The following is a 230,686-nucleotide window of genomic DNA, read 5'->3' as shown; positions in this document are numbered from 1 at the left end:
CTCTTCAGGGTTTGTGACGACCATCCCGCACTGGCATCCAAAGCCATAAGCCTCTCTGCCTTTAGGGTCTCCTTAGAAAGTTCTTTTTTTCCATCTCCATCAAAAATTGCAAAATTCCCTTCTTTTCTTATCCACTTTTGAAAAGCTTTTTCTTTAAAAGGTAAACCTAAAGAAGTATTGATAAGAATCTTACCATTCCCTATTTTTTCGAACTCCTTTTTCCCGACCGGTTTTGCATTCTTAGGAAGGTGGTATGAGAGTACTTCACAATGCTCAAGTAAATCTTCTAATGGCAAATAATCGACTCCTTTTTTCTCCCAGTCTAGTTTTCTGGTTCTGGAATAATAGAAAAGATCAACCCCGAACGGAATCAAGCATTCAGCTAATAATTTCCCGGTTACTCCAAGACCAATGATCCCGAATTTCAAGTCGGTTAATTCACGTGGCATATCTTTCCACTGCCTGCCTTTATAACCGTTCAGTAACTGAATTAATTCTGAGATAATGAATTCTGCCACTCCGGGATCACCATAATCCCGAATACCCTTCACGGTAATTCCTTTTTCTCTGGCAAATTTCACCGCCACGTTGGCCGATTCATCATCATAAAGGCTGCATGCCATCCCGATATATTTCAAATTTGGACAGGCCTCAATAATTTCTTCATCCAACTCGGTATGCCAGGAAACGAATACGGCTTCAGCATTTCCAATTCTTTCAATTACCTCATTTTTAGAATCGGGGTAATCCGAAAAGACCTCAACCTTACTCTCGCTGAGATTTTGTAATTCTGAAATTGCTTCATCATTCAGTTTTGTATGATCTACGCAAACTATTTTGTTGAATTTCATAGGCATTAAAAAATAAGGCCGAAATTTCTTTCGGCCTTTTAAATTAAAGTGGAATATTTCCGTGTTTTCTATCAGGCCTTAGAACATGCTTATTTTCCAAAGCACTAAAAGCTTTGATCAGTTTTCTACGTGTATCTTTGGGCATGATCACCTCATCAATAAATCCTCGTTGAGCAGCTTCAAAAGGAGTAGCAAATTTCTCTGCATATTCAGCTTCCTTTTCCGCTAATTTCTTTTCAGGATCGTCTGATTGAGCGATCTCTTTTCTGAAAATGATCTCAGACGCTCCTTTGGCTCCCATCACCGCAATCTCTGCAGTTGGCCATGCATAATTAAGATCGGCTCCTATATGCTTGGAGTTCATCACGTCGTATGCTCCTCCATATGCCTTTCTTGTAATAACGGTAACTTTTGGCACCGTTGCTTCACTTAATGCGTAAAGCAATTTAGCCCCGTGTAAAATGATCCCATTCCACTCCTGATCGGTTCCTGGTAAGAATCCAGGTACATCAACCAGCACTAGAAGAGGAATATTGAAACAATCACAGAACCTGGTAAATCTTGCGGCTTTTTTAGACGAATCTACATCCAGAACTCCGGCAAGGCTCATCGGCTGATTGGCGATCACACCAACACTGCGTCCTCCAATTCGGGAAAAACCAACGATAATATTATCTGCATAATCTTTATGGATCTCGAAAAAAGAATCCTCATCAATAATTCCCTTGATCACCTCATGCATGTCATAAGGTTTATTAGAACTGTCCGGAACAATACTTTCAAGTACTTCACGGTGCTCGTCTCCCAGTTCAAATTCCAATTTTTCCGGAGCCGACTTATTGTTCTGAGGCATATAGCTTATAAGTTGCTTGATGTTCTCCAGACAGATTATATCGTTTGCAGCAGTAATATGTGTAACTCCAGACTTAGTAGAATGCGTACTCGCTCCTCCAAGCTCTTCGGAAGTCACCTCTTCATTAGTCACCGTTTTCACAACGTTAGGTCCGGTTACGAACATATATGAAGTATCCTCAACCATCAGTGTAAAATCGGTCATCGCTGGCGAATAAACTGCTCCACCTGCACAAGGTCCCATAATTGCTGAAATTTGAGGTACCACTCCGGATGCTTTTACATTTCGGTGAAATATATCTGCATATCCTCCAAGAGATTTCACTCCTTCCTGGATTCTTGCTCCACCTGAATCGTTAAGGCCTATTAATGGCGCTCCAACCTTAACAGCCATGTCCATGATCTTACAGATCTTTTCTGCATGTGTTTCAGATAAAGAACCACCAAACACGGTAAAATCCTGAGCGAAAACATATACCAATCTTCCGTTCACCGTTCCATAACCAGTGATCACACCATCACCATAGAATTTCTGTTTTTCCATCCCGAAATCGGTAGTACGGTGCGTAACTAAAATCCCAATTTCTTCAAATGAATTTTCATCCAGCAAATATTCTACCCGCTCACGTGCAGTTAATTTCTTCTTTTCATGCTGTTTGGCAATTCTCTTCTCGCCTCCGCCCTTATGAGCTTCAGCAATCTTTTCTTTTAATTTATCGAGGTTCTGACTCATCTCTGAATTCTGAATTTTAGTTGTGTGGTAATCTTAATTGCTCTTTGTCCTTCATATATTGTTTCAAAGCCATCAGGGCTGCAAGCTTCGCTTCTTCCTGAGTTTCTTCTTTAAGTGCTTCCGGTGAATAATATTTCTTTACGAAGTGAGTATCAAAATTCCCGCTTCTGAAAGCTTCATGTTTAAAGACAAATTTTCCGAAAGGTAAAGTAGTACTAACACCTTCCACGATATAATGATCTATAGCCTTGATCATCATCTGGATAGATTCTTCCCTGGTTTTTCCGTAAGTGATCAGCTTCGCAAGCATGGGATCGTAATAAATTGGAACTTCCATTCCTTCTTCAAAACCATTATCCAGTCTTATGCCTTCTCCTACCGGAATTGCATATTTCTCGAGTGTTCCTGTACTTGGCATAAAATCTTCCAGCGGATCTTCAGCATAAACACGTAGTTCCATCGCATGACCTTTAATTGTAAGATCATCCTGGGAAAACTGAAGTTCTTTTCCTCTGGCTACTAATATTTGTTGTTCTACAAGGTCTACACCGGTTATATATTCGGTTACCGGGTGTTCTACCTGAAGTCTTGTATTCATTTCCAGGAAATAGAAATTCCTGTTTTCATCAAAAAGGAATTCTACGGTACCGGCTCCAACATAATCACAGGCTTTAGCAACTTTAATCGCCGCCTCACCCATTTCATGTCTCAATTTATCATCCAGAACTACAGACGGTGCTTCTTCCACCACTTTCTGGTGTCTACGCTGAATACTGCATTCCCTTTCAAATAAATGAACACAGTTTCCATGAGTATCGGCCAGCACCTGAATTTCGATATGTCTCGGTGAAGAAACATACTTTTCAATAAAAACAGATCCGTCTCCAAAAGCAGATTCAGCCTCTGAAATGGCACGTTTCATCTGGTCTTCAAGGTCTTTTTCCTTTTCAACTACACGCATTCCTTTTCCACCACCACCGGCAGATGCTTTTATCAAAATAGGAAATCCGATCTCATTCGCAATTTTCTTAGCTTCTTCAGTATCTGTGATCGCTTCGTCTATTCCAGGAACCATCGGAATTTCGTAAGCCTTTACCGCATCTTTCGCTGCAAGTTTACTTCCCATGATCTTAATAGCCTTGGAACCTGGACCTATCCAGGTAATTCCATTCTTTTCTACAGACTCTGCAAATCCTGCATTTTCACTTAGGAAACCATATCCCGGATGAATTCCGTCTACATTTAATTTTTTAGCTACTTCTATGATCTTATCGCCTTTAAGGTAAGATTCGCTGGACGGTGCTTCTCCAATGCAAACCGCTTCATCAGCAAACTTCACATGTGGCGCATTCCTGTCGGCAGTTGAATAAACCGCTACGGTATCAATTCCCATTCTCTTGATGGTTTTCATTACCCTTAGCGCGATCTCTCCCCTGTTGGCTACTAATATTTTTTTCATTACTTGATTCTCTTTTAAAATTCAGAAAAGCTGATTATTCCATTTCTATCAATAACTGGTTCTTTTCTACTGTTTCGCTTTTAGTAACAGTAACCGACTTTACCACTCCGTCTCGAGGAGCCGTTAAAGTATTCTCCATTTTCATCGCTTCCAGAACCAGCAAATAATCGCCTTCTTTCACCTCATCACCTTCTTTTACATTTACCTCAAGGATAAGCCCGGGCATTGGTGCTTTGATATCATTGATCTGCTGAGAACTTCCTAATGAAAGTCCCATCTCATCTATCAATTGATCCAGATCGTTATTGATCTTTACTGAATAGATATTTGAGTTAATTTTGATTTCATAATTCCTGTTCAGAAAATCCGGCTTGAAGATCTCTGCCGTAAAAGAGCGGTTATCCTTTAAAAGATGATAATTCTTATCTGAAGTTTTCTGGGTGTCCAGCGCTTTGATCTCTTCTTCTGAAAATTCAAATTCCAGCGAGTCGTTCACTTTAACCTTGTAAATTTTATCCATAAATAGCTTTATGTATTGTTATTTTTTCACCGTGGAGCGTAAATATAGAAAAAATCGAATGCTTGAAGTGTTGAAGAAATCTCAAAATATTGCGAAATATCCTGAAATAACATCTTTTGAAAAGCGGCAAGCGATAGATAAATTGAAAATTTGACATTTTCAGGTACAAAAAAACCCGGAAATTAATTCCCGGGTTCATCATCATTCATCAAATGTCTAACCAACTATTTAAAATCTTTGATATTATCACTCAGGTCATAGACCTTGGTATTTTCAAACTTATTGTCAAGAATACTGCTTCCTGCTGCAGAACGATAACCTCCTGCACAATGTACCACTACCGGTTTATGTGAAGGTATTTCGGTAGATCGCTCTCTAAGTTCATTCAATGGTACTGCGATGGCATCCTCAAATATCTTCCCTTCTGCCACCTCACTCTTATTACGAATATCCACAATAGTATAATTGTTCATATACTTTTTGAAATCTTCAACATCAATCTCTTCCATAGAATTAGAGACATCGCTGCCTAGAGTAACCACTGCCTTTAACTGCTTTTCATAACCTATTTTGGCAGTTCTTTCCAGTAGCTCCTCAATATCATCAATGCTATTTAAAACAAGGTAGAACTCCTCTTCAGGTTTAACGATCGCACCTAGCCAGGTTTCATATTTATCACTTTCAGATCGAGCCATAATATTGATACTGTTTGGCAGGTTTCCTTTTTTAAAGGCATCACCATCACGTGTATCTACAACGGTCACTCCTTCTTTTACCTCGTTTACATTCAGTCTAAGCTTATTGGCCCATTTTGTTCGCTGAACATTCTCAGGCCCGGTTTTATTGATATCAACATTAAACCCAAAATAAGAAGGAATAAATGGTTGATCTTTCAGGATCTCCTCTACAAATTCTTCTTCTGTCTGCTCTTTGAAAGCCCAGTTACCCTGGCGTTCATTTCCAAGTGTGCTGGAAGAAGCGTCACTCATATTCTTTCCGCATAAAGAACCGGCACCGTGTGCTGGATAAACCAAAGCATCATCAGGTAGATCGGTGAACTTATTTTTAATGGTATCATACATCTGCTTGGCAAGATCTATTCTTTTTGCCTTCATATTCCCAGCCTTTTCGCGAAGATCTGGTCTTCCCACATTTCCGATGAAAAGAGTGTCTCCCGTGAATAAAGCAGTTTTATCTCCTTCTGTAGCAACTACGGTGATACTATCTGGTGAATGTCCTGGAGTATTGATGGCTTTAAATTCTACATCTCCCATTTTAAGTGAATCACCATCATCAAATGATTTATGAGGATAATCTGCACCTACCAGTTTACTGGCATAAATAGTGGCACCTGTCTCTTCGTGTATCTGTAAATGACTGCTCACAAAATCTGCATGTGGATGGGTTTCAAATACCGCAACGATCTTCGCATTCTGTTCTTCAGCATATCGGTAATAATCCATCGGGTTTCTTGAAGGATCTACCAAAGCCATTTCTCCGTTGCTTACAATCGCATACGAATAATGTGCTAGCGGACTATCTTTAAATTGTTTTATGGTCATTATAATCGATTTTAAACTTTATTAGATTTTATTTCTTCTTTTCTTCGGAAAGGAAACAAGGTTTGATTTCCGAAATCTTCAGGGAAATTTTCATCTCCGCTGAAGCCTAATTCTATTTTTTTGCCACTTTTTGGAATAAAGGCCGTTCCAAAAATATAATCCCAGATGCTCAGGCTAAGCCCGAAATTCATTCCGTAAGGCCTGTCTTCTGGCAATTCCTTTGAATGATGCCAGATGTGCATTTTCGGGTTATTTAAAACATAACCTAAAGGCCCATAGCTCCAGCCAATATTTGCATGATTCAAGTGGCCTATGAATACCGCGAACATATGCACGATAAAAAATTCCTGTATTCCAAAACCTATCATCGCCAGCGGAATATATTGCACCGTTTTATAAATAATGGTTTCCATAAAATGAAACCTGAACTGTGCTGCAAACCCCATTTCCTTTACGCTATGGTGGATCTTATGAAACTCCCAAAGCCATGGTCGCCTGTGTAATTGTCTATGAACATTCCACTGCACAAAATCTGCAATTACGAACATGATCAATAATTGTGTCCAGCCGGGTAAATTTCCCAATTCTATGGCTACGATATTCTCGATCCCAAACAGGCCTAGGAAATCATTAAAAAGCTCCACTCCTACATTGCTTATCGCATTGTAACCTATGAGCGAGAACAGGAAAAAATTGAATAAGATATAGAAACTGTCCAGCCAGAAGCCTTTCCGAAATATCTCCTGATCTTTTCTCCATGGAATTACGATTTCCAGCACCCAGACCAAAAGTGACAATCCTATTAGCCAGTAGAAATAACTCGTCCACGTTGGGTGCATTATTTCATTCACGAGATAATTAAAATATCCTGTAAATGATTCGCGGATGATATCTATGTATTTCTCCAAGCTTTTCAAATTCTTACACAAAAATATAAATATAGGGAAGTTGAGGCAGTAACTTTTGTTACAGTTGTCAAGGAAAACTTAATATTCGAAAACCTTTTCTGTTAGAATCAGTTAAAGTGACCATAATTGCAAACACTTCTTTTTAAATTTAGAATTAAAAAAATTATGGGAAGAGAAGTGATAAAAGAAAAATTAGGCCTTGGCGGTGTTGCCATTGGTAACGGATTCAAGGTAATGAGCGATAAAGAATCTGAACAAACACTGGAAGCAGCCTGGGATGCAGGAGTGAGATATTATGATACCTCACCATGGTACGGACTTGGCTTAAGCGAAAGGCGTTTTGGTCATTTTCTACATAACAAAAATCGTGATGAATATATACTTACTACCAAAGTTGGCCGGGTATTAAGTGCCACTGATAACATTCCTGAAACTATCTGGAATGAGCCATCTCCATTCGATTATAAATATGATTATTCAGCTGAAGCTGTTAGAAGATCGATTGAAGACAGTTTACAGCGTATGGGCGTAAATAGAATAGATTATGTTTTTATACATGATCTTTCACCAGATCATAATGATGAATATAAAAATGGAACTACCTGGCTTGACCATTTTGAAGTTGCAAGAAAAGGTGCAATGCCAGAACTTACAAAAATGAGAGAAGAAGGATTGATCAAAGGTTGGGGATTAGGCGTTAATACTATTGAACCGATAATTAAAACTTTGGAACATACAGATGCCGATCCAGATATCTTCCTCTCAGCAATTCAATACTCTCTGGTAGATCATAAAAAATCACTGGATGAACTTTTTCCTGCCATTGAAAAACATGATGTAGGACTAATTACTGCAGCACCATTCAATGCCGGGTTGCTTTCAGGAAAAGACAGATACAATTATTCCGGAGATATGCCGAAAGATAAAGTAGACAGATTGAATGGCATAAAGGAAATAGCCAGGAAACACAAGGTAGATCTTAGTACTGCTTCACTTCAATTCTCTTATGCTCCGAAAATCGTGAATACCGTCCTTGCTGGTGCGAGTAAACCGGAACAGGTTAGGGAAAACGCTAAAGCTTTTGATGTAAAAATACCTGTAGAATTCTGGCAGGATCTTAAAAAGGAAAAACTAATAGATGAAAGAGCGGAAGTTCCTGCTTGATCAGACTTCCCGAAGCCTTAAGTATTGATTACGGCCAAAACTCAGAAAGTAAAATAGGTAGCCCAGAAAAAGCATTAATATTGTACCAAGGATAAGATTGTTTGAATTGTATTTAAAATAGATCACGAAGTATAATAATGCACAGATGATCGCTACGGGTAGAAAGTATTTGGAAAGAATAAATCCGCTTACTTCTACCCTTTTTATTTCCCCTTCCGAAATTTTAATATTTAGTGGCTGACTCCCGCACCAATCGATCCTGGCTTTTAACTGGTAATTTCCTTCAGGGATTTCGAAAGCCAGAACTTCTTTGTCTTTTATATCAGTCAGTTTTATGCCATTGATATAGATTTCAAAAGGCCTCATTTTATTGGCCCATTCAGAGTTTCTTTTAATGATAAGTTTTGGCATTTTTTATTTTCTAACTACCTGTGTAACAAATGTTACCAAAAATTAAATCTCTCCACTTTATATTGCGCGGGTTAACAGGTTAGGTGGTTTTTTGCCCCAAAGCAAAAATTTTTTCATAATTACCAAAGCGCCGGTCTCACCCTACAGAGGTCGGCGTTTTACTTATAAAACTCACTTATCTCAACCAGTTCTTTTCTATCAATATCTGGCACCAATGCTTTATCTGAAGCGTAACCAACCGGCAATAAAAGAAATGCTCTTTCATTTACCGGCCTTTTCAATAGTTTAGCGAGGAAATTCATCGGGCTTGGAGTATGAGTTAAGGTTACCAGCCCGGCATTATGAATTGCTGAGATCAGCATTCCGCAGGCAATACCTACAGATTCATTTACATAATAATTGTTGTGCTTATCTCCAGACTCATCAAATTCGTATACTTCCTTAAAGACAATGATAAGCCAGGGAGCAATTTCCAGAAATTCTTTATTGGTATCTGTTCCCAGAGGAGCGAGATCTTTTAACCAGCGTTCGCTCATACGATTATTATAATTTTCCTGTTCTTCTTTCTCGGCTGCTCTTCTAATTTCAGATTTAAGTTCCTGATTGGAAACAGCACAAAACTTCCATGGTTGCTTATGTGCTCCAGATGGAGCAGTACCAGCAGTTCTAATGATATTCATTATGACTTCTTCAGGAATATTCTTATTTGAAAAATGCCTTACCGATCTCCTTGAATTTAATGCTTCATAAAATTGCGCAGAACGTTGTAACATTTCTTCCAGGCTGATATTCTCACTTGAATAAGGAATGTGTTTAAAGCCGTTGATCAGTTTTCCGGTATCAGCCATGCGAAACATTTTTGGTTGAATTCAAATTTAAAAAAAGTGGTTGAAACATCAGGCTTTGGTAATGCTACCCATAAATTTGATCAGTCTCTTTTTCAATTCGGTGAAAGGCGGATGTAAAAAATCTGATGCCGCGATTCTTTTTTGATGCATTACAGCTCGTTTTTTTGAGAAAGTCTTGAAACCATCAAAGCCATGATAATGACCCATTCCACTAGCTCCCACTCCACCAAAAGGAAGGTTATGCTGGGCGAGGTGATATACAGTATCATTAATTAAAACTCCGCCAGACATAGTATATTTTAAAAGTTTATTGATCCTTTTCTTATTATCATCAAAATAATACAGCGCTAATGGTTTAGGGCTGTTATTCACATATTCAATAGACGTATCCAGGTTCTCCAAATTCACAATTGGCAGGATGGGACCAAAGATTTCCTCTTGCATTAAATCCATTTCATCTGAAACATTGAAAACCAGTTTGGGCGTCATCAACCCCGCTACCTGCTTTTCGGAATTGATCAGTTCAATTATTTTTGCTCCTTTCCCTTTCGCATCTTCAAGTAAAGCTTCCAAACGCTTATAGTGATCCTGATTAATGATGCGGCTGTATTGCTCACTATTGAATATGTCTGGATAGAACTTTTTCACTATTTCTTTTACCTCCTTTTCAAATTCAGTATTTAATGAAGTGGGCAAGATCACATAATCTGTTGCCACACAGGTTTGCCCGCAATTAAATAGTTTGCCAGCCATTATCCTTTTCGCCGCCAATTTTGATGAATAAGATTCATGAATAATTGCCGGAGATTTTCCTCCCAACTCTAGAGTAACCGGGGTTAAATTTGGCGCAGCTGCAGCCATGATAAGTTTTCCTATACGTGTTGAGCCCGTAAAGAATAAATGATCAAATGGCATCGCTGAAAACTCTTTTGCAACCTCAGCATCACCGGTTACGCAGTGGATATATTCTTCAGGAAAGTTTGAATTGATAATTTCCTTTATCACCTCAGCCGATTCAGGAGCAATTTCTGAAGGCTTGATAATGGCATGGTTTCCGGCAGCGATGGCATCGACTAACGGACTTAAACTTAATAAGACCTGATAATTCCATGCTCCCATAATTCCTACCGAACCTAAAGGCTGAAACTGGTAATAAGCAGAACTTGGTAATAAAAACCAGGCTCCCTGAACATATCTTCGCTTTGCCCAGCTTCTAATGTTTTTCATCGCATGGCTAATTTCATCCTGCAATGGGAAAATTTCCAGGAACAAGGTTTCTTCCCTGGACCTTAATCCAAAATCTTTATAAACCGCGTCAATCAATCTTTCTTTATTTTCCTCAACAACATCTGAAAGCTTTTTCAGGTTTTTCAGCCTGGTCTTGACATCTGGTGGTGATTTTTTAAAAGCAGATTTTTGCTTATCAAGCAAGTTCCTTAATTCAGTCTTATTCATTGTTTCTACCTTTAAATTTATCCATGGAGCTATAAATCCCAAAAAATCTTCCTATCACAATATCCAGTAATCTTTTGGGCAAAATACCTTTAACTAACGGAAGCGTATATATAATTTTGGGAGTTCTAAGAATGATGCTGTCATTTTCTATCGCCTTTATAATTTTTGAAACTACCTTTTCAGGTTTCAAAAGTGGAATTACAGGCGATTCAACTCCGCGAAACATTCCGGTATCTATATAATATGGGGTTACGGTTAATACTTTCACTCCGGTATTGCCTCGTTCCATTTCCAGTCTTAAAGAATCAGACCAGCCGGTCATCGCCCATTTACTGGCACAGTAAACCGACATTCCCGGATTTGAAAGCATACTGGCTGCAGAAGAAATGTTTATGATATGCCCCTGTTTCTTATCAAGCATAGCTGGCAGTAACAGGCTCGTGAGTTTCATGGGAGCTATAGAGTTGACTTGCATATTGCGATCTATATCAGTTAAAGAATGCTCTCTAAAACTCTTGCCGGTAACAATACCTGCGTTATTAATTAAAATATCAAACTGAAGTCCTTTAAGTTCAATTTTTTCAACTGCAGATTTCAGTTCGTCTTCCTTAGAAATATCTGTGGTAATACAGGTGATATTACAATCTGAGCCAAAAAATTCAGCTTCTATTTTTTTAAGCGCAGCAGAATTGAGGTCCAGAATTATAAGATTTGAAGCCGATCTTTTAATAGCGGCTTTAAGCATAAGTAAACCTATACCTGAAGCACCTCCTGTAATAAGTACGGTTTTATTCGTGAATTTCGTCAAGGGCTCAAAAAATGTATGAGCTTAAAAATAGCGCTTTTAAATAGAAATCACGGAATTATTAATAATTGAATTATTTCCTTCGGAAAAGTCCGAAAGTGAAATTCTGCACCGCATCCCAGGGAGTCTTGTGATCCAGGTTCTCCAAACGAACGATCTCAAAATCCTTTTCAAACAACTTCTCCATTTGTTCTGAAGAGTATTTCTTGATCTCTATTCCGCTACATTTATCGGGTCCATTTTCAGAAAAGGTTCCCAGAATAAGATATCCACCAGATCTAAGTGATGTTTTTAAGTTTGATATATAATCTTTTACTTTATCCTCATCGGTGAGAAAATGAAAAGCTGCTCGATCATGCCATACTTCATATTCAGAAGAAAATTGATTGGCAGTCACATCATTAACTATCCATTCCACATCTTCAGCTTTTTCACCTAATCTTGACTTCGCTTTCTTTATGGCAGTTTCCGAAATATCCAATACACTAAGCTTACTATAACCTAAATCCAATAGGTTATCTACCAGGTAACTATTACCTCCACCTATGTCAATAATTGGAGCCTCTTTTGAAAGGCCTAATGACTGGATGATATTTATTGAAGTTTCGGGCTTCTCCTGGAACCAGCTGGTCTCCTCGAAATTCTTTTTAGAATAGATATTTTCCCAGTGTGATTTAAGATCGGTCATTTATTTTGTGTTTTAATATCTAATTAAATTCTGAACAATCTTCAGAAGGAATGTTCACGCCTGCTGCCTGCTGATAAACCAATTCAGCACCAAGATGCCCAACATAAGTTAATGTTCCTGAACCGGCAAGTATTAAAATTACAAGTAAAACTGAAGTGATCCTATTTTTTAAAAGATCTACATACTTCATTAAGAATTCCAGAATCAATGTAGCGGTAAAGATCCAGGCAGTAGTGTAAGCAAAATTTTCATGCTCTTTTAATACGGTTGGATCACAGAGTTGTCTTGATACAATCCCATCGGCCAGATCACCGGTGTAAATCGCAATCCATACTCCAATCACTCCAAGTAACAAAAGGAAACGACCACCGTGGTCCCATGTGATTTTAGAAGACCATAAACCAATCAGTTTAAAAAGTGTTGCCATTAGCAGTAAAACGATCGGAAAATGAACGGACAGAGGATGAAACACCTCTGTCCGAAAGAATTCTGGTAATTCGTTCATTGTTATTCCAGGATTTTAACTGAAATAGGATCCAGTCTTTTTCCATTCTTTTCAACTTCTACTTCTACTTTCTGACCTTCTTTAAGCTCTGAAAATTCTACTTCACTTCCGTTTTTCATTAAACTGGTAGTTTCAGTAAAATACAATTCAAGAGTTTTGTCATCATCAGTAGAAACATAAATCTCAGTTTTATCTGCTTCCACCTCCTTAATCGTTCCCTGGTAAGTTCCTGACTCTACAACATCTGTACTTTCACCACAGGCAATAAATAACATAATTGCACTTAGAAACAATCCTTTTGTAATCAACGTTCTCATTTTCTTCTGTTTTTAATTAGATATCAAAAATTAAAGTACCTAAAAAACCTGCTATCACCAAGATCGCAAAGGCTTTTAAACATTTTTTAGCAATTCAGAGTTTAATCTTTATCCGATTTTGGACTCGGAATTCTAATCATATTAAAAGATTTCATCAGGTGAAATAAGCCAGGTAAAATAACGCCTCCACCAATAAGCAAAGAGATCGCCAGAACTTTTATCACTGATTCCGGAGCTGTTCCTTCCAGCATATTCACTTCAACAGACTTGGTAATGATCAAATTAGGGAAATGCGTATTCACGGCTGCGAAAATCACCAGCATGATCTGCATACCTGCATAGATCCTGGTAAGAATACTATGCCTTCTTTTTATGGCTCTCCAAAGCGGAATAAGCAATAACGCTGAAAGACCAATACTGGCAAGAGAAATCTTATTCAAAAGAAAATCTTTTACGAATACCATATCGGTTATATAGCCATACGCCAATACTGCTCCGCCGATAATCACAAGTACCACAGTGAAAATTCCGGATTTGCGGCTATACATTTTTCTAATATCTCCGGAGGTTTCCCCGATCAATAATGTTGAGGCAAGAAAAGCACATAAGGCCGCATAGAACAGCCCGGTTAAAAATGTGAAGATATTCAACCAGGGATCCATAAATATCTCAGCAAAAGTAGTGTTTGAATAATCCTGAGTTACTACGATCTTTCCACTTACCAATGCACCGAAAGACATTCCCAGGAAAATAGGAGTAATAAGACTTGAAATTCTGAACATCCGGTTATACCAATCCTGAGAGCGATCTACCACAGCATCATAATGCCTGAATATAAAAGCAACACCACGCATAGTAATGCCTAGTAATACCAGGGTTAATGGAATATGCAGGTAAATAATAATAATATTGAAATATTCAGGAAAGGCGATCCATAAGATGACGATAAGAATGATGAGCCAGATATGGTTGGCTTCCCATATAGGTCCCATTATTTTATAGATTGTATCCCTGTTCAGTTTTTTATTTTCTCGCGACGAAAACAACTCCACGATACCTGCACCAAAATCTGCACCGCCCAGAAGAACATATAGGAAAAGAGAAAAGAAGGTAAAGAATAATACAACGTATAACATAGCTAGACATTTGAGTTATTAAGTACCTTGATCTGCCTGTGCATTAACCAGGTCACCGTGATGGCGAGAATTGTGTAAACTGCGACGTAAATATAAAAACTATATTCCAGGCCTGGCATAGGCGTTACTGCTTCTGATGTACGCATGATATTGTAAACTATCCATGGTTGCCTACCAACTTCGGTCACCACCCAGCCGGCTTCCACAGCTATAAAGCCTAACGGACTCAACAGTGCAAAAAGCCACCAGTATTTTCTGTTTTCCATCCAGCTTTTTTTCTTAAGGCTTATAAAGTAGATAAGCGCGGCAAGCATGAGTAAAGATCCAATTCCCACCATCGTCTGGAAGGCATAATGCACAATAGGAACAGGCGGCAGATCTTCTTCAGGAAAATCATTTAATCCCTGCACTTCTGCATCAAAATCACCAAATGCCAGAAATGATAATGCGTTAGGAATTTCAATCTTATGTGTAACTTCTTTGTTTTCTTCGTCAACCAGTCCGCCAATGAATAATGGAGCTCCTTTCTCGGTTTCGTAATGCGCTTCCATGGCGGCCAGTTTTACCGGCTGTCTTTCAGCTACATCTTTAGCTGAAATATCACCGCTTATAGGTTGCAACAAGGCGGCAATTCCACCAAAGAAAATAGCAATTTTAAATGCCTCAATATGAAGTGCTGTTCTTTTCTTTCTGAGTATCTGAAAAGCATGAATTCCGGCAACCGCAAAACCAGTTGCTGCAAAAGCGGCTAAGGTCATGTGAAGCGCCTGAGTAAACCAGGCATCATTTAGAAATGCCTTTACGGGATCTATATTTACAAATTCACCATTCACCACATCAAATCCAGTTGGCGAATTCATCCAGGCGTTTGCTGAAACAACCAGTATCCCAGACACAACCCCGGAAATCCCGATAATGATCCCGGTAATCCAGTGAAAAGTTTCAGGTAACTTTTTCCAGCCGTAAAGGTAAAATCCAAGCGCTATCGCTTCTACAAAGAATGCAGCGCCTTCCAGGGAAAATGGCATCCCAATTACCGGCCCAGCATGTTTCATAAATTCCGGCCATAGCATCCCAAGTTCAAAAGAGAGGGCGGTTCCAGAAACTGCGCCAGTAACAAAGAATATGGCCACGCCACGTTGCCAGGCTTTGGTGAGATCTAAATAAACCGGATTTCGTGTATTTAACCACTTACGGTGAGATACCACCATAAAAAAAGGCATCACCATGCCAATACACGCAAAAATTATATGAAATCCGAGGGTAAATGCCATTTGAAGTCTGGCGAAATCGAGGTTTTCCATCAATGGAATTTTTTCGTTAGCAATCCCTCATTTAAAATGAAGAATCACACTATTCTTTCGGCCAATAAATTTACGGAAAAATAGAGGTTTGGCCTTATCACTTTCCGCCTAATTTCGGACAATTTCGAAATAAATTCCTTGAGAAGAAATTGAATACTAGATGCTAAAAATATCCGGATAACTGAGCGAAATAACCATTCTAAACGGAGCCTTAACCTAAACTATTCTAGCTCCCGTTGAGGAGAAGGTTTTATCTGGTTGCAACGCGGAGTTGTGCGTGCATTTGTTTCCCCCCAAACCTAACTCCTGAAAAACATGCTCAGAAATCCGGATAAATAACATTTGAATCTTCTATTTTTTACTTCATGCAAACAATATCCTGAATCATCTCAGGAAACTTAAACATGTAGTCTTTAAGGGGGGGAGTAAGGGAGTAATCTATATTTCGGCAAGTATAAAAATACACTAATTACCTGATATACAATATTCATCAAGCTTTAAAAGCCATTTTTTAACACAGAATTAAAATAATTCATTCCACATGATATAGATCCCCATTAATAATACGAACCAACCGAATCCTTTTTTCAGCTTTTTACCATCGATAAAATTATTTAAATAAACACCCAGCCAGATCCCGGCGATAGAAAGTCCTGTGAAAATCATCAAAAACATCCAGTCTATCTCCATGTTTTGAACATCTCCAATAAAGCCTATCAGCGATTTAACGGCAATGATCAAAAGCGACGTGGCCACCGCCTTTTTCATAGGAAGTTTTGCCAGAATTACCAAAGCAGGGATTATTAAAAATCCGCCTCCTGCTCCAACTATACCTGTTAACAACCCAACCACTAATCCTTCTATTATAATTAGGGGATAGTTATAATTTACTTTTTCCTCTTCCAGGTTTCTGCCATTGCTTTTTTCCTTGATCATGGAAATTGAAGCGATCACCATTATAATGGCGAAAAAGAGCATGATCCCAATATTCTTTGTTATTGTAAATCCTGAAACAGTAAAGATCTCTTCAGGAATCGCAGGAACCAGATATTTACGGGTAAGATATACCGATATAAAGGCAGGAATAGCAAATACGATCGCCGTTCTAAAATCGATAAGTTTCTTTGGAATATTTCTAATTGCTCCAACCAACGAAGAAGTTCCCACAACAAATAGAGAATATGCTGTAGCGGTCACAGGATTAATTGCCATTAGATATACCAGCACCGGAACTGTAAGTATTGATCCGCCACCGCCAATCAATCCTAATACAACCCCAATTAATAATGCTCCAAAGTAACCTAGAATTTCAAGTATATCCATCTCGTGATTTATTTAGGGCAAATGTATCCTGTATCCCAGGCGCCCACAGTAACAAGTGTTACAAAGGTTTTTTAAAGGTCCAGAACCGTAATATGATTTCTTTGCAGGGAGATCTTTCCATCCTTCTCAAGCTTTTTCAACAACCTGGAAACCACAACCCTTGAGGTATGTAGATCATAAGCTATTTCCTGGTGAGTCACCTGCAAATTTTCATTCCGGTTAATCTTTACTTTATCGCGTAGATATCTCATCAAGCGCTCATCCATATTCAAAAATGCGATGGTATCGATAGTATCAAGCATTTCTGAAAGTCGGGTATGGTAAGATTCAAAAACAAAATTTCTCCATGACTTATACTTTGCGGTCCACTCTTCCATTTTAGAAATTGGGATCATGACCAGAGTAGTATCATTTTCAGCAACCGCACGAATTTCACTTTTGGTTTGCCCTAAACAGCAATTAAGTGTCATCGCACAAGTATCTCCCCTTTCCAGGAAATAAAGCAACAGCTCGTCACCATCACTGTCTTCTCTTAGAATTTTAATAGCTCCTTTTAAAAGCAAAGGCATACCGGTAACATATTCGCCAATCTCAATGATCTTCTCCCCGGCAGCAACCTTTTTAAGGGTTCCGTTCTCAACAATATCATCTATCAATTCTTTTTCAAAGAGGAATCCATAAGCCTCTTCCAATTCAGTACGCATGGGAAAAATTGTTTGTTACGTAAAATTAGGAAGAATATTCAAGAATAAAACCTAGCGGTGAGGTAGACTAATAGTTTATAGATATTGAAATTATTCTTATGCCGCTACTCATTCAGAATTCAGCAAAAATGAAATTCAACCTCGAAATTTTATCAAAACTTTAAACTGAAAGGGCTCAAACCTTCCATTGTTTAACAGCCCGTTATCATACTGCTGCAGACATTCTAATTATCTTTATTCAAAAGAAAATTGCTATAAAAAAGAAGAATTATGTCTGAAGAAAAAATGCTAAAAACAACGAATCCGGCAACCGGAAAGGCACTGAAAGAATACAAAATGATGACAGATGCTGAAATGAAGTCTGCCATTGAATCCTGCCACGAAGCTTTTTTAAAGTGGAAAGCAAAACCAGCACAAGAACGTGCGAAGGTTATTAGTAAGATCGGGGAAAAGATCGCCGAGCATAAAGATGAGCTCGTGAAGCTGATGACCAATGAAATGGGAAAACTCTTAAAACAGGGTGAACAGGAAGTAGACCTTTGTTCCGGAATTTGTGAATACACCGCCAAGAATGGTCCTGACAGTCTTAAAGATGAAGAACGTGAATTACCTGAAGGTGGAAAGGGATTTATCACCCATTCTCCACTTGGAGTTATTTACGGAATCCAACCATGGAATTTTCCGAGTTACCAGGTAGTAAGATATTCTATCGCTAACCTGATGGCAGGAAACGGAGTTTTGCTTAAGCATGCTGAAAATGTTACCGGTAGTGCATTATTGTTAGAGAAAATTTATTTGGAAGCAGGACTGCCAGAAAATCTTTTTAAAGTTTTGTTGATCTCTCACGATCAAAGTGATGCGGTAATTGAAAATAAACTGGTACGCGGAGTAACCCTTACCGGAAGCCCGGATGCTGGAAAGATTATTGGAAAGAAAGCAGGAGAAAACTTAAAGAAAACTGTACTTGAACTGGGAAGTAACGATGCTTATATTGTGCTGGAAGATGCCGATATCGAGCTAGCCGTTGAAACCTGCGTGCAGGGTAGAGTTTATAATAACGGAGAAACCTGTGTCGCTGCAAAACGCTTTATCGTGGTAGACAAAGTTTATGACCAATTCAAAGAAGCATTTGTGAAGCAAATGTCTAACATCAAGGCCGGAGATCCTACCAAGGAAGATTCTGACATAGGACCTATGGCGAGAAAAGATCTACGTGACGAATTACATGAACAGGTAGAGGAAAGTGTGAAACAGGGAGCCAAAATTCTCTGTGGAGGAAAAATGCCAGATGGTGATGGGTACTTCTACCCTGCCACTGTGCTTGATGAATTAAAACCTGGAATGCCGGCATATGATGATGAGCTTTTTGGGCCGGTTGCTTCCCTGATCAAAGCAAAAGATGCTGAAGACGCCATGGATATTGCAAATTCAAGTAGATTTGGACTTGGTGGAGGAATATTTTCTAAAGATGAAGAAAAAGCAAAAGACCTGGCTAAATATCATTTTGACACAGGAATGGTTTTTATAAACTCCTTCGGGCTTGCTAAACCAAATATGCCATTTGGAGGAGTGAAAGATTCTGGTTACGGAAGAGAACATGGAACATTTGGACTGCATGAATTTGTTAATATCAAGGCAGTGATGATGGCCTAGAAAAAAATCAAAGAATTTTATAACTGAAAACCGGAGCATTAGTTCCGGTTTTTTTTATGCCTAAAGGCGACTTAATTATTTAAATAAAGATTATTTATGTGACTGATTTTCAGTATATTTAAAACTTTCTCCCCCCGATTGTCTCCTATCGAAAATTTTGTTCAACTTTAAAATCGAGCTTTCATGGAATTCAATCTTGCTGAAAAATTAGCCATTGTAAAAGACATAGACCGGGTGATCCTGGCAGATAACAAGGTAGAGAACGGTGAAATGGAATACCTCGGGCAATTAATGAAATTACTGGAATTCGATTCTGAATTTGTAGAGGAAGCTAGAAAATTCAATATTCAACAGGCTAATGGGATCCTGGAAAATATGAGCGAAGCAAAAAAACATTCGCTTGCCATCATGCTGCATGAAATGGCGTATGCTGATGGTGACATGGGCAGAGAAGAATTAAAACTGCTTTTTAATGTTTTTGAAGATGTTGGCATCAAGATCGAAAAACCCGGAAACACACTTTCAGTATTTGATATTTCAGACATCTATTTCAGGTCTTCGAGACAAGTGGTTTATTATAAAAACGATGGAATTTCAGAATCCAATTCCGGAGTAAAACGCGCCATTAAGATAGAACCTCATATTGATGGAAAAAAAGGATTTTCGGTAACTACATTTAATGTGGATGGCTTAAACTTTCTCTGGGGAAAAAAAGTAGAAATGGCCGCTAAACAAATGGAGGTGATAGAATTGGGTGCAAATTTAACCATTCTTAGGGGTTATGACGATCTTCATAATTCAACTGAAAATCATTCAAATTATAGATTAAGCATTTTTCATTCTTCAGAAGAGATAGAAAAGATCATTTTACACCAAATGCGTGAGCAAATTGAAATTGAATACCTGAAGTAAAAACCATTTACTGACGACACGTTAATTTTTACAGAATTTGGAATTAAGTGACTGTTTTTCAGTTATTTTTATTCGATTTTAGAGCATATGAAAAATATCAGACTGTATGAGTTTCGGCATCATGATACTAAGCAAATTGGAATTGATTTCAGTTTTGATCGTGAGGCTATTGAACACTTAAAAACATTGCCGGGCATTCGCTGGAGCAATACATTTGGGTGTTTTTATTATGGTGCTAACAGGGAAAACCTGGACAGGCTCTTGAAACATTTGAACAAACTCAGCTTTTATGTGAACTATTCTGCTCTGGATCTTTTACAGCTGCCTTCCCATATGGAACCTGATAATGAAATTAAAAATACTCCTGAAGAAATACAGATTAAGGATTTTCAGAATTATCTTGACGGACGGCGATATAGTGAAAGTACTATTCGCACGTATTGCCATTACACTTCTAAATTCCTGAATTATCATAGTGGTAGATCCTATTTTAACCTGCAAGACGTAGACCGATTTATAGAGGCTGAAATTGCAGGCAAGAAGTATTCAATAAGTTCCCACCGCCAGTGTATAAGTGCATTGAAGCATTATTTTGAGTTTACGGAACAGGAAGAAATTGATACTTCAAAATTAAAGCGTCCCGATAAAAGCAAATATTTACCAGGAGTACTAAGTAAGGAAGAAGTGATCGAGTTGTTGAGAGCTACCCGCAATTTAAAGCACCGTTGTATTTTGGCTCTTATGTATTCTTCCGGACTTAGAATTGGTGAATTATTGAGTTTGAAGCTACAGGAAATTGATATAGACAGGCAACAAATTCTAGTAAGGCAGTCAAAAGGTAGAAAAGACCGTTATGTTATGCTCGCGGAAAGTTTTCTTCCATTGTTTTATAATTACCTGCAGACGTACCAGCCTAAAATATACTTTGTTGAAGGCATAAATGGCGGGCAATATACCGCTTCTGGAATACGAAATTTTCTAAAGGAATCTGTACACAGGGCGCGAATTAGAAAAAGGGTAAGTCCACATACGCTAAGACATTCTTATGCGACCCATATGCTAGAAAACGGGATAGATCTGCGTTATATACAGGAACTACTGGGACATTCCAGGCCAGAAACTACCATGATCTATACACATGTAACGAAGAAGGATCTAATGAAGATTAGGAGTCCGTTGGATGAGAGTATTAAGGAGTTATTGGAGAAGGCTAAAGACAACCCAAACCTATCGTTATCCCGGAACCTTCTCGATTAAACGTGTATATTTGGGTGGATATAACATGTTGTGTGCAATTTTCACAAAAACCTAACTAAATGATAAAGAGACTTTTAATTATTTTTCCAATATTTATTTTTAGTTTCGGATGCCAAAACAAGGATAAAAATGAACAGGGAAAAAATGAAAAAGTTGATAAATCAAACTTTTATTTAAAAGACAATATTGAAATCAAATTTAATAATGATACAATACCAAAAAATGGTTTTCTAAAAGCTATTTTAATCCTAAAAAAGTCAAAATTTCAACAAAAAAATTCCAAAATTATAGTCGCTATAGAAGATAGTTTGGATATTTTAAAACAGAATTTATCAAATGAAAGAAAGACTTTCCTCACAATTTTTCAAAATCTAGAATATGATTCAATAAATAGAAAATTTTTTAAACAATATGATCCAAAAAAAACTGTAGCTTTTGGTAAACAAATGAAGAATATTGGATCTCATAAATTACGAGGATATGTAATGGAATATTACGACATTCAAGTAGGTCCACAATATGATATTACTTCAGATAGTTTATCGAAACAGAGAAATAAAATTTATTTCGAAAAAACTATTACTGTTGTTCCAAACTAGAAAACAGCACACAACAGCGGTTCATCCCAAATTCCGGGTTTTACAAAAAAGAACTAAATTAGTTTCCTAACAAACTAATGCGTTAGCCGACAAGTCCGCATCCCTACTCCCGCAACTTGCGATAACCGCAAACCGTTATGCAGCATTAAATTATGAGACAACTAATTACAATACTGACTTTATCACTTCTAATAATGAGTTGTGAAAATAAGAAAAAATCAAGTTCAAGTAATGAAACTGATTTAATGGAAAAATCGTTTTCTGATTATAAAGAGTTGTCGGTTTTTAAAGAATATGATAAAATTACAGATACTTCGTATGCTAAAGATGGTTCTGATTCAACCCATAGAATTACCCATATAAAAAGAAACGAAGAGAATATTGTCTTATTCAACAGAATAGCTTTAGATGAAAATTACCAGGAACATTATTCAATTATTGATACACTAAAAATTAATAACCTAAACAGTAATACATATATTTCAATTGGATATTGTGAAATGGAAAATTCACTTCCAGAAGAAATAATTGCAATTTTGAGGAGAACAGATAAAGATTCAATTCAAGAAATTCTAAAGGCCTGGAAAGCAAACTCAGAATCTAAAAAGATTGAAGAAATTAAAGATATAACCAAACTCACATGTCTAAATGAGTATTATTCTGGTGCTTAACGCTGCATAACAACGGTTCATCGCCAATAAGCGGCACCGTTAGTAAGAAAATAATTAACTTGACCAACAAACCAATATTAAGCCGACAAATCCGTGTCCCTTAATCCGCCAACTGGCGATAACCGAGACCGTTGGAAATAATTATGATATGAAAAAATTCCTAATTTTAATACTAATATTAAAAGTTTCAATTTTCTATTCTCAAAATAACCTAAAAGGAAAATATTGCAATTCATTTAATGGAGGGTTTAGTTCAATATGTATTGAGTTTAGAGAAAATTCAAAGTTTGAATATTCTACTCACGGTTGTTTAGGAGTTGAAAGTATAGGAACCGGAAATTTTAGTTTAACGTCTAAAAAACTGACTCTAAATTTTGATAAAGTAGAGACTAAACAAAAAAGTAAAATAAATACTGAAAATATTCTCAATCAAAATAACAAAGACTCAATAAAACTACATTTTAAAATTTTAGATGGATACAACGATCGAATGCCAATGCCAGCTACCATCTTATTAGGATCAAATTCTTTTGAATATGATAAAGGATATCAAGTAAACAAATCTGGAGAAGTAACTATTTCAAAAAAGCGCAACTCGGAAAAAGAAAATTATCGAATATTATTTATAGGATACGAATCATTTGAATTCGATTTATCTAATTCTTCATCAAAAAAAATAGAAATAATACTAGAGCCAGCAGGTCCAAAAATTATTTCAGATAAAACGTTTAAATACGAAATAAATAAAATAAAAGATGATTCAATAATTCTAAAAGACGGTAATAAATTCAAAAAATTCGAATCATAACTATTGCCAACATCGGTTCACCGCAAATAACGGGTTTAATCGAAAAAGTGTAATTTTAGAAACCAGGAAAGAAAATAGTTAAGCTGACAAATCCGCATCCTTAATCCCGCAACTTGCGGTAACCGTAACCGTTAGCCACAATTATGAGAAAAATTTTACTTCTAATATTAGTTATTACAAATTTAGGCTGTAATGATTCAAAAAATGAATTTCAATCGGAATTCCCTAATTACAAATTGCAATCCATTAATTTCTTAGAAAAGCGATTTTATCTTCCTGCAAATTATCAAAATGCGTCTTTAGATTCGATTTTCCAAAGCAAATTCAAACTGACTAATTCATTAGATAGTCTTCCATTAAATAATAAAAAGTTTTTGAGATTGCATAACTCCGGAGGTGAATTTGAGTATTTTATTGATTCTAAAAATCCAGAAAATACTATCACATTTATTTTAGGAGAATATACTAGCCTCAGTGAAAAGACAATGAACATATTCGTAGATATGCTTCAAATGAATTTTTCCCTCGACGCCAAGGAGCAAAATCAAGAATTTAAACTAAAACAGAAAAAATTTTATAATTTGAGTTATGCCGACGTAATAAAAGTGAAATTTCTAAGATTAAAGAACCAAGATCAACTTTATGTAACTCAATACTTAATTACAAAAGGATTAAAAACTATGACAATGATAGTTACTAATTCGGAAAATGAAGATTATGATGAATTAATCAAAAACTTTAAAATATAATAACTGTGGCTAACAACGGTTAATCGCCAATAAGCGGCACCGTTAGAAAGAAAATAATTAACTTGATCAACGAACCAATACTAAGCCGACAAATCCGCGTCCCCTACTCCGCCAACTGGCGATAACCGAGACCGTTGTGTGCAATAACCTATAAAAGATGGAACAATTAATTGAAATTTTAATCCTATCTATTCTTCCAACAATATTTGCGTCCTTAATCACACTATATATTACAGAAAGAGTAAAAGGAAGTATAAGAAATAAATTTGATAAAAAGATTGAATCAGTCAGGAATGGTTACAACACAGAATTGGCCAGATTAAACGCGGAATTAGATTTAATAAACAATCAGAATAATTTTAAATTCTCGAAGCTTCACGAAAAAAGATTTGAAATATTAGAATTGGTTTATAAAGCTTTAAATAGAAAATTAAAAAATCTACAAAAATATATTTCGCCCGTAAAATATAAACCAGAACATCAAACATTTGAAGAATACGAAGATGAACTTTATAAAAATTATTATGATAAACATAATGAATTTGTGACGCTCTTCACCGACTATAAAATCTTTTTAAATGAAAAGATAATTGAATTGATTGACTCTTATTTAAAAGAAGAGTTAGAAATTTTCCATTCATATTACGAAAATCAATTTCTGACTAGAGCTGGTGATCGTCCAAATGCAGAAACAAGAATGAAAGCTTTTACAGCTTATAAAAAAGTACCGGAAATAATATCCCCTATTCTTAAAGAAATAGAAAACGAATTCAAAGAAATATTGGAACGATAGGTTACAGCACACAACAGCGGTTCATCTCAAATTACGGGTATTCTAGAAAAAGTGTAATTTTAGAAATCAAGAACGAAAATGGTTATGCCGACAAGTCCGCGTGCCTACTCCCGCAACTTGCGATAACCGCAAACCGTTGTAGCAAATTTTATCACTGAATGATTCGTAAACTTATACTTCTGATTTTAATAATCTCAATAAATAGTTGTTCTAAAGAAAAGACTGACTTTGCGATTAAAGAAACATCAGAAAAAATTTCTGAATATTTAAAGAACAACGAAAAAGATAAATTCTTAGCATTGATAGAAAATAGAAGTACAGAGATGCCAAAGGATAATAATTTCGATATTCTAGAAAGATTATTTCAAGATTCCGAGTTTAAAAATGCTGATCCAAAACTAGAATTAATTGATAAAAAGAATAATATGGGACAAGAAGTTTACCGAATTCCATATTATTTAAATACAGACTCCCTTACTGGAATTAATAAAATTAATCTGCTCCTATATTTTGGACCTAGTGATTTATTTCCAAAAGATAAATTATCTGGTTTTAGAACAGAATTTGAATACAATAAAGAGTTAAGAAAGGAAATATTAGAAGAACGTTTTCAAGTAGATTTTAACTAGATAAAACTTGCAACAACAACGGTTCATCGCCAATAAGCGGCAGCCTTAGAAAGAAAATAATTAACTTGGCCAACAAACCAATACTAAGCCGACAAATCCGCGTCCCCTACTCCGCCAACTGGCGATAACCGAGACCGTTGTAGCGCATTTTTATAACTAACTTACAGTAATATCAATTATGAGTTATAAAATTTTTGATCCAGAAGTAATTGAACCTCTTCACCAATTATCTCGTACAGAAGCGGAAAAACATTTTAAATTACACTTACATAGCCTTGATCAAAGAATCCAAGAGCTTGAAAAGCTTACAATTTTAGAAAATATAAAATTAGATTATACATTGGAAAGTGTTGAAAAGCTAGATTCTTGGTTCCCCAGTGTGATTAGGGAAAATCACAATTTACCAAATGAGCCAGATGGTAGATCTTTCTCTATTTGTAATGATTTAGCTATATATTTTGGTGAAATCTTGATTAAAAAAAACAAGAATATAAGTTGGCAGCTAAACACTTTACGTAAAAATGATATATCCTATCAAAGACCAATTATAACCAATTTTAAAAATGTTAAGAATAAGAATTATTATATAGATTTTGATCTAATATTATGTCAATACGCACATAGAATAATTCAAAATAAAATCGAAATAGGTCGACTTAAAAGAACTTTAGAGGCTGCAATTAAAAAATTATAAGACTTATTAAAATAATTTAAATTCAAAGCGAAGATGATAAGTGTAGAAATAAAAAACTTAAGAATTCTTCATTTGATCTTCTTGTCAATAATTAGCATCCCTATTATAGTAATATCGATGATTGATATATTTCATCTATATTCAACAGAACCTGATTTCAATGTAAGTAATCCTGATCAACGTGGCTTAGAAGCTGGAGTAAAATATATTTTCTTTCTTACGGTATTTACCGTGGGTTCTATAAGTGCGATAATCTCTTTTGTGGATCTACTTGTTGAGAAAAATAAAATTAGTCTGATAAATATAAGTTTAGCCGTTATTATTATATTAATTTCATTCTATTACAAATAAAAACGCGCAACAACAACGGTTCATCGCCAATAAGCGGCACCGTTAGTAAGAAAAAAATTAACTTGATCAACAAACCATTACTAAGCCGACAAATCCGTGTCCACTATTCCGCCAACTGGCGATAACCGAGACCGTTGTGCATAATTTTTTTTGAATGAAAATCCTATTAAAGCTTTTAATTCTACTATCAATTATTTCCTGTTCTAAAAACGAAAACACATTAAAACAGTTTTCGAATTATGAAATAGAATTTCAAAAACAAAAAATCCAATATCCGAATAATGAATTTTCTTTATTTATACCTTCAGGTTGGGAATGGAAAATTGAAGAATATGACAACATTAAATTAGCTATTGATGCTGTTTCTCAACCTGACGAAAATGGTTTGGTAGATATTATTTCAATTCAAAAAATTAAAAGTTTCGGAGATAAAAAGGATCTAGAATCTGAATTTAAATATTGTTTAGAATTAATAGAAAATAGCCATTATGATAGATCAATTGTTGAATCTGGGTTAACCAACATTTTAAATCAAAAATCATATTTCATTCATACTAAACCTAACACTGAAAATAAAGGAGAAAGCGAAGCAATTAGTTTTATTTTAGAAACCGATAAAGAGGGAATTTTTTATAATCTAACGGCTTCTGCATCTCAAACTAAAAATATAAAGAAGAAAATGGCAATTATGATTCAAAGCTTGGAAACGTTTAAAATGAAACCTGATTAAAAAAACAATGCACAACAACGGCTCATCGCAAATAACGGGTTTAGTCGAAAAAGTGTAATTTTAGAAACCAGGAAAGAAAACCAATAAACCGACAACTCCGCGTCCTAACTCCCGCAACTTGCGATAGCCGAGACCGTTGTAGCGCATTCACTAAGTTCCAACTAAAAAGAAAATTTAAAAGTAAATCCTAAACAATTAAGAAGAACTAAAATTGAAAAATCTATTAGATTTTATAACACTTAATGAGGAAATTATTTTTCCAGATTCTAAAGAAAATCTGATTAAAAAGATTCAGAAGAATGAGAAAAAGTTTCTAATTAAATGGTCAACCTTATCATCATTCAAATTTTATTCGAGATTTTCAATTGGAACTCTATATATGCAGGGCTTTCCAAAAATAATGGAGGGAATAAGAGGATTTGGAAAAATTGAAGAAATTGATAATAAATCAACAAGATTAATATTAAGTACTAAAATCAGATTTGAATTATACTTCGTACTTATTTTATTTACAATTGTGATTTTTGCCCAAATAATGAATGACACTAAAATTCCTTTATGGAGCATATTAATTTTTCCACTAATATTATTATGGTTTTGGCTCGTTCAGCGAATTCAAGAAAAACTCCTATTTAAAAAACTAAAGAAGAATATTAATTGCTAAACGCGCAACAACAAAGAACTAAGGTAAAATCCTAGTCCTTTTAAGTTAATTTCGACATATAATTTTCCTGGTAAAAAGTTCCTGATTTAGCGATGGCAAAAGCCTGTTTCAGGAGCTTGTTACAAACAGCGATCAATGCCAGTTTCTTACTCTTCCCTTTCGCTACAATACGCTCATAGATCTCTCTGCAAGCCTTATTTGTTTTGCAGGCAGTGAAGCTGCACATGAATAGTAAATTCCGAAGTTTTCGATTGCCTACTTTGCTTATCCGGCTTCGGCCTCTTACACTGGTTCCAGACTGCCTGATCGTTGGAGTAAGTCCGGTAAAACAACATAGCTGCCTGGCACTCTCAAAATTGGTGAATCCGTCTGTAAGCACAATTAGAAGCATGGCCGTTTTCTTTCCCATTCCCGGAATGCTGGTCAACTGCTCCAGTTGCTTTTCCTGGGTTTCTCTGACTAAGCATTCCAGCTTTGCTTCGATCTGCGCTAATTCCTTCTCTAATTGCTTTAACGATCGATTCAGAGATCGAGTGACTGTCTTCGAAGGTGTACCGAGGGCTTTTTCTCCATGGACCTTATTCTTCAAGGCAGTACGTTGTTTCAGGTAAAGATCCTGAAGACTCAGCAACTGCAAGCATTCTGCCTGTACAGCATTCCTGGCGCTATACAATGGAACATTCGTAGCCTGTGCATATTCACAGATCGCTTTGGCATCGCTCTTATCGGTCTTGATCTTGGAGAGCTTCATCTGAATAAAACGCTTGACAGAAAGTGGATTTACAACCGATACCGTGATACCTTTCTCATATAAAAACTGAGCTAATCGGTAATGATAATAACCAGTGGCTTCCATTACTACCAGGCTATCTTTCCCAATAGCTTTAAGGAAGCTCTTAAAGCCTTTTACATCATTAGAAAACTGATCATGCTTTCCATCCTGATTAACTACATCAAAAAATGATTTGCTGATGTCTACTCCGTAAAAATGTTTAATTTTATTCATGACTTTAAATTTGGAAAGAACAGCTACTTTGGTTTCATCGACTTTAAAACGAGATCCAGGTCTCACAGAACTAAACGAAATTGAAGTAGAAAAGAGAGGGGATTATCATTGTTGACGGAATCTTGAGTTCCCACGGTTCATTTAATCTTATTCCTCTCTTTGGTTCTTTCTGATTAACTATCAAAATTTAGAGAAATTAAACTTAAGACGGTTCATCGCCAATAAGCGGCACCGTTAGAAAGAAAATAATTAACTTGACAAACAAACCAATACTAAGCCGACAAATCCGCGTCCCTTACTCCGCCAACTGGCGATAACCGAGACCGTTCTACGCAATATTTTATTAAATTTCAGTTACTTACGAAAATATTCAAAGATAAAAAGAACACTTTTATCTAAATTTTTACCTTTTACCGTTATAATTTAATTTTTAGTGATAATTTACATAATCACTAATCTTCAAATCATGATTTCAGCATCCAAAAGAATATTAATAATTATTATTACTCTTGTAATTATTTTTTCCTGTACAACTGATAGTCAACCAGATGAACAAGAAAATCCTGTTCAAGAAGACATTATATTTATTCCTGATGAAAATTTTAGGAACACATTACTAAATGAAAATTGTGTAGATAACAATGGAGATTCTATTCCTGAAAAAAGTGTCGATTCTAATAATGATGGTAAAATTCAAAGAAGTGAAGCTGAAGCAGTAATAAACCTAATATTGGAGTTTGATTATGGTTCACCCGTAAAATTTGTTGATCTGAAAGGAATAGAACATTTTATTAATATTAAAAAGCTAGAATTGACTAGTTCAGTTGGATATTTATACGAAGAAAATATAGATTCTGAACTTATTAGTTATGATCTAACAAATTTGAAAAAACTAGAGTATCTACAGATTAATCATTTATCCACAGATTTTTTTGAGAATCTTGATCTCTCAGGTTTAAATAAATTAGTAGAATTAAATTTATCCAATAACAGACCTGGAGGAACAAGTTTTGTTGACGATGAATATAATCCAATTTACTTCTTGAATGTGAATTTAGAAGGTTGCGATATTCTTAAAAAATTCAGCTTAGTAAATAGTTTTTTAAAAATTAATTTTTGTCAAACTCCATCCTTAGAAGAACTTAATATGGAGTATTTAGAAGGCGGTGAACCTGACATTATCGATCTTCATTGCCTAAAAAATTTAAAATGGCTTAATATATCGGAAAACTTCTTTGATGAACTAATTTTAAAAAACTCATCAGTACTCGAAACTTTTATCGCCAATGATGTAGGTTCAATAGGCATATATCCATATTTATATAATATCTGTATTGATGATATTCCAGAAGAATATGAACAAATTGCGGTTTTTATTGGTGATGAGACGACAATAACTACGGTTTGTTCATTTGAATAAATAAGTTTAATTTATTCAAAATACAGCTGCCAACAACGGTTAATCGCCAATAAGCGGCACCGTTAGTAAGAAAATAATTAACTTGGCCAATAAACCAATACCAAGCCGACAAAACCGCGTCCCTTACTCCGCCAACTGGCGATAACCGAGACCGTTGCCAATAATTTTAAATTTAGTTTTGTACTTTTAAAAAAAGTATATTCCAGGTATGAGTACAAATTTAAGCGTTGATATTCAAAAAGATATCGCAAACATTTCTCAAATATCTTCAATTCCTCCAATGCTCAACGTAATTTGTCAAAGTACGGGTATGAGGTTTGCTGCAATAGCTAGGGTTACCGATAAAAAATGGGTGACGTGCATATCACAGGATCAAATTAACTTTGGTTTGAAACCAGGAGATGAATTAGAACTGGAAACAACCCTTTGCAATGAAATAAGACAACATTCGAATCCTGTTATTATTGACAATGTGCCAGAGAGTTCAAAATATTGTAACCACCATACACCCGCTAAATATGGTTTTAAAAGTTATATCTCATTTCCCATTCATCGTAAAGACGGCAGTTTTTTTGGCACCTTATGCGCAATTGATCCTGAACCTGCTAAACTTGAAAATGAACAAACCAAAAATCTATTTCAACTCTATGCTGAATTAATATCTTTTCATTTAGACTCTATTGAGGAATTAAATCACACGAAAGATCTACTCAAGGATGAAAAAAAGAATGCAAACCTTCGAGAAACCTTTATGGCTGTTCTCGGGCATGATTTGCGTAATCCTTTAATGAGTACCAGGCTCTGTGCAGATATTTTATTACAAAAAGATATTAATGAAGATGCAAAGAAATACGTAAGTTCAATTAAGTCAAGTTCCTTTAGGATGCAGGAATTAATTGATAACCTTTTAGATTTTACGAAAAGTGAATTGGGACAGGGTATATCATTAGACCTTGAAAAAAGTAATGATAAATTAGAAAACGCATTAAAACAGGTTATTCAAGAAATTGAAACTACAGACTCAACTCATGAAATCATTTCAGATATCAGTTTTGATAAGCATGTAAGTTGTGATACTAACAGAGTTAGCCAATTATTATCAAACCTACTCAGTAATGCTGTAAAACATGGTTTTTCCTCTGCTCCTATCTACATAAATGCCAATAACTCAGAAGATCAGTTTGTTCTGGAAGTTATCAATTCTTCGGACCCTATTCCCGAACACACCATCAAAGATATTTTTAAACCATTTACCACAACCAAATCAGAAACTAAAAAAGATGGATTAGGATTAGGGCTATATATAGCTTCTGAAATTGCTAAAGCACATAATGGCAAATTAGAGGTAACATCTGTGAAAGATAAAACTAACTTCAAATTTAGCATGCCGTTATAAAACTATTGGCAACAACGGTTAATCGCCAATAAGCGGCACCGTTAGTAAGAAAATAATTAACTTGGCCAATAAACCAATACTAAGCCGACAAATCCGCGTCCCTTACTCCCGCAACTTGCGATAACCGCAAACCGTTCTATGCAATTATAAAAATGGAGATTTGAAAAAATTATTTTTTATCCTAATCCTACTATTAAACGTAGCCCTGGTAGTAGCACAAAGGTCTAATTCAGAGATAGTTTTAATAAAAAACATAAAACTTATTGATGGAACTGGAGGACCAATTCAAAATAACACGACTGTTTTAATTGAAGATGGAATATTTAAGAAGGTTTTTAATTCCTCGGATTTCAAAATATCTAAAGGTGTAAGGATTATAGACGGTAAAGGAAAAACTATGATTCCTGGTTTAGTTGGTGTTCATAATCATCTTCATATTCCCGGTAATCCTTTTCTGGGGGAAATTGCAACTAAATTATATTTAGCCTCTGGTGTTACAACTATTCAAACCTGCGGAGCAGCTTCACCTAACAAGGAAATAGAAATTGCAAGAAAGATAGAAACAGGCGAAATTTTAGGACCTGAAATTATTCCTAGTGGACCTTATATTACTGGTAAAGGCGGAAATCCGAACATGATAATTCCTCGAAATGAAGATCAATTAAGAGATACCATCAAATTCTGGACAGATAAAGGCGCCAAGTGGTTTAAGGTATATAGAAATATAGAACCTGAATTCCTTAAAATAGTAATCGACGAAGCTCACAAAAATAAATTAAAGGTTACGGGGCATCTTTGTTCCATTACATTTAAAGAAGCTTCAGAAATGGGTATAGATGCTATTGAACATGGGTTAAATAGTGTTTCAGACTTTAGAGGCGAAAAAGAAGTTGGTAAATGTTCTGGCTCGAGAGAATATATAGATGAATTAGATCTAGATTCGGAAGAAGTTGAAGACCTACTCGATAATTTAGTAGAAAATGAAACTGTTCTTACTTCAACTTTGAGCATTTATGAAGCAAGTGTTTCTTCCAGAAGTATCATCGATGAGCGTAGTTCAGAAATAATGTCAGAGTCATTTCGTAATAACTTCAAAAATATAAGCAATAGTTCAAATAAAGAGGTTAGCAAAACCAGAGAAAAACGTTTAAAGCGAATAATGGAATTTGAGTATAAATTCTATAAAAAGGGAGGAATACTATCAGCAGGTGTTGATGCAGGCCGGCATGTTTTACCAGGATTCGGGGACCAAAGAAATTTCATACTATTAATAGAAGCTGGTTTTACAACGCAGGAAGTAATAAACATAATGACTAAAAATGGAGCTATAAAATTAGGAAGGACAGATATTGGAACAATAGAAACTGGGAAAAGAGCCGATTTTATAATCTTAGATGGAGATCTGGAGTTTGACGAAAAAGCTATTGAAAAAATCTACAAAATTTATAAAAATGGTTTTTGCTACGATCCAGATTCATTACTTAAAGGTCTAAAAGGAAAATACGGAAATTTATAACTGCATAGAACAACGGTTCATCGCCAATAGCCGACAGCCTTAGCAAGACAACGATTACCAACAAACCAATACTAAGCCCAAAAGTCCAAATCATCACTTTTTCTATCTTTTGCAATAAGACCCCTTAGTTATATTTTGCAACAAATTCTAATTCTAATCGTCGTTATATAAACCCTTGTAAACTCAGGAAACCCCTTACTATATGAAGAAAATCATCCTCGTTTTAAGCTTAGCAATAATTACATCCATTCTATCTTATCACATTACCTGGTTTAAATTCCTTCTAATCATTATAGCAATGTTAAGCTTACTTTTTTTAATAATTGTAGGTCTAATTGCTATTTTTAAGAGGTTCAATAATCGTCTTTATAAAATTCCGATTTTAATTATTCTAACCTGTCTCATCGGAGTTTTTTCATCATTATTTCAACCATATGAAAACGCATTAATGGAAACTGATAATGTGAGCAGAAACCTTGAATACGCCTACAATACAGACCAGAATGATAGAAAGGAAATTAAATCGTTTATAGATTATTTCAGCAAACTAGAGGAAAGAGATAGCATTCGATTAAGGCAAATTAAAAATTACTACCATCAGGGTAAGATCTCCAATCCGAAAGATAAGTTTCACGCTGCATTCATATTCCATCACAGCGATAATAGTAAAGATTATAAAATTGCTTCAGAATTGGCTGAAGAGGCTGCAAATAGCGATAAACTAAAAAATGAATATACCGTTCAATGGTTAAAAAAAGCTTCATACGATCGATATATGGTATCTATTGGAAAGCCTGAAAAATATGGCACACAGAATAATTTCAGCATAGATTTCAACTAACACTATATCTTGGTTATATATTAGTTTACTTAGATATATAGTTTTTAATTAGCGTTTAAGTTTGAGTATTTTTTGAGAATCCCAATTCAATTTTCAGATTTTCAAGCATATTATTCAAATCAAATACTTTCAAAAAAATGCAACTGAAAAAAATAATTTTCCTGATAATCGGATTTGTCTTATTTCATGGTTGTGCTGAAGAAAAGAAAGATAAGTCAATTTCGGCAGCCTATAAGGAACAGATTAAAAATGAATTGGACAGCATCTATAAAGCAGATCAGAAATACAGAGCAATGTTGCAGGATACTTCAGACAGGTACGGCTGGGACTCACCACAGATGAAAAACTTATGGGAAAACCAGAAAAAATTGGATTCGGTAAATCTGATAAAGGTTTTGCAGATCATCAATAATATAAATACATATCCTGGCGATTCTATTGTGGGTTATCCAACGCGTAAGGCTGCCTTTTTCGTTTTACAACATTCCCCAGATAGCATTCAGGATCAATATTTACCCATGATTATTAAAGCTGGAAAAACTGGTCAACTTGATGAAAATCTAGCCGCTATGTACCATGATCGTTATTTGTTACATAGAGATCTCCCTCAGATCTATGGAAGTCAGTATCTCATAATAACGATCAAAGATTCTGTAACCGGCAAAGAAAAAAAGGTCCATGAATTATATCCTATCAAAGACACTGCGAAAGTGGATTCCCTACGAAGATCTGCCGGAATGATCCCGCTGGACGAGTATAAACGGCTTAGCAAAATTAAAGATTAAAATTAGTAGTCATTACTTCCAAAATTTCATACTCCTTTTTATACTATATAATCTTTATATTTAAGCTTTAACCAGGTTTATCAGAATTAATTTGGTTCCACTCAATTTTTCCCTGGTGGTATTTTTTCAATTAATTATTCCTTTCATGAAATATTTCAGACTTGTAATCTTCTGCCTGATTTTTATCAATTGTAATTCTCAGGATTCAAATCAATTGATCATTCAACAGGATCTGATTTCTGACCTATCAAAATATCCAATATATCCCCAGCTAACAGAAGAAGTAAATGGTAAGGTGGAATGGACAAGTGAATTTGCATATCTGGATGATATTGAGATCTACACGATTACCTATATGAGCGATGGTTTAAAAGTGAAGGGACTTTTGGTAAAGCCAAAAAAAGAAGGGAATTATCCTTCAATAATATATAATCGCGGTGGAAACAGGGATTTTGGAGCGCTGGTCATAGCTCATGGCGCCATTACCTTTGGAAAGATCGCAAAGGAAGGATATGTTGTCATCGCCAGTCAATATCGAGGAAATGCTGGTGGTGAAGGAATGGAAGAATTTGGAGGAAAAGAAGTTAACGATATTAGTATTCTTACCGAAGTATTGAAAGAAGTGGAATCTGCAGATACAGAAAATATCGGGATGTATGGCTGGAGTCGTGGTGGTATGATGACGTATATCGCATTAACCAAAATGAAAAATATAAAGGCCGCCGTGGTTGGAGGTGCCGTTTCTGATATTTCAACTACAATTGAAGACCGCCCGGAAATGGAAACTAATGTTATTGCCGAATTGATCCCTGAATATGAAAAGAACAAAGAAATTGAATTGGAGAAAAGATCAGCGATCAACTGGGCTGATAAATTTCCGAAAGACACTCCAATTCTAATGTTGCATGGCACATCAGACTGGAGGGTAAAACCCGAGCAAAGTTTAAAAATGGCGCTGGAATTTGAGAAATATCGAGTTCCGTACAGACTTATAATGTTTGAAGGTGGTGACCATGGAATTTCAGAACATAAGGACGAAGTCAATTCACAGGTGATAAGCTGGTTTGACCGGTATCTGAAAAATGGAGAAAAAATACCTGATATGGAATATCACGGGCGATAAAAACTCCACTACGCTGTCTTTTAAAAAATTTAAAGCATCAGAATAGTTAAAAACATACTACTCTTTCAAAGAAAGATCTTTAGCCTGTCCCTTATTTTCTCTATAGTTGTAGGGATAGTAACCGTTGGGTATGATAAGATCGGATTATACTATCTACTGGTAAGTCCGCTAATTCACTTTTTCATTTATGATGTGCGGGACAATCACGAATATTATTATTACTTCAATTTGGGCCTTAGCAAATCAAAATTGTGGATTTCTACCATGATTACTGGTTTATTTATCTTTTTAATTTTCCTCTTATTATGAATCATCTGCAAGCAGACAGTATTAGAAAATCATATGGGGACAAGTTAATCCTTAGTGATATTTTTCTGTCCTGCAATCAGGGCGAAACAGTAGGTTTGATTGGGAGAAACGGATCAGGAAAATCTACGTTGTTAAAGATTATCTTCGGAATAGAGAATGCTGAAAATAAATATGTGAAGGTGAATAAAAAGATGATCAGGAATCTTGGAGACTCCAGGAACCTGATAAATTACCTTCCGCAAAATAATTTTTTGCCTACGGAATTAAAAGTTCTAACGATCATAAAGCTTTTTCTTCAAAGTCAACGCAGAGAATTCTTGCTGAATAACGAACATGTAAAACCATTATTAGATAGGAAATTTCAAAACCTATCGGGAGGTGAGAAAAGGATTCTTGAGATATTGCTTTTAATTTACTCTGAAGCTAAATTTATTCTTCTCGATGAACCATTTGAAGGCGTTAGTCCGTTGGTTAGAGATTATATTCTGAAAATTGTGAATGAAGAAAAATCAAACAAGGGGTTTATAATCACTGATCATGATTATGAAAATGTGCTAAAGATCTCAGATAAGATTTTATTTCTTAGTAATGGTAATTTGAAGGAAATTAGAAATGAAAAAGACCTTCAGGAATATGGATATCTTACCAGCTCCACCTATACCAATTAAACCTGGAAATGGAACCAGCAACGAACCTGAAGAAATACTTTCAGGCTAAAAAGATAGCACTGGAGCAATTTAATATTTATTGTTTTTCTACCCATAGTCCTGGTCTTTCCTTTAATTCCAAATCCTATTACATTTCCAACGCCATCCAGGAAAAATTCTCATCAAAAAGGCAGGTCCTGGAATAAAAAATCTATATCTCCATATTCTTATAGGAACTCTCATCCCCTTTATTCCAGTAAATTTTAGTAAATTTCTATAACAAGCTGCAGATAGCAGTAATTCCTTACAACCAAATCCTACCGAATGACCTTTCAAACTTTGAATAATCGAATGATTAAATCTTTAATACCATTTAATCTATGAAACGTCTCTTCGCATTTTTTGCATTTTTATTGATATCGCTTCCTGGTTTTTCTCAGCAGAGAGACAGTATCCAGGAACCTTTGATCCCGGCAGATAAAATTGAACTACTTAAGAATATCAATATAACCTTCGGGATGCGTATGGAATACCAGGCTTATACCTTTAGAGGAGGCGACAATTACTATAATGGGCTGCAATTCTCCAACGGATTTACGGCTTTGGGAATTTCCGGGAAACTTCATGAAAGATTGAGCTTTCAATTCCGGAATCGATTCAATAAGAACAGTGACGTGCAAACACTAGATCGACTTGGTGGTAATATTGAGTTGGCTTATATAGACGTAAAATTGAGTCCGAAATTTAATTTGTTATTAGGCCGAATGACCGCGTTCTATGGTGGTTACGAATATGAGTTCAGTGCTCTGGATGTTCTTGAATACAATGATATTTATGGAAATGCACTTGCCTTTGTTACCGGTGCGGGTATTACATACCAGGCCACTGAAGATCATAAATTTGGTTTCCAGGTTTTAAATTCACGTACCACACACTACGATGATCTTTATGGCGATATTGAAGCAGATAATATAGAAGAACCGGATTGGCCAGTCGCTTTTGTTGGTAACTGGCGTGGAAGCTTCTTTGATGGTAAGCTTCAGACCATTTATAGTTTAAGCCATTCTTATGAAGTGAAAAGCAGGGGAACTACATTTATTACGCTTGGTCATAAATACGAAAATGAGAACCTGAGCATCATGTACGATTTTCATTATAGCTATGAAGAAGTGGATACCAAAGGAATTATTACTGGTGTAATTAGTAACGAACAGGTATCTGAAGATGTTTCATATATGGAGAATTGGATGCGTGCTGAATATCAATTCAGCCCAAAATTTAGAGGTCTTCTAACCTTAATGACTAGCACTGCTTATGATAATGTAAAAAGCAGTAATGATCATATCAGGACCAGTTACGGTGCCATTCCAACCATCTACTACAGTCCCTTTAAAAAACTGGATCTAAGATTTTACCTGGCTTATATTGGCAGATATTATGATTATTCAAGTTTTGCTGAAGAAACTTATGGCGTTCGCAGTTATAACAAAAATGAGGTTCGTATCGGTTTTATCGCACCATTGTTATTATTGTGATTTAAGTTATTTTTAAAACATAATCTAGCTTCACCTTAGATCAACAATCTGAATTACAATCGTTTAAAATTTATTTTCATTTTGATGTTTTAATATTTAGGGGTAATTTTCTTGCCAGTTAATCATCTTGAAATTCATCAAATTATCGTGAAAAAGTTAGTTTATAATTCCAAATGGATGTTTTTCGGAATCTTATGTATAAGCATTGGTCTATACCCAATCATTTATTTTGTCGCAGATCGTAATTTCGGTTTGCTAGCTTCAAAAACCGATGCATTACTCAGTGACCAGATATGGAATTATGCCTTCTACGGTCATATTGTTCCTGGCGGTCTTGCCTTGCTTATCGGCTGGACGCAATTTAGTTCCAGGATCAGGAAAAAGAGGATCAAAATCCATCGAAATATAGGAAGGATCTATTTATTTTCTGTCATTATCAGCGGTATCTGCGGATTTTATATCGCGCAATTTGCTACTGGCGGAATATCAAATATCATTGGATTCAGCCTGAGTGCGTTGATCTGGCTGGGCACAACCATTGGTGCATATATTGCGATTACTAAAGGGAACATAAAATTACATCAGAACCTGATGATTTTTAGCTACGCTATTTGTTTTTCGGCGGTCACGCTCCGTATCTGGTTACCTATTCTTATTTCGGCCACAGGTGATTTCATTATAGCATACAGGATCGTTGGTTGGTTAAGTTGGGTTCCAAACCTCGTAGTTGCCTATTTTATAATTACCAAAAGAGAGAAAAGAATGGTAAATTTAAGTCGACAAACCTGATCTTTTCAGGAAATAAATTGATCTGTAAAGTTTAGCCTTATGCTTGAAAAAAGTATCAACAGGAATCTTCTAATTTTTGGTTTACCTTTTACCATTTTCATCGCAATGATATTCCTGGCTGGATCTGAATATTTTCAGAACAACCCTGATCTTATTTCTATAGGCATTACCGCAGATATTTTGCTAACAACACCCCTCCTCTATTCAATACTGATTAGAAAAACCCAAATTCCGAAGACAACGATCGTTCCCATGATCTTTATCGGACTTGTTTTAGGTTATTTCATTCTGCCTTCAGAAAATCAATATTATTTAAACCTATTTAAATCCTGGGCCTTACCGGTAATAGAATTAGGTGTGATCGGTTATATTATTTATAAAGTTCGTTCGGCAATCAATAAGTTTCAGGAAACGAAAACTGAACATCCAGATTTCTTTTTGGCTCTAAAAAATACCTGCGTTGAACTTTTTCCAAAAAGACTGGTAATGCCAATGGCGATGGAAATTGGTGTTTTTTATTATGGCTTCCTGAATTGGAAAACCAGGAAATTAAAAATGAATGAGTTTACTTATCACAAGCAAAGCGGAACTATGGCTTTACTTGTAACGTTGATTTTCCTGGTGATCGTTGAAACGGTTGTTCTTCATTTACTTCTGAATATGTGGAGCAGCCTGGCTGCCTGGATACTGAGCATTCTAAGTCTATATACTGCAATTCAGATTTTCGGCTTTTTAAGATCTATGCCAAAGAGACCAATTCAGTTGACCAATTCCGCCTTGTTTCTGAATTATGGCATTATGGCTGAAACTACAATTCAATTAAAGGATATCGCTGAAATTGAGCTAAGCTCTAAAGACCTTGAGAAAGAAGATAATACGGTTAAGCTTTCTATTCTGGGAGATCTTGAAAGTCATAATATGATTATTCATTTAAAAAATGATGAGGAAATTATTGGTCTTTATGGCACAAGAAAAACCTATAGAAATATCGCTCTTTATGTTGATGACAGTTCAAGACTAAAGCAAATGATCATGGACAGAGTTAATTTTTAAAAATTAAGTTCCAATTAAATTCAGCGTATGAAGAATCACCGTATTTTCAAAATGCCATTTGCCAGTGTATATCCTCATTACATCACAAAAGCTGAGAAAAAGGGTCGTACCAAAGGGGAAGTAGATCTGATTATTCGCTGGTTAACCGGTTATGATCAGGATGCACTGGAAAATCAGATAAAACAAAAAAACGATTTTGAAAATTTCTTTGCCCAGGCGCCACAGATCAATCCAAATGTCGATAAAATTAAAGGGCTTATTTGCGGCTATCGTGTAGAGGAAATTGAGGACGAATTAATGCAGAAGATCAGGTATATGGATAAACTTATAGATGAGCTTGCCAGAGGCAAATCCATGGAAAAAATTCTTCGGAAATAATAAATACAAAAACTCAATAATTAAATTCTTAAATCCTGTTTTCCAGAAACTTAGTCCTCATCATACATTTGCCATGAGTCCTCAGCTTCTTTGTTAACCTGATCCAGCACAACATTTATTACTCGAGACCGTTAATTGAGTGCATCCGATAATGCATTACTAACCAAAAAATAACTCCATCTTGAGTAATCCAATCTCTAAAAAGATCCTCCAGGTTCTAAAATACCTGGCCATTTATTATTTATCCATTAAAATGATCGCTTTTGCCATTCCAAAATTGCTCCACATGCAATTCCGGATCTTACATCATGAAGCCTTCATGCCACTGGCCGAAATTTCCAAATATCAGCATATGTGGTCCTTCTTTGGTAGATCTTATAATTATAATCTCTTTATAGGATTAATGGAAATCCTCATCGGTATTCTAGTCGTTTTCAAAAGAACGAGGCTCATCGCTTTATTGATCTCACTGGGAGTTTGTATAAATATTCTAATCCTGAATATTGAATTTGATATAGATTTTGCTATTCAGCACATTAGCCTCGATCTGGGCTTAAGTCTTTTATTATTGCTGGAGTATCGAAAAGACCTTTATCAGTTCTTTATTAGGCTTGGTGGTAAATTGAATTCCGCTAGCAGCCCTAAAGGAAGCAAATTTTCAAAAATTTTACCCTTTATCTATATCCTGGTTTTTCCGATTGTATATTTTTTATACGCCCAAAATTTGAAAAACGACGTGAATGATGAAGTTGTTGGTAGCTACAGGATTTATAACTTGAAGATCGAAAATGAGAAAAAGCTTCTGGATAAAGGAAAATTAGGTTCTGTACCCATGATTTTCTTTGAATATAATGGACAATCTGTATTATCTGTAAATGACAGTTTATACAAGGGAAGTTACTTTGTTAGAAATGATAGCCTACGAATGTTCTTCAAAACGGAAGGCAATACGAAAAATAATCTATTCAAAGGCAAAATCATTAGTTCTGAGCATATTCAGGGGAAATTAAATGACAGCCTCACCGTTGAAATGAAGATTCAACGTTTATCTGAAGAAAAAGACTATTTAAACGGACTTTATTAATCTGAAAATTTGAAAATAGAAACCATTGATTAAACGGTTTCAATTATAAAACAGTTATGATTGAAGTATGATCAGGCCAGTTTGATAAAAGTTCCTATTTGCGCGGAAAGTGAGATCTTCTATTACCTTAGATTATTTTAACTAACTTTAGATAGGCGCATCCAAATATTTGAATGTGAACTAACTACTATCTAAATTATATTCTATGGCTGTTGAAAGAGGTCCGAAAAGCCTGCACGAACATAACAAGTCTTTATTATATTCTAATCGACCAAAGTTCAAGGAAGACATACGCGATAATATTTATGTCGATAAACCCAGGAATGATGGCTTAGGCTTAATGGAGATCAGTGAGGAGGATCTCGAATTACTCTTGACCGCCATAAGGCACAAAGCCAGGACAGAGCTTAACCGACAGTTTAAAATGATGCTGGCATCTATCGGTATTACCATTATAATCCTTATTTATCTTAAAGAATATTTAGATTATACATTGTAGATGCAAATTGGAACTTAAAATCAAGTTGTTGAAATTCAGACAATATTCAGATATTAGCAACCTAAAGCCCTATACAACCTCTACATTTGTTATGAATAAATTATTAAAGATTTCTCTTAAGTATTTTTGTGTAGTCACCATTATTTACGGCCTATTACTAAGTTTTCTAGATCTTGTTACCGTAAGAGAATTTAGCTTTTATGACATTATTGAAGGCTGCGCAATTTTCGGATTTGCGATGACCATAGTTCTGGTTTCCTATCTCAGGTATGAAGTAAAAAGAATTGCCAGAGAATACGGAATTGTAGAGGCAGATCTTGATGTAAAGCATACTAGAAAATTTCAATCCAATCTAGATCTTGAAAAGATTTTTGAGCAAATTGAGATGAGAGATTATTACCGGGAAGTTAAATTGGATCAGGTTTCAAATTTAATACAGATCAAGACAGGTTATGTTGGAAAATCCTGGGGCGATATCATTACTATTGAAAGGTTGGAAAAAGATCAATATAAGATAAGCAGTCAACCTAAATTTCCGCTGACTATAATTGATTTCGGGCAGAATTTGGAGAATATCCTGAAACTGAAACACCGCATTAATGTCTTCGAAAAAAATCTAAGCATTTAAAAATTTAATGTGAGCATTATTTATAATTCAGTTCTTAAAATACTAAAGTGAATAAATGATAGGTTTATTAACTGAATTATTAATTTCCTGGATCCTTTTATATTTTTTTGAGAAAAGGAGCATTCTTGCTCTTGGCTTTTTACCCTTATCTAAAAGAGTTAAACAATTTTTCCTTGGTTTTCTGATTACCGGAATTATATGCCTGGTAGTTCAATTACTTGAAGCATCTCTAAGAAACACCTCTTGGATCTATAATGATGATTTCAAATTACTGCAGTTATGGAGTTATTTTTTCTGGGACCTGAAATCGGTGATATTTGAAGAGCTCATATTTAGAGGTGCACTGTTATTCATCCTTCTACAACGCATCAAAACAGGTACCGCCTTAATCATATCTGCATCGGCTTTCGGGATTTATCACTGGTTTTCCATGGGAATATTCGGAAATTTAATACCAATGCTTGTAATTTTCCTGGGAACAGGAATGATGGGATACGCCTGGGCCTTAGCTTTTAAGAAAACCCGATCTATAGCATTACCAATCGGTTTACACTTGGGATGGAACTTTACTCTAAATACCATTTTTTCAAATGGTCCTTTAGGCGAGGGATTATTTCTCCTTAAAAATGAAGGGATCATCTCTAATTGGTTCTCACTTGTTGGCTTACTTATTGTCCCAATTTTAGTCTTAGCGATAGTGATTTTCTTTATTGAAGATGAAGCCGACCTAGCTTTCCATTGATTTCGCCTGAAATTATTTAAATTGCCACGTACCAAAATATTCAACATGAATTTCAGATCAATATCAATTATATCTTTTTTAGTATTAAGCGTATTAATTGGTTGTAAAGAAACCGAAAAGGAAAAACAGATTCAGGAAGGTGAAGGTTATGTTGAAGTGAACGGAGGAAAGGTTTGGTATAGAATTAATGGTAAAGGGGCTAATACGCCCGTACTATTATTACACGGTGGTCCTGGCTCCTCAAGTTTCGGTTTTGAACCATATAAGAAAATCAGTGAAGATCGTCCGGTTATCTTTTATGACCAGTTAGGCAGCGGAAGGTCTGATAGGATCACTGATACCACCTTGATGACCGTAGAGCGATATATTGATGAAGTAGAACAGGTTAGAAAAGAACTTGACGTTGATAAAGTCTATTTACACGGACAATCCTGGGGAACCGCTTTAGGCCTGGAGTATTATCTAAAATATCCCGAACATGTTGAAGGTATCATTTTTAGCAGTCCGTATTTCAGTACCAAAAGATGGATCAGGGATGCCAATGAACTGGTAACAACTCTTCCTGATTCCATTCAAAAGATCATTAGAACGAACGAAGAAAATAAAACTTTCAGTAATCCTGAATACCAGGATGCGGTCACTCTATTTTACAGTAAATTCCTTAGAAGAAAAGATCGCTCTCAGGCTCAGAAAGATACTGCCAGTAAATACTTCGGCACAAATGTCTATGAATATATGTGGGGGCCAAGTGAATTCACCGCCACGGGAACGCTTCTAAACTATGACAGAATTGATAAGCTTTCTGAGGTAAAAGTTCCGGTTTTATTTATTACTGGAGAATTTGATGAAGCAATACCATCTACAGTAAAGGAATATCAACAAATGGTTCCAGGTGCTGAATTCGTAGAAATCAGCAATTCTGGTCACGCGACTTTAAACGATAATCCTGAAGAAGCGCTTTCAGCAATAAAGAGATTCCTGGATAAGACTGACGAAACTTTAGATTAATTAATCTAAAGCTGGTAGTTCCAGTTCATCAAAAACTGAAGGTTTTTTCATCATTGCTTCGATCTCTTCAGACTTTCTTGGTGCTTCCGCTGAAAGGTTTACCGGACCGTTTTCAGTGATCAGGATATCATCTTCGATTCTTACGGCAATTCCCCACCATTTTTCGTCGCAATCACTTCCTTCCGGAATATAGATTCCAGGCTCTACAGTGATCACCATATTTGGCTGAAAACTTCCTCTTGAATTTAAATCATGAACGTCAAGACCAATATGATGTGAAGTTCCGTGTGGGAAATACATATGTTTTGCTTCTGGCGATGCAATAATTCCAAGATCTGCAAGTCCCTGGTTGATGATTTCTAAACCGGCTTTATGCGTGTCTGACGAATTATTTCCAACTACTGCAGCTGCAATTCCAGCTTCCTGAGCTTCATAAACCAGGTCATAAATTGCTTTTTGTTCGGTATTAAATTTTCCATTTGCAGGAATTGTTCGGGTAACATCGGCAGTATAACCGTGATATTCTGCGCCAAGATCCATTAACACCAGGTCCTGCTCCAGTTTAGTCTTATTGTTTTCAATATAATGCAGCACACAACCATTATTACCGGCACCAACGATAGAAGGATATCCCTCATATTCACTGCCATATTTTTTGTAAACATATTCGTGTAATCCCTGAACTTCAGTTTCAGACATTCCAGGGTGCATAGCTTTCATTACTTCAACCTGACCCATTGCTGAAATACGAACCGCTTTTTTAAGCAATTTCATTTCTTCAGGAGTTTTGATCTGTCTCAATTCTCCCATGAAGGTTCTAAGGCTTTCAGTATCTATACTAACTTCAGATTCCGGGCTTACATCCTGTTTAACCTCAACACCCAGTGGTCCAGTGCTCTTACTATTGATCGTTTTTACATTCACCTGATTTTTGAAGGTCTCAATGAGACTTGCCAGATCTGCGGGATCTCTTGAATCTCTATAATCATTACTGAAAGGTTTATGTAAAACGCTTTCAAATTGAGAGAAATCGATGTCATTATTTAAAAATTCCTTTCCATTAAAGACCGTACTAAAACCAAGATCTTCCTTTGCTCCTTCTACACCGAGTCTATATCCCGTCCACATTTCGGCACGTGGATTTTTTTCCTGAACATAAAGCATTTCATCATAATTTCCATTTTCACCTTGCTGCTCTTCTGAAAATATTACCAGCACCGCATGAGGTTCTTTATAACCTGTCAGGTAATAAAAATCGGGATCCTGATGATATACAAAATCTACATCGTTTGCCCGATTTCTCACCGGATTAGCAAAAAATACAGCTACAGAATTTGCCGGCATTTTAGCACGTAAAGCTTCTCTTCTGCTCTTGTGAAATTCTGAGGAAAGATAATCTTCAGGAGTTCCATTCTGTGCAAAGACAGAGATGCTTAAAAATATAAAGCTGATGATAAATAGATTTTTCATGACGATAGATTTAGATTGCAAAATAATCAATTCTAGGTTCAAAAACGAGCACTATTAGTTCCGAAATCAGCAAATACATTCAGAAAATAAAAAAGGTGGCTCATGAGCCACCTTTTAATTTAATTATAAAACCGATTATTTCAGATCGAATCTATCAAGATTCATCACTTTATCCCAAGCTTTTACAAAGTCTTTTACAAATTTTGCTTCCGCATCATCTGTTCCATAAACTTCGGTGATCGCTCTCAATTCAGAATTTGATCCAAAAATAAGATCGGCTCTGGTTCCTGTCCATTTTACATCTCCGGTTGTACGATCACTTCCATTAAATTCAGTTTCAGAATCTGAAGTTTTCTTCCAGGTTAGACGCATATCAAGAATATTCTTGAAGAAATCGTTGGTCAATTGACCAGGTCTATCTGTAAAAACACCCTTTTTAGAACCATCATAATTTGTTCCCATGGCTCTAAGACCACCAACAAGAACGGTCATCTCTGGCGCAGTAAGAGTTAGTAATTGTGCTCTATCTACCAGAAGTTCTTCCGCCGAAGCTGAAATATCATCCCTGTTTCTGAAATAATTTCTGAAACCATCTGCATTTGGTTCTAAAGGCTCAAAAGCTTCTACATCAGTTTGTTCCTGAGTAGCATCTCCTCTACCCGGAGTAAATGGAACTGTAATATCATGACCTGCTTCTTTCGCTGCTTTTTCAACTCCAACACATCCTGCCAGAACAATAAGATCTGCAATAGAAACTCTTTTATCACCAGATTGTGAATCATTAAATTCTTCCTGAATTCCTTCAAGCGTCTGGATTACTTTTCCCAATTGTTTAGGATTATTGACTTCCCAGCCGTTTTGAGGTGCCAAGCGTATTCTACCTCCATTTGCACCTCCACGTTTATCTGAACCTCTATAAGTAGAAGCAGATCCCCATGCTGTGGATACAAGCTCTGAAACGGATAAACCAGAATCTGAGATTTTAGATTTTAGTGCTGAAATATCTTCCTGGTTTACTAATTCATGATCAACTTTCGGAATTCTATCCTGCCATAAAAGCTCTTCTTCTGGCACTTCAGGACCGAGGTAACGCTCTATTGGTCCCATATCACGGTGCGTCAGTTTAAACCATGCTCTTGAGTAAGCATCAGCAAACTCATCAGGATTTTCATGAAAGTGTCTCGCTATTTTTTCATATTCAGGATCAAATTTTAGAGAAAGGTCTGTAGTTAACATGAATGGAGCATGTTTTTTATCAGGATCATGGGCATCTGGAACAGTTCCTGCTCCTTCATTGTTTTTTGGTTGCCATTGGTAAGCACCTCCCGGGCCTTTGATACATTCCCAGTCGTATTTGAATAAATTCTCCAGGTATTTATTACTCCATTTAGTTGGTGTATCGGTCCATGCACCTTCAATACCACTAGTAATGGTATCTGCTCCTTTTCCGCTTCCAAAACTATTTTTCCAGCCCATTCCCAATTCTTCAATTCCAGCAGCTGCCGGTTCAGCATCTACATATTTTTCAGCATCTGCAGCTCCATGTGTCTTACCAAAAGTATGACCTCCTGCAATTAGAGCGACAGTTTCATAATCGTTCATGGCCATTCTTCCGAAAGTTTCGCGAATATATGAAGCCGATTCCACCGGATCTGGATTTCCATTATGTCCTTCAGGATTTACATAGATCAATCCCATATGTGCTGCACCTAGCGGATTTTCAAGTGTTCCACTCTCATATCGTTTATCATTATCAAGCCATTCACTTTCTGCTCCCCAGTATACATCAGTTTCAGGTTCCCAAACATCCTTTCTACCACCAGCGAATCCAAACATTTTTAATCCCATAGATTCATGTGCACAGTTTCCTGCAAGCACTAAAAGATCGGCCCAGGATAATTTTTTACCGTACTTCTTTTTAATAGGCCATAATAGTAATCTCGCTTTATCCAGATTCGCATTATCTGGCCAGCTATTTAATGGTGCGAAACGCTGTTGCCCAGAACCTGCACCTCCTCTACCATCTCCAATACGATAAGTACCTGCACTGTGCCAGGCCATACGGATAAAGAATGGACCATAGTGACCATAATCTGCTGGCCACCATTCCTGAGAATCGGTCATTAAATCGTATAGATCTTGTTTTACAGCTTTCAGATCCAGACTTTTGAATTCTTTTTCGTAATCGAAATCTTCATCCATAGGATCGGTCAAACTTGAATTTTGACGCAAAATATTTAGGTTGAGCTGGTTTGGCCACCAGTCGCGGTTTGAAGTTCCTTTACCAGCAGTGTAATTTAGAGCACCACCCATAAATGGGCATTTGCTTGATTCATTTACTTCCCATACTTTGTGATTATCCTTACTTCCAGAATGTTTATTTTCCATGGTTTTAGTTGATTTTATTCAATTAAAAATTCGGTTAGACTTCTAATTTACGAATTTCATTTCTATAATTTTTATCTATATATTTTATGTAATTATAGTTTTTGCACATAATTCATTTGATAATTATCAACCATTAATTGGAAGAACTTATGCCTAGATTAAATTCCTTCAGAATATTTCAGAATATAACTATCTTCACCGCCCGATAAATCACTGCTCTAAAGACTCAAATCTTGAAATTAAAACTGCTATGCATTTTATGCATTTTCTTTACTATCCAGATAAAAGCACAGGAAAATAAATACGATGGAAAATTTTACAGATTAGGCCTAAATTATGGTTTCGCAAGTGTAGACAACCCAATCTTTTTCGATTATGATTACTTCTATCAGGTTCAGCTAAGAAAATTCCAGATTTTTTATAAAATTAAATCTACTCGTTTTATTGATTACGAATTTATCTTTCAACCGGAGGTCAATACGGTGAAGCATCGCCTAACGAGTGACAGGTTTATATACGGCCCTTCGCATCCACTCTGGGAAAGAAGAGATGAAATGAAGACACTTAAGACCTTTAATGAATACGTAATGAATTTTGGTTTGATATTTAGAAAACATATTCAGCCAGATATGAGCGTATACTTTATTGCCAGCCTTGGGCCAGGTTATGTTGAAAAAGATACTGAACGAATGACCAAAGGTATTGGCTTCTCAGATAACCTTGGATTTGGAATCAGTAAAGATTTTAAGCACTTCTATTTTGATACCAGAATTGGCTATCGCCACGTTTCTAATGCAAACCTAAACGATATAAACCACGGTTATGATGCGATGGTGATTGAAATCGGTATCGGTATGCTTCTGAATTAGCACTAATTACAATAGTTCAAATAATATTTAGTGAAGCTCTATAATATTAATTATCAATATGTTAACTTTATGAAGCATGTTGAGAATTGCCCTACTCAAAATTTATTTCAGGAACCAGGCAAAAAATTAAGATATGAGCAATCAAGAAAACTTTTCCCACTCGGCAGTGATCTTTCCCGTGAGTAATTTAGAGCAATCTATAGACTTTTATACCAATAAACTTGGCTTCGAAAAAACCTTTGAGTGGGGCGAACCAATGTATTATGCGGTAGTAAAAAGAGGTGGTGTTGGAATACATCTCACCAAAAGATCTGATGGCGGCAGACCTTCAAAATATCATCGTGCACTCTATGTTTTTGTAAATGATATTGATAAATTGAACAAGGTTTGTAAGGAAAATTCTGTGCATATAGTAAACGATCTTGAAAGCAGGGATTATAAGATGAGGGATTTTGATATTGAAGATCCAGATGGCTTTATTATTACCTTCGGAAAGCAGGACTAAATTAGTTGGTATACTTTTTCATTTCATTAGTGATATAGAGTAATGCCTTTTCCCAGGCTTCGATCAATTTTGGGCTACATTCATCTCCTAACTGTTCCTGTATGGTCTCCATCATCGAGCTTAGAACAACTGGATAATGATCTTTAGTAACTCCGTATCGCGCATGGCTTTTGCCGAGAAATGCCAATCCGGTTTCTAGATGCTCAGGCCGGCTAAGGGAATAAACAATTCCGCCGAGCATATGAGTGAGCAATCTTCCCTGGTCCTGCATATTCTTTTTAAATAGTGCCCTTACTCCAGGCGCTTTTTCAAATACCCTTGTGTAAAATTTTTCTGCGAATTCATCTTTATTCGTAAATAGGTATTCCAGAGATCTCTGAAGTTCCAGTTGCATATCGGTTTCCTGAAAACCTTTCAATTCATATAGTTTGCTGTTGTGTTCGTGACCGGCAAACTGCGTTGTAAATTCACGGCCGATCTCAAAGGTTCCTTCAGGCAAACTCTTGAATATTGCTTCCGAAATTAAAATGCGTCCATCAACCTCCTTATTGTATGCCTGTATTCTACTTGCAGTATTTATAGGATCTCCCACTACCGCTAATTGTTTATGCTTGGGATGTCCAAGGTGGCCAATAAATGCCTTCCCGAAGTTAATACCAATCCCAGTTTTTATACGCAGATCAAAATCTACAAGCTCCATATGGTTTAGGTGCTCAATAGCGTAATACATCCCTAAAGCTGCGCGAGCTGCATCCCGACAATTCTTCTCCCGGGTTCCTCCTGAAATGCCAAATAAACCCACAATTTCATCACCTATGTATTGATAAATAACGCCATTGTTGAATAAAATGGGATCACCAATAATGGTATAGAATCGATTTAAAACATGGGCGATATCAAAAGTATTGTTCTCAATAGCCATCTTGGTAAAATTTCTGATATCACAGAAAAGTATGGCAATTGCTCTTTCTTCGGCTTCTCCTTCAGGAATGGTTTCCAGTTGCAATTTATTTATTTCAGAACTTGTCCAGACCAGCCTTTGAATATCCACATCTCCTTTAACGTAACATTGACAAGCCAGGCGAATGGATGGATCCCATCTTCGGAATTCTGCCATTTGTTGCTCTTTCAAGGTTCTTGGAGATAAGTTCGAATGCCCTTCCAGAATCCTGATCCTGCAGGTAGAACATCTGCCATTGCCACCGCATTCATGAAGATGCGGAATTTGATTTGCTATAGAACAATCAAGGATAGTTGAATCTGCATCATCGTAGACAATTTTCTGACTTATACCTGTATAAGTAATGATAGGATTTTTAACCTCAGGCATTGATTCTTATTTAGTATAGGAAATTTACGAAATAATCATAACTTACTAACTTTCAGATGCTTAATAATTAAATCTATTACTTATTTTTAATAAATGAATCAGGAAAAGAACTATTTTAGTTCTTCTTTAATTTTCAGGAGAATGCAAAAAATTTTATTCCTTAAATGCCTTATAATTTTAGTTTCAGGCACGTGTATAGCTCAGCATTGCGAAGTGGCTAAAACCTTAGCTGGTCATTCTGAATTTGTTCTTGGAATCGATGAGTCTCCAGATGGTAATTATTTAATTTCCGGTAGTGAAGATGATAGTTTTATAATCTGGGATAAAGACGATAACATGATCTTTCAGAAAAAAGCTCATAAGCGAAGTGTAAATGATGTGAAATTTTCTCCTGATAGTCAGCAATTCTTAACCGCAGGTAGTGACCAGACATTTAGCATCTGGAATACAGATGGTTCAAAGGTTAAAGATGTAAAAGCGGATGATATTTATGTTAAAACCATCACCTATTCTCATGATGGAAAATATATTTTAAGTGGTGGTGGCGACAATACTGCAAGACTATGGTCAAAAGAAGGTGAGTTAATTAGAGAATTCACTGGACATGAATGCACCATTTACCAGGCTTCATTCTCACCAGATGATAAACTTATCGTTCTTGGTAGCTGTGATGGTAGTTTCTCTTTATGGAAAACCAGCGGAGAAAGAATTTTTAAGAAAGAACACCATGAAAGCGGGGTAAGTTCTGCAAGTTTTTCACCTGACGGAAAATATATACTTACAGCAAGCTTCGATAAAACTGCCGCATTATGGGATCTGGATGGAAGCTTAATAACTGAATATAATGGGCACAGCGGTGAGATCAATCAGGCAGAGTTTTCTAAGGATGGCGATTATATATTGACAGCTTGCGAAGACGCTATAGCACGATTATGGAAGTTAGACGGAACACTACTTAAATCTTTTGGTGATGCGGATAACGTAGATTACCTGGCTGGCACTTTTTCAAACGACGGGAAATATATAATTACCTCCTCTAGATATAATAACATCATTTACTGGAAGTTGGATTCTGAATTAAAATAACGATCGTGACATTTACACCTTTTCCTGAAATCGTCACTCCCCGGCTTGTTCTTCGAGAGCCAAGAATGGAAGACTGGACGGTTATTTCATATTTGCGCTCAGACAAGGAGGTGAATAGATTTGTTAATCGTTCTTGCGCAGGAACACGGGAAAAAGCAATAGAATTCATTCAAAAATGTCTGGATGATATTAATCGGGACAAATTGATCAACTGGTTTATTTGTTTAAAAGAAGATCGCAGAATGATTGGTACCATCTGTTTGTGGAATATATCGAAGGATAGAAAAACAGCAGAAATCGGTTATGATCTGCATACAACATTTCATGGATTTGGATTGATGAATGAAGCGATGAAGGCTGTTTTGAAATATGGTTTTGATGAAATGAACTTACAATTGATAGAAGCTTTTACACATGAGCTAAATACCAGGTCCCTGAATTTACTAAATAGAAATAATTTTAAATGGAATAAAGATCGCGTGGATACCGAAAATGATGATAATGTCATCTATGAATTAAAAACTTCAGATTTTATCAGGTAATTTTAATTTTACAGCAAACTTTCTATTTACTTTCTACTGAATGAACGATAATATTACCATAAGAACTGCGAAACCTTCTGAATTTAAAAATATTGGAAAATTAATGGTTAAGGTTTATTCCAATCTTGCAGGCTTCCCATCTGAATCTGAACAACCCGAATACTATAAGCTCCTATTGAATATTGGAGATCTCACAAAACTTGAACGTACAGAATTGTTAGTCGCTATTTCAGAAAAAAATGAAGTAATGGGTGCTGTGGTATATTTCAGTGATATGGGTGTCTATGGTTCTGGCGGATCGGCAACTCAGGAAAAGAATTCCTCAGGTTTTAGATTGCTCGCTGTAGATCCAAAATTTAGAAGTAAGGGAGTGGGGAGAAAATTAAGCCTGGCTTGTATAGAAAAGGCTAAAAAGGATGGAAATAGCCAGTTGATTATTCATTCAACTGAATTCATGAAGATCGCCTGGAGAATGTATGAAAATATAGGTTTCCAAAGAGCTGAAGATCTAGATTTCATGCAGGAAAAACTTCCTGTTTACGGTTTCAGTTATAGATTTTAAACTGAAATTTTAAGATTAAAACCTACGTATTTTTTCTCTAAATTCCTTAACTTTAGCATAACAAAAAAAAAGGCTATCCGCCTGATTTCAGAGCCTTTACAGTTCTTCGAACTGGATTTTCGCGATTGATCTTCATTCAATCTACCCTAGTTTTTTTTCGAAACTTTCAAAGAATATATCATGAAAACCAAAATCTCTAACGACTATGGATGGGAGTCTCCAGACATCATGCATAAATATTCCAGTGTCTGGAATTCAAAACTCAATTTTATTTATAAGGAAGTTGACTTTCTTACAGATTTATTGAATCAGAATGTATACCCAATCGTGGAGTCACATCTTACCAAACAGGCAGAAAAATTTATTCAAGACCTTAATAAACTTAAAAATGAAATGTCTGATTTATTGAAATCTATTCGGGATCATAAGAACAGGGTGAAAATTTTATTTTCTGAAGGACAGCTTGGCGAGCAGAAATGGGCTTATAAGCATGAGCATAGAAAGCTTATGATCAAGATGCATGAATTTGACAGCAAATATCAGAATCTTAAAAAGTCTATTTTTAAAACTGTAAAAGAGGCTTTAAGACATCAAAAACAGAAATTACTATCGGTCGCAAGATCAGATGAATAATTAGATTTAAATATAAAAGCCCGGCAAACCGGGCTTTTATATTGTTACTTACGCACCATTTTGGTGAGAGTCGCCATATACGACCATTTCATATCCCGGGTTTCGAGACCGTCATCCATTTTCTTTTCCATTGCCGGAGTAATTCCTGCATCAAAATTCATGGAGTCTAAATACTGCTCCCAATTGTCATACATATTTACAGTAAGATGGGAGGCATAAACATCAGATCCCTGTGGAAGGAGGACTTTTAGAAGCTCCCAGCTACCCTTGGCATCACCATCTACCATTTTTTGATGTAGTGGCTTAAAAGTATCTCCTTCAGCAGTCTCATAAGCCGAATAGTTACCGTCATTCGCTTTCATGAGGTCCATTGTAGCGACCATTCCCGGCTTCATTTCATAATCCCCATTAGTTCTATCCATAACCATCAAGAAAAGCCTCACGGCAAGATCTCTTGATCCTCCGGCAAGGTTTACTCTATTCTGGAGTTCCTCATCGCTAAGGTCTGGATAAGCCATTCTTGCACTTTCCATAATTCCGGCGCCTGCATTCATCATTTTCATAGGGTCATCAAAAACGGTAACAGTGAGATATTGATATCCCTGGTCTTCTCCACCCGGAAGCAATTGCCAGAGATCCCAACCAACGATATCGCCACTGGCGACTCTCTGCTCGTGAATCTTCTCCCAGAAATCTTCCGTTTCAACATAAAATTGTTCCTGGTCATTATCAACTTTCATAAATTCAAAAGTCAGGTAGGTCTGTTCCTGGGCAAAACTAAAACTGCAGAATAGCAGTATCAACATTATACTTAATACACGTCTCATAATATTTTGGTTTTTGTTTGATACAATTCTTATAAAGATACCAAAATATACTCAAATATTTGATTATCAGATATTTAAAGGTGTTCTACATAAAAATTTTTGTATTTCAGCTATAGTTGCGGCATTCACTACCTAATAGTTATAAATTTTAGCTAAATGTCTTAACTTTAGTATTATGCATCCCGATGTAATAAAATCTTCCGGAAATAAAGCAAAGTTTTCTATTGCAAAACTGAGGAGCTCACTTTTAAAAAGCGGAGCTAATCAGAAAATGGTTTCCTCAATCATTGATGAGATTAGAGATGAACTTTATCAGGGAATAAGTACCCGGGAAATTTATAACAGAGCATTTGCTTTACTAAAGAACTACAAGGGAGCTTACGCTTCGAGGTATAAATTAAAGAAAGCACTCTATGAACTAGGCCCAACCGGATTCATCTTTGAAAAGTACATCTCCAAATTGCTAAATGATCTGGGATTTCAAACAGAACTGAATCAAATTATGCAAGGTGTTTGTGTTCATCACGAAGTTGATATTATCGCCAACAAAGAAAAATTGCGACATCTTATTGAATGTAAATTTCATAGTGAAGAAGGTCGAAATTGTGATGTAAAAATCCCATTATATATTAATTCCAGGTTTCAGGATATATATGCTTTTGAGAAGAATAGTATTCAAGGCGAAGGCTGGGTGGTAACAAATACGAAGTTTTCAAAAGATGCGATTACCTATGGCAAATGCTCCGGACTTAAGCTTCTAAGCTGGGATTATCCAGAACAAAATTGTCTAAAAGTATTGATAGATAAAGTTTGTGCTTACCCTGTTACCACCTCTACTTTGCTTTCAGACAACGAAAAACTATTTCTTCTGGAAAGGCAGATCATTCTTGGAAAGGAATTATTGGAGAACCCCTTTTATCTGGATCACCGGGGAATTGCTGAACATAGAAAGGAGCGGATTCTGGCTGAGTTTAAAATTCTTTGCGAACTAAACTATCAATCATGAATGACAAGGTAAGATTAAAATTCTTGGGTGCAGCTGGAACTGTTACAGGTTCTAAGATCTACCTGGAATTCCAAAATTTCAAGATTCTGATCGATTGTGGAATGTTTCAGGGTTTAAAAGAGCTAAGAATACTCAACCGGGAAGAACTACCAATAAATGTCTCTGAACTTAATTATGTGCTTCTAACACATGGACATCTAGATCATACTGGATATTTGCCAAAATTGATTCAGCAGGGATTTACAGGGAAAATTTTAGGAACATCCCCTACTCTGGCGATTACAGAAATCATTTTGAGAGATACAGCAAAAATTCAGGAAGAAGAAGCTAAAAATGCGAATGAAGAAAGTTATACCAAACATCACCCCGCAGTTCCAAATTATACGCTGGAAGATGTAGAGAAAACACTATTGCTTTTTGAACATATTAAAACCGATGAATGGATTAACCTATTTGAACAAATTAAATGCAGGTTTATTAAAGCGGGGCATATACTTGGAGCCTCTTCGATTGAATTGAATATTTGTGATAGTATTTTTGTGTTTTCCGGAGATCTTGGAAGAACTGAAGATCTTCTTTTGGAACCACCAGAAGTTCCCAGATGGGCCGATCATTTATTTATAGAAAGTACCTATGGAAATAAATTACATCCCGAAGAAAACGTTGAAAAAATTCTCTCTGATCTTATTAAACGATGCATTCAGGATCATGGAATATTACTTATAGCTTCCTTCGCAGTTGAACGATTACAATTATTGATCTATTTGCTTTTTAAAATATTCAGAAAAAATGCAGCACCACAAACTCCGGTTTTCATAGATAGCCCTATGGGCGTTGATGCCACACATTTATTCTCGAAATTTCAGGATTATCATAAACTCCCGGCAAATGAATTCGAAATGATAAGAAATCAGTTTGAACTGGTGTCATCTTTCAGAAGAACCTGGGAGATCATTGATATGAACTTCCCAAGAATTGTGATAGCTGGAAGCGGTATGCTAACTGGTGGACGAATTCTAGCTTATTTAAAGCAGTTTATAGATGATCCAAGCACTATTTTGCTGTTAACCGGATATCAGGCTGAAGGAACTCGTGGGCGGCAGATCCTGGACGGGGTTCATGAAATTAAGATCTACGGAAAATATTTTCCTGTAAAAGCAAGTATTGAGAAATTAGAAAGCCTGTCTGCACATGCCGATCAATCTGAACTTGTAGAATGGTGCAGCAAGATTAAAAATGTACCAGAAAACGTATTTCTAGTTCATGGTGAAAAACAGGTGACTGATGCATTTAGAGTAAAATTGGAAACTGTTTTTAACTGGAACATATATCAACCACATCTTGATGAGGAAATAGAAATTGAAGTTTAATATTCATATCTTTAGAAAACACTCATTTTCAAAATAATGATTCTATGAAAGTTCTTTTATCAATTAGCTTGCTTTTAATCAGTTGTACCGGATTTGCACAATCAAAGATCCTTCCCTCAGAAATTCAAATTAAAACGGCTCTTCTGGCCGCTCCTGAAGATCAAAGATCTGCTGCAATGGTTTACGGATACGATGAAAGTGGAAAATTGATTGTTCTACAAGAAGGTTCCAATAATTTGATCTGCCTGGCCGATGATCCTGAATTTGAAGGAATAAAAGTAGTATGCTATGCAAAAAAGTTAGAACCGTTCATGGCTCGTGGTAGAGAGCTTACAGCAGAAGGGAAATCTGAAATAGAAAAGAGAAAAACACGTAAGGAGGAAGTAGAATCTGGTAAATTAAAAATGCCAGATACGCCAAGTACGATGTATGTTTTTTCCGGTTCCTCTGAAGATTACAATGAAACTACCGGTGAGCTGAAAAATGGAAAATACAGATATGTTGTTTATATACCATATGCTACTGCCGAGTCAACTGGATTACCACTAAAACCCGATAATCCCGGTATGCCATGGCTTATGGATCCTGGGACACATAGAGCTCATATCATGATTAGTCCAACAAGCAATTAGATAAATTCCTTTTTCCTTAAAGTTTAATGTAAATAAGATATAGAAAACAAAAGCACTGAAAAATTCAGTGCTTTTTATTGGTCGAGATGACAGGATTTGAACCTGCGACCCCACGCCCCCCAGGCGTATACGCTACCAGACTGCGCCACATCTCGATTATGAATGCAAATTAAATCTCTTTCAATTGAATTTCAAAAGGAAAATTATAAATACTGATTTGGCTAGATTTTCTTTAGTTAATGGAGGTAGAATTGTCTTTTAAAAATTGCTTTACCTCAGTCAAATAAATTTCCGGAGTATCCAACCAGCCGTAATGACCACAATTTTCCATAATAACGAGTTCAGAATTAGGAATTGTTCGCTTTGCGAATTGAGCTATATCAATTGGAACTGGATCCCGATCGCCATGCATAATTAAAACCGGTTTTTTAAAATTCTTCATTTGAGATACAAGATCAAAATTATTTGCTCTCATATTTCTCCAAACATCTCCATTGATTTCTCGGTTTACTTGTAAAAGCCTGTTAGTGATCGCATCTTCATGTTCTTTGCCAACTAAATATGCCTTTGCTAAAAATTCAGCTCTTTTCCTAAGCAGCCTTGTATTTCCCGGAGAAGATTGTGACATGATGGAATAATGTGCTAGGCTATCATTTTCCTCTTCAGTTAATCTTTTTCCCAGGTCAAAGCGAGAAACATTTCTAAGACTCATTCCACCACTATGCGATTGGATCATGGCCTTCACGCGTTCTGGATGCTCTACTGCGTAAGCATAGGCCAGCATTCCACCGAAAGAATGTCCTAAGACGATCCATTGATCATAGTCAAGTTCCTTTCTTAACAGCTCAATATCCTCGACCATTAAATCGATCGTCGTAGCCGAAGCCTTCAATCCCTTTACTTCAGACATACCTGTTCCCCTCTGATCATAAATGATCGTAGTATTTTCCTCAGAAAGCATTTTTGCAAGCGGAGCAAACCCATTAGAATTCATACCTGGTCCACCATTGATAATCAAAAGAGGGTACCCTTTTCCAAATTTCTGATAGGCGATTTTTCCGCTATCGGTGTTTATTACAGTTTTTTGCTGCGAAAAGATAAGAACAGGAAAAAACAGGAACAATGACAGGATATATCTTTTAAACATCGAATTAAGATTTAAGATATAGCAAGATAAGAAATAGAATCAGGCCTTTGATTCCTTAGATTTAGAAACTTTAAAACCTTTACGTGTCATATTACCCCATCCTGAAGTAATATCGAAGAGTTTTTTATAATAGCCTTTTATCTGACCAAATAAAAGTATCGGGTGATAATAAAAAGGCTCAAGATATGCTGCTAGTAAAAGTTCAACTATCTGTTTTGGTTTGGTATAATGATCAAAACTTTTCACATACATAAAAATCGCAATAGTAGAAAACACGCAACCTAATAGGTACGCAGCAAAGAATAATAGGATAGCAAATGGCCAGTTGATCCAGCCGAAAATACCAAATGCGATGATACATATCACGCCAAGGAATTCAACTATGGGTGCTCCAAATTCGAAAAGCAGCCAGTAGGGATAATACAAGAGTCCCATCTGGCGATATTTTCTATTGAAAAGCAGATCTCTGTGCAGGCTTATCGTTTCCCATAATCCTCTCGCCCAGCGATCCCTTTGCATGATAAGGATCTTATGATCTGAGGGTCCTTCTGTCCAGCATAAAGTTTCAGGAAGGTAAACTACCTTATAAGGAATATTCTGTTCTTCCATGTGCTTTCTCAACCTAATACAAAGCTCGAGGTCCTCTCCCACTGTCTTGGGATTAAATCCACCAACTTCGATCACTCGTTTTCGCGGATACATTCCAAATGCTCCTGAAATAAGCATTAATCCATTGATTTCACTCCAGGCCATTCTACCCAAAAGAAATGCCCGGATATATTCTACCACCTGGGTCATCGGGATTAGTCTTGATGGTAATTTAAGTTCCGTTAGGATCCCGTTCTTAATAACAGAGTCATTCGCAATTCCAATTCCTCCGCCGCATCCTATGATCTCTTTGTCGTCTTCCTCAAGGTATGGTCTAACCATTTTAAGGATCGCATCCTGTTCAATGATACAATCTACATCTGTAAAGATCACTAATTCGGTCGTGGCAAAGTTAACCCCGGCATTAATGGCATCGGCCTTACCACCATTGTTCTTATCAATAACCGTTAAATGCGTGTATTTTTTCTTTTTACTTCTGTAAATATGTTTTACTGAAGCTGTTGGAATTGGCTGTGTAATAAATGTGGCATCCTGCTGTTCAAGATCAAATTCTTCAATAAGTAACTGTAGTGATTCATCTTTACTTCCATCGTTCACTAATATTAACTCATAGTATGGATACTGAATGGAAAGCAGTGACTTGACATTTTCTACAATGGTAAGTCCTTCATTATAAGCAGGAGCGATAATGGTTACCGAAGGAATATCTGTAGCACTTACAATATCTTCGGCACGAAGGAAAATAGAGCGTTGTTTGGTTCTTTTAATAGATCTTCTGGCGAGTAGAATTCCGCTTAGATAGAGAGTTAAAAGACTGGCGCCATATCCAATGAATAAGAAGACACTTATCCAATAAATATAATAGCTACCAAAAAAACCTTCGGCACTATCCCACATTCAAGACCGATTTTGGATATTGCTGGTAATAGAATTCCTGAACCTTTTCCTTGTGACCGTTGTTCCATAGAATTTCAGCTACACTGAGCTTAAGATCCTCGTTCTTGCCATATAATTGTTTCATATAGAAATCCAGATCGATATCTGAATTTTCAAAAATATAATTCAATAACTGTCCCTGCTGAGTAGCGTTTGGAATGTCATCATAAAGTTCCTTGATGTATGCCATGGTTGCTGATGGAACCGCAAAAGTCTGTATACAGTAGATGGCAGTTTCACGTACCTCATAGTCTTCATGATTCAGATTATCAATGATATATCCAATTTCACCATGAAGCAGGTATTTTCTGATGATACGCATGATCAGTTTTTTACCGAATAACTTTTCTGTTTTATAAGCTCTATGCAACCATTTCAACTCAGGTTTAGGGTAAAGATCGTATAGTTTCTCAACGATCTTTATTTGTTGCCACAGAGTCATATTCCGCTTAAGATAAGGAAGAAATCTTAAACTCTCCCATCCAAGAAATACAACCAGGGCTATCTGGGCCTCACGTCTAACGTAAATATTCTTATCATTTCGGTATTTAAAGATCTCATCGAAATACTGTGACTGGTTCATTTCATAGATCTCCCTGATACCACGTGCTTTTCTATACCAACTCCAGCTCGAGATCTTTTTAATGGATACCCCGTAAGGCGGAATTTGGGTATATAATTGCTGAAGTTTATAAAAATGACTTCCCAAGATAGTACGCTGAGTGCGTATCATTAACCTTATAAGAAACTGAATGTTGTTCTTATTTTCAGGCTTGATCCCAACATTTTTAAGGGTAGTATTAATCTCTCTTAAGGTAATGGGGTTTGCAGGGTCGTTATAAAGATAACGACTCACAACATCTGCAAAAGTAAGTTCGATCTTATTCAGTCTAGCAGTCCTGTTGCTTCGGTAAACAAGACTTACGGCGATAGATATCCAATATATCACCAGGACAGAAAAAACGATCGCTATGAATAAAAGTATTGATGCTTCATTCATTAGTAGGCTTGTATTATGGCTTCAATTTCGTCCAGATCAATCGGTACAGCATAAAATCCTGTAACTCCCCGCAATGCGAATATTTCCTGTTTTATCTTATCCTGTCCCATATTGGTCACAACAAGTAAATTCTTATGCGGGATCACCTCCTGTACCTGTGCTACAAACTGCAAAGGGGCAATTCCTTCAAATAATATGTCTGTAATAATGAAATCGAAATTGGTTTGCTGGTCTTCAATGCTGAGAGAATCAAGGGACCTAATCGCCTTACATTCATACTCGTTCAAACTTACCAGTCTCTCCAGAATTTTAAGAATAACGATATCCTCTTGAATTACCAGGACCTTCCTCATTCGAATTCATTTGCGTTGAAATATACTAAATACATCTGAAAATCAACCATTTTAAACCTTTTACCGACCTTATAAGCCAATTTCTCACTTTTCGAGTAAGAAAAAACTTTCGATTCCTGACAATTAAAGCCTTATGAATACTATCTGGTCAGTAAAAACTTACGCAAGAATAATATATTTGGTTTTAATTATTTAGATTTTTTTTTCCAATATTTTCCAAGATAAAAATTATCTCTAATTTATACTCAATTAGCTTAAAGCTATTATATTGCGACCACTTTAGAACATGAATTAAAGAAGCCTTAAACCAAATATTAACCTACGATTTTTATTGCTTCAAAATTTACAGGGTGTTCTGAATGTTATAAGCCCTATATATGAAATCGAAAATCACATTCCCCCTACTTGTCTTTTTTTTCGCCTTATTCTCTCTTAATTCACTGCACGCTCAGGAAGAAGAATTTACTACAGATGAACTCTTTATAAAAGCCAGAGCTGCTGCGTTTGATGAAGATGATTATCCTAAGGCAATTAAACTTACCAAGCAGGCTCTGGATAAAAGTCCTTCTTACGCCGATGTAAGGATTTTTCTGGGTCGCCTATATACCTGGACCGATAAAGTAGACAGCGCAAGGGTTGAATTTGAAAGAGTCCTGGAAGAAAATCCCGGTTATGAAGATGGCGTTTTAGCATATACAAATCTTGAATACTGGAATGATAATTCTGAAAAAGCCCTGGAGATCGTAAATACAGGAATAGAAAAAAATCCTCGTTCAGAGGATCTGTTGCTTTTAAAAGCCAGAATACAAAAAGATCTTGAGCAATATGCTGAAGCTTCCAATACGCTTAACCAATTGCTAAAAATCAATCCGAAATTAACCGAAGCCAGGTCTTTAGGAGAATCTATAAGAAATGTATCATCAAGAAATCAGATTGGTGTCGATTATGAATTTGTGCATTTTGAGAATAGGTTTGATGAACCATGGCATCTTGCAACGGTAGATTATTCCAGAAGTACCAAAATAGGATCTATCATTGGTAGATTAAATTATGCCAATCGTTTTGCATCTAACGGAACACAGTTTGTTATTGATGCTTACCCTAGTATTTCTGATACCTTTTATGCGTACGTAAGTGGAGGAATTGCCAGTAGTGGTAGTATTTTCCCAGATTACCGGGTTGGTGCTTCGCTTTATGCAAATTTGCCTGCAGCTTTTGAAGCAGACGCAGGCTTTAGAATGTTGAGTTTTGATGAAGAAACCTGGATTTATACAGCTTCCATCGGAAAATACATCAGCAATTTCTGGCTAAATGCTAGAACCTATATAACACCAGCCGACAAAAATGTTTCTCAATCTTACGCGCTAACTGTACGCTACTATATCGCAGGAGCAGATGATTTCCTGAGTTTTGGAGTTGGAACGGGAATTTCTCCTGATGATAATACCAATAACATCTTGTACCAGGATCCTTATAAATTAAAATCCAGCGATATTTCTGTAGGTTATAGATTTTCGGTAAAAAGCACCAATGTATTTTTTATCAATGCTGAATTGGAAGACCAGGAATATGCTCCTGAAACCAGAGGAAATCAATTTTCTGTTCAAATAGGATATTTCAAAAAGTTCTAAGATGAGAAAAAGGTTCTTTTCCGGGATTCTGCTTCTAATTATTGCGATCCCACTTATCATGTGGATCTTATGGCTATTCAAGCCTAATACAAAACTGGTGATCGCCATTGTAGACAAGACCGTTTTGACAACCAAAGGTCAGGAACACATTTCCCTGAACTGGGTTCTTAATAATGAAAAATATACCAAGACCTCTTCCAAGCCCTATAAGGTTGATAATGATTATTTCGGGTTCTTTCCTGAAGAGAATGAAAAGTTCAAGCTAAAAGGCCTGGAGCGATTCTCTTACCCAAAACTTAGTCAGTTGAGCAACGATGCAGACCTGGCATATTTCACCGATACATACGGGATTTTTAATAATGAGTGGTTTCATCGGGGCGATGAAATGGAGCGTTCAGGGATTTTGTATGGTGGATTAAGTGATAAAGATATTCAGTTGCTTAAATTAATGAAGGAGAAAAATAAACTTATCATTACTGAATTCAACACCATCGGTTCCCCTACTGCTTACCAGAACAGGATCAAATTTGAAGAGATGTTCCAGCTTAAATGGACAGGTTGGACGGCGAGATATTTCGATAATCTTAACCTCAGAGAGAACAAAGAAATCCCTAAATGGCTGGTGAGAAATTATAAAAAAACACATCGTGGTCAATGGCCATTTAAAAGTTCGGGAATTGCATTTGTAAATAACCAGGATGAAGTTGTGATCCTGGAAAAAGGCACACATCTAAATGTCGCCATGCCGCACATTATAACTGAAAAGGTTTTCCAGGAAGAATATTCGCTGCCAGATAGTATTAAGTATCCTTTCTGGTTCGACATCATAGTGCCTAATAAGAAATTCAATACTGCCATTTCCAGCTTTAATATAGATGCAAACAAAAAAGGATTAAAAGAATTAGAGGAAAATGGAATTCCGCTAAACTTTCCTGCAGTTACCAGCCATACAGGACAGGATTATACTTTTTATTATTTCTCTGGTGATTTCGCAGACAATCCGGTTTCGATGCAAAGCTCCTATTTTGAAGGTATCGAATATTTCAAAGGTTTCTTTTATGACGAAAGAAATATCATGGAGCGAGGCAGCTTTTTCTGGAAATTTTACAAGCCACTACTTACTAAGATCCTCGACGATTATACTGAAGAAAAGCTGGATTAATTAAGGGTATACTTTCTTATGATCGAATCTGGGAGAATTTTTTTGCCATTAACGATCTCTGAGTTTTTCATTCTAAACTGGTTAAAGGCATTTTTTAGTTCCTCCACTTTATCAGGATCATTCACTCTTTCTTCATTGAAATCCCTGGTAAGTTTATAGAGATCATCTCCATTCAAATGATAATCACCCAACACGAAATCTATAAGATCGGTTTTGGTTTGCATTAAAGGTATGTGGTGTATATTCTGAAAACTTCGGGTAGTATCCAGGCCACGTCCAACAAAACTGTTGATCTCCGGAGCTTTCACATCGTAATTGTTAGATAGAAAGGAGATCAAACTTGGAGCGATATCAAAATGGGAAGAGATAGACTCTATTTCTGCTGGTCTCTTTAGCATAGGCGAATAGATCATCAAAGGCACGTGATACCTGTCAATCTTTGATGCCATCGGTATTTCAGGAATTCGGTGGTCTCCTGTGATCAGGAAAATCGTGTTCTCAAAATCATCTTTTTGCTTGTAGGATTCTATAAAGTTCTTGATCGCGTCATCTGTAAACAAAATACTGGTGTATTGTTTTGTATAATTCCGGTAATCCTCTTTTTTCTTTTCACTAAAACCGAATTGTGTCATTCTATCCTCAAACTTCTGAGTGTACTTCTCGGTTTCATCAATTAAGAAAGGGCTATGTGTGCTAACCGTAAGTAATACATCCAGTCGCGGCTGCTCTTGTTTTAAATTTGAATTCAGGTAATATCTGAATAATTCCTTGTCTCCATAACCCCAGGTAAATCCTGTGGCAGAAGCCGGGATCTTTTTATATCCTGAAGGAAAGTCATTTTCATCATTAACACGGTCTATCCTATTCTTTCGAAGATAGCTCGCCATTTTATCAAATTCAGAATTACCCCCGTAATAGAATGAGGTCTGATAACCGTTTTTCTTTAAAAGATTTAATAGAGAGATTTGATCTGGCATGTTTGATTCCATCTCCATATAACCATTTTCCGAAAATGGTAAGGAACCAAGCAGAGAAGGTAACACTGCAAAGGTACGTCCGCCATTACTCAAGAAATTTGGCCAGTATAAACTTTTAGTAGAAAGCGAATCAAGATACGGAGTAAAATTCCCAAGGTAAGCACCTTTATTCGTAAAAGCCCTTCCCAAACCTTCCACCAGAATGATCACCACGTTGGGTTTTTTTTCACCTGTTTCAAAGAAAGGAGATAATACATCTGTTTTCAACTCTTTGTGCAGGAATGGATATTCCGGGTCATTCAAATATTCTATTGGTGCTGCATCTGCAAATTGCGTCTGGAAATCCCCAAGATAACTTTCAGCATAAATATCGGTTTCATAAAGTTCCGGATTCATATAGGTATAAGCTTCGGAATAGAAATGCTGAGATTTGTTCTTGATTAGACCATTTTCAAAATCTGAGCTTAATGTCTTAGCTGTAAGCCTGTTCGAAAGTCCGGAGATTAAAAACCCAAGAGAAAATAAGATCAAACAGACTGAAACCATTCTTCCCAATTCTACACGTTTTGAAAGAATCACGAGTGAAAATATCAATGCTGAAATCACCAGTACGAAAGTCAGAATAGGTGTAATACTCAAGCTCCCCGAAGCACCTACGGTTTGCATGATCTCATCTATGGAGTATCCAAAAAGATCACTTCCCAGCATCAACAGGGTTGTATTATAATAGAAGATAAGTACTAGTTGACCCAGAAAAAAAAGCGTACTGAAAATGATAAATATCGATTTTACCAGTTTTGGGATCAAAAAGTAGAAAACAAGGAAAATAATGTAAACTGGGAAAAGCCAGGTAAAGAAGAACTTCAGATCTTCGAAACAACTCCACATGAACAGTTCGGCAAAACTGTTTTCTACACTGTGATTCATCATTCCCAGCATAACTTCTATGCCGCTTAAAAGAAATAAGAATACGAGAAAAATTATGGCTAGACCTACAAATTGTTTCGCCGAATTTCTCAGGCTGAAAGAAAATCCAGGCTTTAGAGTCTTGGTTTTAGATGTCATGATTTTCAGATATGAGGCTTATCTACTTTCATTTTAGATTGAAGGTCTACAAAAGAAGGAAAATTTTTTGATTAATTGAAAAACAGCAAATTATATCGTTTCGATTTTCAATGAATTTTTCAGAAATAAAAAAGCCGGAAAAAATCCGGCTTCTACTAATTCTCATCTTCAAAAATTTCTTCGATCTTCAGATTGAACAATTTAGAAAATCTAAATGCTAATGGTAAACTGGGATCGAACTTTCCTTTTTCAATGGCATTTATCGTTTGCCTGGAAACACCTGTTTCATCTGCTAGCTGTGCCTGAGTCATATCATTTTCAGCGCGCAATACTTTGAGTCTGTTTTTCATTTATACCGTGCGTTTCCAATTAATATTGAGACCATATAGCTCACACCAATTAAGATAATGAGATAAGATATTTCGGCATCCTGAGAAATAACATTGGTAGTGTCCAGCATAGAGTAACTTATTCCTCCCACTAAAGCAGTTCCTAAGGCTATACCCATTGCATCCATCATGATCTTTCTTTGTAATTCGTCCTGGGACATTAAAAATTTAATGTTCGCTCGTATCATACCTATTCCTAATAAGGTGGTTATTATGATTGCGATAATAGAAAATGTTGGATCATTATCCCATAAATAGATCGCCCCGAATGTAGCTAAAGCAACTCCAAGAGTCCATGCCACTGTCCAGATCGCTAAATTCCTGGTACTGTATTTTCGTACCTCTGCCGTGCTTGTTTTTGAATTCATAAGTAAAGTCATTTTGATTTATTGTAAAGTTTATTTGACAAATATATACAATAAATTCAATATGTAAAGTTTTATTTACAAAAAGTAACTAAAACATGATATTATTTTTGAATTGCTTAATTAATAAAGGGTTTGGGAGTAAATTTTAATTGAGAGCATCTAGAAAAAAATTTACGAATTAACATAAGTTTCTGATTTCCTTCACATCTGGCTTATAATTACCGCCGTAAGTATCAGCATATAAACCAATTAAATATGATTATGAAAAATTCTAATTTTAAAATTGCTCAATTCGGCTTGGCAATTATGTTTGCTTTGTTTATCACGTCCTGTTCAGACGATGATGATTTTATGGAAGGTATGGACGATGACATGCCGCCAATGGCAACATGTTCAGACGGGATGATGAATGGCGATGAGACTGGAGTAGATTGTGGTGGTTCTTGTGCACCTTGTGAAGTGGAAGCTGGAAGAAGAGCAGAACTTTATGTAACTAACAATGAAAATGGAAATATTTCTCTTTACAGCGTAACGGGAGATTCACTGGTAACTTTTACAACTTCAGCAACTGCTGCTGAAGGTATTTATTATGACGCTGCAAATGATGTTGTAGTTCAGGCTTCAAGATCTGATATGCGTCTGGATGCTTACTCAGACATCAGTACTCTTATGGAAGATACCGATGTAACTGCAGCATACAGTAGTTCTGCAGATCTTGAGAGTCCGCGTGAGCTAGCCGTAAATGGGTCTACTTATGTTGTTTCTGATAATGGATCAAATAAATTCTATGAATATACTTCAGATGGTAACGGTTTTACCTTGATGAATACGGTAGAAGTTCCTTTTCCGGTATGGGGAATTACCTTTAAAGGCGAAGATCTTTATGCAGTGGTAGATTCAAGTAGTGATCTTGCTGTATTTTATGATTTTGAAGCAAATGTGATGGACGGAATGATGAATCCATCTAAAAGAGTAACTATTGAAGGTATCGTTAGAACTCACGGATTGACTTATGATGGAACTGACGATGTGATGATCATGACCGATATTGGAGATGCTGAAAATACAACTGATGATGGAGCATTCCATGTGATCGATGATTTTTCTACAAAATTTGACGCGCTTTCAGACGGAGATGTACTAACCGTAGATATGCAGACTAGAATTGCCGGAGCTTCGACCATGCTTGGTAACCCAATTGATGTTGCTTATGATTCTGAAGAAGATGCAATCTATATTTCTGAAATCGGAAATGGAAAAGTATTAGGATTTACCGGTTTTGGTGATGGTGGAGATATCGCTCCTACATATTCTCAGGACCTTACTTCTGCTTCTTCTATCTATTTCTCAAGTGACGAAACAGATGGGAATACTGGAATGGCGTCTAGTAATATGATGACAGAACTTTATGTGACTAATAACTCGAATGGAAACATCAGCGTTTACGATGCTTCAGGTGCTCTGATAAAATCTGTTATGACAGATGCAACCGCCGCTGAAGGAATTTATTATTCTGCTACGAATGATGCGGTTATTCAGGCTTCAAGATCTGGAATGATGCTGGAATATTATTCAGGATTTTCAGGAGCTATGGACGGTGGAACTGTAACTGCAGATTTTACCAGTGATGCTGAGCTTATGAGTCCGAGAGAGATCGCGGTTTATGGAGATATGGTAGTAGTTTCAGATAACGATATGCATATGTTCTATGTGTATTCTTATGATGGTTCTTCATTCACCCTTGAAAATACATTAGATCCAGGATTTAATGTTTGGGGAATTACTTTTAAAGGGGATGATCTTATTGCTGTAGTAGATAACTCTAGTGATATCGCGGTTTTCAATGATTTCTTTGATAACAATATGGACGGAATGATCACTGCAGATAAGAGAATTACTATTGGAGGTATTGTAAGAACTCACGGTATCGATTATAGTGAAGCTGATGATGTACTTGTACTTACCGATATTGGTGATGCTGCAAACGCAAATACCGATGGAGGCTTCCAGGTGATCCAGGATTTCAGTACTAAATTAGCAGCAGTTTCTGATGGTGGAATGATCGCTCAGAGCGAACAGACCAGAGTTTCAGGACTTACTACTCTGTTAGGAAACCCAATTGATATTGCCTATGACCATAAAACCAAAACGGTATTTATTGCTGAAGTTGGTAATGGCAAAGTACTTGCCTTTGGGGATGCGTTGAACATAACCGGAAATGTGATGCCAGATCTTGAAAATGATCTTACGGCAGCATCTTCGCTTTATCTTTATAATAACTAAACCATTCTAATACCTAACCTAAAAAGCCCTGAGGATCACCTCAGGGCTTTTTTTATTTTTAAACTTTAAGACAAAATATTACGGTAAATGTAACTTTTTTAGGATTTTAAGTCTATTATATTAGATAACAATTTAATCTATTAAACAAAATATAATTCTTATGAGAAAAATGTTTATGCTGTTTTTCATGTTTGGCGGAATATTATCCGGACTTGCACAGGAAAAAGGACAGCAAATGGAACAATCTGGATTTAATGTTCCGGTAGAATATTACAAATTAGACAACGGTCTTAAAGTGATCCTTTCTCAGGACAAATCCTCTCCGACGGTTATAGTTGCTACCTACTATAATATTGGTTTTAGAATTGAACCCCGTGATAGAACAGGATTCGCTCACTTGTTTGAACATATGATGTTTCAGGGATCACAAAATCTCGGAAAGATGGAATTTATCAAACTTGTTCAGGAAAACGGAGGGGTTTTAAATGGATCTACACGTTTCGATTTCACCAATTATTTTGAAATCGTTCCTGCCAATAAATTAGAAACTATGTTATGGGCAGAGGCAGATCGTATGAAAGGCCTTGACATTACTCAGGAAAATCTTACCAATCAGCAAGGGGTGGTTAAAAATGAGGTGAAAGTTAATGTGTTAAACCAGCCATATGGTGGTTTTCCATGGTTAGACATGCCTCAATATGCAAATACCAACTGGTATAACGCTCATAACTTTTATGGTGATCTAAACGATCTTGATGCCGCAAATCTAGAAGACGTAGAAAAATTCTTTGACACCTACTACGCGCCAAACAATGCGGCTTTATCTATTGTAGGTGATTTTGAAATGGATCAGGTAAAGGAATGGATCGAAGAATACTTTGGTGGTATCGCCAGTGCTGAAATTCCTCCATTACCAGATATTTCTGAACCTAAGCAAACCAAAGAGAAGGATTTTGTGAAAAATGACTCTCTTGCTAATAAGCCTGCTATTGCTATCGCCTACAATATGCCGGAACGTAATTCTACTGAATATTATGCCATGGGATTACTGGACCAGATATTAATTCAGGGAGATAATGCTCTTTTACAGAAAAAACTTGTAGATGAATTAGGTTATACATCAAATGTTGGTGGAGGCATCAATTACCTTGGAAACATGTTCAATTACAACGGGCCAATGCATATGATGTTTAATTTTACTTATGACAATGAAACTTCTAAAGAAAAAGTTGTTGCAGCAGTAGATGAAGTTATAGCTAAGCTTGACGAAGGCATTACCCAGGAAATGCTGGATAACGCCCTGGTAAAAATGCGCTCTCAATTATACGACAACCTCGGAAGTTCATTTGGCCTTGGTCGTGCAGATCTATTAGCAAGTTTTGCTTTATTCGATGACAATCCATCCAGAATTAATGATCTGGAATCAGAATTTAAAAAGATAACGCCAGAGGTTATGAACAAAACAGTTGAGGATTACTTACGTAAAACGAATAGAACGATCTTAACTGTAAATCCTTTATTAGCCAACAACGAAAATAAGAATCAATGAGAACCATATTTTACATATTTGTACTAGCGCTTTTAGTCGCATTACCGGCTAACGCACAAAAGCAAACCCCGCCAGAAGGAGGAGAACCAAAAGGTTTCACCCTTCCTGAAAAAGAGGTTATTACTTATGACAACGGACTGGAATTGGTATTGGTTCCCTATGGTAGTATTCCGAAGGCAACCATCAACATAACCGTGAAAACCGGAAATATCCATGAAAAAGAAAACCAGGTATGGGTTTCAGATCTGCTGGCAGACTTAATGGAAGAAGGTTCAACTGCAGATTATTCTGAAAAGGATAAACTGGCAGGCATGGGTGGAAACCTGAATATAGGTGTAGGAACCCATACTTCAACTTTAAGTACCAATGTACTTGCTGAGTTTGCTCCGGAAGCACTTAAAGTTTTAAGTGATGTACTGGTTAATCCTGAATTACCGGAAGGTGAATTGGAGAGACTTAAAAATAACATGAAACGTAATATTACTGTTTCGCTTTCAAGACCGGGCACTCAAGCAAGAAAAGACTTCTTTGCCGAGCTATATCCAGATCATCCATATGGCAGACTATATCCAACCGTGGAAATGGTAGATTCTTATACAGTTTCTGATGTAAAATCATTCTACGATGAGAATTTTGGAGCTGAAAGAACTACAGTTTATGTAGTTGGTCAATTTGATGCTGAAAAGATCAAGGAAGTAGTTAAGCAGCAGCTTGGATCATGGAGAAAAGGTTCCGCAGCTAACTATCCTGTCGCCGAAACAAGTTCCAAAGGTTCTGTAAAAATAATTGATCGCCCCGGAGCACCGCAATCAACCATCTATTATGGTTTGCCTGTGGCTGCACCAGATAGCGACGATTATATCGCACTTGATGTAACAAATTCTTTACTGGGAGGGTCTTTTGGATCCAGAATAACCAGTAATATTCGCGAAGATAAAGGTTACACCTACTCCCCTAGCAGCTCTTTATATTCTAATTATAAAACCGGAATCTGGTATGAAAGTGCAGATGTAACTACTGAATTTACGGGTGCTTCTTTAGATGAGATCAAAAAAGAGATCGTTCGTTTACAGAATGAGGCTCCAGGAAAAGAAGAGTTAAAAGGAATTCAGAATTACGAATCCGGGATCTATGTACTTCAAAACTCAACACCTGGCGGAATCATTAGTCAGCTAAATTTTCTTGATGTTCACGATCTACCGGAATCATTCCTTGTAGACAAAGTGAAAAATATCAACGCTGTAACTCCTGAGCAGGTTCAGGAAATGATGAAAAAATATATTCAGCCAGAGAATATGACCCTGATCGTTGTTGGAGATAAAGAAAAGATCAATGATCAAATTCAGGAAACAATGGATCTACCTGAAAAAACTAAGGATTAAGACACATCCATTTAATGTATAAGCCTTGAGAAATTCTCAGGGCTTTTTTATTTTTCTAATTTAACATAAGGAATTTGTGAGAATTAACATTGCAGAATACTTTTGCCCCCCGAATGAAAAACGCATTTGAGAAATATTTTCTTTCGTTAGTATTTATCCTGATAAGTGGGTTTGCTCTTATTCATGCAAATTCCTTCTTTGATGGGAACTACGATTTTTGTGATGTACAGGAAATGCACATTACAAATTCTTCAAATTTAGATTTTCAAGTTCACTCCTCTTCTTCGCCTGACTCAGGTTTCGAAAAAGCCTTTATTGAGCTTACCGAAACTGAAGAGCTGGAATCCTTTTCTAAAGAAGCAAGGAAAAACCTTCAATTAAGTAATGGCAGTTTCCTAGCTGTTTTCTACTATGTTTTTGCCTGGGAAGTAGATCTTGATGAAGATCTGGCAACTTACGCAACGGCAGATCCTTTTCGAACTAACCTGTGCAAAAGGTATATTCAGTTCGAAGTATTCCGAATTTAGAATTAAAATATAAACATGCAGCTATGCATGTAATAGAACTGTTTTCGATTATCTATTGAAAACATTTAGGCTTGCCGTATACTCATTTTGGCAGCCATCAAATTTTCCATTTTCAATAATAAAATTCATTTAATTATGAAGAAGATTCCAATTTTCATTGGTCTAATTGCCGTGTTTTTAAATGTCGGCTGTAATTCTCACAAAGAAGAAAAACATGAGGAAAGAACTTACCAGGTAACAAATCCTGTTTATAAAGACACCTCGATCACCAAGGAATACCTCGCCCAAATCCATTCGGTACGCCATATCGAGCTAAGAGCCATGGAAAAAGGTTACCTGAAAGACATTTCTGTGGATGAAGGTGATTTTGTAAAAAAAGGACAGATGATGTTCCAGATCATGCCCAATATCTACCAGGCTGAACTTCAAAAGTCGAAAGCCGAAGCTGAAGCCGCTTCCATAGAATATGAAAACACAAAACTTCTGGCAGATAGTGATGTGGTTTCTCCAAATGAACTTGCCCTGGCCAAAGCCAATTATGATAAGGCAAAAGCAGAAGTAAATTTAGCCCAGACACATTTAGGTTTTACCGGAATCCGCGCTCCTTTTGATGGGATTATGGATCATTTACATGTACGTGAAGGCAGTATGCTGGAAGAAGGTGAACTGCTTACTACATTATCTGATAACAGTAAAATGTGGGTGTATTTCAATGTTCAGGAAGCTGAATATCTGGATTACATAATGGGTACAGACAGGGATAAGCAAAAAGAAGTAGAACTTTTACTTGCGAATAATAAGAAATTTAATCAGCCTGGAGTCGTTGAAACCATTGAAGGTGAATTTGATAATGAGACCGGAAATATCGCCTTTAGAGCAACCTTTCCTAATCCCGATGGAATTCTACGTCACGGGGAAACCGGGAATATCCTGATGAAGATTCCTCTGGAACATGCCTTGCTAATTCCGCAAAAAGCGACTTTCGAGATCCTAGACAAAAAATATGTATTTGTGATCGATAAAAATAGTGTCGTAAGACAGAAGGAGATCAAAGTTGGTTCAGAAATACAGCATCTTTTTGTAGTTGAAAAAGGCCTCAACCCGAAGGATAAAATTTTACTGGAAGGAATTCGTCTGGTGAAAGATGGAGAAAAGATTGATATCGATGTGATCGAGCCTGAAACGGTTCTGGCCAACCTGGCAATCTACGCCGAGTAAAACCCTAAATCTTTAGAAAATGTTTAAAAAGTTTATAAAAAGACCGGTACTCGCTATCGTCATCTCGGTGATGATCGTATTTATAGGCACGCTGGCTATCAAGCAACTGCCTATATCGCAGTTTCCACAGATTGCCCCAACCACCGTAAATATCTTTATCGCCTATCCCGGTTCCAGTGCAGATGTATTGGTAAAGTCTACCTTGATCCCACTGGAAACTGCTATTAACGGAGTGCAGGATATGCGTTATATCGCTTCTGATGCCACCAGTGCAGGTGAAGGAACGCTTAGAGTAATATTTGAACCTGGGGTAGATCCCAATGATGCCGTCGTCCGGGTAAAGACCCGGGTAGATCAGGTTATGCCTTTGCTACCAGAATTGGTTCAGCGTGAAGGTGTGATCATCACTCCGGTTCAGCCCAGCATGTTGATGTATGTGAACCTGTATAGCAAGAATAAGGATACAGATGAAAAGTTCCTTTATAATTATGCCTACACCCGGATAGTTCCTGAAATTCAGAGGATCAACGGTATCGCCAACGCACAGATCCTGGGAAGTAGAAAATATGCCATGCGTGTCTGGCTGAAACCGGATAGAATGAGAGCTTATAATATTTCTGCGGAAGAGATCCTGGAAGCTATGGAAGATCAGAGTATTCTTGCGCGTCCCGGAAGAATTGGTAGAAGTTCCGGGAAAAAATCTCAGGCACTGGAATATGTACTTACTTATCGCGATAGATTTAGCGAACCCGAAGAATATGAAGATATTATCATTGAATCCAATAAAGAAGGGCAAACGGTTAGCCTGGGCGATGTCGCTGAAGTAGAATTGGGAAGCGAATTTTTTGATATTTATTCCAATCTTGATGGAAAGCCTTCTGCTTCTATTGTTTTAAAACAAACCTTCGGAAGCAATGGTAGTGATGTGATCAAGGATGTTAAGGAAAAACTGAAAGAATTAAAACAGGACCTTCCTCCGGGAGTGGATTACGAAATAAGTTATGACGTTTCTAATTTCCTGGATGCTTCCATTGAGCAGGTTTTACACACACTTAGGGATGCCTTTATTCTGGTTGCAATCGTGGTATTCCTGTTCTTGGGAGACTGGAGGTCAACCCTGATACCAATAATAGCAGTTCCCGTATCCCTTATCGGAGCTTTTTTCGTGATGCAACTGTTCGGACTTTCAATAAATCTTATCACGCTGTTCGCACTGGTTTTAGCAATTGGAATTGTGGTGGATGATGCGATTGTAGTTGTAGAAGCCGTTCATTTGAAAATGGAGGAAAAGAACCTGACTCCATATAAAGCTGCCACCGAAGCTCTTGGTGAAATTGGAGGAGCAATACTTGCTATCACCATGGTCATGGTATCGGTATTTATCCCAATATCATTTATGTCTGGACCGGTAGGCGTATTCTATAGACAATTTTCGATCACCATGGCCGGATCTATCGTAATTTCTGCGGTAGTTGCTTTAACACTTACGCCGGTTTTATGCGCTATGTTGCTTAAAAACAACCATGGAAAGCCACGGAAAAAATCTCCGGTAAATAGATTTATAGACTGGTTTAATCGAAAATTCGAAAGACTTACCGGACGTTATATTGGTTTTCTTAACTATATCGTTAATCGGCGACTCCTGACCTTTGGATTGTTAGTGGCATTCTGTGCCGGGATATTTGTGACCAACAAAGTTTTGCCTTCTGGATTTATTCCTAATGAAGATCAGGGAATGATCTATGCTATTATTCAAACTCCTCCTGGAGCGACTTTGGAGCGTACCAATGAAGTTGCCCAGAAATTGATGAAAATTAGCGAGGAAATTGAAGGAGTCGAATCTGTTTCTTCCCTTGCTGGATACGAGATCATGACCGAAGGTCGTGGATCAAATGCCGGTACCTGCCTCATTAATCTAAAACCCTGGAGAGATCGTCATCATTCGGTCCATGAAATTATGGAAGAACTAGAAGAAGAGTCTAAAGATCTCGGAGCCGTTATCGAATTTTTTGAACCGCCGGCAGTTCCCGGTTTTGGTTCATCTGGTGGATTCTCTCTAAGATTATTAGATAAAACGAATTCTACCGATTATCAGGAATTTGAAAAGATCAATAATGATTTTCTGGATGCCCTGGGAGAACGTGAAGAACTAAGTGGTTTATTCACTTTTTTCGCGGCAAATTATCCGCAATATGAATTGCAGATCAACAATAAGGCAGCGATGCAAAAAGGAGTTTCTATAGGAAAAGCCATGGAAAACCTAAATATTCTTATTGGTAGTACATACGAGCAGGGATTCATTAAATATGGTAGATTTTTCAAAGTGTATACTCAGGCAGCTCCCGAATACAGGGCGATGCCTTCAGATCTTGAAAAATTGTATGTGAAAAATGAGGAAGGTGAAATGGTTCCTTATTCCGCATTCATGAAACTGGAAAAAAAGCTGGGACCTAATGAGATAACCAGGTATAATCTATATAATTCTGCCGCCATACGAGGTTTACCGGCAAAAGGTTACACTAGTGCCGATGCCATCCAAGCCATAAGAGAAGTTGCGAAAGAAAAGCTTCCTCGCGGCTACGATATTGCCTGGGAAGGTCTTTCATACGATGAGGCAAATCGAGGCAATGACGCATTATATATTTTCATAATAGTGCTCATTTTTGTCTATTTCGTTCTGGCCGCTCAATATGAAAGTTTCCTTTTACCATTGGCAGTTTTACTTTCACTGCCTATAGGGATATTCGGTTCTTTTTTATTGCTGAAACTGATGGGGCTTTCCAATGACGTTTACGCTCAGATCGGGATGATCATGCTTATAGGCCTCCTAGGTAAAAACGCAGTGTTGATCGTAGAGTTTGCCGTTTTAAAACGCCGCGAAGGCGCTACTGTTCTGGAAGCTGCCATTGAAGGTGCTAGAATGCGTTTCCGTCCTATCCTGATGACTTCATTCGCATTTATCGCAGGTCTTATTCCTCTAGTGATCGCTACAGGTGCCGGCGCAATTGGTAACCGAACCATCGGTGGTTCAGCGATGGGTGGAATGCTATTAGGAACACTTTTCGGGGTACTCATAATTCCTGGTCTTTATTACATCTTCGGAAAAATGGCTGACGGTAAAAGCCTTATCAAGGATGAATTTGATGAGCCAATTTCAGAAGAATTCTTTAGAAATAATGAAGGTGAAGGTAGTATTCGAACTCGTTTGAAAAAGATGAACAAACAATTGAAAAAACTAATGAAAAGAAAAGACGATGAACAAGAATAAGCTTTTCAATATTAGAAAAATTAGAATTTCCCTGGTATTGGTCGTAGGTACATTATTCATTTTAGGATGCGTACCCACCAGGGATATTCGGGAAGAGAATAATTCTCTGCCTGAAAGTTATGACAATGCCCAAGTCGAAGATTCCTCAAATACTGCGAATATCAACTGGAAAGAATTCTTTTCAGATCCGCAACTGGTTGCCCTTATCGATACTGCGCTGGTAAATAACCAGGAACTAAACATTATGTTGCAGCAGGTTTCCATTGCGAAAAATGAAATTCGAGCAAGAAAAGGAGAATACCTGCCTTCAGTGAATATTCAGGCAGCTGCCGAAACTGAAAAAGTAGGTAGATACACGAGCCAGGGAGCTAATGACGCGAATACCGACATTAGACCAGACCAGGAATTTCCAGAGCCCTTACCAAATTATACTGTAGGAGCCTTTGCTTCCTGGGAACTGGATGTCTGGAAAAAACTTCGAAATTCAAAAAAAGCTGCTATGATGGAATATCTATCTACAGTTGAAGGGAAGAATTTCATGATCACAAATCTCATTTCTGAGATCGCAGACTCCTATTATGAGCTTCAGGCATTGGATAATGAATTAATGATCATTGAGCAGAATCTGGAACTTCAAACAAATGCTTTAAAAACAATTCGTATTCAGAAACAGGCGGCAAGAGCAACTGAACTTGGTGTGAAAAGATTTGAAGCCGAAGTTTTGAAGAATCGCAGTGAGAAATATTCCGTAGCCCAGGAGATCGTGGAGACAGAGAACAGGATCAATTTCCTTATTGGGAGAGTACCTCAGCATGTTGAAAGAGATTCTGAAACTTTCATTGAAAAAGAAATGGATACGATCTATTCAGGAATTCCATCTCAGCTGCTGCAAAACCGACCTGATATTAGAAGGGCAGAATTTGAATTAGCTGCTGCAAAACTAGACACCAAGGTTGCTAGAGCTAATTTTTATCCATCTTTTGCTATAAAGGCCGGAGTTGGATTGGAAGCATTTAGTACAAAATTTCTAACCTCGACTCCCGAGTCTTTATTGTACTCGCTGGCGGGTGACATGTTTGCTCCCTTGATCAATCGAAATGCCATAAAAGCGGAATATAGTACAGCTAACGACAGGCAACTTCAGGCTGTTTTCGATTATGAAAAAACCATTTTAAATGCTTATATCGAAGTAAAAAATGGGGTCTCAAAAATTGAAAATCTGAGAAAGAGTTATGAATTGAAGGAGAATCAGGTTGAGGCACTAACTCAGTCTATAGAACTTACCAATAAGCTTTTCAGATCTGCCAGGGCAGATTATCTAGAAGTTTTACTTACGCAAAGAGAATCTTTAGAAGCAAAGATGGAATTGGTGGAAACCAAGAAGGATCAACTCCTCGCTAGAGTGGCCATGTATCGTAATCTAGGCGGTGGATGGCAATAGTTGAATTTTAATTAGCTGATTAAAAAAGGCCATTCTAAATGAATGGCCTTTTATTTATATAATAAAACATACAAATTGAATCAAAATGAATCAAGAGAATTCATATTCCTTTGAACATTAAACGTTTATTAGTTTAAACTAATGCTGTATATAAACTGTTAGTGAAAAATATATTACAATAAAAAAAGCCTGTTGAAATTCAACAGGCTTTTTTGGTCGGGGTGGCAGGATTCGAACCTGCGACCTCCTGCTCCCAAAGCAGGCGCGATGACCGGGCTACGCTACACCCCGAGATGGCTTTTCAACCATAATTGGGCGGCAAATATAAGAATATTTAATCTCTCACAATGAAAACTTTTAATTTTTTATATCTTAGTTTACTTAATGCCTTTTTAGGCTAATAAATTGCAATGCTATGAAAAGAATTTTACTGGGTATAGGAGTCGCTTTTAGCCTCTATGCCTGCGGTGAATCTGATAAAACAACAGATACTGCTGAAGTTGATCAAACAAATCAGGAAAACACCGAAGAACCTACTGAAACACAAACTGAAGTTCCAGATCCTATTGACGCCGAGAGTTCAGATAAATACTCCTACGAAATGGTGGTCGAGGGCTTGAAAATCCCTTGGGGATTCACTTTCCTTCCAGATAACAGCATGCTTATCACTGAAAAGAATGGAGATATCATTCATTTCAAAAACGGTACAAAAACTCAGGTTAAAGGCGGCCCGGAAGTCTATGACCGTGGACAGGGAGGTTTGCTTGATGTGGTTTTACATCCAGATTATAATAATAACGGATGGATCTATTTCTCCTATGCTTCCAAAGAAGGCGAAGGTGATGGCGGAAATACAGCTATTATGAGAGCCAAACTAAATGGTGATCAATTAACGAGTAAGGAAGTTCTTTATAAAGCCAGTCCGAATACTACAAAGGGTCAGCATTTTGGATCAAGGATCGCTTTCGATAAGGAAGGCTATTTATACTTCAGTGCTGGTGAGCGTGGCGAACGTGATGTGAATCCGCAGGATATCACACGTGATAATGGAAAAGTTTACAGGCTGAATGATGATGGAACTGTACCCTCAGACAATCCGTTTATAGGTGAAGAAAATGCGGTGGAGGCTATCTACTCTTATGGTCACCGTAATCCACAGGGGATGATACTAAATCCAGAAACAGGAGAGATCTGGGTTCATGAACACGGACCTAAAGGTGGAGATGAAATTAATGTGGTTAAGAAAGGGGCGAATTTCGGCTGGCCAGTTGTGACCTACGGAGAAAACTATAGCGGTACACCAATTACCGATGAAAGATCAAGACCAAATATGGCAGATCCTATTTTCTATTGGCTACCATCTATCGCGCCTAGTGGATTTGCTTATGTCACTTCAGATAAGTTTCCGGAATTAAAAGGCAATTTATTAGTGGGATCATTGAAATTCCAGTACCTGGAACTTTTAAATCTTGATGGTAAAAAGATCACAAAAAGAACTAAATTGCTTGAAGACTCGGGAAGAATGAGAGATGTGAGGCAGGGACCTGATGGAAATATCTATGTAGCCATAGAAGGAAAAGGAATTGCAAAATTAACCAACAACCAATAATTATTATGAAAAAACTGCTATTTGTATTTGGATTGGCAGCAGCTATGGTAGCCTGTAAATCAGACAAAAAAGAAAATGATGCTGAAAACGAGGAGGATTCTTATGTGATCCCTTCTTCTGAAAAATCAAGTTCACAAACTCCTTTAAAAGCCAGTATCGAAAGAGGAAAAGAGGTTTATTCAGATCTTTGTGTGACATGTCACCTGCCAACTGGTAAAGGTATTGCAGGAACTTATCCTCCACTCGATGGCTCAAACTGGTTAACTGAAAAACGTGAGGAGAGTATACGCGGAGTGAAATATGGAATGCAGGGACCAATCGAAGTGAATGGTGAGAAATATGATAATATCATGACACCTATGGGATTAAGCGACAAGGAAGTTGCTGATGCTATGAATTATGTGATGAATTCCTGGAGTAACAATATCAAGGATATGGTTACCGAAGAAGAAGTTTCCGCTGTGCAAAAGAAAGAAGAATAAAAAAATCATTCTTATAATAGAAGTCGGATTGTATTAACAGTCCGGCTTTTTTATTTTGATATAATTCCAATTTTCGTCAAATGGGTATAGATTCCTCCAAAAATTTTTAAAAACTAATATTACCTTTGCGCAAATTTCAACTCTATGCTTATAATTGGTATTGCCGGAGGTACGGGAAGCGGAAAAACAACGGTAGTAAATCAGATCATTGAAGAACTAAAGAACGAAGAAGTAGATGTGATTTCTCAGGATTCTTATTACCAGGATACTTCTCACCTGTCTTTTGAAGAACGAAAAAAGATAAATTTTGACCATCCTAAATCTATCGATTTTGACCTTTTAGGCGAGCATTTAAAAGAATTGAAATCTGGAAAATCAATTCAGCAACCGGTATATTCTTTTAAAGAACATAACAGAACTGGTGAAACTATCGAGATCCATCCTAGAAAAGTAGTGATCGTTGAAGGGATTCTTATTCTTACGCATCCTGAAATTCGTGAGTTATTCGATATCAAGATCTACGTGCATGCAGATAGTGATGAGAGATTGATACGTAGATTAAAACGTGATATTGCTGAAAGAGGCCGTGATCTTGAAGAAGTGCTATGGCGTTACCAGACTACTTTAAAACCAATGCATCAGCAATTCATTGAGCCTACCAAAGAATTTGCAGACATAATTATTCCTACCAATCGCTACAATACCGTTGCTGTTGATATCGTTCAGACTATAATCAAAGATCGCTTAACCTAATTTTGTATCTTTAAAGCGTATGAAATTTAAAGACCTGCGAAAAAAGCCCTGGTTCAGGTTTATCAGTAACAAATATGTACTGATAAGTCTTGTATTTGCTGGGTGGATGTTCTTTCTGGACACAAACTCATGGTTTATTCATCATGAGCTGGACCAGGAAATAAACGAATTGCAGGACAACAAAAATTATTATCAAAAGGAAATTGCGAAAGATAAGGCAGTCATTGAGAATCTTCAGGATTCGGTAGAGCTTGAAAAGTTCGCCCGACAGAAATATTATATGAAAAGGCCTGATGAGGATATTTACATTATCGAGTACGATACCGTAAACTAGACTTCGCAAAACTTCCCAATCAAAACCAACTAATAATGAAACAATTGTTATTTCAGGACTTTGAAGAAGTTTCTGCAAAACAATGGAAACAAAAGATCCAGGCCGATCTTAAAGGTGCCGATTATAACGAGAAGCTCATCACCAAAACGCTTCACGGCATCCATATAAAACCTTTCTATTCTTCTGAAGATGTTGAAGAAACTTTAAAAGTTTCAAATCCCGCGAATTGGAATATCTGTGAAAAAATCTATGTAGTTTCTGCGGAAAATGCCAATAAAAAAGCGCTGGAAAAACTTCAGAAAGGAACAGAATCTATTTGGTTTATTTTACCTAATAATGAAATCGATTGCGTAAAGCTATTGAAGGATCTTCCGGAAGGACTTACTGTCTATTTACATCTTGAATTTCTGGATACGGAATATGTTCAGAAACTGGATAATCTCATCGCTGAAAAAAATCTAAAAGTATTTCTACAAACCGATATTAATGGAAAACTGGCCAGAACAGGAAATTGGTTCGATAATCTTACGGCTGATCATGAAAACCTGGATTCAATTATTCTGAATTCACACAATTTTGAATCGGTAGTAAGTATTAATCTTGGTCTTTATCAGAACGCCGGAGCTAATATTCCACAGCAACTCGCCTACTCTATCGGCCAGGCTACAGAATATCTGAATCATTTTTCTGAATTGGATCTTTCTGAAGAACAAAAGCAAAATTTCACTTTTCAGTTCAATGTTTCAGTAGGTTCAGATTATTTCTTTGAGATCTCTAAGATTCGAGCCTTGCGCTGGTTATTTGCAACTGTGGCTGAAGAATTTGGTTTTAACACCACCTGCCATGTGATCGCCCAACCTACCAGACGCACAAAGACTTTATATGATTTTAATGTGAATCTGTTGCGAACCACCACCGAAAGCATGAGTGCGATCCTGGGCGGAGCCGATGCCATCTGCAATATGCCTTATGATGCAATTTATCACAAGGACAATGAATTTGGAGACCGTATAGCCCGCAATCAGCTTTTGATCATGAGGAACGAAAGTTATATGGATAAAGTCGGGAATGTGGCTGAGGGCACTTATTATGTTGAAACCATTACGAAGCAGCTCGCTGAAAAAGCTCTGGATATTTTCAAGGATATCGAAAAAGGCGGCGGTTTGCTGAAAGAACTGAAAGCCGGCGTTATTCAGAAAAAAATAAAGGATAGCGCAAAAGAGGAACAGGAAAAATTCAACAATGGTGACCTGGTGCTTATTGGAACTAACAAGTTCGAGAATCCGCAGGACAGGATGAAAGACGATATCGAACTGTATCCATTCCTAAAAAAGAATCCTAGAAAAACTTTAATTGAACCTATACTGGAAAGAAGGCTGAGTGAAGAACGCGAGGAAAAGAGATTAGAAGAAGAAAAACAAAGTCAGCCAATCCAATAAAATCAAGATTTATGCAACGCAAAGATCTTCAAAATTTAAACCTTGCCGATAAAGAGTTTTCTCAGATAAAACCAGATTCGGAAAAGGGAACCTTTACAACACCTGAAGAAATAGAGATTAAAACCTCTTATTCAAAAAAAGATATTTCAGAAGCCGAACATTTAAATTTTGCTGCAGGAATTCCGCCATATTTACGTGGGCCTTATAGCACCATGTATGTTAGCCGACCATGGACAATCCGCCAGTATGCAGGATTTTCAACAGCTGAAGAGAGCAATGCTTTTTACCGAAGAAATCTTGCTGCAGGCCAGAAAGGACTTTCGGTAGCTTTTGACCTGCCAACGCATCGTGGTTATGATTCAGATCATGACCGTGTAGTTGGAGATGTTGGAAAGGCCGGAGTTGCCATAGACTCGGTTGAGGATATGAAAATATTGTTCGACCAGATTCCGCTGGATAAAATGTCAGTTTCAATGACTATGAATGGTGCGGTTTTACCAATTATGGCATTCTACATTGTAGCTGCTGAAGAACAGGGAGTAAAACCTGAATTGTTATCAGGAACCATTCAGAATGATATTCTTAAGGAATTTATGGTAAGAAATACTTACATCTATCCTCCCACTCCTTCAATGAAGATCATTTCAGACATATTTGAGTATACGTCCCAAAATATGCCGAAATTCAACAGTATTAGTATTTCCGGGTATCACATGCAGGAAGCGGGCGCGACCTGTGATATTGAGCTGGCCTATACCCTTGCTGATGGACTCGAATATATCAGAAAAGGACTGGACGCGGGGATGGATATTGACAGTTTCGCTCCGAGGTTATCTTTTTTCTGGGCGATTGGAATGAACCACTTTATGGAGATCGCCAAGATGCGTGCAGGAAGAATGCTCTGGGCTAAACTGGTTAAACAGTTTAATCCAAAGAATCCAAAATCACTTTCCCTAAGAACGCATTCTCAAACCAGCGGTTGGAGTTTAACCGAACAGGATCCGTTCAACAACGTCGCAAGAACCTGTATCGAAGCTGCCGCAGCAGCTTTTGGCGGAACTCAGAGTTTACACACCAACGCGCTGGATGAAGCCATTGCATTACCTACAGACTTTTCAGCAAGGATAGCCAGGAACACACAATTATACCTTCAACAGGAAACCAATATTACCAAAACTGTAGACCCATGGGCCGGTAGTTTCTATGTAGAAAAGCTAACGGAAGAGATCGCAGAAAAAGCCTGGAAACTGATCGAAGAAGTTGAAGAATTAGGTGGAATGACCAAAGCTATTGAAGCGGGAATTCCGAAAATGAGAATCGAAGAAGCAGCGGCGAAAAAACAGGCGCGAATTGATAGCGAAACCGATGTTATCGTTGGGGTAAACAAATATCGACTTGAAAAAGAGGATGAACTGGTCACTCTGGAAGTTGATAACCAAACGGTAAGAAAACAACAGGTTGCCAGACTTGAAAAGATAAGAGCTGAACGAAACGAAGAAAAAGTTCAGCAGACTCTGGAAAATCTTCGAAAAGCTGCTAAAGAAGAAAATGGCAATTTACTTGCTCTTGCTGTAGAAGCCGCCAGAGAAAGAGCAAGTCTCGGCGAAATAAGTGATGCGCTGGAAGATGTTTATGGAAGATATAAGGCCAAAATTCAATCATTCAGCGGGGTATATTCAAAAGAAATGAAAGATAATAGTTCATTTAATAAGGCCAGAGAGCTGGCAGATAAGTTTGCCGAAATGGAAGGGCGACGCCCAAGGATCATGGTGGCAAAAATGGGTCAGGATGGTCATGACCGTGGAGCAAAAGTGGTTGCTACGGGATACGCCGATCTTGGATTTGACGTGGATATTGGCCCGTTATTTCAGACTCCGGCAGAGGCGGCACAACAGGCGGCAGAAAATGATGTACACATCCTGGGAGTTTCATCGCTTGCAGCAGGACATAAAACTCTTGTTCCGCAGGTGATCGAAGAACTAAGAAAATTAGGAAGAGAAGATATCATGGTAATTGTTGGCGGGGTGATCCCGTCGCAGGATTATCAATTCCTTTTTGACGCGGGAGCCGTTGCGGTGTTTGGTCCTGGAACCAAGATAAGTGATGCGGCAACGCAGCTTCTGGAAATATTAATTGACGAATAAAGACTTAAAACCAACCAACATATGGACTTAAAGAAAAAAATGCTTCGGGACGATGCGCTTGAAGGAAAGAATATTATCGTTACCGGTGGAGGTAGCGGACTTGGAAAATCAATGACCAAGTATTTCCTGGAATTGGGAGCAAAAGTGGCGATCACTTCTAGAAATCTTGAGAAACTTGAAAATACTGCAAAAGAACTGGAAAACGAAACCGGTGGAACTTGTTTCGCAGTTCAGTGTGATGTTCGTCATTACGACCAGGTAGAAGCGATGCGTGATGCTGTGGTCGCTGAATTTGGATCGGTGGACATTCTATTAAATAACGCAGCCGGAAACTTTATCTCACCTACAGAAAGATTAAGTGCCAATGCCTTTGATACCATTATTGACATTGTGCTTAAAGGAAGCAAGAATTGTACGCTTGCTATGGGTAAACACTGGATTGACAAAAAAGAAGAAAACAAAACAATTCTGAATATTGTGACCACTTATGCATGGACGGGTTCAGCATATGTAGTTCCAAGTGCTACGGCAAAAGCAGGTGTTTTAGCCATGACCAGATCATTGGCTGTGGAATGGGCTAAATACGGAATAAGATCGAACGCGATCGCTCCAGGACCTTTCCCAACCAAAGGTGCATGGGATAGATTATTACCAGGTGACCTGAAAGAGAAATTCGACCTTGCTAAGAAAGTTCCTTTGAAGCGAGTTGGAGATCATCAGGAACTGGCAAACTTAGCTGCTTACCTTGTTTCAGACTTTTCAGCCTATGTAAATGGTGAGGTTATAACGATCGATGGTGGAGAATGGTTAAAAGGCGCAGGGCAATTCAATTTACTCGAAGCTGTACCTGAAGAAATGTGGGATATGCTGGAGCAAATGATCAAATCTCAGAAGGGTAAATAATCCCTCTAAAATTTTCAGTTTTCAACAAAAAACTGGAGCAAAATATCAAAAAGCGGATAACATCCTGAATTTACTGGGATTTTATTCGGTTTTTTCTTTAGAAGCTGTTAACAATTTCATTTTCTAAACCTATAATAAATTGTATTTTTACTTTTCAAAAATCATACACATTTAATGGGTAAAATCATTGCTATTGCCAACCAAAAGGGAGGCGTGGGAAAAACCACAACATCTGTGAACCTTGCGGCATCACTTGGGGTTCTGGAAAAAAAGATATTATTGATTGACGCCGATCCTCAGGCTAACGCAACTTCTGGTCTGGGAATAGATGTTGAGGAAGTTGAAAATGGTACGTATCAGCTACTGGAACATTCCATAAAAGCTGATCAGGCTATTCAAAAAACCAGTTCTCCTAACCTGGACATCATTCCTGCTCATATAGACCTTGTTGCTATTGAAATCGAGCTTGTAGATCAGGAGCAAAGAGAATCTATGCTTAAAAAAGCGATTGAGCCTCTGCGTGACATGTATGATTTTATTTTGATAGACTGTGCTCCTTCCCTGGGTCTTTTAACCCTGAACGCTCTTACAGCTTCAGATTCTGTGATTATTCCTATTCAATGCGAATATTTTGCCCTGGAAGGACTTGGCAAGCTATTAAACACAATTAAAAGCGTACAGAAAATTCATAATAACAAGCTGGATATCGAAGGCCTTTTACTTACCATGTATGATTCAAGGTTAAGACTTTCAAATCAGGTTGTTGAAGAAGTAAAGAAACATTTTGATGAAATGGTTTTTGAAACAATCATTCAGCGAAATGTGCGTTTAAGTGAAGCACCAAGTTATGGAGAAAGCATTATAAACTATGATGCTTCAAGCAAAGGAGCCAGCAATTATTTGAGCCTGGCACATGAAATTATAAAGAAAAACTAGTACGAATGGCTAAGGCTACGAAGAAACAAGCATTGGGAAGAGGACTTTCAGCCCTACTGAAAGATCCTGATAATGATATAAAATCTGCTGAAGATAAAAATGCCGACAAGCTTGTTGGTCATATTGTAGAACTGGAGATGTCTTCTATTGAAGTCAATCCTTTTCAGCCAAGAACAAGTTTCAATGAAGATTCTTTAAAGGAACTTGCTACTTCCATTCGGGAACTTGGCGTTATTCAGCCTATTACGGTTAGAAAGCTTGATTTTGATAAATACCAGTTAGTCTCTGGAGAACGAAGATTCAGAGCTTCTAAAATTGTTGGCCTTGAAACTATTCCAGCTTATATAAGAATTGCGAACGATCAGGAGTCCCTTGAAATGGCTCTTGTAGAGAATATCCAGAGGCAGGATCTTGATCCTATTGAAATCGCTTTATCTTACCAGCGTTTGATCGATGAGATTCAATTAACCCAGGAACAATTAAGTGATCGTATTGGTAAGAACAGGTCTACTATCGCAAATTACCTGAGACTTTTAAAATTAGACCCGATCATCCAAACTGGGATGAGAGATGGTTTTTTAAGTATGGGTCATGGTAGAGCTCTTATCAATATTGATGATACTCAAAAACAACTTGATATCTATGAAAAGATCCTTCAGAAATCACTTTCTGTAAGGGATACTGAACAGTTGGTGAGAGAATTAAACAGCGTAGGGAAAAGCGAAACTTCAGCCAAAAAAGTTTCAGTTCCAAAAACTTATAAAAAAGGCATTAAGGAATTTACCGAATACCTGGGAACCAAAGTAGATGTTAAGGTTACTAAAAAAGGTAGCGGAAAACTAACCATACCATTTTCTTCCGAAGAAGATTTCGAAAGGATCAAAAAATTAATTCGGGGTGAAGAATAGATTCAACTTTTTCTTATTCTTTTTTGTTTTTACAGTTTCCGTAGTCTCTGCGCAACAGGATTCTCTTGCTGTGGAGTCTGAAAAGGAATCCAAGAAGGAATTAAAAGAAAAAGATTATGAGCCTTATGATGCACTGGCTCCTTCTAAAGCGGCATTTTATTCGGCCGTGCTTCCTGGTTTGGGTCAGGCTTACAATGGTAGTTACTGGAAGATTCCCATAGTGTACGGAGCCCTGGGAACTGGGGTCTATTTCTACCTGGATAATGATAAACAATACGATAGATATCGCGACGCCTATAAAAATCGACTTGCCGGAAGACCTGATGAATTCACAGTTAATGGTGTACGAAGGATCAGCACTGATGGGTTGATTAGAGCACAGGAGATCTATCAGAAAAACAAGGAAATTTCTATTCTGGTAACTGTGGGCATCTATATTCTAAATATTGTGGATGCAAATGTTCAGGCTCATCTTAGGCAATTCAACGTAGATGAAGATCTTTCGGTTAAACCGAACCTTGATTTTGATGCACTTTCAGGAAAAACCAACTACGGACTCACATTAAATTATAATTTCTAATATGAATATAGCACTATTGGGTTACGGTAAAATGGGAAAAACCATTGAAGAAATTGCTGAAAACCGCGGCCATAAAATAGTTTTGAAAGTTTCAGACGATATCGAGAATCATGATCTTAAAGAACTTGATATCGATGTTGCTATAGATTTCAGTATCCCTAAAGCAGCTTTTAAAAATATTACTACCTGTTTTAAAAATAATATTCCAGTGGTTAGCGGAACTACCGGTTGGCTGGAAGATTATGAAAAAGCCAGAGGCATTTGTGAGAAAGAAAATTCAGCCTTTATCTACGCTTCTAATTTCAGTTTAGGAGTAAACGTATTTTTCGAGCTGAATAAGAAACTGGCCGGAATGATGCAGGGACTTGATGATTATTCAGTAAATATAGAAGAGATTCACCATCTTCAAAAGTTAGACGCTCCAAGCGGAACTGCTATAACCCTTGCGCAACAGATTATTGAAGAAAACTCAAAACTAAAGGGCTGGCAACTTGAAGATGCTGATGATGACGAAATCCCTATCAATGCAAAAAGAGAGGAAAATGTTCCGGGTACACATACCGTAACCTATGACTCAGAGGTAGATAAGATCGAAATTATTCATACTGCGAAATCCAGACAGGGCTTTGCACTTGGCGCAGTGGTTGCTGCTGAATATCTACAGGGCAAAACTGGTATTTTTACCATGAAAGATGTCCTATCTGACCTATTTCAAAATTAATTTGTAACAATTCAAGGTGATTTCTGCCTTATACTGTAAAGATTACATCATATGACTTTTACTGAATGGTTTATTTTTTTCCTGCTAATCCAGGTGGTTCATTTTCTGGGAACCTGGAAATTATATCAAAGAGCAGGCAGAAAAGCCTGGGAAGCTGCAATACCGGTATATAATGCCGTAGTTTTAATGAAGATCATTAATCGGCCATGGTGGTGGGTGATATTAATGTTTATTCCTATCGTAAATCTTATCATTATTCCGGTGATATGGGTAGAAACCATTAGAAGTTTTGGTAGAAACTCTACTGCGGAAACCTTTGCTGTAATTTTAAGCCTTGGTCTTTATATTTATTATGTGAATTACGCTACAGATAACGCCTATATCGTAGATCGTGATCTTAAACCAAGAACTGAAGCCGGTGAATGGATAAGTTCTGTACTTTTTGCCGTGATTGCTGCGACCATAGTTCACACTTACTTTATGCAGCCATTCACCATTCCTACCTCTTCCCTGGAAAAAACATTATTAGTTGGTGATTTCCTATTCGTTAGTAAATTTCATTACGGAGCCAGAGCACCGCAAACGGCAGTAGCTTTTCCAATGGTTCACGACACCATTCCTATCCTGGGAGTTAAGTCTTATTTAAATAAACCTCAAATACCATATTTCAGATTTCCCGGATTTGAAGAAATAGAAAGAAATGATATTGTGGTCTTTAACTGGCCGGTAGATACTGTACGGAAATTCTTTGATCGCTCAGGAGAGCATTTTCAGAAACCAGTAGATAAAAAGTCGAATTATGTAAAGAGAGCTGTTGGAATTCCTGGTGATTCTCTTTCAGTAATTGATGGGTATGTTCATATTAATGGTGAACAGCTACAGCTTCCTGATAGAGCCAAGCCGCAATTTTCTTATATCGCACAAACGAAAGGGCAGCCTTTCAATCCTAGAAACCTGTATAAACTTTATGATATCACTGACGGTTTCTATTACCCTACAAAAAATACGTTCGTTGTTCAGTCTTTATCTGAAGAGAGTTTGGAGAGATTTAGAAATCATCCAAATGTAGTTTCTATTGAAAGAATTGTTGATTCAGCTGGAACAAAAAAGAATGGAATTTTCCCAAATGATGGAAAACGCAGTTGGAACAATGATAATATGGGACCTATCTACATACCGAAAAAAGGAGTTACCGTAGATATAAACCCGGAATCTATGGGATTCTATAAAGAGATCATTGAAACTTATGAAGGTTCTGAATTCGGGCTAAATAATACACTAAAGATCAGCGGTACTCAGGTGTTGCTTAACGGTCAACCAATAGATAGCTATACTTTTAAACAGGATTATTACTGGATGATGGGAGATAATCGTAACAACTCTGAAGATAGTAGAGTTTGGGGTTATGTTCCTGCGAACCACGTGGTAGGAAAACCTGTCTTCATTTGGTTGAGTTGGGATGCCAATGCCAGCGGATTCGATAAAATTAGATGGGATCGTGTATTCACCACGGTTAAAGGAGATGGAGAACCAACTTCTTTCTTACCGTATTTCCTGATCATCCTGGTTATCTTTTTCGGATGGAGATTCTTCAAGAAAGGTAGAGAAGCATAGTAATTATGAAACCGGTTTTATTACATCCCTCCTATTTTGGCCCTATTAGTCAATGGGTAGCCTATGTGAATGCTAAAAAGGTTTTATTCGAGAATGAAGATAATTATCAAAAGCAGACTTATAGAAACAGGATGTATATCTATGATGCTAATGGCAGGTTAACACTGAACATACCTATTAAACATAGAGCTGCTTTAGGGATTAGTAACAAAGGGCATCAGAAATATAAGGATATTCAGATCGAGAATGAGTTTGAATGGCAGAAACAGCACTGGAGAGCTTTTAAAGCATCATACCAGACATCTCCCTTCTTTGAATTCTATGAGGATGAATTATTTCCAATTTATCATAAAGAACACAAATTTCTTCTGGATCTAAATTATGAATGTATGGAATTCGTCGCTGATTGTCTACAACTTGATTTCGGTTACGAAAAGACAGATGAATTCATTTTAAAACCTGAGTCCAACATCAATTACAGGAGTCTTGTAAACGCAAAGACAAATATTGGCTTTTCTCCTGAACCTTATACCCAGGTATTCGACTCTAAAGCCGGATTTCTTCCTAACCTTTGTATTCTTGACCTAATCTTTAACGAGGGGAATGCTGCTTTAAGTTACCTGGAGAATCAGGAATTAAAGCTTGATCTTGGTTAAGACAGGATAATGATCTGAGTAATCGATCTCAAACTTTCTGAATTCATTGACCTCCATCATATCTTCCACTAAAAAGAAATCAATTCGCAATGGAAAATAATTAAGTTTAAAACTTTTTCCGAAACCAGACCCAGATTCCAGGAATGCATCTTTAAATCTACCGTCCTGCTTCACAAGGTTATAGATATATGAGAAGCTGGTATTATTAAAATCTCCAGCAACAATTGTTTTATATGGAGAGGCTGTAAGTTCTTTATCCAGCATTTCGGCCTGCTCTTGTTGCAGTGAAAAACCATACCCGATTCTTCCTAGTAATTTTTTCGAGTCTTCCTTTTGAAGATCGTCTATTCCCGGCTTTATATTCAATGATTGAAAATGCACATTGAAAATTCTAACCGTATCTTTTTTATCGATAACGAGATCGGTGTAGATAGCATTATTATTTCCCTGGTGAGGAAAATCCAGCGAACCCTGATTAATTATAGGATATTTAGAAAAAATGGCTGATCCAAATTCAGCGTTTTTCCCTTTCAGCTTCACATATTCGTAAGGGTAAATTTTGGCCAGTTCAGCCGCACCAATATAATGCTCCTGAACACATAAAATATCCGGACTTTGTTCTTTTATAAAACCGGTGATCTTTTGGGGAATATCCTTTCTGGGAGACCATTCATAAGCATTGAACATTCTCACGTTATAGCTCATTAATGAAAAATCTGAATTTGACCCTTCATCGGTTTCAGATCCGGAAAATTTCACAAAGCTGGTTACGTAATTATAACCCAGAATAAGAATGATAAGCGAAAGTAACATCTGCCTTTTCATTCTTAACAACCAGTAGATAAGAAAAACCGTGTTCAGAATAATAAGAACAGGCACTCCAAGACTTAAAACTGAAAGTAAAGGAAATGTTTTCGGTGGTATAAGTGGAAGAAGATAAGAAAAAAGAAGGGCAGTGGCTGCAAGGGAATTCAGGATAAAAATGAATTTATCAAAGAGATTCAACTTTTTCATTTAATCTTCTTTACCGGCTTGAAATAAAAAATCCTTTTCGTCTTTACTCAAGCTTTCATAACCACTTTTACTAATCTTATCAAGAATAGCATCAACCCTTTTCTGTTTATCGTTCTTATCGAATTTGCTCTTCGATTTTGGTTGACCACTTTTACTCGCAGCGGTTCTTTCGGTACGATATACCGTCTTCATTCTGGCCTTTTTTTCACGAGGTTTAAATAACGAAGCAATAGAATCCATGATATTCTCAAACCATTTTCCAATGTCATTTCCTTTCTGAAGCTGATTCGTGTATAAGTATCCTAAAGCAGCTCCACCAAGATGTGCAAGGTGTCCTCCTGCATTTCCCATGGGAATCTGAATTACATCTAAAACCACCAAGAACGCAGCGATCCACCAGAATTTCACGCTTCCAATCAGCATCAATCTCACCCTCATATTTGGAACATGAGAAGCGATACCAATCAAAACGGCCATCACTCCGGCTGAAGCTCCCATCAAATATGATTTACCAGTTCCCTGAAACGCCGGAAACAGATTATAGCTTAGCATATATACCAGAGCTCCTATAATTACTCCTAAAAAGTAATAATTAAGCAATCTTTTAGGTGAAAAGTAATTCAGAAAATAGATGCCGGAAAAATACAGGATCAGCATATTTGATAGAATATGCCAGATTCCGCTATGAAGAAATGAATAAGTGATAATAGACCATGGCTTCATTAAGAATTCCATTGGCTCCTTTGGAAATACGAACCATTGTACCAGGAAGTCTGATTGAAACTGAAATAAGAAAGCGATCGTCTTGAAAAGAAAGAACAAAATAAAGACCAGCACATTAATAGCAATGAGCTTTTCAGTGACCGTAGCGGTCTGGATCTTGTACTTTATTCTATCTGATGACATCATTAATACCAGCGATTATTATTGAACTGATTCTTTTTCCAGTAATACATCATTATAAAGCCAAATAACGCACCTCCAATGTGGGCGAAATGGGCTATAGAACCACCAAATAAAGAATACCCGGTAAATCCTGAGAACAAATCTAAGGCAATTAATCCGGGAATAAAATACTTGGCTTTAATGGGCACAGGCACAAAAAGCAGGAACAATTCCACGTTCGGGAACATCATTCCGAATGCAACCAGGATTCCGTAGATCGCTCCGGAAGCTCCCACTGCAGGCGAAGAAAATGCTTCAAGCATAGATCGCAGAGTTCCCTCTTCAATCCCTTCAGGAATTCTAAACCTGTTTGTAGCATAGGCCTCCTGAACAAAATTCATGATCTCTGGCGGCGTCCAGCCAAGTTCCAGTAGTCCGTTAAAACCTTTTTGATAAGCATAGAAATTCACAAGGGTATGCAACATTGCGGCACCAATTCCTGCTGAAAAGTAGAAGAACAAAAATCGTTTCTGACCAAGCATTTGCTCAATAGGACTCCCAAAAGCCCATAAAGCATACATATTGAAAAGTATATGCATAAACCCACCATGCATGAACATGTGAGTTAAAATTTGCCAGAACTGGAAGTTCGGGTTTTTTATAAACCATAATGCAAAATATTCGTAAGCTACATCACCAAGAAGCTGGCTTCCAATAAAGAATATCACATTAATAATCAGGAGAACCTTAACGGTTTCTGTCATTCTTCCCATTAGGCAAATTTTTTATCCAGTTCGTCTACAGTTAAGGTAGTGAACACGGTTTTATTAGATGGACTAAGTGCCGGTTCTTTGCAGGCAAATAATCTATTTACGATATGTTGTTGTTCCGTTGAATTTAGGATGGTTCCAGATCTAACGGCCATGGAATTTGCCAGCGATTTTGCCAGAAGATCGGTTTGAGAAAAACCATTATCAGGCACATCTTTTTCAAAATCGGCAATTAATTGTTCCAGTAAAATCTCCACCTCACTTTCTGAAATAAGGGTCGGAATTCCACTAATTTCAACTTCGTCTTTATTAATAGCGGAAAATATAAATCCGGTTTGTTCTAAAGAATCTTTGATCTCTTTCAGCATTTCCACTTCATGCGCATTAAATTGAAGTCTTAAAGGAAATAACAACTGCTGACTAACTGCAGATGAGACCGTTATATTCTTCAGTAATTCCTCGTAAAGTACTCTCGTATGCGCACGATGTTGATCTATAACCAGAATTCCGCTTTTTAGCGTTGAAACTATATACTTCTTCTGGACCTGAAAAGTAGATTTTTCTGTCTGTTCTTCCTTAGCACCGAACAGGTTACCTGTCACCTCTTCACTCTCAAATTCAATCTGGCGAATGTCGGTTTCAACTTCAGTTTCAGACTGCATTCCAGAATATAAGCTCTCCCACTGTGCAGATTTATCCTTTTTAAAATTGGTGCCTCCAGAAAAATTGGTTCGAGGATTTCCTTCGTTCTGAAAAGGATTAAAATTTCGATCAACTTCTACCTGAGGCACGTCTGCTTCTTTATTCTTATAATCGTAAGGAGTATCAAGTTCAGAATCCCTTTCAAAATCAAGCATAGGAGCAACATTGAATTGTCCAAGACTATGTTTGATAGAACTTTTCAAAATGGCATATAGCGCATGCTCATCATCGAATTTTATCTCTGTTTTAGTAGGGTGAATATTGATATCGATAGATTTAGGATCTACCTGTAAATATAAAAAGTAACTTGGATACGATTTCTCCTTTAAAAGTCCTTCGTATGCAGCTGAAACGGCATGATTTAAATACGGACTTTTTATAAACCTGTCATTTACAAAAAAGAACTGTTCTCCCCTGCTCTTTTTGGCGAATTCCGGTTTTCCCACGAAGCCCGAGATCTTTACGATTTCAGTATCTTCTTCAACTGGCACCAGTTTTTCATTGGTTTTACCGCCGAGAATATTGGTGATCCTTTGCCTGAAATTGGTTGTTGGTAATTGAAATAACTCATTGCCATTATGAGTCAGCGAAAAACTGATATCTGGATGTGCAAAAGCAACTCTTTGAAATTCATCAATGATATGCCTTAATTCAACATTATCAGATTTCAAAAAATTTCTACGGGCAGGAATATTATAGAAAAGATTCTTAACGCAGATATTTGTTCCTTTAGGAGTTACACAGGCATCCTGAGATACCACCTGGCTACCTTCAACCTTTAAACAAGTTCCAACCTCATCCTTATCAGTTCTGGTTCTCAACTCCACATGAGCAATTGCCGCGATAGAAGCCAGAGCCTCTCCACGAAAACCTTTTGTCTTTAAAGAAAATAGATCATCTGCCAGTTTTATCTTGGAAGTAGCATGTCTTTCAAAGCTCATCCTGGCATCGGTAAGACTCATCCCAATTCCATCATCAACAATCTGCACAAGTGTTTTACCTGCATCCTTAATTACAACCTGAATTCTGGTTGCTTGAGCGTCTATGGAATTTTCGAGAAGTTCTTTTATTACTGAAGCCGGACGTTGCACCACTTCACCCGCAGCGATCTGGTTTGCAACATGATCGGGCAACAGTTGAATTATGTCACTCATTTAACGGGGATTCGAGAAAATGGATAAATCAAAATCTAATATCCACAGGCATATGAAAATTAAAACCACAATAATATAGATCACACGGCGATTGATGCTTCTATTCCCTCTGGTTCTGCTGGACTCTCGTGCCTCAGCCCAATGGGAACCGAAATCTATTGCATTAGTGGCTTCTCTATATTTATTGAATTTGGAATCAAAATCATAGATGTTACCGGTATCTTTACCCTTATAATATCTTGGGGTATAGTTATACCTGGTGTTCTTTCTGATTTTGCCTAGATTGATTTTCAAAACTGTAGAATGTTTACTGATCCAAATTTACTCAAAATGCTTCAAAAATCCGAAGTCTTAGAGTATTAATAAAGAAAGCAATAACAATGCCGTTTTAAAAACCTATTCAGAGAAATTAACCCTTATAGAATTTAGCATCTTTTCTCAATTGCGCCATCTTAATAGCTGCAATCGCTGCTTCTGTTCCTTTATTACCATGCTTCCCACCACTACGAGCGCGGGATTGTTCAATATTATTATCGGTTAGAACGCAGAAGATTACCGGGATGTCCGTTTGTACATTCAGGTCTTTAATTCCTTGGGTTACCCCTTCACAAACAAAATCGAAATGCTTGGTTTCTCCCTGGATCACATTACCTACAGCAACTATTGCATCCAGCATTTCAAAGCTTTCCTGCATCTTTTTGCAACCATAAATAAGCTCAAAACTTCCAGGAACATTCCACCTTACGATATTTTCCTTCTGAACTCCGTTTTCTATCCAGGCATCAAATGCTCCCTGAAATAGTCCTTCTGTGATCTCATCATTCCACTCAGAAACAACGATCCCAAACCGAAAGTCTTTCGCGTTTGGGATCGTATTCTTATCGTATTGTGAAAGGTTTTTACCTTCTGTAGCCATATATTAGTTTTTCATTGCGCGAGCCTGACCAAGGTAGATTGGCACCTTTTCAGCCTCTGGAGCATCAGCATACTCATCTTCGATTTGAAGAAGGTATCCTTCTGCAGCATCTGCATCACCAACCTTAATGGCCGTGATCGCAGCTTTTAATAAAAATCTAGGTGCAGTGAAAGAATTTGCTCTCATTTCAGCAGCTTTCTCATAGTAACCCAAAGCTTCTTCAGGCTGATCTAACTGCATAAAAGCATCTCCAATCCCACCAGTTGCCAAAGCAGAAAAGATCTCATCATCACTGTTAAATCCTTCTAGCTGCTCAATAGCTTCCTGATACTTACCAGTTCTAAGGTAAGCAAAACCAGCGTTGTAATGTGCAAGGTTTGCAGCATCGGTCCCGCCGTAGTTTTCAATTATATCTAAAAATCCATATTTACCTTCACCTCCATTAAGAGCAAGATTGTAAAGAGAATCACTTTGTGCTCCATTCGCTCTTAAAGCAGAAGCCATGTAGTTCTCAGCCTGAGCCATTTCATTCGCAGCTTCATTCTGGTTTGGCTCATGAATAAATCTATTGTATCCTAAATATCCTAAAACAGCAACAATAGCGACACCAACAATAATATAGATGTATTTCTGATTATCGGCGACCCAGGTTTCGGTCTTACTTGCTCCCTCGTCTAAAGTGTTAAAAACTTCTGCAGTTGTAGATTCCTGTTCTGCTACGTGTTCTCTCTCCTCCTTGTTGGAAGGCTTGTGTCCTCTTTTCTTATATGTTGCCATAAAAAATTTTTAATGCGTGGCAAAAATATAATTTTTTGTGAAAATTAAAAGAGAAAATATTTGTATTTTTTGAATAATTTGGAGTCCTTTTGCGGCTCTGTTCCGCTTCAATCAATTATTGAATTTTCAGCTGAAACACAGCGATTTATGCATTTAAAAAATCTTAGCCTCCTTAATTATAAGAATCTTAAGACGGCTGAATTTGATTTCGATGAAAAGATCAACTGCCTGGTTGGGAATAACGGGGTGGGAAAAACTAACGTTTTGGACAGTATTTACCATCTTTCTTTCGGTAAAAGCTATTTCAATCCGGTTACTTCTCAAAACATCAACCACGATTCAGATTTTTTTGTAATTGAAGGTGAATTTGAGAAAAATGATAAGTCTGAAAAAATCCTGGCGAGCGCAAAGAAAGGTCAGAAGAAACTAATTAAAAGGAATAACAAGGCTTACGACAAGCTGAGTGATCACATAGGTTTTATCCCGACTGTCATTATTTCTCCTGCAGATAGAGACCTTATTATTGAAGGTTCAGAAACCAGGAGGAAATTCATGGATGGTGTAATCTCTCAAAGCGACCAGGTCTATCTGAATAAGCTACTTCAATACACCAAACTGGTATCACAAAGAAATTCACTTTTAAAATATTTCGCTGCAAATAACACCTTTGAGCGTGATACCCTGGAAGTTTATAATCTTCAGCTAAGCAGTTTAGGGCAGGAACTTTTTGAAAAGCGAAAGGAATTTCTCCAGGAGTTTATTCCTATTTTCAATAAGCGCTATGCTGATATAACTAATAATAAGGAGAATGTAGATATTAATTACAAGAGTCAGCTTTTTGACAATTCTTTAGCCAATTTACTGGAAGAGAATCTGCAGAAAGACATGGCCTTGCAATATACTTCTGTAGGGACGCATAAAGATGATCTTAGTTTTGAGATCGCTGGACACCCTATAAAGAAGTTTGGTTCTCAGGGACAGCAAAAATCATTTTTGATAGCTTTAAAACTCGCTCAATTCGATTTTATCAAACAAATTAGTAAAGTGAACCCAATACTTTTGCTAGATGATATTTTTGATAAGCTGGATGAAAATCGCGTGGCTCATATTGTTGCCTTAGTTGCCACTAATGAGTTAGGTCAGATCTTTTTAAGCGATACGCATGCAGACAGGACCGAGAAAGTAGTTAAAAGCAGCAACCAATCTTATAAAATTTTCAAGCTTTGAAAAGACTGATCTTATTATTTTCAATTTTCATAATTATATCCTGTTCTAACAAAGATCCGCAGGAACAAATCAAGAACCTCAACGGCTACTGGCAGATCGAAAAAGTGCAGATAAAGAATGATTCTGTAGTGGAATATGGCCTTAGTCAGTTAATAGACTATATCGAGATAAAAGACTCTACCGGAATCAGGAAAAAATTGAAACCAAAAATAGATGGTGATTTTATAGAAGTTTCCAATGATTCAGAAAATATTACCGCGATAGTTGAAGATGGGAAACTAATGCTTTATTATTCTACTCCTTTTGATGAATGGAAGGAAGAAGTCCTGGAAGCCACCGAGGAGAAATTAGTGATTTTAAACAGGGACGACAAAAAATACTACTACCAGAGATATGAACCTTTACTAAGCCAAGATGAAGAAGAGACGCAAGAATGAAGAAATGAAGTTGGGTGACCTGCTGAAAAGTTTTGTAGACGAGAATAAACTGGATAAAAAAGGTCTCAATGAAGTAAAAGTGAGAGACGTCTGGAAAAGCCAAATGGGCCCGGCGATTGATAAATACACCACTGGACTCAAACTTAAGAATGAAACGCTTTTCGTTCAATTAAGTTCATCGGTTTTAAGAGAAGAATTGAGTTATGGTAAGGAAAAGATCATTAGAAACCTCAATGAGGAAATGGGCCAGGAGATCATTTCCAAACTAGTATTGAGATAGTTTTTCCAACTAAAGCAGAAAATAATGAATCATACTTTAAAACTGTTCCTCGTATATTTCATCGCTTTCTTTACACTTTTTGCGGGGAGTCAGTATATTCTTGATTTACTTTTTCCTGAAGTAGACCATCTTTATAAACTGATAATTTCCGGTGTATTCACTATTATTCTCTGCCCAAGACTTCACAAAGTAGAAACCGAAGATGGAACAAGATTACAGTTAAAATGGCTGTTTCGAAAAGAACCTTTAATAAAATAAGCATATAAAAAAACCGGACTAAAGAAGTCCGGTTTTTCTATTTATTGAAATTGTTCTCTTAGAACATCTCTCTTCCTGCGAAATGGAAAGCACCTTCAATTTGTGCATTCTCATCGCTATCACTTCCGTGAACAGCATTTTCTCCAATGCTAGTCGCGTATTTTTTTCTGATTGTTCCTTCTGCAGCTTCTTCCGGGTTTGTAGCTCCGATAAGAGTTCTGAAATCTTCTACAGCGTTATCTTTTTCTAGAATAGCCGCAACGATAGGACCACGTGTCATGAATTCAACTAATTCTCCGAAAAATGGACGCTCTTTATGAACTGCATAAAAAGTCTCAGCATCTCTCTGAGTCATTTGTGTAAGCTTCATTGCTACGATTCTAAATCCTGAAGCTGTGATCTGATCTAGTATTCCACCAATATGCCCGTTCTCTACTGCATCTGGCTTAATCATGGTGAATGTTCTATTATCTGCCATTGTATGGTTTTTAAATTTGGTGCAAAAATAATTAATTCCTTTCCATATACAAGCCCTTTAAGCTTTTATGTTGAACTACTGGAATTCAAGCAGATAATCCTGAAGCAATTTATTTCGCTCTCCTCGCATTTCCATGAGCACGGTGTTCTTCTTAAAATCGAATTTCAACAAACCGAAACTCTTTACATTCACAACCTCTCCTATCCGATGCCTATTAGGCTCACCGCTGAATTCCTCGTAGACATGAGTGAGTCCGCTGGAAGTAAAATCTATTAATTTATAATTCAATCCTTCCACCTCAGCTGCTGAAAATTCTGAAATATGGCGATCTCCACTTAAGAGCATCACATTTTTAGCTTCGGAAGAAACTATCAAATCTTTCAATTTATCTACTTCTGAAGGAAAATTTCCCCAGGTCTCGAAACCGTGTTCCGCAGAAAGTATCTGAATACTAGACATGATCACATTAAAATCAGCATCACTATTCTTCAATTCTAAACCTAACCAATCCCATTGTTTTTCTCCTAATATTGTTCCATTTGATGGTTCATATCTTTTATTTGGATCGTCACTCTTTATAAGTTCATCTCTGAAATATCTTGTATCTAAAAGGAATACTTTAATGCTTCCTTCCGGAGTTTCAAAGATTTCTGAACTATAGACTCCTTCCCTATTCCTTCTCTCACTATTTTCAGGAACATTCATGAAGTCAAGAAACAATTGCTGACTTTTTTCTTTAAAATCCCATTCCTTTCCTCCGTCATTCAAACCGTAATCATGATCATCCCAGGTTCCGAGAACTTCAGTCTTATTTAATAACTTTTGATACTCTTCATTTTTTAGTTGAAGCTCGTATGCAGCTTGCATTTCTTCAGCATCATCAGTATCAGAATAAATATTATCACCGCCCCAGAGAAATATATCTGGATTATTCAGTAATATAGGTTTCCACAAAGGTTGTGGTTCATCTTCACGATTACAACTTCCAAAAGCGATGGTAAAATCATCATTGTCAATAGATTTAAAGGAAGTTGAACTTCCACAGGAAATGATTAGAAAAAATACCGGAAGTAGCTTGAATAAATTTTTCATGAGTTGGTTTTTGCATTACAAATTTAAAGCTTCCTGTATTTCTTAAGTATTATTAAATTGTATATTTAGCCCTGAATATGATAGATACAAGAATACTGGAAATTACGGCTGAACTTGCCAAAGCCGAAAACATCGTAATAGTACCACATAAAGGACCAGATGGTGATGCCATGGGTTCTACTCTGGGGCTTTTACATTTTCTAAAAGATAAGGGTCATAATGCAACGGTAATCGCTCCTAATGATTATCCACATTTTTTAAAATGGCTCCCGGGCAGCGATAACGTGGTGATCTACGAATCTCAAAAAGAGAAGGCAGATGAATTGATCTCTGAAGCTCAGATAGTTTTCACCCTTGATTTCAATCATCTTTCCAGATGTGGCGGAATGCAGGATTCATTAATGGCTTCGAAGGCGGTTTTCGTAATGATAGACCATCACCAGGAACCATCAGATTATGCTGATTATACCTACAGCGATTCCACGATGAGTTCTACCTGTGAGATGGTTTATAAATTTATTGAAAAACTTAGAGCAAGTAAAAAGATAACTCCAGAGATCGCTACCTGTCTATATACAGGAATCATGACAGATACCGGATCTTTCAGGTTTGCTTCAACTTCCAGCGACACGCATAAAACCATCGCAGATCTTATTGAAAAAGGTGCTAATAATGCCCAGATTCATAATAATATCTATGATACTAATTCTGAAACCAAATTGCAGTTGTTAGGAACTGCTTTGAAGAATTTAAAGGTCAATAAAGAGTTGAGAACGGCATATATAAGTTTATCTCAGGAAGAACTTGATAAGCACAATTTCAAAAAAGGAGACACTGAAGGTTTTGTAAATTACGGTCTTTCCCTTGACGGAATTATTTTTGCAGTGATTTTTATAGAGAAAGAAAACGAAGATCTTATCAAGATTTCATTCAGATCTAAAGGTGATTTTGATGTGAATAAATTTGCCAGAGCACACTTTGAAGGTGGCGGACATATTAATGCTGCAGGTGGAAGAAGTAATATTTCACTGAATGATACGATTGTAAGGTTCAATAAGATCCTGCCTGAATATTCTGAACAATTGAAAAAATGAGAATTCTAAGCATATTATTCCTGGTTCTATTAGCAGTTAGCTGTAAATCGCCAGAAGCGAGACGTCCTGTTTCACAGAACAGTGGTTCTTACGTAGATGAATCTGTTGAAAGAAATAAGGAAATGATCGCTCAGGAAGAAGATTACATCAAACAGGTAATGGGCGAAAACATAGATACAGAATATCTATCTTCTGCAGACGGATTCTGGTATTATTACAATGATAAATCTACCGATTCATTAAATATTGAAACTCCTGAATTTGGCGACGTTGTTGTATTTGATTATTCTATTTCTAGCATTAAAGGAGAATCGATTTATGCAGAAGGTGAAAAACCAACTCGTGAATATGCGATAGATCAGGAAAAACTTTTCACCGGATTAAGACAGGGGCTTAAATTGATGAAAAAAGGAGAAACTGTTACATTCCTTTTCCCTTCTCACAAAGCCTTCGGATATTACGGCGATAAGCAAAAAATTGGAAGTAATGTTCCAATTATGGCAAAGGTGACTTTGCATGATATCAAAGAAGAACCAACGAAAGAAACCAACAACTAAGAACAGCATTCATAGATTGTTTGTGAACACAAATATTCCGTTGAAATGCTTCTGAACAAAAACAAAATCAACAATTACAGATGAAAACAAAAAGTCTATTTTTATTATTAACAGTAGCGATTAGCCTATTCTCTTGCAATGAGGAATATCCTGAACTTGAGGATGGAATGTATGCCGAATTCAATACATCCATGGGGCCGGTAGTAGCTGAACTTTATTTTGAAGAAACTCCAATGACCGTTGCCAGCTTTGTATCTCTAGCAGAGGGAAAAAGCAAAATGGCTGACAGTACTTATAAGGACAAAAAATATTATGACGGATTGATCTTTCACCGAGTGATCGATGGGTTCGTGATTCAGGGTGGAGACCCTACCGGAACTGGAAGCGGTGGCCCAGGATACAAATACCCAGATGAATTTGTTGATTCATTAAGTCACGATACAAAAGGAATTCTTTCCATGGCGAATGCCGGCCCTGGAACTAATGGAAGCCAGTTCTTTATTACTTTGGGACCTGTAGCTCAACTTGATGGAAGACATACAGTTTTCGGAAAAGTGGTAAAAGGTCAGGACGTGGTAGATTCTATCGGGAAGGTTGAAACAGGACCACGTGATCGTCCGGTTAAGGATATTACGATGAATGAAGTGAACATCATCCGTAAAGGAAGCGCTGCCAAGAATTTTGATGCTCCTAAAGTTTTTGAAACACGCCTTTCTGAAATAGATGCTGAAAAGGAAGCTGAAGCAAAAGCAATGCAGGAGACAAAAGATAAACTGGTTCAGGAATTTGAAGGCCTTGAAGCTAAAGCTGATTCTTTAGAAAGCGGATTGAAGATCTACTTCGAGAATAAAGGTGACGGTGAAAAACCTAATAATGGTCAGAAAGTACTTGTAGACTATGAAGGTTATTTCGTAGACGGAACTATTTTCGATACAAGTAAAGAAGATCTTGCTAAAGAAATGAATATTTTCAGCGAACAGAGAGCTCAGAGTATCGGTTATGGTCCTATGACAACTATGTATGGCCCAGATGCACCAATGATCCCTGGATTTAAAGAAGCTATGCAACAAATGAAAATTGGAGATGAAGCTGTTGTTTTTATCCCAAGTCATTTAGGATATGGAGAAAGAGGATATGGAAGAGCGATTCCTCCAAATACAGACCTTGTATTCAGAATAAAGTTGGTTGAAATGGCTAACGCAGCTGAATAATCAATCAGTCAATCATAAAAAATCCCTTAACTCGCGTTAAGGGATTTTTTTATTTTACAGTATTCTGATCTTAATTCTCCGGAATATTCTTTAAAACTTCAAGTAAGAATTTCCAGTATTTCTGGGCAGATTTGACGCTTGCTCTTTCGTCTGGAGAATGTGCTCCACGAATGGTTGGACCAAAAGAGATCATATCCATATTTGGGTAATGACTTCCTATAATCCCACATTCCAAACCGGCATGACAGGCTGCGATATCTGCTTTTTCACCATTCATTTTCTGGTAAATCTCATCCAGGGTTTTCAGGATTGCTGAATCACTGTTTGGTGCCCAACCAGGATATTCACCTGAAAGTTTAACATCAAAACCTGCAAGCTCAAAAACAGAGGTTAATGAATTTGCCAGATCATCTTTGGTAGATTCCACCGAACTTCTGGTTAAACATTTAATATGAACTTCACCATCTTTCAAAGTTACATTAGCAACATTATTAGAAGCTTCTACCAATCCTTCAATTTCCGGACTCATTCTATAAACTCCGTTGTGTGCTCCTGCAAGTGCAAGTAATACTTCACGTTGAGATTTAAAATCCATAAGGCTTCCTTCAGCAGGAATCTTTTGAAGTTCTATAGAAAGGTTCTTTTCAAGAGAAGCGTACTCAGATTTGATCTCGCTTGCTCTTAAGTCAAATTCCTTTTTGAAACTTTCCTCTTCAGTATCTGGAATGGCGATAATTGCTTCACTTTCACGTGGAATCGCATTTCTTAGTCCACCTCCATCGATCTCGGAAACTCTCATTTTAAGTTCTTCCGAAGTATTCACTAAAAGACGGTTCATGATCTTGTTAGCATTCCCAAGTCCTTTGATGATATCCATCCCGGAATGCCCACCACTCAAACCTTTTACTTTCACAGAATAACTTCTGTAAGTTTCAGGCATTTTCTCTTCATCATATTTTTTAGTCGCGGTAATATCTACACCTCCGGCACAACCAATCCCGATTTCATCATCTTCTTCGGTATCAAGATTCAAAAGAATATCTCCTTCCAGAAGATCCGGACTTAGACCTTTAGCACCGGTCATTCCTGTTTCTTCATCAATAGTAAATAATGCTTCGATTGCAGGATGCTCTATAGAATCACTTTCTAGGATCGCCATCATTGTGGCAACTCCAAGTCCGTTATCGGCACCAAGGGTAGTTCCCTTAGCACGAACCCAGTCACCGTCAACATACATATCTATCCCCTGGGTATCAAAATCAAAATCGGTATCATTATTCTTCTGGTGCACCATATCAAGATGAGCCTGAAGAACGATCTTTTTCCTGCTTTCCATTCCTTTAGTTGCAGGTTTATAGATCACTACATTACCAACGCTGTCAACTTCGGTTCTAAGGGTTAAATTATTTCCGAAATCCTTAATGAATTCAATTACTCGCTCTTCTTTTTTTGAAGGCCTTGGAACGGCATTCAAATCGGCGAATTTATCCCATAAAACTTTGGGTTCCAGCTCTCTTATTTCTTCATTCATTGATCTAATTTTTGGTATCTTCACAAAGGTATTCGATTTTGTCGAACTCTAAAATTTGAGGCCTGCCGAATATTTGTATTTTTAAGCCGTGAAGAGAAAATCTGTCCTGTTACTCGCGATCCTGCTGCCAATACAAATTATAGGTATTAACATCCTTTCCGGGCATTCAGAATTTGTAGAAGAATATTATTCCAACGGACTTTATCCTGTTATTTCCAGGATCATGAGATACAGCCTGGGATTTGTCCCATTTTCGCTCGGAGATTTCCTGTATGCTTTATTCGTCGTATCCTTGATCATCTGGCTGGCCAGAAGAGTTTCTCAGAAATTCAGAAATCCCAAAATCTGGATACCAGATGCTATTGCAACATTATCCATCATTTATTTCTGTTTTCATCTTTTTTGGGGATTCAATTATTATAGACTTCCACTTCATGAAACATTGGAGATCGAAAATGAATATACTACGGAAAAACTTATCAAATTAACCGAAAAGCTTATTGAAAGATCCAACCAGATTCATTTGGAGCTAGCTGAAAACGATTCTGCCAGAATAGAATATGAATACTCAAAAAATGAATTATTTGAGATCACTTTAGATGGATATGAAAATATTGAAAAAGACTTTCCGGAATTAGCTTACAATGGCCGCGCCCTTAAACGATCACTATATAGTTTACCTTTAACTTATATGGGATTTAATGGTTATCTGAATCCTCTAACAAACGAAGCGCAGGTAAATACCATCATTGTCCCATATAAAATCCCAACGACGGCGAGCCATGAGGTTGGACATCAGCTAGGATTCGCGAAAGAGAATGAAGCAAATTTTATTGCCTGCCTGGTAACTATGAACCATCCGAATAAAAAGTTCAAATATTCGGGTTATACTTTTGCCCTTAGTTATTGCCTTAGCGAACTTTACAAACGAGATCAGGCGAAAACAGAAGAGCTAATTGAAACGATCAACGAAGGAATTCTCGAAAATTACCGTGAAGTTGATGAATTCTGGAGGCAACATACCAACCCTTTTGAGCCTATTTTCAAGGCAACATACAATCGATATCTTATTGTAAATAATCAATCAGACGGGATGAAAAGCTACAGCTATGTGGTGGCATTGCTCGTTAATTATTTCGATGATACTCGAAACGCCCTATAATTCCTCTGAATTTATTCATTTTTTAGTACTTTAAGGCTCTTAAAATTTTGAGCAATCTTATTTACTTAAAAATCACCAACTTTTTATGAAATTAAAACTACTGATTTTGGGAGTTTTCCTTGGCGTCTTTTCGATGCAGTCACAGGAATACTTCCCGAAGAATGATGGTGTTAAAACCCGAAACACCAATTACACTGTTTTTAAAAACGCAAAGATCCATGTAGATCCGCAAACGACGATCGAAAATGGAATGTTCGCAATTAAAGAAGGTAAGATCACCTCTGTTGGAAAATCCATTAATGTTCCAAAAAACAGCATCGTGGTGGATCTTAAAGGAAAAGAAGTTTATCCTTCATTTATTGATCTATACAGCGAATTTGGAATTTCAAAGCCAAAAAGAGCTGAAGACGGAAATGGTCCTCAATATGACGCTTCCCGTGAAGGTTATTACTGGAATGACCATATAAGACCTGAAACCAATGCTGTCTCTCAATTCAGTTTTGATTCTAAAGAAGCAGAGAAATATCACAAAGCAGGATTTGGAGTGGTGAACACTCATGTTCCTGATGGTATTATTAGAGGAACTGGGATGCTTGTTGCGCTTACCCCAGGAGTAAGCGAAGGTGACCGTATTCTTAACGACAGGTCTTCTCAATATTTATCATTTGATAAAAGTGCTCTTTCAAGACAGTCCTACCCTACTTCAATTATGGGAACCATGGCCCTGATCCGTCAGACGTATCTGGATGCCGACTGGTATGCCAAAGGAAATGCAGATAATAAAGATCTTGCCCTGGAAGCTTTGAATGCTAATAAAGGATTAGTGCAGATCTTTTCCACTGATAATCTATTGAACGAACTAAGAGCTGATAAGGTAGGTGATGAATTCGGAATTCAATATGTGATCGTTGGAAGCGGAAAAGAATATCAGCGATTAGACAAGATCAAAGAATCTAATGCAACTTATATTGTTCCTATGAGCTTTCCTGAAGCTTATGATGTAGAAGATCCGTATTTGACCAGTTACTTAAGTCTTTCAGAAATGAAAGAATGGAACCAGGCACCGGCGAACCTAAAGATGCTTTCAGAGAAAAATGTACCGTTTACCATTACCACTCATTCTATAGACGCTGAAAAGGATTTCAGAAACAACCTTTTGAAAGCTATAGAATATGGTCTTAGTAAAGAAGCTGCACTGGCTTCTTTAACCACCGTTCCCGCACAAACTATCGGGCAAAGCAATAAACTTGGGGTAATTAAGCAAGGAGCCTGGGCAAATTTCCTGATCACTTCCGGAGATTTCTTTGAAAAAGAAACCACTCTATTTGAAAACTGGATCCAGGGAGAAAAGAATGTTCTGGAAAGTATGGATATTACTAATATTACTGGAAAATACGATCTTAAGCTGGATGGTAAGACCTATGAATTAGACATCACCGGTGAAGCTGCCAAGCCAAAAGTTGATGTGAAAATGGGTGAAACCAAAATAGGTTCAAAGTTGAGTTTTGACAATAACTGGATGAGCCTTTTATTATCATCACCAGATACTACGAAAACTGAATTTATTAGACTGGTTGCGAACGTACCAGCTCCGAGTAAAACAATTTCCGGAAAGGCTATTTTACCAAATGGAAATGAGACTACGTTCCAGGCCACCAGGCAAGATAGTTCAGAAAAAGATAAAAAAGACGATAAAGAGAAGGATGAGAAAATTCCGGAAGTTATGCCTGTAACTTATCCTAATATCGCTTACGGATTCAAACAACAGCCAAAACAGGAAAATGTGCTTTTCAAAAACGCGACTGTTTGGACCAGTGAAGATGAAGGTGTTCTTGAAAATACCGATGTTCTTGTAAAGAACGGCGAGATCGTAAGGATTGGACAAGGCCTTAGGGCTGGCGGCGCAAAAGTGATAGATGCTACCGGAAAACATTTAACTGCCGGAATCATAGATGAACATTCACACCTTGCAGCCTCAGATATCAACGAGGCTGGTCATAATTCTTCTGCTGAAGTTATTATGGAAGATGTGATAGATCCAACCGATATTGGAATTTACAGAGATCTTGCAGGCGGTGTGACTACTATTCAATTACTACATGGTTCAGCGAACCCGATTGGTGGACGTTCAGCTATCCTGAAATTAAAATGGGGGAAATCTGCAGAAGATCTGATTTTTGAGCAGGCACCTCCATTTATCAAATTCGCCCTTGGTGAAAATGTAAAACAATCTAACTGGAGCGGAAATAGATTCCCGCAAACCAGAATGGGGGTTGAACAGGTTTTCATCGATTATTTCAGTCAGGCTAGAGCCTACGAAGCCGAAAAGAAAATTGGCGGTGAGAATTTCAGAAAGGATATTGAGATGGAAACGCTTGTAGAGATTCTGAATGGGGAAAGATTTGTGACTTCCCACTCCTACATCCAGAGCGAAATAAATATGTTGATGAAAGTTGCAGAACAATTCGATTTCAACATTAATACGTTCACTCACATTCTTGAAGGATATAAAGTGGCAGACAAAATGAAAGAACATGGTGTTGGCGCCTCTACTTTTTCAGACTGGTGGGCTTATAAATATGAGGTTAACGATGCAATCCCTTACAATGCTTCTATCTTAAATAAGGTTGGAGTAACAGTAGCGATCAATAGTGATGATGGTGAAATGAGCCGAAGACTGAATCAGGAAGCGGCAAAAAGTGTAAAGTACGGTGGAATGAGCGAAGAGGACGCCTGGAAAATGGTGACCATCAATCCGGCTAAACTTTTACATGTAGATGATCTTGTGGGAAGTATAAAAACTGGAAAACAAGCAGATCTTGTTCTTTGGAACGAACATCCTCTTTCAATCTACGCGAAGCCTGAAAAAACAATGATCGAAGGTGTTGTTTATTTTGATCTGGAACGTGATGAACAAATGCGAAAAGATATCAAGAAAGAACGAAACGAGCTTATTGGGCAGATGCTAAAAGCCAAGAACAGCGGAGTGAAAACTCAGCCTGTGACGAAAAAGGAAAAGCAACGTGTTCACTGTGATCTTCTAGAAGAGGTAAAATAAAATCAGAGAAAAATGAAAAGATTCAATATATATATTTTAATAGCGCTGCTGGTAATTTCCGGAAATAGTTTCGCCCAGCAAACACCTGCAAGCGAGCAATCGGAAGCTGTTACCATCGTTGGTGCTACAGCGCATCTTGGAAATGGTGAGGTAATAGAGAACAGCCTTATCATTTTTGAAGATGGAATGATCACTGAAGTGATCGCTGCAGACCTGACTAAAAGACAATATCCAGGAAAAATTATTAATGCCGAAGGTAAACATGTTTATCCAGGAATTATCGCTCCCAATTCAACGCTAGGACTAGTGGAGATCGCAGCGGTAAAAGCTACAGAAGATGAAGATGAAATGGGTGAGATGCTTCCTAATGTAAGAAGTTTAATCGCCTATAATGCCGAAAGTAAGATCGTGGAGTCCATGAGACCAAACGGTGTGCTGCTAGGGCAGATCGTTCCAAGAGGCGGACTTATCTCAGGAACATCTTCTGTTGTACAATTTGATGCCTGGAACTGGGAAGATGCCGTAGTAAAAGAAAATGACGGACTTCATATTAACTGGCCGGATGCTTTTAGAAGAGGTCGCTGGTGGAGAGGTGAAGATCCGGGCTTAAAGGCTAATAAAGAATATCAGGAAGAGATAACGAAACTTTCAGGTTTCTTCTCTTCTTCAAAAGCTTATTTAGCTGGTAGCAGAGATTACAAAAATCTGCCTTATATGGCCATGGATTCAGTTTTTAATGCTGATAAAAAGGTTTTCATTCATGTAAATGGTGAAAAAGAGATTCTTGATGTCATCGAATTCAAGAAGAAGCAGGGTCTTAAAAGTGTTGTGATCGTTGGTGGTTACGATGCTTTGGGAGTAGCCGATCAGCTTAAAGCTAATGATATCCCTGTTTTGGTAAACAGGCCGCACAGCACGCCAAATAAGGATTACGAAGATTATGACTTTCCATATAAATTAGCAGGATTACTCCAGGACGAAGGAGTTATGGTAGCTTTGGAAAGCAGTGGACAAATGGAAAGAATGAATACTAGAAATTTGCCATTTTACGCAGGAACCGTGGCTGCCTTTGGAATGGATAAAGAAGATGCATTAAAATTGATCACTTCCAATACGGCGAAGATACTTGGAATTGATGATAAATACGGTAGTCTTGAAAAGGGTAAATCTGCTACCTTATTCATTTCTGAAGGCGATGCATTAGATATGAGAACCAATATTCTTTCTCATGCCTTTATAGACGGTAGAGAAGTGAGTCTTGAGTCTCACCAAACTGAATTATGGAAGAGATATTCCAAGAAATATAAAGATCAGGAGAGTAAATAAACTTCGCTCCTTTATTAAAGCCTCTGATGTTTCAGGGGCTTTTTTTATGCCTAATATCTACGTACTTTTACGGCTATGTTTAAACAGATCTCCAGCCCACAGAACAAGGAAATTAAATGGCTGCTTCAGCTTCAGGACAAGTCGCGCAATCGCCGAAAAGAGAATGCCTTTGTAGTTGAAGGTAAAAGAGAAGTGAATCTTGCCATAAAAGGTGGCTACCAACCGCTTGACCTGTATTTTGTTCCAGAGTTGATCGAATTTCAGGAAGTAGTTGAAATGGCCAAAGCTAAGACAGATTCTCCTGCTGAAATCACAGAGATAAGTAAAGAAGTATATGATAAGATCGCTTATCGTGGAAGCACTGAAGGATTACTGGCAGTTTTTAGATCACTGGAGCATCAATTAAATGATCTTGAATTCAAAACTGCATCCCCGCTCATTCTTGTTGCCGAGGCTCCTGAAAAACCTGGAAACATCGGCGCAATCTTAAGAACGGCAGATGCTGCAGCTGTAGATGCAGTGATCATTGCCAATCCAAAAACAGATCTTTACAATCCCAATATCATAAGAAGTAGTGTTGGTTGCATTTTCACCAACCAGATCGCCACCGGTTCAACTGAAGATATTATAGCTTTTCTGATAGAGAAAAACATCAATATTTATGCTGCAGCGCTACAGGCTTCGATACCATATCATACCATAGATTATAAAGTCGGTTCAGCGATCGTAATGGGGACAGAAGCTACCGGACTAAGTGATGAATGGCTGGAGAATTCAACACAAAATATCATTATTCCAATGCACGGTGAAATAGATTCCATGAACGTATCTGTGGCCGCCGGCATTCTTATATTTGAAGCCAAAAGACAAAGATCTATTCAACCTGAATAAACCCAAAGAATTTGACACCAGAAACCCTATTTTATATCATTATTGCCATCATTCTTATCGATTTTGTGATCGATAAAATCCTGGATACTCTGAATGCCAAACATTTTGATGATCCCATTCCGAATGAATTAGAGGACGTTTATGATAATGATGAATACGAAAAATCACAGCGTTACAAAAAAGAAAGATTTCGTTTCGGAATGATTTCCTCGACATTTTCGGTATTGCTCACACTTGGCTTTATAATCTTTGACGGCTTTGCTTTTGTTGATAATATCGCCAGGAATTTTAGTGATAATTCAACTGTTGTCGCTCTGATATTTTTCGGAATTATCATGCTGGGAAGCGACATTTTAATGACACCATTTTCATGGTATAGCACGTTTGTAATTGAAGAAAAGTATGGTTTCAATAAAACCACTAAAAAGACATTTATCCTGGATAAACTGAAAGGTTTGTTGATGGGTGCTATTATTGGAGGGGGTATCCTGGCACTAATTGTCTGGTTCTATCAATTCGCCGGAGATGATTTCTGGTGGTATGCATGGATACTTGTAGCAGTATTTTCAGTGTTTATGAATATGTTCTACGCTAAACTGATAGTCCCGTTGTTCAATAAACAAACACCGTTGAATGATGGTTCATTAAGAACCAAGATCGAACAATACGCCAGGAGCGTTGGCTTCAAACTTGATAACATTTTCGTGATAGATGGTTCTAAAAGAAGCACCAAAGCGAATGCTTATTTCTCTGGATTCGGCAGCGAAAAGAGGATCACGCTTTACGACACTCTGATCAATGATCTTGAAGAAGAGGAAATCGTTGCAGTACTGGCGCACGAGGTTGGGCACTATAAAAAAAATCACATTATCGTTAATCTGGTGGTTTCACTTGTTACCACAGGATTCACACTATGGCTTTTATCACTATTTGTCGGTAATCCGGTGCTTTCTGAAACTCTAGGAGTTTCAGAGCCAAGTTTTCATATTGGCCTTGTGGCTTTCGGGATTCTATACAGTCCTATCTCTGAAATTACCGGACTCATAATGAATTATATTTCCAGGAAATTTGAATACCAGGCAGATAATTTCGCCAAATCTACTTACGATGGTAGTTTCCTGATATCCAGTCTGAAAAAATTATCCAAGAATACATTAAGCAATTTAACCCCGCATAAAGCCTATATTTTTGTACATTACTCTCATCCCAGTCTCTTACAGCGCTATCGTAATTTGAAGGCAGGTATTTAGTTGTTTCCTTTTAATCTTAATTGTATTTTTAACCTATGACAGAGGCGGCTATAGAAAAAGAAAATAAGCAAATTGCTAGGCAGTATAAAGAGCTGTTGCGCATAAGTTATCAAACGCTTACCGAGGATGATAAAAAACTGATCCGGAAAGCATTTGATACGGCTGTAGATGCACATAAAGATCAGCGTAGAAAATCTGGCGAAGCTTATATTTTCCATCCCATTGCGGTTGCGAAGATCGTAGCTTCAGAGATTGGGCTTGATGCAACATCTATCGCAGCTGCCCTACTCCACGATGTAGTTGAAGACACCCAATATACTTTAGAGGATCTGAAAGAAATGTTTGGCGAGACCGTCGCTAAGATTGTAGATGGTCTTACTAAAATTTCGAGTTTAAAAAAGGATAAGGATGTTTCTCTTCAGGCAGAGAATTTCAGAAAAATGTTACTTACCCTAAATGATGATGTAAGGGTAATAATTATCAAGATTGCAGACAGGTTGCACAATATGCAAACCATGGATGCTATGCGGCCAGATAAGCAGGTGAAGATCGCTTCAGAAACATTATACATTTATGCCCCGCTTGCACATAGAATTGGACTTTATAATATTAAAACTGAATTAGAAGACCTTGGTTTAAAATATACCGAGCCTGAGGTTTATAATGATATTCTTACCAAGATAAAGGAGAGTAAGGAAGAACAGGATCTATACATCAAGGAATTCAGCAAGATCATTCAGGATTCTTTGGATCAGGAGAAACTGGATTATGAGATAAAAGGAAGACCAAAATCCATTTATTCCATCAATAAAAAAATCAAGGCTCAGAATATCAGTTTTGATGAGATCTATGACAAGTTCGCCATTAGAATAATCTATGACAGTGAGCCTTCCCAGGAAAAATTCCTTGCCTGGAAAATTTATTCTATCGTTACAGATCACTTCAGACCAAATCCTACGAGGTTAAGAGACTGGATCTCTTCTCCAAAATCTACAGGATATGAAGCATTACATATTACGGTAATGGGACCAAAAGGTAGATGGGTGGAAGTTCAGATAAGGAGTGAGCGTATGAATGAGATCGCCGAAAAAGGTTATGCAGCTCATTATAAATACAAGCAGGGTGATGATAATAAAGAGGAAAGAGGATTTGAAGAATGGGTTACCAGGCTACAGGAAGCGCTGGAAAGTCCAGATGTAAATGCAGTAGATTTCGTTGAGCAGTTCAAATTGAATCTATATTCAAAAGAGATTTTCGTTTTTACTCCTCAAGGAGACTTAAAATCTTTACCCAAAGGTTCTACTCCGCTTGATTTTGCCTTCAGTATTCATACTGAAATTGGTTTACATACCAGAGGTTCAAGGGTAAACAATAAACTTGTTCCTTTAAGCCATGAACTAAAAAGTGGCGATCAGGTTGAGATCATAACTTCGGAAAATGCCAAACCGAATATTAACTGGCTGGATTATGCAAATACTGCCAGGGCCAGAGCTAAGATCAAATCGTCACTTAAAGATGAAAAGAAAGAGATCGCAGAGGAAGGAAAAGCTATACTTGCCCGAAAATTAAAGGCTCAAAAGATTCAGTTCAACGAGAAGTCTATTAATGAGCTGGTGGTATTCTTTAATCTTAAAACCAGTCTTGATTTATTCTACAGAGTTGGAATTGGGAAGATAGACAACCAAATGTTGAAAGATTTTGCTTCTTCCAGAAGTAATTCTCTAGTAAGCTATTTCAAAAGCAAAATTAAAAAACCGCAAGTAGCTACAGATCTCAACAAAGATGAGATCACGGCTAAATACGATCAGCTGGTATTTGGGAAAGAAGAGGAAAAGCTGGAATATAAATTATCTAATTGTTGTAACCCTATTCCGGGAGATAATGTATTCGGCTTCATTTCTGTTAATGACGGAATTAAAGTTCACAAAAAAGATTGCCCAAACGCCTTGCAGCTTCAGAGTAATTATGCATACAGGATCATCCAGGCTAAATGGATAGACAGTTCTCAGCAGGACTTTAAGGCGGTTATAAAACTACAGGGAATTGATAATCTTGGATTGGTAAGCGAGATCACAAAAGAGATCTCCAGCAACCTTCATGTAAATATGAAAAACCTCAATTTTGATAGTTCTGACGGGGTTTTTAGCGGAAGGATCACACTGGTTGTAAAGAATAATAATATCCTGAATACCATCATTCAAAGGCTGAAAAAAATTAACGGGATAGACAAGGTTAGCCGTGAATAAACTTTTACCTTTGCAGAGCAAATTATGAGCAAAAAAGTCGTAAATAAGAACGATCAGGCGGTCGTTAAAAACGTTTTCACCAAGTATCTTGAAGAGAAAGGTCACCGTAAAACACCGGAACGTTTCGCTATACTTCAGGAAATTTATAACTCAGATGATCACTTTGATATAGAATCACTTTATATCAAAATGAAAAACAAAAAATACCGGGTTAGCCGCGCCACTTTATACAATACTATTGAGTTATTGCTGGAATGCGGATTGGTAAGAAAACACCAGTTTGGGCAAAACCAGGCTCAATACGAAAAATCATATTTTGATCGGCAACACGATCATATCATACTTACAGATACCGGGGAAGTAATAGAATTTTGTGATCCAAGAATTCAGAGTATCAAGCAAACCATTGAAGAGGTTTTTGATATCGAGATCAACAAACATTCATTATATTTCTACGGAAACAAAAAATCAACCAATTAAGTTTTATAATTCATGGCAGTAGATTTACTACTAGGTCTCCAATGGGGTGATGAAGGGAAAGGAAAAATAGTTGACGTTCTAACCTCTAAATACGACATTATTGCCCGTTTTCAGGGTGGTCCGAATGCAGGTCACACTTTGGAATTCGACGGTCAAAAGCACGTGCTTCACACCATACCCTCAGGAATTTTTCATGACGATAGTGTGAACCTTGTAGGTAACGGAGTTGTTATAGACCCGGTGATCTTTAAAAGAGAACTGGATAATCTTGCAAAGCATAACGTAGATTATAAATCCAAATTGGTGATCTCAAGAAAGGCTCACCTTATTCTTCCTACTCATCGTTTACTTGATGCTGCTTCTGAAGCTTCAAAAGGAAAAGCGAAAATCGGATCCACGCTTAAAGGAATTGGTCCTACTTATATGGACAAAACGGGTAGAAATGGATTACGTGTTGGAGATCTGGAATTAGAAGATTGGAAAGCCAGGTATCGCGCTCTTGCAGATAAGCATGAGAAAATGATCGCTTTCTATGATGTAGACGTTCAATACGATCTAAAAGAATTAGAAAAAGAATTCTGCACGGCTGTAGAAAGCCTGAAGGAATTAACTTTTATTGATAGTGAAGAATATCTTCACCAGGCAATGAAATCTGGAAAAAGTATTTTAGCTGAAGGTGCCCAGGGATCTTTACTTGATATCGATTTCGGGACATATCCATTTGTAACATCATCTAACACAACTGCTGCCGGCGCTTGTACTGGATTAGGTGTTGCACCAAGAGAAATTGGAGAAGCTTTCGGAATTTTTAAAGCATATACGACCAGGGTTGGTAGCGGCCCCTTCCCTACTGAACTTTTTGATGAAGTTGGTGAAAGAATGGGACGTGTTGGTAATGAATTCGGAGCGACAACAGGAAGAAAAAGAAGATGTGGCTGGCTTGATCTTGTAGCTTTGAAGTATGCAGTGCAGGTAAACGGAATAACGCAGCTTATCATGATGAAAGGTGATGTGCTTAGTGGATTTGACACTTTAAAAGTATGTACCGCATATAAATACAAAGGAGAAGAGATCACTCATCTACCGTATAATATTGAGCCGGAGAATGTAGAACCAATCTATACTGAAGTTAAAGGATGGAAAGAAGATCTTACTAAAATGACAGATGCTTCTGCTCTTCCGAAGGAATTCAATGATTATGTTGATTTTCTTGAAAAGGAGCTTGAAACTCCAATTACAGTAGTTTCGGTAGGACCAGACAGAAAACAAACCATCAACAGATAATTTATTTCATTTTAAAGCATTAAAAAAGGCTGCCAGTTGGCAGCCTTTTTCTTTCAGGATAATTTTCCTTTTTACTCATCAGAAACGATAAACAGACCAGCAATAGCTTGTGCTGTTTCTCCAGTAATAGGCTCATCAAAAGCCTGAGTTACTGCAGCTGTAAGATCTCCAACGATTTCATCAGCATATGTTAAATCAGTTACTAAGTTAACTCCACCTTGGGTTACATTTTCTTCACCGTCATAAACAGCTTGAGTAGCTTCTGGCATTCCATCACCTCTCATGCTTCCGGTAATCCATCCTTTAAGACCACGAATTCTTCTGATCTCAGAAGCGTGACGTGCCTCAACAGAGTGAATTTGAAGTGCAGGCTCTAAATATGGTGTTCCCATCAAATTAGGTGCCTGACCTTTATAAGCTCTAACACCAGTATCTTCAAAAGCCTGAGCTAGTGCAAGTAATTGCGCGTAGGCTGTCTCTTGCCCGATTCCACCTTCGTTGAATGGATCAAATGCTCCACCTGCAGTAAAATCGAAAGTTGGTTTAGCTGGTGCATCATCTCCTAAAGCTTCCATTAAGAATGCAACGTGTGCATCCTCATGCTTAGAGATTTGCATATATACTTTTTCTGCACGAGAATCAGGAGCTAACACTCCAGATTCAAGAGCCTTCATGTAAAATTCAGCTTCTAAATATTCCAAAACAAGAGCAAGTCCTAGTGGTCCTTCATGATCGAAGAACATAGTACTGGCGCTTGCAGAATTAGTTGCAAGTCCAAACGGTACTGCAGCTGCAGCCGCCTTTTTTCCAAAAGATCCTAATGTATTAAACATCTCTCTCCTGGAAGAGGATTTAGTTGTTAGTTTTTCAGATGAAAAATCATCTAATAATTTTATAATACTCATAATAATGTCTTTTTTAGGTTATTAGATTAGGATCCCGTCATTGGTTCAGGAAGGTTATCAGCAGTAAATTCAGTTGTAATGAATCCTCCTGCAGCTGCTAATACATCTGCTGGATCTGTTGCTGGATCTAAACCATTCTCATCAATAATATCATCTCCTGCAAAATCTGTAGAATCTGGATTAATTAATGATCTAATTGCAGAAGCATGTCTTGCTTCAACAGAAACAATCTTTCCTGCAAGAGTAAGATAAGTTGCATCAGCAATTCTATCTCCGGCACCATTATACGCGCCTACTCCTGTATCTTCTAATAACATCGCTGTTTCAAGAACAGATGTTCTATCATCAAAATCGATTGAAGAAACATCAAATTCTAGATCTGGTAGTGTATTCTCTTCTCCGGCAGCAGCAGTAATCGCAGCCTTAAAGAAGTCTCTATGAATAACTTCATGATTGTAAAGGTCATCAAATAATGCCTGCTCTTCAGCTGGTGCACCACTGTAATATGCTCCGGCACGAACCTGAGTATAGAATGCTGCTTCCAATTGCTCTAATGCAAATGCATAGTTTAGGATACCTACATCTCCACTTCCTAGATCAAAAACTGCATCTACAGGTGGATCTACTGGATCAACAGGATCTGGACCTCCTACTTCTCCACCAGGGTTAAACAAATCATCATCGCTACATCCATATAATAAAAAGCTGGATCCTGCTATTCCAAGTCCACCTAATTTAATGAACTTCCTTCGCGAATTCTTTTTCGAATCTTGGGAAGATGCGTTCACCACATCAACCTTGACTAAGGGTTTTTTCATAATTAAAATTTTAGTTTCTACGGAAACTTACGAAGGGAAACAGCTTTTGGTTTTGTTACAAGAGTTAAGTTTATCTTAAAACGAAAGTATTTTAGAAAGCTTTAGGATTTGAAGACCATTTTTGGGCTTTATTTAAGTTAATTTTTTAATGCTTAAAATTTTTCCAACGTTTAAATCTAAAAAAATCGTTCCGTCGATTTTAATTACTTTTGAAAAAAATTCAGATTGAAAAAACAGTTTTCACCTTTAGTTTTAATCATACTGCTGATTTCGGTCTATGCCCATGCACAGAAAAATCAGGAAATAAATTACGATTCAGATCGTACTTTAAAGAATGAACAGCGATATCCCGGAGCATTGATTTTAAGCAAAGTAGACAATCAGGTTTACTTTGATCATGATGGGATCGAGGTCTGGTGTGATAATGCCGTATTTTATAAGGAAGCAAATTTCTTTAAAGCATATGGCAATATACGTATGCAACAAGGTGATAGCGTAAGCATGACCAGTAATTATGCTGAATATAATGGTGATACTGAATTTGCTTTCGCCAGTGGCAAGGTGAAAATGAAGAGACCGCAAACTACTCTGGAAACCGACAGTTTATTTTTTGATCGTGTAAAGCAACAGGCATATTATCGTAGTGGAGGAAAAGTTACTGATACTGCCAGCGTTCTAACCAGTACGATTGGTAGATATTTCATGGAAGAAGACAAATACAGCTTTGTAAATGAAGTAGTGGTTACAAATCCTGAATATAAGATCAATTCAGATCAGCTAGATTTTTATTCGGAAAGTGGACACGCTTATCTATATGGACCTTCTACTATTGAAAGTGAAACCAGTACCGTGTATTGCGAAAGAGGATTTTATGATACACGTGGAGATACTGGATATTTTGTAAAGAATTCTCAGATCAATTATGACAACAGGATATTAAAAGGAGACAGCCTTTATTTTAACAGACAAAATAGCTTTGCTTCAGCTACCAATAATATAAGGGTTATAGACACCATAAATCATAGTCGTGTAACCGGGCATTACGCCGAAGTATATCGAGATAAGGATTCAGTATTCATTACTAAAAGAGCTCTGGCAGCCAGCCTGCAGGAGAAAGACACTCTCTTTGTACATAGTGATACGATTATGATTACAGGAAAACCGGAAAAGAGAGTAATCAGAGGTTTTTATGATGTTCGAATTTTTAAAGAAGATCAAACTGGTGAAAACCCGATGAGCGGTAGAAGTGATTCTATTTATTCAGATCAGCAATCTGGGCTTACCAAGCTTATTAATTTAAGTGCGAGAGGAAACGGGAAACCTGTATTATGGTCGGCAGATAACCAAATGACTGGTGATAGCATACATTTAATGAGTAATCCCGAAACTGAACAACTCGATTCCCTATTGGTCTTTGATAATGCATTTCTTATTCAAAAAGATAGCATTGAAGGCTACAATCAGTTAAAAGGTAAAATTCTGACTGGTTATTTTCAGGAAAACGAATTGCAAAAGGTGGTAATAGATAAGAATACAGAGACGCTGAATTACCTGCGGAATGAAGAAAACCAGTTAATAGGTATTAATAAAACGCTGGCTAGTTATGTAGAAATTTTCTTCGAAGACCAGCAGATCAAAGATGTCTATTATTATAATCAGGTAGATGGAGATACGAGTCCTGAAGAGGAATTCCCTCCCAATGCCAGGAAACTGGATGGTTTTAACTGGCGTGGAGAAGAAAGGATACTTTCCAAAGAAGGATTATTTGAAGGGCAGCCGGAACCAAAACTTACCAAGATCAAAGGAATACCCTTGCCTGATGAACCGGAAGAATTCTTTGATGAAAGAGAGGAAGATGATCTTTTGCTAGATAGAAATTCAAGACTAAGACCGGAAGTGTTGAAAAACAGGAAAGAAGATTCATTAAAATATAAGACTGAAAAAATTATTGATTCTATTAAACCTGATACTCCCATTAAAGTAGATTCATTGAAAACTGCAACCGATAAAAAGGAGAATTGAAATTGAAGGAAGATTTTTTAAAATATCAGGCGCAGACCACTCCTCACCCACTCGCTCTGGAAGTTTCACATGCGAAAGGATCTTACATTATCACAACAGATGGTAAAGAGCACCTCGATTTTGTTGCAGGAGTTTCAGCATGTAGTTTAGGGCATTCTCATCCTAAAGTTGTTTCAGCAATTAAACAACAGGCAGACAAATACCTTCATGTGATGGTATATGGTGAATATGCACAGCAACCAGCTGTGGAATTATCTAGTTTACTGGCAAGGCATTTACCGGAACCTTTGAATAAAACCTACCTGGTAAATTCCGGAACCGAAGCTATTGAGGGTGCAATGAAGCTGGCGCGAAGAGCTACGGGAAGAACCGAGATCATTGCAGCCAAGAAAGCATATCATGGAAATACCATGGGTTCTTTAAGCTTAATGGATCTTGAAGAACGGGTAAAACCTTTCAGACCTTTATTAGGGGATATTTCATTTATTGAATTCAATGACGAAGCTGATTTGGAAAAAATCACTAAAAAAACCGCTGGTGTTGTACTCGAAACGATCCAGGGTGGCGCTGGGTTTATAATGCCTGCAAACGATTATTTGAGAAAGGTTAAAGATAAATGTGAAGAAGTTGGAGCTTTACTTATCCTGGATGAAATTCAACCAGGATTTGGGAGGACCGGAAAATTATTCGGCTTTGAAAATTTTGGTGTTGTACCTGACATTGTAGCACTGGGAAAAGGTATGGGTGGCGGACTGCCAATCGGAGCCTTTTCATCTTCAGAAGAACTGATGGATCTTTTGAGTGATAATCCTAAACTTGGTCACATCACGACTTTCGGTGGTAATCCGTTGATAGCTGCAGCAGCACTTGCAACTTTAAAGGAGATAACCGAGACAGATCTAATTCAGCAAACTCTGGAAAAGGAAGAATTATTCAGAAAACACTTACAGCATCCTTTAATTAAAGAAATAAGGGGAAAAGGATTAATGCTCGCTATCATATTTGATTCTGCCGAAATTGCCGATGAATTAATCTTCAAAGCTAAGGAAAGACAGCTTATTCTATTCTGGCTGCTTTTCGAAAAACGCGCGGCACGACTCACTCCGCCGCTCACCATATCCCATGAAGAAATATTGAAAGGATGTGGCATTATTGTTGACATACTCAATGAAATAAAGAGTTGAGGTATTCGGGTGTTAATTAATTTGTTAACAACAATGTAAGGTTTTCCCAAAATCGCCTTTAATCATTTATAACTTTAGTACAGTAGAAATCCCTTAATCAGTCTCTTATGCAGCTTAGCCATAACGAAGAAGATAATTTCTCACTTGCCCGCTTCGAATCCATGCTTAAAACGAACGATGTTTTATTCTTCGATTCTAACGAGTTTGAAAACATTATCCATCACTACCTTGAGAATGGAAAGATCTCGCTTGCCAAAAAGGCAGTAAAAATGGGTCTTGCTCAGCATCCTACTTCAGTGAATTTAAGACTGTTCAAGGTAGAGATCCTTGTTTTTGAAGATAAGCTGGATCTGGCAGACGGGATTTTAAATGAACTCAAAGAACTGGAATCTTCTAATGAGGAGATCTATATTCAAAAAGCGCAGATCTATTCGAAAAGAGATATGCACGCTGAGGCTATAAAAATGCTTCAGGCGGCACTTGAGATTACTTTAGAAGACGCTGAAATATTTTCACTTATCGGGATGGAATATCTATTCCTGGAAGATTTTGAAAATGCCAAATACAGCTTCATGAAATGTCTGGAAGCAGATGAAGAGGATTATTCAGCACTATATAACATAATGTACTGTTTCGATTTTCTAGATCAGAAAACCGAGGCTATTGAATATTTAAATCTTTATCTGAACAAGCACCCTTACTGTGAAGTTGCCTGGCACCAGGTAGGGAAACAGTATTTTGATCTTAAGGAATACAACAAAGCACTGGCAGCATTCGATTTTGCTATCATTAGTGATGACAGGTTTGTTGGTGCCTACCTTGAAAAAGGGAAAGTTCTTGAGAAACTAAAACGTTACAACGAAGCTGTTGAAAATTATAATATAACACTGGAACTTGAAGATCCAACTTCTTTCGCTTACCTGAGAATTGGAAAGTGTTTTGAAAAGCTTGGATGTGAAGATCTAGCGCTTAAAAATTACAAGCAAACAGTTCATGAAGATCCGCTTCTTGATAAAGGCTGGATCGCGATCACCGATTTCTATATCAAGAAACTGAACTTTCAGAAAGCATTATACTATATCAATAAGGCGATCAATATTGATGAAGAGAACGTTCTTTACTGGAAGCGCTATGCGAAAATCAATAGTAGGTTGAATTTTTACGAAGAAGCTGAACAAGGCTACAAAAAAAGTCTCGAGCTTGGGAATTACGAATTGGAAACCTGGGTGAGACGTTGCGATATCCTTATTGGTCTTGGTGAATATGAAACTGCCATCACCAGTATGTTGCAGGCTCTGGAATTCTATCCGGGTTCAGCCGAAATAGAGTATAGACTGTCAGGATTATTTTTCAGTACAAATAAAGGCGAAAAAGGTTATTTTCACCTGAACAATGCTTTGAAGATAGATTCTGAATATTATATAATCATCGAAGAACTTTTCCCTAATATATTCGAGCGTAAAAGCGTTAGACAAATTATAAATTCCTTCGTAAAGCTCTCTTAGTAATTTTGCTACCTTTGGGCGAATTCATAAAAAAAGAAGATGCAGCGAAGTTTTTTGGATTACCTTAAGGTGACTCTAAAAGGAATGGCCATGGGGGCCGCAGATGTAGTACCGGGAGTCTCCGGTGGAACAATCGCATTTATTTCAGGAATTTACGAAGAGCTTATTTCTACTATAAGCGGAATTAAACCTTCCCTTCTAACAACCTGGAAGGAAGATGGATTCTCTGCTATGTGGAAAGAGATGAACGGAAACTTTATTCTCGCCCTTTTCTGCGGAATTTTAATAAGCATCTTTAGTCTGATGCGAGTTGCAAATTATCTGCTGGATACACACCCGGTTTTAATCTGGTCTTTTTTCTTTGGTTTAGTGCTTGCTAGTATCTGGTTCGTGGCTAAGCAAATTCCACGTTGGAATTATAAAATTATAATAGCCCTTATACTTGGAGCTGCGGTGGCATATTATATCGTAAGTCTTCCTCCCTTAGCAGCGAACTCAAGCTCATTATTCCTTTTTTTCGCAGGAGCCATCGCTGTTTGTGCGATGATCCTTCCTGGAATATCTGGTGCATTTATTCTTGTACTTCTGGGAGCATATAAATCTATTACAGAAGCAGCTCATGATTTTGATATTAAGACCATTGCAATCGTTGGTGTTGGAGCCGTATTTGGATTACTTACCTTTTCAAGAATTCTGAAATGGCTTTTTGTTCATTACAGTAATATCACCTTAGCCGTTCTTACCGGTTTTATCGCAGGCTCTTTAAATAAGATCTGGCCCTGGAAGGAAACTCTGGAAACAGCAATCTATGGTGATAAGGAAGTTGTGTTGAAAGAAGCTTCGGTGATGCCGCAGAATTTCAATGGCGACCCGCAAACCATGTGGGCCATACTCCTAATGATCGCCGGGTTCTTATTCATTATAGGTTTGGAACTTGTCGCCAATAGAAAAACTGATCCTGCCGATGCAGCAAACTAGAACCTTTACCGATAAGATCCTTTTGGTTCTAAAGGGTCTTGCCATGGGCGCCGCGAATAAAGTTCCCGGAGTCTCTGGAGGTGTGGTTGCTTTCGTTGCCGGGTTCTATGAAGAATTTATTTATTCTCTTCAAAAGGTTAATTTAAAGGCTTTTAAATTGCTTATTTCAGGTAGATTTAAAAGTCTCTATCAATATATCAACGGAAAATTCATTTTCCTGTTAATCCTTGGAATGCTCATTAGTTACTTCAGCGTTTCTAAGGCTCTTGACTACCTCATCGTTCATTACGAATTACATGTATGGTCCTGTTTCTTCGGGATGATCATTGGATCTATTTACTACATCAGCAAAGATTTTGACGAATGGGACAGAAATTCTGTGCTATTCGCGATTTTTGGGGTTATTGCCGGTATCGCCATTAGTTTTCTAGAGCCAGCGCGTGAAAATGACAATCTTTGGTTCGTTTTTGTATGTGGAATGATCAGCGTTTCCGGAATGACCTTACCCGGACTTTCAGGAAGCTTTATACTCATATTGCTCGGAAATTATGTTTTACTTCTTGTAGACTCTGTAAATGCGCTTTATGATACTATGGCAGATATCATCATGTGGGATTTCAGTTTCACGGGAGATCTTGAACGTATTCGAATGTTGCAGGTTTTAATAGTTTTTGCAACCGGCTCCCTTGCCGGATTGGTATCACTTAGTCATCTTCTTGGTTATGTCCTGAAGAAACGTAAAAAAGAAACCTTTGCGGTTATTATAGGGTTTATTACCGGTTCTTTAGGTGTAGTTTGGCCATGGAAGGAAAAGATCTATAAAATGAATGATGAGGGTGAGACTTTAATAGATCGTGAAGGTCATAAGATCATTGATAATTACGACCGGTTCTTGCCATCCTTCGAAACTGCAGAAACATGGCTCGCCATTTTCTTCATTATCGTTGGGATTTTCATCGTGTTAGGCCTGGCCTGGTATGAAAATAGAAAATCTGAAATATGAGAAAATTTGGTCTTATAGGTAGAAATATCGATTACTCTTTTTCCAGAAAACATTTTTCTGATAAATTCAATGAGGAAAATATAGATGCTGAATACCTTAATTTTGATATTCAGTCTATAGATGAATTTCCGAAAGTGATCAAAAATAATATCATTTCAGGATTGAATGTTACCATTCCTTACAAGGAAGAAATAATGCAATACCTGGATCATCTGGATGCTCATGCTCAAAGTATCAAAGCTGTAAATACCATCAAATTTGAAAAAGATGGAAGTATTTGTGGTTACAATACAGATTATTGGGGTTTCCTGGAATCTATCAAACCACATTTGGAAAACCATCATCAAAAAGCCTTAATTCTTGGTACCGGTGGAGCTTCAAAAGCTATTGCTTATGCGCTTGAATTATTAGAAATAGATTACAGATTTGTTTCAAGAAAACCAGCGAAAGATGAACTATCCTATTCAGAATTAGATGAGAATATTCTGAAAAAATATACGCTTATCATTAATTGTACTCCGTTAGGCACATCTCCCAATATAGAGAAATGTCCAGATATTCCATTTGATCATATCTCTGATAAACATCTAGTCTACGACCTGATCTATAATCCGGCAGAGACAAAATTGATGAAACTTGCTTCAGAAAAAGGGGCTAAAACCATCAACGGACTTGAAATGTTGAAACTTCAGGCAGAGAAGGCCTGGAGCATCTGGAATTCATAAATCAGGCTCATATTAACCTGTTTTCACTCTCATAAATAAAACCATTCCCTTGTTCAATTTTAGGGGAGTTGTTATCTTTCAGAATAATTAGAGTATGAGGAACCTTAACATTGAAAGATATGTCACAGCAAGAAAATGAAAACAAGAAGAAAAACCTTTCCCCCGAAGATCTAGAGAATAATAAGAAATCTGATGAAAAAACTTCTGCGGAAAACAATGAGGAATTGACGAACGAGCCTGTGGATCAAGTAAAAAAAGAAGAATCAAAACAAGCAACTCCCGAAAAAACAGCAGAAGAATCTACAGATCACGAAGATGCAATGCTTCACGAATCTGCTACGGGAAAAGCAACTTCAGATAAAATTTCCAGAGAAAAGAAAAATCCAGATGAAGATCCATATACACATATGGAAGAGACCGAAGATGTAGAGAACCCTTTCTTTAAAGAACCAGAATTCACTGGTGATAAACAGGAAAAGAAGAAAAAGAAAAAAGAAAAACTATCAGATTCAACAGATAATGAAGATGCGATGGTTTCTGAATCGGAATCTAAAGCGAAAGCTGCTGAAGATAACGATGACGATGATGATATGGATAGTGATCTTGGAGATGCTGTAGTTGGTGAAAATAAAAAGTCATCTGGAAATCATGAAGAAGATATGGATGACGCGGTTGCTGAAGACAGTGAAGATGAAAGCGCCAACGAACGTCACGACATAGAAAAGAAAGATTATCATTCTATGAGTAAGGAAGCTCTGGCCGATGAGTTGGAGCGACTTCTTAAAAATGAGAAGATCCAGGCGATCAAAGAACATGTCGCGGAAATTCGAGCTGAATTCAACGCGAAGTTCGATGAGGAGATGGAAGAAAAGAAAGAGGATTTCTTGGCCGAGGGCGGAAATATCATCGACTTCCACTACTCTACTCCTTTAAAAAAGAGATTCAATTCACTTTATTTCGATTATAAGGAACAACGAAATAATTATTATAAACGACTAAAAAAGGATCTTAACGAAAATCTTCATAAGCGACTTGAATTGATCGAAGAACTTAAAGGGCTTCTGGATGTTGAGGAAAATATCAATACCACATACAATCACTTTAAGGAAATTCAGGATAAATGGCGCACTGCCGGTCCTATACCTCGTGATCGCTATAACAACGTTTGGAATACCTATCACCATCATGTAGAAAACTTCTATGACTTTTTACACCTCAACAGGGAGTTTAGAGACATGGATTTTAAACATAACCTTGAACAGAAATTAAAGGTGATAGACCGTGCCGAAGAGCTTCTTCAGGAGAAAGACGTAAACAGAGCTTTTAGGGAACTTCAGATGCTTCACAAGATGTGGAAGGAAGAACTTGGTCCTGTAGCCAAAGAATACCGTGAAGATATCTGGGAAAGATTCAGTACCGCCACTAAAAGTATTCATGATAAAAGACAGGAATATTTCAGTAATTTAGATGAAGAATATGAAAAGAACTGGGAGCGAAAACAGGAGATCATTGCTAAGATCAAGGAAATAGCAGACCAGGATTTTGACAGCCACAATAAATGGCAGCAGAAGATCAAGGAGATCGAAGCTCTTAGAGAAGAATTTTTCAATGCTGGAAAAGTACCGAGAAATAAAAATCAGGAGACATGGACGGATTTCAAGGAAAATGTGCGTCGTTTCAACAGAAAGAAAAATGCTTTTTATAAGAACCTGAAGAAACAGCAATACGATAATCTTGAAAAGAAAAAAGAGCTTATCCAGATCGCTGAAGACAATAAGGATAGTGATGACTTTAAGACCGTCACACCTCTAATGAAAAAGATCCAGTCTGACTGGAAAAAGGTTGGTCATGTTCCCAGGAAAGATAGTGACAAGGTTTGGAAACAATTTAAAAAGGCCTGTAACCATTATTTTGATCGTCTACACGCACAGAGAAACGAGGACAATAAGGAAGAAGTCGAGGCTTTTGAAAAGAAAAAAGAGATCCTTGATAAATTCAAGGCGATAGAACTTTCCGGAACCAAAAAAGAAGATCTAGCAACTATAAAGGCGCAGATCAATGCCTGGAAGGAAATTGGAAAAGTACCTTACAATAAACGGTTTATAGAAGGTAAATTCAATAAAGCTCTGGATCAATTATTCAAGAAAATGGATATTGATAATACCAAAGCTGAAATGATGAAGTATGAGAATAAGGTTCAGGCGCTTGATAATGCAGATGACGATAAAAGAATTAGAAATGAACATTATTTCTTAACGAAAAAGATCCAGGAAACGAAGGCTGAAATCAGGCAGCTGGAAAATAATCTGCAATTCTTTTCAAATGTTGATGATGACAATCCTCTGGTAAAAGAAGTTCATAAGAATATCGCAAATCACAAAGCCGATCTTGAAGTCTGGAAAGAGAAACTGGAAAAGATCAAATCGCTATACTAAATAAAATTTATGCCTTGCAGTTTATGCAATAGCACCACCCGGAATTTTCAATTTGTAAAAGACCGGAGTTATGTGCAATGCACAGGTTGTAAGGCAATTTTTTTATCTTCCGAATACCATTTATCCCCCAAGGCAGAAAAACAGCGCTATAGTCTGCACAATAATGATGTGGAAGACATTGGCTATATCCAATTCGTACAACCGGTTATAGACCGGATCAAATTAGATTTTGATACAGAATCTTTAGGACTTGATTTTGGATGTGGAACAGGACCTGTGATCGCTTCCCAGCTTAAACTCTCAGGCTACAATCTAAAATTATACGATCCATATTTCGAACCCGATAAAGAAGTCTTTAAAGGCAAATTCGATTTTATTGTATGTTGTGAAGTTATGGAGCATTTTCAGGATCCTTTGAAAGAATTCAGATTACTGCGTTCTATCTTGCAAACTGAAGGGAAATTATATTGTAAAACCGAAGTCTGGGATGATGCCATAGATTTTCAGAACTGGCATTACAAAAATGATCTAACCCACGTGATATTTTATAATAAGGAAACCTTAAACTGGCTAAAGCAAAATTTTGAATTTTCGAAACTGGAAATTGAAAAAGATTATATGGTTTTCACCGCCTGATCACTGTTTCTTAGCCTCATTCCAGAAAACATCCATCTCAGCTAAGGTCATATCTTTTAAAGCCTTATTGTTTTCATTTGCTTTCGTCTCTAGATATTGAAATCTTTTTATAAACTTCTTATTAGTACGTTCCAGGGCGTTTTCCGGGTTTATGTCTAAAAACCTGGCATAATTGATCATAGAAAACAAAACATCGCCAAATTCAGCTTCTATTTCATCTTTATTATCAGCATCTATCTCATGCTGTAATTCGTCAAGCTCCTCTTTCAACTTTTCAAATACCTGTTGTGGTTCTTCCCAGTCGAATCCGACTCCAGCCACCTTATCCTGAATTCGATTTGCTTTTACAACTGCTGGCAAAGATCTTGGAACTCCTTCCAGAACGCTCTTCTTACCTTCTTTAAGTTTTAGGTTTTCCCAATTCCTTTTCACATCTTCTTCATTCTCCACTTTTACATCTCCATAGATATGAGGATGACGATCAATTAATTTATCACAGATGGAGTTGGCAACGTCGGCAATATCAAAATCATTGGTTTCACTACCTATCTTGGAGTAAAAAACAAGATGCAGTAAAACATCACCAAGTTCTTTTTTAATCTCTTCCATATCCTTATCCAGAATCGCATCTCCGAGCTCGTAAGTTTCTTCAATGGTAAGATGTCTCAAAGATTCCATAGTTTGTTTACGATCCCAGGGACACTGCTCTCTTAGTTCGTCCATAATGGTTAGCAACCTATCAAATGCTTTTAATTGATCTTCACGAGTATTCATACAGAAAATTGATTTTGGTAAAAATAGGATTTCGAGGATGGAAATCTGAATTTATTCCACAAAAAAAGCCTCTCTAAAAAGAGAGGCTCTTACAAGGGTGGAAGACCGGTTTCGAACCGGCGACCTCCGGAACCACAATCCGGCGCTCTAACCAGCTGAGCTACAACCACCATTTGATTAGCGGATGCAAATGTAAGTTATTTCAACTATTTCGCAAAGAAAAAATTTCAATTAAATGAGGTCAAATATTGAATCTACTGCCACATTTCGTTCTACATTAAATCCTTCGGCATGATCTGTATTAATAAGTCTTCCCATATCCTGAGCACGGTAAGTGATGCTATCCAGAAAGTTACTGCTGGAAATTGGAGTTTGAGGCTCTTTGCTATTCTCGTCAAAAAACTGGGAACGGTATGCCAGAACCGATTCTAATTTTTTATCTAAATAACCTGAAATATCAACTACAAAATCTGGCTGAAGGTTTTTCCATTGTATATAATGAAAAACATGTTTAGGTCTCCAGGCAGCTTGTTTGTTTCCATCCATGATTGTTTCAATCTTCCTCAATCCGCTAAGAAAACAGGCATCGCTAACAAGTTTTGCTCCTTTGCCATGGTCTATATGACGATCGTCAACTGCATTACATAGAACGATCTCAGGCTGATATTTTCTAATGATCTTGATGATCTCGAGCTTGTGGGCTGTGTTATTTTCGAAAAAAGCATCACTGAACTCAAGATTATGACGCATTTTGACTCCGAGTATTTCCGCAGCATCTTTTGCTTCTTTATCCCTTATTTCAGCCGTCCCTCTTGTTCCCAGTTCTCCTCTGGTAAGATCAAGGATCCCTACTTTTTTACCGCGATCTACTTCTTTCGCAATTGTTCCTGAGCAGCTTAGTTCCACATCGTCGGGATGCGCTCCCACTGCCAGTATATCTAATTTCATAATTGTTTATTCTGAATATTACTTTACTGATTTTATTGCCTGTGTAAGATCTTCTATCAGGTCTTCGGCTTCTTCTATACCTACTGAAAATCTTAACAAGTTGTTCTTGATTCCCTGCTTTAATCTTCCCTCTTCACTTAACAGTCCGTGAGAAGTCTTTGAGGGTAATAGAATAGTACTTTCCACTCCGGCAAGACTCATGGAAGGTTTTATCAATTTCAAGGCTTTCATGAATTTTGAAGCATCGAACGTTTCGTTCAGCTCAAATGATAACATTCCACCAAAACCTTTCATCTGTGATTTTGCAAGGTCATGATCTGGATGATCCTTTAATCCCGGATAGTAAACATTAGAAACATCCTTATGATCGTTCAGAAATTCAGCGAGCTTTTGAGCGTTCTCATTTTGCGCTTTAACCCTGATACCCATTGTTTTAATACTACGCTCCAGTAACCAGACGGTATAATCACTCAAGCTACCTCCAAAATTCTTAGCCATCTGGAAGATCCTGTCAATATTCTCTTCAGAAGAAATAACCGTTCCGGCAAGGATATCACTGTGACCACCCATATATTTTGTTGCGGAATGTATTACCACATCAATTCCAAAATCGATCGGATTCTGATTAACCGGCGAAGCAAAGGTATTATCTATCATACTTACCAGATCATGTATTTTAGCAAGTTCTGCAACAGTTTTCATATCTGTGATACGAAGTAAAGGATTGGAAGGCGTCTCTATATAGATCACTTTCGTATTTTCCTTTATTTCAGCTTTAAGTGAATCGGCTTTAGCATCTTTAGCAAAGCTATACTCAATCCCGAACTTGTCAAATTCCTCAGTCGCAAGGTTACTTGTTCCGCCGTAAAGCGAATCCTGAAAAACCACATGGTCACCGGCCTTTAAAAAAGCCATTAACGAGGTACTTACTGCAGCCATGCCACTACCAAAGATCAGCGACGCTTCTCCATGTTCCAGAGCTGCCATTTTTTTTGCCAGAGCGACCTGGTTCGGAGTATTAAAATATCTTGGGTATCTCTTGGTTTCAACATCTTCAAAAGCGTAAGAAGTAGACATATACAAGGGAGAAACCGCTCCTTTAAATTCATTGTCTTCCAATTCTCCCACGTGAGTGCATATTGTGTTGATCCCTTTAGAATTATTCATACAGTATTTTTAATAAAATTTGAGCTCTAATGTACTAAGATTTCTTATAAATAGAATTATCTACCACTTTTGGAAAGCCGGCATTGAGACAGACGTTAATTAAAGTTAAACCTTACCTTAATTTCTGGCCAGGCCTATCATTTTTGGGTAACTTTCAATAAATATAAAAATTGAACCATGAAGAATGTAAATGCATACGCAGCGAAATCTAATGATGCCGACCTGGAACCTTTAGATATCGAAAGAAGAGAGATCTTAGATGATGACGTGAAAATAGAGATAGATTACTGTGGTGTTTGTCACAGTGATATTCATCAGGTTAGAAATGATTGGGGAAACAGTAAGTATCCAGTAGTCCCAGGTCATGAGATCATTGGTCGGGTAATAGAAGTTGGAAAGAATGTAAAAAACTATAAAGAAGGTGATCTTGTTGGTGTTGGTTGCATGGTAGACTCCTGCCAGAAATGCCAGTCCTGTAAAGACGATCTTGAGCAATATTGCGAAAACGGGATGACGGCCACTTATAATGGGAAAGATAAACATCTTGGCGGTCATACTTTTGGAGGTTATTCTGAAATGATCGTAGTCAAAGAAAAATTTGTACTGAAAGTTCCTGAAAACCTGGATACCAAAGCTGTTGCTCCATTACTTTGTGCCGGGATCACCACCTGGTCTCCACTAAGACAATGGAATGTAAAAAAAGGTGATAAAGTTGGAGTTGTTGGTCTTGGTGGACTTGGACACATGGGTGTGAAATTTGCCAGCGCTCTAGGTGCGCATACGGTTATGATCACCACTTCCCCAAGTAAAGCTGAAGACGCAAAGAGACTTGGAGCTGATGAAGTTCTTATCTCTAAAGATGAAGATGCCATGAAGAAGCATCAGGGAACTTTTGATTTTATCCTGAATACCGTTCCGGTAGGACATGATACAAATCCATACATTGGCCTGTTGAAGCGTGATGCTACGATGACTCTTGTTGGAGCCATTGATAATGTAGATCTACACGGAGGAGGCCTTATTATGGGCAGAAAAAGACTTGCCGGATCATTGATTGGCGGAATTAAAGAAACTCAGGAGATGCTGGATTTCTGCGGAGAACATAATATTGTTTCAGATATAGAAATGATCGATATCCAGAACATTAACGAAGCTTACGACAGGGTTGTAAAATCTGATGTGAAGTATAGATTTGTAATAGATATGAAATCAATTAAGAACTAAGAATGAGTATACTTTCTTCACTTTTAGGAAATGCCGGAGCTATTAAAAACGAGGAGCTTCAGGAGAAATACGGTAAATTATTAATCCCATCGGAAAGTATCGAAGCTGGTTTTAAGATCATAAGAGATACCTTCATTTTCACGAATAAACGACTCATTCTGGTAGATGTTCAGGGGCTTACAGGCAATAAAGTGGAATACTTTTCAGTACTCTATAAAAGTATAACCAGGTTTAGCGTAGAAACTGCCGGCAGTTTTGATCTGGATGCAGAGTTAAAGATATGGATCTCTGGAGAGCAGAATCTGTCTATTTCTAAAAAATTCAATAAGAAAGTAGACATTTATGAAGTTCAGAAACTGCTTGCCCAATTTACTATGTAAGCGAAAATATTAATATTATGAAAGCCACTTATTTAAATTAGATAAGTGGCTTTTCTTTTAAAGAAATACTAAGAACCAATATTTTCTAAACTGAGTTCATATCTTTGCTTTTTAGCATTTGTTCAACGATCAATCCAAAAAATATATGAGTTTACTTCTAACCAATATCAAGGAATTATTACAGGTTAGGGAGAATAATATCCTAAAAGTTTCTGGCAGCGAAATGAAAAAGCTTCCAACCATCAAAAATGCCTGGATGTATATCGAAAATGATAAAATTACTGATTATGGTTCTATGGATAAACTTCCGGAAATTAAGGCTGATGAAACTATAGATGCTTCCGGAAAGATCATAATGCCTGCCTGGTGTGATTCACATACTCACATTGTTTACGCTGGAAATCGTGAACAGGAATTTGCTGACAGGATCAATGGATTGAGTTATGAGGAGATTGCCAACAGAGGTGGTGGAATTCTGAATAGCGCAAAAACCCTCCAGGAAACTCCGGAAGATGAAGTGTACGAGCAATCTGCAAAAAGGCTGGAAGAAGTGATGAGACTTGGAACTGGAGCCGTAGAGATCAAATCTGGCTATGGTCTTACAGAGGAAGCTGAACTTAAAATGCTTCGCGTGATCAATAAGCTAAAAGAGAACTACGATATTTCAATAAAATCGACATTCCTTGGAGCTCATGCAATTCCGAAGGATTATAAGAACGATCCTGATGCTTATATGGAATTAGTCATCAATGAGATCCTTCCTAAAGTTGCAGAACAAAACCTGGCAGAATATGTAGATATCTTTTGTGAACAGGGATATTTTACGGTTGAAGACACGAATAAGTTACTCAATGCGGCTAAAAAATATGGTTTGAAACCAAAGATCCATGTGAATCAATTCAATGCCATAGGTGGCGTGAAGGCAGGCGTAGATCATAATGCTTTAAGCGTAGACCATTTAGAAGTAATGACAGATGAAGATATTGAGGCATTAATAGGTTCAGAAACCATGCCTGTTGCTCTTCCCTCCTGCTCATTATTTTTGAGTATTCCTTATACGCCAGCTAGAAAGATACTGGATGCAGAACTTCCATTAGCATTGGCTACAGATTTTAACCCAGGAAGCACCCCAAGCGGAAATATGAACCTTGTTGTATCCCTTGCCTGCATCAAAATGAAAATGACTCCGGAAGAAGCAATTAACGCAGCTACAATTAACGGAGCTTATGCCATGGAATTAAGTGATTCTCATGGTAGCATTACTAAAGGAAAAAAAGCTAATTTTATAGTAACCAAAGAAATACCTTCCTATACTTTTCTGCCTTATGCCTTCGGAACTAATTCGATCGATTCGGTATATATAAACGGTAAACTAGTGTAATATGAAAGGCTTAAAGATCTATCATCCTTCAGATATTAAAAGATTTATCTCCAAAAGAAAAGGTGAAACCAAATTTGGAGAGCAAATTCAATTTGTTCGTGATATTGATAAGCTGGACGAGTTGTCTTCAAAATATGTCTTGCTAGGCGTAAAAGAAGATATTGGAGTTAGGGCCAATCACGGTAAACCTGGAACTTCACAAGCCTGGGAAGCTGCCTTAAGATCACTGGTTAATATCCAGGTGAACAGATTTAATGATCCTGAAAATGTTGTTTTATTAGGTGAATTAGATTGTGAGGAATTAATGGAAAAAGCCTCCTATCTTGATGAATCTGATCCTAATTATTTTCCCAAACTTGGTGACCTGGTAAAACAGGTAGATCAATTACTTTCAGATGTTATTGAAAAGATCATTTCAAAAGGGAAAATTCCGGTAGTGATAGGCGGCGGACACAACAATGCCTACGGAAATATTAAAGGAGCAGCGAAAGCTTTAAAGAATCCGATCAATGTGGTGAATATAGATGCGCATACAGATCTAAGACAACTTGAACATCGTCACAGCGGGAATGGTTTCAGCTATGCTATCGAAGGTCAGTATTTGAGAAAATACACGGTTTTTGGTTTGCATAAGAATTATACTCCCAAGTATATTTTCAAGGAAATGGATACTTCAGAAAATATGGAATATTACCTGGCTGAAGATCTAATGAAATTCCCTGATGAGATCCTAAGAAGGTTTCAGCAATGCCTTGAAATGACCGATCATATAAAGTTCGGACTGGAACTTGATTGTGATGCGATCGCTAATTTCCCTAGCAGTGCCAAATCACCTGCAGGTTTTTCTGTAAATAACATCCGTAATTTTATTCAGAGCGCTTCAAAAAGTGGAAACTGTTGTTATTTCCATATCTGTGAAGCAGCACCGGAAAAAGAAAATGCAGATCAGGTAGGCAAGGCTCTTTCTTATTTTATTAGTGATTTTATTTCAGACTAGCTTCTGAAGATAGTTTCTGGTAAACACCATTGGTCCAGCCAAAACCATCCTGCGTTGGATATTCTCCTCCACCACTCTCTTTGCTAAGGTCTTCCACATTGTATTTTTCCAGCATTTTAAATGTGCGATCATAAACATCCTTATTTAACTTCAGCCATCTTGAAGTGATCGTAGCAGAAAGTTCATTCTGACCATAATTCTGAAGTCCCTTTACAGATAACCACTGCAAAGGAGCCCAGCCATTAGGCGCATCCCACTGTTCACCGGTATGATATGGCGTGGAAACTAATCCGCCGGGTTTTAAAAATGTTTGTTCGATAGTTTCGGCAATTTTTTCAGATTGATCTTGTGTCGCAACTTTGAAGAAAAGCGGATAAACACCAGCCAGAGACAGCTGTTCGGTTGTTTGTTCTTTCTTAAAATCATAATCCATAAAAAAGCCGTTTTCCTGATTCCAGTGGTATTTTAAAAGTGCCTTTTTTCGACTCTCTGCTTTTTGACTAAAGCTTTCCGCTTTTTCATTATCACCTGAAATTCTAGCTGCTTCAGAAATAGTCATTTCCAGATTATACATTAATGAATTAAGATCAATTGGAACTATATCAGTTGTATAGATCGTAGACAGATCAAATTTCCCATTGGCATCTTTACTTAACCAGCGACTGGAAAAATCCCAGCCAGATTCAGCTCCTGCCCGCAGGTTACGGTAAACCTGTTCTTTGGTTAGTTCTGGATTTTGCGCAACCGCTTCTGATGCAGTTTTCACATCTTCACGATAACTTTCAGGCCGTGGCGTATTATTATCATCCCAGTAACGATTCAGAATCTCTCCATCAGGCATTTTCACTACGCGCTTGCTTGCAGTTATATCAACCAGGCTCAAACTACCATTCATCCAGAAATTATATTCCCTTTCCAGTTCAGGCAGGTAATTAGCCAGAACTTTTTCTCCTTTAGATTCGGCTAGCACTTTTACCATCATCGCAAAAAATGGAGGTTGAGACCTGCCCAGATAATACGTCCTGTTCCCGTTTGGTATAAAGCCATATTCATTGATAAGAAATGCAAAATTGTCAACCATATTCTCAATGGTCTCTATTTCGCTATCTTCCTGTAGTCCAAGCATAGTGAAATAACTATCCCAATAATAGATCTCTCTGAATCTTCCACCAGGAACTATATAGGGCTCAGGTAATGGAATTAATGTTCCTGATCTTTCTTCATCAGCAGGTCTTTTTAAAACATCCCATAATTTACCGATATGAGTTCTTATGGACGATGAATCAATTTCAAATTCAAAATCATTACCCGGTAAATCAAAATGTTGATCAACGAAATCAGTAATCCCATTTTTAGTGGTATCATCCAGCATATTATAACGCTGTCTTATCAGGCTCACATTATATTGGGGTTTTACATCAACGAAGGTTTTACTGTCTGGAAATATCTCCATGGTTTGTACATCGTAAAAAAGATCTCCATAAAGTTCAGCAGGTGGGAGGATTTCTATCTCGTTTTCAATTTTCTCCAGCTCCTGTTCTGGATCGGGACCGATCTTACAGGAAACTAATAAGGCTATTACAAGTAGATATTTAATTGAAAATAAGAATGATTTTTTCATACCGAGGGTTTTATGCTTTATAAATATAAGTGAATTTAAAGTTCCTATTATCTAAAGTCATTTTTCAAACTATTTAATAATTTTGAATCATAAATAGATGAGTATGCAAATAGTATCGTGGAAACCTGAGTATTCAGAAGAATTCAGGAAAATGAATATTTACTGGTTAGAAGAATTTTTCTGGGTAGAACCACATGATGAGGATGTATTAGGGGACCCCAATAAATATATTATAGATCCCGGTGGAACGATCTTTTTTGCATTAGAAGAAAATAACGTTATCGGCTGCGTTGCATTAATGAAAATTAAAGAGGATATTTTTGAGCTAACAAAAATGGCGGTAAAACCGGAATATCGTGGGAAGAAGATCGGTCACCAGCTAATGCAGCATTCTATTGAATTTGCAACGGATCAAAACTGGGACTCTCTTATTATCTATAGCAATCGTAAATTAGAAAATGCCATCCATTTATACCGCAAATATGGATTTAAAGAAATTCCTATCGCAAAAGACAACCCCTACAGCCGTGGCGATATTAAAATGCAACTAAAGCTTTCTTAATTCTTTACTAATTGGGAAGCCTCTCCATGTTGTCTTTTTTACATTTAGATAAAATTTTCACTATGAGAAAAATAGCTACCCTAATTGCAATTAGTATCCTACTAATTGGATGTAAGAATGACAAGAAATCTGATGAGAATGAGGCTAAAACCGAAATAGCTGAAAACAGGACTTCTTCTAATGAAATGGAATCTGATTCCAGCGAAATTGAGATCACTCCTATCTCTCACGCAACCGCAGTATTTAAATGGGGAGGAAAAGTATTTTATACCGATCCAGTTGGCGGTGCAGCCGCATTTGAAGGAAAAGCAAAACCAGACTTTATTCTGATCACTGATATTCACGGAGATCATATGAATGCTGAAACCCTAAATGCTTTGGAATTGGAAGATACCAAGATCATCGTGCCGGAAGCAGTACAGAAAAAGCTACCGGAAGAACTTCAATCTAATTTAATGGTCATGAATAATGGTGAAACCCAGGAAATTATGGGATTCACGGTTAAGGCTATACCTATGTACAACCTTCCGCAGACCAAGGATGCTATGCATGTAAAAGGTCGTGGGAACGGTTATGTCCTGGAAATGAATAATGAAAGACTTTATATCTCAGGAGATACAGAAGATATTCCTGAAATGAGGGATTTGAAAAATATAGATGTAGCTCTTGTTTCTATGAATCTTCCTTACACCATGCCAGTAGATCAGGCGGCAGATGGCGTTCTAGCCTTTAAACCTAAAAAGGTAATTCCTTATCACTATCGTGGAAAAGATGGATTTTCTGACGTGAATAAATTTAAAGAACTGGTTAATAAAGGTGATGAGAATATTCAGGTTGAATTGATGGAATGGTATCCTGAGAAGGATAAATAATCTAACAATAAGAAGCCGTCTTTCTTTACATTTTGCATACGAAGATTGCAAAATTTTTATGTTGGCTAATTCAAATTTAACAGCATGTCAACGCAAATGCTTTTAAGAGAAAGACGGCTTTTCATATTTTCAAAAAACCTTACTTAAATATAGATACTAAATAAGGATTTAACAAAATTAATTAATCATAATTCATTGATTATCACATATATTTAACGTTATTCTAATAATGAATATATATTAATCAATTTTCATTTTTCTACACATTCAACTTCCGATTCTGCTTTTCCTTATCGCTATTCTCAAACGTGGCTACAAACTGCAGATTTCACCGAACAGCTTTGTACAACTTTGGTCTCATCAAACTGCATGTGATTTACTTTGTAATTGAAAAAATGATCTACATTTTCAACACTGGTCTCATTTGAAAGTGCTGCTACCTTCAATTCTATTATCGGAGCTAAACTCGCCTTTGCGGCAATCGCACAAAAAATAATCGCAATTAGAATAAAATAGATCCTTTACATAATCTTTATTTGGTTGTTCTATTTAAAAGACGATTATAAAATTTAATCGTTACACTAAACTTTTTAATTTAACATTTTGAAAATCAGATTACTATCATATTCTAACGGGTAGTAATTAATTTAATTGCATAAAAAAAGCCCGACATTTCTGCCGGGCTTTTTTCTATAATTAAAAGTACTATGAAAGCACTTCCTGTACTTTATCTGCAGCTTCCTGAAACTGTACAGCACTGTACACTTTAAGTCCACTATTATCAATTAGTTCTTTTGCTATATCTGCATTAGTTCCCTGTAAACGTACAATGATTGGCACATTCATAGCATCTCCCATATTTTTAGAAGCGTCTACAATTCCTTGCGCCACACGGTCACATCTTACAATACCTCCAAAGATATTTACCAGAATAGCTTCAACTTTATCATCTTTAAGGATCAATCTGAAAGCTTCCTCTACTCTCTTTGCATCAGCGGTTCCTCCAACATCAAGGAAGTTTGCAGGTTCTCCACCAGCTTGCTTAATAAGGTCCATGGTTGCCATTGCAAGTCCGGCACCATTTACCATACATCCAACATTTCCATCAAGATCTACATAGTTAAGACCCACTTCTCTGGCTTCAACTTCTGTTGGATTCTCTTCACGAACATCACGCATTTCAGCATAATCTTTATGACGGAAAAGTGCATTATCATCTAGAGTTACCTTTGCATCAACTGCCATGATTAGATCATCACTGGTTTTTAATACCGGATTGATCTCGAAAAGTGAAGAATCAGACTTTTCAAAAGCTTCGTAAAGAGACATTACGAATTTCGTCATCTCTTTAAAACCTTTACCGCTAAGTCCAAGGTTAAAAGCAATACGACGTGCCTGGAAACCAAGCAATCCTGTAGCAGGATCTATTTCTTCAGTGAATATAAGGTCTGGAGTTTCTTCAGCAACAGTTTCGATATCCATACCACCTTCGGTAGAATACATGATCATGTTACGACCAGTAGCACGGTTAAGCAACACAGACATGTAGTACTCTTCCGGCTCATTATCTCCTGGATAATAAACATCTTCAGCTACAAGAACCTGGTGTACTTTCTTACCTTCTGCAGATGTTTGAGGAGTTACAAGATTCATCCCAATGATCTCTCCTGCAATTTCTTCAACCTCTTTCAGGTTTTTAGCAAGTTTTACACCGCCACCTTTTCCACGACCACCAGCATGCACCTGTGCTTTGATCACGTGCCAACCGGTTCCGGTCTTTTCAGTTAGTTCTTTTGCAGCATCAACTGCTTCTTTGGCATTTCTTGCCACGGTCCCACGTTGAATGCGAACTCCGAAGCTGTTTAAAATCTCTTTTCCTTGATATTCGTGTATATTCATAATCAGCTATTTCTTCTGTATTAATTATGGAAGGCAAAAGTAACAAATACATACTATTGTACCAATCTTTTTTGAGCTTCTTAACGCTTGATGAATCGTGGAAATCCAATATTCTTCAAGGCTTTGCGAAATACGCTCTTAGCACGAAAAGGTTATCGTAGAAAAATCTTATATTTCTGGCAATAAAAAGCATTCTCCAGTAAATTAGTCATTTAATAGTTGCTTATGAAAAAGGCTTTACTGGCATTAGCCATTGGTGGGTTTGGAATTGGAATGACGGAATTTGTGATCATGGGAATATTGCCAGAAGTTGCAGAAGCTCTATATATTACCATTCCACAAGCCGGACATTTTATATCGGCCTACGCTCTGGGAGTTGTAGTGGGTGCACCGCTACTTACTATCTTCGGAAACAAACTGCCCCCGCACAAGGTATTATTGGGATTAATGGTTTGGTTCACCGTATTCAACACACTGTCAGCCTTCTCCAGTTCTTATACTTTATTATTAATCTCGAGATTTCTTTCCGGGCTTCCTCACGGTGCATTCTTCGGAATTGGTGCCGTTGTTGCCGGCAAACTCGCAAAACCCGGTAAAGATGCTCAGGCAATTGCTACCATGTTTACAGGACTTACCGTAGCGAACGTTATTGGAGTTCCGCTTGGAACCTATCTTGGTCAGAATTTTGAATGGGGCGTGGCCTTTCTTGCAGTTGGTGTGGTAGGTGTTTTGGCTGTTTTAAGTGTAAAGTTCTGGATGCCTGAATTGCCAAATAATGAATCTAACGGATTGAAAAAAGATCTAAAGGTTTTGAAAAAGCCAGAACTATGGATGGTCATCCTTCTCACAACAATTGGAACCGGAGGTTTCTTTGCCTGGTATAGTTATATCGCCCCTTTAATCACCGATGTTGCTGAACACAATGAAGATATTGTGAGTTATGCTATGATCCTTGCGGGATTAGGTATGGTTGCCGGAAATTTTTTAGGAGCCAAACTTGCTGAAATGTTCAGCCCAATTAACGCAGTTATAATCGCTTTAATACTAATGGTGATCGCCCTGCTATCAAATACTTTTCTTGCATACAACCAGATAGGTGTATTGATAATGACATTTATAATTCCGGTGATCGCATTCTGTATCGCCACACCTATTCAAATGGCAGTGATCAATTCAGCTAAAGGATCTGAAATGTTAGGATCTTCATTGAACCAGAGTGCCTTTAATATGGGAAATGCCAGCGGTGCATATCTTGCAGGCCTACCAATCGCCTATGGCTACGGAATCGTATCTGCACAATATGTTGGAGCTGCCATGGCAGGAATTGGAATTTTCATAGGTCTTGGAGTAATCATGATTAGGAGACAACAGAAAGCTCAGCTGGAACTAAGCAGTTCATAATTTAGAAAGTTTCATAAATAACAAATTGTATAAATCGGTTATATTTGATACAAGCCTTATTCTCTACTGAATAAGTAATATATTTTTGCTGAAAATATTTAAGACGAAATGACCCAGAAAGATCTCCTTTCAATCACTAAAGAATTTGGTAGTCCGGTATATGTTTATGATGCCGAAAAGATCATATCACAATATAAGAGGTTAACCGATGCTTTTAAGGTTAATGAACTTAGAATTCATTATGCTGTCAAGGCGCTTTCAAATATCTCCATTCTAAAATTACTGAATTCGCTTGGCTGCGGGTTAGATACTGTTTCTATTCAGGAAGTAAGACTGGGATTAAAAGCTGGTGTAGATCCTTCTAAAATCATTTATACCCCTAACGGTGTTTCTCTTGAAGAGATCGAGGAAGTTGTAAAACTAGGAGCGCAGATAAATATTGATAATCTTTCAATTCTGGAGCAATTTGGAAGCAGGCATCCGGAAATCCCTGTTTGCATCAGGATCAATCCTCATGTGATGGCTGGTGGAAATTCTAAGATTTCTGTGGGTCATATCGATTCAAAATTCGGGATTAGTATTCATCAAATGCCTCACTTAATGAGGATCGTTGAGAATACGGGAATGCATATCAACGGTATACATATGCATACCGGAAGTGATATTCTTGATATCGGTGTTTTCCTGCATGCTTCGGAGATCTTATTTGAAGCTGCGAGAAACTTTAAGGAATTAGAATTTATCGATTTTGGAAGCGGATTTAAAGTTCCCTATCGTGAAGGTGATATTGAAACAGATATTGAAGAACTTGGAACACAATTAACCCAGAAATTTGAAAAGTTCTGCAAGGAATACGGGCGTGAACTAGCTCTTGCTTTTGAACCAGGAAAATACCTGGTAAGCGAAGCAGGTAAGTTCCTCGCCAAGGTGAATGTGATTAAGCAAACAACCTCAACCGTATTTGCCGGAATAGACACAGGTTTTAATCATTTAATAAGACCGATGTTCTACGGTTCTCATCATGAGATAACAAACATTTCAAATCCAGAGGCAAAAAATCGATTTTATAGCGTTGTAGGTTACATCTGCGAAACTGATACTTTCGGAAACAATCGCAGAATTTCCGAAATAAGAGAAGGTGATATCCTGAGTTTTAGCAATGCCGGTGCATACTGCTTCTCAATGGCCAGTAATTTTAATTCGAGATATCGCCCCGCTGAAATCTTATGGTATGATGGGAAAGCTCATCTTATTCGTGAAAGAGAAACCTTCGAAGATCTTACCAGGCATCAAATCGAAATGAATTTTGATACTTCACCAAAAGAACTTGTTGAAAAAGAATAGAAAAAGCAGCCAAATGGCTGCTTTTTTTTATCCCTCAATCAGTTCATTTTTTTTTATACTTAGAAATCTAGCAATCAGAGGTTTGATATTATTCTCTAGAAAAAGTCACTTTAATTTTAGCTCTAAGAGTGAATTTTTCTTTTTTTTGTTAAAATATTTAACAATTTAAACCATCAATCAAAAATGAAATTTTTCAAATTCCTACTGATCCTTAGCTGTACATTTTATTTCACCAGTTGCGCTTCAAGTTACCAGCATATCAATCCGGAAGACCTCACTTATAATTCACAAAAGATAGAAAAGGAAGGTGTTTCACTTGAATATAAATATGATCTGCTTCCTAAGAAATACGCTAAAAAAGAGCGAAAATCTGATATTCGCCTTGTAGCTTTCGGAATTCAGAACAATACCGATCGCCAGCTTATACTAGGAAGAGATTTTAAATTAGCCTTTGAAAATGGCGGGAATGCCCTCGTACTATCACGAGAAAAAACTTTTCAGGAATTAAAACAACAGGGAGCATGGCACTTGCTTTACTTATTACTAACGCCGGTAAACGTTCAAACTTATAGCGATGACGGCAGGTTTACTTCCACCACTAATTATCCAATTGGCCTGATTTTAGGACCAGGTATTGCAGGTTATAATATGCTAAGAGCAGGTTCTGCCAACAAACGCTTTAAAAAAGATCTTGAAACTTATGATCTGACTGACAAAACCATTAATCCAGGTGAAGAAAAATTTGGATTGGTTGGAATCAGGGCCGATGGCTATGACTCTTTAAAGATCAACTATATCGGAAATACCGATACCCTAGAAGAGAATGAAGATACAGATGTGAAATAAATCTTTATTTCTAAATTTTACATGAGCCCTTCAATATAAAATTGAAGGGCTTTTTTTAATATAATACTAACCAAAATCCATTTTCAATTAGGTATTTTAATTGAAAAGTTTCAGATGGAATATAAGCTAGATAAAGAGCGATCTCTAAAGGAAAATATTAATGAGATCTTCAATGAAGAGATTTCGGGTTGCATTAGTGCGCTCAAAGAACTTGATATTCATCTGGCAGTTCATGATATTAGAAAACGCCTGAAAAAGCTGCGGGCTATGGCCAGGCTTTTTAGAGATGAAATGGGTGAGGAAGAATATAAATCTCTCAATATAAAATTCAGGGATCTTGGACGCGAGATATCTGATATAAGAGATTTTACTGCATATCTGGAAACACTGGAAAGGCTTAAACTTCGATATGGCAAATATCTTTATAAAAGTTTTTTTAATTCTGTAGAAAAGAAGCTTCTTGACGAGCGAAAAAATATGACCGAAGAATTGATCAGGCAGGATTTCTTTTCAGGTCATCTGATGTCAGAATTTGAAAATATTTCTAATGATATTAAGCAATGGCCCGTTAGATCAAATAATATAGATATCATTTTGCCCAGCATAGAGAGGGTCTACCAGAGAGGCAATGATGCTATGAAAGTATCTTTTGAAAATCCAACTACAGAGAATTTTCATGAATGGCGCAAAAGGGTAAAATACCTCTGGTATCAACTATTATTATTGCAGGACACCTGGCCCCAGTTCTTCGAAACTCTGGAAGCAGAAGTGCATTTGCTGGCCGATTTTCTTGGAGATGACCACGATCTAATGCTTTTTATGAACAAAGTACTATCTGAAGATTTTCATTTAAAAGATGAAGAACAAAAGGAGATGTTCGAGGCTTTGATTGCAGAATTTAGTGATCAATTGAGGAAGGATGCAGAGATCAAGGGAAAATTGATCTATGCGGAATCCCCGGAAGATTTCAGGAATAGGATTGGGAAGTACACCCAGGTAAACTGGAATTGATTTTATAACTTATAACCTTAAAAAATTACAATAATGAGCAAGCTGATCTATATTTTCGTCCTTATTTTTCATACTTCCATTTTTGCCCAGATCGATACCCAAAATTCTGAGATCATAGATCTAACTCATTCCTTTTCTAATGAAACTCTCTATTGGGTCACTGCCAAGGAATTTAATTTAGAGGAAGTTGCAAAAGGTAGAACTGAAAAAGGCTACTATTATTCAGCGAACAATTTTGAAACTGCCGAACATGGCGGCACTCATATTGATGCACCAATCCATTTTGCTGAAAATAAACAAAGTGTCGACGAAATTCCGTTAAAAAAATTAATCGGTAACGGTATCAAAATTGACGTTTCTGAGCAAGTAAAATCTAATCCAGATTATCAGGTGAGCGTTAAAGATATTACCGATTGGGAAAAAATTCATAGCGAGATCCAACCTCAGAGTATCATACTATTTCAAACAGGATTTGGTGAATTTTATCCCGATGCAGAAAAATACCTGGGTACTGCCAATCGAGGTGAGGAAGCATTAAAAGAATTACATTTCCCAGGACTTTCAGAAGAAGCAGCGCTCTGGCTTATCGAAAATAGAAATATCAAGGCAGTAGGTTTAGATACTGCCAGTATAGACCACGGGCAATCTACAGATTTTGAAACACATGTAGCTTTAATGACTCGCAATATTCCTGCTTTTGAGAATGTTGCCAATCTAAGAATGTTACCTGACAAAGATTTTCAGATCATTGCTTTGCCAATCAAAATAAAAGGTGGTAGTGGCGGACCGTTGAGAATAATCGCGATCAAATAATTTTTTTTGGACCAGCACAAGAACCCATTATACTTCATAGCAATCCTTCCAAATCCTGAGATCACTTCAGAGATCAGAGAATTTAAAGAAATGATTCGCGACAGGTTTGATGTAAAACATGCCTTAAAACTTCCGGCGCATATTACTTTACAAATTCCTTTTAGAGTTCCTGAGGAAAGAGAAACTGAACTAATTGAAATACTTGAAATCTTTGCTAAGAATCTGAATGCTTTTAAGGTGGAAATTGATGGCTTTGGTCGGTTTTCCAAAAAAGTGATCTTCGCTAACATTTCAGATCACAAGGAATTTATTAGGATACATGCTGAACTTCAAGAAGTAGTTAACTCCTTTATAGAATTGAAAAATCATGAAAAATCTTCCAAAATTCATCCACATCTTACGATCGCCGTACGAGATTTAAAACGAACAACTTTCCCGGCTGTCTGGGCCAATTTTGAAAATCGGGAGTATTCTAATTCATTCGATGCTAAATTTATGGTTTTACTAAAACATAATGGTAAAACATGGGATGTCATCAAGGAATTTGAGTTTTCGAAAATATAAAAGATCATTCCTCTTTTATCCCAAGTTTTTCGATGATCTTCCCAACACTTAATCCCTGAACCAGGATCGAGAATACAACGATGATATAGGTTACCGTAAGAAACAATTCCCGGTGCATTTCAGAGGTAAGACTTAAAGCCAGGGCAATCGAGATTCCACCACGCAATCCGCCCCAGGTCATGATCAGGTTTGTATTACGTACAAAATTGAGTTTCCGTTGAAAAAATTGAATTGGCGCAAGAAGCGAAGCATACCTGCAAATCAAAACGACCGGAATTGCCAGTAGTCCTGCCAGTACATAATTTCCTTCAAATGTGAGTATCAACATTTCCATACCTATCAGAACAAAAAGGATAGTATTTAGAAGAATATCGATCAATTCCCAAAATTTGTCTACATAGGTTTCTGTGATCTCAGACATCGTACTAGATCTAACCGTATCATTCCCTACGATCAATCCGGCAGTTACCATCGCCAGTGGAGCTGAAAAATGATAGTGGTGAGCCACCGCCGTTCCACCCATAACCGCTGCCAGGGTGATTATTACTTCAATATCATAGTCATCTATAGACTTCATTAGTTTATAGGTTATAAACCCTAAAACTCCACCAATTGCGATCCCTCCTATCACTTCCATTCCAAAAAGTTCGGCGATCTGGGCAATTTCAATTTCTCCACCACCAGAAGAAGCAATTTTGAAAATGGTAAGAAATACCACTACTCCTACTCCGTCATTAAAAAGCGATTCGCCAACGATCTTTGCCTCCAGCCTTTTGGGAGCTCCAGCCTTTTTCAGAATTCCCAGAACCGCGATGGGATCTGTTGGAGAAATAAGTGCTCCAAATAACAAGCAATAGATATAATCTACATTCATAGATATCGCCTGAAGTATAAAATACATGGCTGTTCCCACTAGAAAAGTGGAAACTAATACACCAATGGTTGAAAATACCAATACCGGCCATCGCTGAACTCTTAATTGTTCAAAATTAGTATGGAGTGCACCTGCAAATAATAAGAAACTCAACATAACGTCCAGCAATACTGTTTGAAAATCTATACTAGTAATTATTTCCTTTTCAGCATTCAGAAGGGTATCGTCAAAAGCACTTAAACCAAGAACGATCAAACTGAAAACAATGGTGATCAGCATTAATCCGATACTATTAGGAAGCTTTAGAAACTTGACATTTATAAATCCGAAAACTGAAGCCAGACACACTAGAATTGTGGTAATTAAAAAATACTCCATTTAATTGATTGGTTGGTGGTTATTAAAAATTAGTAAAGGATCTGGGCAATTGCCTAAGAAACCTTTGTAGAAGGTAAGATATAGAAATAAATGCTCACAAAATGAGCGAAAGTACCCAGAAGAACAAAAATGTGAAAAATAGCGTGGTTAAATGGAATCCTGTTCTGCATAAAAAGTATTGCTCCAATGGTATAGAATATTCCTCCAGTAAACAACCACCAGATACCTTCAGTAGAAAGGTTTTCAATTAATGGATTTATAGCGAAAATGATAAGCCAGCCCATCGCCACATACATGATCGTTGAGAGTAATTGATACCTACCGGCGTAGAATAATTTCAGGATCACTCCGATTAACGCCATTCCCCATACAACCCATAGAATGGTCCATCCAGTCATACCATCCAGCGTCACCAAAGCAAAAGGTGTATAAGTACCAGCAATAAGAATATAAATAGCTGCGTGATCCAAAATGTTCAACCTGATCCTGAGACGGTGATTTTTGGCACTATGGTAAAAAGTGGAAGCGGCATAAACCAAAACCATACTTGCCCCGAAAATGATAAAACTTACAAGATGTTTTGCATCCCCTAATTTATTCGCTTTCAAGATCAATAATACAAGCGCTACAATGCTGAGAACAAAACCTACACCGTGTGATATGATGTTGAGTCTTTCCTCTTCGGGGGAGTAATATTTTGGCTTTTTGATTCGGCCCATTTTCAATTGGATAGCTTTCTTTAAGTTAATCGAAAAATAGGCAAAATGCAATTATTTACAGACTGATAAAGATTGAAAATCTATTCAGGAATTTTTATTAAGGTTTCTACACCCTGGCCATTCTCTTTGTTTCTGATCTCGAAAAAGTAATTATCCTTATAAAGATTGTGTAGCCTGTCGTTTATATTCTTGAGTCCAACACCCTTTTTCATAAGATCGGCATGACTTTCAGACACTTCTGCTCCATCATTTTCAACCTTGATGACTAACATTTTATCTTCTTGATACACCGAAACATCAATTTTTAAATCTGTATGATCATAAGAATATCCATGTTTTATTGAATTCTCAATAACGGGTTGCAGAAGCATCGCCGGAACTTTTTTCAGCATTAGCGATTCGTCGATATTCTTATTGATCGTTAAATGATCTGAAAACCGGACATTCACAATATTCAGATAATATTCTAAAATCCTTAATTCTTCATCCAGGGTTATACGGTTACGGTCACTATTATAAAGGATCTCCCGAAGAAAGTCACTAAGATCTGCTATCGTGTCTTTGGCCTTGCTAGTATCCATATCGGTTAAAACTGCAATTGAATTCAGTGTGTTAAAAAGAAAATGCGGTTGCAACTGAGAAGAAAGCATCTTCATTCTTGTGTTCACCAGTTGAGACTCCAGTTTAGAATGCCTTTTTTCAGCCTCCTTGACCTGTCTTAAATAATAATAAGTGTAGATGATAAAGATCATCGCAAAGTAAATAAGAAAATTCAGGTCTATCACGTAAATGAACGCATTGATACTTTTTCTTAAATTAAAATCGGCAATATCGATTCTTCCGGCAACGATGGAATAAAAATCAAAAATGAAACGAATTATCAAGCCGATAAGAATGGAGAAAATGGTATGTATGGAAATGATCTTGACCCATGGATAATTCTTGTTCAGAAATCTTTTTGTGCTAATGGCTATAAGGGTCATATAACTAACCACGATTATATAATCGAATAGGAGATTATGCACCAGGAATTCTGACCATACGAAATTCTCACCGCCTTCGGCGGCTTTCATGTAGGTTCTCATGTAAGCGACCTTTACTACCAGAACCAGGTCAAACATCAAATAGAATCCGGCCAGTAATAACACCAGCTTAAAATCTATATACTTTTTTTTAAGTGTGGAGAGGCTCATCTTATATACCTATTTTTTCCAGGAACTCCTTTTTATGGGATTTACTGACGTGTAATAGTTTTCCGTCTGTCATTTTAGCGTCTATCTCAGAATAATCTGAATGAATGATCTCATTTACAAAATTGAGATTAGCGATGGTAGACCTATGGATTCTTACAAAAACATTGCTATCAAGTATTTCCGCGAGGTTATTTAAAGATTCCCGAAGCACATACTTTTTAGATTCAACAAAGATCTCTGCATAATATCCCGAAGCCTGTATATATAGAATATTGTTCGGGTCTACCAGGGCAGTTTTATTCCCCTGTTTTACCGGGATCTTTGAAACTGAATTCAGCTGAAGTCCGCCTTTTGAGTATTCGTGGAAGAATTCAACCAAACGCTTTTCAAAATTATCGTTCGCTTCTGATTTTGTAGTTTCTAGCACTTTATTGATGGTTTTAAAAAATCGCTGGTCTTTAAATGGTTTCAACAGAAAGTCAAATGCTTCCACATCAAAGGCCTTTAATGCATAATTATCATAGGCCGTAACAAAAATCACAATGGGTTTAGGCGAAATTTCAACTTTCTTCAGCACTTCGAAACCGTTCATATCTTTCATGTTGATGTCAAGAAAAATAAGGTCTGGCTTATCTGAGTTTATTCTTTCTATCGCGGTGCGACCTTTAGAACATTCCCCTATAACTTCAATTGCCTCTACATCTTCCAGTAGATTAAGAACTCTTTTTCTTGCCAGCTCTTCGTCGTCAATTACTAGTGCTTTCATGCTTTACACATCAGTTTGATAAACACAATTTAAAACTATTTGAACATTTTTATTGAAAATTTCTCATTTTCAAATGTTCGCAAATAGATTTCTGTAGTTTTTAATCAAAAATATTCGCTTTTTTTAATCCCAATAAAAGGCTATCAAAATTGAGATTCTGATAGCCTCTATTAAAACTCAAACTACTAAATTTGAAATTCAATCCTAATCATTAAATGCTACTGTAGATTTTGCAACAGATCTTGGATCTAGTTTAATATTTCGTTTTTGATTTCCATTTTCAAGTTTGATCTTGTAAACTTCTTTTTCTATCAGATCTCCATCACCGGAAGCGATATACTTGTTAGAAGTCATATTCCAGCCTTTGTTAGACATGTATACTTCTCTTCTTACGTCAAGTGGTAATGCGATGTCTTTAAATTTCTGGTATGTTCTAACTAAGTCCCCTTCGTGGTTAAAATCTGCAGAGAGTTGTCCTTTACTACTTTTAAAAGTCACCAGGTACGAGGTGTTTTCATCTCCATCGATCTCTGCGATGAAATTATTGATATCGAAATTAGACTTCATAAACGCAATTGGATCTTCAGAAAATTCTCCTGTGTATTCCTCTTCTACAGTATAAGCGAAACTGTCTCCAATTCGTGTAATCTTTGCTTCAAGCGGTGCGAAGCCAACTTTTGCTTCTTCCAGTTGAGTGATTTCTTGTTCTTGTGCGTGACCAACAAAGGTCGCAGCAATTAGCAATAGAGAAAAAATTAATGTTTTCATGATGAATGTTTTTTAATGAATAATGATTTAAACTGTCAATTAATTGATTAATGAAATAATTATAGCACTAATTTACAGTAGATTAAACGTCAGTCTGCGGGAATGAATCAGAACGACCAAGCTTGGTATTCAGTTGTATAAAAAAGGCTTTAAAACTGAAAAAAGAGCTCTGATCGCTCATCATAGTTGATTTCTGACGTTCACCAATTCTAAAGGGTCATTCGCCGCCAATTCTTTATGACTGATAGCATTTCAACAATCTCAGGCAGGTTATGATTACATTTTTTATCTTCCCGAAGAATTTTTCAAATAACTATGAGCACCACCCGATATATTGAACTTGCCTTTAAGAAACTAATCCCAGCTCCGTTTACTCTTGCGGTTCTACTGAGTCTTTTTACCATAATTATCGCATTCTTTTTTACCGGAGAATCAAATTCAGATTCAATGGTGAGCATTTTAAAATACTGGCAGAGTGGAATGTGGGATCCGGCATTGTTAGTTTTTGCGGTGCAAATGATGCTTATCCTGGTTCTTGGTCATGTACTGGTGCTCACTAAACCCGTTTCCTGGATCACTAAAAAACTTACAAGCTTTGTTCATGGAAATGCCAGTGCTGTTGTAATGGTATCGGTGTCTACCATGCTGGTCGCTTTTTTCAATTGGGGACTTGGTCTGATATTCGGAGCGATAATGGCCAGAAAAGTTGGTGAAGCTGCAAGAGACAGAGGATTCAAGATCAACTACCCATTGGTTGGTGCGGCAGGATATGTTGGACTAATGGTGTGGCATGGAGGAATTAGTGGAAGTGCTCCTCTAAAAGCTGCAGAACCCGGGCATATCAACTCTCTATTTACTGGACAGGCCAACACAAATGTTCTAAAAAGCCTGCCGGATAATATTCCAACAGATTCTACCATTTTCGCCAACTGGAACTTACTTCTATTCGGTATTTTACTGGTTGTAATTCCTCTAGTTCTATGGCTGGTGAGTAAAAAAGCAGGATATTCTAAAATTGATCTACCTGTAAAAGATCAGGCAAAATCGAATAAATTGATTGAAGGTGCAGAAAGACTTGATAATTCTAAATACCTCAGCCTGATATTCGGGATTCTTTTAATGGCTGCCTTCCTGGCTAGTTACGGCTCTAATCTTTTATCGGCGAATCTTACTCCAAACATGCTTAACTTTTTTATGCTTGCCTTATGCATACTTTTACATGGTTCTTTTGCTTCATTTCTGAAGGCCTTAGATGAAGCGATTAGTGGAGCAGCAGCGATCTTGATTCAGTTTCCTCTTTATTTTGGGATCATGGGAATTATGAAGGAAACGGGTATCGTTGGAGATATTGCTGGATTCTTTTCAAGTATTGCGACAGAGGTAAGTTTACCCGTCTATACCTTTTTTAGTGCCGGATTGGTAAACATTTTTGTGCCTAGTGGTGGTGGCCAATGGGCTATCCAGGGACCAATTGTTCTGGAAAGCGCCACAAAATTAGGAGTTCCTTTAAATAAGGCTATTATGGCATTTGCTTACGGAGACCAGATCACCAACATGCTGCAACCATTCTGGGCATTACCATTATTAGCCATAACGAGGTTAAAAGCCAGAGAGATTCTACCTTATACCTTAATTATGATGCTTGTGGGAATGCTGGTTTACATTTCAGGTTTACTACTGATCTAAAACTTGAATAAGAAACCTTTTTAAATCAGAATTAAAAAAGGCTAACTAGAATATTTAAACCATTTTCCAGTTAGCCTTCGCAACTATTGTTTAACCAATAATTACAATTTAAATATAAGAACAAATCTCCGTTCTTTGAGTTAAAAAACTCACAAAAAACATTGATAATCAATTAATTAAACAAAAAAAAGGGCCTTGACTATCATTTCAGAATTGGCCCTCTTTTTCTCTTTCTTAGTTATTTTATTCAAAGATAAAACAGACACTTGTAGATTATATTAAGCCAGTATCAATATACCAATACTAAAGAGTTAATTATAAAGTAAAAAGGCCACGTTCTCACGTGGCCTTAACCTTATCTAAGTTGTGTTTTGTGTTGTTTGTTAAAGTGTATCTATGTTAGATTCGATCACGTCTTCAATTGAATCTGGTACAAGATCGAAGAAATCGTAACCAGTTGCTGCCTCAATATCATCTACCGTAGTAATATATTGAGTCCAGTCTGAAGTTACCGAGTTACTGTTTGGCATATCAATAGCGATCACTCTGGTAGAAGTGGTTACACGATTTACATCATCGTCTCCATCAGGGATGATCATGATAACTTTCCATGTATTTGATGGAATCTGGATTTTTCCGTCAGCTAAATATTCAGCGTAGCCATTCGATCCATCTCCACCAAGACCATATCCTCCTGAAATGATGTAGATCTCATTTCCTCCAGCAAGCATAGATCTGCAATAACTCTCAAGATTTGCCCAGGCATACCTGTTGTTACTTGGTGCCTGAGGCATCATATTGGTCATATAAAAAGTATTTGAATTGTCATCTACAGATAAAGTTCGGTCAGCCGAAGGACACATATGACCTCTATCAAAACCACTGTATTGATAATCTGTTGCGCCAACCTGGTACCATGAAGCAGGTAAACTACTGTCAGATCTAAAATCATCCTGTCTTGAAGCATTTCCTAACCACGCTTCATCAAGATGCCAGCTTACCCAATTTGCGGTTCCTTTGTCTCTGCTATAAGACATCACGTATTCTTCCTTTTCCAGTAAATAGTTGTTTGGAATACTAATATCAGTGATTGCTGCAGATGGATTTCCCATAGTTAAATGAACTTCTCCTAAAATTACAGGATCTCCACCGCCGGTATCTCCACCGGTTTCTTCTGTTCCAATTATTGTAAAATCATCAATATTAATACGATCTCCACTTCCTGTAAGCTTTACGATTCTGAAACGTACATTCTCAGAAGTATTAATATTAAAACTTACAGATTGAAGACTTGTGGAGTTAGAAGTTTGAGTACCTCCAATTGTTGTCCAGGTATTTGCCTGATCTGTTGACATCTGAAATTCCCAGTCACTAGATCCATCTGTACCATAGACCGCGTGGTTGAAGTTTACTGATTGAGCCCCAATTACGTCATAGTTCATTTCAAGAATTCCGAAGTCTCTAATTCTAACAGATTTAGCACCGGTTTTTCTATCATTATCAAGAGAACCTAAAAGAGCATCTTCCAGGTACCAAATTCCTGATGGAAGATCAACTGTTCCCGCTGCATAGCTCCCTTTTGAACCTGCTTCATAATCTTCAGTAATATCTATAAGATTACCAGTAGTTGTTACCGGATTTGGCTCTACTACGATATCGTCAAGATTTAATCGCTCATTTGATCCATCTGTCTTACGGATCTCAAATCTAACATTCCCCTTAACATTTAAAGGAAAAGTGATCGTCTCCAGAAAAGATTTTTTTACTGAAACTTCACTCCCCAAACTGTTCCATGAACTACCAGAATCGGTAGAATAGTACACCTGGAAAGAAGATTGCCTGTCTTTATTATACTTTGAATATTGCAGGCTTAGAGACTTTGCTCCTTCCGGAAGGTCATAGTTCATAGTGATAACAGCATTGGAAACCATTCTTACAGATTGACTTCCGTTTTTGTTATCTGAACTTAAATTACCGGTTAAGGCATCAGTAAAATACCAGTCACCACCAGCAAAGCTTACAGTTCCACCGGCATAGGCATACTTAGAGCCACTTTCGAAGTCTTCAACGTAATTACCTTCGGCATTAACTGTAAAATTGATCTCTGAATAAGGGCTGTCAGAGATATCGGAATCATCTGTTGAACATCCGATAATAAACAAGAATACCTGCAACGAGAGCAGGTATTTAAAAAAAATAGAATTTTTCATCGTTTGGTTAAGTTATTAGATAAGGTTTTCTGTGCTCGAATTTATCTAATTGATAACCAAAGAGAAATAGCTTCTTCAGATACTTATTAAGAGTTTATTAACGTATTTAATCGATGAAATACATATTTAATTTGTTTCGGAATATATAAATTGAATTTTAATACAAAACTCTGAATTTAATAGTTCCCTGTATTCCCTTCAATTCTTTGATCACATCTGCATCATACTCTTTATCAATATCTGTGATAACGTAACCTATGGTCTCATTTGTTTTTAGATATTGTCCCACGATATTAATATCATGTGCTGCAAGAATCTTATTTATATGAGCGATGATACCTGGTTTGTTATGGTGAATATGTATTAATCTGTGCGCATTTTCCAACGTAGGTAATTGCAGATTCGGGAAATTTACTGAATTCGTAGTTCCACCCGTATTTATATAGTTAATGATCTTACCTGGAACAAAATTTCCAATATTTTCCTGTGCTTCTTCTGTACTTCCACCAATATGCGGAGTTAAGATCACATTAGGTAATCCTCGTAAAGTAGATTCAAATTCTTCCTGATTGGTTTTAGGTTCTTTAGGAAAAACATCTACTCCTGCGCCGGTGATCTTTCCAGATTCCATATGTTTTCTAAGTGCATCAACATCTACCACCTGGCCTCTGGCAAGATTCAGGAATATAGTACCTTCTTTCATCCAGCCAAATTCCTTATCACCAATCATGTTCTTATTTTCCTTTCTTCCGTCTACATGAAGCGTCACAATATCTACCTGCTCGAATAGTTCCTGAAGACTATTGCATTTAGTAGCATTACCAAGAGCAAGTTTTTCTACCAGGTCGTAATAATAAACATCAAAACCTATAGCTTCAGCAACCACAGATAATTGAGAACCAATATTTCCATAGCCTACAATACCAAGTTTCTTTCCTCTTATCTCGTAACTTCCTTTAGCCGATTTATTCCATTCTCCATTATGCATTTCGGCGATCCTGTCTGGAAGATTTCTCATTAAAAGTATGATCTCACCAATGGCAAGTTCTACCACAGATCTGGTATTACTAAAAGGCGCATTGAAAACAGCCACACCTTTCTTTAGGCAGGCTTCCAGATCTATTTGGTTAGTACCAATGCAAAATGCCCCAACGGCAATAAGGCGGTTTGCATTCTCCAGTACCTTGGCCGTAAGATTTGTTTTAGACCTAATGCCAAGTACAGAGACATCCTTGATCTTTTCAGCCAGTTCGTCTTCATCCAGAGCTCCCGAGATCGTTGTTACATTATAACCTTCATTTTTCATGATGGCCACGGCATCTGCATGTACGTTTTCAAGTAATAATACTTTGATCCTGTTTTTCGGGTAAGAAATTGCTTTGTTCATTTTATGAAGGTATAAGAATTCATCCAGACTAGGCGTAATATGATCTGCCTTATCCAGTACATCGTCGCGCTCTACATTTTCAGTAAAAGCATAAAATTTATTTGCCAGGCCTGCTGCCTTTATTTCGTAATCGTTATAACCGTCGCCAATAACATAAACGTCGCCTTTAAGCCCCATTTTTTTCAGTAGTTCCACCTTGCCATTATTAGAAGACAAAACGTTATCCTGATCAAATCCGGTAATGTTTCCATCACTGTCAAAAACGAATGTATTGGCGTATACATTATCTTCCTTGACTCCGAGTTCCTTTACGATTGGTACGATCACTTCTTTAAATCCGTTGGAAATAATATAAATATTATCCTTGTATTCCTTAAAGAATTCCTCATTTCGAACAAAAGAGACTGAAACCTTATTTTTTAAATTTTCAACGAGTTCTGGAATAGCGCTTATATTGGCTTCCAGAATTTCAAGTCTCCTTTCTAGCGATTCTCTAAAGGCCAGCTTCCCTCCCATCGCAAGATCTGTTAGATCTTTAAGTTCCTGAAGTTTTTCCTTCTTTCTAGGGTTATTAGCCAATGAGATCTCACCAAGAACATCCAGTGCTTCCACCTGTGTAAATGTGCTGTCAAAGTCAATCACAAAATGCTTTTTGTTCTCCATATCAGTTTTGAAATTCTAGAATCGAAGTAGTAAAACTAAACCTTTTTGGATCATTAAAAAACAGTGATTTGCTAAAGCTTTGTTACCAATTATACTATTTTCAGTAATTGACAAAAAAAATTTGAAATCCGAAATTAATATTATCATTCGGGCATTTTATTGAATAAAATTTAGAAAACTGAATCAAATAATTCCGGAAACAAAAAAGCCGGAACTCTGTCCGACTTTTGTTAGGCTAATTCAATGATTAAAAATTAATAATTGAACAAATAGTGCTTTTTAAATTTATTTTCCCATTCATACCTCCTTTTTTTCCGTTCAATATATTTACGTCAAATTATATTCCACAGTTTTCAGAAAAAGAATGCTATTCATTAAATAATTGACGCAATCACATCATTTTCACTTAGGTATTGAATTTCTTTAAATAGAATGTCGATTTTACCGATAATTTTCACTTTAATGAAATATTGTTTTTATTGAAATGCTTTATTCACAGTATCTCTTTAGTATATTTATGAACTCAATTGAACATTTATGGAAAAAAAGATCCTGATCCCTACAAACTTCTCCAAGCACTCCTGGAACGCACTTATTTTTGCAATGAGTCTTTACAAGAAATATTCTTGCACTTTTTATCTTATAAATGTTTATCACTCACAGGGATTTCTGAGTGAAGCAATTCCATTAGGAAAGAATGATGATGACCAGCCAAGTGGCAAAGAGGTTTCAGAGAACGGATTGGAAAGAATTATGCAGGGCCTTAGTTTCAGAAAAGAGAATCCTAACCATAAATTTGAAACCATATCTTTTCAGGGAAGTCTGGTAGACGGGATACAGGAGAATGCCAATAAATATGGAGTTGATATTATTATTCTAGGCTCCAGGGGAGATTCGGTTCATATAAATACTTCTGAAGATATTTCAAAGATCACCGAAGACGTGGAACAATGTCCCATTCTTGTGATCCCTGAAGATTACGAATGGACCGAACAGCGAAATGCTGAGATCGTATTTCCTACCAATCTCAGAATTCCATTCAAACAAAAGGAATTGCTCGCTTTAATAGATTTTTCAAGAAGTCTCGGCGCCTCTGTGAGAGTTTTGTATATAAATAGCGAAAATAAAAAGTTAAGTCTGGAACAGGAAGAAAATAAAGAGGAACTTGAAAACCACCTTACCGGAGTTCAGCATAGTTTTCATATGCTAACTCAAACTACTCCGGCTACCGGTGTGCATCTTTTTATTGAAAGCAGGGACAGTAACTTCCTGGCCCTGTATCAAAGAAAACAAGGCTTCTTTTCGAGATTATTCTCCAAATCGGTAGTTAGTGAGATCGCTTTTGATCCCAAATTACCGGTTCTTATTCTTAAAGAAATAAACTAGACAAAGGATTTTCAAGGTATATCTGAATTCTATTTTCAGAAATCTATTGCTCCTTAATATAGCTCCAGCCCTTGACCTGTTTCTGGGCAATCTCCAAAATTCCATCAGGTACAACAGTTACTCCGGGAATTAGAGCTGACTTATCTATATTATCCCTGGCCATGGTTGCTGAACAGACTGCGATGGTTACGCGTTCATTCTCAGCTAGCATTTTTAAGTCTTCGGCAACTGAAGACTTATCATTTACTACCATATCTATAGCTCCGCTATAAACCACTATCTCAAAATCTGAATCTGGATAAGCCTTAGACATCATTTTTACATGTTTAACTGCTTTTTGATGAACTCTGGCGTCATCACTTGTCACATCAAATACGATCTGTACAGGTTTATCCTGAGCTAAAAGATTTAAGGACAAAAATCATGCGATAATTAAAATTATATAAGATCTCATTTTTTTAGTTTTTACATTATTATCCCGCGAATATATAAGAGCAACCATGTTCCTGTGCTCTCGTTAAAGCCCAAACACCTGAAGGAACAAGTTGTATTTCCGGTAGTATGGCAGCTTTCCATTCTTCATAAACTTCAGTGGCGTCCATGTTCATTTTCTGAGCAGCAGCTCCGCTGTACACATTAAGTGCAAGATCACACACACAGAACATGGCTCCTCGGGACTGTAGTTTTTTGATACCTTCAATAACCGGCATTGGCATATCACCTTCTTTCGGATCATAGACCGTATTTCGTAATGCCGGAGATTTTTTAGTGTTATCTGGTATATCGAACATTTCGCCGAGTTTGTATTTTTCCCAGATCTTATCTTCCAGAGCAAATGGAATTGCGTCATGACGAATTACCGTCATTCCGGTAAGATCATCATCGGTTACTCCCGTTCCGTTATTCGTGTAATACCAGGCCCAGTTCCAGATCACAGGAAAGCTATGATGCGGTGAAGAACCGTCAAAAACTACCCGGTGAGATCCTTTGATCTTATCAAACCACTTTTCAGGATCACTGAGGTTGGATTGATCAAATTCTTTCATCTTGTTTTCCAATGGACTGGCAAATGCAGAAATCCCGCTTGCCGCTGCTCCAATTACCATGGCTCCCAGAAAATCTCTTCTTGTTGAATTTAATTGATTGGTTTTCATATCCTAAATGTTAAATGTTACTATTTGATTACTTGGTTTTCACCATTCCATATTCAGCTTTATAAAATTCCATGATCTCTTGAAATGGCCCCATTTGGTGCTGTTGAATTGGAAAATTATCGGCGTAAGGTGGATAAGGTGTAGATACCGGCTTTTTTGTAAGGTCAGGAAAGTCTCTTTCAGGATTAGGTTTTAAGGGTCGTGCGTGACTGTTTATGTAACCTGCCAGGTCATAGCTTTCTTCATCGGTGAGTTCCGGTTCCTCAAAGGTCGCTCCGTAAGGCATGTTAGCTTTTATAAATTCGGCAGCTGTAATCACGCGAGTCATTCCGGCACCATTGTTATAGGAATCATCACCCCATAAGGGCGGATATAAATATCCTTTGTATTCTCTTAATGCGACGCCCTGTCCGTTCTCACCGTGACAGGAAGCACATTTTTCAGCAAATAAAGTTTTCCCTTCTTCCAGATTCACTCTACGGTTAGGGATCTTTACATTGGCATATCCTACACCTTTAATTTTTCCATCTTCAGGAGCAAACCTGTTGAGCCAGTTCATATAAGCTACAAATGCCTTCATTTCATTACCTGAAACTGGCAAGACTCTTCCATTCATGCTGCGCTCCATGCAACCATTGATTCGTTCTTCAATACTCCCGATCTTATTCTCTCTGCCCCTAAATTGTGGAAAGCGATTTATTACACCAATCAGCATTCCTGAATATGGCTTGGTCCCCGCGTTTAAATGACAATTCGTACAGGAAAGATTATTCCCTGAATATTTCATTTCGGGATCTCCATTCTCTGGACCAATATATTGGGCGGTATTTATAAATAGCTCAAACCCATATTTGATATGAAGGTTCTCTTCGGAATCATCCAGTTGAAATATATCGTAATCTGCCTTTAACGGGTCTACTTTAACCGGATCTTTCAACTCTACATAATCATCTTCATAATGAAATATATTATGTTGAAAGAGCAGGTAGATGATGATCAATAAGACAATTAAAAAACCTATCAGAATGATAAGTTGATTCCTGAAACTTTGCTTTTTAAAGGATCTGAAATTCATTGTCTCGCTTTTGATAAGATTATAAGCAGGCAGATCAGGAACTAAAAGATCAGAGGATAAATTTGATCCAATTATTAAAATTACGGAATTTATACATTGAAAACCAGAAACTTACATATTAAGTAATCGGTCCAGGTTTATAAAATTCAAATTATATGTGGTTTATTGCTAATTTGAATTATTCCGGAAGTCAAATAAAGAAATAAATTTTACGATCTTTCCCGGAAGATTAACAGGCATAGGTCATTTAACCTGTAGATCTATCTGTATTTAATAGCACGTAACCTGCTGAAAGTGGAATCTAAAAATACAAAGAACAAAAAGCCGAAAGGGAAACTGCTGAAGCGAGTGGGTTTTGTTGTGGCTTTTATTCTGCTAGCGCCCACCATTCTCTTTACACTTGGCTGGTTCAACCGGGATACGTTAATCGATGAATTACAGGATTGGTATAAAGATAACGGGCACGGCCAACTTGAAATTGGTGATGTAGACGCCACTTTTATCAAGGGTTTTCCTAATGTTGGTTTCACCATCACTGATATTTACCAGTCGAGTTTTGACTCAATCTTAGACAAGAGATCCTCTATATCTATTCAAAAGGCACAGGTTACCGTTGGAGCTTCAGATCTAATTAAAGGTGACCTGAAGTTCAAGAATATCAGGATTAATAATGTTGAAATTTTCAGCAAAGTCATTTCTGAAAAAACTTTAGAAGAATACATTCGGTTAAAAATAGAAAAACAGAATTCGCCGACGGAGGGTGTGAATTTGCCGGAGTGGCTATCAGATAGAACCGATTTCGCATTACGAGATATCAGTTTTATTTCACAGGATTCTATGCTGAACAAATCTTTTGATCTTAAGCTTTTGAGCGCAGAGGGAGATTTTAAAAAGATAGATAACAAGATTTCAGGAAACCTAAATTTTCGGGTTCAGGTGAATAAACTTGGTTTCAATACTAAAAAAGGAAGTTATCTCCGTGATGCAATGCTTACAGGAAATCCTGAGTTTCAACTCAACCAGATCAATAACCAGTTGAATATTTCAGAATTTATCATGAAAATCAACGATCAGGATTTTATAACCAATGTGGGATTTGATTTCAGCGGAATTAATGCTTACAAAATAAATCTCCAGAATCCTAAAACCGATTTTCAGGAGATCAAAAAACTGCTTGCAGATAGCATTTCAAGTAAACTTTCGGCTTACGAGATCAGTGAACCAATTCCAATAAACTTTAATCTCGAAGGGGAATTTCAATATGGTAATACCCCTTTTATATATGCTGATTTTAGCACTTCGGCTAACCATGGTAGCATTCATGAAAGCTTAAAACTGGATAACCTTGATTTTAAAGGTTATTTAACGAACTCACTTAATGAAGAAACAATAGCCAGGGAACAGCCTGGCAAAAAAGACATTAAAGTTTATTTCGAGGAATTTCAGGCAGAAATTGAAGATATAAAGCTTTCAGCAAATAAATCATATTATCAATCTTCCAGGGAAGCGGACAATCTTTTAAATGTAGATCTGAAAATGTCAGGTTCCAACGAAACCCTGGCTGAATTGCTGCAAACCAATAATTTCGATTTTAAAGGTGGAAATTTTCAACTGGATGCTAAGATTGATGGAAATGCTACGAAAAGCTTTGAAGTTTTTAACTCTGCCAAAGGTAGATTTACCCTCAGAAATACGCGGGTAGTTCTTCAGAAAAATAAACTTCAGTTACCCGTTGAGATCCTTGATATTAAACTGGAGGATAGAAATTCAATTCTTGAAAATCTAAAGATCAATCTCGCCGATAATGAGCAATTGGTTTTTCGGGGACAACTTAGAAATATTTCTTCTCTGCTGGAAGATGACCCGGTCTTGCCGGCATCGGCTGACGTAATGGTTGCTTCACAGGAATTGAACATTAACAATCTCATCGATACTGCAATGGAATTGATTCCTACCAATCAGAAACCTAAAAATGAATTAAAGACGCTGCATCAAACTTTTGAGGCCGTTTATAATAAATTTCAACCCCGTATAAAACTTGATCTGAAAAAGGTGGAATACGATGCGAACGAGTTTAGAAACCTGAATGCAGATGTGGAACTTACGGATGCTGAAACTGTAAGCTTCAGAAAATTAAGTTTCGATTACCAGGAATCCTCTACCGAGCTTAGCGGAATTCTGAAAATTCCGGAACCGGCATCAGAACTTTATGAGCCAATTTTTCTGAACATAGATACCAGATCATCTGGAGCAATTGGAGTTTTCCAGGAGCTTTTTAATATTCAGTTGGTTAAGATCACTAATGGCGATTATGTGTTTTCAGGAAATGTGACTGGTAATATTCAGGAGCTGGACCAGTTACTTGACAATACCAGCGGTGACCTTAAGCTGCTGAACGCTAAGTTCTATTACCCGGAAGGTGATCTGGAAATTGAATTAGATTCCCTGAAGGTCGCGGTTTTAAATTCCAATATCGAGCTGAAGAAATTCCTGGTAGAGATTGATGATCATAACCCATTTTATATAAGTGGCCGCGTGGAAGATTTTCCCGGCTTCCTTTTAGATAGTTCCCAGGCGAACGGGAAAATTTCTATGGGTCTGGAAGCTGATTTTGTAGATATAAATAAATGGATGGGAACCATAGATTCTATGGATCTGGATTCTGCCAATAAATCTGTGCAAAAACGTGATCTGGACGCTATTTTCGCAGATATCAACTATTTTGATCCCGAACTCACTATACAGGTAGATTCATTAAAATATAAAGAGATTTTATCTGAAAATATCGCTGCCAAAATCTATTTTGAAAATGATTCTATTTTGAAACTAAATGATCTAAAGATCAAGTTTAAGGAATCAAGCGCAGTTATAAAGGGAGAGCTACAGGCAAGAAATCTTCGAAATTCAACAAAAAATAAGAACCCATTTAATTTCAAATTTTCAGCGGAAGGATCGGGAAACTCGCAAGACCTTAATGATCTATTACAAACGGTGAACTTTGATCTGAAATCGGGTAATTTTAAAGTTACAGGAAGTTACGAAGGCAAGGCTCAGGATCTTAAAATTCTAAGTTCTGATATAAAAAGTGATCTCACTTTAGGCGAAACCGTAGTGGATATCGAAGGAACCGATATTGAAATTCCAATAGACAGTCTTCATCTCTATATAGAAAATAACCTCGCCACCCTGGAGAGACTGGATGTAAATCTACCCGGTAAAAGTTCAATCGACATTACAGGAAAGATCGATAGTTTTTCAAATTTCATCAATAATGATCAGGCTATAGATTCTCATAATTCATCTTTCAAAGTGAGATCTCCATACCTGGACAGTAAGGATATAAAAGAATTTATTGGGGCGGGTAAAAAAGATAAAACTCAGACTGACTCAAAAAATTTCCGCATCAGGGATCTGAAGAATGTTATAAGCAACCTCAACTATACTTACTTTCCTTCTGCTGAAATAGCGATCGACACTTTGATCTACGACAATGTTGCAGTTTCAAACTTCGCTACCGAAATTGGATTTGATGACAGTGGCGATATAATGGTTGAAAACTCTCAACTAAAATATCGTGATGGGCAGGCTAATTTCAATTTAAAGGGCGGTTTGGGAGTTGCGAACCAATTACCAGTAATGATCGATATGAAGATCCAGAATATAGACCTTGAAGAACTGGTGGTAGATCTGGATTATTTCAATGATTCTGCTCTGAGGAATACAGAAAAACTAGGAGGAACATTAGATCTCGATTTTGATGTAACCGGTTCTTTTGATGAGGATGGAAAATTAAAAATGAATTCATTGAATGGTGATGTAAAAGTTGATCTAAGGGAACTTGTTATTCATGAATATCAGCCGTTATTAGAAAATGTAAAAGTTTTAAAAGAAGAGAGATTTAAAAAGCTCGAATTTCAACCAATAACTCAAACGTTTCAGGTTGTAGATGGTGAGATCATTATTCCGCGAACGCAAATTCAATCTACCGCAGTGCAGGTATTCGTTGAAGGTGAAATGAAACCGGGAGAATATTACAATATCTGGATCTCTGTACCCTGGAATAATATTTTCAAATCCCGCGACGGAATTGAATTGCCGAAAAAGATCTCATACGACAAATCTGGAGCTAAATTCTACCTTCAGATCATTCAGGATAAAGAGAGTGAGAAACCAAGAAAACAGGAATTGAGAACCAAATTCAGACTTGGAAATAGAAAGCTGGAGAAAAGTAAAAGAGATTAAAAATTGAATTTAGCTATAGGTTTATTTAAATTCGTGAACATTAACTGCTATTTATGAAGATCAGCCTCTACTCTATTATCGTTGCTTTTATAAGCCTTAGCATGTTTCAATGCGAAAATCCAACAGAAAAGCAGGAAGAGCGATACACCTACAAAACCCACAGCCCAGACGGGATTGGTAAATTTTACATGGGAAGAGAGATCTCCCGTGTGATGGGTTACCAGGGAATACAATGGCTGGAACGACCAGAAAGAGAGAAAGAAGAAAATACGAGTCAACTTATTAAAAATATGAAGATCTCACCTGAAGATACCATCGCAGATATTGGAGCAGGTTCCGGATATCATGTTTTTAAAACTGCTCCCCTAGCCAGCAAAGGTCTGGTTTACGCTGTAGATATACAGGATGAAATGCTGAATGTTATTGAGCAACAAAAGGAAAAGACCGGGATCAATAATATTGAGATCGTTAAAGGTTCAGAGAAAGAGGTAAATCTTCCTGAAAAATCTGTAGACAAAATTCTTATGGTTGATGTTTATCATGAATTCAGTTATCCAGTAGAAATGCTTCAGTCTATGCGTAAAGCCTTGCGTGAAGATGGAAAAATATATCTTGTAGAATATCGTGGAGAGGATGAATCTATCCCGATCAAGAAATTGCATAAAATGACCGAGGAACAGGCGGTAAAAGAATTTAATGCCAATGGCTTCAAGCTGAAAGAAAACTTTTTAATCCTTCCGTGGCAGCACTGTATGGTATTTCAAAAGAAATAATTCCGAAGAAATCAGGGAATTTACACTAAGGTTGCTTTATCCTCGTGAATATAAATTTAGACCTATCTCAATTTAGCTTATGATAAAAACTGTGATTATTGATGACGAGATCAGCGCCCAGGATCTTTTGGAAAAGACTCTACAAAGATATTTCCCTAACAAATGTAATGTTGTTGAAAAATGTAACTCGGTAGATTCTGGCGTTGAAGCGATCAAAAAGCACGAACCAGATCTTGTTTTCCTGGATATTCAAATGCCTGAAAAGAATGGTTTTGAATTATTCAATTATTTTGAAGTAGTGAAATTTGAAGTGATCTTCACTACGGCGCATAACCAGTTTGCCATCAAAGCCATAAAGCGTAGTGCCCTGGATTACCTATTAAAACCTATCAACAAGCTAGATGTTGGAGATGCAATAAAAAGACTGGAAGCAAAGAATAAAGACAGTCTTGCTCAGAAAAAATTATCCCTGCTCCTGGAAAATTTAAATGTGAATGACCAGAACGTTAGCAAAATTGCATTCCCAACCGTAGATGGTTTTGAACTGGTACACTCGAGTCAAATCCTCTATTGCAAAGCCGAAAGTAATTATTGCGCGATTAAGAAGATAGACGGTTATAATCATATGATCACCAAAACTTTGAAATTTGTAGAAGAGATCCTTCCAGAAAGCTCATTTCAAAGAATACATAAAAGTTACGTCATCAATCTGAATTTTGTGGTCAGATATCATAAAGCCAATAAAGAAGTGGAATTAACCAACGGAGAGAAACTGCCAGTTTCATTCCGAAAAGAAGAAGAATTTATAAATGCCATTTTGCAAAACCAATAAACTTTTTCTTTTTCTGTTTCTGTGGGTTAATCTTGTGATTTCTCAGAATTTTCCTGGCAGAAAATATACGGCATCCGAAGAACTTCCCAATAATACTGTAAGATCATTACTAGTTGACAGTGATAATATCTTATGGATCGGGACTGATAATGGTGTGGTCAAAAAAGAGAATGAAGTCTATCAGTATTTTTTTGAAGAAGATGGACTGGCGCTAAATAGTTGCTGGGCAATCGCTGAAGACAGCAATAAGCATCTCTGGTTTGGTAGCTACGGAAATGGAATTAGTTTTTATGACGGAAATAAATTCAAGGTTATTTCAAAAGATGACGGGATTATTCATAATGAAATAACTGAACTTTTTCCTTACCAGAACAGGATGTATGTTGGGACCAGCGACGGAATTTCAAGAATAAACATCAATAATTTTGAGGTCGAATCATGGGTGAAACCTTCCGAAGATACTTTGATGAGAATAACTGGATTCTTCGAGGACGACAACTACATCTATGTCACAACTTATAATACGGGAGTATTCAGGATTTTGGATAATCAGAAAAATTTAGAGTTAGAGAAAATAAGCGACCACAAATTTATCTATTCGGTATTTAGAGATTCTGATAGTATTTATAGTAGCAACAAAGGATATTTTGAAAGGACCGCAATTAAGGATTATCTGGATGATGACAAAAATGTTCAATATAATAGCTTAGGAAAATCAATTTTATGGGACTATGTAAAAACCAGCGATCATAAGATATTCGTTGCCGCCTGGGGAATTTATGATAATACGGGAGGATTGTTTGAATTGGTTGATAATGGATTGATTCTCAAAAACGCTGACTTTCATATACCAAGTACTGAAGTGATTTCGCTGGCTTACGATCCCGTTTTTGAAAACTTATTCGTGGGGACCAGAGATGCTGGCCTTTATGAGATAAAACTGAACTCCCAGATTAAATTCAATCAATTTCCGGGTAAGGAAGTTATCGGGTTTGCAAATACCAGCTCTTCTTCCGCAGTTTTACTCAACGATGAAATAGTAATGAATTCAGCAAATAGAGAATTCAGCATTAGTCGCGACCAATTAAAGAATTGGCAGCAACAATATGTATCCAATACAAATATTCCTCTTCCAAAACATGAAGATGATTTCTACGAACTTGATTATGAGATTCAACCTTTAAACATCAGTTTTTATGACTTAAAGGTTTTTGAGGAAAACTATTGGCTAAATACAAATATTGGGATTTTTACTTTTACTGACTCTGGTGATTTAGTTCGCTACCTCCCATTGCATTCTGAAGAGATCAATTTCACAGCTTCAGGAGAATTGGTGGAAACCCATCCTTATGGAGGCGCTCGAATCTATACCGACCTTGATAAATTTAAATATGATTATTTAGATAAGAATGATCCGGCCACACCAACCATGGTCGTAAATAGTCTCAAGCTTTCAGAAACCACCTATTTCACTTCTGTTTTTTCGGGACTTTACAAATATGAAAACGAAGAATTCAGATCTTATTTGCAAAGCGATATCTGGGAAGAAGAAAGGCTGAGACATATTTCAGCTTTAGGAGATCAACTTGCAGTATCTACAGATTTTGGTGATGTTTATATTTTAAATGATTCTGATTCCTTTGAAATTTTCAAGAAAATACCGCGAGCGAATATTGCGGGAAACTCAATTTCCTTTCTGAAAGAATATAACGGCAGTTTGATCATTGGCACCGAAAAAGGATTGACGATCTATAAAGATGATCGCTATATTCTCCTTGATGAAGAACAGGGTTTAAAACAGCCATTACTAAGTGCTGCTGTAAATGGGAGTGATCTTAAAATAGGAAGCAAAAACGGTTATTATGTTCTCGATCTAAAGGAAATCTCTAAGTCGGTTCAACTGATCGATAATATCTCCTTAAAAGAAGTCTTTATTAATAATCATGATCTTCCAACTGAGAAATTCAAAGGTGATCAGAATTTAAAACTGCCATATGATGAAAATACGCTGTTGATCAATTTCAGGACAAATTCACATCCCTTTCCAAATAAACTTGCCTATCAATATCGATTAAAAGAAGATGGCAGCTGGAGTCTGCCTAATCCAGATCCTGAAATTTTCCTGCCATTTCTACCTTCAGGAAATTATAATGTTGAGATCAGAGTACTGGATAAAAGCACTGGCTTCCATTATTCTCAAAAAATACTTCATTTATCCATCCTGCCTCCATTCTGGAAAACATGGTGGTTCGCTGCATTGATCTTAGCTGGCATACTTCTTATCGTTTTCGGGATCTACAAATATCAGATCAAACAGCATAAAGAATTTGAAGAGCAAAAAAATCTGATTCAGAGACGATTTGAAGAGACTAAGATGGAAGCCTTACTGGCGCAGATGAATCCGCATTTTATTTTCAATGCCATGAATTCCATTCAGAATTATATCATGGATAACGACATAGATAATGCCACCGTATTTTTAGGAGATTTTGCTAGGCTTATCAGGCTAAATCTTGATCATTGCACCAAGCCAAGCATTCTTTTAATTGAAGAAATTGAATATCTGCAGTCATATATTCGTGTAGAAAACACAAGGTTGAATGATTCGGTTAAGGTTATATTCGATATAGACCCTTCTATTGACACTTATGATGTAGAGATCCCTACGATGCTTTTACAAACTTTTGTGGAGAATGTTTTTGTACATGCCTTCCCAACAGGGGTTATAAATCCAACTTTAAAGCTGAGTTTTCATCGTATAGAAGAAGATACGCTGGAATGCAGAATAGAAGATAATGGTGTGGGTATTTCTTCAAAACCTGAAAATAACTTCCATAATTCAAAAGGCGTAAAATTAGTAAAGGAACGCCTTGCTCTGCTTGGCTATGATATTAATGAAGCTATTAAAATCAAGTCGGAAAAAGACAAGGGCACGAGGGTAGTGATCATGTTAAAAAATTAACGTTTACTTACAAATTCGATACGTTTACTAAACCGGTATTTTCTTATCGATCTTTATAATTATTTTTATCCCAAATTAGAGAATGTGGCGACTACACCTGAACTGGGGTTGCTTTCAAAAGATATTATGAGTAGGGTCGTAATATTAATTTTTGTAAGCTGCGTTGGTGGTCACTTCTCTAATCTTTTTACTTCCAGATGAAAAAGTCTTTTCAGAGAACAAAAATCACAAAAAACTAAATCTGCTTAATTTCGAAATCATCCAGCAATCAAAGTTGATTGATGGGGAAATATAGACATTCATTTCTCAAAAGATATTAAAACAAAAAACCCGCAATTTTCATTGCGGGTTTTTCTTTGCGGAGAAAGAGGGATTCGAACCCCCGGAGGTGTGACCCTCAACAGTTTTCAAGACTGCCGCATTCGACCACTCTGCCATTTCTCCTGAGTGCCTCATCAGCTATTTGCTGAATGCGGGTGCAAATATAACAAGCTTTTTCAATTTTAAACAACTTATTTCTAAACTTTTTTCAGGCTTTTTTATACCTGGTTCTAAATCAGCTTTTTTACCTTTAATTTTTCCTGAATTTAATTTTCAATTATAAATTTTGAACACCAATGAAATCCAGCATTTTCAGCCTCTACTCTCTTCTATTTTTCTTTTCTTTAAACGCACAACATAATGATTACAAAGAATTAATGGAACAGGAGTGGCCTCAGTTAGAAAAATATCATTCTGCAAATCAGGAGATCATCAAGAATTCAGATTGGCCCGATGTTGTATTCATGGGAAATTCGATTACTGAAGGATGGGCAAATACACATCCAAAATTTTTCAGTAAAAATAATTACGTTGGCAGAGGGATTGGTGGCCAGACCACACCCCCAGATGCTTATCCGATTTACACCTGATGTGCTTGATCTGAATCCAAAAAGGGTAGTGATCCTCGCCGGTACTAATGATATTGCCGGAAATACTGGTTATTCCACCGTAAAAATGATCTCCGACAATATAAAAGCCATGATGAATTTAGATTAATTCAACTTCAGCATATAAATTTCATTCAGATCAATTTTAAACCTTCCCGCATCACAGGAGTCTATATTTATGAATCTCTTATAATTAATTAATATCAAAACCGCTATATTGGCGGCTATTATTTAAAAATCAATGATTAAAATGAAAAAAATATTAATTCTGGCAATTCCAGCTGTTCTTGCTGCATGTAGTGCACAAAATAAGAAGGTAGAAAATGCCGATGCAATGGATTATGCGAATACCATTACCGCTTCTGAACTTAAAGAACATTTATACACTTTCGCAAGTGATGAGTTTGAAGGTAGAGAAACCGGAGAACCAGGGCAGAAAAAAGCTGCTGAATATTTAAAAAAGGAATATAAGAGCTTGAATCTTCCTTCACCAATCGGTGGTGATGATTATTACCAAGAAGTTCCAACAGATTATTTTAAAAGAGGAAAAGTAAAACCAACTGAAAATGTGGTTGCATTTTTAGAAGGCTCTGAAAAACCAGATGAGATCCTGGTAATTTCTTCTCACTATGACCACGTTGGTATGAATGATAAGGGTGAGATCTATAACGGTGCAGATGATGACGGTTCTGGAACTGTGAGTGTTTTAGAGATTGCTGAAGCCTTTGTTCAGGCTAAAAAAGATGGATATACTCCTAAAAGATCTATCCTTTTCCTTAACGTGACCGGTGAAGAGAAAGGTCTTGTAGGATCTAAATACTATACAGACAATCCAATTTTTCCATTAGAGAATACAGTTGCCGATTTAAACATTGATATGATTGGTAGAATTGATCCGTCTCACGAAGGTAAAGAAGATTACATATACCTTATTGGAAGTGATAAATTGAGTACAGACCTTCACGAACTAAGTGAAATGGTGAATTCTAAATATACAAAGCTGAATCTGGATTATACTTATAACGATGAAAATGATCCAAACCGTTTTTATTACAGAAGTGATCACTACAATTTCGCGAAAAATAACATTCCGATCATCTTCTACTTTAACGGAACGCATGCAGATTATCACAAACCAACAGATACGCCAGATAAGATTGAATATGAACTATTGGCTAAAAGAGCTCAGCTTGTATTCTTAACTGCCTGGGAGATCGCTAACCGTGATGCGAGACTGGTAGTAGACAAAGCAGAAGATACTGCTGTTGGAAAATAATATCAGGTTTTACTTAGAAAAAAAAGCCCCGATCTTGGGGCTTTTTTTATGTTGAATTTTTAATTCTTGTCTTCTAATAAAGGAACAAACCTGAATTCTCCGAATTCTTTTTTATCAAATTCCTTAGCCGATTTTCTAACAAATAAGGTCATCGTTTGCACGTCTGTTCCTACGGGAATTACCAGCCTTCCTCCTACTTTTAATTGACTAAGCAGATCTTTAGGCACTTCAGGCGCACCTGCCGTTACTATGATCTTGTCATAAGGTGCATATTCAGGGATTCCTTTGTAGCCATCACCAAAACTTAAGTATTTCGGGCGGTAGCCAAGTTTGCTCAGGAAGGTTTTGGTTTTTTTGTAAAGTTCTCGCTGGCGTTCAATACTGTAAACTTTTGCTCCTAATTCACAAAGCACAGCGGTTTGATATCCGCTACCAGTTCCAACTTCCAGAACTTTTTCACCTCTCTTGATTTGAAGCAATTCAGACTGAAAAGCAACAGTATACGGTTGTGAGATAGTTTGATCTGCAGCTATAGGAAATGCTTTATCCTGGTAGGCATGATCTTCAAAACTACTATCCATAAAAAGGTGACGCGGAATCTTCCCGATGGCGGCAAGAACTTTATCATTGGTAATACCTTTCTTTTTTACGGTTCTCACCAGCTGCTGCCGTTTTCCCTGATGTCTGTAAGTATCCTTCAAGTTTCGTTTGCTTTTGTCTGGCTATAAAATTAGGCAATGCAGCTGATTTATCCCAAGTAAATAGCCTCCGGGATTTGGCCTAATTTTATAAAGTATTTAATATCAAAATGCTATTTTTGTGAAAAATGCAAAAAATATGCTGAAAGCAGGAGTCCTGGGCGCAGGCCATCTGGGAAAAATTCATCTGAAATTACTCAACCAGTCTGAAGAATATGAGCTTATTGGTTTTTATGATGCGAATAAGGATAATGCAAGAAAGATAGCTGAGGAATTCGGTTACAAGATGTACGAAAACCTTGATGACCTTATTGCTGAAGCTGATATGATAGATGTTGTAACTCCCACGCTTTCTCATTTTGATGTTGCAAAAAAAGTGATCTCTGCAGGTAAACACCTGTTCATAGAAAAACCCATCACCAATACCTACGAAGAAGCTGAAGAGCTAATAAAACTTGCAGCTGAAAATGGTGTCAAGGGACAGGTTGGACATGTGGAAAGGTTCAATCCCGCTTTTCAGGCGGTGGCAGATCGCATAGAAAATCCAATGTTTATCGAAGCACACAGGCTCGCGGAATTTAATCCGCGTGGTACAGATGTTCCCGTAGTACTAGATCTTATGATCCATGACATAGACGCGGTGATGAGTGTGGTAAAATCTGATGTAAAGAAGATAAATGCTAGCGGAGTTTCAGTAATTAGTGATACTCCCGATATTGCAAATGCGAGGATAGAATTTGAAAACGGTTGCGTGGCCAATCTCACTGCCAGCAGGATCTCTATGAAGAACATGAGAAAATCCAGGTTTTTTCAACGTGACGCCTATATTTCAGTAGATTTTCTGGAGAAAAAATGCGAAGTGGTAAAGATGAAAGATGCTCCGGAGGATCCGGATGATTTTGCCATGATCCTTCAGAATGCTGAAGGAATAAAAAAACAGATCTATTTCGACAATCCTGATGTTTCTCCAAACAACGCGATCCTGGAGGAATTGGAAAGTTTTGCCGATGCTATAAATAATGATAAAGAACCTGTAGTTACTATGGAACAGGCGGCTAAAGCCCTTCAGGTAGCCAACCAGGTGATTGCTAATTTCAATGTATAATAATTACAATTCTAAAAATTATAAAATCATCCTGAACTTGTTTCAGTATCTTTTCTTGAGAAGCTGAAACAAGTGAAGCTTGATGAATTTTTAGACTTTTAAAACTAACAAAATGAAAAATATTGCAGTTATAGGAGCCGGTACAATGGGGAATGGTATTGCACATACTTTTGCTCAAAGCGGTTATAAAGTTGAATTGATTGATATTTCAGCAGACAGTCTGAAAAGAGGATTGGATACCATTACCAAGAATCTTGACAGAATGCTGGCGAAAGAAAAGATCTCTGAAGATCAGAAAAGCGCAACTTTAGGTAATATCACTACCCATACAGATATCGCAAATGGTGTGAAAAACGCCGATCTTGTTGTGGAAGCAGCTACTGAAAATACAGAGTTAAAACTGAAGATATTTAAGAATCTTGATGAGCAAACCTCTGCTGATACTATTCTTGCTTCTAATACTTCTTCAATTTCAATAACCCAGATCGCTTCTGTGGTTTCAAACCCGGAAAGAGTAATAGGGATGCATTTTATGAACCCTGTGCCAATCATGAAATTGGTTGAGATCATAAGAGGTTACAATACTTCAGATGAAGTGACCAGCAAGATCATGGACCTTTCAGAAAAACTGAACAAAGTTCCGGTAGAAGTGAATGATTATCCTGGATTTGTTGCTAACAGGATCCTTATGCCAATGATCAATGAAGCTATTGAAACGCTTTACAACGGCGTTGCTGGCGTTTACGAGATCGATACCGTGATGAAACTGGGGATGGCTCATCCAATGGGACCACTTCAGTTAGCCGATTTTATTGGTCTGGATGTTTGTCATTCCATTCTTGAAGTTATGTACGACGGATTCAAAAATCCAAAATATGCTCCCTGTCCATTATTGACTAATATGGTAAGAGCCGGTAAGATAGGTGTGAAATCTGGAGAAGGATTTTATGACTATTCTGAAAACAAAAAAGCAGAAAAAGTTTCAACTCAATTTAGCTCATAAGGCTTGAGTAAGATATTCCCATTTAAAGCAGTGAGGCCAACCCGTGAATATGCCGGGTTGGTAGCTTCACGGTCTTATGAAGATTACAGCGAGGAAGAGTTAAAAGCCCAGCTTGAATTCAATCCCTACTCCTTTCTTCATATCATAAATCCCGGTTATAAATTTCAGCATGAGATAGGTGGTGAAAAACGCTTTGGGATGGTGAAAAATCGATACCTGGAATTTAAGGAAGAACATATTTTTGAGCAGGACGAACAGCCTTGCTACTATATTTATAAGATACAGACACGGGAAGCTTCCTGCTGCGGAATTATAGCTGCAGCAAGTGCTGAAGACTACGAACAGGATGTGATACGTCGCCACGAAGATACGATTGCTCACAGAGAGGAACTTTTCAAGGATTATCTTAAAGTAGTTGGCTTTAATACCGAGCCGGTTTTACTTACGTATCCGGACGATCCGGTGATCAATGAGCTTTTGAATGAGCGGATGAAATCACGGCCGGAATATGAATTTGCCACATATAATAAAGAAACGCATTCTTTATGGCTCATAGACGATCCTTCCAATATCGAAAAGATAAAGCAGCAATTTGCTGCTATGGAAAAGCTGTATATCGCAGATGGTCACCACCGCAGTGCCTCATCGTGGTTGCTGGCAAAAGAAAGTAAAGAAAATAATCCTGAGCATACAGGAAAGGAGGCTTATAACTTTTTCATGAGTTATCTCATTTCCGAAAGCAATCTTCGAATATTTGAGTTCAGCAGGCTCATCAAAGACCTGAACGGGCATTCAAAAGAAGAGTTCTTGATACTCCTCGATGAATGGTTCAGAATTGAAAATCGCGGATATGAAGTTTACAAACCATCAAAAAAGCATCATTTCAATATGTATCTTGATGGTGAATTCTATTCACTTTACCTGCGGAAAACCAATTATGAATTCACAGATTCTTTAAGTGAACTGGATTCTTACATTTTGTATGAAAAGATCCTGAAACCGGTTCTGGGAATACAGGACTTGAGATACGATAAACGCATCGCCTATATTCATGGCCGTAATGATCTTATAGAACTGAAGACTAGAGTTGATAATGGTGAATTTGCAGTAGGTTTTGGAATGCTGCCAGCAGGAATTGAAGAAATAAAACAAATTGCAGATGAAAATTTGACCATGCCGCCAAAAAGTACTTATATTGAACCTAAGTTGCGCAGTGGTCTCACAATTTACGAATTCTAAGCACGTTAGATTAAGCACCCCTCCCCTGCAGGGCTTATTTAATCCTTAATTTAAAAGTAAAAATAAAGGATGGAGATTTCAGAAAATATAAAGAAATATAGAAGTGAACTTCCGGAAAATGTGAAGCTTGTCGCTATTTCCAAGACCAAGCCAAATGAAGATCTTATGGAAGCCTACAATGCCGGCCAGCGTATTCTTGGTGAAAATAAGATCCAGGAAATGACCGATAAATGGGAAGAACTTCCCAAAGATATAGAGTGGCACATGGTTGGTCATGTTCAAACCAACAAAGTGAAATATATGGCTCCCTATGTCTCTTTGATCCATGCAGTACATAAAATGAAGCTGCTTAAAGAGATCAACAAAAGAGCTGAAGAAAATGAAAGAACTATAGACTGTCTGCTTCAAATTAAAATTGCTGAAGAAGATTCTAAATATGGAACTACGGCTAAAAACGCCCGCGAAATTCTGGAATCTGAAGAATATCAGAAAATGAAAAATGTAAGGATCATTGGTTTAATGGGAATGGCCACTTTTACTGATGATGAGGCACAGGTTAGATCTGAATTTCAATTTCTTCAAAAAACTTTTAAGGAATTCCAGAAAGATTTCCCTGAATTAAAAGAGCTTTCCATGGGAATGAGCGGTGATTATAAAATCGCCGTGGAATGTGGAAGCACCATGGTACGAATTGGAAGTAGTATCTTTGGCGAAAGAAATTATAATTAACGAAGGAGAGAGTATTTGTACGCAATATTAGACATAGAAACCACTGGTGGTAAATACAATGAAGAAGGGATCACCGAAATTGCAATTTATAAGTTTGATGGTCAGAAGGTAGTAGACCAGTTCATTAGTCTTGTAAACCCGGAACAGCCCATTCAACCATTCGTGGTGAATCTTACCGGAATAAATAACGATATGCTTCGCAATGCCCCAAAATTTTACGAGGTGGCCAAGCGTATTGTAGAGATCACTGAAGACTGTATTCTCGTAGCGCATAATGCGAAATTTGATTACCGTATTCTTCGCACCGAATTCCGCAGACTTGGATTCGAGTATGAAAGAAAAAGTTTATGTACTGTTGAACTTTCAAAAAAACTCATCCCGGATCTTCCTTCCTATAGCCTGGGGAAACTGGTAAGATCTTTAGGAATTCCGTTGAGCGATCGCCATCGTGCTTCCGGAGATGCCCAGGCAACTATCAAACTCTTTAAAATGCTTCTGGCCAAAGATGTTGAAAAAGACATCATGAAAGAGCATGTGAGAAAAGAGCCGAAAAGGAATATGGATACCAAGCTGGTGTTTATTCTTGAGGAATTACCTTCAGAGACTGGAGTGTACTATTTCCATGATGAAAATAGCGAGATCATTTACGTAGGGAAATCCAGAAATATCCGAAAAAGGGTAAATCAGCATTTCACCAATGATAATCCTAAGTCCAGGGAAATGCAACGCAAGGTTGCCTCTGTATCTTTCGAATTGACGGGAAATGAACTTATTGCGCTCTTGAAAGAAAACCAGGAGATCAAGGAACTAAAGCCAAAATATAATCGTGCTTTAAAAAGGGATATTTTCAGTCATGCCATCTATCAATTTAAAGATGAGAATGGATACATTAACCTTAAAATAGGAAGAGCGAATAAAGCAAAAGAGAATATCACGACTTTCAGTTCGCTAAGATCTGCCAAGAATTCCCTGGAAAAATGGGTGGCAGAATATGAACTTTGTGAAAGACTGGCAGGAATTCACGGAGGTACCGGAAATTGCTTTGCCTATACAATCAAAAGCTGTCACGGAGCCTGTATCGAAGATGAGCCTGTTGATGAATATAATGAGAGAGTGATTAATTTAATAGATAGATATTCCTACGAAAATCAAAATATGCTCCTGATTGGTCGTGGACGTGAAGTGGATGAAAAAAGCGCTTTACTCATTGAGGATGGAGAATTTAAGGGTGTCGGCTATTTTAATCTGAATCACCAGATCAACAATCTCGATATTATTCGATCTATCATTACACCGATGAACAACAACCGGGACGCGCAACATATCATACAAAGCTTTCTACGCAAAAAGCATAATTTTAAGATCATCCAATTATCTGTTCAAGAGTAAAATTCTTTGAAAAAGGGATAATTTTAATAGAGTTTTATCCTGCTTTAAAGCATTTTTTTTGACCAGATCCTGGAAGTTCAATCTCAATCCTTGATCGTACTCGAAGAAATTAGTTAAATTTGAAAAACTCCATTTAAGCCAATTTGAAGGAAAACAAGTCAATGCCACACTGGAAATTCAAACTTCATGAAGTAATTTATGAAGCTGATACTCCTGCGGGCAAAATTTTCGATATCGCCTTGCTTTTTGTGATCATCATTAGTGTCGCGCTGGTAATGATGGAAAGCGTAACTTCCCTCCTGCTTAAATATTCCTGGGAGTTCTATATTGCCGAATGGGTGATCACAGCAATTTTTAGTATTGAATATATTTTAAGGATTATTGCAATTAATAAACCCAAGCGATACATTTTTAGTTTTTATGGAATGGTGGACCTGCTGTCTACCCTTCCCAGCTATATCGGTTTTATCTTTGGCGGCGCCAACCTGCTTTTTGCCATTAGAGCACTTAGGCTTTTAAGGGTGTTTAGAGTTTTAAAAGTAACCAGATATATTGGTGAATCTCGTAAACTTATAGATGCGCTGAAAAATAGCCGAGCCAAGATCCTGGTTTTTCTATTTGCAGTTTTTATCATTTGTATCATTGCCGGTACGTTGATGCATCTTGTAGAAGGAAAAGGTGGCGGATTTGATAATATTCCGCTTAGTATTTACTGGTGTATCGTAACATTAACCACAGTGGGCTTTGGAGATATTGCTCCGGTAACACCCCTGGGAAGATTAATAGCATCACTTATCATGATTACTGGTTACGGAATTATCGCGGTACCAACCGGAATTGTTAGTGCAGAATATAGCAAAGCTACCGATAAGCCTATCAAAAATACCCAGGTCTGCCCTAATTGTAACGAAGGCAGACATTTGGATGATGCTGAATTTTGCCATAACTGCGGATTCAAGCTAAATGGATAATTACCTCATCAATATCCTAGGGCCTACTGCAATCGGGAAAACCGCTCTTTCCATAAAAATAGCCAGGCATTTTCAAACAGAGATCATTTCAGCAGATTCCAGGCAGTTCTTTAAGGAAATGAGGATTGGAACTGCAGTTCCTGAAAATGAAGAACTAGAGGCAGCTCCACATCATTTTATCCAGCATATTTCAATTGAAGACACGTACTCTGTTGGCGATTTTGAAAGGGAAGCCCTGGCAAAACTTGAAAAGCTTTTTCTGCAACATAAAGCAGTGGTGATGGCTGGAGGCAGCGGACTTTATGTAAAAGCGATCAATGAAGGTTTAAATGAATTCCCAGAAGTTGATCCCGCTATCAGGCAAAATCTAAACGAGCATCTTGAAAAAGATGGAATAGACTGGCTACAAAAAAAGCTATTCGTTTTAGATCCCGAATATTATAAAACCGCCGATGTACAAAATCCCCACAGGCTGATAAGAGCCCTTGAGATATGTATAGAGACAGGAAAACCATTTTCTACATACCTTAATCAGGATAAGCCTGAAAGAAACTTTAAAAGCATCCAGGTTGGATTAACTGCAGATAGAGAGATCATTTATGATCGAATTAATCGCCGTGTTGATATTATGATCAAAAACGGACTGGTAGAAGAAGCTCGTAAATTATATAGCAGGAAAGATCTTAATGCTTTAAATACGGTCGGCTACAAAGAACTGTTTCAATATTTTGAAGGAAATACAGATCTTGAAATGGCAATATCAGAAATAAAAAAGAATACGCGCAGGTTTGCTAAAAGACAGCTTACCTGGTTTCGAAAAGATGAGAATATTAAATGGTTCAATTATGACGATCCTGTTGAGAACATGATTGAGTATTTAGAAAAACAGATCAATACTTAAAGATCATTCTACGAGTGAGAGTCTTCTCATTGGTTATAATCTTCAATACGTAAACTGCTTCCTGTAACGGACCAACATCCATAGCATATTCAAGTTCTCCCGAATCATAATCTTTTGCTGCGATAAATCTGCCACGGTGATCAAAAACTTCAATTCGTTCTATACTGACATCTGCCGGGGTAGAGATCTTAAAACTACCAACATTCGGATTTGGGTATATATAAACGTATTCGGTTCCATCTAAAGGTGGATCTTCACAAACATCATTAGAGTCGGTCACAGTAACGTTAACCGTTCCGGAAGCTATATTTCCATTGGTATCTTCCGCAGTGACCTGAACTCTGTTTTCCCCGATTTCTTTACAAGAAAATACGATTTTACTCAAGGTATAAGTTACATCAGGATCACAAGCATCATATGATCCATTATCTACATCTTCAAAACTAATGATCGCAGTGGCATCGGCATCCAGGTTCACACTGATGTCATTTAATAACAGGACCGGTGCTGTATTATCTTCCAGGTTTACATTAAAACTACAAGACTCCAAAGTATTTCCATCGGAAACACTTAGCCTTACCTCGAATTCTGAAGACGTTATTTCAGTTCCCGGAGCTGGATCCTGGATCACCTCCAGTCCGTCTCCATTAATAACCTCAGCTTCGCCTGTATAATCAGGTAATAGGAAGGAACAATCTTCATTATATTCCTCAGTTTTATTTGGTGGACATGATATAGATAACTCTTCACCGCTTACAAAACGCAGGTTAAAACTACATTCACTAGAATTTCCTGCCGCATCAAAAGCAGTTATCGTAATCATAGTATCTTCGGAAATAACAGAATCTGAAGTCGGGCTCTGACTGATCTGGACTATTCCGCAATTATCTTCTGCCTCTACAAGATCGGTAAAATCTGGTACCGGAATTTGAGAACCCGGTTCTGCCTGGACAACCTGATCGTCGGGACAAGTTATAGCTGGAGCTATATCATCATCAAAAATCAACGAGATATCGCAGCTAATGGACTCCGCATTCAAAGTTGCCGTAACTCTGATATCGGTTTCAGATTGGATCACCGTTCCCGCTTCAATAGACTGACTTATCTCTGCATTTACCGGATTGTAATCTAATATTTCTGAAAAATCAGGCACTCTATAATTACAATTCTCGTCAGCATTAATAATAAAATCATCAATGCAATTCAACACGAGTTCATTTTCAGCAATGACCATAATCTCTACTGGAACTACGCAACTTATTTCGTTATCTTTTGAATCCTTTGCAGTAACTGTAACATCAATTGTTTCGCCGTCATCAGCGTCGATGAATTTAGCTTTATCCAATTCCAGGCTGATATCTTCTCCGTCACAATTATCCCTAAAGGAAAGAAGAAGGTCTTCAGCTTCAAGTATACCGGTAGTTCCACTTTCAAACATCAAAGTATAGGATGATTTGCACTCTATTACCGGAGCCTGTTCATCTGAAACAATGATATCAAAACTACAGGTATCTTCATTTCCGGCTTCATCTATAGCTCTGTAAGAAATAGTCGTGGTACCAACAGTGAATACTCTACCACTGCTTAAACCTGTGTTATCTGTTCTTTCAACTGTGACATTACCGCTATCATCACTTGCCGTAGGATCCTCAAATTCAACTAGTGCTCCACAAACTCCATTATCATTTGCGACGCTTATATTTTCAGGGCATGAAATTACAGGCGGTTCGTTATCTGAATTATCTACCAGCCTGTAAGTCACCTCGCAGGTTGCTTCGTTACCATAAATATCTGTCGCATTTAATGTTATGAGATAATCGCCTGCTTCAGTAAACTCTGTTCCAACCGGTGGATCCTGAACGATCACCAGATCTTCATAGGGTACGCAATTATCAACAATGCCGTTAGGGCCTACGACCTCGGGCAATATAAAAACTCCACCCGATGGAATTTCCCTGATCTGTACTCCTGCAGGGCAAATGATCAAAGGTTCGCCAACATCTTCTACGGTGACATTTACCGTACACGAATATGATTCTCCGGTTTCTTTATTGGTAGCTCGAATCACCAATGGATTAGTACCTATATCTTCACAAGTGAATTGCTGAACACTCAATTCCAGATCGAGGTTTGAAATGTCACTAGTTATAAATTCTGACGTCTCAATTTCTGTCACATTAGAATTTTGCGCATCTTCTCCCAGTCTAACGGTGAGTTCACCTATACATTCAAATACATATTGCTGTTCTTCTACTAATGTCAATTGAAAAGTACAACTGTCTTTTAGCCCTGCAGAATCTTCAACAGTTATGGTCACGACCTGACTCTCTGATATAATATCGCCTTCCTGCGGACTTTGAGTAATTATAAGATCATCCCTTGATGTACAATTGTCTGAGACTATAACCTCAGTAGTAAAGTCCGGAACTTCGTAGCCGGTATTTGGGTCAAAATTTTCTTCTTTATTATCTGGGCAGGTTATTTCGGGAACTTCGGCGTCTATCACCCTCACAGTAAAGCTACAAGTCACAGGGTCATTAACCCCATCATCGGCCTGGAAACTAATTGTTGTTTCTCCTACCGGAAATAAATCACCTGAGTTTAAACCTGTATTATCTGTTCTCACTGGAGTGATCGCCCCGCCATCATCTGTAACAGTTGGTGTATTGAAAGTAACTACGGCACCGCATTCACCAGCATCATTATTTGAGGTGATATTAGTAGGACAATTATCGAAATCCGGTGGAGTGTCCTCGGGTTCTTCTGTAATAGTGACTGTAAAACTACAAGTTACACTATTGTTACTTGAATCTAATGCTTTATAGCTAACTGTAGTTGTTCCAAATGGAAATTCCTCTCCAGAAGCAAAACCTTCAGTTTGGACGACCTCTTCTATTCCACAATTGTCTTTAAAAGTTGGTATATTATATGTTATTATCTTGCCGGAAGACCCAAAAGAAATTGTTTCAGAAATATCAGAAGGACAGTTTGTGACCTCAGGATTATAATTATCAACGATTGATAATGGAATGTCACAAAAATCGTCAAGGTTAGATTGATCTTGATACCGCAACCTTATAGTTCTTTCTCCAAGATCATCACAATTAAATTCATTCCTACCATCGATTAAAAAATCAACGTCTCCTTGAATATCCTGAACAAGCTCTTCCGAGGCAATAAATCCATTTCCTAATTCATCTAATTCCAAAGTATAAGATTCTACACAAGTAAGACTAGATTCGGCTTCACCCAACACAGTTATCCATGCCTCACAACTATCTGTATTCCCTGCAAAATCTTTCACCGTCATGGTGACCAAATAAGATCCCGGAGCAGTAAAAGTAGACTGAGAAAGTTCATAAGATTCGATCCCACAATTATCGGTTGATCCGTTATCTATATAATTATCCGGAACTGTAGCCACACCATTTTCAAGAGTTATAGCAGGAGCAGGTACCGGAAATTTACATTTTGCAATTGGATTTTCACTATCAAATTGTGGAGTTCTTTCATAAATTTCGATATCAAATTCAAATTCTTCTGGTATATAACCAAAAAATGTAGAACGACCGTCAGCATAAGCATTATCAACATACATCCGGTCACAACTATTGAATGCTATGTCAACTGGAAACTGAATATTTTCAGTAATCGGTTTTTCATAATTTTCAAACGGATCGTAAATTCTAATGAAATAAGAATTGTCATCTATTCCATCATCGATTTCTTCAGCGATATCCTGAATTTCTCCAAAGCTTAAATTTTCAAAATTTATAAAACGACTAAAATCAATTCTGCCGGCATATTCAATAACATGAATAAATCCGAAGGAATCTATATTGATACTTCCCGGAGACTGAATATTTGGAAGTCTGCCAGTTATATTTAAAGAACTATTTAAAGTTAAAACTGCAGGATCATCTCCACCTTCCTGACTCAAATAAACATCTTTTTCAGCGCTAACAGCGATTCTATAAGGCCTTTCTACATTTTTATTCTGTGCAATCCTTGCTCCACTTTGGTTATAAATACTTACTCTACTAAGTTCATCTCCTTCACAACCGTTACCTGGCGGGTTGTATTCAGCGACATACAAATTACCTTCACTATCAACATCTATCCCTAATGGTCTATAAAATTCAGTATAAATGATTTTTTTAAAAGTCCCGTCAGGGTTAAAAATTCTGATCTTTCCATTTTCAGAACAAGATCCATCTTCAGAATAATCAGCTACATAAAAAAACCCGTTAGAATCAATAACAAAATCTAAAGGACTTCTAAGTCCCGTGATAAAATTAGATTTTACAATTGCACCTTCTGAATTTCGTTTTTGAATTCCGTTACCGAAAGTTAATACGTATAGAAAATTATCTGGAGCTACATCAATACTGATGGGAATTTCGTCTGTATCCAGACTAGTTAAAGTTTGATTTATTACATCAACCTTTTTCAACCAATCATAAGACGGTACAATGTTACCAGGATCCTGCCCAAAGACATTTCCGGTAAATAAAAATAAAAGAATAAGGTAAGCACAGGCCTTCTTCAGGGAAGAGCCCTTAAAATCACATATTTCGGCTACACTTATCAATCTGGGCATATTTGGTATAGGCCATAAAGATAAGTATTGTAAGAAAACCGATCTTAAATTTATGCTAAGATTACGGCATGGACTGCAATTGAGTCCGGAAAGAAAAAATAACCGGGATTATATTCGAGATATAATACTGCATCATGATCTTAAATCATGATGCAGTACATCCCGGAAACTGAAAATTAAATTAAGCTTCGGTCTCTTCCTTGTTTTTTACAACAAGTCTGAATCCTTCTCCGTGGATATTAAGAATTTCCACGTTCTCGTCTTTTTTCAGGTATTTTCTAAGTTTGGCGATATAAACGTCCATACTTCTTGATGTGAAGTAGTTGTCGTCTCTCCAGATCTTAGTAAGCGCCAGTTCTCTTGGCATAAGATCGTTCTCGTGCAACGCCAGTAATCTTAATAATTCATTCTCTTTTGGAGACAGTTTCTGTGGTTCCTCATCTCTGAAAGTAAGGAATCTTAGTTTTGAATTCAGGTGGAAATCACCAATTTCAAATTCGAACTGCTTAGAATCTGCCACGCTGTCTGTAGCTTTACGCTGCATAATAGCTTTGATCTTCATCAAAAGAACTTCAGAATCAAAAGGTTTGTTCAGGTAATCATCTGCCCCTACTTTATAACCTTTCAATACATCTTCTTTCATCGCTTTCGCTGTTAGGAAGATGATTGGGATTTCCTCATTCTTATCACGAATTTCTTTAGCCAGGGTAAATCCATCCTTGTAAGGCATCATTACGTCTAGAATACAAAGATCGAAATCGTCCTTTTTGAACTTTTCGAAACCTTCCATTCCGTTCTTGGCATGAGTTACCTCGTAGTCATTCATTGCGAGGTAATCTTTAAGGACAGTTCCGAAATTCGGATCATCCTCAACTAATAAAATTTTCTTGTTTTCAGTTTCCATATATTTAAGATATTAGTGGTAGTTTAATATAAAAGGTACTTCCTTTTCCTTTTTCGCTACTAACGGTAATGTCCCCATGATGGTCTTCAATGATTCGGCGGGCATAAGCCAGGCCTAATCCGTGACCTTTGACATTGTGAATATCACCGGTATGTTCACGATAAAATTTTTCAAATATTTTCTTTTGAACCAGTTTCGTCATACCAACTCCCTGGTCTCTAATTTCACAACAGATATAGTTCTTTACGTTCGTGGTATAGATATCTATTTTTGGCGAATCTTCTGAATACTTGATCGCATTATCCAGAATATTTACGATCACATTGGTAAAATGATCCTGGTTCGCAAGTATAGATGATCTAAGGGCTCCAAAATGCGTTTGAATATAACCTCCACGGTCTTCTACTATAAGTTCTACATGCGTCACTGCATCATAAATAATGTCGTGAAGCTGATGCCTTTCCTTTTTAAGATCAAGCTCATTCTTTTCCAGTTTAGAAATACGTAAAACGTTCTCTACCTGAGCATGCATTCTTTTATTCTCGTCTCGTATCATCTGCAGATAGCGAGACACTTTAGAACGGTCTTCTATAACCTTTGGATTCTTGATCGCATCTAAAGCAAGGTTGATGGTTGCGATAGGTGTCTTGAATTCATGGGTCATATTATTTATAAAGTCGGTCTTTATCTGGGATATCTGTCTTTGCTTGATCAACTGGGATAATGCACTTGAATATGCGATCACAATGATCAGGGTAAAAATGATAGATAGTGATGCCATAAGGATCACTGAAGATAACACCGCCTGTTTCTTATCTGTAAAATTAACCAGCAACTGATATCCGCTATTCCCTACACTATCCATAAAAAGCGGAACTGCGTAAGTAGCCGGATGATCAAGGCTAAAGTTCTCTGAATGTAAATTTGTGGCTATAGAATTATTATATACTCCAAATTCAAAACCTGTTTCAACATTTCTCTCTTCAAGCTGCTCTTCAATAAGTTCCTGAATTGTTTCTTCTGAAACTCTTTTATGAACCGGCAACCTTACTACCAGCTCTGAAATGGCCGAACGAAGAATATCTTTCTCCACTTCTTCCATTCTAGAAATACGCTCTATATGTTCAATTCTTTGTCTTGCGCTAAGATTATCTCCGTTATCCAGCTGATTATTCCTAACAATATCGGTCACCTTTTTATTGATCATTTTGGTGAACTGGATACTATCCTCAGCAAATTGTAAAAAACCAGAAGAAACTTTATAATCTTCTTCCAGGATTATTTCTGTATTGAAAAAGGTCTCGTTTCTATTATCGTCCCGGTCACTATAAAAATACTCGGTTAAAGTTCTGTCGCTAAGCTTACTATTAAGACTATCTGGATCCTTATACTGGAAATAATATTTTTCGAACTCACGCTTCTGAATCTCTTCAGAAACATTTAGTAATACCTGCTTTGCATTATAAGAAAACTGCTCTTCACGATCGTCAATGGTGCTCTTAATCCAGTATCCCTGTACGAAAATAATACCGATTAGGGACAAGCTCATCAGCGCAACCAGAAGGACAAAAAGCTTCTTATTCATGCGGTCAAAAGTAAGATTTTAACATTTAGACATTAAAGTGTTTAACCAAATGTTAACAGAACTTCTAACAATTTTTACCTGCTTTTAAGATTTCATGATGAATATGTTCAACCTGTAGTTTCGTTTGAGCTAATTCCTCGTTATTTATTAGGAAATCGGCCATTTGCGATTTTTTTTCATCGCTCCACTGGTTATTCATTCGCTCCTGAATTTCTTCAACAGAGCTATCATCACGTTTTTGAAGTCTTAGTATTCTTAACTTTTGTGGAGCTGTTACCAGGATGCTGTAATCGCATTTTTTGTAACCACCGGTTTCATATAGAATTGCCGCTTCGTAGATAACATATTCTGAAGTCTGATCTGAAAGCCAGGAATTAAAATCTCTTTCTACTGCCGGGTGAATGATCTGGTTAAGTCTGGAAAGTAATCCTTTATCATTAAAAACCTTTGAAGCAATGAACTTTCTATTGGGAAGCTTCTTATTATAGGCTTCCTCACCGAAAATCTGGATTACCGCCTCTCTGATCTCTTTGGAAGTGTTCATTAATCTCCTACCGGCATCATCGGCAATATAGACCGGGATACCAATTTCTTCAAAGAAACCGGCTACTGTGGTCTTTCCACTGCCAATACCACCCGTAAGGCCAATGACCATCATCGCTTGATCACGAATTGGATCCTGCGCTCGTTAAGTCTAATATTGTTAACTGACTCAGGTTTTTCAACGATCTGGGCGATCATATAATCATCACCCTCCTTAATATCCTTATAGTTACAAACCACTCTAAAGTCGGCTGCACTAATGCTTTCAAATTGTTTCAGGTTTACCTGGTAATAAACCACCACGGTTTTTGGAAAATAAGCCAGGTTAAGATTATCTGGTACATTTTCCACCTCAACGGCGATCTCAGCACTTCCTTCGGTATATTTTTCAACTTCCTGGGTATATCTCACACTGTTCTCATAAAAACTCAATTCTCCCAGCCCGGAAGTATCAATATCAATAATTCCGTCAAGATCTGAATTGATCTTACTTAAACTTAAAGATCGGGTAGGAACGCTTACCAGACTATCAATAATTTTTTCTGGTCCGCTCACCTTTACTGAATCTGGCGTAAGATAAATGGTATCATCGGCAGAAAACCCAACCGCATAGTTCACTTCAATATTCGGAATCACCTTCAGCATCTTTTCTTTCTTGAACTGAAAAGGAACAACGATCTCTTCCTGGATGATCCTGGAATTCTCGAAATCTATTTTCAATTGCTGCTCTATATCGGTAAGATGATTCTGTAAAGTATAAACCAATTGTTTTTCAGACTCCCTGGCTTTAGAAAGATCAATTATAAGCTCAGGATTAAAGATTTTGTAATAATAGATATTGAATCCGTTATCCTGTAATTGCAGATCTACATGATCTGGTTTCTGATCTGAAATACTTTTATCCAGTGGTGCGTTGGTATAGCTCACCGGGATCTCGATCAATTGCGTATAGGTTTTGGAGAATTGCACAAGCACCCAAACAATGGCAGAGAAGATCAGAAAAAAACTGAAGGTCTTTACACTGGATTTTTTAAATCTTGGCTTTCTACGCACCGGCATCTTTTTTAAAGAATAAATGAGGGAACTCTTTCTCTGGTTCTCCGTTCAGAATACTGATCTTATAGCTTGAGATTAAAAATCCCGTACCGTAACCTGTAAATTGAACAAAAACCGCTCTTATAGCGAGTAACCCAATATAAATACTTTTATTTTTTATTGCAGCATCTATGCCAATAATTAGGAAATAAATAAGGTAACAACCAATAAAAAATGACTCACCGACTATAGCCATAAGAATGGAAAATACAAATCCGACTATAAATGCGCTGGGAAACCAGTATGTCATTTTTGAAGAGCTGGGATGCCACTTATTTAATATCGGCCTAACCATTCCGAATTTTTTAACCTGTGTATAAAATTTGCTCCAGTCTATCCTGCGTTTATGAAAGACCTTAGCATCAGGTATCAAACATATCTTAAATCCAGCATCTTGCAATCTAAGACTCAGATCCGGATCTTCTCCGGGATGTATGTGCCCAAATCCCTGACTGGCCTCAAAAGCTTCACGGCTTATGCCCATATTAAAACTTCTAGGCTGAAATCCTTTGCTGGAGCCACCTCTTATTCCACCAGTAGTAAAAAAAGAAGTCATGGTATAATCTATCGCCTTTTGAATATCGGTAAAGGAATCATGTGCCGCATCTGGACCTCCAAAGCAATCGCAATAGTCATTTTCCAGAAACGTATTCACCTCTTTCAGGTAATTTTCCGGTAAGATCACGTCAGAATCAAGAATCAGAAAATAATCTGCTTTCGCTTTTTTCATTCCGTAATTCCTGGAATCGCCGGGTCCGGAATTACTTTTATAATAATAGCTGATATTGAGATCTTCCGCATAATCTTTCACGACCTCGTCAGACCTCAAACTGGAACCATCTTCCACGATCACCACCTCAAAGGAAACCTTTGAAATCAATTTCCTCATACTTTCCAGTAGCTCCCTGATCTCATCAGGACGGTTATATACCGGAATCACAAAGGAATATTCTGGTTGCATGTAAAATGGTTATAAAAAGAAACTGCCGAAATCTGTTCTATTAAGATACAGTATTCCGGCAGTAATATATGATTTATTCTTAGTCTTCGTCTTTAGTAAAAGCTTCCATTACCTCCTGGCTAACTCCCGTATTTGAGAATCCTCCATCATGGAAAAGATTTTGAAGCGTAACCTTTTTGGTAAGGTCTGAGAATAAGGTCAATGTATAATTAGCACATTCTTCAGCCGTAGCATTTCCTAGCGGAGACATTTTTTCAGCAAAAGCAATAAAGCCATCAAAACCTTTCACTCCCTGACCGGCAGTGGTTGGAGTTGGAGACTGAGAAATAGTATTTACTCTTACCTTTTTATCTTTTCCGAAGAAATAACCGAAACTACGAGCAATGGATTCAAGATATGCCTTGTTATCTGCCATATCATTATAGTCTGGGAAAACTCTTTGCGCAGCCATATAACTCAAAGCTACGATACTTCCCCACTCGCTCATTGCATCTTTCTTAAAAAGAACCTGCATTGTTTTGTGGAAAGAAACAGCAGATACATCCCAACCTTTTGTGGTGTAATCGTAATTCATATCTGTATAGTGGTTTCCTTTTCTCACATTTACAGACATCCCGATGGAATGCAATACAAAATCGATCTTTCCTCCAAGGATCTCAACAGCCTTTTCTACAAGGTTTTCAAGGTCTTCAACTTTAGTAGCATCTGCCGGAATGATCTCAGATCCTGTTTTTTCAGCAAGATCTTTAATACTTCCCATTCTCATGGCGATAGGTGCGTTTGTTAGAACAAAAGTTCCACCTTCTTCATGAACTTTTTCAGCTGTTTTCCAGGCAATAGAATTCTCATCCAGTGCTCCGAAAATAATTCCTCTTTTACCTTTAAGCAGGTTATATGACATGTGATTTATATTTTGTGGTTGTTAAGCTTGTAAATATAGCAAAGTTGATGGAAATACTTTTTATGAAAAGGCCCAAGATTTACTGATACTTCAAGACTGGAGATCTGCAGATTACGAAAATTAATTCAGTAAGGCTTTTGCATGTGCCCTGGCCGAATCGCTTTTGGTATTACCGCCAAGCATCAAAGCAAGTTCCTCAATACGGTCGTTTTCTTCTAGTCTTACGATCTTCGTTTGGGTAGCTACTTCATTATCTTCCTTAAAAATCTTAAAATGTGTAGCTCCTTTCCCAGCGATCTGTGGTAAATGTGTAATTGCGATCACCTGCATGTTATTCCCCATTTTCTGTAATATCTCGCCCATCTTTTTGGCGATCTCACCGGAAACTCCAGTGTCTATTTCATCAAAAATGATCGTTGGCAGGTTACTTTGTGCAGCAAGAATACTTTTCACTGCCAGCATGATCCTGGAAAGTTCACCTCCAGAAGCTGCTTTCTTTATCTCCTTAAAATCACCTCCTTTATTGGCAGCAAGAAACCAATCCAGTTTATCTCTACCATTACTAAGAAACTCTTTCCCCTGTTCCAGCCTGATATCAAGCCTAGCATTCGGCATTCCCAGATCTTTCAGGATCTGCTCTGTTTGTTCAATAAAAGCCGGAACTATTTTTTCCCGGTTGGCATGTAATGCATCAGCAGTTTTACCAAGGCTATTTTCTTTCTCCTGAATTGCCAACTGAATTTCTTTTAATGCAGATTCCGCATTTTCTGTAACTGAAACTTTTTCCTGAAGAGAATCAATGATAGCCAGCAATTCCTCTACGTTCTCAGCATTATGCTTTTTCTGAAGATTATAGATCAACTGAAGCTTTTGATTCACAATTTCCAGTTCTTCCGGGTTTGCTTCAATTCTATCCAGTGCATCGGTCATTTCAGCTTCAAGATCATCCAGCTCTATAATTGCACTTTGAATCCTGCTATGAAAATTCTCGTAATTGGCTGAAAATTTTGAAATTCGTGACAGGTTTGCCCTTACCGCTTTCAGACTTTCCAGGCTTCCAATTTCCTCTTGTTGTAATAAATTAATAGCAGAACTTAAGTTTTCAGTAAGCTCTTCCACATTGTTCAATTCTTCATATCGCTCTTCCAATTCTTCCAGCATTCCGGCCTTAAGACCTGCTTCTTCAAGCTCATTCAGAAGAAATAAATTATAATCATATTCTTTCGCCGCCTGTGATTGTTGCTCTTTCAACTCTTCATGACGGTTCATCAGAACCTTATATTCTTTCAATTCATTCTTGTACTGAAGGATGACAGATTCATTCTTCGCAATAGTATCTATGACATTAAATTGATAATCGGCATTCCCAAGACTCAAAGTCTCATGCTGACTATGAATATCAATTAGGTAATTTCCCAGTTTTTGGAGCGCGGTGATCTTAACCGGAGTATCATTTATGAATGCACGTGATTTTCCTGAAGGCAATATCTCTCTTCTGATAATGCTCTGAGTTTCATAATCCAGATCTTCCTTTTTAAAGAAATTCTCCAGCTTATAATTGGAAATACTGAAAGTTCCTTCAATCACACACTTCTTTTCTGTATTTCGAATAGAACTGAAATCGGCGCGATCTCCAAGCAATAATCCCAGAGCGCCGAGCATTATAGATTTTCCTGCACCGGTCTCACCTGTAATAATGGTGAATCCAGGCTGAAGACCAATGTTGATATCTTCAATTAGTGCGTAATTTTTTATAGAAAGAGATGTAAGCAAATCGGTTAAAATTTGTGCTAAATATACGGGAGAAAAAAATTGAAATCAACCTAAATGCCTACTGAATATTTCTCCAGTTTCTGGCGTACCTGGGAGCAATATTATTCAGGGTTTCCATTAGTTCACGACTATCTTCCACAGCCGGACCTCCGGAATATACAGAGGTGATCTCGTCTGCCTTAGAGTCCAGAAAGGCTCTTAATAAAAGGGAATTATTACGGCGATTGTTCATCACTTCGAGATCGTTCAAAGCTTCAGCTATAGTATTTTTTCCAGCCAGCACATCTTCGTGCATTACATCCAGGCCTAAACGATGGTATTTATAAAGTGCTGTTCTATATTCAGCATAGGTGTTAGCCAGAAGATCGGCATTAAGCCTGAATCTTGAACGCTGACCGTCTGAACCTCTCCAACCCTGAGAATTTCCCTGTTGGGCATTGGTCACCACTCTATTGGCTTCTTCATAATAGGCAGTTCCGCCTTCCAGTTCAAATGTATCTGCATCCATTCCCAGAATCGTATACACGTAAAATGAGATTACTGAAATTAGGTTAGAATTAAATGTGTTCTGACTATAATTAAGCGGTTGATATTCTCTGTAGCTAAAGGAAAATTGTTCATCGTTAAAGTTGAACACCGGAGTGATCATGGAAGTTCCGTAAACCGGTCTTGAGGACTGCACCTGAATTGTTCCATTAAAACTCTCTCCTTCAAAACTATTTATCGTTATGAACATACTGCAATTGATACGCTCATGATTCTGGAATTTCTTATCGGTCCAGGTAGTTTGATTTACAAATTCATTTAATGCTCGCTCCAGGGTTTTAAAAACCGAAAGATTGGCTTGTCCCGTCTGGTCGGCGTTTACAATGACCTCACAATTAAGCTGTTGCGCAGAGGCAAACTGCAAACAGGCAAAAAACATGATGATTGTAAGAATTTTACGCATTAAATAATTCGATGATTTCATTTAAAATATCTCCGGCAACTTCTTTCTTGGATTTTAAATCAAAATCCTTTTTTCTATCCGGGTATATGATGCTGATCTTATTGGTATCACTTTTAAAACCTGCTCCTTTATCGTTGAGTGAATTTAAAACAATAAAATCAAGATTCTTCTTTTTAAGCTTTTTTCTTGCGTTTTCCTCCTCATTGTTCGTTTCCAGAGCAAAGCCTATAAGTTTCTGCCCTCTCTTTTCTTCGCCCAAACTTGCCAGAATATCTTCAGTTTTGGTCAATTCAAGGGTTAAAGAATCATCATTTTTCTTGATCTTTTTATCAGCAACGAATTTAGGCTTATAATCGGCTACAGCTGCTGCAGATACAAAAACATCAGTTTCAGCAAAATTAGCATGAGCAGCCTCATACATATCCCTCGTGCTGGTCACTCTTAGGAGATTGATATGTTTTTCGTCAATGCTCAGATGCGTTGGCCCTGAAATAAGAGTTACCTCAGCTCCAAGTTTCATGGCAGCTTCAGCAATTTCATATCCCATTTTCCCGCTGGAATGGTTTCCTATAAAACGTACAGGATCTATAGCTTCGTATGTTGGGCCTGCAGTAATCAGGATTTTTTTCCCTTTTAATGGAAGATCTTCAGAAAAATGATTTTCAATAAAATCAATGATCTCCTCAGGTTCAGCCATTCTTCCCTCGCCATGAAGACCACTGGCAAGCTCACCGTCACCGGCAGGGATCATGATATTCTCATATTCCTGTAGTTTCTGAAAGCTATTTTTTGTGGATGGATGTTTGTACATATCCAGGTCCATTGCAGGCGCAAAGAAAACAGGACATTTAGCTGAAAGATACGTAGCCAGTAAAAAATTATCGCTATTACCCGATGCCATTTTAGATAAAGTACTGGCTGTAGCAGGGGCTATAAGCATGAAATCGGCCCAAAGGCCGAGTTCAACGTGATTGTTCCATTTTGCATTCTCATCTTCCTCATCTGTAAATGAAGAAAAAACTTCATTCTTGGAGAGCGTGGAAAGTGTAAGCGGAGTGATAAATTCTTTTGCTGCAGGCGTCATCACGACTTTTACGCTAGCACCTGCCTTAACAAATAAACGTACTAGAGCGGCAGTTTTAAAAGCGGCGATACCACCGGTAATACCTAATAAAACCTTTTTGCCTTTAAGTACAGACATATTTGCTTTAAGATCTATTCTTCGATGTCTTTTGTGTTACGGTAGTAGATCTTGTCTTCTAACCATTCCTGGATCGCAAGAGACTGTGGCTTAGGCAATCTTTCGTAGAATTTAGAAACTTCGATCTGCTCTTTGTTCTCAAAGATCTCGTCAAGAGAATCGTTGTAAGTAGCAAATTCATCAAGCTTCTCTAATAATTCTTTCTTGATTTCACCATTGATCTGTCCAGCTCTTTTAGCAACTATTGAGATCGCTTCATAAATATTTCCGGTTGGAGCATCTACTTTATTCCTGTTGATAGTAGTAGTGTTTACCGGTGCATCAATTTTCTTAAAATCCATCATTCCTAAAATTAAAAATTCTGTAACCTTTTATCAATCTCTGACATTGAATCTTCCAGTTGTGGAACATATTCTCCTTCAGGATAGTATTTTTTGTAAGATTTGTATTGTTCTTTTGCATTGTTCAGCCTTTCTTCCATCAAAACTTCAAAACTATTAATGGCAAGCCTGTAAGCTGAATCGAACCTGTAATAATAAGCTGCTTCTCTAAACGGAGAACCAGGATAATCTGCAATAAAGTTATTAAAAGAAGCGATAGCCGCTTTATAATATTCTGTATGATGATACTGCTTAGCGATTTCGTAAGCTTTCTTTTCAAGTTTTACACGAAGTTCAGTAGCCATGTTGTTAGCCTCTTCAGTATATTCACCGTCAGGATATGTATTTAAATAAACCTGAAGTTCTTCAATCGCTTTATGCGTATCTGTCTGGTCCAGGTTAAACCTTGGTGAGCGATAGAAATAACAGGAAGCTGCTTTATAAGAAGCCTCTTCTGCCTTCTGGCTGTTAGGGTATAACTGCAGGAATCTTTCAAAATGAAATGGAGAATTAAAATAATCTCCTAATTGATAATACGTATCGGCAAGAATAAATACCAATCTCTCTCCCTGAGGTTTTCCACGAAACTGAGGTTCGATCTGTTCTAGTAATCTTAAAGCCTTACGTAGCTTTTTATTACTATCTTCTTCTTTGCCTTCATTATATAATTCTTCTGCAGCCGAATATTTTGGTGCAGTATCTTCACTTTTAAGCAACTTCTGGTACTCACTACAAGATAGCGTCACCATTAGCAGACCTAAAACAAGAATTCCTTTTTTCATGATACGTAAAAACATCTGGCAAAAATACATTTTTTGTTACTATAAAAAAAACTTTCCTAAACTACTCAAATAACCCTAGAATCAAGAGTTTATTGCAGTGGGAAAGTTCTTTTCGAAAAAAAATCTCTTAGAAATTATCTACAAAGGCGTTGATACGCTCCTGTAAAATTTCAGATGCTTCCACTAGAGGTAGTCTCAAAGTATTTTTGATCATATTCTTTTTAGCCAGCAAAGCTTTGATCCCTGCAGGATTTCCTTCAGCAAAAATCAGGTCTATGGAAGGAGCTATTCTGTAGTGCAGTTTATAGGCTTCAGCAACTTTACCTTCCAGTCCCGCTCTTACCATATCTGAAAATTCTTTAGGCAGCCCCTGACCAATTACCGAGATCACTCCCTTACCTCCAGCAAGTGTCATTGGAAGAGTGATCATATCATCTCCTGAGATCACTAGAAATTCTTCAGGAACAAGGCTTATAAGTTTCATTGCCTGCACGATATCTCCGGCAGCTTCTTTTACCCCGATCACATTGTCGCAATTTCTTGCAATTCTATCGATAGTTTCAGGCAGCATGTTAGAGGAAGTTCTTCCAGGAACATTGTAAAGTATGATTGGAAGCGGCGATGCTTTTGAAACAGCTTCAAAGTGACGATAGATCCCTTCCTGGGTTGGTTTATTATAATAAGGAGAAACTGAAAGTATAGCATCAAACCCGTCAAGATTCGCTGTTTTTAACTCTTCTACAACTCCGGCAGTATTATTACCACCTATACCAAGAACCAATGGTAATTTTCCCGCATTCGTCTCGATCACAGTTTTTTTAACCAGTTCCTTTTCTTCGTTTGTAAGCGTGGCGCTTTCAGCAGTTGTTCCAAGAACCACCAGGTATTCAATTCCATTTGCGATCTGATCTTTTACAAGATCGTTCAACGCATTTGTATCTACAGATAAATCCTCTTTAAATGGAGTGATAAGTGCTACTCCCGTACCAATAAAGGCTTCCATCAATTATTCTTTTTTAAGATTTCTATATATTTTAAAACCTCCTGCTGAAAAATCTCAATTTCATCAGCATGAACCTCAACATCATAAATTCCGTAATCATCAGGTGAATTTCCAATTTTCACACATGCTTTCGTTTCGGCTGCAAGCAAAGATCCCGTTTTCGACCTTTTCGTAAAATGACAGATCAAAAAATCAAATTTTTCACTGCTAAAGCTCTTGATCGATTCAGACTTAAAATCTCCAGAAACGGTAATTTCTTTAGTATCTAAAACAGCTGCATTCCAGTCATCTGAAATTGCTTCGGCGGTTCCACATATTACTATACTAAGATCATCTTTTCTAAAATCTGATTCGCGATAAATTTCAAAAAGCTTAGCCTTGTTTTCTACATTTTCAGCATCAATGATCAAACCGATCTTTCCGGAATTCATTTTCGAAGGAATATGATTCCCTTTCAAGGCCTTATTTATCCTTTTCGTGTAAATGATATTTTTTAATTTACCGGAGATCATCTTGAAATTTAAGTGAGGCAAATGTAAATAATTTCCATCAGGAACAATGAAGATTAAGTCTCCCGAAAAACTTCGTTCTACAGGAATTTAACAGCTTTAATTATTTTGTGAAATGAGGGAAAACTATACAAGATTGATAAGCCGCAATTTTTTCTCTCTTGTAGTAAAGAATTGGAAAGAAAGAATGATCGCGATAATGCTTAAAAAGTTCTTGATCGCCAGCACACTGGAATCCGGCAAATAAAAAAGTGCCATATCTCTTAATATATCTGAAACCACCAACGCCATCACTAGAGTTATAAATAAAACCGATTTTCTTGAATAAGAATTCAGATAATAGATAAGTGCAACAATAGCAAGGACAAACAAATTGATATAGTAAATTGTGTAGATCCCGTAATCAATCAATCCTGCCATGTAGATTTCCAGTTCCTGGACATGTTGATAAACGAAATACGCATTCCCAATGATTAAAATAAAAAAGAAAATAAGCATGAATTTATTCGCTGTTTTTCTTTGGGTATATTTTAATGCTTCCCGTATTAAAAAGGAATATGACAGGAGACTGAAGAGAATGGTAATTAATGACATCGATTCTTGCTCACTAAAAAAAGTTGAAAGCACCGCAAGTAAATTCAGACTCAAAAAGCCTATAATATTGAGGTTTTTGAAATTAAGTTTATCGAAATATCCGATAAGCAAGGGAACGAAAATTAACACCTCACATAAATGCGCTAACCACGGGGTATTATTAAATACCGCAAATAGGTTAATCAATACAAGAGGTAGGCAGATTAGTAGATACTTCTGTCTAGGCTTCATAATTTAGAAATGGGGCGGTAAATATATAAAAATTTGAATATCATTATGATATATTTAAAGAATCTTCTTTTTTACCGTAAAAAAAATACTGAAACCGGCTAATCCCTAAGATTCTTCGATTTTTCAATTCGCTGAAATGCCAACAAAATTTGACCTTTTCAGTCATTTAAAGAATCTTCAAGTAAATTATGTACGTGATTAGTTTTTTATATTTGCCACATATTATTGCTATATGAATCTTACTAAATATGCTTTAGTCGCCATGGCGGCGATGTTTTTTTCCTGCAAAACGGAAAAAACCGGAGTTTCCAATATTAAAACTGAAAGAATCGCGGTTGATACTTCATTAACTGAAAACACTCAAATTGCGAAATTTATTCAGCCTTACAAAGAGCATCTGAATTCCACGCTGGATTCCACCCTGGCTTACAATCCCACCTATCTATCCAAAAGCGATGGCGACTTGAATACTGCCATTGGGAATTTAATGGCAGATGCAGTATATGTACAGGCCAACCCTGTTTTTAAGAAGCAAACAGGAAATGATATGGACATGGTTCTTTTAAATCACGGAGGAATAAGAGCAGAAATACCTGATGGTAAAGTTTCAGCAAGAACAGCTTACCAGATCATGCCTTTTGAAAATGAGATCGTAGTTGCTGAACTCACCGGAACTAAAATGAAAGAAATGCTTAGTTACCTGGAGAAGGCAAAATCTGCTCATCCGGTGAGTCAAATCAAAATATTAGCAGATAGAGATTATAAGATCATCAGTGCTAGCATTAAAGGGAAGGAGATCCAGGATGATAAAAATTACTTTGTTGCTACTTCAGATTATCTGGTGAACGGTGGCGATAATATGGAGTTCTTTAAAAATCCTGTGAAATTATATAGTACAGGTTATAAAATAAGGAATGCAATGATAGATTATTTTACGAAAGTAGATACTATTCAGGCTAAAATTGACGACCGTTATATTAGAAATTAGATCATGAAAAGAAAGGAATTCATTCAAAATACGGCAGCTGCAACAGCATTCATCGGTTTAGGTGGTTTATCATCTCTATCTTTTAAATCTGCGGGCAGAAAACATATAACGATATTGCATACTAATGACGTGCATAGTCATATTGAAACATTCGGCCCGGATGCCGGAAGAAACGCAAATATGGGTGGTGTAGCCAGAAGAGCAAGCCTCGTTGAAAAGATAAGACAGGAAAACCCAAATACACTATTGCTTGATGCGGGTGATATTTTCCAGGGAACACCTTATTTTAATTTCTATGGAGGTGAATTGGAATTCAAGCTTATGAGCATGCTAAAATACGATGCGGCAACCATCGGAAACCATGATTTTGATAATGGGATCGATGGCCTATATGCCCAGCTTCCTCATGCGAAATTTCCATTTATCAGTTCTAATTACGATTTCAGCAATACGATCATGGATGGCCATACAAAAGATTACACCACCTTCATGAAAGATGATGTAAAGATCGGCGTTTTTGGACTTGGAATTGAACTAGATGGTCTTGTGGGCAACAAACTCTATAAGGAGACAAAATACCTGGATCCCATTGAAATTGCTACAGACAGATCTAGAATATTAAAAGAGGAAGAAAAGTGTGATCTTGTTATTTGCCTGTCTCATTTAGGCTAGGAATACAAAAGCGATAAGGTTTCTGACATCAAATTAGCCAGGGCTACTGAAAATATTGACCTCATCATTGGAGGACACACTCACACATTCCTTGAAAAACCGACCGTTGAAAAAAATAAAGTCGGTAAAAAGGTATTGGTAAATCAGGTGGGCTGTTATGGAGTTTACCTTGGTCGTGTAGATTTTTATCTGGATTCTGAAAAGAATATTGAAGCAGACGGAGCCAAGATCGCTATTCAGTAAAAATTATTCTACCGGAAAATCAAAATATGTAGCGGGATACGGTTCCATATCATAAGTATAATGCCACCACTCTTCGGAATAAGATCTGAACCCATATTTTCGCATTGTAAGCCTTAGAAGTTCCCGGTTCGCTTTCTGTTGCTGGGAAATACTTGAAGTATAATGATGTGATATCTCTCCGAAGAAATCATAGGGACTCCCCATATCAACATCCTGACAATCTGCAACTTTTATAAGGCTAAGATCTACCGTACTTCCCCTGGAATGACCAGATCTGGTTGCGATATATCCCAATTGAAAAAGATCCCCTTTTGCCGCATTAGGATAAAATTCCTGCTTCATTAAGGTATCATCTTCCTTTCTCGCCCATTCCATAAAATGATTAACCGCTCTTTGCGGCCTATAAGCATCATAAACCTTAAGCATAAAATCTTTCTGAATTAATTCTTTCTGAACTTTAGCCAAAGCTTTAGCTGCTGGTTCGCTTAAAATTGCCTGGGCCCTTTTGTAACCATTTATAGGTTTACCAACGAAATTATGCTCACCGGAATATCTTATCTCATATACAATATCAGAAATTAGTTCATCCAGGTAAACAAATCCATCAGGCATATCCTGTGCGTTGACACTTGAGGAAACCAATCCAAGAAAAATGAAAATACTTTTGAAATAGCGAATCATGTTTTCTTACTTATCTAGCATTTGAAGAAAATCATCTTCGCTAATAATATTGGTTCCCAATTTTTCAGCTTTGGCCAGTTTACTCGGTCCCATATTAGCACCGGCAACGAGGTAGTTCGTTTTAGAAGAAAGACTACTGGAAACTTTTCCTCCGTTATCTTCGATCAACTTTTTGAGATCGTTCCTGGAAATTTTCTCAAAAACTCCAGAGATCACGAATGTATTAGCTTCGAGAATATTGGTTTGATTCGCCAGCTTTTCAGCAGATATCTCTAATTGGATTCCATATTCTTTAAGTCTGGCTATATTTTCCCTATTAGTTTCAACCTTAAAGAATTCAACCACGCTCCAGGCAATACGTTCTCCAATTTCATCAAGATTCACTAATTCTTCTTCTGAAGCCGCCATTAATGCATCGATACTTTTAAAATGCTTAGCTAGTTTCTTTGCCACAGTTTCGCCAACATACCTTATCCCCAAGGCAAAAAGCACTCTTTCAAAAGGAATTTCCTTCGACTTTTCTATCCCGGAGATCAGATTATCGGCAGATTTTTCTGCCATTCTCTCTAGTGGCAGCACATCTTCTTTTTTCAGGGTATACAGGTCGGCGTAATTTTCAATGAGATCTGCATTCACCAGTAATGCTACAGTTTCACCTCCAAGACCTTCAATATCCATCGCCTTTCTTGAAATATAATGCTGAATTCTACCAATGATCTGCGGCGGACACCCGTATACATTAGGACAGTAATGTTGCGCTTCTCCTTCATTTCTTACCAGACCGGTATCACACTCAGGACAGGTTGAAGCATATTTGGTAGGCTCTGAATCCGGATCTCTTTTAGTAAAATCTACCCCTACGATCTTTGGAATGATCTCTCCGCCTTTTTCTACAAAAACAGTATCACCTTCACGCACATCAAGCTTTTCGATCTGATCTGCATTATGTAGCGAAGCTCTTCTAACCACCGTTCCGGCCAGTTGCACTGGATCTAAATTTGCGACGGGTGTAATTGCCCCGGTTCTTCCTACCTGGTAGGTAATCTTATTTAGTTTTGTTGATTCCTGCTCTGCCTTGAACTTATATGCGATAGCCCATCTTGGAGATTTCGCTGTATGTCCCAATTCTTCCTGTTGATGAAAATCGTTCACTTTCACCACTACTCCATCAGTTTCGTATGGCAGATCATGGCGGTGCTCATCCCAGTAATTAATATACTGTAGAACCTCATCTATAGAATTTTTCAATTCAGATTCTCCCGGCACTTTAAAACCCCATTCCCTTGCCTTTTCAAGACCTTCGAATTGAGATTTCACCCCGGTGTTATTTCCTACTATACTATATAAAAGGCATTCCAAAGGTCTTCTGGCAACCTCAGCGCTATCCTGTAACTTCAAACTTCCGGAAGCGGTGTTTCTTGGATTCGCATAAGGCTCTTCACCAATATCTACGCGCTCCGCGTTCATTTTCGCGAAACCTTCATAAGGCAGAACGATCTCTCCACGGATATCAAATTTCTCAGGGAAATCACCTTTCAGTTTAAGCGGAACAGACCTAATGGTTTTTACATTATTGGTCACATCATCTCCCTGGAATCCATCGCCGCGGGTTACAGCTCTTTTTAATAGACCATTTTCATAGGTTAAACTAATAGATGCGCCATCATACTTCAGCTCACAAACGAATTGCACTTTACCTTCAACAACCTTTCTTAATCTTGTCTCCCATTCTTCCAGCTCTTCCTTGGAATAGGAATTAGAAAGCGAATACATCCTGTTCTCATGAACTATAGTCTCAAAATTCTTGGTTATTGCACCTCCAACTCTTCTTGTTGGAGAATTAGGATCTTCAAATTCCGGATGTTTTTCTTCAAGGTCCTGAAGCTCTTTCAACTTCATATCAAAGTCATAATCGCTTATTTGAGGTTTATCCAGTACATAATAATTGTAATTATGCTGCTGAAGTTCTTCACGAAGTCCCTGAATTTTCTTTTCAACGTCCATTTATAAAGCTTGTATTTATAGTTCTTCGATCTTCAGAATATCATTATTGAAGATCATATGGTAGTTCTTATATTTATGTTCAAAATCCATTTCGAAATCTGAAGCATATGCCGTATCTCCTGTAGGAAACCAATCTTTTTCATTCTTATTAATAGTGATCACCAAACCTGATGCTTCACCTATAGCGCAAAATTTTTCCAGATCACCGTCAAATTTATCAAGAAGACAGTCCAGTTTCATTTTCTCGAATTTCTCCTGAATATTATTCGTAGCGAGTCCGATTTCTGCCAGACCTACTATATTTTCAGCATTAAAGATTGCAGATTCTGGCTTGCTGAAATCTCTTCTGGAAATAAATTCTATGATGTTATTATCCTCATCGTAGAAGTAAACAGACTTTGCCTGCCAATTACTAAAATCTACGATCTTTTCATCATTAAATTGCTGGATCGCCCTTTTTCCATCAAGCCAGGCAACTGCCTCCTCTTCCTGCCGGTCTGGAATATGGAAAGCGATATGGTAAGGCGTTGCTTCTTTTCTATATTCGAATCTTAAAATGGAATAACCAGACTTTATCTCAAAAGAGTTTTCTGAATAATTGCTGATATTAAAACCAAGCAAATCCCGGTAAAACTTCAATTGTGCTTCAATATTATTACTGAAAACTAAAAGCCTGTTGATCTTCATTTCTAAGTCTGATTTTTATTCATCCACTTTGGAACCGGTTTTGGCTCAAAATTTCTCATTTGCTTCAAAAGGTCATCAAAATCATCTGAAACTAAAAGAATATCTAGATTATCCTGCTTAAGTAAACCCTTTGAGGTCATTTTATTTAGCATATGAATGAGATCGTCGTAAAAGCCATTAATATTTAATAATCCTATCGGCTTTCTATGTAAACCCAATTGTGCCCAAGTAACGATCTCAAAAAGTTCTTCGAAAGTTCCAAATCCACCGGGTAAAGTTATAAACGCATCACTCAACTCATTCATGGTAAGTTTTCGCTCATGCATATCTTGTGTGGTGATTAATTCATCCAGACCGTTATGTACAACTTCCTTGGTTTTTAGAAAATCTGGGATCACACCGGTGGCATTCCCACCATGATCCATGACACCTCTGGCAACCTGTCCCATGAGTCCAAGCTTACTTCCACCGTATACCAGCTGGATATCTTCCTCTGCCATTCTCTTCCCAACTGTGTAAGCAGTATTATATATTTGTTGATCATTCCCGTCGCTACTTGCGCAAAAAACAGCTAATTTATTGATCGTATTTTGTTTGCTCATCGTTTAAAGTTTTACAGCTTTCAACATCCTGTAATTCCCAAAAATATCCTTTTTGAGCTCAGCCTCAAAACCAAATTGCTCTACCAAAAGTTTTGTTTCTTCAGACAAGTATTGATTGATCTCAAAATACAACTTCCCTCCCTCTTTCAGCGACTCTTTGGCCAACTGGGTGATCTTTCGGTAAAAGATCAACGCGTCATTATCTGCTACATATAGTGCAAGGTCAGGTTCATGCTTTAGCACATTCTTTTGCATAGAATCTTTTTCTAATTCCCGCACATATGGTGGATTTGAAACAATGATATCGAATTTCTGATCCAGCTTTTTCGTTTCCAGGATATTCAATTCAGAAAACTGAATTTCAGCTGAATTTAACTCTGCATTTTTTCTGGCCAACTCTATTGCCTGGGAAGAAATATCATAAGTTGAAATATTGGCATTTTCCAGCTCCATTTTAAGACTAATAGGAATACAACCGGTTCCCGTACCAATATCAAGAACTTTCAGGTTCTTGTCCTTTTGATGATCTGAAACGATCCATCCAACCAGTTCTTCAGTTTCCGGTCTTGGGATAAGCACGTTCTTATTTACCAGAAATTTCCGACCGTAAAATTCAGTGTTTCCGGTAATGTACTGGATTGGTTCATGAAGCTTCAGCCTCTCCAATGCCTTCTCAAATTTTAATCGCAGCTCTTCAGAAAGTTCAAAATGTGGATCCAGAGCGACATCTATTCTTTTCTTACCCGAAAATTCTTCTGTTAGAATATAGAAGAAAGAACCGATCTCGGTTAAAGGAAATTCATTCTTTAGCTCCTGCTCGAACTTTAGTTTAATATGAGAAAGCTGCATTGATTCAATTTGATTTCTGAACGAATTCAGAATTTTATCAGGTTAGTTCTTTGGTCATAAAAACCGTGCAATTGTAATGTCCCGTGTCACCCAAAGGCTTTTCAATCACTTCAAAACCATTCTTATCATATAGCCTACGAGCATTTTCCATATATGGTAATGTTTCGATATAGCATTTTGTAAATCCATGCTCCCTACCAAAATCAATGCATTTATTGATCATTTGCATACCAATCCCTCTTCCCCTGGCTTCAGGTAAAAAATACATTTTCTGAAGTTCGCAAACTTCAGTTTCCAAACCTGTAAGTGGAGCAATACCAGCGCCACCTATGATCTTTGAATTCTCTTCTACCACAAAATATTCTCTGCGCTCACCTTCATAGGTCAATGTCATATCATCAAGCGCCTTGTCTTCATATGCCGTTCCAACTTTAGGAACTCCCATTTCCACGAGGACAGACCTAATTAAGTCTTTAACCTGCTGATTATCTTCGGGTTTTATTTCCCGAATTTTCCATGTGTTCATTCTGCCTAATTAATTCTATTTTTGTGAGGTGAATATACACGAAAAATACATAAAACGCTGTATAGAATTAGCCCAAAACGGGCTTGGAACGACCTATCCAAATCCGATGGTTGGAAGCGTAGTCGTGCATGAAGAAAAGATCATTGGTGAAGGCTGGCATCAAAAAGCCGGAGAGCCACATGCCGAGGTAAATGCTATCAATTCTGTTAAAGACAAAAGCCTTCTTAAGAAAGCCACTATTTATGTGAGTCTTGAGCCTTGTAGCCATTTCGGCAAAACACCGCCATGCAGCGACCTTATTATTGAAAAAGAAATCAGGAAAGTTGTGATTGGGACCATGGATCCCTTTGCCAAGGTTGCTGGGAGAGGTATAAAAAAGCTTATGGATGCAGGCTGTGAAGTCAATGTGGGAATTCTGGAGAAGGAATGCCTTGAGCTGAATAAACGCTTTTTCACTTTTCATAAAAAGCATAGGCCTTACATAATTCTAAAATGGGCTCAAACACAAGATGGCTTTATTGCACCTACTGAGCGAGATGAAAAAAGACCCGTGTGGATCACGAATAAATATTCCGGAATCCTGGTGCATAAATGGCGCAGCGAGGAAGCGGCAATTCTTGTTGGCACAAGCACAGCAATACAGGATAATCCATCTTTGAATGTTAGAAAATGGACCGGGAATGATCCCGTTAGAATTGTTATAGACAAAGACCTGAAGATCCCGAAAAATTACGCTCTGCTTGATGGAAATATAAAAACCATAGTTTTATATAATTCTACTGAAAACCCTATTGAAAAAGAGAACCTCATTTTTAGAAAATTTGATTTTACTGAAAATATTGCGGAACAGGTTTGCAATATGCTTTATGAAAATGAAACTCAGGCGGTAATCATCGAAGGAGGAACCCAGACGATACAGCAATTCATTGATGCTAATCTATGGGATGAGGCAAGAATATTCAAAGGAAAATCAAGTTTCAGTACCGGTGTTGCAGCACCAATATTGATAGGTAAACTGGTATCTGAGAAAATGATTTCAAGTGATCAATTAAAAATTTACAAAAATGATTAAGACGATAATATTCGATTTTGGTGATGTTTTTATCAACCTTGATAAGCAGGGCACTAATAAGAAACTGAAGGAAATGAATATTGAATACCTTCCAGAATCCATCACTGCCAAGAATCGTGATTATGAACAGGGCTTTGTGACTTCAGATGAGATTTCAGAATATTATCGCACAGAGTATCCTCAACTAGACAGCGATAATTTTGTTGATTCCTGGAACTCGATGTTGCTGGATTTTCCAGAATACAGGTTAAAATTTATTCAAAAACTTGCTGAAGAAAAGAATTTCAAATTGATCCTTTTAAGCAACACTAACGATCACCATATAGAATATATAAAAAAAGAAGTTCCGTTTTTTAAGGATTTCCAGGATTGCTTTGATGCATTTTATCTTTCTCATGAAATAGGCATGCGTAAGCCAAATCCAGATATCTTCGAATATGTTCTTGACCAAAATAATTTGAAAGCTGAAGAATGTCTTTTTATAGATGATACATCTGAAAATACTGATGCGGCAAAAAAACTAGGTTTTCATACCTGGAATATAGAACCAACCCGCGAAGATGTCATAGATCTTTTCACCACTAAAAGCGATCTATTTTGATTTACCTGCTTTTAAGCGTTCTATCCTCAACAATAATATTTGTCGTATTCCGACTGTATAAAAAATTTGGTGTCAACACCCTGCAGGCGATCGTTGTAAACTATTTTATAGCCTGCACCGTAGGTTTTTTCGGATATATCGAAGGATCTGATCTTTCTCATGTCCCTTCTGAAAATTGGTTTCCCGGTGCCTTGATGTTGGGGATTCTATTTATCACTGTTTTCAACCTGGCAGCGATCACTACTCAAAAGAGCGGATTATCTGTAGTAGCTGTAGCTACTAAAATGTCTGTAGCCATACCCGTTCTCTGTGGAATCTTCCTTTACAATGAAAGTACAGGAATTCTAAAGATCCTGGGAATTTTATTTGCCCTGGTAGCCGTGTATCTAACCTCCATAAAAACGGAGGAGGGCATCAGTATCAAAAAGGAGAACCTTATTTTTCCACTCCTGGTGTTTCTTGGAAGCGGAATTATTGATACCAGCATAAAATACCTTGAAACCAGCTATGTTTCTGAAACTGATGTAGGCTTATTCTCTTCTACCATTTTTGCTACCGCTGGTAGTCTCGGTATACTCATCCTGATAGGTCAAGGAGTCATGGGTAATTTAAAGATTTCTTTCAAAAATATCCTTGGTGGAATTGCGCTAGGTATACCAAATTATTATTCCATCTATTTCCTGGTAATGGCATTGCGTAGCGAAGGCTTTGACAGTTCTACCATATTCACCATGAATCATGTGGCGATCGTCACTGTTTCCACCTTGGTAGGGATACTCCTTTTCAAAGAAAAATTGATCAGAAAAAACTGGATAGGACTTATCCTGGCTGTGATTAGTATAATTCTTGTAGCAAATTCTGCGATATGAAAGACACCTATCAAAGTATAACCAAAGCATCTCCTGAGGTACTTTTTAAGGACAGGAATTCAAAATTCTTTGGTTATGCATTTCCAATAAAAACAGAGGAAGAGGCGAATTATCATTTAGAAGAATTGAAAGCCAAACACCATAAAGCAAGACATTGGTGCTACGCCTGGCAATTAGGGAAGGAAGACTATCAATATCGCGCAAATGATGATGGAGAGCCCTCAAATTCAGCAGGGATGCCTATTTACGGACAGATACAATCGTTTGATGTTACAAACATTCTAATTGTAGTAGTTAGATATTTTGGTGGAGTTAAACTTGGAGTTGGCGGATTGATAAATGCCTACAAAACCGCTGCACAGATGGCGCTGGAAGAATCTGATATTCTTAAAAGAACTATTGACGAAGTCTTTATCGTCAAGTTTGATTATCCAGAAATGAATAAGGTCATGCAGGTTATCAAAAAGAATAATTTGAATGTGATAGATCAGAAACTGGAAATAGATTGCAAGATCTTTATCGCGGTAAGAAAAAAAGATGCGGAAGGCATCTATGAGAAATTTGATAATACCTATAAAGTAGAAATTTCGAAACTCGAGGATTAATTATTTAACCTCTCGTGAATATATTCAGGACAACGTATAGGTCTTCTAGTTTTTGAGTCCATAAAAACTAAAATTGAAGTCGCTGAAGTTACCTTTTCACCACTTTCATTATAGATAACATAGTCGAATATAATTTTAACATTTGGGGTTTCCCGTAATCGCGTCTCGATCTTCAAATTTTCATCAAAAGTAATTGGTTTGTGATATTTTAAATTTAATTCGAATACCGGCAACATTATCCCTTCCTCTTCCATACTTTTGTAAGAGACCCCTAAAGAGCCTAACCACTCAATTCGCGCTATTTCAAGGTATTGCGGGTAGTTTCCGTGGTGTACAACACCCATCTGGTCAGTCTCGGCATATCGGACTTTAACAAAAGTTTCGTGTGATTTCATGTAATTTTAATAGCCTTTCTGGGAAAGGTTTTTTATATTCAGGCTCGGAAGTAAGTATGCATAAATTTTTCTTAAAATTCAACCCCAAAATGGTTTTTTTTTTACATTTTTTGTTCACATATTTGTTCCGCTCAAGTTGGGTAACCAAGTTTATTCAACTGCCACTTAGAACTTACTACTAACCTAAATTAACGTTTAACTAATAATGTCAAAAACTGCGCAATCGGTTTGGAATAACTGTCTGTCATTTATTCAGGATAACATTACACCTCAAGCATATAAAACATGGTTTGAACCTATCCAAGCAGTGAAACTTACAGATTGTGCCTTAAGCATACAGGTGCCCTCTAAGTTTTTCTATGAATGGCTAGAGGAACATTACGTTAAACTATTAAAGGTATCGCTAACCCGTGAACTTGGTGAAAAAGCTAAGCTGGTTTATGTGATCAAGATGGAGAATACTTACGGTAACAAATTACCTTTTACTGAAAAGATCCCAAGTACTCAACGATCACAAATGGCATCACAGGAAGTTGATGTGCCAATCAAGAATAAAAGTCCGGAGCTTAAGAATCCTTTTATCATTCCTGGTATCAGAAATGTAAAGATCGAATCTCAGCTTAACCCGAATTACAACTTTGAGAATTTCCTGGAAGGGGAATCTAACAGATTGGCAAGATCAGCAGGGCTGGCTGTAGCGAACAAGCCCGGAGGTACTTCATTTAACCCACTACTTATATTTGGTGGTGTTGGATTAGGTAAAACGCACCTTGCACACGCCATAGGTGTAGAGATAAAAGACAAATATCCAGAAAAGACGGTATTATATATTTCAGCTGAAAAATTCACTCAGCAGTATATAGAGTCTGTAAAGAAAAATAATCGTAACGATTTCATCCATTTCTACCAGATCATAGATGTACTAGTTGTAGATGATATTCAGTTACTTTCAGGTAAGGCGGGAACACAGGATGTATTTTTCCATATTTTCAACCACCTTCACCAAAACGGAAAGCAGGTTATTTTAACCAGCGATAAAGCACCGGTTGATATGCAGGATATCGAACAGCGTTTGCTTTCGAGATTCAAATGGGGACTTTCTGCAGAACTTCAGCATCCAGATTTCGAAACTCGTGTTTCAATTATAAAGAACAAACTTTATCGAGATGGTGTAGAAATGCCTGAAGATATCGTTGAATTCCTTGCGAATAACATCAAGACGAATATCAGAGAGCTGGAAGGAGCAATTATTTCTTTGATCGCTCATTCATCTTTTAACAAAAAAGATATCACCCTGGAATTGGCTAAAAAGATCGTTGATAATTACGTTAAGAATACTAAACGTGAAGTTTCAATAGATTATATCCAGAAAGTGGTAAGTGATTATTTCCAGATGGATGTAGACACTTTACAGTCTAAAACAAGAAAGCGTCATATTGTTCAGGCTAGACAACTGGCGATGTTCTTTGCGAAGAAATTTACCAAAGCATCTTTAGCAAGTATTGGTTCGCAAATTGGAAGTCGTGATCATGCTACTGTATTACATGCTTGCAAAACAGTTGATAATCTTGCTTCTACAGATAAGCAATTCAAGAAATTTGTTGAAGACCTCAACAAGAAGCTCACATTATAAAATTTAATTTATGAAAACCAGGGTATTGATGGTGTGCCTCGGCAATATTTGCAGATCACCACTGGCCGAAGGTATTCTTAAATCTAAGGTTGATTCCACTAAAGTTTTTGTAGACTCTGCAGGAACCGGAAGCTGGCATGTTGGATCTAAACCCGATAGCAGATCTATAGCAATTGCCAAAAGAAAGGATCTTGACATCACAGATCAACGCGGAAGACAATTTTCAAAAAAGGATTTTGAAGATTTTGATTATATCTTCACTATGGATAATTCCAACTTTAAAGACGTAATGTCTCTTGCTGAAACAGATGAAGATCGCCAAAAGGTTCACCTTATTCTAGAAGAAATATTCCCATCTGAAAATGTTGACGTTCCAGATCCTTATCACGGTGGTGAGCAAGGATTTGAAAATGTTTATATGATGTTAGATGAAGCTTGCACTCTAATTGCAGAGAAACTGGAAAACGGAACCTTATGAGTTCGAACCAGAACTTCGGAAAATTATATCTCATTCCGGTAGGACTTGGAGATTCCAATCCGGAAAAGGTTTTTCCTCCAATGAATGCGATAATAATCGATTCTATAAATGACTTTATTGTAGAAAACGAGAAGTCTGCCCGACGCTTCATCAAGCAAATACTTCCTGAGAAATCTCAACAATCTTTAATATTAAAGGGATTAAATAAGTTTACCGATGCGGCAGAGATCCCAACATTTCTGGATGCTGCTAAAAACGGAAAAAATATAGGTTTATTAAGCGAAGCAGGCTGTCCCGGTGTTGCAGATCCAGGTGCTGAGATCGTAAAACTTGCGCATAGATATAATATTCAGGTCGTTCCTTTAATTGGCCCATCTTCTATTCTTCTAGCTATGATGGCTAGTGGAATGAATGGCCAGAGTTTTACTTTTCATGGCTATTTACCCATAGATAAAAAGGACAGAAAACACGAGTTAAAACAACTTGAAAGAATTTCTTCGGAAAAAAATCAGGCACAGATATTTATAGAGACTCCCTACAGAAATATGAGATTTCTAGAAGATCTCATACAAACACTTCACCCAACGACGAGGATTTGCGTAGCCTGTAATCTTACTCTGGAAACAGAGTTCATAAAAACCGCAACGGCTTCAGAATGGAAGAATATAAAAACCGATCTCCACAAGAGACCGGCTATATTTATTATTCAGAAAGATATTTAAGCTGAAAGTCGATCGAAATCTACTCTGGCATTCTTCTCAGTTTTAACAAAAGAAACATCGTATCCACCGAAACGCTTCATATAAGTTTTGATGGTTGTTCCAAATGCGTCACTAAATGCCTGAGCTCCCCAGCTTCTAAGATACTTCTTAACACTGCCAGGACCTGCAAGATGCGCCGCAGCTAAAATACCAGATTCGGTAATTTCAACTCCATTGATAGTCTTCCCAACAAATCTCTTGATATCACGCTGAAGAATCCACTTATTCCTGGAAGCATTCGCATAAAATGCAGCTTCCTGAAGAACTGGTGAATTAAGAAACTCAATACTATTGTAAATACCAACTAGTTTTAGAGTTCCTTTACCAAACTGATATTTTCCCAGATATCCATACTCATTAATGGATTTATAATCACCTCTGGACTCTTTAAAGGCCAAAGCTTCTTTAAAACCAACATATGATTTACCTAAAAAAGGAGAAGTGTGGGAGATTTCGAATTCTGGAATTATCTCATCCCTAAGATCAAGAACCGTATAGTCCAGGTCAAGATCGTAAGTGGAATATTGTTCCAGATCTAAATTTGCAGCTTTCTTAGTTGAGAAACTAAAAAATATTGAGCCCGCTACAAGAGGCAAGATTGAAAATTTTGCAATTTTCTTTCTCATTGCTTTCGTTTTTGAAAGGTTAATGGAAGACCTATATCATAAGTCATACCCCTTTCATATTCGCCGGGCAAATGTATAACAAATTTTAATAATTTGAATTACAGGCTGTTAAACATTAATTAAAGTTATCGCGCTCTTAACAAAACAATAACTTACTGGTATTCAAAAACTTAAAGTTTCCTCAATAAAACAGCGTTTATCTTTTTATTCCCTGACGATTGATCCAACGCACATATTCCTGCTTATTTCGGTTATGCTGGGCAAGGTTTTTGGCAAATTTGTGGTAGCCGAAATTTTCCACATTTGCCACAAAATAGTAGAAATCATGTTTCTCATAATTCAAGACAGCCTCTATAGAAGATATATCAGGCATAGAAATTGGGCCCGGTGGAATTTCACGATATTTATAGGTATTATATGGCGAATCTAATTCAAGATCCTTGTAAAGCACTCTTTTGATGATCGTATCAAAATTTCCGGTTTTTTCTTTAATAGCATAAATAACTGTAGGATCGGCATCCAGTTTCCAACCATCATTATACCTGTTCATATAAACGCCGGCTACTCTTGGTCTTTCATCTACTTTAGCTGTTTCTTTCTGAACTATGGACGCAATTACAGTAACTTCTTTTGGTGTTAAACCAATTTCTTCGGCTCTCTTTTTTCTTTTTTCATTCCAGAATCGATTATATTCCTTTTTCATTCTATCTCTGAATTCTTCCGCAGAAGTATTCCAATAAAATTCATATTGATTCGGAATATATAGATTCAATGCATTTCTAATATCCAGATCGTTATTTTTCAGATAAGTTTCATCCTGGAAAGTTTCTAAAAGTTCAAGACTATCAGCCTCGATCTGGCCTGAAATACGACCGGCAAGGTCTTCCAATCTTTCTTGATTATTAAAGATCACTTTTACTGGTTTATTACCAATTCTTAATTGATTAACCAGTTCATTATTATTCATTCCTTTCTTCAGAAAATAACGCCCGGGTCTGATGTTATTGGCATATCCCTTTTTTTGCGCCACCAGGGAAAACGATTCTATATCCTTAATGTAAGGTCGTAATGAGTCTAACACCGTTTGATAATCTGCTCCAGTTGGAACATACACTACCTGCTCTTTAGAATCAAAACTAGTATTTGAAGAAAATATGCTGTTATAGACATAATACCCAAAAATTCCAAAACCTAAAACTCCCAGCACCAGGACGGCGACTAATATTTTTTTAATGTACATTGCTTATTAATTGATATAGCCATTCATCCTTGTATTCACCATTGAACAGCGTCCAGTCTTTTTTTAGACCAACTTTTCTAAAACCATTATTTTCAAAAACCCGCATACTGTCTTTATTGCCTTCAGTAACATTGGCATAAACCTGATGCAGACCAAGATGTGTAAAACAGAAATCGCATATCAAGGAAAGACTTTCTGATCCAAAACCTTTATTCCTGTCTTTCTTATTTGCGATAAGTATACCAAGAGATGCGCGTTTATCTCTGGGCTCAAGGTCAAAAACATCGATTAAACCCACTCGCCTACCTCTTTTTGTACAGATTACCAGGCGCAACTGCTTAATGTCATAAATATCACGATGGGCATTTTCTATATATTGTCTTATAAGGAATTTAGAATATGGAGATTGCGTAGAACTAATCTCCCAGAAATCTTCATTATTCTCTATTTCATGAACAAAGTCAAGATCTTCTGGCTCCAAAGCCCTTAAAAATACTTTCTGACCTTTTAATGTTAGCATAAAATCTCTCCTTTGAAGACTAACTCTGCAGGTCCGGATAACCATACATTAGAGAAGCCTTTTTCAGATTCACTAAATTTAACCGATAATTCTCCACCCGGAGTAATTAATTTCACTTTATCAGAATTGGTTCTTTTAGACCTATATGCTGCCAGTGCTACTGCTGTAACTCCAGTACCACAAGATAGAGTTTCATCTTCCACTCCCCTTTCATAGGTTCTTACAGAAAAAGTATCTTCTGAAATCGGTTCCACGAAATTTACGTTCGTACCATTATTAGCTTTATACCTATCAGAATACCTAATCTCAGAACCTTCCTTCTTTAAATCTATTTCAGAAACATTATCAGTAAATATGACGTGATGTGGAGAGCCCGTATCCATGAATAAAAAATCCTTTTCAATCTCCAAATGATTCACATCTTGCATTTTAAGACTAACGATCCCACTCTCAATCACCGCGTCATGTATTCCATCTATAGCAGTAAATCTTGCTGAATCTTTTATGATCTCAAGATGTTTGGCGAACGCTACGAGACATCTACCACCATTCCCACACATACTACTTTCATTGCCATCGGCATTAAAATAGACCATTTTAAAATCATCTTGGGGATCTTCAGAATTCTCGAGAAGAATGAGTCCGTCACCACCAATTCCGAATTTCCTGTCACAAAGATGATTTACCAATTTGGTATCATTTTTGGAGAATTTATTATCCCGATTATCGATCATAACAAAGTCGTTACCGGTACCCTGATATTTATAAAATGTCAGCTTCATAAGTCATTTTAAAGTGGCACAAATATACAATTTTGAAGAGGAATTCCGGGGTGTTAAATGGTCGTTAAATTTATGTTTTAAGCATAATAATCTGGTCATCTAAATTGTTAATTAATTAAATAACATCCGAAATGAAAAAAATAGCAAGCCTACTATTCGTTTCTATTCTTGGAGGAGCGGTGACTTTAGGAAGTTACAAGCTTTTCTTCGATGAAGAATCTGAACAATTTTTACCACAGGAAACAGAAAATTCTTTTATCCCGGTTTCAAAAACCCATGCTTACGGAACCAATGCAGATTTTACCGAAGCTGCTGAAAAAACAGTACATGCCGTTGTTCACGTAAAAAATGTTGCCGTATTCAAAGGAGGCCCTAGAAGTATCTGGGAATACACCCCTTATGGAAATAATGGCGGAAGAGCCCTACAGGGAGCTGGTTCAGGAGTTATCATAACACCAGACGGTTATATTGTCACCAACAATCATGTGATTGACGGAGCTAGTGAGATTGAAGTGACCCTGAATAACAATAAAACTTATAAAGCCGAAGTGATTGGCAGTGACCCAATCTCTGATATTGCCCTAATAAAGGTTGATGCGAATGAAGATCTGGAATATATTCCGTTCGGCAATTCTAATAACCTGGAATTAGGAGAATGGGTGCTGGCAGTTGGTAATCCGTTTAACCTGAAGTCAACTGTAACCGCAGGTATCATTAGTGCGAAAGCAAGAGATCTGAATGTTCGTGATAATTCACCACAGTCTTTTATTCAAACAGATGCTGCCATAAACCCTGGAAACAGCGGTGGTGCTTTGGTGAACATCAATGGTGAGCTTGTTGGAATTAACACGGCCATTAGCTCCCCTAGCGGAAGCTATATTGGTTATGCCTTTGCAGTTCCTTCAAATAACGCAAGAAAGATTGTTGAGGACATTATGGAATTTGGTGATGTTCAAAAAGGAATTCTGGGAATTAGAGGTGGAAGTCTTAATCCGCAGACTATCGAAAGACTCGATATAAATGAATCTCAGGGAGTATATGTTTCAGAAGTTACACCGGGAAGCGGCGCAGAAAAATCAGGGATTCGTCAAAATGATATCATCAGGAAAATTGACAATATTGAGATCAATAAATTTTCAGACCTAACGGGATATATTAATTCAAAAAGGCCTGGAGATGAAGTTATGGTAAGATTACTTAGAAATGGAAAGGAACGAGAAGTGAGTGTCAAACTAACTGAACTTACTACTTTTGCCATTCCGGTTCTGGGACTTGAAGTTGCCAATGCATCTCCTGAAGAACTTAAAGAATATAAGGCACCAAATGGAGTAAGGATCAACCGAACTTTAAATGAAGATCTACCTTCTGCCGATCTTGTTGGAGGAATAATCGCCGAAATCAATAATCAAAAAGTATCTTCTATTAGAGACGTTGAAGAAATTATGCAAACCAGGACAAAATCTAATTCAATTGTGATCACTTACTACAATCAAAGAGGTGAAAAACAACGAATGATCTGGAGATAATTATTGCTATTGCTAATAAAATTGAACCCTTCCCTAATGGAAGGGTTTTTTATGCATAAAAACTTTTACGAAAACGTTTGAAATATATACTTTTGCCGAAAATTTATAACAACACAACTTAACATGGACTTTAATAAAGTTTACGAAAAAGAACTTTCTTTCCAGGCAGATCGCCGAAAAGCTACCGTAGAATTTATCAATATTGTAAGTGACCTATGGTATGATAAATCTATCGAGCTTGTATTATTCAGAAATCAACTAATCAATAGAAATGTAAGCGATATTCTGGATCTTCATGAATATGCTGCGGAATTTGTAGGAAAACCAATTTCTATCTTTGATTCTGTTGAGATCGCCAAGGCGATCCAGGATCTCAATCTTCCTCCTGCTAAACTTGATATCGGGAAATTAACTTACGAATACCATTTAGATGGTCAACCTCATAGCAATGCCATGGCCTTTGTTTCTAACAAGCTAAGTGATGCTAAAGAAACTGAGGCGGTTACCCCTAAAGATGTAGTTCTTTACGGTTTTGGCAGAATTGGTAGACTTGTGGCTCGTGAATTAATGACCAGAACAGGAAAAGGAAATCAGCTTAGACTTCGTGCTGTTGTAACAAGAGGTAAAGTAGACCAGAGCGTTCTGGAAAAAAGAGCTTCCCTGTTAAAAAGTGATTCAGTCCACGGTCCCTTTAGTGGAACGGTCAATGTGGATGAGAAAAATTCAGCATTGATCATTAACGGAACTACCGTACATATGATTTCTGCAAATCAGCCGGAAGATATAGATTACACTAAATACGGAATTAATAATGCGTTAGTTATTGATAACACTGGAGCATTTAGAGATAAAGAAGCATTAAGCAGACACCTTGTTTCTAAAGGAGCTGCCAAGGTATTGCTTACAGCTCCAGGAAAAGGAGTACCTAATATTGTGCATGGAGTTAATCAAAAAGAACACAGCCCTGAAGAGATCGATATTTTTTCAGCTGCATCCTGTACCACGAATGCCATCACGCCAGTGCTAAAAGCAATTCAGGATTCCCTGGGAGTAGTTCATGGACACCTTGAAACAATTCACGCATATACTAATGACCAGAACCTGGTTGATAATATGCATAATAAATACAGAAGAGGTCGTGCTGCGGGACTAAATATGGTAATTACTGAAACTGGTGCTGGAAAAGCCGTTTCTAAAGCATTGCCTGTTTTTGAAGGAAAACTAACCTCGAATGCGATTAGAGTTCCTGTTCCGAATGGTTCGCTAGCCATCCTTAACCTGGAAGTTGAAAAAGAAACAAGCCTGGAAAATGTAAATTCATTGCTTAAAAAATATGCGTTGGAAGGTGAACTTGTAGAGCAAATTCAATATTCAGTAGACAATGAGTTGGTATCATCAGACATTATTGGATCATCTGCACCAGCTATTTATGACAGTAACGCAACCATTGTTTCTGCAGACGGAAAAAATGTGATACTATATATATGGTATGATAATGAATACGGTTATAGCCATCAGGTTATTAGACTTGCTAAGTATATTGCAAAAGTAAGACGCTATACCTATTACTAGAATCTTATATTTTTTTAAAGAAAAGACCTGCCCAATCCGGCAGGTTTTTTTTATTTTTGCGCCACTTAAAACATTTTATAAAACTGATTCAAAACAATTTAAATTTTACAAAGGCGAAGCTCTTCCCGAAAATCTGAAATATACTAACCCAATATTTTCGCCATTTGTTTTAATGAACCAAACAAAATCAATCCCCAAGAAAATGAGTAACAAGCTTTACATTGTAGCTGTTTTTGTTATCGTAAGTGTATTTCAGATGAATGCCCAAACAGACAGCCTTAAGACCGAAACACCAATTCAGGATGAATTTTCAGCATTAATTCAGGAGTCTAACAATTACCAGGGTTATAAAGTGGTAGATTATGACAAGCTTATTGAGCTAAGAAATACTACCAGGAATTATATTACTGAATTAAAGGAAGAGATCATTGTTCAGAAGAACACAGCAGACCAGCAAAATGACGAAATTCAGCAATTAAAATCAGACCTGGAAGCGACCCAGGAAGACCTGAAAAGAGTTTCTGAAGAAAAAGATGCTTTGATGTTTTTAGGTATGCCTTTCTCAAAAGGTGGCTACAAAGCGATGATGTGGGGAATTGTTGGAGTGCTAATCGCATTATTATTGATCATATTTTTTAGATATAAGAGTTCACATGCTGCAACCCGTGATGCTCAGCAAAAATTAAGCGAGACCGAAAAAGAGTTTGATGCTTATCGAACTAAAGCACTTGAAAAAGAACAACGTCTTGGTAGAATGCTACAGGACGAAAAAAATAAGGCTAGCGGAAATATTTAGTCTGAAGGTTTTCTCAAAATTTAATCCTCTATAATGCGAATTGATATAATTACGGTAGTTCCGGATATTCTCAAAAGTCCTTTTGAAGCCTCTATTTTACAGAGGGCGATAAAAAAAGGTCTGGTAGAGATCCACTTTCATAATCTTCGCGATTATACTACAGATAATTATAAGCAGGTAGACGATTATCAATTTGGTGGTGGTGCAGGTATGGTGATGATGATAGAACCAATAGACAAATGTATTTCAGGATTGAAAGCTGAGCGGAATTATGATGAAGTCATTTACATGACTCCAGATGGAGCGACTCTAAATCAGAAAACAGCAAATAGCTTAAGTCTGAATGAAAATATCATCATTCTTTGCGGCCACTATAAAGGAGTAGATCAAAGAGTAAGAGATCAGTTTATCACTAAAGAAATTTCTATTGGCGATTATGTATTATCTGGAGGTGAACTTGGAGCTGCAGTTCTCTGTGATTCGATCATTCGATTAATTCCAGGTGTTCTAGGAAATGAAACCTCTGCCCTAACCGATTCTTTTCAGGATAATTTACTAGCTCCACCGGTTTATACGAGACCGGCAGAATATAAAGGTTGGGAGGTTCCAGAAATCCTTACTTCAGGAAATTTCCCGAAGATCGAGGAATGGCGTGAAAATGAGGCTTATGAGCGAACAAAAAGACTCCGACCAGACCTATTAGAAGAAGATTAATTTTTTCACTTACAGGCTTGTAGAATAATATAAATTGATTAATTTTGCACTCATTCTAGAATAACCTCTGGCGATAACCGTGGATGTTGTTTTAGGTTTTACATTAAACTATATAAAATGGAATCGTTAGTAAAATACGTTCAGGACGAATTCGTAGAAAGAAAAGATCTACCAGAATTTTCAGCAGGTGATACAATCACTGTGTATTACGAAATTAAAGAGGGTCAGAAGACCAGAACTCAGTTTTTTAGAGGAGTTGTAATTCAGAAGAGAGGAACAGGTTCTTCTCAAACTTTCACTATTAGAAAGATGAGTGGTACTGTTGGTGTAGAGAGAATATTCCCTATCAACCTTCCTGCTATCCAGAAGATCGAAATCAACAAGAAAGGTAGCGTTAGAAGAGCTAGAATCTTTTACTTCAGAGGTCTTACTGGTAAGAAAGCTCGTATTAAAGAAGCGATTAGAAAATAATTATTCTTTAAGAATACAATCTAAAGCCTCAATTTTTATTGAGGCTTTTTTTATGTCTATTACCATTATAAAAGATAGTTTTTAAAATGTTAAAAACCTTCTTTCAAAAATTGATTCTTCTTATATTTAGTATGAAATATCGTAGCGGTTAAAATGACAAAAGAATTTTTAATCTGGACGATGATTTCGTAAAGCAAGTTCTTTACATATCAGGTTTTTATCTTCTATATAACACTTTAATATTTTGTATTATCAAAATTCGTTTGAAAGATAAAAGCTATTTTGATTCAATTTTAATCCTTTAAAACTGAATCATTCGAAACAGTAGATTTAAAAAAGCTTAAAACGCTTTACATCATCTAAGTGATGAATTACTGTTTCCTGAAGCCATTTCATTTTAGCAATTAAGATGAAATGGCTTTTTTATTTCCAGATTTATGATTTCTTAACAACTGAGAACCCCTTTAGACTTAGGATAAAAGCCGTAAATACTGTATATTGCGCGTAAGATAACACCCTGGTATCATCCGGGGTTTTCTTTGAATATATTGCAACCAAAAACATAAAAAATGTCACAGAAAGAAAAAATAATTTATACTAAAACTGATGAGGCTCCAATGCTGGCAACTTATTCGTTCCTGCCAATTATTGAAGCTTTCACTAAAGCCGCAGGCGTAAGTCTTGAAACACGTGATATTTCATTAGCCGGTAGAATACTTTCTCAATTCCCAGATTATCTTAAAGAGGACCAGAAAGTAACCGATGATCTTGCTGAACTTGGTGAACTTGCCAAGAAGCCAGAAGCAAACATCATTAAATTACCAAATATTAGCGCATCTATTCCACAGCTGAAAAATGCGATCTCAGAATTACAATCTAAAGGTTTTGCGATACCAGATTATCCAGACGAACCTTCGAACGATAAAGAAAAAGAAATTCAGGCACGCTACGATAAAGTAAAAGGTAGTGCTGTAAATCCCGTATTAAGAGAAGGTAATTCAGACAGACGTGCTCCAAAGGCCGTTAAAAATTTCGCCAAGAAAAATCCTCATAGAATGGGAGAATGGAGTTCAGACTCTAAAACTCATGTAGCTACAATGAGTGAAGGTGACTTCAGGTCTAACGAAAAATCCCTTACTCTTTCCAGCGATGACATTTTAAAAATTGAATTTACTTCAGAAAGCGGAGATAAAAAGGTTTTAAAAGATAACCTGAAAGTATTGAATGGTGAAGTTGTAGATGCTACAGTAATGAGCAAAAAAGCACTTCTTGATTTTCTACGTAAAGAGGTTAAAGATGCTAAAGAAAAAGATGTCCTTTTCTCTCTTCATATGAAGGCTACAATGATGAAAGTATCAGACCCTATCATTTTTGGACATGCGGTTGAAGTTTTCTTTGAAGATGTATTCGAAAAATATGGAGCAGAACTTGAAAAAGCAGGTGCCGATCAAAATAGTGGTCTTGGAGATGTTCTGAATGCCATCGAAACGCTTCCTGAAGACAAGAGAAATGAGATCAAATCTGCAATAGAGAAAGATCTTAAAGACGGTCCTGATATCGCCATGGTAAATTCAGATGAGGGTATTACCAACCTTCACGTACCAAGTGATGTTATTATTGATGCTTCAATGCCTGCAATGATTAGAACTTCTGGACAAATGTGGAATGCTGAAGGAAAAACTCAGGACACAAAAGCTGTTATCCCAGATAGTTCATATGCGGGTCTATACCAGGCAACCATAGATTTCTGTAAGGAACATGGCGCATTTGATCCAACAACTATGGGAACAGTTCCTAATGTTGGTCTAATGGCTCAAAAGGCTGAAGAATACGGGTCTCATGACAAGACTTTTGAAATTCCATCAAACGGAACAGTAAAAGTTATCAATTCAAAGGGTGAGACCATACTTGAACATCATGTTGAAAAAGGAGATATCTGGAGAATGTGCCAGGTAAAAGATGCTCCAATTCAGGATTGGATCAAACTTGCTATCTCAAGAGCACAGGCTACAAAAATGCCGGCTGTATTCTGGTTAGATAAAAACAGAGCTCACGATGCCGAGCTGATCAAGAAAGTAAATAAATATTTACCAGAGCATAATACCGAAGGTTTGGAGATCAAGATCATGGCTCCAACCGAAGCTACAAAATACACCCTTGAGAGAGTAAAAGCTGGAAAAGACACAATTTCTGTTACAGGTAATGTTCTTAGAGATTACCTAACCGATCTTTTCCCTATTCTTGAACTCGGTACAAGTGCAAAGATGTTATCTATCGTGCCGTTGATGAATGGTGGTGGTCTATTTGAAACTGGTGCAGGTGGATCTGCTCCAAAGCATGTTCAGCAGTTTGTAAAAGAAGGTCATTTAAGATGGGATTCTTTAGGTGAGTTCCTTGCTTTAGCGGTCTCTCTTGAACATCTTGGAAATAAATATGATAATTCAAAAGCATTGACTCTTGCAGAAGCTCTGGATGAAGCTACCGAAAGATTCCTGAATGAAGGTAGGTCTCCTTCAAGAAAAGTCAATGAGCTTGATAACAGAGGAAGTCATTTCTACCTTGCCTTATACTGGGCAGAAGCGCTTTCTACACAAACAAGCAATACAGATCTTAATATCTACTTCGGAAGAGTTGCGAAGATGATGGAAGAAAACCAGGAAAAAATTCTTCAGGATCTGTTAGATGCTCAGGGATCTCCAGTAGATATTGGTGGATATTATGAGCCAGACGAAGAGCTTACGAAAAAAGCTATGCGTCCAAGTGATAAATTAAACGAGATTTTGGCGACAGACGCCTAATCAAATTGATATTTAAATTAAAAGCCCTGTGAAAGCAGGGCTTTTTTTATTTCTTAACTCTTACAATTTGAGCTCTGTCCATAAATTGTTCCTGCAATCGCTCTATTTTAGGCTCCATTTCAGCAGCAAATACAAGATATTGACATTTATTGATACTTAGCGGTATTCTTACCACATCATTGTATAAACCAGATTTCGCCATGAATTCAGCATCCTCAATGATAAATAACTGAAGTTGTCCAAGATGAATTCCAGTCATAGAAAACAGCTTACTTAATCTTTTTGGTGTGGCGATCACGATATCAACACCGTAGTAAATATCATCTTTTTGATCGTCGATATTCTGCTCTTCATAAGCGCAATAAATTCTTAGATCCATTTCTCGCGTAAAATCCCTGAATCTTTGCTCCAGTTCCAAAGCTGCCTCCTTATCCTTAACATAGATCAGTGCCCTTGGAGAATCCTCAAAAGCTTCGGCCTTTAATTTCTGAATCACACTAATTATTAAAGCTGTGGTTTTCCCAGCATTATCAGGCGCCAGACAATATAGATCTGCCCCGCTTTTAATTTTAGGCAAAGCTTTTTTCTGAAAAGCTGTAGGTGACTCATAACCTAGATCATTCAATGCTTCTTTTAATAAGGGATTCAGTTTTTTGAAGGACATGTTTAGTATTTATTAGCTCACAAAGGTCGCACTTTATTTTTGATAGCCTGCACTGATGAAACTAAATCGAAATAGTTTAATCTTTCGTTAAACAGCTTCAGAAATTAGAACAGCAATGCCTGTTTGCTGAAATTTGCATAATGATTCAAAATTCCGAAGAGAGAAACAAAAAACAGGAATATATTATCCTTCTGGTTCTGGGTACAATGATCGCTCTGGGACCATTTTCAATAGACGCTTATTTACCTGGATTTGAAAGTATTGCCCAGGATTTCAATACAACTATAAGCCAGATCGGGCTTACCCTTACCAGTTACTTTATTGGTATTTCTTTAGGCCAGCTTGCCTATGGGCCCATCATGGACAAATTTGGTAGAAAGAAGCCTTTACTTATTGGATTGGGTTTATACCTGTTATCAGCATTAAGCTGCATGTATTCTCCAAACCTGGAATGGTTGATCATTTCAAGATTTTTCCTCGCAGTTGGTGCAGCGGCTGGTATGGTTGCAGCAAAGGCAATAATTAGGGATATTTTCCCTGTAAATGAGGTTGCCGGCGCCATCTCTGTACTAATGCTTATTATGGGCGGAGCACCAATTATAGCACCTACAGTTGGGAGTTTTATTATTGACTCCTTCGGATGGAAAATGATCTTTCTATTCCTTGCTATGTTTTGCGCACTTATGATCATTAGTGTTACGAAATTTCTACCTGAAAGCATTGTCCCCGATAGAAAGGTAGACCTGAAACCAAAACAGGTTGCTATCAAATATTTCGGAATCTTAACCCACCCAAAATTCTCAAGTTTTGCTTTCTCCGGTAGTTTTGCAATTGGCGCCATGTTCGCCTACATCTCTGATGCGCCAAAACTATTTATGGGTAACTATGATCTGAGTCAGAAAGAATTTGGGATATTATTCGGTTTAAATGCCGGCGGATTGATCCTTGGAAGTCAGATAAACCGACTATTTTTAAGGAAATACACCACTCTACAAATCACCTTATTTAATAGTATGATCCTGGTTATATTATCGGGACTATTTCTGATCAATTCCATTTTCGAATTTGGCTTTATGACAACCGCCGTATTATTATTCTTTATGTTATTTCTATTAGGCTTCCAGAACCCAAACACAACAGCATTATCTCTAGAGCCATTTGAAAAGAAAGCAGGTAGAGCTTCAGCATTAATAGGAAGTTTAAAAATGGTATTAGGAGCACTTACGTCATTCATGGTAAGTTTTTTCCATACTTCCAGCACTATTCCGCTAGCGATAATTCTACTAACCTGTTTGTTTTTAAGTTCTCTTCTATTATTCATGTTTTCAAGAAAACAAAAGGAAAGTCTGAACCTAAGCGAAGCATAAACTTTTTTATTAGCATACTAAATTCTATTTTTGAATAAAAAATTGACTATCCGCTATTTAGCTCTCTTTCTGCTAATCCTACTTTTCCAAACCCAGACTTACGGGCAGGAACTATTTACTCTCAACGGAACTATTTCAGATGCCTCCAGTAATGAAACTCTTATTGGAGTTAATGTGATCTTTCCTGAAGCAAATACAGGAGTTGTAACCAATACTTATGGTTATTATTCCATAAAATTACCTGAAGGAGAATACAAGGTTCAGATCTCCTACCTGGGGTATCAGCCCATTCAGCAAACTATAAACCTATCAGAAGATAGAAAGATAAATTTTGAACTTCAAGAGGCTTCAGAAAATTTGGAGGAAGTTTTGATTACCAGCGATATCGAAGGCTTAAATATTAGAAAGCCTGAAATGAGCGTTAACAAACTATCCATCAGCACAATTCAGAGTTTACCAGTGGTTTTTGGTGAGGTTGATGTTGTAAAGTCATTATTATTACTTCCAGGTGTTTCCAATGCGGGAGAAGGATCTTCTGGTTTTAACGTTCGTGGTGGTGCAGTAGATCAGAATTTAATATTACTGGACGAAGCAACGATTTTCAATTCTTCACATTTATTCGGACTCTTTTCTGTGTTTAATCCAGATGCCATCAAAGATCTGAAACTTTATAAAGGAGGTATTCCAGCTGAATATGGTGGAAGAGTTTCATCTGTCCTCGATATTTATCAGAGAGATGGGAATAGTAAGGAATTTAAAATGCAGGGTGGAATTGGCGCAATTTCAAGCAGGTTACTTGCTGAAGGCCCCATTGTAAAAGATAAAGGTTCTTTTCTAATTGGTGGTAGGAGCTCATACGCCCATCTATTTTTGAAATTAACCGATAATGAGAATTCGGCATACTTCTATGATCTCAATACAAAGCTGAGCTATAAACTTGATGATAGTAACAAATTGCTTTTATCAGGATATTTTGGAAGGGATGTATTCAATATCAGTCAGAATTTTGAGAATACCTATGGAAACGCTGTTTTAAACCTTCGGTGGAATCATGTATTTTCAGATGATATATTCACCAACTTATCTGCGATCTACAGTGATTACTACTATGGCTTAAATTTGAACTTTGTAGGATTCAACTGGGACAGCGGAATTAAGAATTTGAATTTGAAGTATGATTTTAACCATTATATCAATGATGATTTTCAGCTGAAATATGGAATTCAGAATACCTATTATGAATTCAATCCAGGTGAAATTGAGCCAATTGATGAAACTTCCGGAATTAATTATTACAAGCTCATCAACAAATATGCCTTTGAAAATGCTGTGTATATTTCAGCAGAACATAGGTTGAGTGATAAATTTTCAGCGGAATATGGTTTAAGATTGAGCAATTTTTTCCGCCTTGGCCAGGATGAGATTAATTCTTATGCAAATAATCAGCCGGTAGCTTACGATCCTGAAAGGGGAATTTACAGTGAAGGTGAAATTCTTGACTCCTATAGTGTTTCCAGGAATAAATCGATCAAAGCTTACAATAACTTTGAGCCAAGGGCCGCGGTTTCTTATATGATCAACGATTCGCAATCCCTCAAGGCCAGTTATAATAGGATGGCTCAGTATCTTCACCTAATTTCCAATACCAGCTCTCCTACTCCACTGGATGTGTGGGCTCCAAGCGGTCAGTATATAAAGCCACAGATTTTAGATCAATTTGCGATTGGCTATTTCAGAAATATGAGCGATAGAGAATATTCGCTTGAAGTTGAAGGATTTTACAAGCAGATAGATAACAGGATCGATTATATAGACGGAGCGAATTTAATTGCTAATGATGCTATAGAACGAGTTGTTCTGAATGGTGAATCCAGAGCTTACGGGATGGAAGTTTTACTTCGTAAGAACGAAGGCAGATTAACTGGTTGGCTTAGTTATACATTATCAAAGTCTGAACAGCGTACACCAGGAAGAAGCGCTATAGAACCGGGAATAAATAATAGTGATTGGTATAACTCCAATTATGATAAAACACATGATTTAAGCATCACTTCAAGTTATGAACTGAACGATAAATGGCAATTTAATGCCAATTTCATATTTCAGACCGGACTGGCCACAACCTTCCCAAATGCTCAATACGAATACCAGGGAATTACTGTTCCCGTATACGGTGAGAGAAATGGAGATCGTTTGCCAGAATATCATCGTCTGGATCTTTCGGCTACCTTAACTCCGAAGAAAAATAAAAATAGAGACTTTCAGTCTTCGTGGAATTTCGGGATCTATAATGTTTATAACAGGCAGAATGCGTATTCTATAAGTTTCAGAGAGAATTCAGATACAAATCAGAATGAAGCCGTGAGATTATCATTATTCGGGATAATACCTTCTATAACCTATAATTTTAAATTTTAGATGAGAAGATTCAATTTCTATATCGTATTTATCATTTTTTTAGGATTGATCTCTTGTGAAGAAGTGGTTGATATTCCTTTAGAAGAAGCTCAACCTAGACTGGTCATTGATGCATCTATTGAATGGATAAAAGGAACTGATGGTAAACAACAGACAATAAGGATTACTAAAACAACTCCTTTCTACGATGAAGAATTGAATGCCGTTCCAAACGCCGAAGTGAAAGTTTATGCTGAATCGGGTGAAGAATTTACATTCAATTACGATCAGGCTGGAATGTATATTAATACCAATTTCATTCCTGAACTTAATAAAACATATTCACTGGAAGTGATCGTTGATGGTGAGATTTATACCGCTACTGAAACTTTTCAACCAGTAGTTGAAATAGATTATATAGAGCAATTAAATAATGGTGGCTTTTCAGGTGAAGATATCGAGATAAAAGCGTTTTATACAGATCCGGCCGCAACTGAAGATTATTATTTGTTTGAATTTATAAATGAAGATGTAACCCTGGAATTCTATGAAGATGAATTTACTAATGGAAACCAGATCTTTGGATATTATTCTACTGAGGACATTGAAAGTGGTGACGCTATAGAAATTCAGATTCAGGGGATCTCAAAAAGTTATTATGAATTTCTATTTATATTAAGATCTCAGGTTGGCACTAATCAGGGTGGCCCTTTTGAGACAATGCCAGCGACGGTAAAAGGAAACATAGTTAATAGAACCAATCAGGAAAATTATCCATTTGGCTATTTCAGGTTATCTGAAGTTGATTCCATGAATTATATAGTAGAGTAAGATGAAGCACACAAATAAACAAGTTCTGTCTACAGGAATAAAATATCTTGCTGGCGCGTTACCGTTAGTGATGATAGGCCCTTCCGTTCTATATAGCGCATTCAATAATCAGGATCATCCATTATATATTGCCGTTTTAATTCTAGGTATTTTAGCAACATTTGCGGCTATATTCTTAATGTTTAAAGGTATTATGACTATAGTGAAAGCCCTATTTGATTAATAATATTAAGCTTTAATCAAAAGCCACCTGTTCGTAGAATAATCCTGGTCCATCGCAATTCCACCAACTGCTTAAAAGGGTAATTTCATCAAGAGCCATATACAAATATTCTTCTTCCTCATTACTGCAATTTTCAATAAGACTGCTATCCTCGTTAAACTTTAGGACATAAGCTTTATTTCCTGATTCCACTATTTCAAAGGTACCGGTCGCTGTAATTGTTTGACCATTCTGAATTTTAGTCTTCACGAAAGTGTAGTCCTCGTTAAACTCATAAAATTGCTGATAATCCAGGTCATCACCAGTAATCTCGCTTCCAGCTAACGCACCGGTTATTTTGTAAAGACTCCATTTTTGTGGAAGGTCGGCGTAAATTAAATCCTTAGAAACTTCGTCCTTTTCATTGTTAGAACAGGATAATAAAAGTGCACCGATAATAAAGCTTAGAATGTATTTCATTGTTTGGCTGAATCTAATTTATATTATATAGATACAGATTTTTAGAATAGGTTGCGTGTAGATTTGACATCCACACATAAAAAAACCCTTTATCGGTAAGATAAAGGGTTTTCAAGAAGAAGGCGGCGACATACTCTCCCACAATGATAGCAGTACCATCTGCGCTAACGGGCTTAACTACTCTGTTCGGGATGGGAAGAGG

Annotated in this window: 215 protein-coding genes, 4 tRNA genes, 1 rRNA gene and 1 pseudogene (1 of these 221 cut by a window edge); 131 read left to right on the top strand and 90 right to left on the bottom strand. The window is 37.2% G+C overall.

Annotated features, from left to right (window positions below; genetic code table 11):
- The 6 genes from RE431_RS04880 to RE431_RS04855 form a co-directional block, all read right to left on the bottom strand.
- A protein-coding gene (locus RE431_RS04880) for an NAD(P)-dependent oxidoreductase (RefSeq protein ID WP_309560846.1) crosses the window boundary here: on the bottom strand, positions 1-851 show its 5' portion. 52 nt of this gene lie to the left of the window's left edge; only the first 851 of its 903 coding nucleotides appear in the window; the start codon lies at positions 849-851; its stop codon lies beyond the left edge, outside the window.
- Between the two features lie 43 nt (positions 852-894).
- Positions 895-2,436 (bottom strand): acyl-CoA carboxylase subunit beta, encoded by a 1,542-nt coding sequence (locus RE431_RS04875; RefSeq protein WP_309560845.1) that lies wholly within the window; start codon positions 2,434-2,436, stop codon positions 895-897.
- A 16-nt stretch (positions 2,437-2,452) separates the two neighbouring features.
- Positions 2,453-3,895, bottom strand: a complete 1,443-nt coding sequence (gene accC / locus RE431_RS04870; protein WP_309560844.1) for an acetyl-CoA carboxylase biotin carboxylase subunit — start codon at positions 3,893-3,895, stop codon at positions 2,453-2,455.
- A gap of 34 nt (positions 3,896-3,929) precedes the next feature.
- Entirely contained in the window at positions 3,930-4,415 is a 486-nt protein-coding gene (locus RE431_RS04865; RefSeq protein WP_309560843.1) for an acyl-CoA carboxylase biotin carboxyl carrier protein subunit, read from the bottom strand.
- 224 nt (positions 4,416-4,639) lie between these two features.
- The gene (locus RE431_RS04860; protein ID WP_309560842.1) at positions 4,640-5,977 is read right to left on the bottom strand and encodes an MBL fold metallo-hydrolase; all 1,338 of its coding nucleotides are present in this window, start codon (positions 5,975-5,977) and stop codon (positions 4,640-4,642) included.
- Between the two features lie 11 nt (positions 5,978-5,988).
- On the bottom strand, positions 5,989-6,885 hold the full coding sequence (locus RE431_RS04855) for a sterol desaturase family protein (RefSeq protein WP_309560841.1): 897 nt from the start codon (positions 6,883-6,885) through the stop codon (positions 5,989-5,991).
- Between the two features lie 165 nt (positions 6,886-7,050).
- Here RE431_RS04855 and RE431_RS04850 point away from each other — a divergent pair, with 165 nt between their 5' ends.
- Positions 7,051-8,049, top strand: coding sequence for an aldo/keto reductase (locus RE431_RS04850; RefSeq protein WP_309560840.1), 999 nt, complete (start codon positions 7,051-7,053; stop codon positions 8,047-8,049).
- On the opposite strand, the gene RE431_RS04845 is transcribed toward RE431_RS04850, so the two are convergent.
- The 11 genes from RE431_RS04845 to RE431_RS04795 form a co-directional block, all read right to left on the bottom strand.
- Entirely contained in the window at positions 8,050-8,460 is a 411-nt protein-coding gene (locus RE431_RS04845) for a hypothetical protein (RefSeq protein WP_309560839.1), read from the bottom strand.
- Between the two features lie 158 nt (positions 8,461-8,618).
- The gene (locus RE431_RS04840) at positions 8,619-9,308 is read right to left on the bottom strand and encodes a nitroreductase family protein (RefSeq protein ID WP_309560838.1); all 690 of its coding nucleotides are present in this window, start codon (positions 9,306-9,308) and stop codon (positions 8,619-8,621) included.
- A 48-nt stretch (positions 9,309-9,356) separates the two neighbouring features.
- Positions 9,357-10,763, bottom strand: a complete 1,407-nt coding sequence (locus RE431_RS04835) for a coniferyl aldehyde dehydrogenase (protein ID WP_309560837.1) — start codon at positions 10,761-10,763, stop codon at positions 9,357-9,359.
- Positions 10,756-11,571 (bottom strand): SDR family oxidoreductase, encoded by an 816-nt coding sequence (locus tag RE431_RS04830; protein ID WP_309560836.1) that lies wholly within the window; start codon positions 11,569-11,571, stop codon positions 10,756-10,758. Before RE431_RS04830 ends, RE431_RS04835 begins: the two co-directional genes overlap by 8 nt.
- 70 nt (positions 11,572-11,641) lie before the next feature.
- Positions 11,642-12,256, bottom strand: coding sequence for a class I SAM-dependent methyltransferase (locus tag RE431_RS04825; protein ID WP_309560835.1), 615 nt, complete (start codon positions 12,254-12,256; stop codon positions 11,642-11,644).
- A 19-nt stretch (positions 12,257-12,275) separates the two neighbouring features.
- Positions 12,276-12,683 carry a DUF2231 domain-containing protein gene (locus RE431_RS04820; RefSeq protein ID WP_408914507.1) on the bottom strand — a complete coding sequence of 136 codons (408 nt, stop codon included), beginning with the start codon at positions 12,681-12,683 and terminating at the stop codon, positions 12,276-12,278.
- A gap of 80 nt (positions 12,684-12,763) precedes the next feature.
- A complete protein-coding gene (locus RE431_RS04815; protein WP_309560833.1) occupies positions 12,764-13,078 on the bottom strand; it encodes a hypothetical protein in 315 nt (104 codons plus the stop codon).
- 101 nt (positions 13,079-13,179) lie between these two features.
- Positions 13,180-14,214 carry a cytochrome d ubiquinol oxidase subunit II gene (locus RE431_RS04810; RefSeq protein ID WP_309560832.1) on the bottom strand — a complete coding sequence of 345 codons (1,035 nt, stop codon included), beginning with the start codon at positions 14,212-14,214 and terminating at the stop codon, positions 13,180-13,182.
- Positions 14,215-14,216: 2 nt separating this feature from the next.
- Entirely contained in the window at positions 14,217-15,518 is a 1,302-nt protein-coding gene (locus RE431_RS04805; protein WP_309560831.1) for a cytochrome ubiquinol oxidase subunit I, read from the bottom strand.
- A gap of 522 nt (positions 15,519-16,040) precedes the next feature.
- Positions 16,041-16,841, bottom strand: a complete 801-nt coding sequence (locus RE431_RS04800) for a sulfite exporter TauE/SafE family protein (protein ID WP_309560830.1) — start codon at positions 16,839-16,841, stop codon at positions 16,041-16,043.
- A 71-nt stretch (positions 16,842-16,912) separates the two neighbouring features.
- Positions 16,913-17,545 (bottom strand): Crp/Fnr family transcriptional regulator, encoded by a 633-nt coding sequence (locus RE431_RS04795; protein WP_309560829.1) that lies wholly within the window; start codon positions 17,543-17,545, stop codon positions 16,913-16,915.
- A 270-nt stretch (positions 17,546-17,815) separates the two neighbouring features.
- On the opposite strand from RE431_RS04795, the gene RE431_RS04790 reads away from it, so the two are divergent.
- From RE431_RS04790 to RE431_RS04735, 12 genes are all read left to right on the top strand, one after another.
- Positions 17,816-19,198 (top strand): NAD-dependent succinate-semialdehyde dehydrogenase, encoded by a 1,383-nt coding sequence (locus RE431_RS04790; RefSeq protein WP_309560828.1) that lies wholly within the window; start codon positions 17,816-17,818, stop codon positions 19,196-19,198.
- Positions 19,199-19,381: 183 nt separating this feature from the next.
- Positions 19,382-20,110 carry a tellurite resistance TerB family protein gene (locus tag RE431_RS04785; RefSeq protein WP_309560827.1) on the top strand — a complete coding sequence of 243 codons (729 nt, stop codon included), beginning with the start codon at positions 19,382-19,384 and terminating at the stop codon, positions 20,108-20,110.
- A gap of 87 nt (positions 20,111-20,197) precedes the next feature.
- Positions 20,198-21,367 carry a tyrosine-type recombinase/integrase gene (locus tag RE431_RS04780; RefSeq protein WP_309560826.1) on the top strand — a complete coding sequence of 390 codons (1,170 nt, stop codon included), beginning with the start codon at positions 20,198-20,200 and terminating at the stop codon, positions 21,365-21,367.
- A 59-nt stretch (positions 21,368-21,426) separates the two neighbouring features.
- Positions 21,427-21,966: a hypothetical protein gene (locus RE431_RS04775; protein WP_309560825.1), complete on the top strand. Its 540-nt coding sequence runs from the start codon at positions 21,427-21,429 to the stop codon at positions 21,964-21,966.
- Positions 21,967-22,118: 152 nt separating this feature from the next.
- A complete protein-coding gene (locus tag RE431_RS04770) occupies positions 22,119-22,637 on the top strand; it encodes a hypothetical protein (protein ID WP_309560824.1) in 519 nt (172 codons plus the stop codon).
- Between the two features lie 148 nt (positions 22,638-22,785).
- A complete protein-coding gene (locus RE431_RS04765) occupies positions 22,786-23,445 on the top strand; it encodes a hypothetical protein (protein WP_309560823.1) in 660 nt (219 codons plus the stop codon).
- 143 nt (positions 23,446-23,588) lie between these two features.
- Positions 23,589-24,194 carry a hypothetical protein gene (locus RE431_RS04760; RefSeq protein ID WP_309560822.1) on the top strand — a complete coding sequence of 202 codons (606 nt, stop codon included), beginning with the start codon at positions 23,589-23,591 and terminating at the stop codon, positions 24,192-24,194.
- A gap of 157 nt (positions 24,195-24,351) precedes the next feature.
- Positions 24,352-24,987: a hypothetical protein gene (locus RE431_RS04755; protein WP_309560821.1), complete on the top strand. Its 636-nt coding sequence runs from the start codon at positions 24,352-24,354 to the stop codon at positions 24,985-24,987.
- 158 nt (positions 24,988-25,145) lie between these two features.
- Entirely contained in the window at positions 25,146-25,616 is a 471-nt protein-coding gene (locus RE431_RS04750) for a hypothetical protein (RefSeq protein WP_309560820.1), read from the top strand.
- A 178-nt stretch (positions 25,617-25,794) separates the two neighbouring features.
- Positions 25,795-26,310 carry a hypothetical protein gene (locus RE431_RS04745; protein ID WP_309560819.1) on the top strand — a complete coding sequence of 172 codons (516 nt, stop codon included), beginning with the start codon at positions 25,795-25,797 and terminating at the stop codon, positions 26,308-26,310.
- 505 nt (positions 26,311-26,815) lie between these two features.
- The gene (locus tag RE431_RS04740; protein WP_309560818.1) at positions 26,816-27,391 is read left to right on the top strand and encodes a PsbP-related protein; all 576 of its coding nucleotides are present in this window, start codon (positions 26,816-26,818) and stop codon (positions 27,389-27,391) included.
- Between the two features lie 211 nt (positions 27,392-27,602).
- Positions 27,603-28,055, top strand: coding sequence for a hypothetical protein (locus RE431_RS04735; protein WP_309560817.1), 453 nt, complete (start codon positions 27,603-27,605; stop codon positions 28,053-28,055).
- Positions 28,056-28,095: 40 nt separating this feature from the next.
- On the opposite strand, the gene RE431_RS04730 is transcribed toward RE431_RS04735, so the two are convergent.
- On the bottom strand, positions 28,096-29,061 hold the full coding sequence (locus tag RE431_RS04730) for an IS110 family RNA-guided transposase (RefSeq protein WP_309560816.1): 966 nt from the start codon (positions 29,059-29,061) through the stop codon (positions 28,096-28,098).
- 466 nt (positions 29,062-29,527) lie between these two features.
- Here RE431_RS04730 and RE431_RS04725 point away from each other — a divergent pair, with 466 nt between their 5' ends.
- The 17 genes from RE431_RS04725 to RE431_RS04645 all read left to right on the top strand — a co-directional run bounded on the left by RE431_RS04725 (position 29,528) and on the right by RE431_RS04645 (position 44,814).
- Positions 29,528-30,481: a leucine-rich repeat domain-containing protein gene (locus RE431_RS04725; RefSeq protein ID WP_309560815.1), complete on the top strand. Its 954-nt coding sequence runs from the start codon at positions 29,528-29,530 to the stop codon at positions 30,479-30,481.
- 208 nt (positions 30,482-30,689) lie between these two features.
- Complete coding sequence (locus RE431_RS04720; protein WP_309560814.1) at positions 30,690-31,877, top strand: GAF domain-containing sensor histidine kinase; 1,188 nt, start codon at positions 30,690-30,692, stop codon at positions 31,875-31,877.
- Positions 31,878-32,037: 160 nt separating this feature from the next.
- Complete coding sequence (locus tag RE431_RS04715) at positions 32,038-33,393, top strand: amidohydrolase family protein (protein ID WP_309560813.1); 1,356 nt, start codon at positions 32,038-32,040, stop codon at positions 33,391-33,393.
- A 448-nt stretch (positions 33,394-33,841) separates the two neighbouring features.
- Positions 33,842-34,234, top strand: coding sequence for a hypothetical protein (locus RE431_RS04710; protein ID WP_309560812.1), 393 nt, complete (start codon positions 33,842-33,844; stop codon positions 34,232-34,234).
- 137 nt (positions 34,235-34,371) lie between these two features.
- Positions 34,372-35,019, top strand: a complete 648-nt coding sequence (locus tag RE431_RS04705; protein WP_309560811.1) for a DUF6624 domain-containing protein — start codon at positions 34,372-34,374, stop codon at positions 35,017-35,019.
- A gap of 145 nt (positions 35,020-35,164) precedes the next feature.
- Positions 35,165-36,142: an alpha/beta hydrolase family protein gene (locus RE431_RS04700; protein ID WP_309560810.1), complete on the top strand. Its 978-nt coding sequence runs from the start codon at positions 35,165-35,167 to the stop codon at positions 36,140-36,142.
- Positions 36,143-36,447: 305 nt separating this feature from the next.
- Positions 36,448-37,119: an ATP-binding cassette domain-containing protein gene (locus RE431_RS04695; protein WP_309560809.1), complete on the top strand. Its 672-nt coding sequence runs from the start codon at positions 36,448-36,450 to the stop codon at positions 37,117-37,119.
- Positions 37,120-37,127: 8 nt separating this feature from the next.
- Positions 37,128-37,304, top strand: coding sequence for a hypothetical protein (locus RE431_RS04690; RefSeq protein WP_309560808.1), 177 nt, complete (start codon positions 37,128-37,130; stop codon positions 37,302-37,304).
- 174 nt (positions 37,305-37,478) lie between these two features.
- The gene (locus RE431_RS04685) at positions 37,479-38,633 is read left to right on the top strand and encodes a porin (protein ID WP_309560807.1); all 1,155 of its coding nucleotides are present in this window, start codon (positions 37,479-37,481) and stop codon (positions 38,631-38,633) included.
- A gap of 147 nt (positions 38,634-38,780) precedes the next feature.
- Positions 38,781-39,422, top strand: a complete 642-nt coding sequence (locus RE431_RS04680; RefSeq protein ID WP_309560806.1) for a DUF2306 domain-containing protein — start codon at positions 38,781-38,783, stop codon at positions 39,420-39,422.
- 39 nt (positions 39,423-39,461) lie between these two features.
- Positions 39,462-40,475 (top strand): hypothetical protein, encoded by a 1,014-nt coding sequence (locus tag RE431_RS04675; protein ID WP_309560805.1) that lies wholly within the window; start codon positions 39,462-39,464, stop codon positions 40,473-40,475.
- 27 nt (positions 40,476-40,502) lie between these two features.
- Positions 40,503-40,853, top strand: a complete 351-nt coding sequence (locus RE431_RS04670) for a DUF2200 domain-containing protein (RefSeq protein ID WP_309560804.1) — start codon at positions 40,503-40,505, stop codon at positions 40,851-40,853.
- A gap of 181 nt (positions 40,854-41,034) precedes the next feature.
- Positions 41,035-41,937: a hypothetical protein gene (locus RE431_RS04665; protein WP_309560803.1), complete on the top strand. Its 903-nt coding sequence runs from the start codon at positions 41,035-41,037 to the stop codon at positions 41,935-41,937.
- Between the two features lie 205 nt (positions 41,938-42,142).
- Positions 42,143-42,436: a hypothetical protein gene (locus RE431_RS04660; RefSeq protein WP_309560802.1), complete on the top strand. Its 294-nt coding sequence runs from the start codon at positions 42,143-42,145 to the stop codon at positions 42,434-42,436.
- A gap of 91 nt (positions 42,437-42,527) precedes the next feature.
- A complete protein-coding gene (locus RE431_RS04655; RefSeq protein WP_309560801.1) occupies positions 42,528-43,064 on the top strand; it encodes a hypothetical protein in 537 nt (178 codons plus the stop codon).
- Between the two features lie 55 nt (positions 43,065-43,119).
- A complete protein-coding gene (locus RE431_RS04650) occupies positions 43,120-43,806 on the top strand; it encodes a CPBP family intramembrane glutamic endopeptidase (protein WP_309560800.1) in 687 nt (228 codons plus the stop codon).
- Positions 43,807-43,851: 45 nt separating this feature from the next.
- Positions 43,852-44,814 (top strand): proline iminopeptidase-family hydrolase, encoded by a 963-nt coding sequence (locus RE431_RS04645; RefSeq protein ID WP_309560799.1) that lies wholly within the window; start codon positions 43,852-43,854, stop codon positions 44,812-44,814.
- Here RE431_RS04645 and RE431_RS04640 read toward each other — a convergent pair whose 3' ends face one another.
- The gene (locus RE431_RS04640; RefSeq protein ID WP_309560798.1) at positions 44,815-46,284 is read right to left on the bottom strand and encodes an aminopeptidase P N-terminal domain-containing protein; all 1,470 of its coding nucleotides are present in this window, start codon (positions 46,282-46,284) and stop codon (positions 44,815-44,817) included.
- Positions 46,285-46,419: 135 nt separating this feature from the next.
- Positions 46,420-48,672, bottom strand: coding sequence for a catalase/peroxidase HPI (gene katG / locus RE431_RS04635; RefSeq protein WP_309560797.1), 2,253 nt, complete (start codon positions 48,670-48,672; stop codon positions 46,420-46,422).
- A gap of 233 nt (positions 48,673-48,905) precedes the next feature.
- On the opposite strand from katG, the gene RE431_RS04630 reads away from it, so the two are divergent.
- Positions 48,906-49,541: an acyloxyacyl hydrolase gene (locus tag RE431_RS04630; protein ID WP_309560796.1), complete on the top strand. Its 636-nt coding sequence runs from the start codon at positions 48,906-48,908 to the stop codon at positions 49,539-49,541.
- Positions 49,542-49,674: 133 nt separating this feature from the next.
- Positions 49,675-50,046, top strand: coding sequence for a VOC family protein (locus tag RE431_RS04625; protein WP_309560795.1), 372 nt, complete (start codon positions 49,675-49,677; stop codon positions 50,044-50,046).
- Between the two features lies 1 nt (position 50,047).
- Here the strand turns inward: RE431_RS04625 and RE431_RS04620 are convergent, their stop codons facing one another.
- Positions 50,048-51,376, bottom strand: a complete 1,329-nt coding sequence (locus RE431_RS04620; RefSeq protein WP_309560794.1) for an adenylate/guanylate cyclase domain-containing protein — start codon at positions 51,374-51,376, stop codon at positions 50,048-50,050.
- A gap of 141 nt (positions 51,377-51,517) precedes the next feature.
- On the opposite strand from RE431_RS04620, the gene RE431_RS04615 reads away from it, so the two are divergent.
- The 4 genes from RE431_RS04615 to RE431_RS04600 all read left to right on the top strand — a co-directional run bounded on the left by RE431_RS04615 (position 51,518) and on the right by RE431_RS04600 (position 54,199).
- A complete protein-coding gene (locus RE431_RS04615) occupies positions 51,518-52,462 on the top strand; it encodes a WD40 repeat domain-containing protein (protein ID WP_309560793.1) in 945 nt (314 codons plus the stop codon).
- Between the two features lie 5 nt (positions 52,463-52,467).
- Positions 52,468-53,004, top strand: a complete 537-nt coding sequence (locus tag RE431_RS04610; protein ID WP_309560792.1) for a GNAT family N-acetyltransferase — start codon at positions 52,468-52,470, stop codon at positions 53,002-53,004.
- Between the two features lie 40 nt (positions 53,005-53,044).
- The gene (locus RE431_RS04605; protein ID WP_309560791.1) at positions 53,045-53,566 is read left to right on the top strand and encodes a GNAT family N-acetyltransferase; all 522 of its coding nucleotides are present in this window, start codon (positions 53,045-53,047) and stop codon (positions 53,564-53,566) included.
- A gap of 180 nt (positions 53,567-53,746) precedes the next feature.
- Entirely contained in the window at positions 53,747-54,199 is a 453-nt protein-coding gene (locus tag RE431_RS04600; protein WP_309560790.1) for a hypothetical protein, read from the top strand.
- 44 nt (positions 54,200-54,243) lie between these two features.
- Here the strand turns inward: RE431_RS04600 and RE431_RS04595 are convergent, their stop codons facing one another.
- Positions 54,244-55,026, bottom strand: coding sequence for a hypothetical protein (locus RE431_RS04595; protein WP_309560789.1), 783 nt, complete (start codon positions 55,024-55,026; stop codon positions 54,244-54,246).
- Between the two features lie 175 nt (positions 55,027-55,201).
- On the opposite strand from RE431_RS04595, the gene RE431_RS04590 reads away from it, so the two are divergent.
- The 3 genes from RE431_RS04590 to RE431_RS04580 are packed head-to-tail and all read left to right on the top strand — an operon-like array spanning position 55,202 to position 58,034.
- On the top strand, positions 55,202-56,032 hold the full coding sequence (locus RE431_RS04590) for an ATP cone domain-containing protein (protein ID WP_309560788.1): 831 nt from the start codon (positions 55,202-55,204) through the stop codon (positions 56,030-56,032).
- The gene (locus tag RE431_RS04585) at positions 56,029-57,402 is read left to right on the top strand and encodes an MBL fold metallo-hydrolase RNA specificity domain-containing protein (protein WP_309560787.1); all 1,374 of its coding nucleotides are present in this window, start codon (positions 56,029-56,031) and stop codon (positions 57,400-57,402) included. Before RE431_RS04590 ends, RE431_RS04585 begins: the two co-directional genes overlap by 4 nt.
- A gap of 44 nt (positions 57,403-57,446) precedes the next feature.
- Positions 57,447-58,034, top strand: a complete 588-nt coding sequence (locus tag RE431_RS04580) for a hypothetical protein (RefSeq protein WP_309560786.1) — start codon at positions 57,447-57,449, stop codon at positions 58,032-58,034.
- Between the two features lie 78 nt (positions 58,035-58,112).
- Here the strand turns inward: RE431_RS04580 and RE431_RS04575 are convergent.
- The 5 genes from RE431_RS04575 to RE431_RS04555 all read right to left on the bottom strand — a co-directional run bounded on the left by RE431_RS04575 (position 58,113) and on the right by RE431_RS04555 (position 62,079).
- Positions 58,113-58,189 (bottom strand) — tRNA-Pro (locus RE431_RS04575).
- A 77-nt stretch (positions 58,190-58,266) separates the two neighbouring features.
- Positions 58,267-59,181 (bottom strand): alpha/beta fold hydrolase, encoded by a 915-nt coding sequence (locus RE431_RS04570; RefSeq protein WP_309560785.1) that lies wholly within the window; start codon positions 59,179-59,181, stop codon positions 58,267-58,269.
- Positions 59,182-59,220: 39 nt separating this feature from the next.
- The gene (locus RE431_RS04565; RefSeq protein ID WP_309560784.1) at positions 59,221-60,687 is read right to left on the bottom strand and encodes a glycosyltransferase family 2 protein; all 1,467 of its coding nucleotides are present in this window, start codon (positions 60,685-60,687) and stop codon (positions 59,221-59,223) included.
- The gene (locus RE431_RS04560; protein ID WP_309560783.1) at positions 60,677-61,726 is read right to left on the bottom strand and encodes a hypothetical protein; all 1,050 of its coding nucleotides are present in this window, start codon (positions 61,724-61,726) and stop codon (positions 60,677-60,679) included. The genes RE431_RS04565 and RE431_RS04560 overlap by 11 nt, the downstream gene beginning before the upstream one ends.
- On the bottom strand, positions 61,726-62,079 hold the full coding sequence (locus RE431_RS04555; protein WP_309560782.1) for a response regulator: 354 nt from the start codon (positions 62,077-62,079) through the stop codon (positions 61,726-61,728). The genes RE431_RS04560 and RE431_RS04555 overlap by 1 nt, the downstream gene beginning before the upstream one ends.
- Before the next feature lie 377 nt (positions 62,080-62,456).
- Between RE431_RS04555 and RE431_RS04550 the strand changes: the two genes are divergently transcribed.
- Together RE431_RS04550 and RE431_RS04545 are read left to right on the top strand one after the other, a co-directional pair.
- Positions 62,457-63,710 carry a YaiO family outer membrane beta-barrel protein gene (locus tag RE431_RS04550; RefSeq protein ID WP_309560781.1) on the top strand — a complete coding sequence of 418 codons (1,254 nt, stop codon included), beginning with the start codon at positions 62,457-62,459 and terminating at the stop codon, positions 63,708-63,710.
- 1 nt (position 63,711) lies between these two features.
- Entirely contained in the window at positions 63,712-64,872 is a 1,161-nt protein-coding gene (locus RE431_RS04545) for a hypothetical protein (protein WP_309560780.1), read from the top strand.
- Here the strand turns inward: RE431_RS04545 and RE431_RS04540 are convergent.
- The 3 genes from RE431_RS04540 to RE431_RS04530 all read right to left on the bottom strand — a co-directional run bounded on the left by RE431_RS04540 (position 64,869) and on the right by RE431_RS04530 (position 67,671).
- Entirely contained in the window at positions 64,869-66,914 is a 2,046-nt protein-coding gene (locus tag RE431_RS04540; RefSeq protein ID WP_309560779.1) for an LTA synthase family protein, read from the bottom strand. The genes RE431_RS04545 and RE431_RS04540 overlap by 4 nt on opposite strands.
- Positions 66,915-67,069: 155 nt before the next feature.
- The gene (locus RE431_RS04535) at positions 67,070-67,264 is read right to left on the bottom strand and encodes a helix-turn-helix transcriptional regulator (protein ID WP_309560778.1); all 195 of its coding nucleotides are present in this window, start codon (positions 67,262-67,264) and stop codon (positions 67,070-67,072) included.
- Positions 67,261-67,671, bottom strand: coding sequence for a hypothetical protein (locus RE431_RS04530; RefSeq protein WP_309560777.1), 411 nt, complete (start codon positions 67,669-67,671; stop codon positions 67,261-67,263). The genes RE431_RS04535 and RE431_RS04530 overlap by 4 nt, the downstream gene beginning before the upstream one ends.
- Before the next feature lie 261 nt (positions 67,672-67,932).
- On the opposite strand from RE431_RS04530, the gene RE431_RS04525 reads away from it, so the two are divergent.
- The 7 genes from RE431_RS04525 (at position 67,933) to RE431_RS04495 (ending at position 79,339) form a co-directional block, all read left to right on the top strand.
- Complete coding sequence (locus RE431_RS04525) at positions 67,933-69,954, top strand: autotransporter outer membrane beta-barrel domain-containing protein (protein WP_309560776.1); 2,022 nt, start codon at positions 67,933-67,935, stop codon at positions 69,952-69,954.
- A gap of 160 nt (positions 69,955-70,114) precedes the next feature.
- Complete coding sequence (locus RE431_RS04520) at positions 70,115-71,503, top strand: M16 family metallopeptidase (protein WP_309560775.1); 1,389 nt, start codon at positions 70,115-70,117, stop codon at positions 71,501-71,503.
- On the top strand, positions 71,500-72,885 hold the full coding sequence (locus RE431_RS04515) for a M16 family metallopeptidase (protein ID WP_309560774.1): 1,386 nt from the start codon (positions 71,500-71,502) through the stop codon (positions 72,883-72,885). Before RE431_RS04520 ends, RE431_RS04515 begins: the two co-directional genes overlap by 4 nt.
- Before the next feature lie 113 nt (positions 72,886-72,998).
- Complete coding sequence (locus RE431_RS04510; RefSeq protein WP_309560773.1) at positions 72,999-73,412, top strand: hypothetical protein; 414 nt, start codon at positions 72,999-73,001, stop codon at positions 73,410-73,412.
- A 135-nt stretch (positions 73,413-73,547) separates the two neighbouring features.
- Positions 73,548-74,630 (top strand): efflux RND transporter periplasmic adaptor subunit, encoded by a 1,083-nt coding sequence (locus RE431_RS04505; protein ID WP_309560772.1) that lies wholly within the window; start codon positions 73,548-73,550, stop codon positions 74,628-74,630.
- 19 nt (positions 74,631-74,649) lie between these two features.
- Entirely contained in the window at positions 74,650-77,898 is a 3,249-nt protein-coding gene (locus RE431_RS04500; RefSeq protein ID WP_309560771.1) for an efflux RND transporter permease subunit, read from the top strand.
- The gene (locus RE431_RS04495; protein ID WP_309560770.1) at positions 77,885-79,339 is read left to right on the top strand and encodes a TolC family protein; all 1,455 of its coding nucleotides are present in this window, start codon (positions 77,885-77,887) and stop codon (positions 79,337-79,339) included. Before RE431_RS04500 ends, RE431_RS04495 begins: the two co-directional genes overlap by 14 nt.
- 213 nt (positions 79,340-79,552) lie before the next feature.
- On the opposite strand, the gene RE431_RS04490 is transcribed toward RE431_RS04495, so the two are convergent.
- Positions 79,553-79,630, bottom strand: a tRNA-Pro gene (locus RE431_RS04490).
- 124 nt (positions 79,631-79,754) lie between these two features.
- On the opposite strand from RE431_RS04490, the gene RE431_RS04485 reads away from it, so the two are divergent.
- The 13 genes from RE431_RS04485 (at position 79,755) to RE431_RS04425 (ending at position 92,418) form a co-directional block, all read left to right on the top strand.
- Positions 79,755-80,948, top strand: a complete 1,194-nt coding sequence (locus RE431_RS04485) for a PQQ-dependent sugar dehydrogenase (protein WP_309560769.1) — start codon at positions 79,755-79,757, stop codon at positions 80,946-80,948.
- 5 nt (positions 80,949-80,953) lie between these two features.
- On the top strand, positions 80,954-81,430 hold the full coding sequence (locus tag RE431_RS04480) for a c-type cytochrome (RefSeq protein WP_309560768.1): 477 nt from the start codon (positions 80,954-80,956) through the stop codon (positions 81,428-81,430).
- A 144-nt stretch (positions 81,431-81,574) separates the two neighbouring features.
- The gene (gene udk, locus RE431_RS04475; RefSeq protein ID WP_309560767.1) at positions 81,575-82,183 is read left to right on the top strand and encodes a uridine kinase; all 609 of its coding nucleotides are present in this window, start codon (positions 81,575-81,577) and stop codon (positions 82,181-82,183) included.
- Positions 82,184-82,202: 19 nt separating this feature from the next.
- The gene (locus tag RE431_RS04470; RefSeq protein WP_309560766.1) at positions 82,203-82,517 is read left to right on the top strand and encodes an FtsB family cell division protein; all 315 of its coding nucleotides are present in this window, start codon (positions 82,203-82,205) and stop codon (positions 82,515-82,517) included.
- Between the two features lie 35 nt (positions 82,518-82,552).
- Entirely contained in the window at positions 82,553-83,956 is a 1,404-nt protein-coding gene (locus RE431_RS04465; protein WP_309560765.1) for a methylmalonyl-CoA mutase subunit beta, read from the top strand.
- An 11-nt stretch (positions 83,957-83,967) separates the two neighbouring features.
- A complete protein-coding gene (scpA, locus tag RE431_RS04460; protein ID WP_309560764.1) occupies positions 83,968-86,100 on the top strand; it encodes a methylmalonyl-CoA mutase in 2,133 nt (710 codons plus the stop codon).
- 21 nt (positions 86,101-86,121) lie between these two features.
- On the top strand, positions 86,122-87,003 hold the full coding sequence (locus tag RE431_RS04455; RefSeq protein WP_309560763.1) for an SDR family oxidoreductase: 882 nt from the start codon (positions 86,122-86,124) through the stop codon (positions 87,001-87,003).
- Positions 87,004-87,177: 174 nt separating this feature from the next.
- Positions 87,178-87,939, top strand: coding sequence for a ParA family protein (locus RE431_RS04450; RefSeq protein ID WP_309560762.1), 762 nt, complete (start codon positions 87,178-87,180; stop codon positions 87,937-87,939).
- Positions 87,940-87,944: 5 nt separating this feature from the next.
- Complete coding sequence (locus RE431_RS04445) at positions 87,945-88,847, top strand: ParB/RepB/Spo0J family partition protein (RefSeq protein WP_309560761.1); 903 nt, start codon at positions 87,945-87,947, stop codon at positions 88,845-88,847.
- Positions 88,837-89,427, top strand: coding sequence for a DUF5683 domain-containing protein (locus RE431_RS04440; protein ID WP_309560760.1), 591 nt, complete (start codon positions 88,837-88,839; stop codon positions 89,425-89,427). Before RE431_RS04445 ends, RE431_RS04440 begins: the two co-directional genes overlap by 11 nt.
- Before the next feature lies 1 nt (position 89,428).
- Complete coding sequence (gene dapB / locus RE431_RS04435) at positions 89,429-90,148, top strand: 4-hydroxy-tetrahydrodipicolinate reductase (protein ID WP_309560759.1); 720 nt, start codon at positions 89,429-89,431, stop codon at positions 90,146-90,148.
- Positions 90,149-90,199: 51 nt separating this feature from the next.
- Entirely contained in the window at positions 90,200-91,762 is a 1,563-nt protein-coding gene (gene lepB, locus RE431_RS04430; protein ID WP_309560758.1) for a signal peptidase I, read from the top strand.
- Positions 91,763-91,767: 5 nt separating this feature from the next.
- Positions 91,768-92,418, top strand: coding sequence for a WbqC family protein (locus RE431_RS04425; protein WP_309560757.1), 651 nt, complete (start codon positions 91,768-91,770; stop codon positions 92,416-92,418).
- Here the strand turns inward: RE431_RS04425 and RE431_RS04420 are convergent.
- The 7 genes from RE431_RS04420 to RE431_RS04390 all read right to left on the bottom strand — a co-directional run bounded on the left by RE431_RS04420 (position 92,398) and on the right by RE431_RS04390 (position 98,636).
- Positions 92,398-93,432: an endonuclease/exonuclease/phosphatase family protein gene (locus tag RE431_RS04420; RefSeq protein WP_309560756.1), complete on the bottom strand. Its 1,035-nt coding sequence runs from the start codon at positions 93,430-93,432 to the stop codon at positions 92,398-92,400. The genes RE431_RS04425 and RE431_RS04420 overlap by 21 nt on opposite strands.
- Positions 93,433-94,341 (bottom strand): rhomboid family intramembrane serine protease, encoded by a 909-nt coding sequence (locus RE431_RS04415; protein ID WP_309560755.1) that lies wholly within the window; start codon positions 94,339-94,341, stop codon positions 93,433-93,435.
- Positions 94,341-95,090, bottom strand: a complete 750-nt coding sequence (locus RE431_RS04410; RefSeq protein WP_309560754.1) for a rhomboid family intramembrane serine protease — start codon at positions 95,088-95,090, stop codon at positions 94,341-94,343. Before RE431_RS04410 ends, RE431_RS04415 begins: the two co-directional genes overlap by 1 nt.
- The gene (mutL, locus tag RE431_RS04405; RefSeq protein WP_309560753.1) at positions 95,090-96,943 is read right to left on the bottom strand and encodes a DNA mismatch repair endonuclease MutL; all 1,854 of its coding nucleotides are present in this window, start codon (positions 96,941-96,943) and stop codon (positions 95,090-95,092) included. Before mutL ends, RE431_RS04410 begins: the two co-directional genes overlap by 1 nt.
- A complete protein-coding gene (locus RE431_RS04400) occupies positions 96,944-97,237 on the bottom strand; it encodes a hypothetical protein (protein ID WP_309560752.1) in 294 nt (97 codons plus the stop codon). It abuts the gene before it with no gap.
- Positions 97,238-97,352: 115 nt separating this feature from the next.
- Positions 97,353-97,859, bottom strand: coding sequence for a 6,7-dimethyl-8-ribityllumazine synthase (gene ribH, locus RE431_RS04395; protein ID WP_309560751.1), 507 nt, complete (start codon positions 97,857-97,859; stop codon positions 97,353-97,355).
- A 3-nt stretch (positions 97,860-97,862) separates the two neighbouring features.
- A complete protein-coding gene (locus RE431_RS04390; protein WP_309560750.1) occupies positions 97,863-98,636 on the bottom strand; it encodes a tetratricopeptide repeat protein in 774 nt (257 codons plus the stop codon).
- Positions 98,637-98,783: 147 nt separating this feature from the next.
- Between RE431_RS04390 and recF the strand changes: the two genes are divergently transcribed.
- From recF to RE431_RS04370, 4 genes are read left to right on the top strand one after another with little or no spacing between them, the layout of a single operon-like run.
- The gene (gene recF, locus RE431_RS04385) at positions 98,784-99,863 is read left to right on the top strand and encodes a DNA replication/repair protein RecF (RefSeq protein WP_309560749.1); all 1,080 of its coding nucleotides are present in this window, start codon (positions 98,784-98,786) and stop codon (positions 99,861-99,863) included.
- Positions 99,860-100,300: a lipocalin family protein gene (locus RE431_RS04380; protein WP_309560748.1), complete on the top strand. Its 441-nt coding sequence runs from the start codon at positions 99,860-99,862 to the stop codon at positions 100,298-100,300. The genes recF and RE431_RS04380 overlap by 4 nt, the downstream gene beginning before the upstream one ends.
- Entirely contained in the window at positions 100,278-100,580 is a 303-nt protein-coding gene (locus tag RE431_RS04375) for a DciA family protein (RefSeq protein WP_309560747.1), read from the top strand. Before RE431_RS04380 ends, RE431_RS04375 begins: the two co-directional genes overlap by 23 nt.
- 24 nt (positions 100,581-100,604) lie before the next feature.
- Positions 100,605-100,838: a hypothetical protein gene (locus RE431_RS04370; protein WP_309560746.1), complete on the top strand. Its 234-nt coding sequence runs from the start codon at positions 100,605-100,607 to the stop codon at positions 100,836-100,838.
- Positions 100,839-100,896: 58 nt separating this feature from the next.
- On the opposite strand, the gene RE431_RS04365 is transcribed toward RE431_RS04370, so the two are convergent.
- Entirely contained in the window at positions 100,897-101,316 is a 420-nt protein-coding gene (locus RE431_RS04365) for a nucleoside-diphosphate kinase (RefSeq protein WP_143409662.1), read from the bottom strand.
- A 75-nt stretch (positions 101,317-101,391) separates the two neighbouring features.
- Positions 101,392-102,408: an alkaline phosphatase D family protein gene (locus RE431_RS04360; RefSeq protein ID WP_309560745.1), complete on the bottom strand. Its 1,017-nt coding sequence runs from the start codon at positions 102,406-102,408 to the stop codon at positions 101,392-101,394.
- 77 nt (positions 102,409-102,485) lie between these two features.
- On the opposite strand from RE431_RS04360, the gene RE431_RS04355 reads away from it, so the two are divergent.
- The 3 genes from RE431_RS04355 to RE431_RS04345 all read left to right on the top strand — a co-directional run bounded on the left by RE431_RS04355 (position 102,486) and on the right by RE431_RS04345 (position 105,270).
- Positions 102,486-103,502 carry a DHH family phosphoesterase gene (locus RE431_RS04355; RefSeq protein ID WP_309560744.1) on the top strand — a complete coding sequence of 339 codons (1,017 nt, stop codon included), beginning with the start codon at positions 102,486-102,488 and terminating at the stop codon, positions 103,500-103,502.
- Positions 103,499-104,059 (top strand): gliding motility-associated peptidyl-prolyl isomerase GldI, encoded by a 561-nt coding sequence (gene gldI / locus RE431_RS04350; protein WP_309560743.1) that lies wholly within the window; start codon positions 103,499-103,501, stop codon positions 104,057-104,059. Before RE431_RS04355 ends, gldI begins: the two co-directional genes overlap by 4 nt.
- Positions 104,060-104,139: 80 nt before the next feature.
- Entirely contained in the window at positions 104,140-105,270 is a 1,131-nt protein-coding gene (locus tag RE431_RS04345) for a peptidylprolyl isomerase (RefSeq protein WP_309560742.1), read from the top strand.
- A 70-nt stretch (positions 105,271-105,340) separates the two neighbouring features.
- Here RE431_RS04345 and RE431_RS04340 read toward each other — a convergent pair whose 3' ends face one another.
- Positions 105,341-106,801 carry an aminoacyl-histidine dipeptidase gene (locus RE431_RS04340; RefSeq protein WP_309560741.1) on the bottom strand — a complete coding sequence of 487 codons (1,461 nt, stop codon included), beginning with the start codon at positions 106,799-106,801 and terminating at the stop codon, positions 105,341-105,343.
- Positions 106,802-106,889: 88 nt separating this feature from the next.
- On the opposite strand from RE431_RS04340, the gene RE431_RS04335 reads away from it, so the two are divergent.
- From RE431_RS04335 to RE431_RS04300, 8 genes are all read left to right on the top strand, one after another.
- A complete protein-coding gene (locus RE431_RS04335; RefSeq protein ID WP_309560740.1) occupies positions 106,890-107,963 on the top strand; it encodes a DUF3810 domain-containing protein in 1,074 nt (357 codons plus the stop codon).
- An 85-nt stretch (positions 107,964-108,048) separates the two neighbouring features.
- Positions 108,049-111,021 carry an amidohydrolase family protein gene (locus RE431_RS04330; protein ID WP_309560739.1) on the top strand — a complete coding sequence of 991 codons (2,973 nt, stop codon included), beginning with the start codon at positions 108,049-108,051 and terminating at the stop codon, positions 111,019-111,021.
- Positions 111,022-111,033: 12 nt separating this feature from the next.
- The gene (locus tag RE431_RS04325) at positions 111,034-112,347 is read left to right on the top strand and encodes an amidohydrolase family protein (protein WP_309560738.1); all 1,314 of its coding nucleotides are present in this window, start codon (positions 111,034-111,036) and stop codon (positions 112,345-112,347) included.
- A 75-nt stretch (positions 112,348-112,422) separates the two neighbouring features.
- Positions 112,423-113,238 carry a TrmH family RNA methyltransferase gene (locus tag RE431_RS04320; protein ID WP_309560737.1) on the top strand — a complete coding sequence of 272 codons (816 nt, stop codon included), beginning with the start codon at positions 112,423-112,425 and terminating at the stop codon, positions 113,236-113,238.
- A gap of 11 nt (positions 113,239-113,249) precedes the next feature.
- Complete coding sequence (locus tag RE431_RS04315; protein ID WP_309560736.1) at positions 113,250-114,488, top strand: M48 family metallopeptidase; 1,239 nt, start codon at positions 113,250-113,252, stop codon at positions 114,486-114,488.
- 35 nt (positions 114,489-114,523) lie between these two features.
- The gene (locus RE431_RS04310; RefSeq protein WP_309560735.1) at positions 114,524-116,734 is read left to right on the top strand and encodes a RelA/SpoT family protein; all 2,211 of its coding nucleotides are present in this window, start codon (positions 114,524-114,526) and stop codon (positions 116,732-116,734) included.
- Positions 116,735-116,758: 24 nt separating this feature from the next.
- Positions 116,759-117,214, top strand: a complete 456-nt coding sequence (locus RE431_RS04305; protein WP_309560734.1) for a Fur family transcriptional regulator — start codon at positions 116,759-116,761, stop codon at positions 117,212-117,214.
- A gap of 12 nt (positions 117,215-117,226) precedes the next feature.
- Positions 117,227-118,498: an adenylosuccinate synthase gene (locus RE431_RS04300; RefSeq protein WP_309560733.1), complete on the top strand. Its 1,272-nt coding sequence runs from the start codon at positions 117,227-117,229 to the stop codon at positions 118,496-118,498.
- A gap of 71 nt (positions 118,499-118,569) precedes the next feature.
- On the opposite strand, the gene RE431_RS04295 is transcribed toward RE431_RS04300, so the two are convergent.
- A complete protein-coding gene (locus RE431_RS04295; RefSeq protein WP_309560732.1) occupies positions 118,570-119,403 on the bottom strand; it encodes a ferritin-like domain-containing protein in 834 nt (277 codons plus the stop codon).
- Between the two features lie 26 nt (positions 119,404-119,429).
- Entirely contained in the window at positions 119,430-120,221 is a 792-nt protein-coding gene (locus tag RE431_RS04290; protein WP_309560731.1) for a ferritin-like domain-containing protein, read from the bottom strand.
- 225 nt (positions 120,222-120,446) lie between these two features.
- On the opposite strand from RE431_RS04290, the gene RE431_RS04285 reads away from it, so the two are divergent.
- The 8 genes from RE431_RS04285 to RE431_RS04250 all read left to right on the top strand — a co-directional run bounded on the left by RE431_RS04285 (position 120,447) and on the right by RE431_RS04250 (position 130,709).
- Positions 120,447-122,243 (top strand): OstA-like protein, encoded by a 1,797-nt coding sequence (locus RE431_RS04285; protein ID WP_309560730.1) that lies wholly within the window; start codon positions 120,447-120,449, stop codon positions 122,241-122,243.
- Positions 122,244-122,245: 2 nt separating this feature from the next.
- Entirely contained in the window at positions 122,246-123,427 is a 1,182-nt protein-coding gene (locus RE431_RS04280) for an aspartate aminotransferase family protein (RefSeq protein WP_309561329.1), read from the top strand.
- Positions 123,428-123,534: 107 nt separating this feature from the next.
- Positions 123,535-124,932: a tetratricopeptide repeat protein gene (locus RE431_RS04275; RefSeq protein WP_309560729.1), complete on the top strand. Its 1,398-nt coding sequence runs from the start codon at positions 123,535-123,537 to the stop codon at positions 124,930-124,932.
- Positions 124,933-124,971: 39 nt separating this feature from the next.
- Positions 124,972-125,910 carry a polyprenyl-phosphate transporter gene (locus tag RE431_RS04270; protein WP_309560728.1) on the top strand — a complete coding sequence of 313 codons (939 nt, stop codon included), beginning with the start codon at positions 124,972-124,974 and terminating at the stop codon, positions 125,908-125,910.
- The gene (locus RE431_RS04265; RefSeq protein WP_309560727.1) at positions 125,897-126,913 is read left to right on the top strand and encodes a DUF368 domain-containing protein; all 1,017 of its coding nucleotides are present in this window, start codon (positions 125,897-125,899) and stop codon (positions 126,911-126,913) included. The genes RE431_RS04270 and RE431_RS04265 overlap by 14 nt, the downstream gene beginning before the upstream one ends.
- Entirely contained in the window at positions 126,910-127,638 is a 729-nt protein-coding gene (locus RE431_RS04260; RefSeq protein ID WP_309560726.1) for a shikimate dehydrogenase family protein, read from the top strand. Before RE431_RS04265 ends, RE431_RS04260 begins: the two co-directional genes overlap by 4 nt.
- 119 nt (positions 127,639-127,757) lie before the next feature.
- Positions 127,758-130,073 (top strand): DUF349 domain-containing protein, encoded by a 2,316-nt coding sequence (locus RE431_RS04255; protein ID WP_309560725.1) that lies wholly within the window; start codon positions 127,758-127,760, stop codon positions 130,071-130,073.
- Between the two features lie 9 nt (positions 130,074-130,082).
- Complete coding sequence (locus RE431_RS04250; protein WP_309560724.1) at positions 130,083-130,709, top strand: class I SAM-dependent methyltransferase; 627 nt, start codon at positions 130,083-130,085, stop codon at positions 130,707-130,709.
- On the opposite strand, the gene mazG is transcribed toward RE431_RS04250, so the two are convergent.
- The 4 genes from mazG to RE431_RS04230 all read right to left on the bottom strand — a co-directional run bounded on the left by mazG (position 130,710) and on the right by RE431_RS04230 (position 133,598).
- Positions 130,710-131,483 (bottom strand): nucleoside triphosphate pyrophosphohydrolase, encoded by a 774-nt coding sequence (gene mazG, locus RE431_RS04245; RefSeq protein ID WP_309560723.1) that lies wholly within the window; start codon positions 131,481-131,483, stop codon positions 130,710-130,712. It lies immediately after the preceding gene.
- Positions 131,484-131,578: 95 nt separating this feature from the next.
- Positions 131,579-131,654, bottom strand: a tRNA-His gene (locus RE431_RS04240).
- A gap of 60 nt (positions 131,655-131,714) precedes the next feature.
- Complete coding sequence (gene bshB1, locus RE431_RS04235) at positions 131,715-132,431, bottom strand: bacillithiol biosynthesis deacetylase BshB1 (RefSeq protein WP_309560722.1); 717 nt, start codon at positions 132,429-132,431, stop codon at positions 131,715-131,717.
- Between the two features lie 18 nt (positions 132,432-132,449).
- On the bottom strand, positions 132,450-133,598 hold the full coding sequence (locus RE431_RS04230; RefSeq protein WP_309560721.1) for a trans-sulfuration enzyme family protein: 1,149 nt from the start codon (positions 133,596-133,598) through the stop codon (positions 132,450-132,452).
- A gap of 177 nt (positions 133,599-133,775) precedes the next feature.
- On the opposite strand from RE431_RS04230, the gene RE431_RS04225 reads away from it, so the two are divergent.
- The 4 genes from RE431_RS04225 to RE431_RS04210 all read left to right on the top strand — a co-directional run bounded on the left by RE431_RS04225 (position 133,776) and on the right by RE431_RS04210 (position 137,580).
- Positions 133,776-134,822 carry an NAD(P)-dependent alcohol dehydrogenase gene (locus tag RE431_RS04225; protein WP_309560720.1) on the top strand — a complete coding sequence of 349 codons (1,047 nt, stop codon included), beginning with the start codon at positions 133,776-133,778 and terminating at the stop codon, positions 134,820-134,822.
- Between the two features lie 2 nt (positions 134,823-134,824).
- On the top strand, positions 134,825-135,202 hold the full coding sequence (locus tag RE431_RS04220) for a PH domain-containing protein (protein WP_309560719.1): 378 nt from the start codon (positions 134,825-134,827) through the stop codon (positions 135,200-135,202).
- Between the two features lie 145 nt (positions 135,203-135,347).
- Positions 135,348-136,583 (top strand): imidazolonepropionase, encoded by a 1,236-nt coding sequence (gene hutI / locus RE431_RS04215; protein ID WP_309560718.1) that lies wholly within the window; start codon positions 135,348-135,350, stop codon positions 136,581-136,583.
- Position 136,584: 1 nt separating this feature from the next.
- Positions 136,585-137,580: a formimidoylglutamase gene (locus RE431_RS04210; RefSeq protein ID WP_309560717.1), complete on the top strand. Its 996-nt coding sequence runs from the start codon at positions 136,585-136,587 to the stop codon at positions 137,578-137,580.
- Here the strand turns inward: RE431_RS04210 and treA are convergent.
- Entirely contained in the window at positions 137,567-139,201 is a 1,635-nt protein-coding gene (gene treA, locus RE431_RS04205; RefSeq protein WP_309560716.1) for an alpha,alpha-trehalase TreA, read from the bottom strand. The two genes, RE431_RS04210 and treA, sit on opposite strands and share 14 nt — an antisense overlap.
- Before the next feature lie 97 nt (positions 139,202-139,298).
- Between treA and RE431_RS04200 the strand changes: the two genes are divergently transcribed.
- Complete coding sequence (locus RE431_RS04200) at positions 139,299-139,763, top strand: GNAT family N-acetyltransferase (RefSeq protein WP_309560715.1); 465 nt, start codon at positions 139,299-139,301, stop codon at positions 139,761-139,763.
- Between the two features lie 62 nt (positions 139,764-139,825).
- On the top strand, positions 139,826-140,635 hold the full coding sequence (locus RE431_RS04195; protein WP_309560714.1) for an MBL fold metallo-hydrolase: 810 nt from the start codon (positions 139,826-139,828) through the stop codon (positions 140,633-140,635).
- A gap of 705 nt (positions 140,636-141,340) precedes the next feature.
- Here RE431_RS04195 and sucC read toward each other — a convergent pair.
- Complete coding sequence (sucC, locus tag RE431_RS04190; RefSeq protein ID WP_309560713.1) at positions 141,341-142,534, bottom strand: ADP-forming succinate--CoA ligase subunit beta; 1,194 nt, start codon at positions 142,532-142,534, stop codon at positions 141,341-141,343.
- A gap of 225 nt (positions 142,535-142,759) precedes the next feature.
- Between sucC and RE431_RS04185 the strand changes: the two genes are divergently transcribed.
- The 6 genes from RE431_RS04185 (at position 142,760) to RE431_RS04160 (ending at position 148,513) form a co-directional block, all read left to right on the top strand.
- The gene (locus tag RE431_RS04185) at positions 142,760-143,935 is read left to right on the top strand and encodes an MFS transporter (RefSeq protein WP_309560712.1); all 1,176 of its coding nucleotides are present in this window, start codon (positions 142,760-142,762) and stop codon (positions 143,933-143,935) included.
- Positions 143,936-144,043: 108 nt separating this feature from the next.
- Positions 144,044-145,279, top strand: coding sequence for a diaminopimelate decarboxylase (gene lysA / locus RE431_RS04180; RefSeq protein ID WP_309560711.1), 1,236 nt, complete (start codon positions 144,044-144,046; stop codon positions 145,277-145,279).
- A 183-nt stretch (positions 145,280-145,462) separates the two neighbouring features.
- Complete coding sequence (locus RE431_RS04175) at positions 145,463-146,125, top strand: hypothetical protein (RefSeq protein ID WP_309560710.1); 663 nt, start codon at positions 145,463-145,465, stop codon at positions 146,123-146,125.
- Between the two features lie 114 nt (positions 146,126-146,239).
- The gene (locus tag RE431_RS04170; RefSeq protein ID WP_309560709.1) at positions 146,240-147,136 is read left to right on the top strand and encodes a CHAD domain-containing protein; all 897 of its coding nucleotides are present in this window, start codon (positions 146,240-146,242) and stop codon (positions 147,134-147,136) included.
- A 33-nt stretch (positions 147,137-147,169) separates the two neighbouring features.
- On the top strand, positions 147,170-147,949 hold the full coding sequence (locus tag RE431_RS04165; RefSeq protein WP_309560708.1) for a cyclase family protein: 780 nt from the start codon (positions 147,170-147,172) through the stop codon (positions 147,947-147,949).
- 6 nt (positions 147,950-147,955) lie between these two features.
- Positions 147,956-148,513, top strand: a complete 558-nt coding sequence (locus tag RE431_RS04160) for a 2'-5' RNA ligase family protein (protein ID WP_309560707.1) — start codon at positions 147,956-147,958, stop codon at positions 148,511-148,513.
- 4 nt (positions 148,514-148,517) lie between these two features.
- Here the strand turns inward: RE431_RS04160 and RE431_RS04155 are convergent, their stop codons facing one another.
- The 5 genes from RE431_RS04155 to RE431_RS04135 all read right to left on the bottom strand — a co-directional run bounded on the left by RE431_RS04155 (position 148,518) and on the right by RE431_RS04135 (position 153,211).
- On the bottom strand, positions 148,518-149,765 hold the full coding sequence (locus RE431_RS04155) for a cation:proton antiporter (protein WP_309560706.1): 1,248 nt from the start codon (positions 149,763-149,765) through the stop codon (positions 148,518-148,520).
- 53 nt (positions 149,766-149,818) lie between these two features.
- Positions 149,819-150,484 (bottom strand): PAQR family membrane homeostasis protein TrhA, encoded by a 666-nt coding sequence (gene trhA / locus RE431_RS04150; protein WP_309560705.1) that lies wholly within the window; start codon positions 150,482-150,484, stop codon positions 149,819-149,821.
- A gap of 80 nt (positions 150,485-150,564) precedes the next feature.
- Positions 150,565-151,677, bottom strand: coding sequence for a sensor histidine kinase (locus RE431_RS04145; protein ID WP_309560704.1), 1,113 nt, complete (start codon positions 151,675-151,677; stop codon positions 150,565-150,567).
- A gap of 1 nt (position 151,678) precedes the next feature.
- Positions 151,679-152,443, bottom strand: a complete 765-nt coding sequence (locus RE431_RS04140; protein WP_309560703.1) for a LytR/AlgR family response regulator transcription factor — start codon at positions 152,441-152,443, stop codon at positions 151,679-151,681.
- Between the two features lie 204 nt (positions 152,444-152,647).
- The gene (locus tag RE431_RS04135; protein WP_309560702.1) at positions 152,648-153,211 is read right to left on the bottom strand and encodes a hypothetical protein; all 564 of its coding nucleotides are present in this window, start codon (positions 153,209-153,211) and stop codon (positions 152,648-152,650) included.
- 315 nt (positions 153,212-153,526) lie between these two features.
- On the opposite strand from RE431_RS04135, the gene RE431_RS04130 reads away from it, so the two are divergent.
- Positions 153,527-154,897 (top strand): short-chain fatty acid transporter, encoded by a 1,371-nt coding sequence (locus RE431_RS04130; RefSeq protein WP_309560701.1) that lies wholly within the window; start codon positions 153,527-153,529, stop codon positions 154,895-154,897.
- Between the two features lie 383 nt (positions 154,898-155,280).
- Here RE431_RS04130 and RE431_RS04125 read toward each other — a convergent pair whose 3' ends face one another.
- Complete coding sequence (locus tag RE431_RS04125; protein ID WP_309560700.1) at positions 155,281-157,107, bottom strand: DNA/RNA non-specific endonuclease; 1,827 nt, start codon at positions 157,105-157,107, stop codon at positions 155,281-155,283.
- A 157-nt stretch (positions 157,108-157,264) separates the two neighbouring features.
- Entirely contained in the window at positions 157,265-159,157 is a 1,893-nt protein-coding gene (gene serA / locus RE431_RS04120; RefSeq protein WP_309560699.1) for a phosphoglycerate dehydrogenase, read from the bottom strand.
- 537 nt (positions 159,158-159,694) lie between these two features.
- Here serA and RE431_RS04115 point away from each other — a divergent pair.
- Positions 159,695-160,543 (top strand): universal stress protein, encoded by an 849-nt coding sequence (locus RE431_RS04115; protein WP_309560698.1) that lies wholly within the window; start codon positions 159,695-159,697, stop codon positions 160,541-160,543.
- Positions 160,544-160,586: 43 nt separating this feature from the next.
- Here the strand turns inward: RE431_RS04115 and RE431_RS04110 are convergent, their stop codons facing one another.
- The 3 genes from RE431_RS04110 to RE431_RS04100 are packed head-to-tail and all read right to left on the bottom strand — an operon-like array spanning position 160,587 to position 162,772.
- Complete coding sequence (locus tag RE431_RS04110; protein ID WP_309560697.1) at positions 160,587-160,961, bottom strand: DsrE family protein; 375 nt, start codon at positions 160,959-160,961, stop codon at positions 160,587-160,589.
- Positions 160,962-161,016: 55 nt separating this feature from the next.
- Positions 161,017-161,697, bottom strand: a complete 681-nt coding sequence (locus RE431_RS04105) for a Tat (twin-arginine translocation) pathway signal sequence containing protein (protein WP_309560696.1) — start codon at positions 161,695-161,697, stop codon at positions 161,017-161,019.
- A gap of 28 nt (positions 161,698-161,725) precedes the next feature.
- Positions 161,726-162,772, bottom strand: a complete 1,047-nt coding sequence (locus tag RE431_RS04100; RefSeq protein ID WP_309560695.1) for a c-type cytochrome — start codon at positions 162,770-162,772, stop codon at positions 161,726-161,728.
- Positions 162,773-163,066: 294 nt separating this feature from the next.
- Here RE431_RS04100 and RE431_RS04095 point away from each other — a divergent pair, with 294 nt between their 5' ends.
- From RE431_RS04095 to RE431_RS04080, 4 genes are all read left to right on the top strand, one after another.
- Positions 163,067-167,014, top strand: a complete 3,948-nt coding sequence (locus tag RE431_RS04095) for an AsmA family protein (RefSeq protein ID WP_309560694.1) — start codon at positions 163,067-163,069, stop codon at positions 167,012-167,014.
- 53 nt (positions 167,015-167,067) lie between these two features.
- A complete protein-coding gene (locus RE431_RS04090) occupies positions 167,068-167,787 on the top strand; it encodes a class I SAM-dependent methyltransferase (protein ID WP_309560693.1) in 720 nt (239 codons plus the stop codon).
- Positions 167,788-167,866: 79 nt separating this feature from the next.
- Positions 167,867-168,619, top strand: coding sequence for a LytR/AlgR family response regulator transcription factor (locus RE431_RS04085; protein ID WP_309560692.1), 753 nt, complete (start codon positions 167,867-167,869; stop codon positions 168,617-168,619).
- A 34-nt stretch (positions 168,620-168,653) separates the two neighbouring features.
- On the top strand, positions 168,654-171,581 hold the full coding sequence (locus tag RE431_RS04080; RefSeq protein WP_309560691.1) for a histidine kinase: 2,928 nt from the start codon (positions 168,654-168,656) through the stop codon (positions 171,579-171,581).
- A gap of 359 nt (positions 171,582-171,940) precedes the next feature.
- Here the strand turns inward: RE431_RS04080 and RE431_RS04075 are convergent.
- Positions 171,941-172,025 (bottom strand) — tRNA-Ser (locus tag RE431_RS04075).
- Positions 172,026-172,198: 173 nt separating this feature from the next.
- Here RE431_RS04075 and RE431_RS04070 point away from each other — a divergent pair.
- The 3 genes from RE431_RS04070 to RE431_RS04060 all read left to right on the top strand — a co-directional run bounded on the left by RE431_RS04070 (position 172,199) and on the right by RE431_RS04060 (position 173,786).
- Positions 172,199-172,492 (top strand): SGNH/GDSL hydrolase family protein, encoded by a 294-nt coding sequence (locus RE431_RS04070; RefSeq protein ID WP_309560690.1) that lies wholly within the window; start codon positions 172,199-172,201, stop codon positions 172,490-172,492.
- A complete protein-coding gene (locus RE431_RS04065; RefSeq protein WP_309560689.1) occupies positions 172,470-172,619 on the top strand; it encodes an SGNH/GDSL hydrolase family protein in 150 nt (49 codons plus the stop codon). Before RE431_RS04070 ends, RE431_RS04065 begins: the two co-directional genes overlap by 23 nt.
- Before the next feature lie 141 nt (positions 172,620-172,760).
- Positions 172,761-173,786 carry a M28 family peptidase gene (locus tag RE431_RS04060; RefSeq protein WP_309560688.1) on the top strand — a complete coding sequence of 342 codons (1,026 nt, stop codon included), beginning with the start codon at positions 172,761-172,763 and terminating at the stop codon, positions 173,784-173,786.
- 59 nt (positions 173,787-173,845) lie between these two features.
- Here the strand turns inward: RE431_RS04060 and RE431_RS04055 are convergent, their stop codons facing one another.
- Positions 173,846-174,487: a protein-L-isoaspartate(D-aspartate) O-methyltransferase gene (locus RE431_RS04055; RefSeq protein ID WP_309560687.1), complete on the bottom strand. Its 642-nt coding sequence runs from the start codon at positions 174,485-174,487 to the stop codon at positions 173,846-173,848.
- Positions 174,488-174,623: 136 nt separating this feature from the next.
- Between RE431_RS04055 and RE431_RS04050 the strand changes: the two genes are divergently transcribed.
- The 7 genes from RE431_RS04050 to miaA all read left to right on the top strand — a co-directional run bounded on the left by RE431_RS04050 (position 174,624) and on the right by miaA (position 181,821).
- Entirely contained in the window at positions 174,624-175,589 is a 966-nt protein-coding gene (locus RE431_RS04050; protein WP_309561328.1) for a Gfo/Idh/MocA family protein, read from the top strand.
- Between the two features lie 112 nt (positions 175,590-175,701).
- Positions 175,702-176,592, top strand: a complete 891-nt coding sequence (locus RE431_RS04045; RefSeq protein ID WP_309560686.1) for a 3-hydroxyacyl-CoA dehydrogenase family protein — start codon at positions 175,702-175,704, stop codon at positions 176,590-176,592.
- Between the two features lie 3 nt (positions 176,593-176,595).
- Complete coding sequence (locus RE431_RS04040) at positions 176,596-177,831, top strand: DUF1015 domain-containing protein (RefSeq protein ID WP_309560685.1); 1,236 nt, start codon at positions 176,596-176,598, stop codon at positions 177,829-177,831.
- 69 nt (positions 177,832-177,900) lie between these two features.
- Complete coding sequence (locus RE431_RS04035; RefSeq protein WP_309560684.1) at positions 177,901-178,560, top strand: YggS family pyridoxal phosphate-dependent enzyme; 660 nt, start codon at positions 177,901-177,903, stop codon at positions 178,558-178,560.
- Positions 178,561-178,575: 15 nt separating this feature from the next.
- Positions 178,576-179,949 (top strand): exonuclease domain-containing protein, encoded by a 1,374-nt coding sequence (locus RE431_RS04030; protein WP_309560683.1) that lies wholly within the window; start codon positions 178,576-178,578, stop codon positions 179,947-179,949.
- A gap of 161 nt (positions 179,950-180,110) precedes the next feature.
- On the top strand, positions 180,111-180,920 hold the full coding sequence (locus tag RE431_RS04025) for an ion transporter (RefSeq protein WP_309560682.1): 810 nt from the start codon (positions 180,111-180,113) through the stop codon (positions 180,918-180,920).
- Positions 180,913-181,821, top strand: coding sequence for a tRNA (adenosine(37)-N6)-dimethylallyltransferase MiaA (gene miaA, locus RE431_RS04020; protein ID WP_309560681.1), 909 nt, complete (start codon positions 180,913-180,915; stop codon positions 181,819-181,821). The genes RE431_RS04025 and miaA overlap by 8 nt, the downstream gene beginning before the upstream one ends.
- Here the strand turns inward: miaA and RE431_RS04015 are convergent.
- From RE431_RS04015 to RE431_RS03945, 15 genes are all read right to left on the bottom strand, one after another.
- The gene (locus RE431_RS04015; RefSeq protein ID WP_309560680.1) at positions 181,811-186,421 is read right to left on the bottom strand and encodes an HYR domain-containing protein; all 4,611 of its coding nucleotides are present in this window, start codon (positions 186,419-186,421) and stop codon (positions 181,811-181,813) included. The two genes, miaA and RE431_RS04015, sit on opposite strands and share 11 nt — an antisense overlap.
- Before the next feature lie 181 nt (positions 186,422-186,602).
- Positions 186,603-187,325 (bottom strand): response regulator transcription factor, encoded by a 723-nt coding sequence (locus RE431_RS04010; RefSeq protein WP_083642999.1) that lies wholly within the window; start codon positions 187,323-187,325, stop codon positions 186,603-186,605.
- 4 nt (positions 187,326-187,329) lie between these two features.
- Positions 187,330-188,910 (bottom strand): sensor histidine kinase, encoded by a 1,581-nt coding sequence (locus tag RE431_RS04005; RefSeq protein WP_309560679.1) that lies wholly within the window; start codon positions 188,908-188,910, stop codon positions 187,330-187,332.
- Between the two features lie 64 nt (positions 188,911-188,974).
- On the bottom strand, positions 188,975-189,568 hold the full coding sequence (gene coaE / locus RE431_RS04000) for a dephospho-CoA kinase (protein ID WP_309560678.1): 594 nt from the start codon (positions 189,566-189,568) through the stop codon (positions 188,975-188,977).
- Positions 189,565-190,512 (bottom strand): YbbR-like domain-containing protein, encoded by a 948-nt coding sequence (locus RE431_RS03995; RefSeq protein ID WP_309560677.1) that lies wholly within the window; start codon positions 190,510-190,512, stop codon positions 189,565-189,567. Before RE431_RS03995 ends, coaE begins: the two co-directional genes overlap by 4 nt.
- Complete coding sequence (locus RE431_RS03990) at positions 190,499-191,509, bottom strand: glycosyltransferase family 2 protein (RefSeq protein WP_309560676.1); 1,011 nt, start codon at positions 191,507-191,509, stop codon at positions 190,499-190,501. The genes RE431_RS03995 and RE431_RS03990 overlap by 14 nt, the downstream gene beginning before the upstream one ends.
- 79 nt (positions 191,510-191,588) lie before the next feature.
- Complete coding sequence (locus RE431_RS03985; RefSeq protein ID WP_309560675.1) at positions 191,589-192,410, bottom strand: enoyl-ACP reductase FabI; 822 nt, start codon at positions 192,408-192,410, stop codon at positions 191,589-191,591.
- Positions 192,411-192,530: 120 nt separating this feature from the next.
- Positions 192,531-194,183 (bottom strand): DNA repair protein RecN, encoded by a 1,653-nt coding sequence (gene recN / locus RE431_RS03980; RefSeq protein ID WP_309560674.1) that lies wholly within the window; start codon positions 194,181-194,183, stop codon positions 192,531-192,533.
- 58 nt (positions 194,184-194,241) lie between these two features.
- Complete coding sequence (gene porD / locus RE431_RS03975) at positions 194,242-195,132, bottom strand: type IX secretion system protein PorD (protein ID WP_309560673.1); 891 nt, start codon at positions 195,130-195,132, stop codon at positions 194,242-194,244.
- Complete coding sequence (gene coaBC, locus RE431_RS03970) at positions 195,125-196,333, bottom strand: bifunctional phosphopantothenoylcysteine decarboxylase/phosphopantothenate--cysteine ligase CoaBC (RefSeq protein ID WP_309560672.1); 1,209 nt, start codon at positions 196,331-196,333, stop codon at positions 195,125-195,127. Before coaBC ends, porD begins: the two co-directional genes overlap by 8 nt.
- Before the next feature lie 14 nt (positions 196,334-196,347).
- Positions 196,348-196,674, bottom strand: a complete 327-nt coding sequence (locus RE431_RS03965; protein ID WP_309561327.1) for a DNA-directed RNA polymerase subunit omega — start codon at positions 196,672-196,674, stop codon at positions 196,348-196,350.
- Positions 196,675-196,685: 11 nt separating this feature from the next.
- Positions 196,686-197,510: an outer membrane protein assembly factor BamD gene (locus RE431_RS03960; RefSeq protein ID WP_309560671.1), complete on the bottom strand. Its 825-nt coding sequence runs from the start codon at positions 197,508-197,510 to the stop codon at positions 196,686-196,688.
- 112 nt (positions 197,511-197,622) lie between these two features.
- On the bottom strand, positions 197,623-198,498 hold the full coding sequence (gene dapA / locus RE431_RS03955) for a 4-hydroxy-tetrahydrodipicolinate synthase (RefSeq protein ID WP_309560670.1): 876 nt from the start codon (positions 198,496-198,498) through the stop codon (positions 197,623-197,625).
- Positions 198,498-199,010 carry a DUF6913 domain-containing protein gene (locus RE431_RS03950; protein ID WP_309560669.1) on the bottom strand — a complete coding sequence of 171 codons (513 nt, stop codon included), beginning with the start codon at positions 199,008-199,010 and terminating at the stop codon, positions 198,498-198,500. Before RE431_RS03950 ends, dapA begins: the two co-directional genes overlap by 1 nt.
- A gap of 123 nt (positions 199,011-199,133) precedes the next feature.
- Positions 199,134-199,505: a hypothetical protein gene (locus RE431_RS03945; RefSeq protein WP_309560668.1), complete on the bottom strand. Its 372-nt coding sequence runs from the start codon at positions 199,503-199,505 to the stop codon at positions 199,134-199,136.
- Between the two features lie 559 nt (positions 199,506-200,064).
- Here RE431_RS03945 and RE431_RS03940 point away from each other — a divergent pair.
- Positions 200,065-200,820, top strand: a complete 756-nt coding sequence (locus RE431_RS03940) for a 5'-nucleotidase C-terminal domain-containing protein (RefSeq protein WP_309560667.1) — start codon at positions 200,065-200,067, stop codon at positions 200,818-200,820.
- 3 nt (positions 200,821-200,823) lie between these two features.
- Positions 200,824-201,735: pseudogene (locus RE431_RS03935) on the top strand (metallophosphatase).
- Positions 201,736-201,738: 3 nt separating this feature from the next.
- Here the strand turns inward: RE431_RS03935 and RE431_RS03930 are convergent.
- Genes RE431_RS03930 through RE431_RS03905 form a run of 6 tightly spaced genes read right to left on the bottom strand, consistent with a single transcriptional unit; the run spans position 201,739 to position 207,084 of the window.
- Positions 201,739-202,416 (bottom strand): M15 family metallopeptidase, encoded by a 678-nt coding sequence (locus tag RE431_RS03930; protein ID WP_309560666.1) that lies wholly within the window; start codon positions 202,414-202,416, stop codon positions 201,739-201,741.
- 6 nt (positions 202,417-202,422) lie between these two features.
- A complete protein-coding gene (gene ligA, locus RE431_RS03925; RefSeq protein ID WP_309560665.1) occupies positions 202,423-204,420 on the bottom strand; it encodes an NAD-dependent DNA ligase LigA in 1,998 nt (665 codons plus the stop codon).
- Positions 204,421-204,435: 15 nt separating this feature from the next.
- The gene (locus tag RE431_RS03920; RefSeq protein WP_309560664.1) at positions 204,436-205,107 is read right to left on the bottom strand and encodes a VOC family protein; all 672 of its coding nucleotides are present in this window, start codon (positions 205,105-205,107) and stop codon (positions 204,436-204,438) included.
- A gap of 2 nt (positions 205,108-205,109) precedes the next feature.
- Positions 205,110-205,709 carry an LOG family protein gene (locus RE431_RS03915; RefSeq protein ID WP_309560663.1) on the bottom strand — a complete coding sequence of 200 codons (600 nt, stop codon included), beginning with the start codon at positions 205,707-205,709 and terminating at the stop codon, positions 205,110-205,112.
- A 3-nt stretch (positions 205,710-205,712) separates the two neighbouring features.
- Positions 205,713-206,558: a peptide chain release factor N(5)-glutamine methyltransferase gene (prmC, locus tag RE431_RS03910; RefSeq protein WP_309560662.1), complete on the bottom strand. Its 846-nt coding sequence runs from the start codon at positions 206,556-206,558 to the stop codon at positions 205,713-205,715.
- Between the two features lie 37 nt (positions 206,559-206,595).
- Positions 206,596-207,084: a GNAT family N-acetyltransferase gene (locus RE431_RS03905; RefSeq protein WP_309560661.1), complete on the bottom strand. Its 489-nt coding sequence runs from the start codon at positions 207,082-207,084 to the stop codon at positions 206,596-206,598.
- A gap of 28 nt (positions 207,085-207,112) precedes the next feature.
- Between RE431_RS03905 and ribD the strand changes: the two genes are divergently transcribed.
- Genes ribD through RE431_RS03885 form a run of 4 tightly spaced genes read left to right on the top strand, consistent with a single transcriptional unit; the run spans position 207,113 to position 210,231 of the window.
- The gene (gene ribD, locus RE431_RS03900) at positions 207,113-208,156 is read left to right on the top strand and encodes a bifunctional diaminohydroxyphosphoribosylaminopyrimidine deaminase/5-amino-6-(5-phosphoribosylamino)uracil reductase RibD (protein WP_309560660.1); all 1,044 of its coding nucleotides are present in this window, start codon (positions 207,113-207,115) and stop codon (positions 208,154-208,156) included.
- Positions 208,149-208,757, top strand: coding sequence for an HAD family hydrolase (locus tag RE431_RS03895; protein WP_309560659.1), 609 nt, complete (start codon positions 208,149-208,151; stop codon positions 208,755-208,757). Before ribD ends, RE431_RS03895 begins: the two co-directional genes overlap by 8 nt.
- Positions 208,754-209,626 carry an EamA family transporter gene (locus tag RE431_RS03890; RefSeq protein WP_309560658.1) on the top strand — a complete coding sequence of 291 codons (873 nt, stop codon included), beginning with the start codon at positions 208,754-208,756 and terminating at the stop codon, positions 209,624-209,626. The genes RE431_RS03895 and RE431_RS03890 overlap by 4 nt, the downstream gene beginning before the upstream one ends.
- On the top strand, positions 209,623-210,231 hold the full coding sequence (locus RE431_RS03885; RefSeq protein ID WP_309560657.1) for an IMPACT family protein: 609 nt from the start codon (positions 209,623-209,625) through the stop codon (positions 210,229-210,231). The genes RE431_RS03890 and RE431_RS03885 overlap by 4 nt, the downstream gene beginning before the upstream one ends.
- Here the strand turns inward: RE431_RS03885 and RE431_RS03880 are convergent.
- Positions 210,228-210,626 carry an acyl-CoA thioesterase gene (locus RE431_RS03880; protein WP_309560656.1) on the bottom strand — a complete coding sequence of 133 codons (399 nt, stop codon included), beginning with the start codon at positions 210,624-210,626 and terminating at the stop codon, positions 210,228-210,230. The genes RE431_RS03885 and RE431_RS03880 overlap by 4 nt on opposite strands.
- 205 nt (positions 210,627-210,831) lie before the next feature.
- Between RE431_RS03880 and dnaA the strand changes: the two genes are divergently transcribed.
- The 3 genes from dnaA to RE431_RS03865 are packed head-to-tail and all read left to right on the top strand — an operon-like array spanning position 210,832 to position 213,459.
- The gene (dnaA, locus tag RE431_RS03875; RefSeq protein WP_309560655.1) at positions 210,832-212,259 is read left to right on the top strand and encodes a chromosomal replication initiator protein DnaA; all 1,428 of its coding nucleotides are present in this window, start codon (positions 210,832-210,834) and stop codon (positions 212,257-212,259) included.
- Between the two features lie 10 nt (positions 212,260-212,269).
- Positions 212,270-212,737: a low molecular weight protein-tyrosine-phosphatase gene (locus RE431_RS03870; RefSeq protein WP_309560654.1), complete on the top strand. Its 468-nt coding sequence runs from the start codon at positions 212,270-212,272 to the stop codon at positions 212,735-212,737.
- Positions 212,734-213,459: an SAM-dependent methyltransferase gene (locus RE431_RS03865; RefSeq protein WP_309560653.1), complete on the top strand. Its 726-nt coding sequence runs from the start codon at positions 212,734-212,736 to the stop codon at positions 213,457-213,459. Before RE431_RS03870 ends, RE431_RS03865 begins: the two co-directional genes overlap by 4 nt.
- On the opposite strand, the gene RE431_RS03860 is transcribed toward RE431_RS03865, so the two are convergent.
- The 4 genes from RE431_RS03860 to dapF all read right to left on the bottom strand — a co-directional run bounded on the left by RE431_RS03860 (position 213,456) and on the right by dapF (position 216,666).
- The gene (locus tag RE431_RS03860; protein ID WP_309560652.1) at positions 213,456-214,124 is read right to left on the bottom strand and encodes a peptidoglycan-binding protein LysM; all 669 of its coding nucleotides are present in this window, start codon (positions 214,122-214,124) and stop codon (positions 213,456-213,458) included. The genes RE431_RS03865 and RE431_RS03860 overlap by 4 nt on opposite strands.
- 196 nt (positions 214,125-214,320) lie before the next feature.
- Positions 214,321-215,364 carry an endolytic transglycosylase MltG gene (gene mltG, locus RE431_RS03855; protein ID WP_309560651.1) on the bottom strand — a complete coding sequence of 348 codons (1,044 nt, stop codon included), beginning with the start codon at positions 215,362-215,364 and terminating at the stop codon, positions 214,321-214,323.
- Positions 215,354-215,884: a GNAT family N-acetyltransferase gene (locus tag RE431_RS03850; RefSeq protein ID WP_309560650.1), complete on the bottom strand. Its 531-nt coding sequence runs from the start codon at positions 215,882-215,884 to the stop codon at positions 215,354-215,356. The genes mltG and RE431_RS03850 overlap by 11 nt, the downstream gene beginning before the upstream one ends.
- Positions 215,878-216,666 carry a diaminopimelate epimerase gene (gene dapF, locus RE431_RS03845; RefSeq protein ID WP_309560649.1) on the bottom strand — a complete coding sequence of 263 codons (789 nt, stop codon included), beginning with the start codon at positions 216,664-216,666 and terminating at the stop codon, positions 215,878-215,880. The genes RE431_RS03850 and dapF overlap by 7 nt, the downstream gene beginning before the upstream one ends.
- A gap of 131 nt (positions 216,667-216,797) precedes the next feature.
- Here dapF and RE431_RS03840 point away from each other — a divergent pair, with 131 nt between their 5' ends.
- The 6 genes from RE431_RS03840 (at position 216,798) to RE431_RS03815 (ending at position 224,543) form a co-directional block, all read left to right on the top strand.
- Positions 216,798-218,192, top strand: coding sequence for a trypsin-like peptidase domain-containing protein (locus RE431_RS03840; RefSeq protein WP_309560648.1), 1,395 nt, complete (start codon positions 216,798-216,800; stop codon positions 218,190-218,192).
- 123 nt (positions 218,193-218,315) lie between these two features.
- A complete protein-coding gene (locus RE431_RS03835) occupies positions 218,316-219,764 on the top strand; it encodes a glyceraldehyde-3-phosphate dehydrogenase (RefSeq protein WP_309560647.1) in 1,449 nt (482 codons plus the stop codon).
- Positions 219,765-219,966: 202 nt separating this feature from the next.
- The gene (locus tag RE431_RS03830; RefSeq protein WP_309560646.1) at positions 219,967-220,560 is read left to right on the top strand and encodes a hypothetical protein; all 594 of its coding nucleotides are present in this window, start codon (positions 219,967-219,969) and stop codon (positions 220,558-220,560) included.
- A gap of 33 nt (positions 220,561-220,593) precedes the next feature.
- Positions 220,594-221,274: a tRNA (guanosine(37)-N1)-methyltransferase TrmD gene (gene trmD, locus RE431_RS03825; protein WP_309560645.1), complete on the top strand. Its 681-nt coding sequence runs from the start codon at positions 220,594-220,596 to the stop codon at positions 221,272-221,274.
- Positions 221,275-221,391: 117 nt separating this feature from the next.
- A complete protein-coding gene (rplS, locus tag RE431_RS03820; RefSeq protein ID WP_309560644.1) occupies positions 221,392-221,745 on the top strand; it encodes a 50S ribosomal protein L19 in 354 nt (117 codons plus the stop codon).
- Positions 221,746-222,314: 569 nt separating this feature from the next.
- A complete protein-coding gene (locus RE431_RS03815; protein WP_309560643.1) occupies positions 222,315-224,543 on the top strand; it encodes an NADP-dependent isocitrate dehydrogenase in 2,229 nt (742 codons plus the stop codon).
- Positions 224,544-224,589: 46 nt separating this feature from the next.
- Here RE431_RS03815 and RE431_RS03810 read toward each other — a convergent pair whose 3' ends face one another.
- Complete coding sequence (locus RE431_RS03810; RefSeq protein WP_309560642.1) at positions 224,590-225,207, bottom strand: DEAD/DEAH box helicase; 618 nt, start codon at positions 225,205-225,207, stop codon at positions 224,590-224,592.
- A gap of 140 nt (positions 225,208-225,347) precedes the next feature.
- Between RE431_RS03810 and RE431_RS03805 the strand changes: the two genes are divergently transcribed.
- The 4 genes from RE431_RS03805 to RE431_RS03790 are packed head-to-tail and all read left to right on the top strand — an operon-like array spanning position 225,348 to position 230,025.
- The gene (locus RE431_RS03805) at positions 225,348-226,574 is read left to right on the top strand and encodes a multidrug effflux MFS transporter (protein ID WP_309560641.1); all 1,227 of its coding nucleotides are present in this window, start codon (positions 225,348-225,350) and stop codon (positions 226,572-226,574) included.
- Positions 226,575-226,604: 30 nt separating this feature from the next.
- Positions 226,605-228,992, top strand: coding sequence for a TonB-dependent receptor (locus RE431_RS03800; RefSeq protein WP_309560640.1), 2,388 nt, complete (start codon positions 226,605-226,607; stop codon positions 228,990-228,992).
- Positions 228,993-229,802: a DUF4249 domain-containing protein gene (locus tag RE431_RS03795; protein WP_309560639.1), complete on the top strand. Its 810-nt coding sequence runs from the start codon at positions 228,993-228,995 to the stop codon at positions 229,800-229,802.
- Between the two features lies 1 nt (position 229,803).
- Entirely contained in the window at positions 229,804-230,025 is a 222-nt protein-coding gene (locus RE431_RS03790) for a DUF6095 family protein (protein ID WP_309560638.1), read from the top strand.
- Positions 230,026-230,037: 12 nt separating this feature from the next.
- Here the strand turns inward: RE431_RS03790 and RE431_RS03785 are convergent, their stop codons facing one another.
- Positions 230,038-230,484, bottom strand: coding sequence for a hypothetical protein (locus RE431_RS03785; RefSeq protein WP_309560637.1), 447 nt, complete (start codon positions 230,482-230,484; stop codon positions 230,038-230,040).
- Between the two features lie 117 nt (positions 230,485-230,601).
- Positions 230,602-230,686: ribosomal RNA gene (gene rrf, locus RE431_RS03780) — 5S ribosomal RNA — on the bottom strand; the annotation flags it as partial.

Source organism: Christiangramia sediminicola (genome assembly GCF_031344135.1).
Taxonomy (GTDB): Bacteria; Bacteroidota; Bacteroidia; order Flavobacteriales; family Flavobacteriaceae; genus Christiangramia; species Christiangramia sediminicola.
The sequence above is the reverse complement of the archived record's forward strand: the minus strand, read 5'-3'. Positions and strand labels throughout refer to the sequence as shown.

Coding starts and splice junctions, on each gene's coding strand:
- RE431_RS04875 (WP_309560845.1), bottom strand. CDS start 2,436: ATGAGTCAGAACCTCGATAAATTAAAAGAAAAGATTGCTGAAGCTCAT.
- accC (WP_309560844.1), bottom strand. CDS start 3,895: ATGAAAAAAATATTAGTAGCCAACAGGGGAGAGATCGCGCTAAGGGTA.
- RE431_RS04865 (WP_309560843.1), bottom strand. CDS start 4,415: ATGGATAAAATTTACAAGGTTAAAGTGAACGACTCGCTGGAATTTGAA.
- RE431_RS04860 (WP_309560842.1), bottom strand. CDS start 5,977: ATGACCATAAAACAATTTAAAGATAGTCCGCTAGCACATTATTCGTAT.
- RE431_RS04850 (WP_309560840.1), top strand. CDS start 7,051: ATGGGAAGAGAAGTGATAAAAGAAAAATTAGGCCTTGGCGGTGTTGCC.
- RE431_RS04845 (WP_309560839.1), bottom strand. CDS start 8,460: ATGCCAAAACTTATCATTAAAAGAAACTCTGAATGGGCCAATAAAATG.
- RE431_RS04840 (WP_309560838.1), bottom strand. CDS start 9,308: ATGGCTGATACCGGAAAACTGATCAACGGCTTTAAACACATTCCTTAT.
- RE431_RS04835 (WP_309560837.1), bottom strand. CDS start 10,763: ATGAATAAGACTGAATTAAGGAACTTGCTTGATAAGCAAAAATCTGCT.
- RE431_RS04825 (WP_309560835.1), bottom strand. CDS start 12,256: ATGACCGATCTTAAATCACACTGGGAAAATATCTATTCTAAAAAGAAT.
- RE431_RS04820 (WP_408914507.1), bottom strand. CDS start 12,683: ATGGCAACACTTTTTAAACTGATTGGTTTATGGTCTTCTAAAATCACA.
- RE431_RS04815 (WP_309560833.1), bottom strand. CDS start 13,078: ATGAGAACGTTGATTACAAAAGGATTGTTTCTAAGTGCAATTATGTTA.
- RE431_RS04810 (WP_309560832.1), bottom strand. CDS start 14,214: ATGTTATACGTTGTATTATTCTTTACCTTCTTTTCTCTTTTCCTATAT.
- RE431_RS04805 (WP_309560831.1), bottom strand. CDS start 15,518: ATGGAAAACCTCGATTTCGCCAGACTTCAAATGGCATTTACCCTCGGA.
- RE431_RS04800 (WP_309560830.1), bottom strand. CDS start 16,841: ATGGATATACTTGAAATTCTAGGTTACTTTGGAGCATTATTAATTGGG.
- RE431_RS04795 (WP_309560829.1), bottom strand. CDS start 17,545: ATGCGTACTGAATTGGAAGAGGCTTATGGATTCCTCTTTGAAAAAGAA.
- RE431_RS04790 (WP_309560828.1), top strand. CDS start 17,816: ATGTCTGAAGAAAAAATGCTAAAAACAACGAATCCGGCAACCGGAAAG.
- RE431_RS04785 (WP_309560827.1), top strand. CDS start 19,382: ATGGAATTCAATCTTGCTGAAAAATTAGCCATTGTAAAAGACATAGAC.
- RE431_RS04780 (WP_309560826.1), top strand. CDS start 20,198: ATGAAAAATATCAGACTGTATGAGTTTCGGCATCATGATACTAAGCAA.
- RE431_RS04775 (WP_309560825.1), top strand. CDS start 21,427: ATGATAAAGAGACTTTTAATTATTTTTCCAATATTTATTTTTAGTTTC.
- RE431_RS04770 (WP_309560824.1), top strand. CDS start 22,119: ATGAGACAACTAATTACAATACTGACTTTATCACTTCTAATAATGAGT.
- RE431_RS04765 (WP_309560823.1), top strand. CDS start 22,786: ATGAAAAAATTCCTAATTTTAATACTAATATTAAAAGTTTCAATTTTC.
- RE431_RS04760 (WP_309560822.1), top strand. CDS start 23,589: ATGAGAAAAATTTTACTTCTAATATTAGTTATTACAAATTTAGGCTGT.
- RE431_RS04755 (WP_309560821.1), top strand. CDS start 24,352: ATGGAACAATTAATTGAAATTTTAATCCTATCTATTCTTCCAACAATA.
- RE431_RS04750 (WP_309560820.1), top strand. CDS start 25,146: ATGATTCGTAAACTTATACTTCTGATTTTAATAATCTCAATAAATAGT.
- RE431_RS04745 (WP_309560819.1), top strand. CDS start 25,795: ATGAGTTATAAAATTTTTGATCCAGAAGTAATTGAACCTCTTCACCAA.
- RE431_RS04740 (WP_309560818.1), top strand. CDS start 26,816: ATGAAAATCCTATTAAAGCTTTTAATTCTACTATCAATTATTTCCTGT.
- RE431_RS04730 (WP_309560816.1), bottom strand. CDS start 29,061: ATGAATAAAATTAAACATTTTTACGGAGTAGACATCAGCAAATCATTT.
- RE431_RS04725 (WP_309560815.1), top strand. CDS start 29,528: ATGATTTCAGCATCCAAAAGAATATTAATAATTATTATTACTCTTGTA.
- RE431_RS04720 (WP_309560814.1), top strand. CDS start 30,690: ATGAGTACAAATTTAAGCGTTGATATTCAAAAAGATATCGCAAACATT.
- RE431_RS04710 (WP_309560812.1), top strand. CDS start 33,842: ATGGAAACTGATAATGTGAGCAGAAACCTTGAATACGCCTACAATACA.
- RE431_RS04705 (WP_309560811.1), top strand. CDS start 34,372: ATGCAACTGAAAAAAATAATTTTCCTGATAATCGGATTTGTCTTATTT.
- RE431_RS04700 (WP_309560810.1), top strand. CDS start 35,165: ATGAAATATTTCAGACTTGTAATCTTCTGCCTGATTTTTATCAATTGT.
- RE431_RS04695 (WP_309560809.1), top strand. CDS start 36,448: ATGAATCATCTGCAAGCAGACAGTATTAGAAAATCATATGGGGACAAG.
- RE431_RS04690 (WP_309560808.1), top strand. CDS start 37,128: ATGGAACCAGCAACGAACCTGAAGAAATACTTTCAGGCTAAAAAGATA.
- RE431_RS04685 (WP_309560807.1), top strand. CDS start 37,479: ATGAAACGTCTCTTCGCATTTTTTGCATTTTTATTGATATCGCTTCCT.
- RE431_RS04675 (WP_309560805.1), top strand. CDS start 39,462: ATGCTTGAAAAAAGTATCAACAGGAATCTTCTAATTTTTGGTTTACCT.
- RE431_RS04670 (WP_309560804.1), top strand. CDS start 40,503: ATGAAGAATCACCGTATTTTCAAAATGCCATTTGCCAGTGTATATCCT.
- RE431_RS04660 (WP_309560802.1), top strand. CDS start 42,143: ATGGCTGTTGAAAGAGGTCCGAAAAGCCTGCACGAACATAACAAGTCT.
- RE431_RS04655 (WP_309560801.1), top strand. CDS start 42,528: ATGAATAAATTATTAAAGATTTCTCTTAAGTATTTTTGTGTAGTCACC.
- RE431_RS04650 (WP_309560800.1), top strand. CDS start 43,120: ATGATAGGTTTATTAACTGAATTATTAATTTCCTGGATCCTTTTATAT.
- RE431_RS04645 (WP_309560799.1), top strand. CDS start 43,852: ATGAATTTCAGATCAATATCAATTATATCTTTTTTAGTATTAAGCGTA.
- RE431_RS04640 (WP_309560798.1), bottom strand. CDS start 46,284: ATGAAAAATCTATTTATCATCAGCTTTATATTTTTAAGCATCTCTGTC.
- katG (WP_309560797.1), bottom strand. CDS start 48,672: ATGGAAAATAAACATTCTGGAAGTAAGGATAATCACAAAGTATGGGAA.
- RE431_RS04625 (WP_309560795.1), top strand. CDS start 49,675: ATGAGCAATCAAGAAAACTTTTCCCACTCGGCAGTGATCTTTCCCGTG.
- RE431_RS04620 (WP_309560794.1), bottom strand. CDS start 51,376: ATGCCTGAGGTTAAAAATCCTATCATTACTTATACAGGTATAAGTCAG.
- RE431_RS04615 (WP_309560793.1), top strand. CDS start 51,518: ATGCAAAAAATTTTATTCCTTAAATGCCTTATAATTTTAGTTTCAGGC.
- RE431_RS04605 (WP_309560791.1), top strand. CDS start 53,045: ATGAACGATAATATTACCATAAGAACTGCGAAACCTTCTGAATTTAAA.
- RE431_RS04600 (WP_309560790.1), top strand. CDS start 53,747: ATGAAAACCAAAATCTCTAACGACTATGGATGGGAGTCTCCAGACATC.
- RE431_RS04595 (WP_309560789.1), bottom strand. CDS start 55,026: ATGAGACGTGTATTAAGTATAATGTTGATACTGCTATTCTGCAGTTTT.
- RE431_RS04590 (WP_309560788.1), top strand. CDS start 55,202: ATGCATCCCGATGTAATAAAATCTTCCGGAAATAAAGCAAAGTTTTCT.
- RE431_RS04585 (WP_309560787.1), top strand. CDS start 56,029: ATGAATGACAAGGTAAGATTAAAATTCTTGGGTGCAGCTGGAACTGTT.
- RE431_RS04580 (WP_309560786.1), top strand. CDS start 57,447: ATGAAAGTTCTTTTATCAATTAGCTTGCTTTTAATCAGTTGTACCGGA.
- RE431_RS04570 (WP_309560785.1), bottom strand. CDS start 59,181: ATGTTTAAAAGATATATCCTGTCATTGTTCCTGTTTTTTCCTGTTCTT.
- RE431_RS04565 (WP_309560784.1), bottom strand. CDS start 60,687: ATGTGGGATAGTGCCGAAGGTTTTTTTGGTAGCTATTATATTTATTGG.
- RE431_RS04560 (WP_309560783.1), bottom strand. CDS start 61,726: ATGAATGAAGCATCAATACTTTTATTCATAGCGATCGTTTTTTCTGTC.
- RE431_RS04555 (WP_309560782.1), bottom strand. CDS start 62,079: ATGAGGAAGGTCCTGGTAATTCAAGAGGATATCGTTATTCTTAAAATT.
- RE431_RS04550 (WP_309560781.1), top strand. CDS start 62,457: ATGAAATCGAAAATCACATTCCCCCTACTTGTCTTTTTTTTCGCCTTA.
- RE431_RS04545 (WP_309560780.1), top strand. CDS start 63,712: ATGAGAAAAAGGTTCTTTTCCGGGATTCTGCTTCTAATTATTGCGATC.
- RE431_RS04540 (WP_309560779.1), bottom strand. CDS start 66,914: ATGACATCTAAAACCAAGACTCTAAAGCCTGGATTTTCTTTCAGCCTG.
- RE431_RS04535 (WP_309560778.1), bottom strand. CDS start 67,264: ATGAAAAACAGACTCAAAGTATTGCGCGCTGAAAATGATATGACTCAG.
- RE431_RS04530 (WP_309560777.1), bottom strand. CDS start 67,671: ATGAATTCAAAAACAAGCACGGCAGAGGTACGAAAATACAGTACCAGG.
- RE431_RS04525 (WP_309560776.1), top strand. CDS start 67,933: ATGAAAAATTCTAATTTTAAAATTGCTCAATTCGGCTTGGCAATTATG.
- RE431_RS04520 (WP_309560775.1), top strand. CDS start 70,115: ATGAGAAAAATGTTTATGCTGTTTTTCATGTTTGGCGGAATATTATCC.
- RE431_RS04515 (WP_309560774.1), top strand. CDS start 71,500: ATGAGAACCATATTTTACATATTTGTACTAGCGCTTTTAGTCGCATTA.
- RE431_RS04510 (WP_309560773.1), top strand. CDS start 72,999: ATGAAAAACGCATTTGAGAAATATTTTCTTTCGTTAGTATTTATCCTG.
- RE431_RS04505 (WP_309560772.1), top strand. CDS start 73,548: ATGAAGAAGATTCCAATTTTCATTGGTCTAATTGCCGTGTTTTTAAAT.
- RE431_RS04500 (WP_309560771.1), top strand. CDS start 74,650: ATGTTTAAAAAGTTTATAAAAAGACCGGTACTCGCTATCGTCATCTCG.
- RE431_RS04495 (WP_309560770.1), top strand. CDS start 77,885: ATGAACAAGAATAAGCTTTTCAATATTAGAAAAATTAGAATTTCCCTG.
- RE431_RS04485 (WP_309560769.1), top strand. CDS start 79,755: ATGAAAAGAATTTTACTGGGTATAGGAGTCGCTTTTAGCCTCTATGCC.
- RE431_RS04480 (WP_309560768.1), top strand. CDS start 80,954: ATGAAAAAACTGCTATTTGTATTTGGATTGGCAGCAGCTATGGTAGCC.
- udk (WP_309560767.1), top strand. CDS start 81,575: ATGCTTATAATTGGTATTGCCGGAGGTACGGGAAGCGGAAAAACAACG.
- RE431_RS04470 (WP_309560766.1), top strand. CDS start 82,203: ATGAAATTTAAAGACCTGCGAAAAAAGCCCTGGTTCAGGTTTATCAGT.
- RE431_RS04465 (WP_309560765.1), top strand. CDS start 82,553: ATGAAACAATTGTTATTTCAGGACTTTGAAGAAGTTTCTGCAAAACAA.
- scpA (WP_309560764.1), top strand. CDS start 83,968: ATGCAACGCAAAGATCTTCAAAATTTAAACCTTGCCGATAAAGAGTTT.
- RE431_RS04455 (WP_309560763.1), top strand. CDS start 86,122: ATGGACTTAAAGAAAAAAATGCTTCGGGACGATGCGCTTGAAGGAAAG.
- RE431_RS04450 (WP_309560762.1), top strand. CDS start 87,178: ATGGGTAAAATCATTGCTATTGCCAACCAAAAGGGAGGCGTGGGAAAA.
- RE431_RS04445 (WP_309560761.1), top strand. CDS start 87,945: ATGGCTAAGGCTACGAAGAAACAAGCATTGGGAAGAGGACTTTCAGCC.
- dapB (WP_309560759.1), top strand. CDS start 89,429: ATGAATATAGCACTATTGGGTTACGGTAAAATGGGAAAAACCATTGAA.
- lepB (WP_309560758.1), top strand. CDS start 90,200: ATGACTTTTACTGAATGGTTTATTTTTTTCCTGCTAATCCAGGTGGTT.
- RE431_RS04425 (WP_309560757.1), top strand. CDS start 91,768: ATGAAACCGGTTTTATTACATCCCTCCTATTTTGGCCCTATTAGTCAA.
- RE431_RS04420 (WP_309560756.1), bottom strand. CDS start 93,432: ATGAAAAAGTTGAATCTCTTTGATAAATTCATTTTTATCCTGAATTCC.
- RE431_RS04415 (WP_309560755.1), bottom strand. CDS start 94,341: ATGATGTCATCAGATAGAATAAAGTACAAGATCCAGACCGCTACGGTC.
- RE431_RS04410 (WP_309560754.1), bottom strand. CDS start 95,090: ATGGGAAGAATGACAGAAACCGTTAAGGTTCTCCTGATTATTAATGTG.
- mutL (WP_309560753.1), bottom strand. CDS start 96,943: ATGAGTGACATAATTCAACTGTTGCCCGATCATGTTGCAAACCAGATC.
- ribH (WP_309560751.1), bottom strand. CDS start 97,859: ATGGCTACAGAAGGTAAAAACCTTTCACAATACGATAAGAATACGATC.
- RE431_RS04390 (WP_309560750.1), bottom strand. CDS start 98,636: ATGGCAACATATAAGAAAAGAGGACACAAGCCTTCCAACAAGGAGGAG.
- recF (WP_309560749.1), top strand. CDS start 98,784: ATGCATTTAAAAAATCTTAGCCTCCTTAATTATAAGAATCTTAAGACG.
- RE431_RS04375 (WP_309560747.1), top strand. CDS start 100,278: ATGAAGAAGAGACGCAAGAATGAAGAAATGAAGTTGGGTGACCTGCTG.
- RE431_RS04370 (WP_309560746.1), top strand. CDS start 100,605: ATGAATCATACTTTAAAACTGTTCCTCGTATATTTCATCGCTTTCTTT.
- RE431_RS04365 (WP_143409662.1), bottom strand. CDS start 101,316: ATGGCAGATAATAGAACATTCACCATGATTAAGCCAGATGCAGTAGAG.
- RE431_RS04360 (WP_309560745.1), bottom strand. CDS start 102,408: ATGAAAAATTTATTCAAGCTACTTCCGGTATTTTTTCTAATCATTTCC.
- RE431_RS04355 (WP_309560744.1), top strand. CDS start 102,486: ATGATAGATACAAGAATACTGGAAATTACGGCTGAACTTGCCAAAGCC.
- gldI (WP_309560743.1), top strand. CDS start 103,499: ATGAGAATTCTAAGCATATTATTCCTGGTTCTATTAGCAGTTAGCTGT.
- RE431_RS04345 (WP_309560742.1), top strand. CDS start 104,140: ATGAAAACAAAAAGTCTATTTTTATTATTAACAGTAGCGATTAGCCTA.
- RE431_RS04340 (WP_309560741.1), bottom strand. CDS start 106,801: ATGAATGAAGAAATAAGAGAGCTGGAACCCAAAGTTTTATGGGATAAA.
- RE431_RS04330 (WP_309560739.1), top strand. CDS start 108,049: ATGAAATTAAAACTACTGATTTTGGGAGTTTTCCTTGGCGTCTTTTCG.
- RE431_RS04325 (WP_309560738.1), top strand. CDS start 111,034: ATGAAAAGATTCAATATATATATTTTAATAGCGCTGCTGGTAATTTCC.
- RE431_RS04320 (WP_309560737.1), top strand. CDS start 112,423: ATGTTTAAACAGATCTCCAGCCCACAGAACAAGGAAATTAAATGGCTG.
- RE431_RS04310 (WP_309560735.1), top strand. CDS start 114,524: ATGACAGAGGCGGCTATAGAAAAAGAAAATAAGCAAATTGCTAGGCAG.
- RE431_RS04305 (WP_309560734.1), top strand. CDS start 116,759: ATGAGCAAAAAAGTCGTAAATAAGAACGATCAGGCGGTCGTTAAAAAC.
- RE431_RS04300 (WP_309560733.1), top strand. CDS start 117,227: ATGGCAGTAGATTTACTACTAGGTCTCCAATGGGGTGATGAAGGGAAA.
- RE431_RS04295 (WP_309560732.1), bottom strand. CDS start 119,403: ATGAGTATTATAAAATTATTAGATGATTTTTCATCTGAAAAACTAACA.
- RE431_RS04290 (WP_309560731.1), bottom strand. CDS start 120,221: ATGAAAAAACCCTTAGTCAAGGTTGATGTGGTGAACGCATCTTCCCAA.
- RE431_RS04275 (WP_309560729.1), top strand. CDS start 123,535: ATGCAGCTTAGCCATAACGAAGAAGATAATTTCTCACTTGCCCGCTTC.
- RE431_RS04270 (WP_309560728.1), top strand. CDS start 124,972: ATGCAGCGAAGTTTTTTGGATTACCTTAAGGTGACTCTAAAAGGAATG.
- RE431_RS04265 (WP_309560727.1), top strand. CDS start 125,897: ATGCAGCAAACTAGAACCTTTACCGATAAGATCCTTTTGGTTCTAAAG.
- RE431_RS04260 (WP_309560726.1), top strand. CDS start 126,910: ATGAGAAAATTTGGTCTTATAGGTAGAAATATCGATTACTCTTTTTCC.
- RE431_RS04255 (WP_309560725.1), top strand. CDS start 127,758: ATGTCACAGCAAGAAAATGAAAACAAGAAGAAAAACCTTTCCCCCGAA.
- RE431_RS04250 (WP_309560724.1), top strand. CDS start 130,083: ATGCCTTGCAGTTTATGCAATAGCACCACCCGGAATTTTCAATTTGTA.
- mazG (WP_309560723.1), bottom strand. CDS start 131,483: ATGAATACTCGTGAAGATCAATTAAAAGCATTTGATAGGTTGCTAACC.
- bshB1 (WP_309560722.1), bottom strand. CDS start 132,431: ATGAAATTAGATATACTGGCAGTGGGAGCGCATCCCGACGATGTGGAA.
- RE431_RS04230 (WP_309560721.1), bottom strand. CDS start 133,598: ATGAATAATTCTAAAGGGATCAACACAATATGCACTCACGTGGGAGAA.
- RE431_RS04225 (WP_309560720.1), top strand. CDS start 133,776: ATGAAGAATGTAAATGCATACGCAGCGAAATCTAATGATGCCGACCTG.
- RE431_RS04220 (WP_309560719.1), top strand. CDS start 134,825: ATGAGTATACTTTCTTCACTTTTAGGAAATGCCGGAGCTATTAAAAAC.
- hutI (WP_309560718.1), top strand. CDS start 135,348: ATGAGTTTACTTCTAACCAATATCAAGGAATTATTACAGGTTAGGGAG.
- RE431_RS04210 (WP_309560717.1), top strand. CDS start 136,585: ATGAAAGGCTTAAAGATCTATCATCCTTCAGATATTAAAAGATTTATC.
- treA (WP_309560716.1), bottom strand. CDS start 139,201: ATGAAAAAATCATTCTTATTTTCAATTAAATATCTACTTGTAATAGCC.
- RE431_RS04200 (WP_309560715.1), top strand. CDS start 139,299: ATGAGTATGCAAATAGTATCGTGGAAACCTGAGTATTCAGAAGAATTC.
- RE431_RS04195 (WP_309560714.1), top strand. CDS start 139,826: ATGAGAAAAATAGCTACCCTAATTGCAATTAGTATCCTACTAATTGGA.
- sucC (WP_309560713.1), bottom strand. CDS start 142,534: ATGAATATACACGAATATCAAGGAAAAGAGATTTTAAACAGCTTCGGA.
- RE431_RS04185 (WP_309560712.1), top strand. CDS start 142,760: ATGAAAAAGGCTTTACTGGCATTAGCCATTGGTGGGTTTGGAATTGGA.
- lysA (WP_309560711.1), top strand. CDS start 144,044: ATGACCCAGAAAGATCTCCTTTCAATCACTAAAGAATTTGGTAGTCCG.
- RE431_RS04175 (WP_309560710.1), top strand. CDS start 145,463: ATGAAATTTTTCAAATTCCTACTGATCCTTAGCTGTACATTTTATTTC.
- RE431_RS04170 (WP_309560709.1), top strand. CDS start 146,240: ATGGAATATAAGCTAGATAAAGAGCGATCTCTAAAGGAAAATATTAAT.
- RE431_RS04165 (WP_309560708.1), top strand. CDS start 147,170: ATGAGCAAGCTGATCTATATTTTCGTCCTTATTTTTCATACTTCCATT.
- RE431_RS04155 (WP_309560706.1), bottom strand. CDS start 149,765: ATGGAGTATTTTTTAATTACCACAATTCTAGTGTGTCTGGCTTCAGTT.
- trhA (WP_309560705.1), bottom strand. CDS start 150,484: ATGGGCCGAATCAAAAAGCCAAAATATTACTCCCCCGAAGAGGAAAGA.
- RE431_RS04145 (WP_309560704.1), bottom strand. CDS start 151,677: ATGAGCCTCTCCACACTTAAAAAAAAGTATATAGATTTTAAGCTGGTG.
- RE431_RS04140 (WP_309560703.1), bottom strand. CDS start 152,443: ATGAAAGCACTAGTAATTGACGACGAAGAGCTGGCAAGAAAAAGAGTT.
- RE431_RS04135 (WP_309560702.1), bottom strand. CDS start 153,211: ATGAAAACATTAATTTTTTCTCTATTGCTAATTGCTGCGACCTTTGTT.
- RE431_RS04130 (WP_309560701.1), top strand. CDS start 153,527: ATGAGCACCACCCGATATATTGAACTTGCCTTTAAGAAACTAATCCCA.
- RE431_RS04125 (WP_309560700.1), bottom strand. CDS start 157,107: ATGAAAAATTCTATTTTTTTTAAATACCTGCTCTCGTTGCAGGTATTC.
- serA (WP_309560699.1), bottom strand. CDS start 159,157: ATGGAGAACAAAAAGCATTTTGTGATTGACTTTGACAGCACATTTACA.
- RE431_RS04115 (WP_309560698.1), top strand. CDS start 159,695: ATGGAAAAAAAGATCCTGATCCCTACAAACTTCTCCAAGCACTCCTGG.
- RE431_RS04105 (WP_309560696.1), bottom strand. CDS start 161,697: ATGAAAACCAATCAATTAAATTCAACAAGAAGAGATTTTCTGGGAGCC.
- RE431_RS04100 (WP_309560695.1), bottom strand. CDS start 162,772: ATGAATTTCAGATCCTTTAAAAAGCAAAGTTTCAGGAATCAACTTATC.
- RE431_RS04090 (WP_309560693.1), top strand. CDS start 167,068: ATGAAGATCAGCCTCTACTCTATTATCGTTGCTTTTATAAGCCTTAGC.
- RE431_RS04085 (WP_309560692.1), top strand. CDS start 167,867: ATGATAAAAACTGTGATTATTGATGACGAGATCAGCGCCCAGGATCTT.
- RE431_RS04070 (WP_309560690.1), top strand. CDS start 172,199: ATGAAATCCAGCATTTTCAGCCTCTACTCTCTTCTATTTTTCTTTTCT.
- RE431_RS04065 (WP_309560689.1), top strand. CDS start 172,470: ATGCTTATCCGATTTACACCTGATGTGCTTGATCTGAATCCAAAAAGG.
- RE431_RS04060 (WP_309560688.1), top strand. CDS start 172,761: ATGAAAAAAATATTAATTCTGGCAATTCCAGCTGTTCTTGCTGCATGT.
- RE431_RS04050 (WP_309561328.1), top strand. CDS start 174,624: ATGCTGAAAGCAGGAGTCCTGGGCGCAGGCCATCTGGGAAAAATTCAT.
- RE431_RS04045 (WP_309560686.1), top strand. CDS start 175,702: ATGAAAAATATTGCAGTTATAGGAGCCGGTACAATGGGGAATGGTATT.
- RE431_RS04035 (WP_309560684.1), top strand. CDS start 177,901: ATGGAGATTTCAGAAAATATAAAGAAATATAGAAGTGAACTTCCGGAA.
- RE431_RS04025 (WP_309560682.1), top strand. CDS start 180,111: ATGCCACACTGGAAATTCAAACTTCATGAAGTAATTTATGAAGCTGAT.
- miaA (WP_309560681.1), top strand. CDS start 180,913: ATGGATAATTACCTCATCAATATCCTAGGGCCTACTGCAATCGGGAAA.
- RE431_RS04015 (WP_309560680.1), bottom strand. CDS start 186,421: ATGCCCAGATTGATAAGTGTAGCCGAAATATGTGATTTTAAGGGCTCT.
- RE431_RS04010 (WP_083642999.1), bottom strand. CDS start 187,325: ATGGAAACTGAAAACAAGAAAATTTTATTAGTTGAGGATGATCCGAAT.
- RE431_RS04005 (WP_309560679.1), bottom strand. CDS start 188,910: ATGAATAAGAAGCTTTTTGTCCTTCTGGTTGCGCTGATGAGCTTGTCC.
- coaE (WP_309560678.1), bottom strand. CDS start 189,568: ATGATGGTCATTGGCCTTACGGGTGGTATTGGCAGTGGAAAGACCACA.
- RE431_RS03995 (WP_309560677.1), bottom strand. CDS start 190,512: ATGCCGGTGCGTAGAAAGCCAAGATTTAAAAAATCCAGTGTAAAGACC.
- RE431_RS03990 (WP_309560676.1), bottom strand. CDS start 191,509: ATGCAACCAGAATATTCCTTTGTGATTCCGGTATATAACCGTCCTGAT.
- RE431_RS03985 (WP_309560675.1), bottom strand. CDS start 192,410: ATGTCATATAACCTGCTTAAAGGTAAAAGAGGAATTATTTTCGGAGCA.
- porD (WP_309560673.1), bottom strand. CDS start 195,132: ATGCGTAAAATTCTTACAATCATCATGTTTTTTGCCTGTTTGCAGTTT.
- coaBC (WP_309560672.1), bottom strand. CDS start 196,333: ATGTCTGTACTTAAAGGCAAAAAGGTTTTATTAGGTATTACCGGTGGT.
- RE431_RS03965 (WP_309561327.1), bottom strand. CDS start 196,674: ATGGATTTTAAGAAAATTGATGCACCGGTAAACACTACTACTATCAAC.
- RE431_RS03960 (WP_309560671.1), bottom strand. CDS start 197,510: ATGTTTTTACGTATCATGAAAAAAGGAATTCTTGTTTTAGGTCTGCTA.
- dapA (WP_309560670.1), bottom strand. CDS start 198,498: ATGGAAGCCTTTATTGGTACGGGAGTAGCACTTATCACTCCATTTAAA.
- RE431_RS03950 (WP_309560669.1), bottom strand. CDS start 199,010: ATGATCTCCGGTAAATTAAAAAATATCATTTACACGAAAAGGATAAAT.
- RE431_RS03945 (WP_309560668.1), bottom strand. CDS start 199,505: ATGCTTATTTTCTTTTTTATTTTAATCATTGGGAATGCGTATTTCGTT.
- RE431_RS03940 (WP_309560667.1), top strand. CDS start 200,065: ATGAATCTTACTAAATATGCTTTAGTCGCCATGGCGGCGATGTTTTTT.
- RE431_RS03930 (WP_309560666.1), bottom strand. CDS start 202,416: ATGATTCGCTATTTCAAAAGTATTTTCATTTTTCTTGGATTGGTTTCC.
- ligA (WP_309560665.1), bottom strand. CDS start 204,420: ATGGACGTTGAAAAGAAAATTCAGGGACTTCGTGAAGAACTTCAGCAG.
- RE431_RS03920 (WP_309560664.1), bottom strand. CDS start 205,107: ATGAAGATCAACAGGCTTTTAGTTTTCAGTAATAATATTGAAGCACAA.
- RE431_RS03915 (WP_309560663.1), bottom strand. CDS start 205,709: ATGAGCAAACAAAATACGATCAATAAATTAGCTGTTTTTTGCGCAAGT.
- prmC (WP_309560662.1), bottom strand. CDS start 206,558: ATGCAGCTTTCTCATATTAAACTAAAGTTCGAGCAGGAGCTAAAGAAT.
- RE431_RS03905 (WP_309560661.1), bottom strand. CDS start 207,084: ATGAACACATGGAAAATTCGGGAAATAAAACCCGAAGATAATCAGCAG.
- RE431_RS03895 (WP_309560659.1), top strand. CDS start 208,149: ATGATTAAGACGATAATATTCGATTTTGGTGATGTTTTTATCAACCTT.
- RE431_RS03885 (WP_309560657.1), top strand. CDS start 209,623: ATGAAAGACACCTATCAAAGTATAACCAAAGCATCTCCTGAGGTACTT.
- RE431_RS03880 (WP_309560656.1), bottom strand. CDS start 210,626: ATGAAATCACACGAAACTTTTGTTAAAGTCCGATATGCCGAGACTGAC.
- dnaA (WP_309560655.1), top strand. CDS start 210,832: ATGTCAAAAACTGCGCAATCGGTTTGGAATAACTGTCTGTCATTTATT.
- RE431_RS03870 (WP_309560654.1), top strand. CDS start 212,270: ATGAAAACCAGGGTATTGATGGTGTGCCTCGGCAATATTTGCAGATCA.
- RE431_RS03865 (WP_309560653.1), top strand. CDS start 212,734: ATGAGTTCGAACCAGAACTTCGGAAAATTATATCTCATTCCGGTAGGA.
- RE431_RS03860 (WP_309560652.1), bottom strand. CDS start 214,124: ATGAGAAAGAAAATTGCAAAATTTTCAATCTTGCCTCTTGTAGCGGGC.
- mltG (WP_309560651.1), bottom strand. CDS start 215,364: ATGTACATTAAAAAAATATTAGTCGCCGTCCTGGTGCTGGGAGTTTTA.
- RE431_RS03850 (WP_309560650.1), bottom strand. CDS start 215,884: ATGCTAACATTAAAAGGTCAGAAAGTATTTTTAAGGGCTTTGGAGCCA.
- dapF (WP_309560649.1), bottom strand. CDS start 216,666: ATGAAGCTGACATTTTATAAATATCAGGGTACCGGTAACGACTTTGTT.
- RE431_RS03840 (WP_309560648.1), top strand. CDS start 216,798: ATGAAAAAAATAGCAAGCCTACTATTCGTTTCTATTCTTGGAGGAGCG.
- RE431_RS03835 (WP_309560647.1), top strand. CDS start 218,316: ATGGACTTTAATAAAGTTTACGAAAAAGAACTTTCTTTCCAGGCAGAT.
- RE431_RS03830 (WP_309560646.1), top strand. CDS start 219,967: ATGAGTAACAAGCTTTACATTGTAGCTGTTTTTGTTATCGTAAGTGTA.
- trmD (WP_309560645.1), top strand. CDS start 220,594: ATGCGAATTGATATAATTACGGTAGTTCCGGATATTCTCAAAAGTCCT.
- rplS (WP_309560644.1), top strand. CDS start 221,392: ATGGAATCGTTAGTAAAATACGTTCAGGACGAATTCGTAGAAAGAAAA.
- RE431_RS03815 (WP_309560643.1), top strand. CDS start 222,315: ATGTCACAGAAAGAAAAAATAATTTATACTAAAACTGATGAGGCTCCA.
- RE431_RS03810 (WP_309560642.1), bottom strand. CDS start 225,207: ATGTCCTTCAAAAAACTGAATCCCTTATTAAAAGAAGCATTGAATGAT.
- RE431_RS03805 (WP_309560641.1), top strand. CDS start 225,348: ATGATTCAAAATTCCGAAGAGAGAAACAAAAAACAGGAATATATTATC.
- RE431_RS03795 (WP_309560639.1), top strand. CDS start 228,993: ATGAGAAGATTCAATTTCTATATCGTATTTATCATTTTTTTAGGATTG.
- RE431_RS03790 (WP_309560638.1), top strand. CDS start 229,804: ATGAAGCACACAAATAAACAAGTTCTGTCTACAGGAATAAAATATCTT.
- RE431_RS03785 (WP_309560637.1), bottom strand. CDS start 230,484: ATGAAATACATTCTAAGCTTTATTATCGGTGCACTTTTATTATCCTGT.